Origin of the sequence: Nocardiopsis sp. NPDC101807 (assembly GCF_044766605.1) — a bacterium.
GTDB classification, from domain to species: domain Bacteria; phylum Actinomycetota; class Actinomycetes; order Streptosporangiales; family Streptosporangiaceae; genus Nocardiopsis; species Nocardiopsis tropica.
In genome coordinates, this window is record NZ_JBIWMK010000002.1 from 611,725 (window position 1) to 838,003 (window position 226,279).

General features: G+C 74.0%; 197 protein-coding genes and 1 pseudogene. 61 read left to right on the forward strand and 137 right to left on the reverse strand.

What is annotated here, in order from left to right:
- Positions 1 to 137: 137 nt before the first annotated feature.
- The 11 genes from ACIRPH_RS07925 to ACIRPH_RS07975 all read right to left on the reverse strand — a co-directional run bounded on the left by ACIRPH_RS07925 (position 138) and on the right by ACIRPH_RS07975 (position 14,237).
- Positions 138 to 1,502 carry a TrkH family potassium uptake protein gene (locus ACIRPH_RS07925; protein ID WP_402910791.1) on the reverse strand — a complete coding sequence of 455 codons (1,365 nt, stop codon included), beginning with the start codon at positions 1,500 to 1,502 and terminating at the stop codon, positions 138 to 140.
- A 50-nt stretch (positions 1,503 to 1,552) separates the two neighbouring features.
- Positions 1,553 to 2,260, reverse strand: a complete 708-nt coding sequence (locus ACIRPH_RS07930) for a response regulator transcription factor (RefSeq protein ID WP_402910794.1) — start codon at positions 2,258 to 2,260, stop codon at positions 1,553 to 1,555.
- Entirely contained in the window at positions 2,257 to 4,758 is a 2,502-nt protein-coding gene (locus tag ACIRPH_RS07935) for an ATP-binding protein (protein ID WP_402910796.1), read from the reverse strand. Before ACIRPH_RS07935 ends, ACIRPH_RS07930 begins: the two co-directional genes overlap by 4 nt.
- Positions 4,755 to 5,375, reverse strand: a complete 621-nt coding sequence (kdpC, locus tag ACIRPH_RS07940) for a potassium-transporting ATPase subunit KdpC (protein WP_402910798.1) — start codon at positions 5,373 to 5,375, stop codon at positions 4,755 to 4,757. The genes ACIRPH_RS07935 and kdpC overlap by 4 nt, the downstream gene beginning before the upstream one ends.
- 24 nt (positions 5,376 to 5,399) lie before the next feature.
- Entirely contained in the window at positions 5,400 to 7,565 is a 2,166-nt protein-coding gene (gene kdpB, locus ACIRPH_RS07945) for a potassium-transporting ATPase subunit KdpB (RefSeq protein ID WP_402910800.1), read from the reverse strand.
- Positions 7,566 to 7,571: 6 nt separating this feature from the next.
- Entirely contained in the window at positions 7,572 to 9,242 is a 1,671-nt protein-coding gene (kdpA, locus tag ACIRPH_RS07950) for a potassium-transporting ATPase subunit KdpA (RefSeq protein WP_402910803.1), read from the reverse strand.
- The gene (locus ACIRPH_RS07955; protein WP_402910805.1) at positions 9,242 to 9,331 is read right to left on the reverse strand and encodes a potassium-transporting ATPase subunit F; all 90 of its coding nucleotides are present in this window, start codon (positions 9,329 to 9,331) and stop codon (positions 9,242 to 9,244) included. The genes kdpA and ACIRPH_RS07955 overlap by 1 nt, the downstream gene beginning before the upstream one ends.
- A complete protein-coding gene (locus ACIRPH_RS07960; protein ID WP_402910807.1) occupies positions 9,328 to 9,486 on the reverse strand; it encodes a hypothetical protein in 159 nt (52 codons plus the stop codon). Before ACIRPH_RS07960 ends, ACIRPH_RS07955 begins: the two co-directional genes overlap by 4 nt.
- Before the next feature lie 248 nt (positions 9,487 to 9,734).
- Positions 9,735 to 11,183, reverse strand: a complete 1,449-nt coding sequence (locus tag ACIRPH_RS07965) for an alanine/glycine:cation symporter family protein (RefSeq protein ID WP_402910810.1) — start codon at positions 11,181 to 11,183, stop codon at positions 9,735 to 9,737.
- A 469-nt stretch (positions 11,184 to 11,652) separates the two neighbouring features.
- Entirely contained in the window at positions 11,653 to 12,930 is a 1,278-nt protein-coding gene (locus ACIRPH_RS07970; RefSeq protein WP_402910812.1) for a GNAT family N-acetyltransferase, read from the reverse strand.
- A 35-nt stretch (positions 12,931 to 12,965) separates the two neighbouring features.
- Entirely contained in the window at positions 12,966 to 14,237 is a 1,272-nt protein-coding gene (locus ACIRPH_RS07975) for a GNAT family N-acetyltransferase (protein ID WP_402910815.1), read from the reverse strand.
- A gap of 314 nt (positions 14,238 to 14,551) precedes the next feature.
- On the opposite strand from ACIRPH_RS07975, the gene ACIRPH_RS07980 reads away from it, so the two are divergent.
- On the forward strand, positions 14,552 to 15,580 hold the full coding sequence (locus ACIRPH_RS07980; protein ID WP_402911659.1) for an N-acetylglucosamine kinase: 1,029 nt from the start codon (positions 14,552 to 14,554) through the stop codon (positions 15,578 to 15,580).
- 213 nt (positions 15,581 to 15,793) lie between these two features.
- On the forward strand, positions 15,794 to 16,648 hold the full coding sequence (locus ACIRPH_RS07985) for a siderophore-interacting protein (protein WP_402910817.1): 855 nt from the start codon (positions 15,794 to 15,796) through the stop codon (positions 16,646 to 16,648).
- A 22-nt stretch (positions 16,649 to 16,670) separates the two neighbouring features.
- Here ACIRPH_RS07985 and ACIRPH_RS07990 read toward each other — a convergent pair whose 3' ends face one another.
- Positions 16,671 to 18,029, reverse strand: coding sequence for a dihydrolipoyl dehydrogenase family protein (locus tag ACIRPH_RS07990; protein WP_402910820.1), 1,359 nt, complete (start codon positions 18,027 to 18,029; stop codon positions 16,671 to 16,673).
- Between the two features lie 314 nt (positions 18,030 to 18,343).
- Here ACIRPH_RS07990 and ACIRPH_RS07995 point away from each other — a divergent pair, with 314 nt between their 5' ends.
- Positions 18,344 to 18,976 carry a trimeric intracellular cation channel family protein gene (locus ACIRPH_RS07995; protein WP_402910823.1) on the forward strand — a complete coding sequence of 211 codons (633 nt, stop codon included), beginning with the start codon at positions 18,344 to 18,346 and terminating at the stop codon, positions 18,974 to 18,976.
- Between the two features lie 36 nt (positions 18,977 to 19,012).
- On the opposite strand, the gene ACIRPH_RS08000 is transcribed toward ACIRPH_RS07995, so the two are convergent.
- Positions 19,013 to 19,933 (reverse strand): LysR substrate-binding domain-containing protein, encoded by a 921-nt coding sequence (locus ACIRPH_RS08000; protein WP_402910825.1) that lies wholly within the window; start codon positions 19,931 to 19,933, stop codon positions 19,013 to 19,015.
- Between the two features lie 98 nt (positions 19,934 to 20,031).
- Here ACIRPH_RS08000 and ACIRPH_RS08005 point away from each other — a divergent pair, with 98 nt between their 5' ends.
- Both ACIRPH_RS08005 and ACIRPH_RS08010 read left to right on the forward strand, forming a co-directional pair.
- Positions 20,032 to 20,961 carry a threonine/serine dehydratase gene (locus tag ACIRPH_RS08005; RefSeq protein ID WP_402910826.1) on the forward strand — a complete coding sequence of 310 codons (930 nt, stop codon included), beginning with the start codon at positions 20,032 to 20,034 and terminating at the stop codon, positions 20,959 to 20,961.
- A 148-nt stretch (positions 20,962 to 21,109) separates the two neighbouring features.
- Positions 21,110 to 21,778, forward strand: a complete 669-nt coding sequence (locus ACIRPH_RS08010) for a lysophospholipid acyltransferase family protein (RefSeq protein WP_402910829.1) — start codon at positions 21,110 to 21,112, stop codon at positions 21,776 to 21,778.
- Positions 21,779 to 22,416: 638 nt separating this feature from the next.
- Here ACIRPH_RS08010 and ACIRPH_RS08015 read toward each other — a convergent pair.
- The 12 genes and pseudogenes from ACIRPH_RS08015 to ACIRPH_RS08070 all read right to left on the reverse strand — a co-directional run.
- Entirely contained in the window at positions 22,417 to 23,544 is a 1,128-nt protein-coding gene (locus tag ACIRPH_RS08015) for a sodium:calcium antiporter (RefSeq protein WP_402910832.1), read from the reverse strand.
- 117 nt (positions 23,545 to 23,661) lie between these two features.
- Entirely contained in the window at positions 23,662 to 25,752 is a 2,091-nt protein-coding gene (locus ACIRPH_RS08020; protein WP_402910834.1) for a xanthine dehydrogenase family protein molybdopterin-binding subunit, read from the reverse strand.
- On the reverse strand, positions 25,749 to 26,741 hold the full coding sequence (locus ACIRPH_RS08025) for an FAD binding domain-containing protein (protein WP_402910837.1): 993 nt from the start codon (positions 26,739 to 26,741) through the stop codon (positions 25,749 to 25,751). The genes ACIRPH_RS08020 and ACIRPH_RS08025 overlap by 4 nt, the downstream gene beginning before the upstream one ends.
- Positions 26,738 to 27,259, reverse strand: a complete 522-nt coding sequence (locus tag ACIRPH_RS08030; protein WP_402910840.1) for a 2Fe-2S iron-sulfur cluster-binding protein — start codon at positions 27,257 to 27,259, stop codon at positions 26,738 to 26,740. Before ACIRPH_RS08030 ends, ACIRPH_RS08025 begins: the two co-directional genes overlap by 4 nt.
- A 231-nt stretch (positions 27,260 to 27,490) precedes the next feature.
- Positions 27,491 to 28,051 carry a TIGR03086 family metal-binding protein gene (locus ACIRPH_RS08035; protein ID WP_402910843.1) on the reverse strand — a complete coding sequence of 187 codons (561 nt, stop codon included), beginning with the start codon at positions 28,049 to 28,051 and terminating at the stop codon, positions 27,491 to 27,493.
- Between the two features lie 40 nt (positions 28,052 to 28,091).
- Complete coding sequence (locus ACIRPH_RS08040; RefSeq protein ID WP_402910846.1) at positions 28,092 to 28,616, reverse strand: hypothetical protein; 525 nt, start codon at positions 28,614 to 28,616, stop codon at positions 28,092 to 28,094.
- A 193-nt stretch (positions 28,617 to 28,809) separates the two neighbouring features.
- Positions 28,810 to 30,297: an MDR family MFS transporter gene (locus ACIRPH_RS08045; RefSeq protein ID WP_402910848.1), complete on the reverse strand. Its 1,488-nt coding sequence runs from the start codon at positions 30,295 to 30,297 to the stop codon at positions 28,810 to 28,812.
- A gap of 291 nt (positions 30,298 to 30,588) precedes the next feature.
- Positions 30,589 to 32,217 carry a BCCT family transporter gene (locus ACIRPH_RS08050; RefSeq protein WP_402910850.1) on the reverse strand — a complete coding sequence of 543 codons (1,629 nt, stop codon included), beginning with the start codon at positions 32,215 to 32,217 and terminating at the stop codon, positions 30,589 to 30,591.
- 759 nt (positions 32,218 to 32,976) lie between these two features.
- A complete protein-coding gene (locus ACIRPH_RS08055) occupies positions 32,977 to 34,134 on the reverse strand; it encodes a glycerol dehydrogenase (protein WP_402910853.1) in 1,158 nt (385 codons plus the stop codon).
- A gap of 292 nt (positions 34,135 to 34,426) precedes the next feature.
- Complete coding sequence (locus ACIRPH_RS08060; RefSeq protein ID WP_402910856.1) at positions 34,427 to 35,917, reverse strand: aminopeptidase P family protein; 1,491 nt, start codon at positions 35,915 to 35,917, stop codon at positions 34,427 to 34,429.
- Between the two features lie 236 nt (positions 35,918 to 36,153).
- Positions 36,154 to 36,687 carry a GNAT family N-acetyltransferase gene (locus ACIRPH_RS08065; protein WP_402910859.1) on the reverse strand — a complete coding sequence of 178 codons (534 nt, stop codon included), beginning with the start codon at positions 36,685 to 36,687 and terminating at the stop codon, positions 36,154 to 36,156.
- Positions 36,688 to 36,915: 228 nt separating this feature from the next.
- A pseudogene (locus ACIRPH_RS08070) lies at positions 36,916 to 37,131 on the reverse strand (DUF3099 domain-containing protein); the annotation flags it as partial.
- Positions 37,132 to 37,316: 185 nt separating this feature from the next.
- Between ACIRPH_RS08070 and ACIRPH_RS08075 the strand changes: the two are divergent.
- Entirely contained in the window at positions 37,317 to 38,414 is a 1,098-nt protein-coding gene (locus tag ACIRPH_RS08075) for a pyridoxal-phosphate-dependent aminotransferase family protein (RefSeq protein ID WP_402910861.1), read from the forward strand.
- A gap of 240 nt (positions 38,415 to 38,654) precedes the next feature.
- Here the strand turns inward: ACIRPH_RS08075 and ACIRPH_RS08080 are convergent, their stop codons facing one another.
- The 3 genes from ACIRPH_RS08080 to ACIRPH_RS08090 all read right to left on the reverse strand — a co-directional run bounded on the left by ACIRPH_RS08080 (position 38,655) and on the right by ACIRPH_RS08090 (position 41,817).
- Positions 38,655 to 39,584, reverse strand: coding sequence for an oxygenase MpaB family protein (locus ACIRPH_RS08080; RefSeq protein ID WP_402910864.1), 930 nt, complete (start codon positions 39,582 to 39,584; stop codon positions 38,655 to 38,657).
- Positions 39,585 to 39,772: 188 nt separating this feature from the next.
- Positions 39,773 to 40,462, reverse strand: coding sequence for a response regulator (locus tag ACIRPH_RS08085; protein ID WP_402910867.1), 690 nt, complete (start codon positions 40,460 to 40,462; stop codon positions 39,773 to 39,775).
- Positions 40,429 to 41,817 (reverse strand): sensor histidine kinase, encoded by a 1,389-nt coding sequence (locus ACIRPH_RS08090; RefSeq protein WP_402910870.1) that lies wholly within the window; start codon positions 41,815 to 41,817, stop codon positions 40,429 to 40,431. The genes ACIRPH_RS08085 and ACIRPH_RS08090 overlap by 34 nt, the downstream gene beginning before the upstream one ends.
- 291 nt (positions 41,818 to 42,108) lie before the next feature.
- On the opposite strand from ACIRPH_RS08090, the gene purB reads away from it, so the two are divergent.
- The gene (gene purB / locus ACIRPH_RS08095; protein ID WP_402910873.1) at positions 42,109 to 43,539 is read left to right on the forward strand and encodes an adenylosuccinate lyase; all 1,431 of its coding nucleotides are present in this window, start codon (positions 42,109 to 42,111) and stop codon (positions 43,537 to 43,539) included.
- A 204-nt stretch (positions 43,540 to 43,743) separates the two neighbouring features.
- Positions 43,744 to 44,037, forward strand: a complete 294-nt coding sequence (locus ACIRPH_RS08100) for a histidine kinase (protein WP_402910876.1) — start codon at positions 43,744 to 43,746, stop codon at positions 44,035 to 44,037.
- Between the two features lie 135 nt (positions 44,038 to 44,172).
- On the opposite strand, the gene ACIRPH_RS08105 is transcribed toward ACIRPH_RS08100, so the two are convergent.
- Entirely contained in the window at positions 44,173 to 45,132 is a 960-nt protein-coding gene (locus tag ACIRPH_RS08105; RefSeq protein ID WP_402910879.1) for a threonine/serine dehydratase, read from the reverse strand.
- A 59-nt stretch (positions 45,133 to 45,191) separates the two neighbouring features.
- Here ACIRPH_RS08105 and ACIRPH_RS08110 point away from each other — a divergent pair, with 59 nt between their 5' ends.
- A complete protein-coding gene (locus ACIRPH_RS08110) occupies positions 45,192 to 45,785 on the forward strand; it encodes a flavin reductase family protein (protein ID WP_402910882.1) in 594 nt (197 codons plus the stop codon).
- Positions 45,786 to 46,013: 228 nt separating this feature from the next.
- On the opposite strand, the gene ACIRPH_RS08115 is transcribed toward ACIRPH_RS08110, so the two are convergent.
- From ACIRPH_RS08115 to ACIRPH_RS08165, 11 genes are all read right to left on the reverse strand, one after another.
- A complete protein-coding gene (locus ACIRPH_RS08115; protein ID WP_402910885.1) occupies positions 46,014 to 47,078 on the reverse strand; it encodes a lytic polysaccharide monooxygenase in 1,065 nt (354 codons plus the stop codon).
- A 78-nt stretch (positions 47,079 to 47,156) separates the two neighbouring features.
- Positions 47,157 to 48,515 (reverse strand): cellulase family glycosylhydrolase, encoded by a 1,359-nt coding sequence (locus ACIRPH_RS08120; RefSeq protein WP_402910887.1) that lies wholly within the window; start codon positions 48,513 to 48,515, stop codon positions 47,157 to 47,159.
- Positions 48,516 to 48,674: 159 nt separating this feature from the next.
- Positions 48,675 to 50,102 (reverse strand): endo-1,4-beta-xylanase, encoded by a 1,428-nt coding sequence (locus ACIRPH_RS08125; protein ID WP_402910890.1) that lies wholly within the window; start codon positions 50,100 to 50,102, stop codon positions 48,675 to 48,677.
- An 81-nt stretch (positions 50,103 to 50,183) separates the two neighbouring features.
- Positions 50,184 to 52,319, reverse strand: coding sequence for a glycoside hydrolase family 48 protein (locus ACIRPH_RS08130; protein WP_402910892.1), 2,136 nt, complete (start codon positions 52,317 to 52,319; stop codon positions 50,184 to 50,186).
- A gap of 528 nt (positions 52,320 to 52,847) precedes the next feature.
- The gene (locus ACIRPH_RS08135) at positions 52,848 to 53,570 is read right to left on the reverse strand and encodes a nuclear transport factor 2 family protein (protein ID WP_402910894.1); all 723 of its coding nucleotides are present in this window, start codon (positions 53,568 to 53,570) and stop codon (positions 52,848 to 52,850) included.
- Between the two features lie 198 nt (positions 53,571 to 53,768).
- Positions 53,769 to 54,440, reverse strand: coding sequence for a maleylpyruvate isomerase family mycothiol-dependent enzyme (locus ACIRPH_RS08140; RefSeq protein WP_402910897.1), 672 nt, complete (start codon positions 54,438 to 54,440; stop codon positions 53,769 to 53,771).
- Between the two features lie 110 nt (positions 54,441 to 54,550).
- Positions 54,551 to 55,372, reverse strand: a complete 822-nt coding sequence (locus ACIRPH_RS08145; RefSeq protein WP_402910899.1) for an IclR family transcriptional regulator — start codon at positions 55,370 to 55,372, stop codon at positions 54,551 to 54,553.
- Entirely contained in the window at positions 55,369 to 56,208 is an 840-nt protein-coding gene (locus ACIRPH_RS08150) for a carbohydrate ABC transporter permease (protein ID WP_402910902.1), read from the reverse strand. The genes ACIRPH_RS08145 and ACIRPH_RS08150 overlap by 4 nt, the downstream gene beginning before the upstream one ends.
- Entirely contained in the window at positions 56,205 to 57,074 is an 870-nt protein-coding gene (locus tag ACIRPH_RS08155) for a carbohydrate ABC transporter permease (protein WP_402910905.1), read from the reverse strand. Before ACIRPH_RS08155 ends, ACIRPH_RS08150 begins: the two co-directional genes overlap by 4 nt.
- Positions 57,075 to 57,161: 87 nt before the next feature.
- Entirely contained in the window at positions 57,162 to 58,460 is a 1,299-nt protein-coding gene (locus ACIRPH_RS08160) for an extracellular solute-binding protein (RefSeq protein WP_402910908.1), read from the reverse strand.
- A 196-nt stretch (positions 58,461 to 58,656) separates the two neighbouring features.
- Positions 58,657 to 59,277 carry an FMN reductase gene (locus tag ACIRPH_RS08165; protein WP_402910910.1) on the reverse strand — a complete coding sequence of 207 codons (621 nt, stop codon included), beginning with the start codon at positions 59,275 to 59,277 and terminating at the stop codon, positions 58,657 to 58,659.
- A gap of 239 nt (positions 59,278 to 59,516) precedes the next feature.
- On the opposite strand from ACIRPH_RS08165, the gene ACIRPH_RS08170 reads away from it, so the two are divergent.
- Complete coding sequence (locus tag ACIRPH_RS08170) at positions 59,517 to 59,960, forward strand: hypothetical protein (RefSeq protein WP_402910912.1); 444 nt, start codon at positions 59,517 to 59,519, stop codon at positions 59,958 to 59,960.
- Positions 59,961 to 60,080: 120 nt separating this feature from the next.
- On the opposite strand, the gene ACIRPH_RS08175 is transcribed toward ACIRPH_RS08170, so the two are convergent.
- From ACIRPH_RS08175 to ACIRPH_RS08185, 3 genes are all read right to left on the reverse strand, one after another.
- Entirely contained in the window at positions 60,081 to 61,190 is a 1,110-nt protein-coding gene (locus tag ACIRPH_RS08175) for an LLM class flavin-dependent oxidoreductase (RefSeq protein ID WP_402910915.1), read from the reverse strand.
- 294 nt (positions 61,191 to 61,484) lie between these two features.
- Positions 61,485 to 62,963 (reverse strand): glycosyltransferase, encoded by a 1,479-nt coding sequence (locus ACIRPH_RS08180; RefSeq protein WP_402910918.1) that lies wholly within the window; start codon positions 62,961 to 62,963, stop codon positions 61,485 to 61,487.
- The gene (locus tag ACIRPH_RS08185) at positions 62,960 to 63,121 is read right to left on the reverse strand and encodes an LPXTG cell wall anchor domain-containing protein (RefSeq protein WP_402910920.1); all 162 of its coding nucleotides are present in this window, start codon (positions 63,119 to 63,121) and stop codon (positions 62,960 to 62,962) included. Before ACIRPH_RS08185 ends, ACIRPH_RS08180 begins: the two co-directional genes overlap by 4 nt.
- Before the next feature lie 472 nt (positions 63,122 to 63,593).
- Between ACIRPH_RS08185 and ACIRPH_RS08190 the strand changes: the two genes are divergently transcribed.
- The gene (locus tag ACIRPH_RS08190; RefSeq protein ID WP_267944625.1) at positions 63,594 to 63,746 is read left to right on the forward strand and encodes a hypothetical protein; all 153 of its coding nucleotides are present in this window, start codon (positions 63,594 to 63,596) and stop codon (positions 63,744 to 63,746) included.
- Positions 63,747 to 63,802: 56 nt separating this feature from the next.
- On the opposite strand, the gene ACIRPH_RS08195 is transcribed toward ACIRPH_RS08190, so the two are convergent.
- Positions 63,803 to 64,195: an ADP-ribosylation/crystallin J1 gene (locus ACIRPH_RS08195; protein WP_402911662.1), complete on the reverse strand. Its 393-nt coding sequence runs from the start codon at positions 64,193 to 64,195 to the stop codon at positions 63,803 to 63,805.
- 824 nt (positions 64,196 to 65,019) lie between these two features.
- Between ACIRPH_RS08195 and ACIRPH_RS08200 the strand changes: the two genes are divergently transcribed.
- Together ACIRPH_RS08200 and ACIRPH_RS08205 are read left to right on the forward strand one after the other, a co-directional pair.
- Positions 65,020 to 66,006, forward strand: a complete 987-nt coding sequence (locus ACIRPH_RS08200) for a LacI family DNA-binding transcriptional regulator (RefSeq protein ID WP_402911664.1) — start codon at positions 65,020 to 65,022, stop codon at positions 66,004 to 66,006.
- 275 nt (positions 66,007 to 66,281) lie between these two features.
- A complete protein-coding gene (locus ACIRPH_RS08205; RefSeq protein ID WP_402910923.1) occupies positions 66,282 to 67,484 on the forward strand; it encodes an MFS transporter in 1,203 nt (400 codons plus the stop codon).
- A gap of 184 nt (positions 67,485 to 67,668) precedes the next feature.
- Here ACIRPH_RS08205 and ACIRPH_RS08210 read toward each other — a convergent pair whose 3' ends face one another.
- From ACIRPH_RS08210 to ACIRPH_RS08265, 12 genes are all read right to left on the reverse strand, one after another.
- The gene (locus tag ACIRPH_RS08210) at positions 67,669 to 69,804 is read right to left on the reverse strand and encodes a LamG-like jellyroll fold domain-containing protein (protein WP_402910925.1); all 2,136 of its coding nucleotides are present in this window, start codon (positions 69,802 to 69,804) and stop codon (positions 67,669 to 67,671) included.
- 306 nt (positions 69,805 to 70,110) lie between these two features.
- Positions 70,111 to 71,874 carry a LamG-like jellyroll fold domain-containing protein gene (locus ACIRPH_RS08215; protein ID WP_402910928.1) on the reverse strand — a complete coding sequence of 588 codons (1,764 nt, stop codon included), beginning with the start codon at positions 71,872 to 71,874 and terminating at the stop codon, positions 70,111 to 70,113.
- 290 nt (positions 71,875 to 72,164) lie between these two features.
- The gene (gene paaI, locus ACIRPH_RS08220) at positions 72,165 to 72,572 is read right to left on the reverse strand and encodes a hydroxyphenylacetyl-CoA thioesterase PaaI (protein ID WP_402910931.1); all 408 of its coding nucleotides are present in this window, start codon (positions 72,570 to 72,572) and stop codon (positions 72,165 to 72,167) included.
- Complete coding sequence (gene paaE, locus ACIRPH_RS08225) at positions 72,569 to 73,672, reverse strand: 1,2-phenylacetyl-CoA epoxidase subunit PaaE (RefSeq protein ID WP_402910933.1); 1,104 nt, start codon at positions 73,670 to 73,672, stop codon at positions 72,569 to 72,571. Before paaE ends, paaI begins: the two co-directional genes overlap by 4 nt.
- 2 nt (positions 73,673 to 73,674) lie before the next feature.
- Complete coding sequence (paaD, locus tag ACIRPH_RS08230; RefSeq protein WP_402910935.1) at positions 73,675 to 74,196, reverse strand: 1,2-phenylacetyl-CoA epoxidase subunit PaaD; 522 nt, start codon at positions 74,194 to 74,196, stop codon at positions 73,675 to 73,677.
- Positions 74,190 to 75,068, reverse strand: a complete 879-nt coding sequence (gene paaC, locus ACIRPH_RS08235; RefSeq protein ID WP_402910937.1) for a 1,2-phenylacetyl-CoA epoxidase subunit PaaC — start codon at positions 75,066 to 75,068, stop codon at positions 74,190 to 74,192. Before paaC ends, paaD begins: the two co-directional genes overlap by 7 nt.
- 45 nt (positions 75,069 to 75,113) lie before the next feature.
- Positions 75,114 to 75,431 carry a 1,2-phenylacetyl-CoA epoxidase subunit PaaB gene (paaB, locus tag ACIRPH_RS08240; RefSeq protein ID WP_402910939.1) on the reverse strand — a complete coding sequence of 106 codons (318 nt, stop codon included), beginning with the start codon at positions 75,429 to 75,431 and terminating at the stop codon, positions 75,114 to 75,116.
- Positions 75,428 to 76,405, reverse strand: coding sequence for a 1,2-phenylacetyl-CoA epoxidase subunit PaaA (paaA, locus tag ACIRPH_RS08245; RefSeq protein ID WP_402910941.1), 978 nt, complete (start codon positions 76,403 to 76,405; stop codon positions 75,428 to 75,430). The genes paaB and paaA overlap by 4 nt, the downstream gene beginning before the upstream one ends.
- Before the next feature lie 97 nt (positions 76,406 to 76,502).
- Entirely contained in the window at positions 76,503 to 77,291 is a 789-nt protein-coding gene (locus ACIRPH_RS08250) for an enoyl-CoA hydratase/isomerase family protein (RefSeq protein WP_402910944.1), read from the reverse strand.
- A 4-nt stretch (positions 77,292 to 77,295) separates the two neighbouring features.
- Positions 77,296 to 78,186 carry a 3-hydroxyacyl-CoA dehydrogenase family protein gene (locus tag ACIRPH_RS08255; protein ID WP_402910946.1) on the reverse strand — a complete coding sequence of 297 codons (891 nt, stop codon included), beginning with the start codon at positions 78,184 to 78,186 and terminating at the stop codon, positions 77,296 to 77,298.
- Positions 78,183 to 78,932, reverse strand: coding sequence for an enoyl-CoA hydratase/isomerase family protein (locus tag ACIRPH_RS08260; protein WP_330161457.1), 750 nt, complete (start codon positions 78,930 to 78,932; stop codon positions 78,183 to 78,185). The genes ACIRPH_RS08255 and ACIRPH_RS08260 overlap by 4 nt, the downstream gene beginning before the upstream one ends.
- The gene (locus tag ACIRPH_RS08265) at positions 78,929 to 80,164 is read right to left on the reverse strand and encodes a thiolase family protein (protein WP_402910950.1); all 1,236 of its coding nucleotides are present in this window, start codon (positions 80,162 to 80,164) and stop codon (positions 78,929 to 78,931) included. The genes ACIRPH_RS08260 and ACIRPH_RS08265 overlap by 4 nt, the downstream gene beginning before the upstream one ends.
- A 245-nt stretch (positions 80,165 to 80,409) precedes the next feature.
- Here ACIRPH_RS08265 and paaK point away from each other — a divergent pair, with 245 nt between their 5' ends.
- Positions 80,410 to 81,768, forward strand: a complete 1,359-nt coding sequence (gene paaK, locus ACIRPH_RS08270) for a phenylacetate--CoA ligase PaaK (protein ID WP_402910952.1) — start codon at positions 80,410 to 80,412, stop codon at positions 81,766 to 81,768.
- Between the two features lie 121 nt (positions 81,769 to 81,889).
- Here the strand turns inward: paaK and ACIRPH_RS08275 are convergent, their stop codons facing one another.
- The 7 genes from ACIRPH_RS08275 to ACIRPH_RS08305 form a co-directional block, all read right to left on the reverse strand.
- Positions 81,890 to 82,813, reverse strand: a complete 924-nt coding sequence (locus tag ACIRPH_RS08275) for an alpha/beta hydrolase fold domain-containing protein (RefSeq protein ID WP_402910954.1) — start codon at positions 82,811 to 82,813, stop codon at positions 81,890 to 81,892.
- A gap of 103 nt (positions 82,814 to 82,916) precedes the next feature.
- Positions 82,917 to 83,453: a hypothetical protein gene (locus ACIRPH_RS08280; RefSeq protein ID WP_402910957.1), complete on the reverse strand. Its 537-nt coding sequence runs from the start codon at positions 83,451 to 83,453 to the stop codon at positions 82,917 to 82,919.
- A 125-nt stretch (positions 83,454 to 83,578) separates the two neighbouring features.
- On the reverse strand, positions 83,579 to 84,910 hold the full coding sequence (locus ACIRPH_RS08285; protein WP_402910960.1) for a transporter: 1,332 nt from the start codon (positions 84,908 to 84,910) through the stop codon (positions 83,579 to 83,581).
- Positions 84,907 to 85,569: a hypothetical protein gene (locus ACIRPH_RS08290; RefSeq protein ID WP_402910962.1), complete on the reverse strand. Its 663-nt coding sequence runs from the start codon at positions 85,567 to 85,569 to the stop codon at positions 84,907 to 84,909. The genes ACIRPH_RS08285 and ACIRPH_RS08290 overlap by 4 nt, the downstream gene beginning before the upstream one ends.
- Positions 85,566 to 87,749 carry a hydantoinase/oxoprolinase family protein gene (locus ACIRPH_RS08295; protein WP_402910965.1) on the reverse strand — a complete coding sequence of 728 codons (2,184 nt, stop codon included), beginning with the start codon at positions 87,747 to 87,749 and terminating at the stop codon, positions 85,566 to 85,568. Before ACIRPH_RS08295 ends, ACIRPH_RS08290 begins: the two co-directional genes overlap by 4 nt.
- Before the next feature lie 243 nt (positions 87,750 to 87,992).
- Positions 87,993 to 89,615: an FAD-dependent oxidoreductase gene (locus ACIRPH_RS08300; RefSeq protein WP_402910967.1), complete on the reverse strand. Its 1,623-nt coding sequence runs from the start codon at positions 89,613 to 89,615 to the stop codon at positions 87,993 to 87,995.
- A gap of 112 nt (positions 89,616 to 89,727) precedes the next feature.
- A complete protein-coding gene (locus tag ACIRPH_RS08305) occupies positions 89,728 to 90,816 on the reverse strand; it encodes a LacI family DNA-binding transcriptional regulator (RefSeq protein ID WP_402910969.1) in 1,089 nt (362 codons plus the stop codon).
- A 208-nt stretch (positions 90,817 to 91,024) separates the two neighbouring features.
- Here ACIRPH_RS08305 and ACIRPH_RS08310 point away from each other — a divergent pair, with 208 nt between their 5' ends.
- On the forward strand, positions 91,025 to 92,050 hold the full coding sequence (locus ACIRPH_RS08310) for a hypothetical protein (protein WP_402910972.1): 1,026 nt from the start codon (positions 91,025 to 91,027) through the stop codon (positions 92,048 to 92,050).
- Positions 92,051 to 92,341: 291 nt separating this feature from the next.
- On the opposite strand, the gene ACIRPH_RS08315 is transcribed toward ACIRPH_RS08310, so the two are convergent.
- A complete protein-coding gene (locus ACIRPH_RS08315; RefSeq protein WP_402910974.1) occupies positions 92,342 to 93,589 on the reverse strand; it encodes an Nramp family divalent metal transporter in 1,248 nt (415 codons plus the stop codon).
- 235 nt (positions 93,590 to 93,824) lie between these two features.
- The gene (locus ACIRPH_RS08320; protein ID WP_402910977.1) at positions 93,825 to 94,658 is read right to left on the reverse strand and encodes an SAM-dependent methyltransferase; all 834 of its coding nucleotides are present in this window, start codon (positions 94,656 to 94,658) and stop codon (positions 93,825 to 93,827) included.
- Positions 94,659 to 94,858: 200 nt separating this feature from the next.
- Between ACIRPH_RS08320 and ACIRPH_RS08325 the strand changes: the two genes are divergently transcribed.
- The 5 genes from ACIRPH_RS08325 to ACIRPH_RS08345 all read left to right on the forward strand — a co-directional run bounded on the left by ACIRPH_RS08325 (position 94,859) and on the right by ACIRPH_RS08345 (position 100,390).
- Positions 94,859 to 95,632 (forward strand): DNA polymerase beta superfamily protein, encoded by a 774-nt coding sequence (locus tag ACIRPH_RS08325; protein ID WP_402910980.1) that lies wholly within the window; start codon positions 94,859 to 94,861, stop codon positions 95,630 to 95,632.
- A 532-nt stretch (positions 95,633 to 96,164) separates the two neighbouring features.
- Complete coding sequence (locus ACIRPH_RS08330) at positions 96,165 to 96,914, forward strand: hypothetical protein (protein WP_402910983.1); 750 nt, start codon at positions 96,165 to 96,167, stop codon at positions 96,912 to 96,914.
- A 614-nt stretch (positions 96,915 to 97,528) separates the two neighbouring features.
- Positions 97,529 to 98,506, forward strand: a complete 978-nt coding sequence (locus tag ACIRPH_RS08335) for a phosphatidylinositol-specific phospholipase C (protein WP_402910986.1) — start codon at positions 97,529 to 97,531, stop codon at positions 98,504 to 98,506.
- Positions 98,507 to 98,854: 348 nt separating this feature from the next.
- Positions 98,855 to 99,499 carry a DUF3224 domain-containing protein gene (locus ACIRPH_RS08340; RefSeq protein WP_402910989.1) on the forward strand — a complete coding sequence of 215 codons (645 nt, stop codon included), beginning with the start codon at positions 98,855 to 98,857 and terminating at the stop codon, positions 99,497 to 99,499.
- 198 nt (positions 99,500 to 99,697) lie between these two features.
- Positions 99,698 to 100,390: a LuxR C-terminal-related transcriptional regulator gene (locus ACIRPH_RS08345; RefSeq protein ID WP_402910992.1), complete on the forward strand. Its 693-nt coding sequence runs from the start codon at positions 99,698 to 99,700 to the stop codon at positions 100,388 to 100,390.
- Here ACIRPH_RS08345 and ACIRPH_RS08350 read toward each other — a convergent pair.
- From ACIRPH_RS08350 to ACIRPH_RS08405, 12 genes are all read right to left on the reverse strand, one after another.
- Positions 100,332 to 100,961, reverse strand: coding sequence for an SAM-dependent methyltransferase (locus ACIRPH_RS08350; RefSeq protein ID WP_402910994.1), 630 nt, complete (start codon positions 100,959 to 100,961; stop codon positions 100,332 to 100,334). The two genes, ACIRPH_RS08345 and ACIRPH_RS08350, sit on opposite strands and share 59 nt — an antisense overlap.
- Complete coding sequence (locus tag ACIRPH_RS08355) at positions 100,958 to 101,953, reverse strand: NAD-dependent epimerase/dehydratase family protein (protein WP_402910996.1); 996 nt, start codon at positions 101,951 to 101,953, stop codon at positions 100,958 to 100,960. Before ACIRPH_RS08355 ends, ACIRPH_RS08350 begins: the two co-directional genes overlap by 4 nt.
- Positions 101,946 to 102,434: an adenylyltransferase/cytidyltransferase family protein gene (locus ACIRPH_RS08360; protein WP_402910999.1), complete on the reverse strand. Its 489-nt coding sequence runs from the start codon at positions 102,432 to 102,434 to the stop codon at positions 101,946 to 101,948. The genes ACIRPH_RS08355 and ACIRPH_RS08360 overlap by 8 nt, the downstream gene beginning before the upstream one ends.
- Complete coding sequence (locus ACIRPH_RS08365; protein ID WP_402911002.1) at positions 102,421 to 102,990, reverse strand: LuxR C-terminal-related transcriptional regulator; 570 nt, start codon at positions 102,988 to 102,990, stop codon at positions 102,421 to 102,423. The genes ACIRPH_RS08360 and ACIRPH_RS08365 overlap by 14 nt, the downstream gene beginning before the upstream one ends.
- Positions 102,983 to 103,888, reverse strand: a complete 906-nt coding sequence (locus tag ACIRPH_RS08370) for a carbohydrate kinase family protein (protein ID WP_402911005.1) — start codon at positions 103,886 to 103,888, stop codon at positions 102,983 to 102,985. The genes ACIRPH_RS08365 and ACIRPH_RS08370 overlap by 8 nt, the downstream gene beginning before the upstream one ends.
- Positions 103,885 to 105,069 (reverse strand): glycosyltransferase, encoded by a 1,185-nt coding sequence (locus ACIRPH_RS08375; protein ID WP_402911008.1) that lies wholly within the window; start codon positions 105,067 to 105,069, stop codon positions 103,885 to 103,887. The genes ACIRPH_RS08370 and ACIRPH_RS08375 overlap by 4 nt, the downstream gene beginning before the upstream one ends.
- A 221-nt stretch (positions 105,070 to 105,290) precedes the next feature.
- Positions 105,291 to 105,953, reverse strand: a complete 663-nt coding sequence (locus ACIRPH_RS08380; RefSeq protein ID WP_267944660.1) for a hypothetical protein — start codon at positions 105,951 to 105,953, stop codon at positions 105,291 to 105,293.
- A gap of 46 nt (positions 105,954 to 105,999) precedes the next feature.
- Positions 106,000 to 106,449: an acyl-CoA thioesterase gene (locus ACIRPH_RS08385; protein WP_402911010.1), complete on the reverse strand. Its 450-nt coding sequence runs from the start codon at positions 106,447 to 106,449 to the stop codon at positions 106,000 to 106,002.
- Positions 106,442 to 112,159, reverse strand: a complete 5,718-nt coding sequence (locus ACIRPH_RS08390; RefSeq protein WP_402911013.1) for an SDR family NAD(P)-dependent oxidoreductase — start codon at positions 112,157 to 112,159, stop codon at positions 106,442 to 106,444. Before ACIRPH_RS08390 ends, ACIRPH_RS08385 begins: the two co-directional genes overlap by 8 nt.
- Positions 112,156 to 113,082: an enediyne biosynthesis protein UnbU gene (locus ACIRPH_RS08395; protein ID WP_402911014.1), complete on the reverse strand. Its 927-nt coding sequence runs from the start codon at positions 113,080 to 113,082 to the stop codon at positions 112,156 to 112,158. The genes ACIRPH_RS08390 and ACIRPH_RS08395 overlap by 4 nt, the downstream gene beginning before the upstream one ends.
- Entirely contained in the window at positions 113,079 to 115,013 is a 1,935-nt protein-coding gene (locus ACIRPH_RS08400; protein WP_402911015.1) for an FG-GAP repeat domain-containing protein, read from the reverse strand. The genes ACIRPH_RS08395 and ACIRPH_RS08400 overlap by 4 nt, the downstream gene beginning before the upstream one ends.
- Positions 115,003 to 115,929, reverse strand: coding sequence for a DUF1702 family protein (locus ACIRPH_RS08405; protein ID WP_402911017.1), 927 nt, complete (start codon positions 115,927 to 115,929; stop codon positions 115,003 to 115,005). Before ACIRPH_RS08405 ends, ACIRPH_RS08400 begins: the two co-directional genes overlap by 11 nt.
- Before the next feature lie 197 nt (positions 115,930 to 116,126).
- Between ACIRPH_RS08405 and ACIRPH_RS08410 the strand changes: the two genes are divergently transcribed.
- The 7 genes from ACIRPH_RS08410 to ACIRPH_RS08440 all read left to right on the forward strand — a co-directional run bounded on the left by ACIRPH_RS08410 (position 116,127) and on the right by ACIRPH_RS08440 (position 122,119).
- A complete protein-coding gene (locus ACIRPH_RS08410; protein WP_402911019.1) occupies positions 116,127 to 117,464 on the forward strand; it encodes a flavin monoamine oxidase family protein in 1,338 nt (445 codons plus the stop codon).
- A 116-nt stretch (positions 117,465 to 117,580) separates the two neighbouring features.
- Positions 117,581 to 117,943, forward strand: a complete 363-nt coding sequence (locus ACIRPH_RS08415) for a VOC family protein (RefSeq protein ID WP_330161201.1) — start codon at positions 117,581 to 117,583, stop codon at positions 117,941 to 117,943.
- Between the two features lie 164 nt (positions 117,944 to 118,107).
- Positions 118,108 to 118,878, forward strand: coding sequence for a class I SAM-dependent DNA methyltransferase (locus ACIRPH_RS08420; RefSeq protein ID WP_402911021.1), 771 nt, complete (start codon positions 118,108 to 118,110; stop codon positions 118,876 to 118,878).
- Positions 118,865 to 120,199, forward strand: coding sequence for an aspartate aminotransferase family protein (locus ACIRPH_RS08425; RefSeq protein WP_402911023.1), 1,335 nt, complete (start codon positions 118,865 to 118,867; stop codon positions 120,197 to 120,199). Before ACIRPH_RS08420 ends, ACIRPH_RS08425 begins: the two co-directional genes overlap by 14 nt.
- A 53-nt stretch (positions 120,200 to 120,252) precedes the next feature.
- Positions 120,253 to 121,008 carry an HAD family hydrolase gene (locus ACIRPH_RS08430; protein ID WP_402911025.1) on the forward strand — a complete coding sequence of 252 codons (756 nt, stop codon included), beginning with the start codon at positions 120,253 to 120,255 and terminating at the stop codon, positions 121,006 to 121,008.
- Positions 121,009 to 121,100: 92 nt separating this feature from the next.
- Positions 121,101 to 121,682 (forward strand): hypothetical protein, encoded by a 582-nt coding sequence (locus ACIRPH_RS08435; RefSeq protein ID WP_402911027.1) that lies wholly within the window; start codon positions 121,101 to 121,103, stop codon positions 121,680 to 121,682.
- Positions 121,679 to 122,119 (forward strand): hypothetical protein, encoded by a 441-nt coding sequence (locus ACIRPH_RS08440; protein ID WP_402911029.1) that lies wholly within the window; start codon positions 121,679 to 121,681, stop codon positions 122,117 to 122,119. Before ACIRPH_RS08435 ends, ACIRPH_RS08440 begins: the two co-directional genes overlap by 4 nt.
- Positions 122,120 to 122,575: 456 nt before the next feature.
- On the opposite strand, the gene ACIRPH_RS08445 is transcribed toward ACIRPH_RS08440, so the two are convergent.
- The 3 genes from ACIRPH_RS08445 to ACIRPH_RS08455 all read right to left on the reverse strand — a co-directional run bounded on the left by ACIRPH_RS08445 (position 122,576) and on the right by ACIRPH_RS08455 (position 124,395).
- Positions 122,576 to 122,971, reverse strand: a complete 396-nt coding sequence (locus ACIRPH_RS08445; protein WP_402911031.1) for a Fur family transcriptional regulator — start codon at positions 122,969 to 122,971, stop codon at positions 122,576 to 122,578.
- Between the two features lie 504 nt (positions 122,972 to 123,475).
- Entirely contained in the window at positions 123,476 to 123,916 is a 441-nt protein-coding gene (locus ACIRPH_RS08450) for a VOC family protein (RefSeq protein ID WP_402911032.1), read from the reverse strand.
- Positions 123,917 to 124,023: 107 nt separating this feature from the next.
- The gene (locus ACIRPH_RS08455) at positions 124,024 to 124,395 is read right to left on the reverse strand and encodes a VOC family protein (RefSeq protein WP_402911034.1); all 372 of its coding nucleotides are present in this window, start codon (positions 124,393 to 124,395) and stop codon (positions 124,024 to 124,026) included.
- A 260-nt stretch (positions 124,396 to 124,655) separates the two neighbouring features.
- On the opposite strand from ACIRPH_RS08455, the gene ACIRPH_RS08460 reads away from it, so the two are divergent.
- From ACIRPH_RS08460 to ACIRPH_RS08470, 3 genes are all read left to right on the forward strand, one after another.
- Positions 124,656 to 125,276: a transcriptional regulator gene (locus ACIRPH_RS08460; RefSeq protein WP_402911035.1), complete on the forward strand. Its 621-nt coding sequence runs from the start codon at positions 124,656 to 124,658 to the stop codon at positions 125,274 to 125,276.
- Positions 125,273 to 126,898 carry a pyruvate, phosphate dikinase gene (locus ACIRPH_RS08465; RefSeq protein ID WP_402911038.1) on the forward strand — a complete coding sequence of 542 codons (1,626 nt, stop codon included), beginning with the start codon at positions 125,273 to 125,275 and terminating at the stop codon, positions 126,896 to 126,898. The genes ACIRPH_RS08460 and ACIRPH_RS08465 overlap by 4 nt, the downstream gene beginning before the upstream one ends.
- A gap of 155 nt (positions 126,899 to 127,053) precedes the next feature.
- A complete protein-coding gene (locus tag ACIRPH_RS08470) occupies positions 127,054 to 127,926 on the forward strand; it encodes a phosphotransferase enzyme family protein (protein ID WP_402911040.1) in 873 nt (290 codons plus the stop codon).
- Between the two features lie 65 nt (positions 127,927 to 127,991).
- Here the strand turns inward: ACIRPH_RS08470 and ACIRPH_RS08475 are convergent, their stop codons facing one another.
- From ACIRPH_RS08475 to ACIRPH_RS08495, 5 genes are all read right to left on the reverse strand, one after another.
- Complete coding sequence (locus ACIRPH_RS08475) at positions 127,992 to 128,579, reverse strand: histidine phosphatase family protein (RefSeq protein ID WP_402911042.1); 588 nt, start codon at positions 128,577 to 128,579, stop codon at positions 127,992 to 127,994.
- A gap of 317 nt (positions 128,580 to 128,896) precedes the next feature.
- Entirely contained in the window at positions 128,897 to 129,892 is a 996-nt protein-coding gene (locus ACIRPH_RS08480) for a YihY/virulence factor BrkB family protein (protein ID WP_402911044.1), read from the reverse strand.
- Positions 129,893 to 130,006: 114 nt separating this feature from the next.
- On the reverse strand, positions 130,007 to 130,594 hold the full coding sequence (locus tag ACIRPH_RS08485; RefSeq protein ID WP_402911047.1) for a DUF3618 domain-containing protein: 588 nt from the start codon (positions 130,592 to 130,594) through the stop codon (positions 130,007 to 130,009).
- On the reverse strand, positions 130,570 to 131,010 hold the full coding sequence (locus ACIRPH_RS08490) for a phage holin family protein (protein WP_402911050.1): 441 nt from the start codon (positions 131,008 to 131,010) through the stop codon (positions 130,570 to 130,572). Before ACIRPH_RS08490 ends, ACIRPH_RS08485 begins: the two co-directional genes overlap by 25 nt.
- 1 nt (position 131,011) lies before the next feature.
- On the reverse strand, positions 131,012 to 131,653 hold the full coding sequence (locus ACIRPH_RS08495; protein WP_402911053.1) for a hypothetical protein: 642 nt from the start codon (positions 131,651 to 131,653) through the stop codon (positions 131,012 to 131,014).
- Between the two features lie 716 nt (positions 131,654 to 132,369).
- Here ACIRPH_RS08495 and ACIRPH_RS08500 point away from each other — a divergent pair.
- The gene (locus ACIRPH_RS08500) at positions 132,370 to 132,603 is read left to right on the forward strand and encodes a peptidoglycan-binding protein (protein ID WP_402911055.1); all 234 of its coding nucleotides are present in this window, start codon (positions 132,370 to 132,372) and stop codon (positions 132,601 to 132,603) included.
- Between the two features lie 220 nt (positions 132,604 to 132,823).
- On the opposite strand, the gene ACIRPH_RS08505 is transcribed toward ACIRPH_RS08500, so the two are convergent.
- Together ACIRPH_RS08505 and ACIRPH_RS08510 are read right to left on the reverse strand one after the other, a co-directional pair.
- Positions 132,824 to 133,483 carry a hypothetical protein gene (locus ACIRPH_RS08505; RefSeq protein ID WP_402911058.1) on the reverse strand — a complete coding sequence of 220 codons (660 nt, stop codon included), beginning with the start codon at positions 133,481 to 133,483 and terminating at the stop codon, positions 132,824 to 132,826.
- A 403-nt stretch (positions 133,484 to 133,886) separates the two neighbouring features.
- Positions 133,887 to 146,519, reverse strand: coding sequence for a hypothetical protein (locus ACIRPH_RS08510; RefSeq protein ID WP_402911061.1), 12,633 nt, complete (start codon positions 146,517 to 146,519; stop codon positions 133,887 to 133,889).
- 357 nt (positions 146,520 to 146,876) lie between these two features.
- On the opposite strand from ACIRPH_RS08510, the gene ACIRPH_RS08515 reads away from it, so the two are divergent.
- The 7 genes from ACIRPH_RS08515 (at position 146,877) to ACIRPH_RS08545 (ending at position 154,279) form a co-directional block, all read left to right on the forward strand.
- The gene (locus ACIRPH_RS08515) at positions 146,877 to 147,365 is read left to right on the forward strand and encodes a hypothetical protein (RefSeq protein ID WP_402911063.1); all 489 of its coding nucleotides are present in this window, start codon (positions 146,877 to 146,879) and stop codon (positions 147,363 to 147,365) included.
- Between the two features lie 88 nt (positions 147,366 to 147,453).
- Positions 147,454 to 148,026, forward strand: a complete 573-nt coding sequence (locus ACIRPH_RS08520; protein WP_402911066.1) for a suppressor of fused domain protein — start codon at positions 147,454 to 147,456, stop codon at positions 148,024 to 148,026.
- 188 nt (positions 148,027 to 148,214) lie between these two features.
- Positions 148,215 to 150,020, forward strand: coding sequence for an alkyl/aryl-sulfatase (locus tag ACIRPH_RS08525; RefSeq protein WP_402911068.1), 1,806 nt, complete (start codon positions 148,215 to 148,217; stop codon positions 150,018 to 150,020).
- A 415-nt stretch (positions 150,021 to 150,435) separates the two neighbouring features.
- Positions 150,436 to 151,425 carry a siderophore ABC transporter substrate-binding protein gene (locus tag ACIRPH_RS08530; protein WP_402911069.1) on the forward strand — a complete coding sequence of 330 codons (990 nt, stop codon included), beginning with the start codon at positions 150,436 to 150,438 and terminating at the stop codon, positions 151,423 to 151,425.
- A 70-nt stretch (positions 151,426 to 151,495) separates the two neighbouring features.
- Entirely contained in the window at positions 151,496 to 152,482 is a 987-nt protein-coding gene (locus ACIRPH_RS08535) for an ABC transporter permease (protein WP_402911072.1), read from the forward strand.
- Positions 152,475 to 153,527 (forward strand): iron chelate uptake ABC transporter family permease subunit, encoded by a 1,053-nt coding sequence (locus ACIRPH_RS08540; RefSeq protein ID WP_402911074.1) that lies wholly within the window; start codon positions 152,475 to 152,477, stop codon positions 153,525 to 153,527. The genes ACIRPH_RS08535 and ACIRPH_RS08540 overlap by 8 nt, the downstream gene beginning before the upstream one ends.
- Positions 153,524 to 154,279, forward strand: coding sequence for an ABC transporter ATP-binding protein (locus ACIRPH_RS08545; RefSeq protein ID WP_402911077.1), 756 nt, complete (start codon positions 153,524 to 153,526; stop codon positions 154,277 to 154,279). Before ACIRPH_RS08540 ends, ACIRPH_RS08545 begins: the two co-directional genes overlap by 4 nt.
- A gap of 226 nt (positions 154,280 to 154,505) precedes the next feature.
- Here the strand turns inward: ACIRPH_RS08545 and ACIRPH_RS08550 are convergent, their stop codons facing one another.
- From ACIRPH_RS08550 to ACIRPH_RS08570, 5 genes are all read right to left on the reverse strand, one after another.
- On the reverse strand, positions 154,506 to 155,705 hold the full coding sequence (locus ACIRPH_RS08550; RefSeq protein ID WP_402911079.1) for an erythromycin esterase family protein: 1,200 nt from the start codon (positions 155,703 to 155,705) through the stop codon (positions 154,506 to 154,508).
- 190 nt (positions 155,706 to 155,895) lie between these two features.
- Positions 155,896 to 156,561, reverse strand: coding sequence for a hypothetical protein (locus tag ACIRPH_RS08555; protein WP_402911081.1), 666 nt, complete (start codon positions 156,559 to 156,561; stop codon positions 155,896 to 155,898).
- Positions 156,562 to 156,883: 322 nt separating this feature from the next.
- Complete coding sequence (locus ACIRPH_RS08560; RefSeq protein ID WP_402911084.1) at positions 156,884 to 158,434, reverse strand: alpha/beta hydrolase; 1,551 nt, start codon at positions 158,432 to 158,434, stop codon at positions 156,884 to 156,886.
- 390 nt (positions 158,435 to 158,824) lie between these two features.
- Positions 158,825 to 159,253: a pyridoxamine 5'-phosphate oxidase family protein gene (locus ACIRPH_RS08565; protein ID WP_402911087.1), complete on the reverse strand. Its 429-nt coding sequence runs from the start codon at positions 159,251 to 159,253 to the stop codon at positions 158,825 to 158,827.
- Positions 159,254 to 159,408: 155 nt separating this feature from the next.
- The gene (locus ACIRPH_RS08570; protein ID WP_402911090.1) at positions 159,409 to 160,245 is read right to left on the reverse strand and encodes an NAD(P)H-binding protein; all 837 of its coding nucleotides are present in this window, start codon (positions 160,243 to 160,245) and stop codon (positions 159,409 to 159,411) included.
- 82 nt (positions 160,246 to 160,327) lie between these two features.
- Here ACIRPH_RS08570 and ACIRPH_RS08575 point away from each other — a divergent pair, with 82 nt between their 5' ends.
- Positions 160,328 to 161,344, forward strand: coding sequence for an AraC family transcriptional regulator (locus ACIRPH_RS08575; RefSeq protein WP_402911092.1), 1,017 nt, complete (start codon positions 160,328 to 160,330; stop codon positions 161,342 to 161,344).
- A 187-nt stretch (positions 161,345 to 161,531) separates the two neighbouring features.
- Here ACIRPH_RS08575 and ACIRPH_RS08580 read toward each other — a convergent pair whose 3' ends face one another.
- Positions 161,532 to 161,951 (reverse strand): MarR family winged helix-turn-helix transcriptional regulator, encoded by a 420-nt coding sequence (locus ACIRPH_RS08580; RefSeq protein ID WP_402911094.1) that lies wholly within the window; start codon positions 161,949 to 161,951, stop codon positions 161,532 to 161,534.
- A 79-nt stretch (positions 161,952 to 162,030) separates the two neighbouring features.
- Here ACIRPH_RS08580 and ACIRPH_RS08585 point away from each other — a divergent pair, with 79 nt between their 5' ends.
- Positions 162,031 to 162,867, forward strand: a complete 837-nt coding sequence (locus tag ACIRPH_RS08585) for an SDR family NAD(P)-dependent oxidoreductase (protein ID WP_402911096.1) — start codon at positions 162,031 to 162,033, stop codon at positions 162,865 to 162,867.
- Positions 162,868 to 163,083: 216 nt separating this feature from the next.
- Here ACIRPH_RS08585 and ACIRPH_RS08590 read toward each other — a convergent pair whose 3' ends face one another.
- Both ACIRPH_RS08590 and ACIRPH_RS08595 read right to left on the reverse strand, forming a co-directional pair.
- On the reverse strand, positions 163,084 to 163,743 hold the full coding sequence (locus ACIRPH_RS08590) for a class I SAM-dependent methyltransferase (protein WP_402911099.1): 660 nt from the start codon (positions 163,741 to 163,743) through the stop codon (positions 163,084 to 163,086).
- A gap of 115 nt (positions 163,744 to 163,858) precedes the next feature.
- The gene (locus ACIRPH_RS08595; protein ID WP_402911101.1) at positions 163,859 to 164,815 is read right to left on the reverse strand and encodes a PfkB family carbohydrate kinase; all 957 of its coding nucleotides are present in this window, start codon (positions 164,813 to 164,815) and stop codon (positions 163,859 to 163,861) included.
- 525 nt (positions 164,816 to 165,340) lie between these two features.
- Between ACIRPH_RS08595 and ACIRPH_RS08600 the strand changes: the two genes are divergently transcribed.
- Positions 165,341 to 165,610, forward strand: a complete 270-nt coding sequence (locus tag ACIRPH_RS08600; protein ID WP_402911104.1) for a lipopolysaccharide assembly protein LapA domain-containing protein — start codon at positions 165,341 to 165,343, stop codon at positions 165,608 to 165,610.
- A gap of 91 nt (positions 165,611 to 165,701) precedes the next feature.
- Here the strand turns inward: ACIRPH_RS08600 and ACIRPH_RS08605 are convergent, their stop codons facing one another.
- From ACIRPH_RS08605 to ACIRPH_RS08655, 11 genes are all read right to left on the reverse strand, one after another.
- A complete protein-coding gene (locus ACIRPH_RS08605; protein WP_402911106.1) occupies positions 165,702 to 166,574 on the reverse strand; it encodes a sulfite exporter TauE/SafE family protein in 873 nt (290 codons plus the stop codon).
- 204 nt (positions 166,575 to 166,778) lie between these two features.
- A complete protein-coding gene (locus ACIRPH_RS08610; protein WP_402911108.1) occupies positions 166,779 to 168,182 on the reverse strand; it encodes a rhodanese-like domain-containing protein in 1,404 nt (467 codons plus the stop codon).
- A gap of 169 nt (positions 168,183 to 168,351) precedes the next feature.
- Complete coding sequence (locus ACIRPH_RS08615; protein ID WP_402911110.1) at positions 168,352 to 168,924, reverse strand: rhodanese-like domain-containing protein; 573 nt, start codon at positions 168,922 to 168,924, stop codon at positions 168,352 to 168,354.
- Between the two features lie 279 nt (positions 168,925 to 169,203).
- A complete protein-coding gene (locus tag ACIRPH_RS08620) occupies positions 169,204 to 169,455 on the reverse strand; it encodes a metal-sensitive transcriptional regulator (protein ID WP_267950408.1) in 252 nt (83 codons plus the stop codon).
- Positions 169,456 to 169,718: 263 nt separating this feature from the next.
- Positions 169,719 to 170,582, reverse strand: coding sequence for a viomycin phosphotransferase (gene vph / locus ACIRPH_RS08625; protein ID WP_402911113.1), 864 nt, complete (start codon positions 170,580 to 170,582; stop codon positions 169,719 to 169,721).
- Positions 170,583 to 170,932: 350 nt separating this feature from the next.
- A complete protein-coding gene (locus tag ACIRPH_RS08630) occupies positions 170,933 to 171,874 on the reverse strand; it encodes a cytochrome c biogenesis CcdA family protein (protein WP_402911116.1) in 942 nt (313 codons plus the stop codon).
- A complete protein-coding gene (locus tag ACIRPH_RS08635; RefSeq protein ID WP_402911119.1) occupies positions 171,871 to 172,680 on the reverse strand; it encodes a DsbA family protein in 810 nt (269 codons plus the stop codon). The genes ACIRPH_RS08630 and ACIRPH_RS08635 overlap by 4 nt, the downstream gene beginning before the upstream one ends.
- Positions 172,681 to 172,981: 301 nt before the next feature.
- Positions 172,982 to 173,941 (reverse strand): M56 family metallopeptidase, encoded by a 960-nt coding sequence (locus ACIRPH_RS08640; protein WP_402911121.1) that lies wholly within the window; start codon positions 173,939 to 173,941, stop codon positions 172,982 to 172,984.
- Positions 173,938 to 174,348 (reverse strand): BlaI/MecI/CopY family transcriptional regulator, encoded by a 411-nt coding sequence (locus tag ACIRPH_RS08645; protein WP_402911667.1) that lies wholly within the window; start codon positions 174,346 to 174,348, stop codon positions 173,938 to 173,940. Before ACIRPH_RS08645 ends, ACIRPH_RS08640 begins: the two co-directional genes overlap by 4 nt.
- 5 nt (positions 174,349 to 174,353) lie before the next feature.
- On the reverse strand, positions 174,354 to 175,679 hold the full coding sequence (locus tag ACIRPH_RS08650) for a PQQ-binding-like beta-propeller repeat protein (protein WP_402911124.1): 1,326 nt from the start codon (positions 175,677 to 175,679) through the stop codon (positions 174,354 to 174,356).
- Positions 175,676 to 176,515, reverse strand: a complete 840-nt coding sequence (locus ACIRPH_RS08655) for a DsbA family protein (RefSeq protein WP_402911127.1) — start codon at positions 176,513 to 176,515, stop codon at positions 175,676 to 175,678. Before ACIRPH_RS08655 ends, ACIRPH_RS08650 begins: the two co-directional genes overlap by 4 nt.
- A gap of 198 nt (positions 176,516 to 176,713) precedes the next feature.
- Here ACIRPH_RS08655 and ACIRPH_RS08660 point away from each other — a divergent pair, with 198 nt between their 5' ends.
- Positions 176,714 to 177,892 carry an oxygenase MpaB family protein gene (locus ACIRPH_RS08660; protein ID WP_402911129.1) on the forward strand — a complete coding sequence of 393 codons (1,179 nt, stop codon included), beginning with the start codon at positions 176,714 to 176,716 and terminating at the stop codon, positions 177,890 to 177,892.
- A gap of 403 nt (positions 177,893 to 178,295) precedes the next feature.
- Here ACIRPH_RS08660 and ACIRPH_RS08665 read toward each other — a convergent pair whose 3' ends face one another.
- On the reverse strand, positions 178,296 to 179,141 hold the full coding sequence (locus ACIRPH_RS08665) for a helix-turn-helix domain-containing protein (protein ID WP_402911132.1): 846 nt from the start codon (positions 179,139 to 179,141) through the stop codon (positions 178,296 to 178,298).
- A gap of 130 nt (positions 179,142 to 179,271) precedes the next feature.
- Here ACIRPH_RS08665 and ACIRPH_RS08670 point away from each other — a divergent pair, with 130 nt between their 5' ends.
- Both ACIRPH_RS08670 and ACIRPH_RS08675 read left to right on the forward strand, forming a co-directional pair.
- Positions 179,272 to 179,706: a hypothetical protein gene (locus ACIRPH_RS08670; protein WP_402911135.1), complete on the forward strand. Its 435-nt coding sequence runs from the start codon at positions 179,272 to 179,274 to the stop codon at positions 179,704 to 179,706.
- A 216-nt stretch (positions 179,707 to 179,922) separates the two neighbouring features.
- On the forward strand, positions 179,923 to 180,498 hold the full coding sequence (locus tag ACIRPH_RS08675) for a YciI family protein (protein ID WP_402911138.1): 576 nt from the start codon (positions 179,923 to 179,925) through the stop codon (positions 180,496 to 180,498).
- 124 nt (positions 180,499 to 180,622) lie between these two features.
- Here the strand turns inward: ACIRPH_RS08675 and ACIRPH_RS08680 are convergent, their stop codons facing one another.
- Complete coding sequence (locus tag ACIRPH_RS08680) at positions 180,623 to 181,174, reverse strand: GNAT family N-acetyltransferase (RefSeq protein WP_402911140.1); 552 nt, start codon at positions 181,172 to 181,174, stop codon at positions 180,623 to 180,625.
- A 129-nt stretch (positions 181,175 to 181,303) separates the two neighbouring features.
- Positions 181,304 to 181,861: a TetR family transcriptional regulator gene (locus tag ACIRPH_RS08685; RefSeq protein ID WP_402911142.1), complete on the reverse strand. Its 558-nt coding sequence runs from the start codon at positions 181,859 to 181,861 to the stop codon at positions 181,304 to 181,306.
- Positions 181,862 to 182,080: 219 nt separating this feature from the next.
- On the opposite strand from ACIRPH_RS08685, the gene ACIRPH_RS08690 reads away from it, so the two are divergent.
- Complete coding sequence (locus ACIRPH_RS08690; RefSeq protein WP_402911144.1) at positions 182,081 to 182,524, forward strand: nuclear transport factor 2 family protein; 444 nt, start codon at positions 182,081 to 182,083, stop codon at positions 182,522 to 182,524.
- A gap of 200 nt (positions 182,525 to 182,724) precedes the next feature.
- The gene (locus ACIRPH_RS08695) at positions 182,725 to 183,330 is read left to right on the forward strand and encodes a TetR/AcrR family transcriptional regulator (protein ID WP_402911146.1); all 606 of its coding nucleotides are present in this window, start codon (positions 182,725 to 182,727) and stop codon (positions 183,328 to 183,330) included.
- Between the two features lie 146 nt (positions 183,331 to 183,476).
- On the opposite strand, the gene ACIRPH_RS08700 is transcribed toward ACIRPH_RS08695, so the two are convergent.
- Positions 183,477 to 184,193: an ABC transporter permease gene (locus tag ACIRPH_RS08700; RefSeq protein WP_402911148.1), complete on the reverse strand. Its 717-nt coding sequence runs from the start codon at positions 184,191 to 184,193 to the stop codon at positions 183,477 to 183,479.
- Positions 184,194 to 184,268: 75 nt separating this feature from the next.
- On the reverse strand, positions 184,269 to 185,153 hold the full coding sequence (locus ACIRPH_RS08705) for an ABC transporter ATP-binding protein (protein ID WP_402911150.1): 885 nt from the start codon (positions 185,151 to 185,153) through the stop codon (positions 184,269 to 184,271).
- Positions 185,154 to 185,472: 319 nt separating this feature from the next.
- Here ACIRPH_RS08705 and ACIRPH_RS08710 point away from each other — a divergent pair, with 319 nt between their 5' ends.
- Positions 185,473 to 186,219 carry an SDR family NAD(P)-dependent oxidoreductase gene (locus tag ACIRPH_RS08710; protein ID WP_402911152.1) on the forward strand — a complete coding sequence of 249 codons (747 nt, stop codon included), beginning with the start codon at positions 185,473 to 185,475 and terminating at the stop codon, positions 186,217 to 186,219.
- Between the two features lie 114 nt (positions 186,220 to 186,333).
- On the opposite strand, the gene ACIRPH_RS08715 is transcribed toward ACIRPH_RS08710, so the two are convergent.
- Positions 186,334 to 186,726 carry a VOC family protein gene (locus ACIRPH_RS08715; RefSeq protein WP_402911155.1) on the reverse strand — a complete coding sequence of 131 codons (393 nt, stop codon included), beginning with the start codon at positions 186,724 to 186,726 and terminating at the stop codon, positions 186,334 to 186,336.
- A complete protein-coding gene (locus tag ACIRPH_RS08720; RefSeq protein ID WP_402911669.1) occupies positions 186,723 to 187,034 on the reverse strand; it encodes an ArsR/SmtB family transcription factor in 312 nt (103 codons plus the stop codon). The genes ACIRPH_RS08715 and ACIRPH_RS08720 overlap by 4 nt, the downstream gene beginning before the upstream one ends.
- A gap of 279 nt (positions 187,035 to 187,313) precedes the next feature.
- On the opposite strand from ACIRPH_RS08720, the gene ACIRPH_RS08725 reads away from it, so the two are divergent.
- A complete protein-coding gene (locus tag ACIRPH_RS08725) occupies positions 187,314 to 188,045 on the forward strand; it encodes an alpha/beta fold hydrolase (protein ID WP_402911158.1) in 732 nt (243 codons plus the stop codon).
- Positions 188,046 to 188,192: 147 nt separating this feature from the next.
- The gene (locus tag ACIRPH_RS08730; protein WP_402911160.1) at positions 188,193 to 189,086 is read left to right on the forward strand and encodes a DUF1963 domain-containing protein; all 894 of its coding nucleotides are present in this window, start codon (positions 188,193 to 188,195) and stop codon (positions 189,084 to 189,086) included.
- Between the two features lie 222 nt (positions 189,087 to 189,308).
- Here the strand turns inward: ACIRPH_RS08730 and ACIRPH_RS08735 are convergent, their stop codons facing one another.
- From ACIRPH_RS08735 to ACIRPH_RS08755, 5 genes are all read right to left on the reverse strand, one after another.
- Complete coding sequence (locus ACIRPH_RS08735) at positions 189,309 to 190,163, reverse strand: hypothetical protein (protein ID WP_402911162.1); 855 nt, start codon at positions 190,161 to 190,163, stop codon at positions 189,309 to 189,311.
- The gene (locus tag ACIRPH_RS08740) at positions 190,160 to 192,457 is read right to left on the reverse strand and encodes a hypothetical protein (protein WP_402911165.1); all 2,298 of its coding nucleotides are present in this window, start codon (positions 192,455 to 192,457) and stop codon (positions 190,160 to 190,162) included. The genes ACIRPH_RS08735 and ACIRPH_RS08740 overlap by 4 nt, the downstream gene beginning before the upstream one ends.
- On the reverse strand, positions 192,454 to 192,825 hold the full coding sequence (locus ACIRPH_RS08745) for a DUF6507 family protein (RefSeq protein ID WP_402911168.1): 372 nt from the start codon (positions 192,823 to 192,825) through the stop codon (positions 192,454 to 192,456). Before ACIRPH_RS08745 ends, ACIRPH_RS08740 begins: the two co-directional genes overlap by 4 nt.
- Positions 192,822 to 192,995, reverse strand: coding sequence for a hypothetical protein (locus ACIRPH_RS08750; protein WP_402911170.1), 174 nt, complete (start codon positions 192,993 to 192,995; stop codon positions 192,822 to 192,824). Before ACIRPH_RS08750 ends, ACIRPH_RS08745 begins: the two co-directional genes overlap by 4 nt.
- A 681-nt stretch (positions 192,996 to 193,676) precedes the next feature.
- The gene (locus tag ACIRPH_RS08755) at positions 193,677 to 194,534 is read right to left on the reverse strand and encodes an SDR family oxidoreductase (RefSeq protein ID WP_402911173.1); all 858 of its coding nucleotides are present in this window, start codon (positions 194,532 to 194,534) and stop codon (positions 193,677 to 193,679) included.
- A gap of 159 nt (positions 194,535 to 194,693) precedes the next feature.
- On the opposite strand from ACIRPH_RS08755, the gene ACIRPH_RS08760 reads away from it, so the two are divergent.
- Positions 194,694 to 195,293, forward strand: coding sequence for a TetR/AcrR family transcriptional regulator (locus tag ACIRPH_RS08760; protein WP_402911176.1), 600 nt, complete (start codon positions 194,694 to 194,696; stop codon positions 195,291 to 195,293).
- A 115-nt stretch (positions 195,294 to 195,408) separates the two neighbouring features.
- Here the strand turns inward: ACIRPH_RS08760 and ACIRPH_RS08765 are convergent, their stop codons facing one another.
- The 4 genes from ACIRPH_RS08765 to ACIRPH_RS08780 form a co-directional block, all read right to left on the reverse strand.
- Positions 195,409 to 198,030 carry a DUF6493 family protein gene (locus ACIRPH_RS08765; protein ID WP_402911179.1) on the reverse strand — a complete coding sequence of 874 codons (2,622 nt, stop codon included), beginning with the start codon at positions 198,028 to 198,030 and terminating at the stop codon, positions 195,409 to 195,411.
- The gene (locus ACIRPH_RS08770; RefSeq protein ID WP_402911181.1) at positions 198,027 to 199,427 is read right to left on the reverse strand and encodes an SWIM zinc finger family protein; all 1,401 of its coding nucleotides are present in this window, start codon (positions 199,425 to 199,427) and stop codon (positions 198,027 to 198,029) included. Before ACIRPH_RS08770 ends, ACIRPH_RS08765 begins: the two co-directional genes overlap by 4 nt.
- A 105-nt stretch (positions 199,428 to 199,532) precedes the next feature.
- Positions 199,533 to 200,129, reverse strand: a complete 597-nt coding sequence (locus ACIRPH_RS08775; RefSeq protein WP_402911183.1) for a hypothetical protein — start codon at positions 200,127 to 200,129, stop codon at positions 199,533 to 199,535.
- A gap of 181 nt (positions 200,130 to 200,310) precedes the next feature.
- Complete coding sequence (locus tag ACIRPH_RS08780) at positions 200,311 to 200,556, reverse strand: hypothetical protein (RefSeq protein WP_402911185.1); 246 nt, start codon at positions 200,554 to 200,556, stop codon at positions 200,311 to 200,313.
- A gap of 110 nt (positions 200,557 to 200,666) precedes the next feature.
- Here ACIRPH_RS08780 and ACIRPH_RS08785 point away from each other — a divergent pair, with 110 nt between their 5' ends.
- Positions 200,667 to 201,263, forward strand: a complete 597-nt coding sequence (locus ACIRPH_RS08785; protein ID WP_402911188.1) for a TetR/AcrR family transcriptional regulator — start codon at positions 200,667 to 200,669, stop codon at positions 201,261 to 201,263.
- A gap of 143 nt (positions 201,264 to 201,406) precedes the next feature.
- Here ACIRPH_RS08785 and ACIRPH_RS08790 read toward each other — a convergent pair whose 3' ends face one another.
- Entirely contained in the window at positions 201,407 to 201,970 is a 564-nt protein-coding gene (locus ACIRPH_RS08790; RefSeq protein WP_402911190.1) for a dihydrofolate reductase family protein, read from the reverse strand.
- 40 nt (positions 201,971 to 202,010) lie between these two features.
- On the reverse strand, positions 202,011 to 202,376 hold the full coding sequence (locus tag ACIRPH_RS08795) for an SdpI family protein (protein ID WP_402911192.1): 366 nt from the start codon (positions 202,374 to 202,376) through the stop codon (positions 202,011 to 202,013).
- A 469-nt stretch (positions 202,377 to 202,845) separates the two neighbouring features.
- Here ACIRPH_RS08795 and rsgA point away from each other — a divergent pair, with 469 nt between their 5' ends.
- Together rsgA and ACIRPH_RS08805 are read left to right on the forward strand one after the other, a co-directional pair.
- Positions 202,846 to 203,958 (forward strand): ribosome small subunit-dependent GTPase A, encoded by a 1,113-nt coding sequence (gene rsgA, locus ACIRPH_RS08800; RefSeq protein WP_402911195.1) that lies wholly within the window; start codon positions 202,846 to 202,848, stop codon positions 203,956 to 203,958.
- Positions 203,959 to 203,975: 17 nt separating this feature from the next.
- On the forward strand, positions 203,976 to 204,722 hold the full coding sequence (locus tag ACIRPH_RS08805) for an SAM-dependent methyltransferase (protein WP_402911198.1): 747 nt from the start codon (positions 203,976 to 203,978) through the stop codon (positions 204,720 to 204,722).
- Positions 204,723 to 204,870: 148 nt separating this feature from the next.
- On the opposite strand, the gene ACIRPH_RS08810 is transcribed toward ACIRPH_RS08805, so the two are convergent.
- Both ACIRPH_RS08810 and ACIRPH_RS08815 read right to left on the reverse strand, forming a co-directional pair.
- The gene (locus tag ACIRPH_RS08810) at positions 204,871 to 206,286 is read right to left on the reverse strand and encodes a DUF6177 family protein (protein WP_402911200.1); all 1,416 of its coding nucleotides are present in this window, start codon (positions 206,284 to 206,286) and stop codon (positions 204,871 to 204,873) included.
- Between the two features lie 149 nt (positions 206,287 to 206,435).
- Positions 206,436 to 207,005, reverse strand: a complete 570-nt coding sequence (locus ACIRPH_RS08815; protein ID WP_402911203.1) for a hypothetical protein — start codon at positions 207,003 to 207,005, stop codon at positions 206,436 to 206,438.
- A 200-nt stretch (positions 207,006 to 207,205) separates the two neighbouring features.
- Here ACIRPH_RS08815 and map point away from each other — a divergent pair, with 200 nt between their 5' ends.
- Positions 207,206 to 207,982 (forward strand): type I methionyl aminopeptidase, encoded by a 777-nt coding sequence (gene map, locus ACIRPH_RS08820; RefSeq protein ID WP_402911206.1) that lies wholly within the window; start codon positions 207,206 to 207,208, stop codon positions 207,980 to 207,982.
- Positions 207,983 to 208,192: 210 nt separating this feature from the next.
- Complete coding sequence (locus ACIRPH_RS08825; RefSeq protein ID WP_402911208.1) at positions 208,193 to 209,476, forward strand: hemolysin family protein; 1,284 nt, start codon at positions 208,193 to 208,195, stop codon at positions 209,474 to 209,476.
- 419 nt (positions 209,477 to 209,895) lie between these two features.
- Here the strand turns inward: ACIRPH_RS08825 and ACIRPH_RS08830 are convergent, their stop codons facing one another.
- The gene (locus ACIRPH_RS08830; protein ID WP_402911211.1) at positions 209,896 to 210,654 is read right to left on the reverse strand and encodes an SDR family NAD(P)-dependent oxidoreductase; all 759 of its coding nucleotides are present in this window, start codon (positions 210,652 to 210,654) and stop codon (positions 209,896 to 209,898) included.
- Positions 210,655 to 210,801: 147 nt separating this feature from the next.
- Between ACIRPH_RS08830 and ACIRPH_RS08835 the strand changes: the two genes are divergently transcribed.
- Positions 210,802 to 211,455, forward strand: coding sequence for a TetR/AcrR family transcriptional regulator (locus tag ACIRPH_RS08835; RefSeq protein WP_402911213.1), 654 nt, complete (start codon positions 210,802 to 210,804; stop codon positions 211,453 to 211,455).
- Between the two features lie 233 nt (positions 211,456 to 211,688).
- Positions 211,689 to 212,165: a hypothetical protein gene (locus ACIRPH_RS08840; RefSeq protein ID WP_402911216.1), complete on the forward strand. Its 477-nt coding sequence runs from the start codon at positions 211,689 to 211,691 to the stop codon at positions 212,163 to 212,165.
- A 442-nt stretch (positions 212,166 to 212,607) separates the two neighbouring features.
- On the opposite strand, the gene ACIRPH_RS08845 is transcribed toward ACIRPH_RS08840, so the two are convergent.
- The 6 genes from ACIRPH_RS08845 to ACIRPH_RS08870 all read right to left on the reverse strand — a co-directional run bounded on the left by ACIRPH_RS08845 (position 212,608) and on the right by ACIRPH_RS08870 (position 216,229).
- On the reverse strand, positions 212,608 to 213,369 hold the full coding sequence (locus ACIRPH_RS08845) for an ABC transporter permease (protein WP_355012443.1): 762 nt from the start codon (positions 213,367 to 213,369) through the stop codon (positions 212,608 to 212,610).
- Between the two features lie 10 nt (positions 213,370 to 213,379).
- Positions 213,380 to 214,186: an ABC transporter ATP-binding protein gene (locus tag ACIRPH_RS08850; protein ID WP_402911219.1), complete on the reverse strand. Its 807-nt coding sequence runs from the start codon at positions 214,184 to 214,186 to the stop codon at positions 213,380 to 213,382.
- Positions 214,183 to 214,569 carry a DUF1048 domain-containing protein gene (locus ACIRPH_RS08855; RefSeq protein WP_402911220.1) on the reverse strand — a complete coding sequence of 129 codons (387 nt, stop codon included), beginning with the start codon at positions 214,567 to 214,569 and terminating at the stop codon, positions 214,183 to 214,185. Before ACIRPH_RS08855 ends, ACIRPH_RS08850 begins: the two co-directional genes overlap by 4 nt.
- Positions 214,570 to 214,571: 2 nt before the next feature.
- On the reverse strand, positions 214,572 to 214,925 hold the full coding sequence (locus tag ACIRPH_RS08860) for a PadR family transcriptional regulator (RefSeq protein ID WP_402911222.1): 354 nt from the start codon (positions 214,923 to 214,925) through the stop codon (positions 214,572 to 214,574).
- A gap of 102 nt (positions 214,926 to 215,027) precedes the next feature.
- On the reverse strand, positions 215,028 to 215,255 hold the full coding sequence (locus tag ACIRPH_RS08865; protein ID WP_402911225.1) for a VOC family protein: 228 nt from the start codon (positions 215,253 to 215,255) through the stop codon (positions 215,028 to 215,030).
- A 368-nt stretch (positions 215,256 to 215,623) separates the two neighbouring features.
- The gene (locus tag ACIRPH_RS08870) at positions 215,624 to 216,229 is read right to left on the reverse strand and encodes a hypothetical protein (protein ID WP_402911228.1); all 606 of its coding nucleotides are present in this window, start codon (positions 216,227 to 216,229) and stop codon (positions 215,624 to 215,626) included.
- Positions 216,230 to 217,150: 921 nt separating this feature from the next.
- Between ACIRPH_RS08870 and ACIRPH_RS08875 the strand changes: the two genes are divergently transcribed.
- The 3 genes from ACIRPH_RS08875 to ACIRPH_RS08885 all read left to right on the forward strand — a co-directional run bounded on the left by ACIRPH_RS08875 (position 217,151) and on the right by ACIRPH_RS08885 (position 220,515).
- Positions 217,151 to 218,581: a serine/threonine-protein kinase gene (locus ACIRPH_RS08875; RefSeq protein WP_402911230.1), complete on the forward strand. Its 1,431-nt coding sequence runs from the start codon at positions 217,151 to 217,153 to the stop codon at positions 218,579 to 218,581.
- A gap of 193 nt (positions 218,582 to 218,774) precedes the next feature.
- Positions 218,775 to 219,896 (forward strand): IS630 family transposase, encoded by a 1,122-nt coding sequence (locus ACIRPH_RS08880; RefSeq protein WP_402911233.1) that lies wholly within the window; start codon positions 218,775 to 218,777, stop codon positions 219,894 to 219,896.
- A gap of 46 nt (positions 219,897 to 219,942) precedes the next feature.
- On the forward strand, positions 219,943 to 220,515 hold the full coding sequence (locus ACIRPH_RS08885) for a S1 RNA-binding domain-containing protein (RefSeq protein ID WP_402911236.1): 573 nt from the start codon (positions 219,943 to 219,945) through the stop codon (positions 220,513 to 220,515).
- A gap of 105 nt (positions 220,516 to 220,620) precedes the next feature.
- Here the strand turns inward: ACIRPH_RS08885 and ACIRPH_RS08890 are convergent, their stop codons facing one another.
- Entirely contained in the window at positions 220,621 to 221,310 is a 690-nt protein-coding gene (locus tag ACIRPH_RS08890; RefSeq protein WP_402911239.1) for a nitroreductase, read from the reverse strand.
- Positions 221,311 to 221,410: 100 nt separating this feature from the next.
- On the opposite strand from ACIRPH_RS08890, the gene ACIRPH_RS08895 reads away from it, so the two are divergent.
- Positions 221,411 to 222,001, forward strand: a complete 591-nt coding sequence (locus ACIRPH_RS08895) for a TetR/AcrR family transcriptional regulator (protein ID WP_402911241.1) — start codon at positions 221,411 to 221,413, stop codon at positions 221,999 to 222,001.
- Between the two features lie 209 nt (positions 222,002 to 222,210).
- Here ACIRPH_RS08895 and ACIRPH_RS08900 read toward each other — a convergent pair whose 3' ends face one another.
- The 3 genes from ACIRPH_RS08900 to ACIRPH_RS08910 form a co-directional block, all read right to left on the reverse strand.
- Positions 222,211 to 224,139 carry a S9 family peptidase gene (locus ACIRPH_RS08900; protein ID WP_402911244.1) on the reverse strand — a complete coding sequence of 643 codons (1,929 nt, stop codon included), beginning with the start codon at positions 224,137 to 224,139 and terminating at the stop codon, positions 222,211 to 222,213.
- Positions 224,140 to 224,275: 136 nt separating this feature from the next.
- A complete protein-coding gene (locus ACIRPH_RS08905) occupies positions 224,276 to 225,016 on the reverse strand; it encodes a MerR family transcriptional regulator (RefSeq protein ID WP_402911246.1) in 741 nt (246 codons plus the stop codon).
- Entirely contained in the window at positions 225,003 to 226,235 is a 1,233-nt protein-coding gene (locus ACIRPH_RS08910; RefSeq protein ID WP_402911249.1) for an MFS transporter, read from the reverse strand. The genes ACIRPH_RS08905 and ACIRPH_RS08910 overlap by 14 nt, the downstream gene beginning before the upstream one ends.
- Between the last annotated feature and the right edge of the window lie 44 nt (positions 226,236 to 226,279).

Consider the following 226,279-nt stretch of genomic DNA (forward strand, 5'->3'; position numbering starts at 1 on the left):
GGTGGGGGCACCTCCCCTGCTCCCTCGCGGGGGGGGGGGGGCCCGCGTGGGGCTCTGGGTGTCGCGCCCCGGGGCGGGGGGGGGGGGGGGCGCCGCGGGGGGGGGGCCCCCCCCCGCCCGTGGGGGCGGAAGGCTCCTCAGCCCACGATGGGGCGCTCCTCGGGCAGCTCGTAGGCGCGCGCCCGGCGCCGCAGCGCCAGGGCCGACGCCAGGGCGATCGGGCCGATCCTGCCGACGAACATCAAGAAGACGAGCACCGCCTGCCCCGCGACCGGGAGGTCCGCGGTGATGCCGGTCGACAGGCCGACCGTGGCGAAGGCCGACGTCGTCTCGAACAGGATCTCGTCCAGGGTGAAGGTGGTCATCGTCATCAGCGCGAGCGTGCCGGCGAGGACCAGGGACAGGGACAGCAGCACCACGGTGACCGCCTGGGAGGCGACGCCCTCGCCCAGGCGGCGGTGGCCGACGTGGACGGTGGGCTCCCCGCGCACGTTGGCCAGGACCACGAACAGCAGGACCGCGAACGTCGTCACCTTGATGCCGCCGGCGGTGCCCGCGCTGCCGCCGCCGACGAACATCAGGAGGTCGGTGACCAGCAGTGTCTGGGTGTTCATCGCACCGAAGTCCAGGCTGTTGAAGCCGGCCGTGCGCGGCATGACCGCCTGGAAGAACCCGGTGAGGAGCTTGCCCCGCAGGTCCAGTCCGCCCATCGTGGCCGGGTTGTCCCACTCCAGGGCCAGGAAGGCGGCGAAGCCGACCGCCAGCAGGCACCCCGTGACGGACAGGGTGATCCTGGCGTGGATCGTCCAGGTGTGCCGCTCACCCCGGCGGCGCGCGAACCGCCACAGTTCCACCCACACCGGGAACCCCAGACCGCCCGCCACCACCCCCACCGCGACGGGCACCGTGATCCACGGGTCGGTGGCGTACCCCATGAGGCTGTCGGCGAAGGGCGAGAAGCCGGCGTTGTTGAAGGACGAGACCGCGTGGAAGAGGCCCAGGTAGGCCGCGGAGCCGAGGGGGAGGTCGTACCCGAGCCACCAGCGCAGGGTGAGGACCGCCGTGACGGCCGCCTCGAAGACGAGGGTCACCGTGAGGATGCCCAGGGTGATCCGGCGCACCTCCCCGAGGGTGAGGGCCTTGGTCTCCGAGCCGGCGCGCACGGCCATGCGCAGGCCCAGGTGGCGGCCCACCACGAGTGTGAGCACGGTCGCCAGGGCCATGATGCCGAAACCGCCCACCTGGATGAGCGCCAGGATCACGGCCTCGCCCAGGGGGGACCAGTGGCCCCCCGTGTCGACCACCGCGAGGCCGGTCACGCTGGCCGCCGAGGTGGAGGTGAACAGGGCGGTGGAGAACGGCGTCCGCTCCCCGCTCTCGGCGGCGGCGGGGAGCGCCAGCAGACCCGCCCCGCAGAGCACGAGGAGCGCGAACGTCAGCACGGTGAGCTGCGGCGGGCTGACCCGCTGGAAGGGGTCCCGCAGCCGTCGTCCGGCGCGCACGCCGGTCCGGCTCCTACGCGGTGGCCCCGGTCTTCGCCCGGGGGCCGGGCTCACGCCTCCCCGCCGTCGGAGCCGCCCTGCAGGAAGCGGTATCCCATGCCGGGCTCGGTGATCAGGAAGCGCGGCGACTTCGGCTCCGGTTCGATCTTCTTGCGGATCTGGGAGACGTACAGGCGCAGGTAGCCGGTGTCGTGGACGTGTTCGGACCCCCAGATGTCGGAGAGGAGCGTCTGCCGCGTCACGAGCTTGCCCGAGTGGCGGACGAGGATCTCCAGGAGGCGCCACTCGGTGGGCGTCAGCCGGACGAGCTCTCCTCCGGAGGGGCCGGGCCGGGTCACCGTCTTGGCGGAGAGGTCGACGGTCAGGTCCCCCACCCGCACGACCGGGTCCGAGTCGCCGCCCACGCCCCGGCGGGTCAGGGCGCGGACGCGCGCCAGCAGTTCGTCGATGGCGAAGGGCTTGGTGATGTAGTCGTCCGCCCCGGAGTCCAGGGCACGGACCTTGTCCACGGAGTCGGTGCGCCCGGAGACGACGAGGATGGGGGCGCTCGTCCACCCCCGGATGCCCTCGATGACCCCGACGCCGTCCAGGCGGGGCATGCCCAGGTCGATCAGGTACAGGTCCGGGCGCTGGTCGACGGCGGCCCTGAGGGCGTCGGCGCCGTTCGTGGCGACGACGATGTCGTAGCCGCGTGCGCGCAGGGTGACCCGCAGTGCCCGCAGGATCTGCGGGTCGTCGTCGGCGACGAGGATCTTCACCGGTCCGTCCTTCCAGAAGTCTGCCCGTCGGCGACGGGCAGGGAGATGACCATCGTCAGCCCTCCGCCGGGGGTGTCCTCGGCGGAGAGCCCGCCCCCCATCCCCTCCACGAAGCCCTTGGAGAGGCTGAGCCCCAGGCCGAGCCCGGTGGTGTTGTCGGTGTCGCCCAGGCGCTGGAACGGCACGAACAGCTGGTCCCGCCGGTCGGGCGGAACGCCGCCCCCGTGGTCGATGACGCGGATCTGCACGGTGTCCCCGAACGCGCTCGTGGCCACGCGCGCACTGCGGTCCCCCGGCGAGAACCGGACGGCGTTGGCGAGGATGTTGACGATGGCCCGTTGCAGCAGGCCCGCGTCCGCGCGCACGCACGGCAGGTCGGGGTCCAGGTCCAGGTCGACGTCGGCGGGACCGAGGTCCAGCTCGTCCAGGGACGGCAGGATCACCTCGTCGACGTCGGTGGCGGCGAGCGAGACCACGAGGGCGCCGGCCTGGATGCGGCTCACGTCGAGGAGGTCGGTCACCAGGCCGGTCAGCGTGGTCAGGCTCTCCTCCGCCGTGGCGAGCAGTTCGTCGCGGTCCGCGGGGGACCAGCTGACCTCGGACGAGCGCAGGCTGCTGACCGCGGTGGTCGCCGCCGTCAGCGGCCTGCGCAGGTCGTGGCTGACCGCCGACAGCAGGGCGCTGCGCACCTGGTCGTTCTCGGCGAGGGGGCCGACCTCGCTGGCCGTGTCGCTGAGGTCCTGGTGTTCGAGGGCCGCGTCGATCTGCGCGGCGATCACGCCGAGGAGCCGCCTCTCGGAGGCGCCCGGATCGGCGCCGTGGAGTTCGAGGGAGGCGCGGTCGCCGACCCGCACGAGGGCGGGCTCCTCCCCGCCCCGGGGCTGCCCGGACGCGCACAGGACGTCCTCCCCCGCGCGCAGTCGCACGGCGTCCAGCCCGAACGCCTCCCTGGTGCGGTCCACCAGCGCCTGGAGGGCGTCCTGCCCCCGCAGGACGCTGCCCGCGACCGTGGCGAGGAGCTCGGACTCCGCCCCGGCCCGCTGGGCGGAGCGCGACCGGCGCGCCGCCTGGTCGACGATGTAGCTGACGAGGGAGGCGTTGGCGACGTAGAGGACCAGGGCGAGCAGGTGGATCGGCTCGTCGACCGTGATGGTCCGCACCGGTTCGATGAAGAAGTAGTCCAGGGTGACCGCCGACAGGACGGCGGTGTACAGCGCGGGCCAGACGCCCCCGACGAGCGCGACGACGATGACCAGCAGCTGGTAGGCCAGGACCTCGACGACGATGGACTCGGCGCTGCGCTGGCCGGCGAGCAGCCAGGTCAGGACGGGGCCGCCGAGCACCGAGAGGGCGAAGCCCAGGAGGCGGCGCCTGGCGCTCAGCGCCCCGCCCGGGCGGGGGAGCGCGAAGCGTCCCCCGGCCGCCGCGTGGTTGACGATGTGGACGTCGATGCCGCCGGACTCGCGGATGACGGTGGCGCCGATCCCGGGTCCGGTCAGGGCGGTGGCGAGGCGCCCCCTGCGGCTGATGCCGATGACCAGCTGGGTGGCGTTCACCGCGCGGGCGAACCCGACGAGGGACTCGGGGATGCCGTCGCCGACCACCTGGTGGAAGGTGCCCCCGAGTTTCTCGGTCAGGGCGCGCTGCGCGGCGAGTGCCCCGGGGCGGCCCTCGCGCAGACCCTCCTGGCTGCTGACGTGCACGGCCAGGAGCTCGCCCCCGGAGGAGCGCGCGGCGATGCGCGCGCCCCTGCGGAGCAGGGTCTCCCCTTCGGGGCCCCCGGTCAGGGCCACGACGACGCGCTCCCGGGCCTCCCACGTGCTGTCGATGCGGTGCTCGGCCCGGTAGTCCTTCAGCGCGCTGTCCACCTCGTCCGCCAGCCACAGCAGCGCGAGCTCGCGCAGCGCGGTGAGGTTGCCCAGGCGGAAGTAGTTGGACAGGGCGGCGTCGATGCGCTCGGCGGGGTAGACGTTCCCCGCCGCCAGGCGGTCCCGGAGGGCCTGCGGCGCCAGGTCGACCAGTTCGATCTGGTCGGCGGCGCGCAGCACCTGGTCCGGGACGGTCTCGCGCTGCGGAACGCCGGTGATCCGCTGGACGACGTCGTTGAGGGACTCGATGTGCTGGATGTTGACGGTCGTGATGACGTCGATCCCGGCCGCCAGGAGCGCCGACACGTCCTCCCAGCGCTTCTCGTGGCGCGCCCCCGGGGCGTTGGTGTGCGCGTACTCGTCGACCAGCGCCGTCCCCGGACGGCGCGCCAGGACGGCGTCCAGGTCCATCTCGGCCAGGCCGACGCCCCGGTGGGACACCGTCGTCCGGGGCACCGTCTCGACGCCCTCGGCCATCGCCGCCGTGCCGCAGCGGCCGTGCGTCTCGACGACGGCGACCACGACGTCCCCGCCCTCCTCGCGCAGGCGCCGCCCCTCCTCGAGCATGGTGTAGGTCTTGCCGACCCCGGGGGCGGCGCCCAGGAAGACCCTCAGCCGGCCTTTCCTCATCTGCCTTGCGCCCCCCACCCGTCGACGGCGAGGTTCAGCCTCAGGACGTTGACCCTTTCCTCGCCCAGGAACCCCAGGTCCCGGGGCTCGATACTACGCCGGACCAGGTCCTGGACGTCCGCCACCGGCACCCCCCGCGCCTCCGCGACGCGCGGCGCCTGGAGCAGCGCGTACCCGGGGCTGATGTGCGGGTCCAGGCCGGAGCCCGAGGCGGTCAGGGCGTCCGCGGGGACGCGGTCGGGGTGGACCCCCTCGAACGCCGCGACCGCCGCCCGCCGTTCCTCGACGGTGTCCACGAGGCCGGGGTTCTCCGGGCCGAGGTTGCTCCCTCCGGAGGCCCCGGCGTCGTGTCCGTCGCCGGCGGCGGAGGGCCGGGACTGGAACCACTCGGGCAGCGGTGCGCCGTCGGCGCCGGTGAAGGACTGCCCGATCAGGGACGAGCCGACGACCGTGCCGTCCTGTGCCCTGGCGAGCGAGCCGTCGGCGCGTTCCGGCATGAGCAGCCGGCCGACGCCGGTCACGGCCAGCGGGTAGGCCAGGCCCAGGACGACGGTGAGGATCAGGAACGCCCGGAGGGCGGTTCCGTGGTGGCGGAGCAGGACGCGTGCGGAACCCATGGCGGGTGTCTCCCTTCGGGGCCGTCAGAAACCGGGAAGGAGGCTGACGGCGAGATCGATCAGTTTGATGCCGGCGAAGGGCGCCACCACTCCGCCGAGGCCGTAGACGAGCAGGTTGCGGCCGAGGATCTGCGAGGCGCGCAGGGGCCGGTACCGGACGCCGCGCAGCGCGAGCGGGATGAGGACCACGATGATCACGGCGTTGAAGACGATCGCCGACATGATCGCGGACGCGGGAGAGGCCAGGCCCATGACGTTCAGCGCGCCCAGGCCGGGGAAGACGCCGGCGAACATGGCCGGGACGACCGCGAAGTACTTGGCGATGTCGTTGGCGACGGAGAACGTGGTCAGCGCCCCCCGGGTGATGAGCAGCTGCTTGCCGATGCGGACCACGTCGATGAGCTTGGTGGGGTCCGAGTCCAGGTCCACCATGTTCCCGGCCTCCTTGGCCGCCGAGGTGCCGGTGTTCATCGCCACGCCGACGTCGGCCTGGGCCAGCGCGGGGGCGTCGTTGGTGCCGTCCCCGGTCATCGCGACGAGGTTGCCCCCCTCCTGCTCCCTGCGGATGAGGGCGAGCTTCTGCTCCGGGGTGGCCTCGGCGAGGAAGTCGTCCACCCCGGCCTCGGCGGCGATCGCCTTCGCCGTCAGGGGGTTGTCCCCGGTGACCATCACGGTGCGGATGCCCATCGCGCGGAGTTGCGCGAAGCGTTCGGCGATGCCCTCCTTGACCACGTCCTTGAGGTGGATCACGCCCAGTACGGCGGTGTGTCCCGAGGGTCCGCGCACCGCCACGACCAGCGGTGTGCCCCCGCTGTCGGAGATCCGTCCGACCCGGTCCTCCAGCTCCGTGCGGACGACGGGGCCCACGGGTCCCGTCTCCCGGGCCCAGGCGAGCACCGCCGAGCCCGCGCCCTTGCGGATCAGGGTGCCGTCGGGCAGGTCGACACCGCTCATCCGGGTCTGGGCGGTGAAGGGGACGACCTCGCCGGGGGTCGCGGCGTCCACCGCCACCCCCTGGGCGCGGGCGAGTTCCACGACGGAGGTGCCCTCGGGGGTGGGGTCGGCCAGGGAGGCCAGCGCCGCGGAGCGGACCAGGTCCTGCTTCCGCACGCCCTCCAGGGGCACGAAGTCACTGGCCCTGCGGTTGCCGTGGGTGATGGTGCCGGTCTTGTCCAGCAACAGGGTGGTCACGTCGCCGGCGGCCTCGACGGCGCGGCCGGACACGGCCAGCACGTTGTGCTGCACGAGGCGGTCCATGCCGGCGATGCCGATGGCGGACAGCAGGGCGCCGATGGTGGTGGGGATCAGGCACACGAGCAGCGCGACCAGGACGGGGACGCTGACCGGCGCCCCGACGTAGGAGGCGATCGGGTGCAGTGTGAGGGCGACGACCACGAAGACGACCGACAGGCTCGCCAGCAGGATGTTGAGCGCGATCTCGTTGGGGGTCTTCTGCCGCGCGGCGCCCTCGACCAGGGCGATCATCCTGTCGACGAAGGTCTCCCCCGGCCTGGACGTGATGCGGACGACGATCCGGTCCGAGAGCACGCGGGTGCCGCCGGTGACGGCGCTGCGGTCGCCGCCGGACTCGCGCACCACGGGTGCGGACTCGCCGGTGATCGCCGACTCGTCCACCGAGGCGATGCCCCAGACGATGTCGCCGTCGCCGGGGACCGGTTCGCCCGCCGAGACGGCCACGACGTCCCCCGGGCCGAGGTCGGCCGAGGAGACCGGGCGTGTCGCGGTGTCCTCCGCGGAGGGGTCGGTTTCCGGGGCGTAGCCGACCACCAGGTTCGCCGCGGTACTGGTCCGGGTCCTGCGCAGACTGTCGGCCTGGGCCCTGCCCCTGCCCTCGGCGACGGACTCGGCCAGGTTGGCGAAGAGCACGGTCAGCCAGAGGCAGCAGGCGATCGCCCAGGTGAAGCCCGCCGGGACCGGTGAGCCCCCGGACGCCTCGGGGCCCCCGAGGAACGGTTCGGCGACCGCCATGGCCGTGGTGAGCGCGGCCCCGACCTCGACGACGAACATGACGGGGTTGCGGTACATGGTCCGCGGGTCGAGCTTGCGCAGCGCCCCGGGGAGCGCGGCGGCGACCTGGGCCGGTCCGAACGCCCTGCGGCGGGCTCCGGCGGCCCCGGGGGCGGCGCTCGGCGGCGCCTGGTCGACGGGTGTGCGGGATGTCGTGGTCATGGTCGGTTACAGTCCTTCCGCCAGGGGGCCCAGCGCGAGCACGGGGAAGTAGGTCAGGGCGGTCACCACAACGGTGACTCCGATCAGCAGGCCGACGAACTGCGGCCTGTGGGTGGGCAGGGTGCCGCTGGTCGCGGGCGCCCTGTCCCGGGCGGCGAGAGCTCCGGCCAGGGCGAGGACGAACACGATCGGGACGAACCGCCCCAGCAGCATGGCGATGCCCAGCGCGGTGTTGAACCAGGGCGTGTTCGCGGTCAGCCCCGCGAAGGCCGAACCGTTGTTGTTGGACGCCGACGTGAACGCGTACAGCACCTCGGACAGGCCGTGGAGGCCGGGGTTCAGGATCGAGGTCGCCTCCACACCGGCGCGGACGGCGGGTACGGCGAAGCTGAGCGCCGTACCCGCGAGGACCAGGGTCGGGGAGACGAGGATGTACAGGCTGGCGAGCTTGATCTCGCGCGGACCGATCCTCTTGCCGAGGTACTCCGGGGTGCGGCCGACCAGGAGGCCCCCGACGAAGACGGCCAGGAGGGCGAGCACCAGCATCCCGTAGAGGCCGGAGCCGACACCGCCGGGCGCGACCTCGCCGAGCATCATGTTGACCATCGGCGCCATGCCGCCGAGGGCGGTGTAGGAGTCGAACATCGAGTTGACCGCGCCGGTCGAGGTCAGGGTGCTCGCCGAGCCGAAGAGGGCGGAGGCGATGACGCCGAACCGCTGCTCCTTGCCCTCCAGAGCCGCTCCGGCGGCCTCGGGCGCCGCTCCGGCGCCGTTCAGCTCCAGGACGGTGAGGGCGGTCAGGGAGACCGCGAAGATCGCCGCCATGGCGGCGAGGACGGCGTAGCCCTGCCGGTGGTCGCCGACCATCCGGCCGAAGGTGCGCGGCAGCGAGAACGGGATCGCCAGCATGAGGACGATCTCGAACAGGTTGGTCCACGGTGCGGGGTTCTCGAACGGGTGCGCGGAGTTCGCGTTGAAGTAGCCGCCGCCGTTCGTGCCCAGGAGCTTGACCGCCTCCTGGGAGGCCGCCGTTCCGCCGGGGATCGTCTGCGTCGCGCCGGTGAGGGTCCGGACCTCGGTGAAGCCGCCGAGGTTCTGGACGACGCCGCCCGCGATCAGGACCACGGCCGCGGCCAGGGAGATCGGCAGGAGGATGCGCAGCGTTCCGCGGGTCAGGTCGACCCAGAAGTTGCCGATCGTGCCCGACCGGCGGCGCGCCAGTCCGCGGACCAGGGCGACCGCGACCGCGAGGCCCGCGGCGGCCGAGACGAAGTTCTGGACGGCCAGCCCGCCGAACTGCACGAGGTGGCCCACGGTCGACTCCGGCGAGTACGACTGCCAGTTGGTGTTCGTCACGAACGACGCCGCGGTGTTGAACGCGAGCCCCTCGGGGACGGGCGGCAGACCGAGGGAGAGGGGCAGCGCCGACTGGAGCCGCTGGAGCAGGTACAGGGACAGCAGGCCGACCGCGGAGAAGGCGAGCACTCCGCGCAGGTACGCCTGCCAGGACTGCTCGGACGCCGGGTCCACCCCGATGAGCCGGTAGAAGCCCCGCTCGACCGCGAGGTCGCGGGGGGAGGTGAACACCCGTGCCATGTACTCGCCCAGAGGCCGGTACAGCAGGGCGAGGACCAGCGCGACGGCGGCGGCGGGGAGCACCGCGAGGAGGACGGCCATCAGAACCGCTCCGGTTTGACGAGGGCGTACACGAGGTAGGCGACCGCGGCCACCGCGAGCGCGGCCGCGAGGAGGTCGAAGGCGGTCACAGCTTCGCGACCCCCCGGCCGATCACGCCGACCAGCGCGAAGGCGGCGAGCGCGGTGAGCACGTAGACGACGTCGAGCACGGGGCTGCTCCCTGGGGTGAAGGGTGTGCCCCTCCTGTCCGGGGCACGGGCCTCGAAGGCCTGAAACCCATACAAACCCCCTGGAACTGCGCCGATGCCGCTCCTAACGGCTTCCATGCGGAACCGGTGGCGAATCCTCACGGCATCCATGCGGCCCGTCGCCGCGGCGGGCGGGACACGCCGCGGGGCGCCCCGTCCCCGCGTCCCGCACGGCGCCCTCCCCCCCGGCGGAACCGCCCCTCGGGCTCCCCGGAACACGGAACGGGGGTGCGGCCGCGGCCGCACCCCCGTTCACCCCGTCCGGATCCGCTCCGGCGCCCCCGTCACTGCTGACGGGCGTCCACCAGGTCGGGTTTCTTCCAGTCCGGGTCCGAGAAGTACTTCTTGGTCTCCGCGACGATGACCCCGCTGAGCACCAGCAGGCCGATGAGGTTGGGGACCGCCATCAGGCCGTTGGCCGCGTCGCTGAACGCCCAGGCGATGCTGAGGTCGGTCGTGGCGCCGACGTACACGACCAGGACGAACACGATGCGGAACGGGAAGACCGCCTTGCGGCCGACCAGGTAGTCCAGGCAGCGCTCGCCGTAGTAGGACCAGCCGACCAGCGTGGTGAAGGCGAAGAACATCAGGCTGATCGCCACGATGGCGCCGCCGACCGGGGCCAGCCCCGGCGAGATGGAGCCCAGGGCCTCGCTCATGGCCCAGTTGGTCATCAGGGCGCCGTCGCCCGTGTCCGCCTCGGCGTGCCAGGCGCCGGTGACGATGATGACCAGGCCCGTCATCGTCACGACGATGATGGTGTCGATGAAGGTCTGGGTCATGGAGACCATCGCCTGGCGGACCGGGTGCGCGGTCTTGGCCGCGGCGGCGGCGATGCCGCCGGTGCCCAGGCCCGACTCGTTCGAGAACATGCCGCGCGCCATGCCCTGCTGCATCGCGAGGATGAACGCCGAGCCCAGGAACCCTCCGACCGCGGAGGTGCCGGTGAAGGCGTCGGTGAAGATCAGGGCGATGGCCGCGGGGATCTCGGTGACGTAGACGGCCAGGACCACGAGGGCGGCCAGGACGTAGGCAATGATCATGAACGGCACGACGCCGGCGGCGAAGCGGCCGATGCTCTTGATGCCGCCGAGGATGACCGCGGCGACCAGCACGACCATGACGATCCCGGAGAGCCAGGTCGGCACGCCGAAGGTCGAGTCGAGCTGGCCCGCGACGGCGTTGGCCTGCGTCATGTTGCCGATGCCGAAGGAGGCCACGGCGCCGAAGAGTGCGAACAGGGTGCCGAGCACCAGGCCGAGTCTGGCCCCTCCGCTGCCGGGGCCGAACTTCTCGGCGAACCCGTGGCGCAGGTAGAACATCGGGCCGCCGCTCATCTCGCCCTTGGAGTCGGGGCGGCGGTACTTCACGCCGAGCAGGGCCTCGCTGTACTTGGTGGCCATGCCCAGGACGCCGGTGACCCACATCCAGAAGAGGGCCCCGGGTCCTCCGACGCCGATCGCCAGGGCCACGCCCGCGATGTTGCCGACGCCCACGGTGGCCGCGAGGGCGGTGCTGAGCGCCTGGTAGTGGGAGATGTCGCCCTTGGCCTGGCCGCCCTCGGTGCGGCGGATGAGCGCCAGCCACAGCGCGTGCCCGAGCACGCGGAACTGGAGCCCGCCCAGTCTGATGGTGAGGTAGACGCCCACGATCAGGAGCAGGGGTATCAGGAAGAACGGTCCCCACACGAAGGAAACGACGGCATCCAGGATCGCCTGGATCGTATCGGTCATCAGAGTGTGTCTCCCTGTCGTCGATGAGTGGGCGCCCCCGGCGGGCCGGAGGCGGGTCCGAAGCCGTGCACGGAAGCGTTACAGGTGACAGTTACATCCGTGTCACGTGTTCCTGCCGCTACGGTCTCTGCTCACGCGCCGCGCCGCCCGCACCGCGTTCCCCGGCCGTCCGGAGGGCCGGGCGGCGCCGCCGCGGCGACCAGTATCCCGCTCTCCGGGCGCGGACACGCGCCCCCGCGCGGCGGGGTCGCGGGCCGGTCCGCCGAGGCGGGCCGCGGAGCTGCGGGGCGGGGCGCCGGCGGGCGGCGGGGAGGGTGTCGGCGGCGGGGAGCTCCGGCGCCCGGGGCGGCGGATCGGCCCGCGCGGCGGGACCGCGCCCCGTCCCGCGCCCGTCAGGGCGGCGGGAGGGGCGCCTGCGGGCCGGCCGTCCCCCTGCGGCGGGAGCGGGGCGTCCCGCGTCGGGCGGCGGTCAGAAGATGCGGCCGCAGAACGGGGCGTCCGACCGGTGCAGGGCCGCGTCCAGTCCGGCCACGGCGCCGGGGGTGTGCTCGGTGAGCAGTCCCGCGCGCAGGTACCCCTCCAGGGAGGTCTGCCCCAGGTAGGCGGCGCCCAGGTGCGACACGTCCAGGGAGACGTCCGGGGCGTCCTGTACGGCCTCCACCCGGGCTCCCCCGCGTTCGGCGGCGATCCTCCACCGTCCGGCGTTCCACGGCGCGTGGCGGTCGGCGACCTCCACGACCGCCTCCACCGGGACCGCGTAGGAGCGCTCGGCGAGCGCCCCCGGCACGTCCACCAGCCGCAGCCACAGGGACGTGTAGAGCGTGGGGACGACGCGGTCCCTGTCCACGGCCAGGTGGCGCAGCGGGTTGTCCACCGCCAGGAAGTCGAACTTGACCCTGCTCGTGAGGTCGCGGTTGAACAGGTGCTCGAACAGGGCCGTCCAGGCGGCGGGGGCGGTCGCCAGGACCTCCTCGACGTGCACCTCTCCCCCGGCCCCGTCGTCCGCCCACTTGTTCAGGGTGCGGTAGAGGGCGTAGCCCAGGGGGCCGTCCGGTCCGCTCACGACGGCGGCCAGCCTCGGGCTCTTCCCGCCGCGTGAGCCGGGCTTGTCCAGCAGGATCCTGTCCCACCAGTGGCTCCCGCGCTGGAACTGGCCGACCTGGGCCGCCGCCACCTCGCGGTGCACGCGCGCGAGGTCGTCGCGGACCCCGGCCGGGTCGGCGAGCCGGACACGCAGGGCGGGGTCCCGGGGAGCGTCCGGGCGCAGCACGCCGTACTGGCGCTGGACGGCCGTCTCCATCTCGGTCGCGGCCGGGCCGTAGCCGAAGCGGCCGTAGATGGCCCCCTCCGAGGCCCACAGGGCCGCGTACCTGCCGCCGGAGGCGTGGACGTCGGCCAGCTGCCGGCGCATCAGCGCGCTGAGCACGCCCCTGCGCCGGTACGTGGGCCACACGCCCACGGCGGTGATCCCCGCGACCGCACGGGGCCCGCCGGGCAGCGCCATCTCGAAGGGGAAGTGGTTGGTGGCGCCCACGACCTCCTCCCCGTCCCCCTCCCCGTCGACCGCGACGAGGACGCGGTCGTAGCCGACGGAGTCGTGGAAGGGGAGGGCGCGCTCCACGATCGTGTCCGGGTCGTCGCCCATGAGGAGGGCCTCGCCCACGACCCTGAGCACCTCGGGGAACTCGTCCCGGTCGGTGCCGCGCACGGTCCACGCGGTTCTCTCGGTCTCGGGGTTCTCTGTCATGCCGGTACTACCGTTCTTCGTGTCTTCGCGGTCGGTCAGAAGTCCGTGGTGCACAGGGGGGCGCGGGGGACGTGCAGCGCGGTGTCCAGGCGGGCGGCCGCTCCCGGGGCGTGCTCGACGGCCAGGCCCGCGTCCACGAAGGCGGTGAGGGAACCGCGCCCCAGGTACACGGCGCCCAGGTGGGACGCGTCCAGTGTCAGGTCGGGGGCCGCGTCGGCCGCCTCGGCGCGGGCCTCCCCGCCGCCGGCCCTGAGCCGCCAGCGACCGGCGTTCCAGGGGGCGAACCGGTCGGTGACCTCCAGGACGGTGTCCAGGGGCGTGGCGTAGGAGCGTTCGGCCAGGGCTCCGGGAAGGTCCACCAGGCGTACCCACAGGGAGTCGAAGTCCCTGCGCGCCAGTCGGCGCGGGTCGGCCAGCAGCACGGTGAGGATGTCGTCCTCGGCGAGGTTGCCCAGGCGCGCCGAGGAGACCAGGTCCCTGGAGAACAGGTGGTCGTACAGGGCGACCCTGGCACGGGCCGTGGCCGCGACGGTCTCCCGGACCCGGACCTCCCCCGTGGGGAGGCCGTCCTCCCACTGGTGCAGGACGCGGTAGAGGGCGTAGCCCTCGACGCCGTCGGGGCCGCGCACGAGGGCGGCGCGCAGCGGCCCGGCGCCCTCGCGGTCCCGCTCCGCGTCGTGCAGGAGCCATCCCCACCAGCCGGGCTTCCTGAGGATGTGGCCGTTGCGGGCGGAGGCCGTCCGGCGGTGCAGCTCCTCGATCTCGCCGCGGACGGACCCGGGTTCGGTGAGGTCGACGGCGAGGTCCGGGTCGCGCGGGGCCCCGGGCCGCAGCGCGGCGTGGGCGAGCTGGACGGATCCGTTGAACTGCCGGACCGCCGGTCCGTAGCCGAAGCGGCCGTAGATCGTGCCCTCCGAGGACCACAGGACCGCGAGCTTCTCGCCGCGCTCGCGGACGTCCGCCAGCTGGCGGCGCATCAGCGCGCTGAGCACGCCCCTGCGCCGGTACGTGGGCCACACGCCCACGGCGGTGATCCCCGCGGCCCTGCGCGGGCCCCCGGGCACGGTGAGGGTGAGCGAGTACGCCATGGTGGTGCCGACGATCCGCTCACCGTCCAGGGCGACCAGGGCGCGGTCGTACTCAGCGCTGGGGAAGTCCCGCTCCTCGTGGAGGAGCCTCTCCACCGGCAGGCCGATGGCCTCCGAGAAGACCGCCGCGAACTCGGGGTACTCCTGCTCCGTGCTCGTGCGCACGGCCCATCCTGGATCGTCGTTGCGGGGGGGACCGGGGTGGTGAGCGCCTGCCATGGGCCGAGCCTCTCAGCCGCGCCCGGCTCGGCGCCACTGGTTTTCCGCGTGTCGGCGCGATCGTCCCCCGGCGCCCGGCCCCCGCCGGGGCGGGCCGCCCGCTCCCCTGCGGCCCGTGTCCCTCCGGGCCCACGGGACGGGGCGGCGGTCGCGCGCACGGTCCCCGACGCCGCGGCCGTCGTCCACAGGCGCGGGACCGAGGAGTAATCCGCCGTCCCAGGGGGCACCCCTACCGTGTGAAACGTACGACCCCTTCCCTCATGGCCCCGTCCGACCACCCGTCCCGCGACGGTCGGCGCAGACTCGTGGTGGGGGTGGACGCGGGCGGCACCGCCACCCGCGCCCTGGTCACCACGCTCTCCGGCGAGCGCCTGGGCCGGGCCCGGTCCGGAGGGGCCAACCCCAACGCGCACGGCGTGGACACGGCCGCCGACCGGCTCGCCGAGGCGGTCTCCGAGGCCCTGGACCAAGCCGGGCAGGGGGCTCGCGACGCGGTGGCGGCAGGGGTGGTGGGCCTGGCCGGGGTCTCCGCGCTCCGCGACGCGGGCGTGCGCGCACGGATGGAGCGCGCCCTGCACGAGGCCGGGCTGGCCGCCGGACGGGGTGTCTTCACCGGGGACGACGAGGTGGCCTTCGCCGCCGGGACCCCGTCCGCGCACGGCACGGTGCTGATCGCCGGGACCGGGGCGATCGCCACCCGGATCGACGACCGCCGGCGGACCCGGTCCGCGGACGGCATGGGGTGGCTGATCGGCGACGACGGCTCGGCGTTCTGGATCGGGCACCACGCGGCCAAGGAGACGGCGCGGCAGCTGTCCCTGGGCGGCGACCTCAGCCCGCTGGCGCGGGCGGTGGCCAAGCGCGTCATCCCCGGCCAGAGGCCGGTGGACGAGGGGGCCCACCTACCCCAGGAGCACGCCAGGAACTTCGCCCGGACCCTGACCGCGGCGCCCCCGATCGCACTCGCCGCGCTCGCGCCGCTGGTCAGCGAGGCGTATGCGCTGGGCGACCCGGCGGCCGTGGTGATCGTGGACGCCGCCGCCGGGCACTTGGCGCACTCGGTGCACCAGGTGCGCAACCCCGGCGAGCGCCTGCCCGTGGTGCTGGCGGGCGGCGTGCTCGCGCATTCCGAACCGGTGCGGTCGGCCCTCACCCGCAAGCTGACGATGGGCACCGCCGGGTCGGAGGTCGTCGCGGCCGGGTGCACGGAGGGCGGGGCGGCCTGGCTGGCCGCCCTGCGGGCCGGTGCCGCGGACGGGGACCGCGAGCTGCACGGGGCGTTCACCCGGCCCGCCCCGGGCGGGGGCGCGGACCGCGGCAGGGACCGCACCGACGCGGCGTAGGGGGCGGGCCTCCGGGCCCGCACGGGCGGCGCCGGGGACGCGTGAGGGGGCCTCACGCGTCCCGGCCCTCCCCGCGCGGGAACGTCCGTGGCGGTTCGGGTCCGGTCCCGGATCAGCCCCGTGGTTCGCGGCGGTTTGCCCTGTTGGCACAGGGTGCCCTACCGTGTGGGGTGGTTAGGCTTGCCTAACCAACGACGCGAGAACGGGGACACCATGGCAGAGCGGCGGGAACGTCCGAAGAGGACCGTCCACACGGGACGGGTGGAGTCGGTCGAGCAGCTGACACCGCACATGGTCCGGGTCGTGTTCGGCGGTGACGGTCTCTCCTCGTTCGCGACGGGGGGCCACACCGACAGCTACGTCAAGCTCCTGTTCCCGCCGCTCGCCCCCGGTGACCCGGAACCCCTCGACCCGGACCGGATCCGCGCCGAGCGCCCCCGCGAGGAGTGGCCGGTCACCCGCACCTACACCGTGCGCGCCTGGGACCCCGACTCCCGCCGGCTGACCATCGACTTCGTCCACCACGGCAGCACCGGCCTGGCCGGGGCCTGGGCGGCGGGCGCCTCGCACGGCGACCGGCTGTGCATGCTGGGGCCGGGCGGCGGCTACTCCCCCGACCCCGGCGCCGACTGGCACCTGCTGGCCGGGGACGAGAGCGCCCTCCCCGCCATCGCCGCCTCCGTGGAGCGGCTTCCGGCCAGCCGCACCGCGCACGTGTTCGTCGAGGTCCACGGGCCCGAGGAGGAGCACAAGCTCGACGTCCACGACGACGTCCACGTGCACTGGCTGCACCGCGGCGACGAGCCCGTCGGATCCCTCCTGGTCCCGGCCGTGCGCGCGCTCGACCTCCCCGGGGGCGCCGTGCACGCGTTCGTGCACGGCGAGGCGGGGTTCGTCCGCGACCTGCGCCGCCTCCTACGCGTCGAGTACGGGCTGGCCAAGGAGAGCCTGTCCATCTCCGGCTACTGGCGCCTGGGCCGCGACGAGGACGGCTGGCAGGCCTCCAAGGCCGAGTGGAACCGCAGCGTGGAGGCCGAGGAGGAGGCCACCCTGGCCTCCTCCGGCTGACGCCGCGGTCCCGGTCCGGCCGCTAGGCCCCCAGCTTCTCCAGCGCGATCAGGTAGGCCTCGTTGAAGGTCGGGAACTGGGGGACGGAGTCGAGCAGGGTCGCCACCGGGATCCCGGCCCGGATCGCCAGCGCGGCGGTGTGGATCCACTCCGAGGCCATCGGCCCGAACGCCCACGCGCCGACCAGGACCCCGCGCCCGCGGTCGGCGACCAGCCCGAGCGTGCCGCGCGGGTCGGTCCCGTAGGTCCAGGGCCGGGCCAGGGAGTCGGGCAGGTCGGCCTCGGCGGTGACCGCGTCGATCCCCCGCTCCACCGCCTGCCCGGCGGTGAGCCCCACCGCCGCGATCTCGGGCTCCGAGAAGATCACCCGGGGAACCGCCGTGTAGTCGGCGGTGCGCTCCGTGCCCAGGATGTTGTCGGCGACGACGCGCCCCTGGTACTTGGCCACGTGGGTGAACATCGACACCCCGGTCGCGTCGCCGATGCCCCACAGGCCCGGCTCCGCCCGGCAGCGCTCGTCCACCGGCAGGCCGCTCCGTTCCGTGCGTACGCCGGCCTCCTCCAGCCCGAGGCCGTCGGTCCGGGGCCGCCGCCCGGTGGCGAGCACCACCACGTCGGCGCGGACGCGCTCGCCGTTGTCGAGGGTGGCCAGCACGCCGTCGCCGTCCCTGGCCACCGAGGCGACCTGGGCCCCCAGGTGCACGGAGATGCCGTCGCGGGCGAACTGGTCGCCGATCAGCTCGCACAGCCGCGGTTCCTCGCGGTTCACCAGACGGGGCCCGCGCTGGACGACCGTCACCGCGGCGCCCATCCGGGACAGGAACTGCCCCAGTTCGACGCCGACGGCGCTGCCGCCGACCACGAGGGCGCTGCGGGGGATCTCCGTGAGGGTGGTGGCCTCCCGGTTGGTCCACACCATGGACTCGTCCAGGGCGTCGAGGCCGTCGATCGGCGGGCGCACGGCCGAGGATCCGGTGGCGACGACCACGTGGTCGGCCGTGAGCTCGGTGTCCCCCACCGCCACGCGCCACGGGTCGCGGCCGATCACGCGCCCCTCGCCCTTGAACACCAGCGCGCCCTGGTCCCGGTACCCCTGGACCTGCTCGGAGTCGTCGAGGTGGCGGATCATCTGGTCGCGGTACTCGCGCAGCCGGGGCCAGTCGAGGTCCGGCCGGGAGACGCCCGCCGCGCCGGCGGCCTCCGCGCGCACCTCCGGGGGGCGCAGCAGCACCTTGGTGGGGATGCAGGCGTAGTAGCCGCACTCGCCGCCGACGAGTTCGCGTTCGATGACGGCGACCCGCCTGCCCGCCTCGAGCAGACGGCTCGCGACCGTCTCGCCGCCCGGTCCCATGCCGATGATGATCGCGTCCAGGTGTTCCATGTGCCTCGTTCCGCCCGCAGCCCGGTGGGTCAACCACGATGGTGGCCCCTGCCCGGGGTGGGGGGAAGGTCCGACACGCGGCTATTCCACGGGTTTGCGCCCCCCGGGACCGCGCGGGAGGCCGTGGGCGGCGCGGAAGCGGACCGCACGCGCACGGCGGACGGCCGCGGACGTGCGAGGGGAGCGCGGCCCGGCGGAGCGCCCGCGTGCGGCGCGTCACCCCCCGAACGGACCGTGCGCGTGCCGGGGCATGATGGAATTGCGGGTCGTCACCAGGCCCGATCCGGAAGGAACCGCCGCACCGGCGCATCCCCATGTCCACGCAGAGCCTCCTCCTCGTCCTCGACCTCGTCGGCATCCTGGCGTTCGCCGTCGACGGGGCCCTGACGGCCATCCGCACCGCCCGGGTGGACATCGTCGGTGTGCTGTCCCTCGGCCTGGTCACCGCCATCGGCGGCGGCATCATCCGCGACGTCCTGCTGGGGGTGACCCCGGCGACCTTCCAGGACTGGCGCTACATCACGACCGCGCTCGTCGGCGGCACGCTGGCCTTCTTCCTCAGCCGCCAGCTGACGCACCTGTCCAGGCCGATCCTGCTGTTCGACGCGGCGGGCCTGAGCCTGTTCGCGGTGATCGGCGCGACCAAGGCCCAGGAGATGGGGTTCGGCCCGCTCCAGGCGGTCCTGCTGGGCGCGATCACCGGTGTCGGCGGCGGCACCGTCCGCGACGTGCTGCTCAACCGGGTGCCGACGGTGCTCAGCGCCAACTCGCACCTGTACGCCATCCCGGCGATGCTCGGCGCCGCGTTCGTCGTGCTCGCGAACGTGGCCGGGTTCGGCACGGGCCTGGTGGCGGTGGTCGGCGCCCTGGTCTGCTTCGCCGTGCGGCTCCTCGCGCTGCGGTACCGGTGGAACGCCCCCCTGCCGCCCGGGGCGCCGCCGCTGTGACCCCCGCCCCGGGGCCGGGCTCCGGCCGTCCCCGCCTCAGGGGAGGTCCGGTGCCGCCCCCAGGGCACGGTCCGCCACCCCGCGCAGCATCGTGACCATGGCGTGGACGGGCCCGGTCGGCCGCCGCCGGTGGACGGCGTAGATCTCCCTGGCCAGGCGGGCGTCGCGCAGGGGGCGGCTCACCCGGCGTCCCGGGGGCGCGGCTCCCAGGATGCTGCTCGGGACGAGCGCCACACCGACCCCGGCCTCGATGAGCGCGAGGGCGACCTCGTAGTCGCGGGTCTCGTAGGCCACGGTCAGGCGGACCCCGGCCGCGGCCGCCGCGGTGTCCAGGCTGACGCGGTTGTGGATGCCGGGCGCCCCGCAGATCCACTCCTCGTCGGCCAGGTCCGCCAGCCCCAGGTCGTGGTCGCCGAGGGCGTGCCCGGTGGGGGCGACCGCGAGCAGCGGGTCGACGAGGACGCGTTCGCGGTGCAGGCCGCCGGCCCGCGGCAGGGGCACGCCCGGGTAGCGGTGCGTGACGAGCAGGTCCAGCTCGCCGGAGGCGACCAGTCCGTACCCTCCGGGCGGCTCGATGTCGGACAGGGACAGCCGCACGTGCGGGTGCTCGCGCCCGAAGGCGGCGAGGGTGGCCGGCAGCAGGACCTTGCCCGCGCTGGCGAAGGCCCCCAGGGACAGCCGGTCGGGGACCACCCCCGCGAACGCGCGGACGGCGGTCTCGGCGTCGCGCAGCTCGCCCAGGACGCGTTCGCCGTGCTCGAGCAGCACCCGCCCCGCCCCGGTGAGGGTGGCCCCCGTGCGTCCTCGCTCGACCAGGGCGCAGCCGACCTCGCGCTCGAGCTTGGTGAGCTGCTGGGAGAGGGCGGGCGGGGTGAACGACAGTCGTTCGGCCGCGGCGGCGATGGATCCCGCGTGCGCGATCTCCACGAGCACGCGCAGCCGGTTGGCGTCCAGCACGGCGACCTCCTCCAAACGACATCCGGTACAAAGTTCTGCTTACTGATCTTTAGCAGACCCAACTTTAAGTTAATCGTCAGTAGCGGCAGAGTGGAGACATGAGCACCAAGACCGCGCACGCCGCGCTCACGCCCACCGCCACCGACGTCCGCGCGGCGGCGGAGCGCATCGCGCCCTATGCCCGGCGGACCCCCGTGCTGCACACCGAGGTGGACGGCCGTCCGGTGTCCCTGAAGCTGGAGCACCTCCAGCGCACGGGCGCGTTCAAGCTGCGCGGGGCCCTCAACGCGCTGCTCGGCGGGGAGCCGACCGAGCGGGTCATCACCGCCTCCGGCGGCAACCACGGGCTGGGCGTGGCGACCGCCGCGCGGCTGCTGGGCCTGCGCGCCACGGTGTACGTGCCCGAGACCGTCCCCGAGGCTAAGGCGGCGCCGCTGGCCGCCACCGGGGCCGAGATCGTCCGGCTGGGCGAGCACTACGCCGTGGCCGCCGAGGCCGCCAGGGCCCGTGCGGAGGCGGAGGGCGTGCGCTACCTCCACGCCTTCGACGACGCCCTGGTCGTCGCGGGCCAGGGCACGATCGGTCTGGAGATCGCCACGGACGCGCCCGAGTGCGACACGATCGCGGTCGCCGTCGGCGGGGGCGGGCTCGTCGCCGGCGTGCGTCTGGGAGCGGGCGGACGCGAGGTCGTGGGCGTGGAGCCCGAGGGCTGCCAGAGCCTGCACGCCGCGCTGGCGGCGGGTCGGCCGGTGCAGACCCACGTGGACTCGGTGGCCGCCTCCGCCCTGGGCGCGTCCACCCTCGGCCGCGTTCCGTTCGAGGTGCTGCGCGCCGACCCGGTGACCCCGGCGCTCGTGGACGACGCCGAGATCGTCGAGGCGCAGGACCGCCTGTGGCAGGAGTTCCGGATCGCCACCGAGCCGGCGGCGGCCGTGCCCTTCGCCGCCTGGCTCGCCGGGCGGGTCCCCGGGGAGCGCCCCTGCCTGGTCGTGTGCGGCGCCAACGCGGACTGGAGGCGCGTCGGCTGACGGGCCGGGGAAAGCGGAGCCGCTCCGGCCCCGGGAAGCGCCGCGCGAAGCGGTGACCTGGGGCACCCGGATGGCCCGGTGCCGATGTTACCGACCGGTCGCCCTTACATTGGATCCGGCATCCGACCGATCTCGTGAGGGAGACCACGTGCTCTATGGTGCGTTCAGGCAGTCTGCGTCGGTACTCGCGCGCACCCTGTGTCGCCCGACCATCCTGGGCCGTGAGAACGTCCCCGCCACCGGCGCGGTCCTGCTCGCCAGCAACCACCTGTCGTTCGTGGACAGCATCATCATCCCGCTGTCGGTCACGCAGCGACCGGTGCGCTTCCTCGCCAAGTCGGACTACTTCGAGGGCTCCGGCGTCAAGGGCCGCCTGACCAAGGCCGTGTTCTCCTCGCTGGGCGCCATGCCGGTCAAGCGCTCCGACGCCCGCGGCGCCATGATGTCGCTGGAGCTGATGCTGGACCGCCTGCGCGAGGGCGAGGCGTGCGTGATCTACCCCGAGGGGTCCCGCTCGCGCGACGGACGCCTCTACCGGGGCCGGACCGGTGTGGGGCACCTGGCGATGGAGTCCAAGGCGCCCGTCGTGCCGGTGGCGCTGTCGGGCACCCAGGACGTGCAGCCGGTGGGGGCGTCCATGCCGCGTCCGCGCCCCTTCACCATCCGCTTCGGCGAGCCCCTGGACTTCTCCTCCGGGTACGACCACCTCGCTCCGGGCAAGGCCCGCAGGGTGATCGCCGACCAGGTCATGGACGCCATCCAGGCGATGTCCGGCCAGGAGCGCGCCGAGAGGTACAACTCCCACAGCGGCGGCTAGCAGGTCCCGCCGCCGCCTCCCCCCTTCCCGTGTGCGCACGCCACCGCCCGTCCGGCGGTGCCGTGCGCACACGGGTTTTCCGTGGAGGGACGACGACTCCGCGTGCGTGCCGAAACACGGGCCCCCGGGGCCCGACCCCCGGACGATCGGAGCGACCGGGGCGTTTCTCGGGCCCGAGGCCCTGGCCGTTCCCGGATTTCCCGAAGTTTTTTTCTGGAATCGCACACCGCGCGTCCCGAAATGTGGTCACCTAGGGTCATGGAAGCCGACGGCGCGCCTGCGGGCCGTACCGGTTCTCCTCCCCGGGCGAGGGCCGGGGACCACTGACCCTCTCCCCAGTTCGGCCCCCGGCGCCCCCTCCGGGGGCCGACTCCCAGCCGCCTACCTCCTGCGGGCGGGGGGGGGGGGGGGGGGGGGGCGCCCCCCCCCCCCCCCCCCCCCCCCCCCCCCCCCCCGCCCGGCGCCCCCCCCCCCCCACCCCCCCACCCCCCCCACCCCCCCCCCCCGGTCCGCCCCCGGCCCCCCCCCCGGGGGGCCCCCCCCCCCCCCCCACCCCCCGGGGGGGGGGGGCCCGGGGGGGTTCCCCCCCCGCCGCCCTCCGGACCGCACCCCGCGGCGGGACGGCCGGCGGACCCGCCTCAGAAGGCCAGCACGCCCACGATGCCCGCGTACACGGCGATCAGCAGCACGCCCTCGAAGCCGATCCGGCCCCATCCGCGCGCCTGGCGGACGATGAGCCCGGCGAGGAGCACCACCGTCATCAGCAGGGCCCCGCAGGTGAGGAAGAGCTCGTCGGTCCCCGCGACGTGGAACAGCGACCCCGAGCGGTAGAAGACGTCTCCCACCGCCAGGTTGAGGACGTCCAGGCTGTTGCCGCCGATGATCGCCGCCACGGCCAGCGTCATGGCCCCACGCCGGACGGCGGCGACCGCCGCGACCGTCTCGGGCAGGGCGTTGACCGCGCCCATCGCCACCGCGCCCACCAGCCCCGCGCTGAGCCCGGTGGACTCCACGACGACGACCGCCGCCTCCGCCAGGGCCCACCCGCCCACGGCCACGACGGTGCCGACCAGCGCGAAACCCGCCCACAGGGGGGCCGTGCCCCCGGCCCCTTCGCCCGCCGGAGCGTCCGTGCGGAGGGCGTCCGCGGGTCCGCTCCCCGCGGAGCCGCCCCCGGAGCCGGGCGCCGGGGCGCCGCCGGGGGCGCCGGATCCGCCGGGGACGTCCACCACCGTCTCCCGCGTGTGCACGGCGCGCCACATCGGGTGCGCGCCCTCGTGGTGGATCAGCCGGAGCCCGCCCGCGTAGAAGGCGACGAGGACGACCGAGGCGGGGTGGACCCCCAGCACCGTCACGTCGGGCCCGAAGCCGGACATCAGGGCCAGGGACAGCATCCCGATCAGCAGGCAGCAGAAGAGCAGGTTCGCCGACGAGGCCGCGGCGTGCTCCAGGTTGGCGCGGCGGTGGAAGAAGTCGGCCACCGCCAGCGCGAGGGTCTGGGCGGCGATCCCCCCGACGGCGTTGCTGTAGGCCAGCCCCGGCTGGTCAGCCGCGGCGCTCACCGCCGTCATCACGATCCCCGACAGGGACGTGGCCAGGCCGAAGAAGACCGCGCCGAAGACGGCCTCACCCCACCCCGTCCGGTCCGCGAGGACGTCTCCGAGGGTGGCCATCCTGACACTGGCCACCACGGTCACCGCGGCCACCAGGACGAAGATCGCGATACTCCAGCCCAGCGACCACGGCGGTGCCATCGCTTCCACCATGTGCGTTCCCTCCCCGTGTCGGCGCACGGTCCCCGGGCTACCCACGGCGGGACGCTCCAATCGGGCCCGCGCCCGCGCGCGGGCCCGCAGCCGGGGCCGTCCGCCCCTCCCAGCAGGTCAGCGCAGGAAGAGGTCCGGGGTGAGAGGCAGGTCCCTGACCCGGACCCCGGTGGCGTGGTGACAGGCGTTCGCGACGGCCGCCGCCGTGCCGACGATGCCGATCTCCCCCGCGCCCCGTGAACCCAGGGGGCCCGCGTGCGGGTCCTCCCCCTCCAGCCAGTCGGCTTCCAGCCCGGACACGTCCGCGTGCGCGGCGACGTGGTACTGGGCCAGGTCGTGGTTGACCACATGGCCGAAGGCGGGGTCGACCACGCTCTGCTCGTAGAGCGCCATCGACAGGCCCATGACCATCCCCCCGAGGAACTGCGAGCGCGCCGTGCGGGGGTTGACGACCCGCCCGACCGAGAACAGGCCCAGCATGCGCGGGACCCGGATCTCCCCCGTGTCGGCGTGCACCCGCGCCTCCACGAAGTGGGCGCCGAACGAGTACTGCGAGTAGCCCGGCGTCGCGGTGTCCTCGGGCGTGGTCCCGCGCGCGCTCGCGCCCGGCGCGGGGGCGTCGCCGTGTTCGGCCCTGAAGGCCCGGGCCGCGGCGACCAGCGCCGCCCCCCAGGACGTGGTGCCGCTGGAGCCGCCCGCCACGGAGGCCTCCGGCAGGTCGGTGTCGCCGATGGAGACCACGACCTCCGACAGCGGGCGCCCCAGCGCGTCCGCGGCGATCTGGGTGAGGGCCGTCAGCGCTCCGGTGCCGATGTCGGCCGCGCCGATGCCGACGTGGTAGCGGCGGTCCCCGCCGTACCGGACCTCGGCCACCGACCCCGGGTTCACCATGTGCGGGTACACGGCGGAGGCGACCCCCGTGCCCACCAGCCAGTCGCCCTCGCGGCGGGCCCCCGGCGCGGGGTCGCGCCCGTGCCAGCCGAAGCGCTCGGCGCCCTCGCGCAGACACCTGGCGAGGGCCCGGTCCGACCAGGGCTCCCCCGTCGAGGGGTCGACAGGGGGCTCGTTGCGCAGGCGCAGCTCCACCGGGTCGACCCCGCACGCGTGGGCGAGCTCGTCCATGGCCGACTCCAGCGCGTACATGCCCGGCGCCTCGCCCGGGGCCCGCATCCAGAACGGGATGGGCGCGTCCAGGGGCGCCAGCCGGTGCGTGGTGCGCCGGTGGGGGGCGGCGTACATCATGCGGGTGCACACCCCGCTCTGCTCGGCGAACTCCTTGACCTTCGAGGTCTGCTCCACGACGTCGTGCACGACGGCGTCCAGGCGCCCGTCGGGGTCGGCCCCGAGCCTCAGCCTCTGGATGGTGGGCGTCCGGTAGCCGACCAGGCTGAACATCTGCTGCCTGGTCAGCGCGAACTTGACCGGGCGTCCGGGGACGGCGCGGGCCGCCATCGCGGCCAGGACGTTGTGGGCGTGCGCCGACCCCTTGGACCCGAACCCTCCCCCGACGTACGGGGCGATCACCCTGACGCGCTCCGGGTCGAGGCCGAACACACCGGCGACCGTCTGCCGGACGGGGTGCGCCCCCTGGGTGGAGTCGTAGAGGGTGAGGCGCTCGGCCCCCTCGTCCCACAGGGCGACGGTGGTGTGCGGCTCCATGGGGTTGTTGTGCTCCATGGGCGTGCGGTACGTGCGGTCCACCACGACGGCCGCGCGGGCGAGCGCGGCGTCGGGGTCCCCCTGCTCGGTGTCCGCCTCGACACCGGTGTTGACCGTCTCCGGCCGGTACAGGCGCGGATGGTCGGCGGTCAGCGTCACGTCGTGCGGAAGCTCCTCGTAGGAGACCTCGACCAGCCCTGCCGCCTCGCGGGCCGTCTCGGGCGTGTCGGCGACCACGGCCGCCACGAACTGGCCGCGGAAGGCCACTTCGTCGCTCTGGAGGACGGCGAACTCCCGGTCCTCGGTGTCGGCCAGCCGTTCGGCGTTGGCGGGCGTCAGGACGGCGAGCACCCCCGGGAGTTCCTCCGCCCGTGCGGTGTCCACGGCGCCGACGCGGCCCCGGGCGACGGTGGACAGGACCGGGCCCAGGTACAGCGGGTCGGTGAGGGCGTACTCGTAGGCGTAGGGCGCCAGGCCGGTGGCCTTGGCCTCCCCCTCCAGGCGTGCCAGCGGACGTCCGACGGACGGCGTGCTCGGCGTGGTGGTCATCGTGCCTCCTGTGCGGTGAGGCCGCGCAGCGTGGACGCGAGCGTGTTGACGGCCATGGGGACCTTGAAGGCGTTGTCGCGCCCGGTGCGGGCGTCGGCGAGCTCGGCCCGGGCGGCCTCGCGGAACGCCTCCTCCGTCGCCGGTCCGCCGGTCAGCGCCTCCTCCGCGCGGCGGGCGCGCCAGGGGGCGTGCGCCAGTCCGCCGAAGGCGATGCGCACGTCCGCGACCGTGCCGTCCACGACGTCGAGCGCGGCGGCCACCGACACCAGCGCGAACGCGTAGGAGGCGCGGTCGCGCACCTTGCGGTAGGCCGACCGTGCGGCCACCGGCAGGTGGGGCAGGTCGACCGCGGTGACCAGGTCGCCGTGTCCGAGGACGGTGTCGCGGTCGGGTTCGTCTCCGGGGAGTCTGTGCAGGCCCGGGATCGGCACGACGCGCTCCCCGCCGGGGCCCAGCACGCGCGCCTCGGCGCCCAGTGCGGCGAGTGCCACCGCCATGTCGGAGGGGTGGGTCGCCACGCAGTGGTCGGAGGCTCCGAGGACGGCGTTGTCGCGCCCGTGCCCCTCCAGGGCCGAGCAGCCCGTGCCGGGCTCGCGCTTGTTGCAGGGCGTGGTGGTGTCCTGGAAGTACGGGCAGCGGGTGCGCTGGAAGAGGTTCCCGCCGGTGGTGGCGGCGTTGCGCAGCTGTCCCGAGGCGCCGGCGAGCAGGGCGGCGGAGAGGACCGGGTAGCGGCGGCGGACCGCCGGGTGGGCGGCCAGGTCGCTGTTGGGCACGGAGGCGCCGATCCTGATCCCCCCGTCGGGGAGCTCCTCGACCCGGTTGCCGAGCAGGCCGCGCACGTCCACGAGCCGGGTGGGCGAGGCCACGCCGAGCTTCATGTGGTCGACCAGGTTGGTGCCGCCCGCGAGGTAGGCGGCTCCGGGGTCGGCGGCGACCAGGGCGACGGCGTCCGCGGGCCCGTCGGGCCGCGTGTAGTCGAAGGGCCTCACCGTGCCGCCTCCCTGATCGCGGCGACGATGTTGGTGTAGGCGCCGCACCGGCACAGGTTGCCGCTCATGCGCTCGCGGATCTCCTCGTCGTCCAGGCTCACCGGACCGTCGAGGTCCGCGGTCACGTGGCTGGGCCAGCCGGCCTCGGCCTCCCGCAGCATCCCCACGGCCGAGCAGACCTGGCCGGGGGTGCAGTAGCCGCACTGGAAGCCGTCGTGGTCGACGAAGGCGCGGGCCACCGGGTGGAGTCCTCCGCCGGGGGCGCCGCCGTCCCCGGTCCCCAGGCCGGCCGCGGTGGTGACGTCGGCGCCGTCGTGCGCGACCGCGAGCGCCAGGCAGGACAGGATGCGGCGCCCGTCCAGGAGGACGGTGCACGCTCCGCACTGCCCGTGGTCGCAGCCCTTCTTGGGCGAGGTCGCCCCCAGCCTGTCCCGCAGCGCGTCCAACAGCGTGGTGCGGGTGTCGACGGTGAGCCGGCGCTCCTCACCGTCGACCCGCAGGGTGATCGTGGCCTCCACCGGATGTGCCTTCCCCTCGTTGCCCCTCGTGCAGCTCTCGTCCCAGTGTGTGACACGGGGGTGGCTCGGCGAAGCCGCCACGTCGGGGCGGCGGGGGACGGATCGTGCCGCCCCCGGCGGGCGCCCCGCGGTCGCCGGGGCGGGGCCGCGGCAGCCCGGTGGAGGGGCGGGCGCGTGGCCGCGGCCGTGCCGCCGTGCCCCGGCCGCGGCGGCACGGTCACCGGGGACCGCTCAGGGCGTGCGCCCGGTGAGGGCGATCAGGCGGTCCTGGACCGTCGCGTCGGGGCCGACCGGGGCGGGCGCGTCGAACATCTGACCCGGACCGAAGTCCTGCTCGGACGCCCAGGCGTAAAGTTCCTTGGCCAGGTCGGGGTCGAGCGCCTCGTCCGCGCCGATCGCGCGGGCCAGGTCCCAGGCGTGGACCGCCAGGTCGAAGGTCATCTGCCAGAGGTACACCTCGGCGGGCGCGTCCCCGAAGGACAGGTGCACCGTGCGTTCCAGGGACGACAGGCCGAGCCACGCCGTCCGGGACTCCCGCGAGACCACCGCCCAGGTGGCCGCGGGCTCCTCGCCCAGGTTGTCCCCGTCGAAGCGGTCGCCGACGTCCTCCGTCCGGGCCCCGCCCAGCAGGGGCGGGACCCACAGCTGCTCGGTGGCCAGGTGGTTGACCAGATCGTGCACGTCCCAGTCCGCGCAGGGCGTGGGCCGGGCCCAGTCGGTCAGTCCGACCGCCCGGACCCGGCGGTCGAACTCCTCCAGCGCGGTGCCGTGCAGGTCGATCAGGCGTGCCATGTGCTTCCCCAGGGTCGGATGCGTGTTCTGCCCGGGTCACCTACCCGGAGCGGGTGCGGGCCGAACCCGCCCGCGCGAGGAGGCGCGGGCGGCGGGTCCGCGACGGGGCGGGCCCCTCGCCCCCGGCCGCGCCGCGGGCCCCCCGGCAGGCGGCCGCCGCGAGAACGAGGGCGAGGCCGTCCTCGACGAGGGCGCCGACCCACGGGGGGTTTGCGCCGTCGGTCCACAGCTTCCGCCACCCGGCCCCCGCGAGCGCGCCGAGGGGCGCGGCGGCGGCCGCGAGCACGGCGCCGCCGACGACCGGTCGCGAGCGCTCCCGGGCCAGCACCGCGCCTCCGGCGGCCGCGCTGGCGGAGCGGGCGAGGAGGCTCGGCCAGGAGAGGCGGTCGGGGACGACGGGGGACTTGTCCGCGACGAACTCCCCGAGGACCCCAGCGGCGAGGAGCGCCCGCCGCCGCCCGGACGAGGCCGCCCACAGGGGTGCGGCCGTCCCGAGCGTGGAGCGCGCGCCCGCCGCCAGGCCGAGCACCACGGCGTCGGCCGCGTGCGGTCGCGTCGTGCCCATGTCTCCCCCTCCGGTCCCGGCCGCCCGTGCGCGGCCGCTCCGCACCGATTATCCAGGGGCGTCCCGGGGGCGGGGCGAACGCGCCGGGGACGGCGCGGCGCGCGGGACGGCGGTTCCGGGGTCGGGGACCCGCCGACACGGAGACGGCCGCGCACGGGGGCTCCCGTGCGCGGCCGTCTCCGTCGCGGGGTTCCTAGTGGGCGATCGGAGCGCCCTGCGAGGTTCCCGACTCGACGCGGCGCACGAAGAAGGTCGCCGCGAAGGCCAGGACCGAGATCGTGGCCCCGAGGAGGAAGGCGACGTGGATGCCGCCGGCCTGGGCGCTGATCTCGGGGAGGCCGTCGGTGAGCAGGCTCGCCGAGCTGGCGGACATGACCGCGATGAACGTGGCGGTGCCCGCCGCGCCCGCGACCTGCTGCACCGTGCCGACCACGGCGCTGCCGTGCGAGTAGAGCTCGGGCTTGAGCGACCCGAGCGCGCCGGTGAGCAGCGGGGTGAACATGAAGCCCAGGCCGGCGCTCAGCAGGACGTGCGTGGCGACCACGAAGCCCAGCGGGGTCTCGGTGCCGAACAGCGTCATCGTCCAGAGCACCAGCGAGACGACCGCCGCGCCCGGGATGACCAGCGGGCGCGGGCCGAACCGGTCGTAGAGGCGGCCGACCACCGGGGCGAGCAGGCCCATCGTCAGGCCGCCCGGCAGCAGGGTCAGGCCGGTGACGAGCGTGTCGTGCTGGAGGACGTTCTGCATGTAGAGCGGCAGCAGGATGAGCGTGCCGAACAGTGCCATGAAGCTGACCGCGACGAGGCCGATCGAGATCGAGAACTGGCGCGAGCGGAACACGCGCAGGTCGAGCAGGGCGCGGTCGCCGCGCTGGAGGCGCAGCTGCCGCCACACGAACAGCACCAGTGCCACGGCGCCGCCGGCGATCGCGACCCACGGGGGCACGATCGCGGTGGCGTGGCCCTCGCCGAGGCTGGAGAACCCGTAGACGAGGCCGCCGAACGCGAACGCCGACACCAGGACCGAGAGGAGGTCGATGCTGGCGTGGCGGGGCTCGGTGACGTTGCGGATGAACAGCGAGCCGAGGACCAGGCCGATGAGGGCGATGGGCAGGACGAGGCCGAACATCCAGCGCCAGTCCAGGGCGCTGAGGATGAAGCCGGCGAGTGTGGGGCCGACCGCGGGGGCGACCGCCATGACGATGGAGATGTTGCCCATGGTGCGGCCGCGGCGGTCCGGCGGCACGAGGTTCAGCACGGTCGTCATGAGCAGCGGCATCATGATCGCCGTGCCGACGGCCTGGACGACCCGGCCCGCCAGGAGGAGCCCGAACCCCGGCGCGAGGAAGCAGATCAGCGTGCCGATGCTGAACAGCGTCATGGCCGCCATGAACACCTGGCGGAGGTGGAACCGCTGGAGCAGGAACCCGGTGGCCGGGATGACCACGGCCATCACGAGCATGAACGCCGAGGTCAGCCACTGACCGGTGGAGACGGAGATCCCGAGGTCCCTGTTGAGCGCGGGAAGCGCCACACCCATGATCGTCTCGTTCAGGATCACGACGAACGCCGAGACGAGGAGCAGTGGGATGACGAGGCGGTCGGCGGTGCGCGGCTCCGCTCCGCCGCTACTGCCGGCCGAGTCGTCCTCGGCCACTGATGGATTGGGCTGCCCGGTCACTGGTGTCCTCGCGTCGTCGTGTGGGTGGTCGTGTCGTGGAACGGGGCGGGGTCCGCGGGGGACGTGTTCGGTCCCGCCCAGAGGTACACCAACCTCCCACGGGACCGGGACATTCCCGATCCTACGGGACAGGGCCGATTTACTTCTGTGTTCCAGATCATCGGTCGTCCGGGAACCTTCGGAGGCCGCCCCGGGTGCCGGAACCGGCTGCCCGGAGGGCTCGTCAGGGCCCCGCGGCGCGGGCGGGACCCCGTGCGGGCGTACCCGCCCGCACCGCCGACGGCGCCGCGGCTACCGGGCGCCGCCGACCGCGACCGGGTCGCCCTCCGCCGAGGGGGCGCCGCCGACCGCGACCGGGTTCCGCGCGGCCGGGGAGGAGGGGGCTGCGACGATCCCCTGCTCGACGGCCATGGTCCGGAGCAGTCGCGGGGTCGTCCACAGCGTCGGGAGCATGATCAGCCCCACCGGGACCGCGGTGACCACGATGAAGGACTGGAGTGCCTGCACACCGCCGTCCCCGACCAGGAGGAGGGCGATGGCGGCGGCGCCCATGCCGAAGCACCAGAACGCCCGGACGTACCCGGGCGGTGTGCCCTCGTGCATGCTCGACGAGGCGATCGCGTAGGACATCGCGTCCAGGGTCGAGGCGAAGAAGATCAGCGTCACCACGACCATGAGCACCCCCAGGAACGCGCTCATCGGCAGCGCCTCGACGATGGCCAGGGCCGCGGCGGGGAGCCCGTCCGCCTCGTAGGCGCCGGAGACGGCTCCGGGGTCCTGCTGTTCCAGGAAGATGCCGGTGCCGCCCAGCGCGGTGAACCAGACGGTGGTCACCAGGGCGGGGGCGACCGTGGCGCCCACGAAGATCTGGCGCACGGTGCGGCCCCGGGAGATGCGGGCGATGAAGATCGCCATCATCGGACCGTAGCCCAGGAACCAGCCGAAGAAGAAGACCGTCCAGTAGCCCAGCCACTCCTGGTCGCCCCGGAAGAGCGCCATCGGCACGAACTCGCGGACGTGGACCGACACCGCCTGGAGGTAGAGGTCGACGACGAAGGGCGCGGAGCCGAGTCCGACGATGGCCAGGATCAGCGCGAGGGCCGCCCAGACGTTGGCCTTGCTCAGCAGCTGGATTCCCCGGTTGAGACCGCTCGCCGCGGACACCGCGCCCACGACGGTCAGCCCCGCGATGATGGCGGCCTGGGTGCCGTACCCGTCGGGCAGCCCGAACAGCTGCCCCCCGATGTAGGACACCTGGAGCCCGAGGAAGCCGATCGGTCCGACGGTCCCGGCGACGACCGCGACCACGCAGCTGATGTCGACGACCGCGCCGATCCAGTGGGTGCGCACGCGCTCGCCCATGACGGGCCACAGCAGTGTCCGGGGACGCAGCGGCATGCCCTTCTCGACACCCCGCATCATGACCAGGGTGGCCAGGGACCCGCCGATGGCCCAGGCCGGGAAGCCCCAGTGCACGAAGCTCTGGGCCAGCGCGACCGCGGCCCCCTCCATGCCCCCGGCCTGGTCGGCGTAGGCCGGCGGCGCGGCGGTGTAGTGGGCGATGGGCTCGGCGGCGGCCCAGAACACCCCGCCCGCGGCGAGCAGGGTGGTCATGACCATCGCGACCCACCGGAACATGCCGAACTCGGGTGCGGGCGTGCCGCCCATGCGGACCCTGCCGTAGCGGGAGAACGCGAGGACCGCGGCGACGGCGAGCATGGCGAGGAGCAGGACCTGCCAGTACGCGCCGAACCCTTGTGCGGACCAGGCGAAGGCGGCGTCGACGGCGGCGCCGACCGCCGCGGGTGAGGCCAGGGCCGTCACCACGAAGGCGATCAGGAGCACGCCGGTGACGCCCATGACCCAGGGGTCGGGACGGTTTCCTGACGCGGACACACGTGTGCGCAGGGTGGAGAACATGGAGAAGGGGATGCTCCTCGGTGGGAAACTGCCGGCCGGCGTTGTCGACGGTCGGCGTGGAAGGGTCCGCCCCGGCCGGCGGCAGGCCGGTCGGGCCGCGCCCGCTGCGGGGCGCGCCGTCCGGCGGGACGCGGAGCCGGACGCCGTCGGACGGCACGGGGCCGCCCGGGGACGGTCGTCCCGGGCCGCTTCGGCGGCGTACGCGGACTGTGGACGGAGCGGAGGGGTGGAGCGGCGGTGCGTGACGACCCCCCGGCACGCCTCCGGCCCGTGCAGTGCGGACCAGTCAACCAGGGACGGGGCGCGCTTCTCCCGTGAGGGAGGCCACGTCCGGCCGCGACGCCGCCTGTGCGGGGGCTCCGGGGCGCCCGTGAGATAACGCACCCGTGTCCCGGGAACGCCAGGGGGGCCGCCCGGGCCCGGCACGTCCGGAACGGGGCAGGCGTCCCCGGGGCACGCGGCCGTTCCGAGAACGCCCGCCACGGCGGCCTCCCGACCGGGACGGGGGCGCACGCGGAGCGGCCCGGACGGAGGCGTGGGCTTCCGGGCCGGGCGGGCGGCGTCTGCGGGCCGACCGGAACCGGCGCGGGCACGGCGAAGGGCGTCGGGGACCGGTGTGCGAAGACCGGCCCCGACGCCCTTCCGACGGCGCTCCGCGTCCTTCCGGACGGCGCCGTGCCCCCTGCGTCAGGCCGGACCCGCCGGGGGCGGGCCGCCGGGGGCGCCGTGCCCCGGGGCGCGGGCCCGGCGGGGCGGCGGTCAGCCGTGGTCCGGCGCGGACGGCTCACCGAGGCCCACGCGCGCGCGTGCGCGGCGGCCGACCCCCTCGACGGCGCGCAGCGCGTCGCGCACGTCCCTGGGGGTGAAGGCGAAGGGCAGGTTGTGGATGGTCTCCTCCGGCGCGGTCGCCGCGGCCACCACCCGGTCGAGCGTGGCGTCGTCCGCGTCGCCCAGCCCCGCCTCGGTGAGCGTGGTGGGCAGGCCGACACGGGCCGTGAACTCGGCGAACGCGTCCACCTCCGAGGTCGGAGCGCCCTCCAGGAGCAGCTGCGTGAGGGAGCCGATGTTGACCTTCTCCCCGTGCGCCAGGTGGTGCGTCTGGTCCACCGCGGTCAGGCCGTCGTGGACCGCGTGCGCGGCCGCCAGGCCGCCGGACTCGAAGCCGAGGCCGGACAACAGGGTGTTGGCCTCCACCACCGCCTCGACGGCGGGGGTCACCAGGTTCTGTTCGACCGCCTCCAGGGCGGGGAGGGCCGACTCCCACAGGATGTCCCAGGACAGGCGCGCGAGCGTGGTCCCCGAGCGGGTCGGGAGGCCGCCCACCATGGTGTGGCTGTGCGCGTCGCGCACGGCCCGCGCCTCGATCCACGTGGCGAGCGCATCACCGACCCCCGCGGCGAGGAACCGGGTGGGCGCCTCGGCGACCAGCTGCGTGTCCACCACGACCAGGGCCGGGTTGCGGTCGTAGAAGCGGTACGACTCGAACGCGCCGGACTCGGTGTAGACGACGGACAGCGCCGAGGTGGGGGCGTCCGTCGAGGCGACCGTCGCCGCGCTCACCCACGGGACCCCCGCGTCGTCGCCCGCGGCCTTGGCGGTGTCGATCGCCGTCCCCCCGCCGAGGCCGATGACGACGTCGTGGCCGCCGTCCCCGATCACCGCGGCGACGCGCGCGGCCTCGGCCCGGGTCGGAACGCCCCCGAACCGCTCGAAGACGAGGGGCAGGCCCGCCTCGCGGAAGGAGTCGGTGACGACCTGACCGGTCAGGCCGCGGACGACGTCGTCGGCCAGGACGAGCGGCCGCGATCCGTGGTCGGCGACCAGCTCGCCCAGCCGGGCCAGGGCGCCGCGCCCCTGGACGTAGCGCCCCGGCGAGGCGAAGATCCGCAGCGTGGGGCCCTGGTTGTCGTCTCCCATGAGAGGAGAACCTCCTCTTGTTCGGTGTGTCCTGTCCTTCTCTGCCTGCTCACCGCTCACGGGGAGACGCAAACCCCGGGGTGCGAAGCATCACCCGCCCTTGGGCAAATCCGGGGGCCGGCGGCGGGCGCCCCCCGCACGCGTCCCGGCGCCCCGTCCCGGTCGGAGGTCCGCGCACAGGACCCGGACGCCCCCGTTCCGCCGCCCACCGCCGCGTACGGTCACGGGGCCCCGACGGCGACGGGCCGCCTCCCGGAGGGGAGGCGGCCCGTGCGCGTACGGCTCGGCGGGGTCAGCGCGGCAGGCGCTCGGCCAGCCAGGCCTCGACGTCGGCGGAGGAGCGGGGCAGGCCGGCCGACATCACGGTGCGGCCCTCCTCGGTGACCAGCACGTCGTCCTCGATGCGCACACCGATGCCGCGCAGCTCCTCGGGGACGGTCAGGTCGTCGGGCTGGAAGTACAGGCCGGGCTCGACGGTGAGCACCATGCCCGGCTCGAGGTCGCCGTACAGGTGCACCTCCTGGCGGGACACCGCGCAGTCGTGCACGTCCATGCCGAGCATGTGGCCGGTGCCGTGCAGCGTGTACCGGCGCTGGAGGCCCAGCTCCAGGACCCTCTCGACCGGTCCTTCCAGCAGGCCCCACTCGACCAGGCCCTCGGCGAGCACGCGCTGGGACGCCTCGTGGAAGGCCGTGAACGGCCGCCCCGGGGCGACGGCGGCGATCCCCGCCTCCTGCGCGGCGAAGACCAGGTCGTACACCTTGCGCTGGAGGTCGGTGAAGGTGCCCGACACCGGCATCGTGCGGGTGACGTCGGCCGTGTACAGGGTGGTGGTCTCCACACCCGCGTCCAGGAGCAGAAGGTCGCCCTCGCGCACCGGCCCGTCGTTGCGGGTCCAGTGCAGGGTGGTGGCGTTGGCGCCGGAGGCGGCGATGGTGCCGTAGCCGACGTCGTTGCCCTCGACCCGGGCGCGCAGGAAGAACGTGCCCTCGACGAACCGCTCGGAGGTGTCCTTGGCCTGCGGCAGCGCCCGGACGACGTCCTCGAAGCCGCGGACCGTGGCGTCCACCGCCAGCTGGAGCTGGGCGACCTCCCACTCGTCCTTGACCAGGCGGTGGTCGTCCAGCGTCACGGCCAGTTCCTCGTCGAGCCGGGCGGACCCGGCGGGGGAGTCCTCGTCGGCGTCGGCGCGCAGTCCGTCCACCAGGGCGTCGAGGGCGGCGTCGTGGCCGCGCACGATCCGGGTGGTCGCCGCCTCGGAGCGCAGGGCCTCGGTCAGGCCGGTCACGTCGGCGGTGGGCACGCCGAGCAGGGCGGCGGCCTCGTCCAGGCTGTGGCGGCGGCCGGTCCACAGCTCGCCGTAGCCGCCCAGCCAGAACTCGCCGTTCTCGCGGTTGGAGCGGGGCTTGAGGTACAGGACCACGTCGTGGCCGCCGTCGGAGTCCGGGGAGAACACCAGGCAGCCGCCGTCGGAGGTGTCCCCGGTGAGGTACGCGTAGGCGGTGGCGGCCCGGAACGGGTACTCGGTGTCGTTGGAGCGGGTGAGCAGCTGCCCGGACGGGACGACGAGGCGCTCGCCGGGGAAGGCGGCGCTGAGGGCCGCGCGGCGGCGGGCGGTGTGCCCGGCCTGCTCGACCGGCTTCAGGTCCCGCAGCTCGGTGTCGGCCCACCCGGTGCTCATCCACGCGGCGAGCTCGTCGGAGACCGACTGCGCCTGCCCGTTCTTGCGTGGACTGAACACGGGTGCGTCCGTCTGGGCTCCGGGGCGCTGCTGCTCGCTCACGTCGTGACTCTCCTGTCGGATCCGTCGTAGGGGCCGCGGGTGACGGCCCTCGGTGACCGCTGGTGACGGCCGTTGCCGCCCATCGTACGGGGGGGTGCCGTACGGGCGACCGGCCGACGGGCATAGCGGCCCCCATAACGCTCGTGGGGCGTCCGCCGCGCCCGGGGGCGGCCCCGCGGAGCCGGATCACCGCAGGCCGGGCGGCCCCTGCGGCGGAGGGGTCCGGGAGACCGGGCTCACAGCTCGTGCGCGAAGGGGATCGCGGAGGAGTACGGCAGCTCGTCGAATTCGGCCGGGTCGACCCACCGGTAGCCGAGGCCCTCGTACAGGGCGACCGCCTCGGGCTGGGAGGGGCCGGTGAAGAGCAGGACCCTGGTGTAGCCGAGGTCCCGGGCGGCCTCCTCCAGGGCGGCCATCACCCTTCTCCCGAGTCCTCGGCGGCGGTGGCGGCCCGAGGTCCAGATCCGCTTGAACTCGGCGGTGTCGGCCATGGACGCGCGGTCCTTCTTGTAGGGGCGGATCGCGCCCCCGGCGACGACCTCCCCGTCCGACTCGGCCAGGACGATGCGGCCGTGGGGGGCGACGAACTCGGACACCGGGTACCGGGCGAGCTCCTTGGCGGCGCCCTCGGCGCCGTAGCGCTCGGTGTACTCCTCCAGCAGGCCCGCGAGCAGCCCCGCCACCCGGGGGTCGTCGTGGAGCACCCGCAGCATGCGCACCCCTCCGGTGCCGCCGCCCACCCCTGCGTCCTCGGTGCTGGTGTGCGTCACCGCTTCCCCTCCCCTGTCGTCCGGGAGTCGTGGCGGCCGTCCGGGCGCACGGTGCCCGACCCCGCCGGAATACTACGTGCGGGGCCTCCGCTCCCGCCGGAGGGGGTCGGCCGGCCGGGGGCCGCGGGGCTACGGAGGGTCCGGGGCGCGGCCGGGGGCGTCCCCGTCGCCGGGGTCCCCGTGGTCGGGGTCCCCGTGGTCGGGGTCGTCGCCGTCCCCTTCGCCCGGGTCGGCGTTGGGCCCGAAACGGGCTCCGCGGTCCTGGGGATCGGCCGGGTCGGCGAGGTTGCCCAGGGTGGCCGCGACCGGGGGCAGGACCGACGCCACCGCGCACATGGCCACCGCCCACCCCGTGCCGAACACGTAGTAGACGGGGAGCGAACCGGCGAAGAGCGCGAGGCAGACGCCCATGAGGACCCCGTACTGCCGCACCCTGCGTCTCATGGGTAACCCCCTCACCGGCCCCGACATCCACGCTACCTCCGGCCGCGGCCCGGACCGCGGGCCCGGGGAACCCGCCCGCGGCCCGGGGAACCCGCCCGAGGCCCCCGGGCCCCCGCCGTCCGCCCGGCGGACCTCCCCCGTTCCCCGTCACGCGTCCGGCGCACACGCCCCGCTAGTGTGTGCGCATGCCACTGACGGACCGCATCCTGCTCGGCCCCGGCCCGAGCAACCCCTATCCGGAGGCGACCCTGGGGCTCGCCGCGCCCCTCCTCGGTCACCTCGACCCCGAGTTCATCGCCGTGCTCGAACGCACCTGCGACCGGCTCCGGTCCCTGTGGGGCACCGGGAACCCGTTGACGCTGCCCCTGTCGGGAACCGGCTCCCTCGGCATGGAGACGGCCTTCGCCAACACGGTCTCCGCGGGCGACGTGGTGGTCGTCGCGGTCAACGGCCTCTTCGGCGAGCGCATGTGCGAGGTCGCCCGCCGCTACGGAGCCGATGTCGTACGGGTCGACCACGAGTGGGGACAGCCCGTGGACGTCCGGCGCGTGCTGGACGCCCACCCCTCCCCGAGGCTGGTCGCCGTGGTGCACGCCGAGACCTCGACCGGCGTGGTCAGCGACGTCGGCGCCCTGGGCCGCGCCCTGCGCGAGCGCTCCGACGACACCCTCCTGCTCGCCGACTGCGTGACCTCCCTGGGCGGCATGCCCCTGGAGCTGGACGCGTGGAAGGTCGACATCGCCTACTCGGGCACCCAGAAGTGCCTGGGCGTCGCACCGGGGCTGGCCCCGTTCACCTTCTCCGAGCGCGCCTGGGAGCGCAGGGTCCCGACCCCGCCCGTGTGGTACGCCGACCTGGGGCTCCTGGGCGCCTACGTGCGCGGCGGCCCCGGCGGCCGCGCCTACCACCACACCGCGCCGACGGCGATGATCGCGTCCCTGGACGCCGCGCTCGCACGCATCGAGGCCGAGGGCCCGGAAGCGGTGGCCGAGCGCCACCGCGCCGCCGGGGCGCGCCTGCGCGAGGGCCTGGTGGACATGGGGCTCGAGCTGTTCGCCGCGGAGGGGCACAGGCTGGCGCAGCTCACGTCGGTGCGCGTCCCCGAGGGCGTGGACTCGGCCAAGGTCCGGATGCGCCTGCTCGACGAGTACGGCCTGGAGATCGGCGCGGGCGTGGGCCGCTACGCGGCGTCCGTGTGGCGGATCGGCCTCATGGGCCACAACGCCCGGTTGGACCGCGCCGAGGTGGTGCTCTCCGCGCTCCGCCGGGTCCTGGACAGGTAGGGCGCGGGACCTGCGGGGAGGCCCCGCGGCGGACCTCCCGTCCGGGGGTCCGCCGGCAGGAGCGCCCGCGGCCGGGCCACGCGCCCACGAGCGGAGCGCCCGCCCGGTCCGGTACGCGTGCCGGACCGGGCGTGTGCCGGACCTCGGAAGGGGCGGGCCGCGGCCCGCTCCCCGCCGTGCCGGCCGGCGGCCCGCCCGCGAGCGGGTCCGCCTCCGGCGCCCCGCTCCGGGGGCCGGGGCTCAGGCCTCGGCGGGGTCGCGGGGCGCCGGCACGGCCGGCGCCCGGAAGCGCGTGCGGGCGCGCAGCGCCCGGAACCCGTTCTCGACCTCGTACCCCGCGGCCAGCAGGCGCTCCCTCGCCTCGTCGGCGCTGCGCACGGTGGCCTCGTCGAAGACGAGGTTGTAGTACCGCTCCGGCACCAGCTCCAGCCCGGCCCGCAGCCCCCGCAGGGCGGTGGTGGTGAGGGCGCCGCTCCCCGGCGGGTCCGGCAGCACCCCGTAGGCGCGGCGCGCCCACGCGGGCAGGGTGGCGTAGGACAGCGCGCCGACGGGGAACCACAGGGGTTTGAGCGGGGTCAGCCACGCCAGGCGCTCGGGAACCTTGGGCCACAGCAGGAACCGCACCGCCTGCCGGGCCTCGGGCGTGGCGCGCAGGGAGGGCCGGACCGCGGCGAGGTAGCGGCGCATCCCGACGAGGTCGCGGGGCACGTCGTCGCGGGAGAGGCCGACGTAGGCGGCGGTGCGCGACTGCTCGTCCACGTAGCGGTCCGCCTCCTGCGCCGTCAGCGGCACGCCGGCGCGGTGGGCGGTCTCCAGGTAGGAGGAGACCTCCGCGCAGTGCACCCACACGAGCAGGTCGCGCCGGTCCACCCGGTGCAGGCGTCCGGTGGCCGGATCGGTGAAGGACAGCGCGCGGTGCACGCGGCGGATGTGCGCGCCGAGGGTCTCGGCCTCGGTGAGGCTGCCGTAGGTGGTGACGGCCACGAAGTGGGCGGTGCGGAGCAGGCGCCCGGTCGGGTCGGAGCGGAAGTCCGAGCGCTGCCACACCCCCTGCATGGCCACGGGGTGGAGCGCCTGGAGCATGAGGGCGCGCACGCCCGCCACCCACATCGACCGGTCCAGGTGGATCTTCCAGGTGACGCTCTCCGGGGCGGCGACGGTGGGCTGCATCCGTTCTCCTCCGGGCTGCGCGGGGGGTTCGCGCCTTGTGGCGGGCGGTGGTCCCACGATACGTCCGGGGTCCGGGCGCCGCCCTCCGCCCCCCGTGGACGCCGTCCGGGACGGCGGGGCGCGTGCGCGGCGCCCTCCGCCGGAGAGGGCCCGCCGGCCCGGCCGTCCCGTCGGCGGGGGCCCGCCGCTCAGGCGGAGCGCCCCCGCAGGTAGGCCAGGACCGCCTGGACCCGGCGGTGGACGTCCTCGTCCAGGGGCAGGTCCAGCTTGGCCAGGATGTTGCCCACGTGCTTGCCGACGGCGGCGTCGCTGACCACGAGCCTGCGGGCGATGGCCCCGTTGGAGTGCCCCTCCGCCATCAGACCGAGCACCTCGCGCTCCCGGGGTGTGAGGCGTTCCAGCGGGTCGGACCGGCGGCGCAGCAGCTGGCGGACCACCTCGGGGTCGACGAAGGTCGCCCCGTCCACCACGCGCCGGAGCACGGAGGCGAACTCGCGCACGTCCCCCACCCGCTGTTTGAGCAGGTAGCCGACGCCCCGGCCGTCCCCCGAGTCCAGCAGGTCGGAGGCGTAGCTCAGCTCCACGTACTGGCTCAGGGCCACCACCGCCAGCCCGGGGTGCTCGGCGCGCAGCCGGACCGCGGCGCGCAGCCCCTCGTCGGTGAAGCCGGGGGGCATGCGGATGTCCGTGACGACGAGGCCGGGGCGGTGCTCGGCGACCGCGGCCAGGAGCGCCTCCGCGTCCCCCACCGCGGCGGCGACGGGGAAGCCGAAGCGCTCCAGGACCCCGGCCAGGCCCTCCCTGAGCAGCACGCCGTCCTCGGCGAGGACGGTGGGCACGGGGGTCAGGTCAGCGGGGTCGGGGGAATCGGTCCGCACGGCAGCTCCACTCGGATTCGGGTCGGTCCGCCCTGGGGGCTGGACAGCTCCATTGTGCCGCCCATGACGGCCACCCGGTCCGTGAGACCGGTGAGGCCGGAGCCCCGCCCCGGCTCGGCCCCGCCCGCACCGTCGTCGGCGACCTCCACCAGGAGGGCGTCCGGGGGGCCGCCCGTCCCGGGCAGGACGGAGGCGTGCACGGTCACCGCCGTCGCCTCGGCGTGCTTGGCCACGTTGGTGAGCGCCTCGGCGACCACGAAGTAGGCGGTGCCCTCGACGTGGGCGGGAAGGCGGACCGGGACCGCGGCCTCCACACGCGTGGGGACGGGGCAGCGGTCGGCCAGCTCCTCCAGGGCGGCGGACAGGCCGCGGTCGGTGAGGACCCTGGGGTGGATGCCGCGCACCAGTTCGCGCAGTTCGTCGATGAGCTCGTCGGCGTTGGCCTGGGCGGCGGCCACGCGGCGGTCGGCCTCGCCGCCCTCCTCCAGGTCCAGACGGGCCAGCCCCAGGTCCACGGACAGGGCGACGAGCCTCTGCTGCGCGCCGTCGTGCAGGTCGCGCTCGATGCGCCTGCGCTCGTACTCGAAGGCGTTGACCAGCCGGGCGCGGGACTCGGTGACCTGGCTGAGCTCGGCGCGGAGCTCGTCCTTGGGCGGTCCCACGAGCAGGGCGCGGGCGATGGCGAGGTGCGTCTGGGCGAGGACCGCCGAGGCGTAGAGCAGCACGACGAGGATGACCGGGGCGAGGATCATGTAGGGCACGGCCTCCGCGGAGGAGGTGATCGTGACGAAGGCCAGGGAGACCTGGCCGCCCCGGGACTCCTGGGCGAGGAGCGGGCCCGTGGCGAAGACCACCGCCGCGCTGAGCAGGGAGCCCAGGACCAGGCAGACCAGGAGTGCGACGGGGACCAGGAGCACCGAGTAGGCGATCTCCCGCCAGGTCGCCCCTTCCGTCAGCCGGGTGCGGGCCCAGGCCCACAGGCCGGGCTCCGGTACCCGGTGGCCGCTGGGGAAGGGCCCCCGCGTGATGAACACGAGGCGCCTGCGCTCCAGCGCCCCCAGGGGGAGGGCGATGAGCGGCGCGAAGACCAGGACCATGGCCAGACCGCCCAGGAGCCCGGCCGCCATGGGGCCGGCGGAGAGGGTGTCCCACGGCCTCCTCAGGAGCATCCCCCCGACGAGCGTCCACGGCAGGTAGACCGGCATGGCGACCACGGCCACCGCCAGGCCGACGAACACGGTGTTCGCTGAGTGGGCCAGGGCGCGCCAGGGCCAGGCGGTGAGGAGGAAGCGGGGGCTCAGCAGGGCTGCCAGGAGTGTCCTCGGCTGCGCCTTCGTCGTGCGGGGCGTGGTCATGCCCCCACCGTAGGCACCGTGGACGGGGTCCGGAATCGGTCCCGCCCCCGGGTCGGGGGTGGGGCCGGCCCCACCCTGGGCGTGTCCCCGCGCCCCTCTGCGGGCTCGCGTCCGCCGGGCCTCCTCCCACCGTGCTCCCGTGCCCGTGGGGCACGGACGCGCGGCGGCCCCGGGGAGCCCTCCGCGGCCGGGCCGCTCCGGCGCCCGCCGGGGCCGTGTCCGCGGCGGGGAGCGCCGGGCGGGCCGAGGCCGCGGCGGGCGGCGCAGCTCAGGACGGTAGGGTGGGGCGACGTGAGCGCGAAACCTCTGATCCCCGATGTCCTGGCTGCCCGCTACGCCTCGGCGGAGCTGACCCGGCTGTGGTCCCCCGAGTACAAGGTGGTCTCCGAGCGGCGGCTGTGGCTGGCCGTGCTGCGGGCCCAGGCCCGTCTGGGCGTGGACGTCCCCGACGGCGTCGTCCAGGACTACGAGAAGGTCCTGGAGCAGGTCGACCTGGCCTCGATCGCGGAGCGCGAGCGGGTCACCCGGCACGACGTGAAGGCCCGGATCGAGGAGTTCAACGCCCTCGCCGGCCACGAGCACGTGCACAAGGGCATGACCTCGCGCGACCTGACCGAGAACGTCGAGCAGCTGCAGGTGCGCGACAGCCTGCTGCTGGTGCGCGACCGCGTGGTGGCGCTGCTGGCCCGGCTCGGGCGGCTGTCGGCCGAGTACGGCGGGACGGTGATGGCGGGCCGCTCCCACAACGTGGCGGCGCAGGCCACGACCCTGGGCAAGCGGTTCGCGTCGATCGCCGACGAGGTGCTGGTCGCCCACGGCCGGCTGGAGGAGCTGATCGCCCGCTACCCGCTGCGCGGGATCAAGGGGCCGGTCGGCACCGCGCAGGACATGCTGGACCTGCTGGGCGGCGACCGCGGGGCGCTGGCCGCCCTGGAGGACGAGGTGGCCGCGCACCTGGGCTTCGAGCACCGGTTCACGAGCGTGGGGCAGGTGTACCCCCGTTCGCTGGACTTCGAGGTGCTGACGGCGCTGGTGCAGCTGGCGGCGGGCCCGTCGTCGCTGGCCAAGACGATCCGGCTGATGGCCGGGCACGAGCTGGTGACCGAGGGGTTCGCCGAGGGCCAGGTCGGCTCGTCGGCCATGCCCCACAAGATGAACACGCGTTCGTGCGAGCGGGTCAACGGGCTGACCGTGGTCCTGCGCGGTTACGCGTCGATGGCCGGCGAGCTGGCCGGGGACCAGTGGAACGAGGGCGACGTGTCGTGCTCGGTGGTGCGCAGGGTGGCGCTGCCGGACGCGTTCTTCGCCTTCGACGGGCTGGTCGAGACGATGCTGACGGTGCTGGACGAGTTCGGCGCCTTCCCCGCGGTGGTCTCCGCCGAGCTGGACCGGTACCTGCCGTTCCTGGCCACGACCAAGATGCTGATGGCGGCCGTGCGCGCGGGCGTGGGCCGGGAGACCGCCCACGAGCTGATCAAGGAGCACGCGGTGGGCGCGGCCCTGGCGATGCGCCAGGAGGGCGCGGGCAACCGGCTCCTCGAGCGGCTGGGCGCGGACGAGCGCTTCCCGCTGGACCGCGCCGCGCTGGAGGAGCTGCTCGCGGACCGGATCACCTTCACGGGGGCCGCGGCCGACCAGGTCGCCTCCGTGGTGGCGCGGATCGACGGGATCGTGGCCGGGCGCCCGGAGGCCGCCGCCTACTCCCCCGGTTCGATCCTGTAGCCGTTCCGGCCGCGCGGCGACGATCCGCGGGGCCGGCCGCCGGGCCCGGGACGGGGGCGCCGTCCCGGGCCCTCCGTGTGTCCCGGGCCCTCGCCCGCCCTGCGGCCGTGTATGACGCAGTTCACTCCTGCGAACACTGGGTCCGAAAGTTAACACCTATTACGGTGAGGGGACCAGACCGCCCGCGAACCCCCCGGAGCCCCCGTGACCGACCCCTCCTCCTTCGGCACCGCCCTGTGGACCCTGCTGATCGTCGCCGCGCTCGTCGTCGCGCTGGGGCTGGCCGCCGTGTCCGACATGGCCATGCGCCGCCGGGAGGACCGCGCCGCCCGGAACGCCCCGGCGGCCGGCCCGGGCTCCCGCCCCTCCTCCCCCGCCGCCCGGAACGCCCCGGCGGCCGGCCCGGGCTCCCGCCCCTCCTCCCCCGCCGCCCGGACGCCGCGGACGGGCGCGGCCGCGGGCGGGGATCCCGCCCGCGACGCCGCCGAGCGCCGCTGACCGCAGCACCTCCCGCCGGAGGTCCGGCCCCCGCCGGCGGGGGCGGCGGAAGGGTGGGGCCGCACCCGTGAACCCGGGTCCTGCCCGCCGGGCGGCGTCCGCGCCCCCCGACTCAGGCTCCGAAGGGCGCCGCCCTCAGCCCCGTGCCACCAGGCGGGAGAAGAGGCCGGGGTCGGCGTTGCCGCCCGACACCACCGCCACGGTCGCCTCGGGCCGCCCCGGGACGGTGTCGATCCGGCCGGCGAGGAGGGCGGCGGCTGCCAGGGCCCCGCTGGGCTCGGCGACGACGCGGGCGCCGTGGGCCAGCACGCCGACGGCGCGGGCGATCTCGTCCTCGGTGACGGTGACGATCCCGTCGAGCCTGGCGTCGAGGTGCGCGAACGTGCGCTCGGAGAGGCACACGCGGACGCCGTCGGCCATGGTGCGGTGGGTGCGCTCGGGCGGCCAGGCGACGGGGCGGCCCACGCGCAGGCTCTCGGCCGCGTCGGCGGCCAGCTCGGGTTCGACGCCGATGACGCGGACGCGGCGGGGGTGGACGGTCCAGGCCGCGGTGGCCACGCCCGAGGCCAGCCCTCCCCCGCCCACGGGGACGACGACGGTGGCCACCTCGGGCGACTGCTCCAGGATCTCCAGTCCGACCGTGCCCTGGCCGGCGATGACGTCCGGGTGGTCGAAGGGCGGGATCAGGGCGAGGCCCTCGCTCCGGGCGAGTTCCCCGGCGACCGCCTCCCGCTCCCGGGGCGGCGCCATGACGACCCGGGCCCCGAGGGCGCGGATCCGGTCGACCTTGACCTCGGGCGCCCCCTCGGGGACCACGACGGTGCAGGGCGCCCCGTGCCGGGCGGCGGCGTGGGCGAGGGCCTGCCCGTGGTTGCCGGAGGAGTGCGTGACCACGCCGGAGCGGCGCTGCCCGGGGCCCAGCAGGGCGACGGCGTTGGTGGCGCCCCGGATCTTGAAGGCTCCCGTGGGCTGGAGGCTCTCGGGTTTGAGGAGGAAGTCCGCCCCGGGGGGACCCGCCGTCAGGGGGGTGCGGACCACGTGGCCCTGGAGGCGGGTGGCTGCGGCGCGGACGTCGTCGGCGGTGACCAGTTCCATGCGCCGTGTATGCCCGGCGTCGGCGCCCGCACACGGCGGGGGATGCATAATCGGAGCCGATGCGTACCGAATGGACCCCAGACGACCTGCCCGGACGGGCCTTCTACCAGCTGATGACCTCCGTGGTGGTGCCGCGCCCCATCGCGTGGGTCTCCACCACGTCCGACGGCGGCGTGGACAACCTGGCGCCGCACTCGTTCTTCACGATCTCCTGTACCGAGCCCCCGATCGTGCAGTTCACCTCGGTGCGGCGCAAGGACTCCCTGCGCAACGCGGAGGAGACCGGCGAGTTCGTCGTGAACCTGGCCCCGGAGGCGATGTGGGACCAGGTCAACGCCAGCGGCACCCCCTACCCGCCGGAGGTCGACGAGTTCGAGGCCCTGGGGATCGGGCGCGAGGCGAGCGTGTCGGTGCGTCCGCCGCGGGTGGCGGGGTCACCGGTGGCGCTGGAGTGCACCCTGCACTCGACGCTGGGGCTGGGCGACTCCACGGTGGTGTTCGGAAGGGTCGTGCGTGTGGCCGTGCACGGGGACGTGCTCGCGGACGGACACCCGGACGTGGAGCTGATGCGCCCGCTGGCGCGGTTGGGCCGCAACGAGTGGTCGACGCTGGGAGAGGTGCGGGCGGTGGACCGCCTTCCCTACCGCCCCTGAGGGCGGGGCCGGAGGCGGCCGGCCCCGGAAGAGCCGGTTCCGGGGCCGGCCGCCCCGCCCGGGCCGCCGGCGCGCCGCCGGGCCCCGGCCCGGGGGGCCGGTCCGCGCTCCGGCCCGGGAGCGGTTCGGGGCGCGGCGTGCTTCGGCCGGTGTTCGGCGTTGCGCACGCCGGCGCCCCGCGCGGGTCGGAGCGCGGCGGTCCGGGCCCGCGGTCGCGGGCGGGGCCGGTCAGTCCTCGTGGCAGGCCACGAGGGGTTCGATGTTCACGCCCGGATGGGTGGCGGTGAACCCGAAGCTGGTGGACTCCCCGGGATCGAGCTGTCCGTTGTGGGCGGAGTTGCGGGCCTCGAAGTGCGCGCCGTGGTTGACCAGGGAGGCGTTCCAGATACTGGAGATCTCCTGGCGGTTGGCGAACACCCAGTCGACCATCCAGCCGTCGACGCCCTCCTCCCCCGCGGTGACCTCGACGTCCACCTGGAAGCCGTTGGACCACTGGTTGGTGACGGTGTACTCGGCCGTGCAGTGGTCACCGGGCGGGTCGGTGGGGCCGGGCGTCGGCTCCTCCGTGGGGTCCGGGGACGGCTCCGGGTCCGGGTCGGGGTCCGGTCCGGGGCCGGTGCCCGGGTCCTCGCCGAAGACCACGTCGGAGCAGTTGTAGAACGCCTCGGGGCTGTCGGAGCGCTCCCAGACCACGTAGACGATGTGGCGCCCCTCCCTGTCCGGCAGGTCCACGTCCCAGTAGTACTCGGCTCCGGCGTCGCCGCCGCTGCGCAGCGGCGGGTCCGTCACCTCGTCGACGAGTTCCAGGTCGTCCCAGTTCAGCGCCTGTTCGGGGTCGAAGCCGTCCTCGGTGACGTAGGTGCGGAAGACTCCGGGGTGCGGGGCCCAGGCGTTGTGCCGGAACTCCACGGTGGTGTTCGGCTCCAGCGCCGTGGTGGGCCAGTCGGTGCGGGCCGCGTTGAAGGCCGCGAACCTGTCGGTGGGTCCGCACAGCTCGCCGTCGGCCACGACCTCCTGGTGGCGGCCGTCGGCGTCGCTGATGAGGTTGCCGAACCAGTTCCAGAACGGGTAGTCGCCGCCCTCGTCCAGGGCGTCGGCGCAGGCCGCGTTGGTGGGCTGCAGGGCGCCGCCGCCGGTGCCGCCGGTGGCGTCCTGGAAGCAGGCGTAGGTGCGGCTGGCCGGGTAGGTGAAGGCTCCGTGGGCCTCGGCGGAGTCGGGCAGGGCGACGACGGCGGTGCCGACGGCGAGCCCGCCGAGCGCCGCTGCCAGGGCGATGGCGTTGCGTGGCCTCATGGGCCACTCCTCTCTCTGTGGGGGAGACCCGGCCGCGCGGGGCGGCGCGGCCGGGGTTCTGCGTCGACCCTGTACGGGTCAGGCTGAGCAGGAGAGCGCGGGAGCGGAGAGGGCGCCGCCGTGGGTGCCGGTGAAGCCGAACGAGGTGGACTCGCCCGCGTCGAGTGCTCCGTTGTAGGGGGCGTTCACCGCAGTGACGGCGGATCCGCTGCTGGAGACGGTGGCGTTCCAGGCGTGGCCCACGGCCTCGCCCGCACCGGCGGTCCAGGTGACGGTCCAGCCCGTGATGTCGGTCGCGGCGGTGACGGTCACCTCGCCCTGGAAACCGTCGTGCCACCGGTTGGTGACGCGGTACTCGGCCTCGCAGTCCCCGGCCGGGTCGGTGGGCTGCTCCGTGGGCGGGTCGGTGGGCTCCTCGGTCGGCGGGTCGGTGGGCTCGCCCGGGCCGCCGTAGACCGGGGCCTCGACGGAGGTCTCGGCGATGCCGTCGGGCCCGTGGAAGATGCGCTCGCCCCAGGGGGTGAGGCTGTCGACGTCGAACCCCTCGACCATGTCGAGGTACTCCACGGGGGAGCCGTTGCCGCTCCAGGACCAGCCGATGTAGCCCAGGCCCAGGCGCTCGGTGTGGGCCATGATGGCGTCCTCGTCGGGGTTGCCGTCGCTGTGGTCGATGCCGAACTCGCCGACGATCAGCGGCAGGCCCGCGTCGGTGAAGTGCTCCAGGTAGGAGACCACCGTGGACTCCTGCTGGTAGACCCCGTACATGTGGACGGAGAACACCGTGTTGGCGTCGGGGTCGGCGTCGAAGACCCCTTGGGCGTTGTCGCGCATGGTCCCCGACCAGTCCTGGCCCCAGTTGGGCGCGTCCACGACCAGGGTGTGGTCGAACCCGGCCCCGCGCAGCCGGTTGATCGCCTCGCCCGTGGCGGAGGCCCAGTTCTGGTTGGTGGCGGCGTCGTTGCCGAAGGGCTCGTTGCCGATGTTGACGAGGACGTGGTCCTCCTCCCCCTCGACGGCGTCCTGGACGCGCAGCCAGTAGTCGACGGCCTGGTCGAGGGTGGCCGCCCCGTCCTGGTCGCCGTAGCCGGTGGTGTCGTGCACCTCCAGCATGCAGATCAGCCGGTTGGCCTTGCAGTCGGCCACGACGGCGGCGACGTCGGCGGCGCTGTTCTCGGTCCAGCGCTGCCCGCTGCTGAGGACGACGCGGACGGTGTTGGCCCCCAGGGACTTGATGTCGGCGAGGGCGCCGGTCTCCTGCGGGTACCAGGTGTGGGCGTGGCTGACGCCCCGGATGACGAAGTCGTTCCCGGCCGCGTCGACGAGCCGGCCGTCGCTGACGCGGAACCCGGTGTCGGCGTGGGCCGGGACCGTGTGGACGAGGAGCGCGGTGACGAGGCTGAGGACCGCCCCGAGGGCGATGAGCAGGCGTGTGGCCATGGGGTCTCCAGTGGTGGGGGGTGTCGCGGAGGGGTCCGGGCGCCACCGGCCCGAGGAGGGGCGGGCCGGTGGCGGTCGGTGGGCGCCGGCCGGGGGCCTCCGTGGGAGGCGCCCCGGTCCCCGGCGCCCGGTCGTGGGGCGGGCGGGACCGCGGGAGGGTCAGGTCCCGGTGCAGACCGGTTCCGGTGCGGAGACGGTCCCGTCGTGGGTGCCGGTGAAGCCGAACGAGGTGGACCCCCCGGCCTCGACCCTGGCGTTGTGGACGGCGTTCACGGCGGTGACGGCGGACCCGCTGCTGGTGACGGTGGCGTTCCAGGCGTGGCCGACGCGTTCGCCTCCGCCGAAGTCCCAGGTCACGGCCCATCCGTCGAGGTCCCTGCCGGCGGTGACGGTCACCTCGGCCTGGAACCCGTTCGGCCACTGGTTGGTGACGCGGTACTCGGCCTCGCAGTCCCCGGCCGGGTCGGTGGGCTGCTCCGTGGGCGGGTCGGTCGGCTGGGGGCCCGGGGAGCCCCCGAGGGCCTCGTGGACCGCCCAGTAGGCGGGTTTGGGCTGGTAGGACTCGTCGATGGGCAGGGCCGCGCCCTGGCCGTCGAAGTGGTCGGGGACCCAGGAGTAGGCGTCGGTGACGCCCCAGACGGTCACGCCCGTGCAGCCGTCGACCTCCAGGCAGGTGGTCACGACCTCCCGGTAGTCGTCCGCCTGCCGCTCCAGGTCGGCCTGGCTCGCGGGGACGTTCATCCGGATGTCGAGCTCGGTGATCCGCACCTTCAGCCCGAGGTCCGTGAACCGCTCGATGTTCTGGCGCATGCTGGCGGGGACCTGTCCGACGATCAGGTGGCTCTGGAACCCGATCCCGTCCAGGGGGACGCCCTGGTCCAGCAGGTCGACGACCAGGTCGTAGTAGGCGTCGCTCTTGGCGTTGACGCCGTCGATGCTGTAGTCGTTGATGTACAGCTCCGCCTCCGGGTCGGCCGCCCTGGCCATGCGCAGGGACTCGGCGACGAAGTCCTCCCCCAGGGTGCGGTGGAAGACCGAGTCTCGGAACCGCGCGTCGTCGCCGATGGGCTCGTTGACGACGTCCCAGGTGTCGATCCGCCCGGCGTAGCGGCCCATGGTCGTGCTGATGTGGTCGTCCATGACGGCCAGCAGCTCGTCGGCCGTGAAACCGCCGCCGGACACCCACGAGGGCAGCTGGCTGTGCCAGACCAGGGTGTGTCCGTGGACGTCCTGGCCGTTGGCCTCGGCGAAGTCCACGACCCGGTCGGCGCCGGCCCAGGAGTACTGGCCCCGCTGCGGTTGGACCGCCTCCCACTTGAGGTCGTTCTCGTGGGTGACGGAGTTGAACTCGGCGGAGGCGGTCTGCGCGTACTCGGCCTCGCCGAGGCGGTGGGACGCGAGGGCGGTGCCCATGAACACGCCCCGCTGGTCGGCCAGGTCCCGGAGGGTCTCCTCCTGGGCGGCCCGGGCCGGCGTCTCCTCCTGCCCGTGGGCGGAGGCCGCGAAGCCCCCGGCGAGCAGGCCCGCCGCCAGGACGGTCGCGGCGACGGCCCCGACACGGCGCGCGTGCCCCGTGTTTTCCGACATGGTGTTCTACCTTTCCACGGTGTGGCGTTGCGGGATGGGGGGCCGGGCGCCCGCGGCGCCCGGCCCCGAGGGGGTCCGTGCCTATCCCGCGCCCTCACCGCCCTCCCCTGACGCGGCGCCGAACAGCTCGCCGTGGGTGGCGAGCGCGGTGGCCACGTCGACCTGCGCCCAGAAGCGGTGGTAGGTGAACTCGGGGGCCTCTCCCCCGTCCAGGTAGGCCTGGACCTGCGGCCAGTCCTCGTCCTGCTCGTAGAAGGAGCGGATGGAGGCGAACGTGGAGTCGGAGTCGATCACGTCGCCGTTGGGCATCTGCCCGGTCCAGCCGTCGGGGACGTAGAGCCCGCCGTTCGGGGAGTCGAACGGGTCGTCGAAGCGCTCGTAGTCCGCCCTGGTCTCGGGGACGGCGACGCCCAGGTCGTCCTGGTGGACCAGCAGCGCGTCGAGCAGTCCCTCGGCGGTCTCCTGGGAGGCGGTGTCGCCGGTGGCGGCGGCGTAGTGCATCAGGGTCTTGGCCAGGCCGGCGGCGATGCCGACGTCCTGGTTGTGCGAGACGACCTCGACGCTCAGGTCCGGGTTGCCCGTGGGCTCGCCGGTCCAGTCGTCGGGGGCTCCGCTCCACTCCATGTCGGCCGGGACGGCGAAGTCGCCGCCCTCGCCGACGGTGGTGTTGGCGATGGCCCAGGGCACCCAGGAGTCGAGGATGTCCCCGGCGCGCTCGTCACCGCTGATGCGGTAGTACTCGGCCACGCGCTCGACGTCCCAGACCTGGAAGCCGAACCACCGGTTCGAGGGCGGGTCGTGCCAGACCGGCTTCTCGTCGTAGAACATGCCGTAGAAGGTGGGCGTGTCCGCCGGGGGCTGCGCGTAGGTGCCCTCCCAGCTGTTGGTCGCGCCGCCGGCTATGCCGCCGTCGGAGGACTGGAGCCACTGGAGGAACTCCAGCTGGCGGTCGAGGCTGGTGCCCCAGTCGTCGGCCCCGGTGGCCGACTGCGGCCGGAGCTCGTCGACCTCCGAGAGCGCGTAGGCGGCCATCACGTTCTGGTAGCCCTGGTGGGCGGAGGATCCGCCGATGCGCCAGGCCCAGGGGTACTGGGCGCTCTCCAGGGCGCCGCCCCAGGAGTAGTACCAGGCCATGAGGTAGTGCGCGGAGTCCTTGCCCGTTCCGGGCGGGCAGGACTGGGCGCCGACGCAGTCGCCGACCTCCTTGAAGTACTTGTCGAACATCGCGTAGCGCAGGTAGTCGCCCATCATCGCCGCGTTGGAGACGTTCTCCGCGATGGCGGACTCGTTGCCCTGCTCGCTCGCCCACTCGTGCGCGAGGTAGGCGACCTGGACGGCGCGCGCGTCGGCGTCGGGTGCGTTGGTGTAGCGCCACTGCTCCGAGGCCTGCGGGTCGTCGACGAACAGGTTGAGGTAGCCGGTGCCGTCGTCGCCGCCGTGCGCGAACGTCTCGCAGGAGGGGTGGGGCACGGTCTCCCAGACCGACTCGTTGGAGCCGCGCTGGAAGGTGTTGATGTAGGCGGGGGCCTCGTCGCCGCCGTCGCCGCAGAACCCGTAGCCGTACGTGTTGTCCACGTCCAGCAGCCAGTGCATGCCGTAGACCTCGTCGGTCCCGTAGGTGCTGCTGAGCTCGGCCGCGAGGGGGTCCTGTCCGGCCTCCACCCCCTGGTCGAGCGGCATCGGGTAGTCGCTGGGGTCCAGGGACTCGGGGATGTAGGTGGCCGGCGACGAGGGGTCGTAGGCCCCGTTGGTGGGCTGGTCGGCGGTGCCGGGGATGATGAAGGCCTCCATGGAGGCCCAGGCGTCGTTGAACGGCTGCCAGTCGCCGGAGACGCGCCCGTAGGTCGCCTCCAGCCACAGGTAGTAGCTGAAGGCCTCCGAGGTGGTGGCGTGCCCGTGGTCGGGCGCCTCCACGATCAGGGTCTCCACCGAGTGGTAGGGGACGAGGAGGCCGTCGAACTCGCGGAAGTAGCCGCTGGACGGGTCCTTGATCTTGTCGTACTGCTCCAGGAAGGAGGCCTCGTACTCGGTGATCTCCGGGTTCTCGGCCAGGAGCGCGTCGGCCACGGGCGTGTACTCGTAGGTGGAGGCGGGCTCGGCGGGCCCGGCCTGGGCTGAGGGGACCGCCGTGAAGGCGGCCGCCACGAGTGCGGCGCTCACTGCCGCGGGGAGGGGCCACCGCCGTCTGCTGCGGCGGGTTGCGGGTCGGTCGGTCACATCGTTCTCCTCGGAGGGTGCCCCGCAGGGGCCTCTCCGGTGCCGCGGAGCAGGGGCGCGGCGCCCCGGGCGGTGCGTCGGCCGGGGTGTGGCGGCGCCTCGGCGGGGGCAGCGGGGGGCCGAGACAGGGGGCGTGTGCGGGCCTTGAGGACGGGGGGCGCTGGCCGCGGCGGCGTCGGCGTCGACGGTGCGGGGCCATGGGGGGCGCGGTGTCCGCGCCGGTCTCGCTAGCGGTGCCTTCCGGTGCCCAGGGGGACGCGATCCCGTTTCGGGAGCGCTCCCATGAGCAGTGCCGAAAAGTTAACACCATTGATAAGCGCCTGCAATGGGGTCAACCAGAGGAATCCGGCCCAGGATTCGTGATCTACGGGGCTTTTCGGACAGACAGCGGGAAGCGTGCCCGAAGCGGGGACCGGGAACCTCCGGGCCCTCCGTCCCGGGGCTCGTCGGAGCCGGGGCGGGCGCGGCCGGCGTGCCCCGGGAGCCGGGGCACGCGGCCCGGCGGGGCGCGCCGGTCCGCGGCGGCGGTCAGCCCCCGGCCACCGGCCAGTCGACCAGCGTGACGGGCTCGTCGCCGAGCACCCACGCGTCGTGGTTCGGCGGCAGGCACACGACCTGTCCGGCGCGCGCCTCGCCCTCCGTGCCGTCGTCCATCTGCCAGCGCAGGGCGCCCGAGACGATGTAGGCGCGGTGGTTCACCATGCACTTCGCGGTGCCCCTGGACTCGGCCATGTCCACCGTCCAGCGCCAGCCGGGCCGCAGCGTCATCCGGACGGCGGTGTGGCCGCCCACCCGCAGTGCCTCCGTGCGGGCCCGGTCGAGGACCTCGGTCTCCTCCGGCCGGGCGAAGTCGCCCGTCTCCGGCCGCGGGGCCGCCGGCTCGTCCCAGGCCTGCACCGTGGACTGGTGGGAGATCCGCCCGTCCCTCAGGTCGAGCATGGTCATGCTCATCACCCGGGTCCCGTCGGGGTAGGAGCAGCGCTCGGCGTAGGCGGCGTGGTCGGCGTCCACCACGCAGTCGAGGACCTCGTGGGTCATGTCGCGCGCGAAGACCTCGCGCAGGGCCGGTGCGATGGCGGCCTTGCCGTGCAGGACCGCCGGCCTGCTGGGCTGCGCCCTCTTGTCGATCATCTCCATCTCGGCGTCGTCCGCGAACAGCGCGAGCATCGCGTCGGCGTCCGCCGACTCGACGGCGCGCGTCAGCGCCCCGCTGTCGAACCGGGGATCCGTCTCGGTACGGGTGGACATCATGCGGCCCTCCCCTCCCCGCCCTGGCGGCCAGCTCTTGACCGAACGGGCTCTTCTTTCCAGTCTGCGCCCGGCCCGGGTTCCGCTTTCGCCAAGAAGGGGCCATTTCTGCGCATGTCGGCGGTACCGGAGGCCCGGGGCCCGGCCCCTGTCGGCGGGGGCCGCCGTCACGGCCCCCGGGGGCGCGGACGCGCGTTCCCGTCACACGGCCAGGTCGACCGCGGGCGCGGGCAGCGTCGGCAGGAACGGGGCCGCGGACGCGGGGTCGCCGCCGCTCCAGTCCATGGCGAGGATCTGGGCGACGCTGCGCCGACCGGTCACGGCGCGGGCGAGCTCGAAGGCCGTGCCCCTGAGGGTGAGCGCGGCGCCCTCGCCGAGCGCCCACTCCTGGCCGGTGTCGGTCGCGACCACGCGCACCGGCGGGAGCTGCGCGGACCACCCTCCGGCCAGGCCGCCCAGCGGGAAGTCCGCGAGCTGGTCGGCGTCCCCGGTCTGCGCGGGCAGGCCGAGGGCGCCCCGGACGTCGTTCTCGTGGTGCCACGCGTCCAGGGCGGGCAGGCTGTACCGCCTCCGCCTCCGGGCGGTGAGGAGTTCCAGCAGGGCCGGGGCGGTGCGGGTCCACTCGGCGAGGACGGCCTCGAAGGCGTGGCCCTCCCGGTCGGCGACCTGGCGCGCGGTGACCTCGTCGCCGGCCGGAGGGGTGACGTCGCCGCGCACCACGTCGGCGCAGAGCCCGGCGAGGTGGGCGTAGACCTGGCGGACGGTCCAGTCGGGGCAGGCGGGCACGACGGCGCCGAGCTGCTCCCCGTCGAGGCCGGCGGCCAGGTCGAGCAGGCGGTTCTGACACGTCTCGTAGATGCGCGCGGAGTCCATCCCCCGAGCCTAACTAACAGCGTTAGGCCAGGGTGGGGCCGCCCCCGGGGAGGACGGTCCCCGCGGACGGCTCCCGGCTGCGGCTCCGGGGACCGTGGGCCGCGGCGCCCCTACCCGCCCCGGCGGGCACCGGCCGCGGCCGCGGCCCTCCCGCCGCCCAGCTCGGCGGAGATGCGCGCGGCCACCGCGGCCACCTCCGGCCCCAGCCTGCGCACCTCGACCACCGGCAGCCGGCTCACGAGGGAGGAGACGCTGATCGCCGCCACGGGGTCGCGGTTGTGGTCGAACACCGGTGCGGCGACACAGCGGACCTCGGGCTCGTTCTCCCGGTCGTCGATGGCGTAGCCGCGCTCGCGCACCCGGCGCAGCTCCCCGGCGAGGACCGCCGGATCGGTCACCGTCCTCGCGGTGACCGCCGGGAGGCCCGCCGCCACCACGTCCTCCACGAGGTCGTCCGGGCAGAACGCGAGGATCGCCCTGCCCACCGCGGTGCGGTAGGCGGGCATCCGCGCGCCGATCCGCGAGGCCATCCGGACCGTGGCCGTGTTCTCCACCTTGTCCACGTAGACGACGTCGTGGCCGTCCAACAGCACCAGGTGGCAGGTGTGCCCGGTGCGCCTCATGAGGTCGCGCAGGTGGTCCGAGGCGACCGAGCGCAGCTCCATGTCGTCCAGGTAGGCCTGCCACAGGGTGAGGGCGGCCGTGCCCAGGCGGAACCGTCCGCTGCGCGGGTCACGGGTGAGCAGGCCGTACTCCACCAGCGGAACGGACAGGCGCAGCACCGTGCTCTTGTTCACCCCCACGCTCTCGGCCACCTCGGTGAGGGTCGCGCCGCCGCTCCCGGCCGGGCTCGCCCGCACGAAGTCCACGATGGCCAGCGCGCGGCGCAGCGACGCCGACGAATTGCGCCGGGGCTCCGGGGCGCGGTTCACCCCTTCACCGCCCCTCCCAGTCCCGAGGCGAGGCGGTGCTGCACGAACAGGAAGAACACCAGGACGGGGATCGTCATCAGGACCGAGCCCGCCATGATGCCGCCCCAGTCGTTCTGGTCCGGCTTGAAGAGCGACAGCAGGGCGATCGGCAGCGTCTGGTTCTCCTGCGCCGAGATGATGAAGGTCCGGGCGAACAGGAAGTCGTTCCACGTCATGATGAACGAGAAGATACTGCAGGCCACCACGCCCGGGGCCACGAGGGGGAAGAGCACCCGGGTGACGAAGGCGAGGCTTCCGGCGCCGTCCAGCCAGGCCGCCTCCTCCAGCTCCCGTGGGACCGCCGAGACGAAGCTGCGCAGCATCCAGATCGCCAGCGGCAGGGCGAACGCCGTGTGGACCAGCATGAGCGATCCCAGGTGGTTCAGGCCCAGTTCGGGGACCCCCTGGCCCACGGCGCGCATGAGGAAGAAGAGCGGGATGGTCAGCGCCTCCACCGGGACCATCTGCGCCACCAGCACCATGACGAGCAGGGTGGTGCGGAGGCGGAAGCGGTAGCGGGTGAGCGCCACCGCGGCCAGGAACGCGCAGAGGGTCGAGGCGGTCACGACCACGACCGCCACCAGCACGCTGTTCAGCAGGTACTGGCCGAACCCGTCGACCGTGAGCACCCGGCGGAACGAGTCCAGGGACGGGGCGAGGGTGTAGGGCGCGGCGTTCCCGGCCTCCAGTTCGGCCCGCGGCCTGAGCGCCGACAGCAGCATCCAGTAGAGCGGCAGGGCGACGAGCAGCGCGACGAGCAGTCCCGCGACGTCGTTCCTGAGTCGGCGGAGCGTCACAGGACCTCCCCTTGGCGGCGCAGGGCGCGCAGGTAGACGAGTGTGATCAGGAGGAGCAGCAGCGTGGTGATCACGCCGATGGCGGAGCCGGTCCCGTACTGGCCCGAGGCGAACGCCTGCTGGTACGCGTAGACGTTGAGCACGAGGTTCTGTCCGGCGATCCCGCCGCCCCCGGTCATGACGTAGATCTGCGTGAAGATCTTGAAGTCCCAGATGATCGACTGGATGGTCACGATGGTCACGGCCGGGCGCAGGATGGGCAGCATCACCGACCAGGCGATCCGGGACGTGGAGGCGCCGTCCAGACGCGCGGCCTCCACGACCTCCCCGGGGATGGCCCGGATGCCGGCGTAGAGGGTGACCATGACGAACGGGAACGAGCACCACACCACCTGTGCGCCGACGAGGCCGAAGGCCGACCACTTGTCGTAGGTCCAGGAGTGTCCGGTGAACTCGGTCAGGCCCAGCCCCGCGAGCGCCTGGTTGACCGGGCCGAGGGTGGGGTCGAACAGCAGGAGCCAGACCGCGCTGCCGGTGACGGCGGGCGTCGCCCAGGCCCCGAGCGCGGCGAGGAAGAGCACGGTGCGCACCCAGGGGGTCAGCCGGGTGGCGAGCACCGCCAGCGCTCCGCCCACGGCGAGCGTGCCCGCGACGCACGCGGCGGCGAAGCCGACCGTGTTGAGCAGCACCTCCCAGAACTGGCCGTCCGCCAGCAGCTCACGGTAGTTCTGCCAGCCGACGAAGCGCAGGGGCTCGGCGCCCGTGACCTGGGGCTGGCGGTAGTCGAAGAAGGAGACGAGCACCAGCTGGTAGAGCGGGTAGACCAGCATCCCGCCCAGCACCACCGCGGCGGGGACCAGGTACATCCAGGGTTCGACTCTTCGGCTCCGGTTGCCGGAGGGGCCGCCGGTCGGGCGGCGGCGGAGAGCTGTCCGGTTGTCCATGTCGGCGTGTCACCCCCGCCCGAAGGCGTCGTCGAGGGCCCGCGCCGCCTCGTCCGCGGCCTGGTCGACCGAGGCGTCTCCCGCGGCCACGCGCTGCACCATGGCCGGCAGGATCCCCTCGGCGTCGACCGTCGCCCAGGAGGGGGTGACCGGGACGAACCGGGTGCCCGCGTCGATGGTCTCGACGAAGGGGGCGATCTCGTCGTCGGAGGCGGCCAGCTCCGCCCGGACGTCGGTGAAGACGGGCAGGTTGCCCATGGCCTCGTACATGCGCAGCTGGTACTCCTTTCCGGCCAGCAGCTTCACGAACTCCACGGAGAGCGTGCGCCGCCGGGTTCCGGCGAGGACGCCGAGGTTGTTGCCCCCGGCGAAGGCCGGGGCGATGCTCCCGGGTTCGGCGCCCGGGAGCGGTACGACCGCGGCGTCGTCGGCGATGTCGCTGGCGCGCACCGCGTTGAGGTTGAAGTTGCCCCCGATGGTCATGGCGGCGTTGCCGGCCACGAAGTTCTGCACGGAGGCGTCACCTCTCATCTCCGAGCAGGTCTGGGGCGGGCACACGTCGTCGGAGAGGATCTGCCCGTACAGCTCCAGGCCCTCCTTGGCCGCGGCGGAGTCGATGGCCGCGGTGTAGGAGTCGCCGTCGGGTTCGGCGATGTCGCCGCCGTGCGCCCAGACGAACGGCATCATGGCGTAGGTGTAGGCGCCTCCGGCGGAGACCCCCAGCATCCGCGGGTCGGCCTCGCGCACCGCCCGGCCGGTCTCCACGACCTCCCGCAGGCTCCGGGGGGCCTCCAGCCCGAGGTCCCCGAGGACGTCGGTGCGGTAGTAGAGGGCGCGGACGCCGAGGAACCAGGGCACGCCGTAGTCGGCGCCGTCGACCTGGGCGGTGGCCGCGACGTCGTCGGAGACGTCCGCGCGGGGCTCCCACCCGGCCAGGTCCTCGGTGAGGTCGGCCAGGCCCGCGGACTCCACGTATCCGGCCAGGTCGGTGTTGCCGTACTCGGCGACGTCGGGGGCCGAGGCGGGGTCGAGGAAGGCGCCCTGGAAGCGCTCCGCGCGGGTCTCCACCGGGATGTACTGGACCTCGACCTCGACCCCGTCGTGCGCGGCCTCGAACTCCTCCACCGCCGCCTCCACGACCCGCTCCTTGGGGGCCTGGTCGACCTCGGAGAACAGCCAGACGCGGAGGGTGCCCTCCGTCTCGTCGACGCCGGAGGCGGCGCCGCTGGTCTGGAGGGGCGCGCACGCGGAGAGGAGGGCGGCAAGCCCGAGGAGCGCGCACGCGCGCGGGGGTCCTGAGAATCGCATCGGTACTCCCTCACCAGGCCGGTGGGGTGGGGTCGGTGGGGACCGACAGCCTGGTGGAGTGACCGTAGTCACCCGATCCGACTCCGTTGAAGGGAGGAGCGCCAATGTTGTGCAGGGCACAACGAAGGCGCGCAGTGCAGTGCACTGCGCGCCGTGGATCCGCCCCGGTCGGGCGGGTCCGGGGTGCGGCGGGGGGTCAGGCCCCCAGGCCGGACATCAGCTCCGCGAACGAGGTGGGCTCCTCGTAGGGGTCGGCGGCCCCGGGGGCGTGGTCGGCCGCGAGCAGGGCCAGCTGCCGTGCGGCGCGGTCGACGCGCTCGGACAGCTCCCGGCCGCCGCCCCCTCCCGCGCCCCAGTCCTCGGAGGCCGCGTACACGCCGGTCGGCACGACCACGGAGCGGGTGTAGGCGAACATGGGGCGCAGGGCGTGCTCCAGCACCAGCGAGTGGCGAGGGCTGCCGCCGGTCGCGGCGACGAGCACCGGCGTCCCGTCCAGGGCCTCGGGCTCGACGATGTCGAAGAACGACTTGAACAGGCCGCTGTAGGAGGCGTTGAAGACCGGGGTGACGGCGATGACGCCGTCGGCGGCGGCGATGTCCTCCAGGACGCCGGGGAGCTCCCCGGTGGGCACCCGGGTCGTCATGGCGTTCATGATGTCGTGGGCCAGGTCGCGCAGCTCCACGATCCGGGTCTCGGCCTTCTCCCCCCGGTCTTCCAACGAGGCCTCGGTGGCGGCGGTGAGCCGGTCGGCCAGCAGCCGGGTGGAGGACGGGGTGCTCAGCCCCGCCGACACGGTGACGATCCTTCGGGTGCTCATGCCTGGCCTCCACGCGAAAGGTTTTCTAAGAAGAAGTTTCCTGGAAAGGATAACACTCGGAACGTCCGTCCTCCGGGGCCTATTCCCCGTGACCGGTCGGCCGAGCTCCTCGGGAACGCGCGAGTTTCCCCCGTGCCACCTGGGGGAACGCCCCGGCGCCCGTGCGGCCCACGTGTAGGGCCCTCCCCTGCGGCTATGTGCCTGGGAGGAGACGTCCCCTAGCGCGGAGGAAACGTCGCATGAACGCACGCACCAGACCGTCCAGCGTCACCGCGGTCCTCGTCCTGCTCGTCCTGATCACCCTCTACCAGCTCGGAGCCGGCGGGCTCGCCCTCCTCGGCGGGTTCGCCGCGCAGGCCGCGCCCTCGATGCCGACCGCGACCGACGTCCCTGCCTGGGCCATCTTCGTGGCCGCCACCGTCGCCCTCGTGTACGGGGCCGCCTCGCTGGCGCTCACCGTCATGGTCGCCCGGGGCCGGCCCGCGGCGCGGCCCGCGGCCCTGGGCGTCAACGCCGTCTACGGCGTGGGCATCCTCGCCCTGGCCTTCACCCCGGTCTCGGGGCTCCCGGAGCTCGTCGCCGCCGCGTTCGCCTTCACCGTGATCGCGCTGCTCTACTCCAGGAGCGCCAGGGCGTACTTCGCCGGGAACACCTCTCCGGCGGCTCCGGGCACCCTCGCCTGACACCCGGACCGGGGTGGGGGGGGGGGGGGGGCCCCCCCCCCCCCCCCGGGGGGGGGGGGGGGGGGGGGGGGGGGGGGCCCCCCCCCCCCCCCCCCCCCCCCGGTCCGGGAGGGCTCGGGCTCAGGCGCGGCCGGCCTCCGCGCCCTCGTCGCCCCCGGCGTCCCTGGCCGCCAGCAGGGAGGCGTGGGTCGGGGCGTCGGGGACGTGGGCGGGCCGCCCGGCCGCGAACTCCTTGCGCAGCACCGGGACGACCTCCTCGCCGAGCAGGTCCAGCTGCTCCAGGACCGTCTTCAGCGGCAGGCCGGCGTGGTCCATGAGGAAGAGCTGGCGCTGGTAGTGGCCGAAGGAGTCCCGGAAGGTCAGGGTGCGGTCGATGACCTCCTGCGGGCTCCCCACGGTCAGCGGGGTCTCGCGGGTGAACTCCTCCAGGCTGGGCCCGCCGCCGTAGACGGGGGCGTTGTCGAAGTAGGGGCGGAACTCCTTGACCGCGTCCTGGGAGTTCTTGCGCATGAAGACCTGCCCGCCGAGGCCGACGACGGCCTGGTCGGCCTTGCCGTGGCCGTAGTGCTCGAAGCGGCGCCGGTACAGGGAGATCAGCTTCTTGGTGTGCGTGGCCGGCCAGAAGATGTTGTTGTGGAAGAAGCCGTCACCGTAGTACGCGGCCTGCTCGGCGATCTCCGGGCTGCGGATCGAGCCGTGCCAGACGAACGGCGGCACCCCGTCCAGGGGCCGGGGCGTGGAGGTGAAGCCCTGGAGGGGGGTGCGGAACTTGCCCTCCCAGTTGACGACGTCCTCCCTCCACAGGCGGTGGAGCAGGTTGTAGTTCTCCAGCGCCAGCGGGATGCCCTGGCGGATGTCCTGGCCGAACCAGGGGTAGACGGGGCCGGTGTTGCCGCGGCCCATCATCAGGTCCACCCGGCCGTCGGCCAGGTGCTGCAGCATCGCGAAGTCCTCGGAGATCTTCACCGGGTCGTTGGTGGTGATCAGCGTGGTGGAGGTGGACAGGATCAGCTTCTCCGTCCGCGCCGCGATGTAGCCGAGCATCGTCGTCGGGGAGGAGGCCACGAACGGCGGGTTGTGGTGCTCTCCGGTGGCGAAGACGTCGAGGCCGACCTCCTCGGCCTTGAGCGCGATCGCGACCATCGCCTTGACCCGCTCGGCCTCGGTCGGCGTGCGGCCCGTCGTCGGGTCGGTGGTCACGTCGCTGACTGAGAAGATTCCGAACTGCATGGCCTGCTCCCCGATATTGTTTCCTGAGAAGTAATTTCCTATGAAGGTATCACGGGGAACGGGCGGGGCGGCACAGGTATTCCCGCCGCCCCGGAGCGGAGGGCGTGGGCGCCGGACCCCCGGAAGGACCGCCGTCCCGGACACCGCCCGCCCGGGGCGGCGCCGGAGCGTCCCGGCCCGGAGAAGGGACCCCTCGGATCATGGGACCCCTCCTCCCGGCTCCGGCTCCCTCCCCTTACCCCGGGGAGGCGCCCAGCGGCCCGTGGACGCGGCGCCGACCGGCCCGCCCCGTCCTCACCCCGGGGAGGCGCTCCGGGCGGCGGCCTCGGGTCCCGACTGCGGGGAGCCGCCGGCCATGGCCACCTCGACCCCCTCCCGGGTGCCCCACCGGGTGATCCGCCTGCAGGTCAGCATCGCGTAGAGGTACAGGGGCCGCAGTACCAGGAGCCTCCACACCGCGGCCGCGGGGGAGAGCAGGTACAGCAGGAGCAGGTAGCCCGCCGACTCGTCGCTCCTGCGCACGGTGAACAGGCGCAGCGCCATGATGTAGTTGATCGCCAGGCCGATCACGAGTGCGGCGACCGCGATGGACCCCCACTGTGCGCGCAGGTCCCCGTCGCACAGCACGAGCAGCGGAACCGCGTAGGCCACGAGCATGTGCAGGTACTCGGTCACCGTCCCCCAGAACACCACGCCGCGCAGCGGCATGTACCTCAGCCACCACAGGTGCCGCACCGTCGTCCCCCTCATCCAGCGCAGCTGCTGGCCGAAGTAGTGGCGCAGGCGCTCCGGGACCAGGGTGAAGACGATCGCGGACGGCTGGTGGACGGTGTCGCCCTTGAGCAGGGCGTAGAACGTGAGCATGGAGTCGTCGTTCATCTGCATGGGACGGCCCCAGAAGTGCTCGTTCTCGTAGGCCCCCGCGGCCTCGCGGACCGTCTGCGCCCGGTAGAAGGCCAGGGTGCCGGAGTTGATCGTCACCCGCCGCAGGACGGACTGGGCGCTGCGCAGGCCGCGGGTGAAGGGCAGGTAGAGCACGCAGGTGAGCCTGGTGAGCAGGTTGGCGTCCCTGTTGAGCACCAGGACGTGGCCCGCCACCGACTGCACCCGCGCGCTGGCGAAGGGCGCGAGGCCCTCCCTGACGGCGTGGCGGTCGAGCACCGAGTCGCTGTCGAGGGTGACGAAGATGTCGGCGTCGTCCTCGGCGAGCACGTGCATCTGGGCGAAGCGCTTGCCGCGGTTGGCGGTGCGGTCCCAGGTGGCCTCCACCCCGAGGTCGGCGGCCTGGGCGAGGAACGCGTCGCGGACGCCGCCGTAGTCCACGGGCTCCCCGTCGGCGTCCACGGACCCGTCGTCGACGACCCGCACGCGGTCCACCGTGCGGCTCTGCGCCAGGACCGAGTCCAGGCACGCGCGCAGGACCAGCGGGTCCTCGTTGTAGACGGGGACCTGGACCGTCACGGTCAGGGAGTCGAGCGCCTCTTGTTCGTCGGCGCTCGCGCGGACGGGCCTCTCCAGCCAGGCGAAGGGCGCCCACCACAGGAGCAGGAACGAGGCGAGCCACACCATGGCCAGGCTCGCCCGGGGTTCGTGGAACCCGCCGACCGCGCCGACCACGTGGGCCATGCCCCACACGGCGAACGCGGCGAACGCGAGCATCCCCAGGAACGCCATCGCGCCGGGGCGCGCGGTCCTGGCGGTGGGCAGGATCGGGTCATGCGGGGGCCGGGCCCGGCCCCCGGCCCGGTCTGTGTCGCGGAAAGTGAGGGTCATCGCTCGAGCGGTCCCCTGTCGCGGCGGAAGGAGACGCGGACGAGCAGCGCTCCGGCGACGACCAGGACGAGGCCGACGACCACCAGCCAGAGGTAGCCGACGGCGAACCCCGTCGCCGCGAGCGTGGCTCCGGAGCCTGTGGAGTATCCGTAGGGCATGTGCACTTCCTCGGGATCGGGTGACTTTACGTCACATGTCTCCCACGGAACGTCCTCGCTTCCAAAAGAGAAAGGCCAATTTCACGCAAAGACCGGGACATGGTTCGCGAACCGCTCGGCCGGGGGTGCGGACACCGGGGCGTGCGCAGGACCGACATATCCGGAACGCGGCACCGGAACCGGTGGCCGAGCGGTCCGCCGGGCGGTCGGCCCGGCCCGCCCCGGCCCTCCGTCCACAGGCCGGAGGCCGTCTGTTCACGCGGATGTGGTGCGCGGGTATGACCGTGCCCAGGGACCGGACACCTCCCGGGGAAGGGAGACCGGTGCGACGCAAGCCGAACGGTCGTCACCGCGTGCTATCCCTGACCCGAACCCCGCGGTCACCGGGAGTCACGGCGACCGGGACGTCCGAGCACGTGATCACACGAGAAGGAGGAGGGCGCGCCCCACCGGCCCCCGCGCCCGGAACCCCATGGCCACCACCCTCGACCCCCGACGCGACCCCTCCGCACCGGCCACCGACCGCACCGACCGCGAGCCCGTCGTGCTCGCGGACGCCTTCGGCGACGTCCTCGCCGCCCTCACGGACCTGGACCCCGACCTGGCACTCGTGCCCGACGCCTGACACTCCGGCCGGCGGGACCCCGCCCCTGCGGCCGGGGTCCCGCCCGCTCCCCTCCGTCAGCGGGGGGAGACCCCCTCGGGGTGCTCGGGCAGGTAGGACCACACCAGCTCGATCGGTCCGCGCAGGTGGGCGTTGAACTCCGCCAGCTCCTCGGCGGGCACCCACAGCTCCAGGATCGTGCGTCCGCCCGCCTGCCTCACGGGGTACCGGGACGCGAACCCGGCGTCCACGCGGAACCGGGTGACGTGCCCCTCACCGTCGCGTGGCAGGTTCCACTCCCTGGCGATCCGCTCCGCGTACCCCCGGTTCAGGACCGGGTAGAAAAGGGGCTGCTCCGCCAGCCGCGGCGGCCACTCCCGCCAGCCGGAATCCCTGACCAGGGCGAGTTCCCGGGGCCCTGTGGGCCGCCACAGGGTCATCGTCCCCGGCGCGCCCGCGCCCCCTCCCATGCTGTTCACAGCAGGAGCATAGGCATCCCTTGCCCCAGTCAGCACCTGCTTTTTACCGGCCGGACCGAAAATCGGTCCGAGGAACGGGAACACTGCCATCAGACGAAGCGTTCTCACAGGTGAAGCGCCCCAGACCGAACCCCGACCCCGTAGTCTTCCCACACCCACCCAGGTCCTGTGAGGCGCTCACACCACAAACCAAGCGCGGATGCACGCGCTCGTGTCGGCAATGGGGGTTTCCGGCACGTATTCAGTCGCTGCATCCGCCTTCCCAGCGGCCAGACCGCACTCAGTGCACACTGGCCGCGCCCGCTGTGGCCCGCGTTGGGGGACGTGGGCCACAGCTACGTGGGGGGGGGGGGGCGCCCCCCCCCCCCCCCCCCCCCCCCCCCGCCCCCCCCCCCCCCCCGGCAACGCGGCCCCCCCCGGGGGGGCCCCCGGTGGGGGCCGGTGGCCCCCCCCAGGGGCGGGGGGGGCCCCCCCCCCCGGCCCCGCCCCCGGACCCCTGTCACCGCCCGACCGCCGCTCCCCGGCTCCTCCCGCCCGTGCGCGTGCCGGGCGCCCCCACGGCTCCCGCGGAAGCCCGGGGCCCGCCCGCGGGACGGGGGCGGGCGCGGACTCCCCGGTCCCCGCGCCCCCTCCTCGGGACGCCGGGTCCCTCCCGGCGCCCCGCGCCGCGGGCACGGACGCCTCCCGGACGCCCGGCGCCGCGCCCCGCAGTACGATGCGCTTACACCAGCGAGTCCGAGGGGACGCAGATGCCGAAGCCCGGTGACCCCGACGCGGGCGGGCCCGGGGGGCGGCGGCCCGCCCGGCGGCCGACCATGGCCGACGTCGCCGCCCGCGTGGGCGTCTCCCGGCAACTGGTCTCCCTTGTCCTCGGCGGGCGCCCCGGCCCCAGCGCCTCCGCCCGAGAACAGGTCCTGCGCGCGGCCGAGGAGCTCGGCTACCGGGCCGACACCGCCGCCCGCCTCCTGCGCCGGACGCGCAGCCGCCAGGTCGGCGTGCTGTTCACCCTGGAGCACCCCCTCGACGCGCACGTGGTCGAGGCCGTCTACCCGGTGGCGGCCGAACTCGACTACAGCGTCGTCCTCAGCGCCATGCTGCCCACCCGCACCGAGCGCGAGTCCGTCGACGACCTCCTGGGCCTGCGGTGCGAGGCCCTCATCCTCATCGGCATGTCCGCCGCCGCCCCGGCCGACCTGGCCAAGGTCGCCGAACTCGTGCCGGTGGTGGAGATCGGGCAGCGCACCGGCGCGCCCGGCACCGACAGCGTCCGGACCGCCGACGCGCGCGGGGTCCGCCAGGCCGTCGACCACCTGGTCTCCCTGGGGCACGGCGACATCGCCCACGTCGACGGGGGCGACCTGCCCGGAGCACGTGAGCGCCTGAGGGGGTACCGGGAGGGGATGGCCGCCCACGGGCTCTCCGGGCGCGCCGACGTCCTCCCCGGCGACTACACCGAGGAGTCCGGGGCCCGGGCGGCGCGCACGCTGCTCTCCCGGGCCCGGCCCCCGAGCGCCGTGATCGCGTGCAACGACCTGTGCGCCCTGGGCCTGGCGGGGACCCTGGTCCGCGCCGGGACCTCCGTTCCGGAGGACATGTCCGTGGTGGGCTACGACGACAGCCGCACGGCCCGCCTGCCCTTCCTGCGGCTCACCTCCGTGCGCCAGGACGCGGCGCAGATGGCCCGGCTCGCGGTCCGCGCGGTGGCCGAGCGCCTGGACGACGGGCGCACCGGGAGCCGCCACCTGGTCCTGGAGCCCGTGCTCACCGTCCGGAGCAGCACCGGTCCTCCCCCGCGGCGCTGAGCCGGTCCGGGCCGGGGCGGCCCCGCCGGGGCGTGTCCCCGCTGCGGGTCCGGCCGGGACGCGGGAGTGGTGCGGCTCTCCCCCCGCACGGGACAGATCACACCGGAATCGTTTGAGAACCCCCCGGCCGTGCTGCGAGGCTGGATTTAGCACGTGCCAAACGACCCTTGCGCGCCTCGGCGCTCCGGCCGGGTCGCCGTGGCGCGGGCTTTCCGGGCGACGGCGCCCGCCGCGATCACCGTCCCTTCCCCGTCCCTTGTCTGGAGGGCCCACCCATGCCTCTGGCCCTGCTCGCCCTGGCCCTCGGGGCCTTCGCCATCGGTACCACCGAGTTCGTCATCATGGGGCTGCTGCCCGACGTCGCCGCCGACCTCGGCGTCCCGGTCCCCACCGCCGGCTACCTCATCTCCGCCTACGCGCTGGGCGTGGTCGTCGGCGCGCCGCTGCTCACCGCCCTCAGCACACGGGTCCCCCGCAAGACGGTCCTGCTGCTCTTCATGGGGCTCTTCCTCGCGGGCAACCTCGCCACCGTCCTGGCGCCCTCCTACGGGGCCGTCTTCGCCTCGCGGGTCCTGGCCGGCCTGCCGCACGGGGCCTTCCTCGGCGTGGGATCCCTCGTCGCCGCGCAGATGGCCGGCCCCGGCCGCCAGGCGACGGCGGTGTCGCGCGTCCTCCTGGGCCTGACCGTGGCCAACATCGTCGGGGTTCCGGTGGGCACCTTCCTGGGCCAGGCGATGGGATGGCGGGCCGCCTTCCTGGTCGTCTCCGGCATCGCCCTGCTCGCCGCCCTGGGCGTCGCGGCGTTCGTGCCGCGCCAGCCCGCGGCGCCGGGGGCGGGCCTGCGCCAGGAGCTGTCCGAGCTGGGACGCCCCCAGGTCGTGCTCGGCCTGACCACCGCGGTCTTCGGTTTCGCCGGGGTCTTCGCCGTCTACAGCTACGTCTCGCCGATGATGACCGAGCTGGCGGGGATGTCCGCGTCGTCCGTGCCGGTCGTCCTGGCCCTGTTCGGGGTCGGCATGACCCTGGGTTCCCTGGTCGTGGGGCCCCTGGCCGACCGCGCGCTGCGCCCCACCATCTACGGCTCCCTCGCCGCGCTGGCGATCGTGCTGGCGCTGTTCACCGTGGCCGTGCACAACCCCTGGACGGCGGCGGTCGGCCTGGTCGTCCTGGGGGCGGTGGGGTTCGGCGTCTGCACCCCGCTCCAGGTCCTGGTCATGAACCGGGCCGGGGCGGCGCCGACCATGGCCGCGGCCTCGAACCACTCCGCCTTCAACCTGGCGAACGCGGGCGGGGCCTGGCTGGGCGGCGTCGGGATCAGCGCGGGCCTGGGCTACGCCTCCCCCGCCGTGATCGGCGCGCTGCTGGCCGTCGTGGGCCTGGGCATCGCCGTGCTGGCGGGCTTCCTGGACCGCCCCCGCGCGGGAGGCGCGCAGGAGGGCGCCGGGGCGGAGTCGCCGAGCTTCAGCACGGCTCCCTGAGCCCGGGCCCGCCGGGGAGGCCGCTGCGGCCTCCCCGGCGCTGTCGCGGGAGGTCTCCCGGGCGGGGAGGCGCGAAGGACCGCCTCCACGGGGCGCGCCTCCTCCCCCGCGTGTTCGCGGTCGGGGACGCCACGAACGGCGGCGGGGGGGCGGGCCCGTCGGCGACGGGTCCGCCCCGCCCGGCTCACACCGGGGGCCGACCGAACCTGATGTGGGCCATGTCCTGCCGCAGTGCCACTCCCTGGTGCACCTGGGCCAGGCCGAGCGCTCCGGTCCAGGCACGCTCGACGCCGCCGGCGCGGCCGGCTCCGCCGATGACGACGTCCCCGTCCGCGTGCCAGGACCCTTCACGCGTCGTCGTTCCTGCGAGCTGTCCGTCCACGTAGAGCTCCAGCGTGCCGACGGTGTGGTCGTAGACGCCGAGGATGTGGACCCACCTGCCGGTCACGGCGAAGGTGTCGGAGAGGACCCGGTGCGCGCCCCCTCCGTCGGCGTCCTCCGAGGCCGTCTCGAAGATCCACCGGCGGCTGTCCGCGTCGTACCCGAGTGCGAACCCCGAGGTGTGTTCGCCGCTCTGTGACAGCGCCACCGCGTCGGCCGCGCCATCGTCCAGGCGGACCTCGGTCGAGGCCGTGAAGCTGCGATCGGTGCGCACGGCGGCCCCGTCGGTGCGGAAGTGCTCGGCGAGCGCGCCGTCCAGCACGACGGCGGGGGCGAACCGGGTTTCGGAGTAGGTGGCGTCCCACACCGTGGCGGGATCGCCGTGCAGCGTCGCGTCGAGCCCGTGGTCGGTGCTGTCGGCGGCCGCGGGGCCGTCGTACTCGTCCAGCAGCCACACGCCCTCCTGGACGACGGGCCTGTTGGCGTACTCCCACACCTCCGAGCGGCCGGTGCTCGAATCGACCAGTGCCTCGTCGGTGAGGACGCGTTCCCAGACGATCACGTCGTCGACCGCCCCCGGCCAGCCGAGGACCGATCCGCCCTGGCCCGTGCCGCCGCCGATGGCGAAGGCTCCTCCGGCGTTCCACGCCGACGCGTGGTCGGCTCCGCCCTGGTGGACGCCGTCGACGTAGAGGTCGATCCTGTCCTCCGCGGGGTCGTGGGTCGCGAGCAACCGGGTCCAGGCACCCGTCTCGGCTGCTTCCCGGGAAAGGACCTGACGGTCGAACGCGGCGTCCACGTCGTCGGCCGACGTCTGCCGGAAGGCCCAGCGCCGCTCGTGCGCGTCGTAGCCGAGCTGGAAGCCGCTGACGTGCTCACCGTCCTGGGAGACGGCGACGGCGTCCTCGTCGGCGTCGTCGAGGCGCACCCAGGCCGTCACCGTGAACGCGCCGGAGGTGTCGACGACGGGCCCCTCCGTGCGGAGGTGGCCGTCGGACGTCACGACCGACGCCCCCTCCAGCCGGCTGGTGCCGCCGCGTGTGCCCGCCCTGCCCCGCGCCCAGTCGATGGCACCGGCGCCCTCAGCGGTCCTGCCCCTCACCATGGAGTCGTGTGCGGTGGAGTCCCCGCCCTCGTCGAGGGGGAAGTAGGCGACGGGGTCGGCGTGCGGCGCGACCAAGAACTCGTAGACCCTCTCGCACGCGGACGAATTTCCGTAGGCGTCCACGGAACGCGCGTGAAGGCCCCGCGGACCGTCCCTGGTCGGGGTGATCGACACGGTCGCGGATCCGCCGGGGACGTCGGCCTCCACCCGCGTCGTACACACGCCGTCCAGACCGTAGTAGAAGGCGACCGCGTCGTCCACGCCGTTGGCGTCGAACGTGAAGTCGCCCGGCTGCCCGGGTGCACCGTGGAACCTGTTGTCGGCGGGGTAGTCGTCGGAGGTGACGGTCGGCGGCGCCGCGGGCTTGCTCGTGCTGATCTCGATCCAGCACCGGTCGGACCACTCGCCCCAGGCCCGTGTGTCGTGGCCCCGGGCACGGTAGCCGACCAGGACCTCTTCGGGCAGGTCCCTCGCGGTGACCGAGTGCGACACGGGGGGACCGCCCGGAGCCTGCGAGGTGTACACGGAGTCCGAGCTGCCGAGCGGTTCCCCGGCGCCTTCGAGGCCCCACTCGAACTGCGCCTTGACCTGCTGCGACACCGTTTCCGTGTCAGGGTCGGCGATGAGCGCGCCCAGGGTGAGCGTGGTCTGGTTGAGGAGGGTGGGATCGTCCGGGTCCGTCGAGCAGGCCTCGCCGCGCGCGGTGAGCGTGGAGGTCTCGGGCCGGTCCGGGGGGCGGTTGTCCTCGGCCAGCGCCGGTGACTGGCCGAGCGGGGACAGGACGAGTGCGAGGGCGGCCGCGGCCGCCGTCGTACGGGTCAGGGAACGACGCATGTGGGGGACGCCTGTCTGGTCGGGTCCGCTGGTGAGCGGACGGAGGGACCGAATGGGAGAAAACTACTGACAACCCCACATAAGCAACAAGACTCTCGAAAGCCCCACAAGATCATTTATGCACACTGACTTGGCCATAAACCCCCTTGGCCGATTGCGGACACGGTGCTCCGCCGAACGTGAAAACGCCGGACTTCCATCAGGGGGACCAGGCACGCACCCTCCCCACATACAGACGGGTTCCGGGCCGCTGTCGACGGCCCGGAACCCGTGCGGCTTCTGACCCCGGTCAACGGGGATCAGGGTTTACAGCGGCAGAATTCCGTTCTCGATGGCGGCGATCTCGGAGTTGAGCGCGGCCCCCTGATGCACCTGGGCAAGCAGAAGGCCCCCGTTCCAGGGACGTTCCACGCCGTCGGCGTGACCGGCTCCACCGATGACGACGTCGCCGTCGGCGTGCCAGAGGCCCACACGGTCCATGGCGCCCTCCCGGTTGCCCGCGACGTGGAGAGTGAGAATGCCGTCGGTGTGGTCGTACACACCCACCAGATGCACCCACTCGCCGATCAGCGCGGACGTGGTCGATGTGACACGGTGGGCTTCGGCCGACCCGGTACCGTCCCGGACAGGCACCTCGAAGACCCAGCGTCCGAGTCCGGCGTCGTAGCCGAGCGCGAAGCCACTGGTCCCAGAACCGCTCTGCGACAGGGCGACGGAGTCAGCTTCCCCGTCGTCAAGGCGGACCCACGCCGAGGCGGTGAAACTGCGATCGGTCCGCACGGCGGGTCCGTCGGTGCGCAGGTGCTCCCCTTCAGCACTGTCGAGGAGAATTCCAGGCTTGAAGAGCCAGTCGTTGAACGCTCCGTCCCACACCGTGTCGGGGTCGCCGTGGAGTGTCGCGTCCAGCCCGTGGTCGGAGGTGTCCTCTGCGGAGGCGCCCTCCGTCTCACCGAGCCACCAGGTCCCCTCCGGAACGACCGGCTGGTTGGCCGTCCGCCAGACCTCGGATCGATGGCCGCCACTCGCCGCGTCGTCCTGTGTGACAGGCAGGCGGTTCCACGCGAGTACGTCGTCGATCGCCCCGGGCCAGGTACCCGCGAACTCTCCTCCGGCCAGGCCTCCCCCGATGACGAACGCCCCGTCGGTCGTCCCTTCCGAGATCTGGTCGACCGTCTCCTGATGCACTCCGTCCACGTACAGAGAGAGTTCGCCGGTGGCGGGATCGGAAGAGCCCGTCAGCCTGGTCCAGACCCCGGTCTGCACAGGGGCGGTCGAGGTCGCCCTGTGGTCGAACCCCGCGTTCGGGGCGTCCCGACCGGCCCGCCGGAACACCCAGGCCTCCTCGGAGGAGTCGTATCCGAGCTGGAACCCGCTGACGTGCTCACCGTCCTGGGAGACGGCCACGGCGTCCTCACCTGTGTCGTCCAGACGCACCCACGCGGAGACGGTGAATGTTTCAGAGGTCTCCACGACCGGACCCTCCGTACGGAGATGACCGTCGGAGGTGACGACCGCCGCACGTTCCAGGCGGTAGGCGGCTCCGGTGCGTGCCCCCACCCTCCCGCGGGCCCAGTCGATGGCGCCGGAGCCTTCGGCTGCCCTCTCCTGGGTCACGGCGTCGAGCGCGGTGGCCCCCTCCCCCTCGTCAAGGCGGAAATGGGCGACCGGGCTGGCGTGCGGCGCGACCAGGAAGTAGTACACGGGCTCGCACCGGGAGGAGTTGCCGTAGGCATTCACGGAGCTCGCGTAGAGGGCGTGTCCTCCGCTCCTCCGCGGGGTGATCTCCACGGTTACGGCCGCGCCCGGCGCCTCGGGTTCCACCCGTGTCGTGCACTCGGGACCGTCGATGGAGTAGTAGAAGGCGACCGCGTCGTCCACGCCGTTGGCGTCGAACGTGAAGTCGCCCGGCCGCCCCGGTGCGCCGTGGAACCTGTCGTCGGCCGGGTAGTCGTCGGAGGTGATTGTCGGTGGTCGGATGTCCTCGGCCAGCGCCGGTGACTGGCCGAGCGGGGACAGGACGAGTGCGAGGGCGGCCGCGGCCGCCGTCGTACGGGTCAGGGAACGACGCATGTGGGGGACGCCTGTCTGGTCGGGGCCCGCGTACGGGCTTGGAAACAGAACAGGAAGAAATTACCCAGAACCCCACATAGGCAACAAGAGTCGCTTTTCGCCCACAAGGTCCGACACTCGCCCTGACATCGGGGTAAACACCCGCCCCCGTGTCCGGTCGTGGCCACCGGGCCGCCGGGCACGTGAGGGAGCGGGCCGTCGGCAGCGTCCCGGGACCCGGCGCGTCCCCCCGCGCGCACGGGGCCGGACCCCCTCGGCCCGGCCCCACGTGTGTCGGGTCCCGTCGCGCGTCAGGTACGGCCGGGCAGGGTGCGGCTGCGCCCCCGGAACTCGGCGACGACCTCCTCGCCCCGGCGCACGGTGACGTCGTAGAGGCCGCTGCGGCCGAACAGCGTCCGCTCCTGGGCGGTGGCCACGAGCTCGTCGCCCTCGTGGGCGGCGGCCACGAAGGTCACGTCCGCGCCGGAGGCCACCGTCACCCCTCCCCCGTCCGTGTTGCACGCGCAGGCGAAGGCGGTGTCGGCGAGGGTGAACACGTACCCGCCGTGGGCGATCCCGTGCCCGTTCACCATCATCGGGCCGACGGTCATCTCCACGACCGCGGTGCCGTGGTCGGCCCGGATCAGGCGCATCCCCAGGTTCTTGGACGCGCGGTCGGCCTCGAACATCCGCCAGGCGGTCTCGTTGCGGGCGCTCACGAGTCGAAGTCCACGGTCACGGTGTCCGTCTCGGGGACGGACTGGCAGGACAGGGCGTACCCCGCTTCCACCTCGGCGTCGCTGAGCGCGTAGTTGCGCAGCATCCGCACCTCCCCCTCGCAGACCCTCACCCGGCAGGTCCCGCACACGCCGCCCTTGCAGGCGAAGGGCAGGTCGGGGCGGTAGCGCTGGGCCGCGTCGAGCACCGGTACGCCGCGCGGCAGGGTCAGGGTGCTGGTGCGGCCGTCCAGGACGACGGTGACCTCGCTGGAGGGCCCCTCCACCCCGGGCTCCTCGTGCCTGGACCGAGGCGGCGGCTCCGCGCCCTCGACGAAGAACAGCTCCTGGTGGATGCGGTCGCCGGGCACGCCGCGCCCCTCCAGGACCTCCCTGGCGTCGGTGACCATCCCGTAGGGCCCGCAGAGCCACCAGTGGTCGGCGGCGTCGGCGGCGACGACCGTGTCCAGGAGCGCCTCCAGCTTCTGGCCGTCCAGGCGCCCGGTGAACAGGTCGGCCTCGCGCGGCTCGCGGGAGAGCACGTGCACCAGCTCGAAGCGGTGCCCGTACGCGTCCTTGAGGTCGGCCACGTCGTCGGCGAACATCACCGTGTCGCTGCGGCGGTTGCCGTACAGCAGGGTGACGTGGGACCCGGTGCGGCGCAGCAGGGACGAGGCCATCGACAGCACCGGGGTGATGCCCGAGCCGGCGGCGACCATCACGTGGCGGGCCGAGGAGCCCAGGTCGGGGCTGAAGCGTCCGGCGGGCGCGCCCACCTCGACCTCGTCGCCCGGCCGGACCTCGTTCACCAGCCATCCGGAGAACAGGCCGTCGGGCACCAGGCGCACGCCCACGCGGGGCGCCTCCCCGACGGGGGCGCAGATGGAGTAGCTGCGCCGTTCCTCGACGCCGTCGACCTCGCGGCGCAGGGTCAGCGACTGCCCGGGGGCGAACGCGTACTCCTCGGCCAGGTGGTCGGGCACCTCGAAGGTGACGGCGACGGCGTCGTCGCACAGGCGCTCCACGGCGGCCACGCGCAGCCGGTGGAAGGCGCCCCGGCGTCGCGTCGGGGCCTGCCCGGCGTCGGTGACGGGTGTGGACACTGTCAGATCTCCTTGACGTGCTCGAACGGTTCGAGGCAGGACCGGCAGCGGTGGAGCGACTTGCAGGAGGTCGCGCCGAACCGGGACAGTTCCTCGGTGTCGGTCGCGCCGCACAGCGGGCAGCGCGGAACGGTGCGGGTGGGCATCAGGGTCAGCGGCACGGGCCCCGCCGCCCGGCGGGGCGCCCCGCCGGGCGGCGAGATGCCGTTCTCGGAGAGCTTGCGCCTGCCCTCGTCGGTGATCCAGTCGGTGGTCCAGGGCGGGGACAGCTCGGTGCGCACCTCCACCCGGTCGAAGCCGGCGCCCCTCAGGGCCCGGTCCACGTCGGCGCGCATCTCGGCCAGTGCCGGGCAGCCGGAGTAGGTGGGGGTGATCCACACGGCCGCGGTCCCGTCGTCCTCGATCTCGACCCGGCGCAGGATGCCCAGGTCGGCGAGGGTGAGCATGGGCAGCTCGGGGTCGGTGACCGCCGCGGCCGCCGCCCGGGCGCGTTCGGGTCCGGTGGTCCGGTCCGTGGCTACCATGTCGCCTCCGGGTGCTCCCTGGCCACCTTCTGGAGTTCGTCGAGCAGGGGGGCCAGGAGTGCGGTGTGCCGGCCGTCGCGCCCGGCGGTGGCGCTCTCGGGGAAGGGCGCGGGGGCGTCAAGCGTGGCCTCGGCCAGTACCCGGGTGAGGACGGCGTGGACCTCCTCGCGCACGGTGGCCGGGTCCACGCCCACGCCCTGGCCGGCCAGGCGCGCCTCGACGGGGTGGGTGGCGAAGAGTTCGCCGGTGAGCGGCCACACGGCGGCGACGGCCTCGGCCGTGCGCTCGCGGGAGTAGGGGGTGCCGTCGCCCAGGCGCAGGGTCCAGGAGACCGCGTACTCGCGGTGGTAGGCGAGTTCGTTGACCGCCTTGGCGGCGATCGCGGCGAGCACGGGGTCCTTGCTGTCCGTGAGCCGGGCGAACAGGGCGAGCCGGGAGCTGGACAGGGCCAGCAGGGTGACGACGGCCCGCGCGAAGTCGCCCCGGGGCGCCTCGGCCAGGTGCACGTTGCGGAACTCGGTGGGGCCCCGCCGGTAGGCGAAGGCGTCCTCGTCGCGGCCGGTGCCGTCGGCCTGGCCGGCGCGGGCCAGCAGCAGGCGCGCCTGGCCGAGGAGGTCGAGGGCGATGTTGGCCAGCGCCACCTCCTCCTCCAGCTCGGGGGCGTCGGTCACCCACTCGACGAGCCGCTGCGCCTGGACGAGGGCGTCGTCGCCGAGCATCTGGCAGTACAGTGCGAGGTCGCCGCCGTCCACCCCCGCGGGAAGGGTGGTGTCCACGCCCGCGAGGGCGTCGGTGAAGCCGGTGCCGAAGGCCCAGCGGGCGTCGCCGCCGTGCTCCTCGGTCAGGGCCGTGAAGATGGTGTCGCCACTCATGGTTGTTTCCTTTGGCCTCGTGTTCCCTGGTCCCCGTCGTCCGCGCTAGATGTGCGGGACGTCCTCGGGGATGGGGTAGAAGGTCGGGTGGCGGTAGACCTTGTCACCGCTGGGCGCGAAGAAGGGGTCCTTCTCGTCGGGGCTGGACGCGGTGATGTCCTCGGCGAGCACCACCCAGATGCTGACGCCCTCGTTGCGGCGGGTGTAGAGGTTGCGGGCGTTGTGGAGCGCCATGGTGTGGTCGGGCGCGTGCAGGGAGCCCACGTGGACGTGGTTCAGGCCGCGCTTGCCGCGGACGAAGACCTCGTAGAGGGGCCACTCGGGGCGGGCCGCCCCGGTGGCGCCGGTGCCGTCGTCGCTCATACCGTGGCCTCCTCGGCGCTCTGGTGCTTCCTGGCGTAGGCGGTGGCGGCCTCGCGGACCCACGCGCCCTTCTCGTGGGCGGCGCGGCGGCGCGCGACGCGCTCGGCGTTCTTGGGGCCGGCTCCGGAGACGACCTGCTTGAACTCGACCCAGTCGGGCTCGCCGAAGTCGTAGTGGCCGCGCTCCCCGTTCCAGGCCAGTTCGGGGTCGGGGAGGGTCACGCCCAGCTTCTCGGCCTGGGGGACGCTCATGTCGACGAACTTCTGGCGGAGGTCGTCGTTGGTGTCGCGCTTGATGCGCCAGGCCATGGACTGGCGGGTGTTGGGCGACTCGGCGTCCGGCGGGCCGAACATCATCAGGGAGGGCCACCACCACCGGTCGACGGCGTCCTGGACCATCCGGCGCTGGCCCTCGGTGCCCTCCATCATCCGCATGAGCAGTTCGTAGCCCTGCCGCTGGTGGAAGGACTCCTCCTTGCAGATGCGCACCATGGCGCGGGAGTAGGGGCCGAAGGAGCTGCGGCACAGCGGGACCTGGTTGCAGATCGCGGCGCCGTCGACCAGCCAGCCGATCACGCCGACGTCGGCGAAGGTCAGCGACGGGTAGTTGAAGATCGAGGAGTACTTCTGGCGCCCCTCGATGAGGCGCTCGGTCAGGTCGGCGCGGTCCACGCCGAGGGTCTCGGCCGCGGCGTACAGGTACAGGCCGTGCCCGGCCTCGTCCTGGACCTTGGCCAGCAGGATGGCCTTGCGCCGCAGGCTGGGCGCGGAGGCGATCCAGTCGCCCTCGGGCTGCATGCCGATGATCTCCGAGTGGGCGTGCTGGGAGACCTGGCGCACCAGGGTCCTGCGGTAGGCCTCGGGCATCCAGTCACGCGGCTCGATGCGCTGGTCGGCGGCGACCTTGGCGTCGAACTCCGCCTGGTAGTCCAGGTCTGCGCCGGGGGGCGTCTCCTGGGCCGTCACGGTGGACATTGATCGTTCCCCATTCATAACCGAACGTTCGGTCAGTAATTAGTATCCCCGGATTCCCCCGCCCGGGCAAGTCCCCGGGGCGGGGGAATCCCCCAGCTCAGCCGCCGCCGAAGGTCGGGGTCCTCTTGGCCAGGAAGGCCTCGACCGCCCCGGCGTGGTCCGCGGTCATCCCGAGCTGGTTCTGGAGGTCGGCCTCCTCCTCCAGCAGCTCGGGCAGGTCACGGGCGCCGTCGGCGGCCGAGCGGACCTCGCGCTTGGCGGCCACGAACGCGCCGGTCGGTCCCGAGGCGAGCAGGGCGGCGACCTCGCGGGCGCGCCCCTCCCAGGCGTCGTCCTCCACGACCTCGGTGACCAGGCCCAGCTCCAGGGCGCGGTCCGCGCCGACGACGGTGCCCAGGAGCATCAGCTCCATGGCCCGCGCCTGTCCCAGCGACGACACCAGGCGGTAGGCCAGGCCGGAGTCCGAGGCCAGCCCGATGCCCGTGAAGGCCGTGCCGAACTTGGCCCTGCGCGCGGCGATGCGCACGTCCCCGGCCAGGGCGAACCCCAGGCCGGCCCCGACGCACGCCCCGCCGATCCCGACCACCACGGGAACCTGGATGCCCTCCAGGGCCAGCACGATCGGGTTGTAGTGCTCGCGCACCGTGGTGAGCGCCTGCCCCGGCTCCTCCTGGAGGATCCGCGCGTGCTCGGCCAGGTCCTGGCCCACGCAGAAGGCCTTGGCCGACCCCAGCAGCAGCACGGCGCGGGCCGTGGTGGAGGCCGCCGCGCCCCGGAGCGCCGCCAGCAGCTCCTCCTTGACCTCGCGGGTCAGCGCGGGCCTGTTCAGGCGTACCGTGGCGATCCCGTCGGCCTCGACGAACTCCGCCGCCCTCTGTTCGCTCAACGCTCTATTCTCCCTCGTCCCAGGTGTGGAAGCCCTGCCCGGTCTTCTTGCCGAGCTTTCCCTCCGCGACCATACGGCGCAGCAGCTCCGGGGGCGCGAACCGGTCCCCCAGCTCGGAGGCCAGGTGCTCGGCGATGGCCAGGCGCACGTCGAGCCCGACCAGGTCGGTGAGCCGGAGCGGCCCCATCGGGTGGCGGTAGCCCAGCTCCATGGCGGTGTCGATGTCGGCGGGGGAGGCGACCTCCTCCTGGACCATGCGGATGGCCTCCAGCCCGAGCATCACGCCCAGGCGGCTGGTGGCGAACCCGGGTGCGTCCCTGACCGCGATCTCGGTCTTGCCCAGGGCGCCGACCCAGCCGCGCACCGACTCCAGCACGGCGGGGTCGGTCCCGGGGGCGACCACGATCTCCACCAGCTTGGAGGCGGGGACCGGGTTGAAGAAGTGGGTGCCCAGGAAGCGGTGGGGGCGCCGGAGCGCCGCCGCGAGCTCGGTGACCGACAGGGAGCTGGTGTTGGAGGCCAGGACGGCGTCCTCGCCCACGGCCGCCTCCGCGGCGGTGAGCACGGCGATCTTCAGCTCCGGCCGCTCGGGCACGGCCTCCACCACCAGGCCGGTGTCGGCGGGGATGGCGGCGGTGTCGGTGACCGTGCGCAGCCGGGCCAGGTAGGCGGCCGGCTCGGCGTCGATCTTCCCCCGGGAGCGGGCCCCCTCCAGACCGGCGGCCACCCGGGCGCGGCCGGCCCCGGCGGCCTCGGCGGTGGCCTCGACCAGGACCACGCCCGCGCCCGCCGTGAGGAACTGCTGGACGATCCCGGCGCCCATGGTGCCGCCGCCGACGACGGCGACGAGCGCGGGGACGCCCGCCCCGGCGGCGCTCTGCCCGTAGGTGCTCAACGCTTCTTCCTCTCCAGGAAACGGGTCATCCGGTCGTGCTTGTCGGCGCTCTCGAACAGCACCGCCTGCGCCATGTCGTCGGCCAGCGGGTGCGCCCCGTCGGCGTCCAGGACCAGCTTGGTCATGCGCAGGGCCAGGGCCGAGGAGGCCGCCATCCGGTCCAGGAGGGCGTGGGCGCTCGCGCGCAGCTCCCCGGCCGGGACGATCTCGGCGACCAGGCCGTGGCGCAGGGCCGCCTCGGCGTCCAGCCGGAAACCGCCCAGCAGCACCTGTTTGGCGACCGAGGCGCCGACCAGCTCCCGCAGCCGCCAGCACGCGCCGGCCCCCGCGATGATGCCCAGGCCCGGCTCGGGCTGGGCGAAGACGGCGGTGGGCGTGGCGAGCCGGATGTCGCACGCGTAGGACAGCTCGGCCCCGCCGCCCAGCGCCCACCCGTCCACGGCGGCCACGGTGGGCGCCGGGAGCCGGTGCAGGCGCTCGAACAGGCGGCTGTTGATACCGGCCATCGCCTCCTCGCGTCCGCGTTCGCGCAGCTCGGCGATGTCGGCGCCGCCCGCGAACACGTTGCCGTGCCCGGTGAGCAGCAGCGGCCTGGGGTCGGCCTCGATCTCGGCGCACACCTCGTGCAGCTCGGCGATCATCCGTGCGTTGATGGCGTTGCGCGCCTCGGGGCGGTGCAGTTCGACCACCACGCGGTCCTCGCGGCGGTCGACGAGGAGCGTCCCGAAGTCCTGGCGGGCGCTCACGGGCGCTCCACCAGGAGGGCGACGCCCTGGCCGACGCCGACGCACAGGGTGGCCAGTCCGCGCCGGGCGTCCTCGCGCTCCATGCGGTTGAGCAGGGTGACGAGGATGCGGGATCCCGAGCTGCCGAGCGGGTGGCCCAGGGCGATCGCGCCGCCGTCGGCGTTGACGATCCCCTCGTCCATCCCCAGCCGGCGCACCACGCCCAGGGCCTGGGCGGCGAAGGCCTCGTTGAGTTCGACCGAGCCGATGTCGCCGACCGTCCAGCCCGCACGGTCCAGGGCCTTGCGGGTGGCCGGGACGGGACCCAGCCCCATGATCTGCGGGTCCACCCCCGCGGAGGCGGAGCCGACGACGCGGGCGCGGGGGGTGAGGCCGTACTCGCGGACGGCGTGCCCGCTGGCCAGGACGAGGGCGGAGGCGCCGTCGGAGAGCGAGGAGGAGTTGCCCGCGGTGACGATGCCGCCCTCGCGGAAGACGGGCCGCAGCCTGCCCAGGGCCTCCATGCCGGAGTCGGGGCGGGGTCCCTCGTCGGCGGTGACCTCGTGGGCCTGCCCCTTGCGGCCGGTGACGGTGACCGGGACGATCTCCGCGTCGAAGCGCCCGGCCCCGGCCGCGGCGACGGCGCGCTCGTGGCTGCGCAGGGCGAAGGCGTCGCACTCCTCCCGGGTCAGGCCCTCCAGGGCGGCGACCTCCTCGGCGGTCTCGCCCATGGACAGCGTGTAGCGCAGGTCGGTGGGCGCGGCGCCCTCGGGGACCCGCGCGTCCGCGGCGGTGAAGCGCGGGTTGGTGAAGCGCCAGCCCAGGGAGGTGTCGGCGACCTCTCCGGGCTTGGCCCAGGGGGTGCCGGGCTTGGCCATCACCCAGGGGGCGCGGGTCATGGACTCGACGCCGCCCGCGACGACCACGTCGGCCTCACCGGCGCGGATGGCCTGGGCGGCGGAGGAGACGGCGGTCAGCCCGCTGGCGCAGAGCCGGTTGACGGTGTAGGCGGGGACCCGGGGGTCGAGTCCGGAGAGCAGCACGGCCATGCGCGCCACGTTGCGGTTGTCCTCGCCGGCCTGGTTGGCGGCGCCGAGGATCACCTCGTCGACGGCCTCACCGGGGACGCCCGAGCGGCGGACCGCCTCGGCGACGGCCGTGGCGGCGAGGTCGTCGGGGCGGACGGCGGCGAGGGCGCCGCCGTAGCGGCCCTGGGGGGTTCGCACCCCGTCGACCAAGTAGACGTCGCTCACGTGCGTCCTCCCGTGGTGGCGGCGGTGGCCTGCGCCACCGTCCTCTGTGAAATCATCGACACTTCTCCTTGACATGCTCGCCCGGAGACTGCGTTAATGCATTAGTAACCGAACGTTCGGTAAGTAAGCAAGTCGGGTCCCCCCGCAGAGGACCCGCACCACATCCACGACCGCGCGGCCCCCGCCCGCCCACCCCCCGGGCGTCCGGCCCGGCGGGTTCCCGCGCACAGTACACGGAGAGGTCCATGGCAAGCCACGACACCACCACGCGGTCGGCCGGTGCCGCCCCTCACCAGCGCCTCGGGCAGGCGCCCGCGTCCGACCTCCTGGACCCGGCCGAGCGCATGAGTGTCGACGAACTGCGCGCCCTCCAGCTGCGGCGCCTGCGGTGGACGCTGGACCACGCGTACGCCAACGTGCCGCTGTACAGGAAGAAGTTCGACGAGGCCGGGGTGCGCCCCGCGGACCTGCGGACGCTGGAGGACATCGGCCTCTTCCCGCACACCACCAAGGCCGACCTGCGCGACAACTACCCCTTCGGCATGTTCGCCGTCCCCCAGGAGCAGGTCAGCCGCATCCACGCCTCCAGCGGCACCACGGGCCGCCCCACGGTCGTGGGCTACACCCGCGAGGACATCGACACCTGGGCCACGGTCGTGGCCCGCTCCATCCGCGCGGCGGGCGGGCGGCCCGGCCACAAGGTCCACGTCTCCTACGGCTACGGGCTCTTCACGGGGGGCCTGGGCGCCCACTACGGCGCCGAGAAGCTCGGCTGCACGGTCATCCCGGCCTCCGGCGGCCAGACCGCCAAGCAGGTCCAGCTCATCCAGGACTTCCGGCCCGAGATCATCATGGTCACCCCCAGCTACATGCTGACCCTGTTGGACGAGTTCGAGCGCCAGGGCGTCGACCCGCGCACGACCTCCCTCAGGATCGGCATCTTCGGCGCCGAGCCCTGGACCGAGCAGATGCGCCGCGAGATCGAGGAGCGCTTCGACATCCACGCCGTCGACATCTACGGCCTGTCCGAGGTCATGGGGCCGGGCGTGGCCAACGAGTGCGTGGAGACCAAGGACGGCCTGCACGTGTGGGAGGACCACTTCTACCCCGAGGTCCTGGACCCCGTCACGCAGGAGGTCCTGCCCGACGGGCGGAACGGCGAGCTGGTCTTCACCTCGCTGACCAAGCAGGCGATGCCCGTGATCCGCTACCGCACCCGCGACCTGACGACGCTGCGCCCGGGCACCGCCCGGCCCATGCGCCGCATGGACAAGGTGACCGGACGCAGCGACGACATGATCATCCTGCGCGGCGTCAACGTCTTCCCGACCCAGATCGAGGAGATCGTGCTGGGCCTGGACGGGCTCGCCCCGCACTTCCAGCTGGTGCTCACCAAGGAGGGCCGCCTGGACCGCATGGCCGTGCGGATCGAGGCCGCCCCGGACTGCACCGCCGAGCGCCGCACCGCCCTGAGCCGGGAGATCGTCGCCACGGTCAAGGACAGGGTCGGCGTGAGCGTCACCGTGGACGTCGTGGACCCCGAGCAGATCGAGCGGTCCGTGGGCAAGTTCCGGCGCATCGTCGACCAGCGGCCCCGGGCGTAGGCGGCCGGGCCCCCGGAGCCGGCCCCCGCGCGCCGACGGCGGTCGCGGCCACGCCCGCCGTGGCCGTCGGCGCGGTCCCGTGCCGCCCGGGGAGCCGGGCCCGGCGGCGGGCCCGCGGCGCCTACCCGGGCGCCGGGAGCGCCTGTACGACGTGGGAGGCGATCAGGCGGTAGGTCTCCCGGGCCGCGTCGTCGTCGCCCACGTCGTAGCCGTGGTCGCGGCCGGCGACCTCGTGCAGGGCCGCGAGCGCGCCGGCCCCGTCGAGCCGGCGGGCGTAGCGGCGCCCCTCCTCGCACAGGATGTCGTGCTCGGCGACGACCACGAGGGCGGGCGCGACACCGGTGAGGTCCGCGGTGTCCCGCGGCCCCGCCGGGGAGGCCAGCCGGTGGCCCCGCTCCGCCGGGTCGGGCAGGTAGGAGGAGTTGAAGACCTCCCCCATCCAGGGCCGCAGCAGGGGCCGGTCGACGACCGAGGGCTTGTCCCCCGCCGCCACGGTCATGTCCAGCGGCGCGTAGTGCAGCACCTGCAACCCGACCAGGGACTCGCCGGCCTCCAGGTCCAGCCGCGCCGCCGCCGCGGCCAGGGCGCCTCCCGCGCTCTGCCCGCCGACCGCCAGGCGCGACCCGTCCCAGCCGTGCTCGCCGCCGTGGGCCGCCGCCCACCGCACGATCTCGTGCGCCTGGCGGGCCGGGGCCGGGAACGGGTGCTGTGGCGCGACCGCGTAGCCGACGTTGAGCACGACCGCCCCCGCCTCGGCCGCCAGCGCCCGGCACAGCGGGTCGTCCACCTCCGTCCACCCCAGCACGAAGCCCCCGCCGTGCAGGTTGACGTACACCGCCGGGGGCCGGGGACCGGGCGCGGGGCGGTGGACGGTGACGCGCGCCGGACCGTAGGAGGTGGGGACGGTGAGCGCCTCGGTCCTTCGGGGGTACTCGGGAAGCCTCGCGTGGGCGCGCCGGGTCGCGGGTCCCGCCGCGAGCGCCATGCCCGCCTGCATCGACCGGGCCACCAGGCGCGCGAACGGGGGGCGGCTCAGGATCGTCATGGCGCGCCACGCTACCAGCGCGGCCGCGCCCACGGCAGGCCGATCGGCCGATCGGTCCATCGGCGGGCTCCGCCGCCGCGCCGGCCCTCCGGGGACCGGGGTGTCAGCGCGGCGGCGTGCCCCGGCGGGACAGCTCCTCGGCGAGGACGCGCACGGCCTTGGGGCCCACCCCGTGCAGGGCGAGCAGCTCCTCCTCCGTGCGGGCGGCGACCTGCGCCAGGGTGGCCAGTCCGGCCCCGAGCAGGGCGCGCGTGGCCGGTCCGCCGATGGCGGCCGGAAGGTCGCAGTCCGCGGGCCCGGTCCCCTCGTCGGCGGCGGCGATCGCCGCCGCCAGGCGCTCGGGGGCGCGGCAGGACCACGCGGCGCGGACCAGGGCGTTGAGGTCCTTGCCGTCGACGTCGGCCAACGGCACGCGGAAGCCGACGGGGACGCCCGCCCGCACCGGCCGCTCCCCCGTCGGGTGCGCGGCCCGCGCCGCCTCGGCCTCGGCGTCCGGCAGGTACAGCTGTACCAGGCCGTCCCCGGTGACCGAGGCGAACCGCTTGCCGCGCACCGAGAACGCGACCGTGCCGGAGCGCGTGCCCTCCTCCACCTCGGGAAGGGCGAGCGCCGCCTTGCGCAGTTGGGACACAGTGGTCATGGCCCCGATCCTAGGCGTGACCGCCGACACGGCGCCGGCCCCGCCCGGGGCGGGGCCGACCCGGCGCCGCCGGCCGCGCCCCGGCGGGCCCGGGAGGCGCCTCCCGGCGGACCCCGCCGGGAGGATCACCGCAGGTAGAGGAACGCGGTGAGGGCCAGGCCGGCGACGGCGACCACCCACGTGTAGGGGAGTGTGGAGAGCATGGAGCGCTCGGGTCGCACCCCGGCGTACTGCGAGGCCCACACCGTCTGGGTGCTGGTGGGGTCCGAGACGCCCAGGACCTGGCCGTAGGAGGCCATCATGCCCAGCACCGCCGGGGCGGGGTAGACGCCTCCGGAGATGAGCACCCCGGCCACCCCCGCGCCGAGGCCGAAGATGTTCATCGGCCCGCGGTAGAGGGCCAGCGGCACCAGCGCGGCGAAGACCAGGACGAACAGCCACGGGCTGCCCGGACTGATCGCGGTGACCACGGGGCTGAGCGCCTGGACCGCGCCGGGCAGGTTCACCGCGGCGAGGAGCATCCCGATCGCGATGAACAGGACGATGGGCGGGGCCGCCACGTCGAACGCCTGGTAGAGGGTCCGCAGCGCGGTGCTCGTCATGTCGCGCCAGGGCACGGCGGTGAGCAGCGCGTAGACGACGCCCGCGATCAGCGAGGGCACGATGGGGATCTCCAGCCCCAGCGCCAGCACGATCGGGACCAGGGGTGTGACCAGCGCGTACCAGGGGGCGTCCCCGCGGCGGCGGCGCCGTTCGGCGGCGCGTGCGCGCCGGCCCGGGGGACGGTCGGGGCCCCCGCCCCCGGCGGGCGCGGGGACGCGCACGGCCCACGTGTGCCGCGCCCCCTTGCGGCGCATCTCCACGAGGATGTAGGCGAGGCCGCCGACCAGGGCGATCGGGAACATGCGCAGCTGGAAGTGCTGCACCGTGGAGACCGGGACGCCGACGGCGTCGGACAGGAACTGCCAGTTGATCAGTTCCAGGGGGAGCCCCGCGGCGATGCCCACCAGGACGGTGCCCGCCGCGACCGTGGGCGTGACCCCGACCGCGATCATCGCCGGGATGCCGACGACGCCCGCGAGCATCGCCGCCGGGGCCGAGCCCGTGATGGCCCCGCACAGGATCGCGACCAGGAACACGCCGACCGCGACCACGGAGGGGCGCTCGCCGCCGAACTCCACGATCTTGCGGACGAGCGTCGAGGCGATCCCCGCCTCCGACATCAGCGTGCCCAGCCAGCAGCCCAGCAGGATGGCGACCATGGTCGCCGCCAGGCGCGGAGCCCCCTCCTGGACGACGGTGCCGACGACGCTGCCCTCCTCCCCGGTGAGCGGCGCCCCCGCGATCAGCGCGACGGCGACGGACAGCAGGACGAGGGCGAAGGCGGTGGGGAGTCGGCGCGTCAGCATCAGGCCGACGCCCACGGCCATGGCGAGAAGGATTCCCAGGGCGGTCACGGGCGGTCTCCGGAGGTGGTTCTGGGGCCCGGTCCGTACTGGTCCGTGCCCCGGTGGGCGAGGGTGGCGGCGATGGCCGCGGTGAGCGCGAGCGGGCTCCGGCGGAGCGCTCCGCGCCGTGCGGCGTAGGCGTGGGCGGCGATCTCGTCCGCGCCGGCGACGTGCCCCCGCACCCGCAGGGGCCCCAGTCTGAGCGCCGTGTGGCCGAGCCTGCGGCGCAGCTCCCGGCCGTGGCCGCGGTGCAGCATGCGGTGGGCCTCCTCGTGGGCGAGCGCCGCCCCGCGCAGCGCGGCGCGCGGGTAGTCCCGGCCCCAGCCCGCCTCCTCCGCCACCCCGCGGGCGTAGTCCAGGGCGTCGGCGTAGACGATCACCCGGTCCCCCGAGGCCCGGTGGAGGTACTCGGCGAGCAGGACCTCGCCGGGGCGCAGGCCCCCGGCAGCCCTGTCGGTCACCTCGGCCCCCGCTCCCCCGGGCCCCGCGCCGGCGGTGTCGGCCAGCTCGCGCCCGAAGGCCAGGGCGGTGCGCGCCCACTCGCGCAGCTGCCCGGGGTCGCGGCCCTCGTGCGTGGGGGTCAGGGCCAGGAGTTCGGCGGCGAGGTCCTCGTCGGAGGCCGCCGAGATGCGGTCGTAGTCGGCTCCGGGGCGCGGCGGCGCGGTCATCGGCGTGTCTCCGTCAGGGCGATCACCGTCTCGTCGGGGCCGCGGCGGCCGATCTCGGCGGCGGCGAGCGCCAGGAGGTGGCCGGGGTCCATGACCCCCGACAGGTCGGCGAGCTTGGGGCCCAGCAGGAGCCACACCGCGGGCGGGACCGCCCCTCCGTCGCCGTAGGCGGTGCGCTCCGCCACCAGGTCCCTGAGCCTTCCCTCCGCCTCCGCGGCGGTCAGGGTGTCCACCCGGGCGTCGGCGCTGTGCAGGCGCACGACGCCCTCGGCGTCCACGACGCGCACGTGGGCCCGTTCGCGGGCGAAGCGGCCGAACGGCCCCCCGGGCCGGCGGAGCAGGCCGAAGACCCGGTACCAGCCGTTGGAGGCGTACTCGGCGACGGCCCGCGGGTCCGCGCCGAGGCTGGCGGCGGCCGCGGCGCGGGCCGCGCCGGCGTCCGTGACGGCGGTGCGGTCCTTGGTGCGCAGCTCGGTGGCGCCCGTGGCGACGGCGGTGACGAGGTTGCGCTGCGGGTCGACGGTGACCTCCACCTCCACCCCGGAGGGGTCGGCGCCCTGCGCGAGCACCGCCTGCTCGGCCTCGGAGCGCACGGCGAGCACGTCGGCGTGGGTGGCGCCGGGGATGATGCGCTCGACGGACTCGCGGACCAGTGCCAGGGCCACGCCCAAGGGGCTGATGACCTCGCTGTGGGCGGCGATGCGGGACCGCATGCCCGTGCGCTCGCCCAGGTAGGGGGTGACGGTGGCGGCGCCGCCGCCCCCGCCGACGAGTTCGCACACGTCGCGGTCGAGCCCGTAGTCGCGCACGAGCGCCTCCACGACGGCGCCGACGCGCTCGGTGGCCCGGTGCAGGACGGCGCGCGCGGCCCCGTCCACGTCGACCCCGAGGGCGCGTGCCAGCGGGGCCAGGGCTGCCCGGGCGGCGCGTGCGTCGGAGCGGGCGTAGTCGCCCTCGGGCACCAGCCCGGCGGCGTTGGCCGCGCAGGTGACCGTGAGGGCGAAGCGCCGTTCGCCGGTCTCCAGGACGGCGTGGTCGCCGGGGTCGGAGGCCAGGGGGCTGACCCGGACCAGCCGGGCCCCCTCCAGTTCGGCCGGGTCGGCGAAGCAGGCGTAGGGCAGGCCCGCGATGTGGGCGCTGCGGGGGCCCACGTCCGCCAGGGCGGCCTCCCCGGGCCCGTCGCCTCCGGAGAGGCGCACGAGGGAGCCGCCGCCCACCCCGACGGTGCGCACGTCCAGGGCCGACAGGTAGGTCTCCCTGCCCCCCAGTTCGGCGTGCCTGATCTGCACCCGCCCGCGCCGGATCACGCTGACGTCGGTGGAGGTTCCGCCCGTCTCCAGGAAGACGCCCTCGCTCACCCTCTCCCCCATGAGGGCCCCCGCGACCCCGGCCGCGGGTCCGGAGAGCACCGTCAGGAGGGGGCGGCTGCGCATCTCGGCCAGGGACATGACCCCGCCGTCGCAGCGCATCACCATCAGCGGCGCGCTCACCCCGGCCTTGAGGATGCTGCTCTCGACGAGGTCGGCGGTCCGGAGCATGCGGGGCATCACGCCGGCGTTGAGCGCGGCGGTGCGGGCCCGCTTGCCCAGGCCGTAGAGCTGGGTGATCTCGTGGGTGGCGGTGACGGGGACGCCCCGCAGCTCGGCCGCCGCCCGGACGGCGGCCTCGCCCCTGGGGTCGTCCACGCTGAAGGGTTCGACCGCGACCACGACCTCGGCCCCCTCGGCGAGCACCCGGTCGACGCCGGCGAGCGCGGCCGCGGCGTCCTCGGGGTCGCGGAGCGCCGTGTAGCGGACGGGGAGCCGGTGCCCGGAGTCGAGCCTGAGCCTGCCCAGGGAGCGCAGGCGCGCGGTGGCGAACGCGTCGTAGCCGGTGCCGATCCCCACGATGCCGATGGTGGCGACGTCGCCCTCCAGGAGGGCGTTGGTGGCCTGGGTGGTGCCGTGCGCGAGGAAGCCGACGTCGTCGGCGCCGACGCCGATGTCGTCGAGCAGGCGCTCCAGCGCGGTCATGATGCCGTGGGCGACGCCGTCGGCGTGGTCGTGGCTGGTCGGCACCTTGACCTGGCCCAGGAGGGCGAACGTGGTGGCGCTGACGGCCACGGCGTCGGTGAAGGTGCCCCCGACGTCGATGCCGACGCGTACGGGGCCGCGGGTGGGAGGTGGGGTCGGGTCGGTCATCGTCGCCCCTTCGGGGGTGCGTGTGGGGTGGGCGGTGCGGGGGGGGGGGGGGGGGGGGGGGGGGGGGGGGGGGGGGGGGCGGGGGGGGGCGGGGGGGGGGGGGGGGGGGCGGGGGGGGGGGGGGGGGGGGGGGGGGGGGGGGGGGGGGGGGGGGGGGGGGCGCGCGGGGGGGGGGGGGGGGGGGGGGGGGGGGGGGGGGGCGCCGCGGGCGGGGGGGGGGGGGGCGGGCGGCGCCCGGGGGCGTCAGTAGCCGCGGACGTCGGGCCAGTGGCGTTCGACGCCGGTGCGGTCCAGGAGGGCGGTGAAGGCCTCCAGGAGGTCGGCCTTGTCGCGGACGGCGTGCGGCGTGGTGCCCCGCTCCAGGGCGAAGGCGGCGAGGCGGCCGGCCGCCTCGCCGATGTTCCACTCGACGGGGTGCAGCCGGAAGCAGCCGTTGGTGATGTGGGTGGTGCCGATGTTCTTCGCGGCGGGGAGCAGGTTGGTCTCCCGGGCGGGCAGGAGGGCGCCCAGGGGGATCTCGAACGGGACGCTGGCGATGTCGACGTAGGTGTCGCCGCCGGTGGAGGGGTGCAGGTCGATGCGGTAGCTGCCGATGCCCACGGAGTCGTGGCGCCGGACGATGCCGCGGGGCCCCACGAGGTCGAGGGACACGTCGTGCTCGGTGACGGTGGTGACCGCCCTGATGCGGCGGGACTCGCGGACGTAGGCGGCCTTGGCGAGCCCGCCCTCCGCGCCGGTGACGTCGGGGCGCGGCCGCAGTCCCGGGAACCCGGCGCCGCCGTCGGGCCGCGGCGCCTCGGTCTGGAGCCAGTACAGGACCGACAGGGACAGCTGGCGGGCCTCCTCGTGGGCCTCGCGGACGGTCGCGGCGTCCACGAGGCCCTCGATCTCCAGGGCGGGCTTGAGCCAGTAGTCGTTGAGCGGCCAGTTGACCAGGGTGATGTCGGAGTCGAACGCTCCGGGGCGGTGCATGCCGCGCGCCAGGATGCGGCGGAAGCCCCACAGCTCCTTGTCCCCGGCGTCGGCGCTCTGGTCGGCGGCCACGGCGAGGGGGTCCACGTCGGGGTTGGGGACGAACGTGCGCAGGGAGGGCTCCAGGGTGCGCGGGTCGGGCGCGGCGAAGCCCAGCAGGGGGCCCGGCCAGAAGTCGGGCCGGTAGGAGCGCCAGAAGTCGTACATGCGCGGGCGCTCGATCGTGTGGTCCTCGCCCTCGTGGTGGGAGACGGCGAAGCAGTACGTGATGCCCTGGAGGTTGGCGGGGTCGGCGGTCCCGGGGGCGTGCGGCTCGCCGTGCTCCGATGCGGCCTCCGCGCCGGTGACGTGGTCGATCCCCGCCATCGGCAGGAGGTCGCCGTTCTCCGTGGCGTCGAGGACGTAGTCGGCGGCGACGGTGTGCCGCCGGCCCCGCGCGTCCTCCAGGACGACGGCGCCCACCCGGTCCCCGTCCGTGTGCGCCCGCACGGGGCGGTGCCGTTCGAGCACGGTGACGCGCCCGGCGGCACGGTGGGGGGCGAGCATCTCCTCCAGGACGGCCAGGGCGACCCGCGGCTCGTGGCAGAGCTTGCTGACCCGGCCGGCGCCGGGGTTGAGGGTGCGGGAGGCGGCGGCCTCCGCGCGCAGCGGGTAGGCCCGGCGGTAGTGGTCGCGGATGCCCTCGCGCAGGCGGCGGTAGGAGGCGGTGGCGCCGAACTGCTCGATCCAGGGGTTCTCGTCGGGCGGGACGGCCTGCGAGGTGAGCTGTCCGCCGATCCAGTCGGTCTCCTCGGTGAGGACGACGCGGCGGCCGGAGTCGGCGGCGGCCAGCGCGGCGGCCACGCCGCCCAGTCCCCCGCCCACGACGAGGATCTCTGTACGGGTCTCGGTCATCGTGTGCCTGATTCGTTCGTGAGCGGTTCCGGCGGCCCCCGCGGGGGTCTGCGCCGGACTGGTCGGAAACGGTCCTGTCCCTCGGTGGCCGCGTGGCCGTCCGGGACGTCTCTCAGGTGTGCTTCTCCGGTGGGCGGGGGGCGGAGATCGTGCCGCCCTCCACCGGTTCGCAGGGCAGCAGGCGCCGGGTGGCTCCCCCGGGGGCGCCCGCGATCAGCTCCAGCAGAAGGCGGACGGCGTCGCGGCCCATCTCGCGCATGGGGACGTCGAACCCGCTGAAGGCGGCGCCCCCGCCCGGGGCGCGGCCCCGGGTTCCGGTGGCCGCGCCGAGCACCGCCAGGGACAGGTCCCCGGGGCAGTCCAGGCCCGCCCGGCCGACGGCCGCCCCGAGCCCCGCCAGGGCGGCCCCGGTGTCGGTCTGCTCGACGATGACGGCGGTGACGCCCTCGGCCAGCCAGCCGCCCAGCAGGGCGTCCGCGTCGGCGCCGTCGGTCGGCGCGACCAGGCCCCGGGTGTCCAGGCCGGCTTCGCGGGCGCCCCGCAGAACGCCCTCCTCCCGGTCGGCCGAGGCCGGAGCCTGGTCGTGTTCGCGCAGGTAGCGGATCTTCCGGTGGCCCGCCGCGACGAGTCGGGCCACGACGTCCGCCGACGCCGGGACGTAGTCGGCGCCGACGTAGGGGACCCCGGGCTCGTCCCGGCGGCCGATGTAGACGAAGGGGAATCCGTCCTCGGCCAGGCGCCGGATGGGCTCCTCCGGCACGTGGCGCCCGAAGAACAGGCAGCCGTCGGCGACGCGGACGCGCCGTACCGCGGCCGGGTCCTCCGCCCGCGCCGCGGCGCGGGCGGAGCCCGTGAACAGGATGAGGTCCTGCCCCTGGGCTGCCGCCTCCTCCTCCACCCCGGCCAGGACCGGGTAGTAGGAGTGGGCGACGTCGGTGGGGAACGTGGTGCTGAAGGTGTACAGGCCGAGCATCGCGTTGCGCGCGGAGGCGAGCCGCGTGGCCACGGGGTCGGGCACGTAGCCGAGTTCCTCCGCGGCGTCGAGGACCCTCTGCCGAGTCTCCCTGGCGAGCGCCATGCCGGAGGGCGTCCCCCGCAGGATGAGGGAGACGGCGGCCTGGGAGACGCCCGCGACCCGCGCGATGTCGGACTGGCGGGGCCTGCGGCGCCCGGCGGCCCTCTCCCGGCTTGCGTCGGTCACCTGTTCCTCCTCTGATACGGCTTCCTAATGCGCATTAGTCCATGACTGTGATCCGCGCCACGCGGCATGTCAAGGGGTGTCGGTCGGATTTCCGGTTGATGGCCGTGGAGTTTCACTAATACGTATTAGGACCTTGACTGGCGCATCGTTCCCGGCAGAGACTCTGGGCCTCGGAGCGCCCCCCGACACGCTCCGGAAGGGAACCGTCATGTCCGACGCACACTCCCCCGACACCCCGCCCCCGGGCGTGGGCCGCAGGACCGCCCTCCTGGGCGCCGGGGCCGCCGCGGCCGGGGCCCTCCTCGTCCCCGGCCTCCTCGGGCCGGCGCCCGCGGGCGCCGCCCGCGCCGCCTCGGTCCTGCCCCGGTACACGTTCCTGCGCGAGGCACTGGACACCTCGTCGCTGGCCTACAACCCGACGGGGGAGCTGATCTTCCCGTGCCTGCGCGGCACCGCCGGGAGGCTGTCCGGCGCACCCGGCCGCTTCCTGCTCTACTACTCCCCCCACGACGCGCCCGGCGGCATCTGCCTGGCGTACGCCGACAGCCCGGAGGGCCCCTTCACCGAGCACCCGGGCAACCCGATCGTGTCCCGCACCTGGTCCCCGCACTACTCGGTCAGCCACGTCTCCTCGCCGCACGTGATGTGGAACGCCGAGCACCGGGAGATGTGGCTGTACTTCCACGGCGAGAACACCACCACGCGCCTGGCGCGCTCGCGGAACGGGATCGACTTCGCCTACCAGGGCGCCGTGCTGACCACGGCGATGGTGCCGGGCACCACGGAGGCCTCCTACGCCCGGGTCTTCGAGCACCCCCTGCCCGACCGGGGCGCGCGCTACGTGATGGTGTTCATGCGCAACAGCACGGGCGGCAACCGCTCCATCGGATGGGGGTGGTCGGCCGACGGCATCACCTTCGACTTCGACCCCCGACCGCTGATCTCCCACTCCTCCGTGGGGGTGTCGAACCTGTCCGGACCCCATGTCGTCGAGCGGGGCGGGAGCACCTACGTCGCCTACCACACCGACCGGGGCGACATCCGCCTCACCGAGGTCGGGCGGGACTTCTCCCTGCGCAACCACCTGGGCGTGGTCCACAGCCCCCTGGCGGGGCCGCCGGACTCGGGCCGCAGCGCGGCCCCCTCCTACGGGTCCGACGGGGGCACGCAGTACATGTTCTACGAGGCGGGCCACCGCCTGGGGGCGACCATCGCCATCGCACGGGCCGGGTGAGGACGCCCGCGTACGCGGACACGGCCGCCCGGGCCCCGTCCGGGCGGCCGTGCGGGCCCGCTCCTCCGCCCCCGGCACGGCGGGCGGCGGCCCCCGGGCGGGCCCGGGGGGGGGGGGGGGGGGGCCCCCCGGGGGCCCCCCCCGGGGGGGGGGGCGCGGGGGCGGCCCCCCCCCCGCCCCCCCCGGGGCGGCCCCCCCCCCCGCTCGGGTAGGGCGGGGGCGGGGGGCCCCCCGCCGGCCCCGCGGGCGGGAGGGGGGAACCGGGGCCTGCCCCCGCGGGCCCGGCGCAGGTCAGGCCCCGGCGACGATCCCGTAGAGCTCGTAGCAGCACAGGACCAAGAAGAGCGAGCCCGCCAGGGCCAGCCCGGTGTTGCTGATCCACCCGTTGCGCCACTCGCGGGGGGTGCGGGAGGAGTTGAGCAGCCACATGAGGGTGAACGCCAGGAAGGGCATGAAGAACGCGCCCAGGACGCCGTAGGCGATGATCAGCTGGAAGGGCCTGCCCACCAGCAGCAGGAGCATGGGCGGGAAGGTCAGCCACAGCATGTAGCCGCGGAAGGCCCAGCTCTTCTCGTTCTCCACGGGGTCGGTGTCGGCCCGCCCCCGCACGTGGTTGACGAAGTCCGCGAAGAGCAGGCTCACGCCGTGCCACACGCCGATGATGGAGGAGTAGGCGGCGGCGAAGAAGCCGACGAGGAACACGGTCGCCACGAACCCGCCGAACCGCTCGCGCAGGATGTCGCCCAGCTGGAGGAGCCCCTGGTCCCCCTCCTCCAGCGCGATGCCGCTGGCGTACAGGAGTTCGGCGCCCACGATGAGCATCGCGACGACGAAGATGCCGGTCGTGACGTAGGCGACGCGGTTGTCCAGCCGCATCATCCGCATCCAGCCGGAGTCGCGCCAGCCCTTCGCGTTCACCCAGTACCCGTAGGCGGCCATGGTGATGGTGCCGCCCACGCCGCCGACGAGGCCCAGCGTGTAGAACACCGACCCCTCCGGGAGCAGGGGGACGAGCCCGCGCAGGGTCTGGCCGATGTTCGGCCCGACGTAGACGGCCAGGCCCACCACCGTCACGAACATGACGCCGACCAGGACCGTCATGATCTTCTCGAAGACCGCGTACCGGTTGAACCAGACGATCGCCAGTCCCGAGACGCCCGCCAGGACCGCCCACAGCTCCAGCGGGAGCACCGGCATGAGGGTGGCCAGGGGCAGGGCCGTCGCGGTCATCGCGCTCGCCCCGTAGACGAAGCCCCAGATCACGATGTAGGGGGCGAAGTAGACGGTGGTCCACTTCCCCATGCTGCTCCACCCGTCGAAGATGGTGCGCCCGGTCGCGAGGTGCCAGCGACCGGTGGCCTCCGCCAGGGAGATCTTCACCAGGCAGCCGACGATCGTCGCCCACAGCAGGGCGTAGCCGAAGCGGTTGCCCGCGATGAGGGTGGCGACCATGTCGCCCGCGCCGACGCCCGTGGCCGCGACGACGATGCCCGGCCCGAGCTGCTTCCAGGTCGCCCTGCGTTGTTCGGTGGCCGCCACCGGCCCCTCCTTCGTGCGGGGACGGAGTCCGTCCGTCCAGTGGCAAGAATGTAGGGGGTGTGACGCACGGTACAAAAGGGGCGACGCTTCCCCCCGGGGTTTCCGTGGCGCAATCGATACACCCGGTGGGCGCCCCGGACGGGGCGCACGGCCCGGAGCGCCCCTCCGGCGGCCCCGCCGGGGGCGGCGTTCGGACCCCGCCCCCGGGAGGGCGTCCGCCCCGGGGTCCGCGCCGCTACCCCTTGCGGGCCACCCCGCCGTACTCGGCCACCGGGCGGACCTCGCCCACCTCGGTGGGGCCCGGGCGCCACAGGGAGCAGGAGACCACGCCCGGCTCCAGCAGCTCCAGGCCGTCGAAGAGCGCCTCGATGCCCGCGGCCGAGCGGATGGTGAGCTTGGGGGTGCCTCGCTCGTTCCACGCGGCCGCCACCTGGTGGGCGCGCTCCCGGTCGATGTCGTCCGTGGGGTGGGACACGACCAGGAAGCTCCCCGGCGCGAGCGCGCCCAGCAGCCTGTCCAGGAGCGCGCGGACCTCGCCGTCGTCGGCGACGAAGTTCACCACGCCCAGCAGCATCAGGGCCACCGGCTCCGACAGGTCCAGGGTCGCGGAGGCCGCGCGCAGGATCGCGTCGGGGTCGCGCAGGTCGGCGTCCACGTAGTCGGTCGCCCCCTGGTCCGACCCCGTCAGCAGCGCCCGCGCGTGCGCGAGCACGAGCGGGTCGTTGTCGACGTAGACGACCCGCGCGTCCGCGGCCACGGACTGGGCGACCTCGTGGGTGTTGTTGTGGGTCGGCAGGCCGGTGCCGATGTCCAGGAACTGCCGGATCCCCTCCTCCTGCGCGAGGTGGGTGACCGTGCGGACGAGGAAGGCGCGGTCCGCGACCGCGTTGTCCACGATCTCCGGGAAGAACGAGCGGATCTGCTCGCCCATCTCCCGGTCCACCGGGTAGTTGTCCTTGCCTCCCAGCCAGTAGTTCCAGATACGGGCGTTGTGGGGGACGGAGGTGTCGATCCTGGGGGCGGGACCCTCGGAAGTCACGGGGGGCACGGAAGGCCTCTTTCTGTGCATGTCGCTCGGAAACGCCCGAAAGGGGCGCTACGCGGACAAGTAAACGGTCCCGGGGACCGGCGGGCAACTACCGAACCGCCCGAATCCCCTGCCCCACAGGGCTCCCCCGCCCCCGACCGCCCAAAAGAAGTCGAACCGCCCGCCCCCGACGGGTAGGTTGCCCACACCCCGTTCCGCACAGCGACGACCAGGAGCCGCAGGTGAAGCACTCCGACCCCGAGTACGCACGCATCGCCGAGAAGGGCACCGTCCTGCGCTGCCAGGTGGGCTCCGGCGTCCACGGGGTCGCCGTCGGCGGACAGAACGACCGTGACGAGATGGGCATCTGCGTCGAACCGCCCGAGTACGTGATCGGACTGCGCGCCTTCGAGCAGTACGTCTTCCGCACCCAGCCGGACCACGCCCGCTCCGGCCCGGGCGACCTGGACCTGACCGTCTACTCGCTGCGCAAGTGGATGCGCCTGGCCCTGGACGGCAACCCGACCGTGCTGCTGCCCCTGTTCGTCCCCGACGGCGAGATCGTCGCCGTCACGGACACCGGCCTCGAACTGCGCGCCGCCGCCGACCGCGTCCTCTCGCGCCGGGCGGGCCACCGCTTCCTCGGCTACCTGCGCGCCCAGCGGGAGCGCATGGAGGGCCTGCGCGGGGGCAAGCACACCAACAGGCCGGAGCTGGTCGACGCCCACGGCTTCGACACCAAGTACGCCTACCACATGGTCCGGCTCGGCATCCAGGGCGTCGAACTCATGGAGACGGGGCGGCTGACCCTGCCGATGCCCGTGGCCGACCGCACGTGGCTGCGGGAGCTGCGCCTCGGCGGGCACAGCCGCGCCGAGGCCCTCGCACGCGCCGCGGAGCTGGAGGAGCGGCTGGAGTGGCTGTGCGGCAACGCCGACCTCCCCGAGGAGCCCGACCGCGGCTGGGCCGACCGCTGGCTGGTCGACGCCTACCGCCGGTCCTGGGACGGTCGCTGACGGCCCCGCCGCCCGCCCCCGCGACCCCGCCCACCAGTGCGGGCACCCGCCGGGGAACCCGCGCGGAGTCGAGATAGGGTGAGCCACCGAAGAGGCACGCGGCGTGCCCGGTCCGCCGGGCGGCGACCGCGCGGCGGACACCGCGCGCGGTGTCCGGGAACAACAAACGTGAGGAAACACCATGGTCGGAACCATCGCCTTTGTGCTCATGGTCGTGAGCCTGTCGATGATGCTCATCGCCGGCATCATCCCCGCGTTCATCAAGACCCGCTAGCCGGTGGCGGGTGCCGTCCCTCGGACGCACCCGCCCACCCTCTGCCCCGGCCGCCGGCGCTCCCGCCCCGGCTGGGCCCGGAGCCGCGGGCGACGGTGTCCGCGTCGGCCGCCCCCGGTCCCCGCGGAACCACGGCCGGCGACGGGGCGCACCGACCGCGGCGGTCCCTCCCCCACGCCCTCCCCTTACCGCGCGGACCGGACAACCTCACCCCGCGGGGCATGGCCGCGAACGGCCCGATCGTGGAACCTCGTGGTCATGGCGAGGACAACCGGACGGGCGCTCCCCTGCGGCGGCCCCACCCTGCACCACGGACGCTGCCGCCGCCGACGCCTGGTGCCGCCCTGCCGGGACCACACCCCCCACGCCCTCGCCCGCCGGGCGGCCGCACAGCCCTGGTCCGCGCCTCCCACCGTGCTGCGCACGCCCCGCCGCCGGGGCGTCCCCCTCCTGCCGCTGCTGGGCTCCCCCTGGCCCTCCCCCGCCCACTCGGCCGCCGGCGCCGAGCACGCCCGGCACTGGATGACCCCGCGCACCCGCGCCGCCCTGGACTGCTTCGCCTCCCTGGTCCCCGCCGCCCAGTGGAACAGGGTCGCCTCCCCCCGCTCGCGCGCCGACTGCCCCGCCCTCGAAGCCCTCGCCCGCGCCTGCGAGTCCCCGCGCGCCGTCGCGGTCGGCGCCCTGCACCGCGTCGCGGAGCACGGATTCGCCGACCTGCCCCGCACCCACGAGCACCGGATCGCGCGCACCCTGGCCCACGCCAAGGAGGTCCAGGTCAGCACCCGCTCCTTCACCCGGGCCGACGTCGAGCACCCCGGCCCGCACCTGGAGGACATCGCCCTGTCCCTGCGCCTGCTCGGCGTCCTGGCGTGCCTGTCCCAGGGACGCGCCCCGTGGTGCCCCTGCCTGCACACCCTCCTGCGCAGGGGCCCGCTCCCCGCCCCCTGCGCGGTCTTCTCCCTGGCGACGCGGTTCGCCGGCTCCCACGGCCTCGACCCCACGGCCTGATCCCGGCGGCCCCGACCCGTGCGGGAGCCCCGCTCCGGGCGCGTTCCGCCGGGGCCGGGGCTTCGTGCGGCCCGGACCCGCCCGGGGGACGCCGGCGGGTCCCGGGGGCGGCCTCCCTCCCGCGCACACGCGCTCCCCCGGGGTCCGGGACGGCCATGGTGGGGCGCGCGACGCGGCACGGCCCGACGCCGCGGCCCCCGGGCCCGCCCGGGAGGACACCGGGGGCGCGTCTCGTCGGCCGCGGCACGCGGCTCAGCGTCAGGGCGCCCGGCCCCGGCCCGGGAGGACGCGGGGGCAGGACACGGGAGGGGCCGGTGCGGGGCATCCGTCCACGCTGCCCCGCACCGGCACGCGCGCGTACGCGCAGGGACCACCCTACGGAATCCGGTGCTTCCGCGGACCGTGTTCGTCACAACTCGTGGGGTGGACGGGTCATCACGAACCCCGCCTTTACGACGTAGATTCACCTTGGGGTCCAGAACCGTCCGGGCCGGCGGCGGGGGCGGGCGACGGACGCCTACAGGGGGTGTCAGGACGGTCGCGCCGTGGCAGTGTGGACGGCGTTCCGGACGCGCCCCGGCGGCGCGCCCGTCCCGTGACCGAAGGAAGCCCCCATGCTCCCCTCCCCCGGCCCCACCCTCGCCTCCGGATCCGCCTCCCTGGTGGCCGCGGCCCTGTCCGCCCTCCTCGTCCTGCCCGCCCTCCTGACCCCGACGGCCCCCGCCTCCGCGGCCCCGGCCCCGGCCCCCCTGGCCGGGCACTCCTCCTGGATGGCGGCGCTGCCCGACGGCGCGAGCCTGTCCGCGCTGTCGGTGCCCGGCACGCACGACAGCGGCGCCTGGCGCGGCTCCGTGTGGTCCCGCACCCAGGATCTGACCATCGCCCAGCAGCTCGACTCCGGCGTGCGCTTCCTCGACGTGCGCACGCGCCACTACCGCGACGCGTTCCCCATCCACCACGGGGCCGAGTACCTGCACCTCAACTTCACCGACGTGGTCGCCGACGTGGGCGCCTTCCTCGAACGGAACCCGACCGAGACCGTGCTCATGCGGCTCAAGAAGGAGCACACCGAGGAGGAGAACACCCGCAGCTACGAGGAGACGCTGGACCACTACATCGGACAGAACCCGGACACCCGCGACGTGCTGACGGAGCGCCTGTGGACGCCGGACGGGGACGGGAACCGGGTGCCCGACCTGGGCGAGGTCCGGGGCCGGATCGTCATCGTGCAGGACTTCGCCGCCTCCCGCTCCTACGGCGTCCACTGGAACGGGCCCGCGCTCAGCGTCCAGGACGACTACCGCGTGCCCACGCTCTTCGACATCCCCGCGAAGTGGGACAGCGCCCGGGCGCACTTCGACGCGGCGGCCGGCGGCCCCGCGGACCTGCTGTACGTCAACCACCTGAGCGGCAGCGGCGCCCCGTGGGCCAACCCCCGCGACGTCGCGTGGGGCGCCCTGGGGCAGCGGGGCGTCAACTCCTACGCCGCGGACCACCTGCGCTCCTCGCGGGCGCCCCGGACGGGCGTCGTCGTCATGGACTTCCCCAGCCAGGAGCTGACCGACCTCGTCCTGGCCCGCAACCCCTCCTGACACCGGGGCCCCGGCCGCACGCCGCGGCCGGGGCCCGCGCGCCGCCACGGGGCCGCCGCCCCCGCGCCGCCGTCCGGAAAACGCTTCCCCCACAAGCCGGGGACCGCGAACCGGAATTCCTTTTCCTCCCCGCCGGGGGATTCCCTCGCCCCTCCCGAGGAATTCCCAAGGAAAAGCACCGGAGAAAATAGGCGGACACCATGCAAAAAGTAATGGGACAGAAACGGAAGGTGAGGATCCGAGATCTAGGCCCCTGCCGTATCCAACGACTCATGCGACCGTCCGAAATGTTCCCTATGTTCATTTCCAGGGTGAATGACGATCCACCCCCGGTGCGGAGGAGTAGGCATGAGAATCTGCGGCAGAGACTTCGCGAGAGCGACCCCCCTGTTGACCGCCGGAGCCGCGGCGGCGCTCCTGACGGCCTGCTCACCGGTGTGGGCCGACCCGGGAGACGGCCCGACCCCGCCCGACGGCGGCACCGCCTCCCCGACCCAGGGCCCCGGGCCCGGCCCCGGCGCGACCCCGGGCCCGAGCGCCCAGCCCAGCACCGGACCCACCCCCGGCCCCGGCCCCAGCCCCTCGCAGGAGCAGACCGCCACCGCCGTCGTCCACCTCCTCGACCAGACCGTCGAGGAGATCGGCCCCCCCGACGACCCCAGCGGGACGCAGATCCTCAACACCGTCTTCCAGACCGACTTCGTCGGCGACCTCGACGGCAAGGGGTACCACGTCTACCTGGACCTCGTGGACGCCTCCGGCGGCGCGACCAGCGAGGGCGCGGGGAGGTTCGTCGGGTCCCTGAACGGCGTCCAGGGCACCTTCGCGATGGACGCGTGGGGCACCGCCGACCCCGGGGGCGCCATCAGCGCGGAGTGGTGCGTCGTGGACGGGTCCGCGAGCGGCGACCTGGCAGGACTCAGCGGCTGCGGGCAGATCCTCACCGACGGCACCCCCGAGGCCCACGTGACCTTGACCTACACCCTGCCGTAACCGTCCTGACCTGCCCCTTGACCCCCGGCCGAGCGCTTCCGGCCGGGGGTCGCGCCTTCTTCCGGCCGACACCGCCTTGACACGGAAGCGAAAACTGTCAATGGACAAGTGAATGCCGGACTTCCTACTCTGTTACCCACTCCGGTTCGAGGATACGGTCACCGCCTGGTACCCGCCACGTTGGAAAGCAGACGCCGCATGCACCTGTTGCTGATCGACAATGCCCGACTCTACGCGGAGCCCCTCGCCCGACGCCTTCGGGGACATGTGGACATCAACGAAGTCACGTTATGCTCATTAAGAGAAATCAATGACCACACACATGCGGAGGCACGCAGATACGACGCCGCCCTGATCAACGCGAGCGCCCCCAACGTCGAGCAGGTGATCTCCTCCCTGTCCAAGGTCCCCCTGGCCGTCATCGCCCTGGGGGTCGAGGAGACCGAGAAACGGGTCATCGGGCTCGCCGAGTCCGGTGCGGCGGGCTACGTGCCCCTCAGCGGCGACATCGACGACGTCGTCAGGAGCACGCGGGCCGCCGTCCGCAGGGAGATGCACTGCTCCCCGGACATCGCCTTCCAGCTGTGGCGGCACATCGGCCTCATGGCCTCCCAGGCGCCCGAGCAGAAACCCGCCGTCCACCTGACCCGGAGGGAGCAGGAGGTCCTGTCCCTCATCTCCCTCGGGGCGTCCAACCAGCAGATCTCGCGCGAGCTCTTCATCGAGCTGCGCACCGTCAAGAACCACGTGCACAACATCCTGCGCAAGCTCGGGGCCAAGCGGCGGGGCGAGGCCGCCGCGCGGGCCCACGAGCTCGTCGGCTGGTCGGCGGTCACCCCTTCCGACGCTCAAGGACGACGATCTCGAAGCCTGGATCGTCGAGGCTCATGACCGTGTCCAGCCCCAGGCGCCCCTCCACCACCCGGTGCGCGTTGAAGCCGTCCCACCCCTGCCCCGGCGCCGTGCTCCGCCGGTGCACGCAGACGACGTGGCCGCCGGGCCGCAGCCGGTCCCCGAGGCCCTTCGAGAGGAGCTCGAGGTCGTCGGGGGCGAAGTAGTACAGGAACTCGGAGAGGACCACGAGGTCGAAGGAGGCGTCGGGCAGGTCCCGGGGCAGCACCGACCGGCGCACGCTCACGTGCGGTGAGTCCGCCAGCGCGGCCGTGGCGGCCTCGACCGCCACGGGCGCGCTGTCCACGGCCAGCAGGCGGTCGCAGCGCCCGGCGAGCCCCCGTGTGAGCACCCCGATCGAGCAGGCGGGCTCGTATCCGGAGGCGTAGCGCCTCCGGGGCAGGCTGGCGAGGGTCAGGTCGTACTTCCTGCGCTCGTACCAGCGCACCGACAGGTTCCACGGGTCGGGGGACTCGGCGTAGCGGCCGTCGAAGTAGGACGGGGGGATCGAGTGCTCGTGCGGGTCCGCGTCGCCCCCGTGCCGCCGCGGCCGGGGGCCGGCCCCGCTCACGGGCGCTCCCCGAACAGGTCCGGGTTGGCCCGCGCCCAGTCGAGGTAGTGCCGCAGGCCGTCGGCCAGCGTCGTCCGCGCCTCGAACCCCAGCAGGTCGCGCAGGCGGGCGGTGTCGGCCGCTCCGCCGTCGGGGTCCCCGGCCGGGCGGGCGCCGCGGGTCACCCGGACCCCCGGCACCAGGTCCGCCACGGTCCGGGCGAGCTCCGCGATCGGGGTGGCCCGCCCGGTTCCGACGTTGACGGTGCGCCCGGCCGCCCGGGGCGCGGTCACCGCCTCCGCCGTCGCGGCGGCCACGTCGGTCACCGAGACCATGTCGCGCACCTGCGCGCCGTCCCCGTGGACCACCAGGGGCAGGCCGCGCAGCGCCCGCACGCAGAAGATCGCCGCGCACCAGCTGTGGCTGCCCGCCTTGGGCACCTGGTGCGGCCCGTAGACGCTGAAATAGCGCAGGACGGTGACCGGCACCCCGAACTGGGCCCCGTAGAGCCGCGCCTGGCGCTCCGACCAGCCCTTGGAGTTGGCGTAGAGCATGCCGGGCTCCCCCAGCGGGTCGTCCTCGTGGAACCTGTCGCCCCGCGCCGGGACGTCGCCGTACACCTGGGCGGAGGAGGTCAGGACGACGCGCCCCGTCCCGTGCCGCCGGGCCGCTTCGAGGACCACCTGGGTGGCCCTCATGCTGGCGAAGTCGCGGTCGGGCTCGGCCGTGCACGCGGCGACGTCGGCCAGGGCCGCGGCGTGGACCACCGCGTCGCTGCGCGCGACCAGCGGCCCCGTGGTCCCGGCGTCGGTGACGTCCCCCCTGACGACCTCCGCCAGAGCGCCGACGCCGAACCTCTCCGCCTGGTCGAAGGCGTAGGCGTCCAGGGAGTCGAGCACCGTCACCTCCGCGCCCGCCTCCGCCAGGCGTCGCACGACGTGGCTGCCGATGAACCCGGCGCCGCCCGTGACCAGCACGCGCCGTCCGGCGACCGGGTGCGGGGCGCTACGCATGGAGCCTCCTCAGGAGCGCGGTCGAGGACGCGGTGACGGCCCCGTCGGTGAAGACCGTGCGGCCTCCCAGCCGTTCGACCAGCGCCGATTCGGCCCGCAGGCGCACACAGGGGTTGCGCGCGTAGTCCGGTCCCTTGACGTACAGGTCGGGGCGCAGCGCCTCGATGACGCGCGTCGGGCCGCTGTCCTCGGCGGCGTGGACGTGGTCGACGGCCTCCAGCGCCGCGATCAGGGCGGTCCGGTCGGCGACGCCGTACAGGGGGCGGCCCGGCCCCTTCGCGCACGCGGCGTCGGCGCTGACGCTGACGACCAGCAGGTCGGCCAGGGCCGCGGCCTCGTGGAAGTGGTGGACGTGGCCGACGTGGAGCAGGTCGAAGCAGCCGTGGCACAGGGCGGTGCGCAGCCCGGAGGAGCGCGCCCGGTCCCCCAGCCGACGCAGGCCGTCGAGGTCCTCGGCCTTGTCCGGCCTAGGCGTGCCCATGGCCCACGCTCCCCCGCCCGCCCCCGGTCAGCGCCACCACGGCGGCCGTGCGGCTGCCGACGCCGAGCTTGCCCAGGATGCTCTGCACGTGGTTCTTGACGGTGTGGTGGCGTATCCCCAGCCGGGTGGCGATCTCCCTGTTGGGGAGGCCGACCGCGACGAGGGCCAGCACCTGGGTCTGGCGCCGTGTGAGGCGCCGGCCCCCCAGGGCACCCCTGCGCACGACGTCGCGCAGGGCGCCGACGAGGCTCTCGGTGCTCTCCTCCGCCGACACGAAGCCGACCGCGCCCGCCTCCAGGCAGTGCAGGACGGCCTCGTGGCAGACGCCGGATCCGATCACGAGGGCGGCGGGGCCGTCCCCGCCCGCGCACCGGCCGATGATCTCGATACGGCGGGGGTGGGCGGCCTCGACCAGGACGACGTCGGCGCCGTCGCAGGTCTGCGGGGGGTCGGCCGCCGCCGAGCTGTCGAGCCCGGCCCGGGAGAGCTCCTCGGCCAGGCTGCGTCCTCTGGCGAGGAACTCGTCCACGACCAGGACGTGGGGGCGGTCAACCATACGCGGGCTCCGTCTCTGTGGGGGTCAGTCCGGACGCGACCAGTTCACGGGGGCTGCTGCGGGGGAAGGAGAGCGAGGACCGTCGGCAGACGTGGCGTCCGGCGTGGACCGCCGCGGCCCTGAGCGCGGGTTCCCAGTCGGCGCCGGAGGCCCTGGCCACCAGCAGTGCGGCGGTGAACGCCTCCCCCGCGCCGTTGGGGTTGCGGGGCGTCCCGCCGCGGGACAGGGCGGGCTGGCGCAGGCTCCGGCCCCCGGTGCGCAGGACGCTCCCGCCCGCGCCGCTGGTGACCGCGACGGCCCCGACGAGGGAGATCTCGGGCAGCGGTGCGAGGAGGTCGAACTCGCGGCGGTTGGCGACCAGGAGGTCGACCGCCCCGAGCAGGTCGGCGCGCCGACCGGGGTGCATGGCCGCGAGTTCGCGGCACTGGGTGAGGTGGGGGACGAGCACGAGGCGGCGGCCGCGTGCCCGGTGGGCGAGGGTGGAGAGCCGGCTCGGTGAGCAGACGACGAGGACGGTGTCCGGCCGGGGCGCCGCGGCCGGGGCGTGCGCCGCTTCCAGGGGGGGCTGCTCCCTGCGGGTGACGGTGACGGACTCCAGGCTGGGCGTGACCAGGGTGACCGTGTGGTCCAGCGGCCCGGTGCCCCGGCGGGGGCCGACGCGGACGCCCTCCGACTCCAGGAGCGACAGCGCCCGGGCGCTGTCCTCCTGGTCGCCCAGGGCGGTGGTGAGCTCCACGTCGGCGCCGAGGCGGCGCAGCGCGAGGGCGAGGCAGGCGCCCGGGCCGCCGGGGGTCCGCTCGTGGCCGGAGGCGGTGAGGCTGACGTCGAAGTCGAGTTCGGACCCGACCCAGTAGACGTCGTCGGTGTAGGTCCCGCCGACGACGTGGAAGGCGGTCACCGCGCCGCCCCGGCGGCCAGTTCCTCGACGTCGGTGACGAGCGTGTCCAGGGAGGGCAGGGCGAGCATGTCGCGCTGCACCCCCCTGGCCCGCGCCCGGAAGGAGGGGTCGGCCAGCACCTCGCGGCAGGCGGCCGCCACGCCCCCGGCGTCGAGGTGTTCCCAGTCCAGGCGCCGGGCCAGGCCGAGCTCCTCGCACCTGGCGGCGACCAGGTGGTTCTCGGCGATCCAGGGGATCGCGACCATGGGCAGGCCCGCGCGCAGCGCCTCTCTGACGCTGGTGAAGCCGGCGTGGGTGACCAGCAGGTCGGCCGTGTCCAGGAGGAGGGGTTGGGCGACGAAGTCCACGACGCGGACGTTGGGCGGGGCCGAGCGGCCGAGGTCCCGGGACCGTCCGCGGCCGACGGCGACGACGGCCTCGCAGGCGACCTCGCCGAGTCCGTCGATGATGGAGCGCAGCCGTGTGTCCGCGGCCCTGAACAGGGGTGCGACGGTGCCGAGGCTGGCGTAGACCAGGGGGAGGGAGTGGTCGAGCCCTCCGATCAGGGACGGCAGCCGGTCGCCGGGGCGGTCCACCGTGCGGTGCCGGTAGCAGCGGAGCGTGGGGATGGCCGTCTCGGCCGGGTCGTAGCCGGGGGGCATGAGGTGGGCGTGCAGGTGGGCGTAGAGGCGTTCGGCCCGGGGGTCGGGCGGCAGTCCGAGCTCCGCGCGGTGCTCGTCCAGGGGCCGCGCGAGGAGGTCCGGGGCCAGGAACTCGGTGACCCGGCCGACCACGCCGACGGAGGCGTGGGCGATCCCGGCGGCCTCGGCCGCGAGGTAGCCGCCCATGTCGTAGGCCTCGCGCACCACCGCGTCCGCGCCGCCTTCGCGGATGTGGCCGAGCACGTCGCGGGCGGTGGCGAGGGCGCCGTCGCCGGGCAGTCCCTCGGAGACGAGCCGGCGCATCAGGGCGTCGACCTGGTCCGGGGGGATGCGTTCGGAGTCGAAGAGCGGGGCGAGCATGCCGGTGATCCAGTCCTTCCCGGCGGGGAGGAAGGGCAGGCCGTAGTGGTCGACCTCGTCCCGGAAGGACTCGGGGGCGCAGACGGCCACGTCGTGCCCCCGGGCCAGGGCGGTCTCCGCGACCGCGACGAGCGGTCGCAGGTGGGTCTCGACCGGCAGGGTGGTGAACAGGATCCGCATGGCGCCTCTCCGTGGGGACGACGGGCCGGGGGGCCGGTGAGGACCCCCCGGCCCCACTGCAGGGACCGGTGTGCCGGGCCCTCCCCGTGGTCGGGGACGGGTCCGGTGTGGGAAGGGCCCGACCCGGCGGTCCGGGCGCCCGCCCGGCGGCGTCCGCGCGTCCGGGCGGTCGCCCGGTGCGGGCCGCCGGGCGGACCCGGGGCCGGTTCAGGGGAAGGGCCCTAGTCCACCAGTGCGGTGAGCTCGCTCTCGGTCGTGGTCTTCATGCAGACGACCTGTCCGTCGGCGTCGTACAGCGCGACCTGGCCCTGCTGGACGTAGGGCTGGCCGATCGGCGGGATGGAGGTCAGGTCGCAGTGCATGACCGCCGGCAGGCGGTTGTGCAGGGTGCCCAGGGGGGTGTCCGCCTCGACGTACACCTCCTGGACGCTGCGCACCGGGTCGGTGCCGAAGTTGACCAGGGGGTCGATCTCCAGGCGCCCGAAGGTGGGGCGCATCATCGGGTCGAGCCCGCGGCCCACGCGCAGCCGGACGCGCTCGCCCGGCCACAGCACCTCGCTGGTGCCGACGGCGTCGTAGGTGATGGTCTCCAGGTCCAGCCGCAGGGCGCCGTCCAGGGTCAGCACGGGGTCGTGCAGCCTGATCTCGGACTCCTCGGCCACCAGGGTGATGACCTCCTCGGGGGTGTCCGCGGAGGCGTCCCCCCCGAACTTGAGGGTGATGGTGGTCCGGACCCTCGCCTTGAACCCCAGGCTGCCGTCGCTGAGCTCGCGGCGGGGGATCATGACGTCGACCAGGTGGCTGGTCTTGGAGTGCAGCAGTTCGGCCGCGAGCGCCGGGTCGGCGGCCCGCAGGCGGTCCTTCAACGTGTCGGTGGTGGTCATCTCACGCTCCTCGTCGGTGACGAATCAGCATCTGTTCCGGTCTGGATCATGCGCGCCATCCCGTCCGGACCGGTTCGGCCAGGTAGGCGTCGATTGCGCGGAGCAGCACCTCCGGGACGGGGACGGGCGCGAAGCCGTCCCCGGACCTCTTCAGCCAGGCGAGCTGCTGCTCTCCGCGGGCGACCAGGTCCTGTCGACCGGAGGCCCGCCAGTACTCGAAGGAGAGGGTCATGCGGTTCTGGACGACCTCGGCGACCCGCATCCGCACGCTGACCTCGTCGAAGGCGTAGAGCTCGTCCAGGTAGGAGCATTCGGCCCGGACGGTGACGAGGGCGTGCTCGTGGTCCAGCGAGGAGACGACCTCGGGGGCGGTCCTGCGCAGGAAGAGCTCCCGGCAGTGCCCCTGCCAGCGCAGGAAGTGGGCGAAGTACACGTTGCCCAGCTGGTTGGTCTCGTCGAGGGTGACGACGTGCCGGTACTCGAAGCTCTCAGGCACCGGTGCCTCCCCGGACCGCGACGGCGGCGACGTCGTCGCCGTCGTGGTGGACGGCGACGGTGGCCCCGCCGCCGGACAGGATGATCCACGGCCCGTCCAGGTTCCGCAGGGTCATGGGGCCGCCGGGGCGGCCGGCGCACTTGCGCAGGGCCTCCGAAGCGGCCCAGACCACGGCCGCGTGCTCGTCGCGTCCGCGCCCGGGGTCGCGGTCGGCGAGGGCGTCGCGCAGTGCGAGCGCGCCGGGGTCGAGGACGTCGTCCCAGCGCACGCGCGCCTCGGCCGTGTCGGGCATCCACACCAGGTCCACCCCCACGGGGACGGGTGCGGTGGCGACCATGGTGACCGCACCGCAGTGGGTGACCGAGACCTGGTCGCCGGTGGACAGCTCGGGGCGGCCGTCGGGCCTCCCGCGGACCGTGACGCCGGTGCCGAGGAGGCGGTGGACGGCACGGGCGCGCCTGCGCACCTGGGTGTCCCCCCGCTCGACGGCCACCCGCACCCCCGCGACCCCGGTGACCTCGGCCGCCCTGCGGTCCAGGTGCGGGCCGAGGAGTTCGACGCCGACCGGGAGCGGCCCGGGGCCCATGACGTTGAGGGCCAGCCCCTCCCAGCGTTCGAGCACGGCCCCGTCGGCGCCGGTCAGCTCCAGGTCGAAGACGTGCCGGCCGCCCTCCGCGTGGCGTTCCCTGGCGTGGAGCAGGGCCGGGGCGGACGCGGTGTCCAGGATCGTGACGCGCTCGGCGCCCACCGGGAGCAGGCGGGTGCCGGGCAGGCACGCCTGGAGCGCGTGCAGGGCCGCGTCCCGGCGCCCCGGGTCGCCCAGGAGCAGGCGCCCGGGGAGGTGGGGGGCGAACCAGCCGCCGGGCCCCTCCTCCAGGTCCGCGACGCAGTCGTACCCGGTGAGCCGCCGGTAGGCGCCGACGCGGCGCAGGGGGCCGTCCTGGAAGAGGAGGCGTCCGTACAGGTGCTCGTGGGGACGGACCGGCACCGGGGCGTCCGGGACCACGGGCAGCACGACCCGGCGGCCCGTGTCCGGCGTGCCCGGGGGCGGCAGGACCGCGGTGAAGTGGTCCACGGCGAAGCCGGTGGCGGAGCTGCGCAGGACCGTGCGGACGGCGCCGTCGGGCAGGGCGAGCGCGGCCGCCCGGAGGGTGACCTCCTCCCCCCGTCCGACGACCACCGGCGCGGTGAGCCTCAGGTCCTCCAGGACGGGGTGCTCGCGCGTGCCGGTCAGGACGGAGGCCGCCTGTGCCATGGCCTCCATGCCCAGCACCGCGGGCAGGAGCCTGTCCCCCTCGAACTCGTGGTGCTCCAGGTAGGGGTCGGTGTCGGCGCGCAGGACGGTGTCGGCGACGGCCTCGACCCCCGGGACGACCCTGCGGGGGCGTTCGAGGAAGCGGAGCATGGGCAGTTCCGCCTCCTCCGACCGCAGGGTGGGCGCGTCGCCGTAGCGTCCGGTCACGACGACGCCGCCCGAGACGTCCGGCGAGGCGATGAGCCGGTGGAGCAGGTCGAGTCCGGTGTCGAGCGGGATGGGGTCGATGCCGCGCCGGGCCAGCGCGTCCAGGGTCCCCAGGCGTTCGCCCATCCCGGCCCCCGACCACACCGACCAGTCCACGGCGAGGGCGCGGCAGCCCTCCACACGGGAGGCGACCTCCTCGGTGAGGGCGCCGAGCCACTCGTTGGCCAGGGCGTAGTGGGCCTCGCCGGGCAGGCCGGTGCGGGCGATGAGGGAGCCGAAGGAGACGAAGAGGCGCAGGGGGCCGGGGTCGAGCGCGTCGAGGAGGTTGAGCAGGCCGGAGACCTTGGGTGCGACGGCGTGCTCGAGAGCGCCCGGGTCCAGGTCGGCCAGGGCCGCGGGCTCGTTGGCCCCCGCGCCGTGCAGGACGCCGGTGACCGGGCCGAGCGCGTCGACGGCGGCGTGCACCGCCCGCCTCACCGAGTCGGGGTCGCGCACGTCGGCCCGCTGGTAGGCGTGGTCCACGCCGTCCTCCTCGAACCGGGCGAGGTTGCGCGCCAGTTCGGGGTCGTCCGCGGGGTCCGAGCGCCCCAGGACGGCGATCCGCGCCCCGGTGCGCACGGCGAGGGTGCGCGCGCACTCGGCCCCGATGCCCTTGCCCCCGCCGGTGACGAGGAGGACGTCGCCGGGGCCGGGGAAGCCGTCCCCGGCGGGGGGCTCCGCCAGGGGGCGGTGGCGCAGCCGCGGCTCGGTGCGCGTCCCGTCCGGGTGGTGGCGGCACTCGGTGTAGCCGCCGTGCTCGGCCAGGGAGGCGGCCTCGGCCGCCACCAGGTCGGCGGCCCCCGGGGACCGCGCGGGAACGGTGACCACGGCGGCGGGCACGCCGAGTTCGAGGTGGGCGCTGCGGGCGAACCCGGCCGCCGTGGCGTGCGCGGGACCGTCGGCGTCCTGGACGACGAGGAGGCGCCGAGCCCCGGTGAGGGCCTTGGCCGCCTCGGCGACCAGGTCGAGGCAGGCGAGGGGGTCGTCGTCGCGGGCCGGCCGCAGGACGAGGGTGCCCTCCCCCAGGTCCCGCAGGGCCAGGGCGGCGCCGAGGGCGTCGTCGTCGCGGGCGACGACGTGGGCGCCGCCCCCCGCCCCGCCGCCGGCCGGCGCCGTGCGCGGCCCCCCGGTCCCCGCGCGGAGGGGGCGCGTCCGGACGTGGTCGACGGTGAACACGCGCACCCAGGGGGCGACGCCCGCGACGGTGTCGGCCGTGCCGGGGTCCGTCCCGGCGGACGGGCCCTCCGCCAGGAGTTCGGCGATCTGCGCGATGGTGGCCCCGGAGTGCTCGGTGAGGTGCGCGGGGACGGGCAGCGAGAGCCTCCTGGCCGCCTCGGCGATGAGCTGGGCGACGGTGATGGAGTTCAGGTGCAGGTCGGCGCGCAGCCGGGTGTCCCCGGTGACCGAGGCGAGGGGGAGTTCGGCGCGTTCGGCGACCACGGCCCGGATGACGTCGGCCGGGGCCGTCCCGGCGGCCTCCTCGGCGGCGGCTCCGGGCGCGGGGGCGGGCCGGCGCTCGGGCTCGGGCGCCGCGGCGGGCGCGGCCCGTTCGCAGGGGTTGGCGAGGAAGCGCCGGGGCCGGCCGGGGTCGATCGGGCGCAGGAAGCGGTGCTCGTACAGTGCCTCGACGCGTACGTCCCGGCCCAGGGCCCAGGCCGCGGCGGCGCAGCGCAGCAGTCCGCCGATCCCGTCGGAGCCGGCCTCGACGGCGAAGGCCGGGGCGCCCCGTCCCCGGGCCAGGTGGGTGAGGACGGTGTCGGGTCCGGCCTCGATCCACAGGTCGGTCCCGGCGGCGGCTTGCATGGCCCGGTCGAAGAGGACGGGGGCGGTGGTCTGGCGGACCAGGTGTTCGCGCAGGTCGGTCCCGGGGGCGAGCAGTTCCCCGGTGACGGTGGAGTACACGGGTCGGCGCGGGGCCCTCACCTCGGCGGCGTCCAGCGCCTTGCGCAGGTCGGCGGCGGCCCCGGCCACGAGCGGCGAGTGGAAGGCGTGGGAGACCGGGAGGCGCAGGCCGTCCAGTTCCCGGACCACACGGTCGACCGCCGCGGTGCCGCCGGAGACCACCGTGGCCCCGGGGGCGTTGAGGCAGGCGACACCGACGCCGTCGGGGAGGAGCGGCCGCACCCGGTCCTCGGGCATCGCCAGGGCGGCCATGGCCCCGTGGTCCCCGGGCAGTGCGGCCATCGCCCCGCCCCGTTCGCGTACGACGGCCGCCAGGTCGGCCTCGGAGAGGGCGCCCGCCCACGCCAGGGCGGTGAGTTCGCCCAGGCTGTGGCCGACCGCCAGGTCGGCGCTGATGCCCAGGGCGTCCAGCGCCCTGATCGAGGCCAGGGACGCGGCGACGATGCGGGGCTGGGCGACGGAGGTGTCGGCGGCCGGATCGCCCTCGGGCAGGTCCGCCCCCTCGTAGAGGTCGGCGACGGCGGGCAGCCGCCGTGCCAGCGCGCCTCCGGTGCGCCCGGCCGAGGCCGCCTGTCCCGACATCAGCAGGCCGATCCTCGCACCGCCCCTTCCGGGCGGTGCGGTGAAGACGTCGGGGCCGAGGGTGCGGCGGCCGGCGGCGACCGCGTCCGCGGCCCGCCGCAGGAGGCCGGGGAGCCCGGCGTCCGGCGCGGCGGTGACCGCGGCCCGGTGCGCCCCGCCGCCGCGGGTGCGGGAGAGTTCGGCCGCCAGGTCGGTGTACTGGGCGTAGGACAGCGTGTCGGCCGCGCGGGCGGCGTCCTCGATCCTCTCCCGGAGCTCCTCGGCGGAGTCCGCGGAGAACACGAGGAGTTCGCTCTCCTGGGGGGTGCCTCCCAGGGTGGCGGTGCGCGTGTCCAGTCCGGTGCGCCGGTGGGCGGCCAGCCCCTCGACCACGACGTGGGCGTTGATGCCGCCGAAGCCCATGGAGCTGACACCGGCCCGCAGGGGCCTGTCCTGCGGCCAGGGCTCGGGTTCGCGGACCGTGCGCAGGCGGGCGCGGTCCCCGGAGAGCTCCTCGACGGGGTCCTCGCACCCGGCGGTGGGCGGGACGACCTGGGTGTGGACCGCCATGACGGCCTTGATGAGGCCGGCCGCGCCCGCGGCGGCCTTCGTGTGGCCGATGAGCGCCTTGACCGAGCCCACGGCGGGCGGCGGACCGTCGCCGGGTTCCCCGACCAGGCCCGCGAGGGCCTGCAGCTCGGCCCGGTCCCCGATGACCGTGCCGGTGCCGTGCGCCTCGAAGTAGGACACGGTCCGCGCGTGGAAGCCGGCCTCGCGGTAGGCGCGGTCCAGGGCGAGGCGCTGCCCCTCGCTCTCGGGCCTGGTGATGCCGCCGGTGCCGTCCGAGGACACCCCCCAGCCCCGCAGGACCGCGTAGGGGCGCAGACCCAGGGCCTGGGCGTCCTCCAGCCGGGTCAGGACCACCATGCCGCAGCCCTCGCCCGGCAGGAACCCCGAGGAGCCGCGGTCGAAGACGCGCATGCGGTCGCGGGCCAGGGCGCCCGCCCGGGAGAAGCCCACGAGCTCGAAGGGGTCGATGCTCAGGTCCACCCCGCCGGCGACGACGGTGCGGGCCCGGCCCTCGGTGATCTCCCGGCACCCGTGGACGACCGCGAGGAGGGAGGAGGCGCAGGCCCCGTCCACCGTGTACCCGCCGCCGCCGAAGCCGAAGTGCGAGCAGATGCGCCCCGCGATGGTGTTGGACAGGCTGCCTGCGAGCGTGTCGCCGTCCGGTTCGGGGAAGGGCTCCAGGAAGCGGTCGCGCAGGTCGTCCAGGAGGCCGGGGTCGGTCTCCCCGCGTTCGGCCAGCAGGCCGGCGACCACGCGGCGGACGTAGGGCCAGCGGGTCCGGAGCACGTGCGACCGGGTGAACTCGCCGGTCAGGGTGTTGCCCACGAAAACCGACGTGTCGGCCGCGCCCGCGGCGGGGTCCAGGCCGGCGTCGGAGAGCGCCCGGGAGGCGGTGTCCAGGGCCAGCCAGTGGGTGAGGTCGGTGGCGCGGTAGGTGGGGCCGGCCACCCCGAAGGCGGCGCGGTCGAACTCGTAGTCCTCCAGGACGGCGGCGTGCGTGACGGAGATCCGGTCGGGGTCGGTCCCCGACTCCCCGAGGTAGTCGGCGAGGTCCAGCCGCTCGGCCGGGATGCGCCGGAAGGCGCGCCGTCCGGAGAGCGCGTTGTCCCACAGCTCGGCGGGGCTGGAGGCCCCTCCGTAGGTGCACGCCATGCCCACGATCGCGACGCCGTTCATCGGCCCTTCCCCCACTTCGAGAGTCCGTACAGGTACAGGCCCCGGACCGCGCACACGGCCACCAGGGCGAAGAACAGCCCGAAGACGACGTGTGCCGCGGTGAGCGCCCCGTAGAGCCCCGCGACCGACAATCCGAAGAACACCTGGTTCCTGGGGCTGGAGGGCGTGGTGGCGGGGTCGGTGACCATGTAGAAGGTGAAGAGCACGAAGGCCAGTCCGGTGACGGGTCCCAGGACGGCGGCGAGGGAGGCGTCGAGGAGCACCGCCCGTACGACGCCCTGGAGGGCGAAGCCGCCCAGCCACGCGAGGACCAGCCATCCGCGCTTGGTGAGTTTGAAGTTGAGCAGGCTGCCGGTGGTGAGGATGACGGCCGGCAGGATCCAGTCCCAGACCCCGGACACGTTCTCCGTGAAGTGGTACGGCGGGGCGATGCCGACCCAGGTGAAGGTGACCAGGGTCGCGGCGATGCCGAAGTTGGAGGGGTTGAGGAAGTGGCGGACGCCCTTGCCCGTGTCGACCCTCAGCACGGTCTTGGAGGCCAGGGCGACGACGACGCCGAAGACGACCGGCCACACCCGCTCCCCCGAGTAGAGGAGCATCCCGACGGCGAGGGCGGTGATGTGGGCGGGCAGGAGGAAGTCGACGAGGGTCCGCGCGCCCCCGAGGAACTTGGGGCGGCGGCCGTTGAGCCGCGCGTCCAGGTACTCCAGTCCCAGTTCCATCGTGTAGGCGGTGGCCAGGGCCGCGAGGGGGACGGCGACCATCGGCTCGAAGCCCAGGTAGGCGTAGCCGAGGACGTTGAGGACCGTGATGGCGACGGCGAAGCGGCGCAGGGCGGTGAGGCGCACGTCGCGCGCGGGCGGCGGCGACGGGGCGGGGCCGCCGTCCTCGCGGTCGGCCGCTCGTACTCGGAGTTCGGTCATGATCCGCTCCCGGTGCCGGTCTCGGAGGTCTCGGCGCCGTCGGTCAGGACGACGGTGTGGCGGCCGGGGGTCAGGGTGGCCTCGGCCGTGTGGACGCGCCCCCGGTCGTCGCGCCAGGTCAGTTCGACCGGGACGGGGTCCTCGTCGTCGGCCTCGCCGAGGCCGATGACGAGTTCGGGCGCGTGCTTGCCGGAGTGCCCGTTGCCGCCGTCGACCTGGGCGACGTGGACCCTTCCGTCGGGCGCGGTCACGCGGACGGCGGTGCCGACGGCGGGCGTGGTGCCGTGCTCGGCGGGCCGCACGAGGTTGAGCGAGAGGGAGGCGCCGGGGTCGGGGGAGTCGTTGCGGTAGAGCACCGAGGCGTCCCACTGGTTGGCGACCGCGATGTCCAGGAGCCCGTCTCCGTCGGTGTCGGCCATGGCCACGCCGCGGCTGACCGTGCTCCGGCCGACGCCCACGTGGTCGCCGATCTCGGCGAAGCGGCCCCGTCCCCCTTCCCGGGCGAAGAAGCTCAGGCCCCCGTCGCCGGACAAGTCGGTCTCGGGGCCGAGGTCGGGCCAGACCCGGGGGTCGGCGAGGAGTTCGTCGTTGACGAGGGCCACCTCCTGGATCTCCGGCCACCGGTTGACCTCCCCGGCGACGAAGCCGGTCGCCTGGACGACCTCCTTGTGGCCGTCGTTGTCGAGGTCGGTGAAGCGGATGTCCCACCCCCATCCGGAGCGGGCGAGGCCGAGCTGCTCGCTGCGGTCGCGGAAGGGCGCCCTGCCGTCGGCGATCAGGCCGTCGTCGGCGGTGTTCATCCAGATGAAGTTGCTCTCGAAGAGGGCGAACTCCTCGGTGATGTTGCTGACGGCCATGTCGAGGCGCCCGTCGCCGTCGAGGTCTCCGAAGTCGATGCCCATGCCCTTGAAGGAGTCCTCCCCCAGGACCTTGGAGCCGGCGGTGGTCGGCGTCCAGGTCCCTGCGAGCGCAGTGAACGAGGGGTCGCCCGGCACGGAGTCGTTGCGCAGCAGGACGTCGGGGCCGAAGTCGTTGGAGACGTACAGCTCGGGGAGCATGTCCCCGTCGAGGTCGGCCGCGCCCAGGGCGAGGGTCCAGCCCGTGGACGCCCTGCCCTCCAGGACCCCGCCGGCTTCGGTGAAGAGGGGGCCGTCGGGGTCGGCGGAGCCGAGCAGCAGGCGGTTCTCCCCCGCGTTGGCGGCCCGGGACATGGAGTGCTGCATGGTGGGCCGCCCCCCGCCGGAGGTGTCCAGGACCGCCGCGTCGTCGGGGAAGTAGTTGCCGATGACGAGGTCGAGCGTGCCGTCGCCGTCCACGTCGGCGGTCAGGGCCGCGTTGGAGTGCCAGGTCTCGTACCCGCCGTCCAGGAGTTCGACGGCCTCGTAGGCGTCCGCGGAGGGGGCGTCCCCGCCCGCCATGTGCAGCGAGGGGCTGCGGCCCCAGTAGTAGACGAGCAGGTCCATGCGGCCGTCGGCGTCGGCGTCCACGGGCTGGCAGCCCATCGGGGCCATGGTGTCGTCGTAGGGCAGGCCGCCCGTGTCGAGGGCGAAGGGGTCGTAGCGGGAGGGGCCGGTGGGGGCGGGGGCGACCACGGCCCGGTCCACGCGGGGGTCCACGTAGCACAGGTCGTTCATGAGCCCGTCGCCGTCCAGGTCGGTGACGGCCACGCCCGCGCCCACGCTGGACATCCACGCCTGGATGCCCTCGTAGTCGGGGTGCAGGTCGCGGTCCTCCCCCATGGGGAGCCCGGGGGGCGGTTCGAGTTCCAGGGGGGTGAAGGAGAAGGCGGAGGCCAGGGCGTCCACCTCGTCCGCACCGGGTTCGGGCACCCGTGCGACGAGGAAGGCGGCGGCGACCAGGAGCAGGGCGACGCCCTTGGCCGCGTGTGCGCGCAGGGGCCGGCGGGGGGACCGCGTCCGCTCAGAGGGCACTGGGGACCCCCTCCGTCAGCCGGGCGGCCACCCGCGACCGCCACACCGCGTAGGCGGGCGTCCCGGTCCGGGGCGCGTCACGGCCCCACGGCGGGAGCGCGGCCAGCTCCTCGTCGGTCACCTCCGCCGCGTCACGGGGGCCGAGGCCCGTCAGGGCCCGCACCGCCGACTCGGAGTCCGGCGCGACCGGCCCGAGGGTCACCAGGGCCTTGGCCGCGAACGCGGCCCCCTGGGCCAGGGCGGGTGCGTGGCCCCCGGCGGCGTCGAGGAGCCGGCGGGCCCGGTCCGGTGCGGCCCCGGTGAAGGCGGCGGCCAGGGCGACACCGCTCCACAGGTCGCCGTGGAACCCGCGCGGGGCCCGGCCGACGGAGCGGGCGATCCGCTCCGGTTCGGCGCACCGGGCGAACCACAGGGCGCGGCCCGCCCCCTGCGCGGTGGCGTGGCGGACGTATCCGGGCAGCGGCGCGCTCAGCCGCCGGTCGGCGCCGCCGAAGAACACCTGGTGGAAGCCGTATCCGTCCCAGGCGAGCCAGCCCAGGAGGGGGTCGAGCTGGCGCAGGACCGGTCTCCAGAGCACGCGCGGCAGGCGGGCCAGGGCCCAGCCCGCGCCGACGTGCGCCGTGTAGGGGCTGCGGCGGGCGCGTCCGCGGAGCATGCGGGAGAAGTCGGTGCGGCGCGGGACGCTGAGCGCGTCGGTCAGGCACAGGGCCATGGCCGCCCCCTCGTAGACGAAGCCCGCGTCGGGGCCGTACTGCTCGGGAAAGGTCTCCGGGGCCCGGGCGGGGTCGTCGAGCGCCGTGCCGTAGCCCCGGTGGAACGCCGCGCCGGCGGCCTCCAGGCGGGCCACCGTCCCCGCCTCCCCCGGGTCGAACCCGCGGGAGCCGAACGTCGTCTCCTCGAGGGGGAATTGCAACACGGATCGGAAGTTCGTTTTCGCCCGGCCTAGGTACATGACCACCGCCCCTGGTTGTATCGCACCCGACGAATCTACGTTCCTCTACAAATCGTCCCAATAGGAAGGAGGTACCGAATCGAATACAACCGGTACCAGAAAGGTACCGTCCGCCGAATCCGGTCGCACACCGCATGCCTGAGAACAGCTATAAAAAAAGGATGATCGCCATTGTGGGAGCGGGGCTGGCGGGGCTCGCCTGCGCCGACGAGCTGACACGGGCCGGGCACGAGGTGACGGTGTACGAGGCCTCCGACCGGGTCGGCGGCCGCTGCTGGACGGTCGACGCCTTCGGGGGCCGCACCGTCGAGCGCGGCGCCCAGCTGATCGACTCGGGGGACACCCGGCTGCTGCGGCTCCTGGACCGCCTGGGGCTGGACACGGTCGACCTGCACGCCTCCCGGGACGCGGGGTCAGGGCCCCTGCTGTGGATCGGCGGGGCGCCCTACCCGTTGGAGGAGGCCGACGCGGAGTACCGCGAACTGGACCCGGTCGTGCGCGCCGACCGGCAGGCGGCGGGCCCCGCGCCGGGCCGCGGCCGCATGACCCCCCGCGCCCTGGAACTGGACGCCATGTCCGTGGAGGACTACCTCGGACGCACGGTCCCCGGCACCCGGCTGGCGCGCCTCCTCGGGACCGCCTACGCCTGGGAGCTGGGGGCCGACGCCGCGGAGCTGAGCGCGCTCCACCTGGTCACCCTGCTCGGCGCCAACCCCCCCGGCGAGTTCGGGCTCTTCGGTCCGGCCGACGCCCGGTACGCCGTGCGGGGCGGCACCGGGCGTGTGGCCGAGCTGCTCGCGGACCGGCTGCCCGGCCGCATCAGGCTCGGCCACGAACTGGTCGCCCTGCGCAGGGACGGGGCCGGCCGCACCGTCCTGGTCCTGGACGGGGGCGGGGGGGTCTTCGAGGTCCGGCCGGACCGCACCGTCCTGACCGTCCCCTTCTCCGTCCTCGGGGCGCGCGTGGACCTGTCGGGGGCGGAGTTCGGACCGGACCGCATGCGTGCGGTCCGTGAGCTGGGGATGGGCTCGGCGGTGCGCACGCACATGGAGTTCACGGGGAGGCCGTGGACCTCGGTCGGCTGCAACGGGGCGGCCGTCTCCGACGGGGGCTTCCAGTCGTGCTGGGACGAGACCCTGGGCCTCCCGGGGGACGGGGGGCCGGCCGTGCTGGTCAACCTGCGCACCGGACCGGCCCCCTCCGCCGATCCCGTGGCGGTCGCGGACCGGTTCCTGGCCGAGTTCGATTCCCTGGTTCCGGGCGTGGCCTCGTCATGGACCGGACGCGCCGTTACCTGGGACTGGTCGGCTTATCCGTGGTCGCTCGGTTCGTACGCGTTCTACCGACCGGGCCAGTTCGCCTCCCTGGCCGGTGTCGAAGCACTTCCGGAAGGCGACTGCCATTTCGCCGGGGAGCATACCAGTCCGCACGACAGCGGCATGAACGGAGCAATATCAAGCGGGGTCCGCGCGGCACAAGAGATCATGGGTACCACCTAGGTACCAGAAGTGCCGAATGGACTTTCCGGGGCCGGATTGGATAATGTCTGGCCGGTGCCGACCCGGCGTTCGGCCCCGATGCCGCGCGCACGGGAGAAACAGGGAAAGAGGAGACCATGAGCGAAGAATTCAGTCCCACCCTCGTCATCATCAACCTCCCGGTCAAGGACCTGGAGGCGGCGACCGCGTGGTACACGAAGGTGCTGGGCCACGGCCCCTCCGGGGAGCCCTCCCCCACCGACGTGGAGTTCGACCTGCGCGAGGGCGTGAGCCTGCTCCTGACCACGGGTGACGAGGAGGCCGAGGCGGCCGGGGCCAAGGTCCTGTTCGGGGTCGAGGACCTGGACGCCGAGAAGAAGCGCCTGGCCTCGGTGGACGTCGAGTGCGGCGAGCGCCAGGAGATCCCGGACGCCCTGGCGTGGTTCGACTTCAAGAGCCCCGAGGACCACCGGCTGAGCCTGGTGCAGATGCTGGGCTGACCCGGCGGTCACAGGTCCCCGACGGGGGCGGTCCGAGTCCGGACCGCCCCCGTCCGGCGTTCGGGGACCGGTGGCGGAAGGCTCCGGGGCCGGTCCCGGATACGGGGCGGTTGTGGTACCTATTCCCTATGGAGGAGGGCGTCCCGCCACCCTAGTGTCACGGTATGAGCGATAAGCGGACCGGCCGGAACGAAAAGGCCGATTACGGCGATGGAATAGCCGACGTATTCGACACCTGGTATGGCGAGGAAAGCGACTCCGACTGCCTGTCCGCCCTGAGTAAACTCGCCGACGGCGGCCCCGTCCTCGAACTGGGCGTCGGGACGGGCCGGGTGGCGGTGCCGCTCGCGGCGTCGGGGCTGGCGGTCACGGGGGTGGAGTCCTCACGGGAGATGATCGAGCGCCTGGCCGCCAAGCCGGGCGCCGAGCGGGTCGCCGTCGTCGAGGGCGACCTGGCCGACGTCCCCGTGGACGGCGAGTTCTCCCTGGTGACGTGCGTCGACAACACCCTGTTCCTCCTGGAGTCCCAGGCCGAGCAGGTGCGCTGCTTCACCAACGTCGCGCGGCGCCTGCGCCCCGGCGGCGTCTTCGTGGTCGAGGTGCCCGCCCGCGTCCCCCGGATGGACGAGGACGAGCAGCAGGGCGTGTTCGTCGAGCACGTCGGCGCCGAGCGGGTGGGCCTGTGGGTCGTGGAGCACGACCGCGCCGGTCAGCGCATGTTCATGCAGCAGATCTCCTTCGAGAACGGGAGCGTGCGCCTGCTCCCGGTCCCGGTCCGCTACGCCTGGCCGGCCGAGCTCGACCTCATGGCCCAGATCGCCGGCCTGCGCCTGCGCCACCGGTGGAGCGGCTGGGACGGCTCGGCCTTCACCTCCCAGAGCGTGCACAACGTGTCCGTCTACGAGCGAATCGAGGACCACGTTGACCTCCCCTGACGCGTTCCCGCTGTGGAACAGCACCTCCATGGAGGCGTTCCTGTCCTACCTGGAGCCCGACGAGATGATCGTGGAGGGTGACGGGGTACGGGTGCGCGACGCCGCGGGCCGCTGGTACCTCGACGCCAGGTCCGGGTTCTGGAACGTGACCCTCGGCTACGGGCACCCCGGCCTGGTCGAGGCCGTGCGCGAGCAGGTCGGCCGCCTCCCCTACGGCAGCATGTGGGGCTACGGCCGCCCGGCGCGGATCGCCGTGGAGTGCGCCGAGGCCCTCGTCCGGGTCCTTCCGGAGGGGATCGACCACGTCCGTTTCCAGAGCAACGGCGCCCAGGCCGTGGAGACCGCGGTCCTGCTCTCCCGCCACCTGCGCCTCCTGGAGGGCGAGCCGCACCGCACGGCGGTGGTGGGCCTGTGGGGGGGCTTCCACGGCTTCGGACCGGGCGCCAGCGCCATCACCGGACTGTCCTACCTCCACCACCACGCCGGCCCCCTGCTCCCCGACGTCATCCACACGCGGGCGCCCCACGGCGAGGACGCCGCGCCGGCGGACATGGCGCGCGCGCTGGAGCTCCTGGAGGACCACGGCCCCGAGCGCGTGAGTGCGATCATCGTGGAACCCGTCATCGGCGAGGGGGGCCACGTCCTCACCCGCGGCCAGGCCGCGGAGCTGTCGGCCTTCTGCCGCGCCCACGGGATCCACCTGGTGGTCGACGAGGTGACCACGGGCATGGGGCGGACCGGCGACTACACCCGTAGCGCACAACTGGGCCTGGACCCGGACATCCTCCTCCTCGGCAAGGGCCTCACCAGCGGGTACGCCGGCCTCTCCGCCGTCTGCCTGGGGGAGCGGGTCCACCGCGCCCTGCTCGCCGCACCGGTGGAGCGGTTCTTCGCCACGGGCTCCACCCACGACGGGCACCCCGTCGCGCTGAGCGCGGCCCTGGCCGTCCTGCGGGCGCTGGAGGACGGCAAGGTGTTCGCGAACGTGGCCGCCCAGGGCGACCGGCTCCGCACCGGCCTGCTGGACCTGGCACGCCGCCGCCCAGCGGTGTCCGCCGTCCGGGGCGCCGGGCTGATGTACGCGGTGGAGTTCGCCGGCGCGGCGGCCGAGGACCCGTGGTTCGTCAACAAGGCGCGCCTGGCGCTGGAGGAGCGGGGGGTGCTGGTGTCGGTGCTCAACGCCGTTCCGGCCCTCATGGTCATCCCCCCGCTCGTCTTCGGGGACGGGGACGTCGACGAACTGCTCGCGGCGTTCGACGGGGCCCTGGAGGCCCTCGCCTCGGGGTGGGCGCCCGCCGACGGGACGAAGGGCTTCGTCTGAGGCGGCGCCCCGTCGCCCGGGAACCGGCCCGCACGCCGACTGGAGGTCCTTCCTTGCCCCTGCTCCTCCTCTGGGACATCGACCACACGCTCGTCACCACCACCCGGTTCGACCGGCGCGCGTACCTGGCCGTCGCGACCCGGCTGCTGGGGGCGGCCGACCCCGTCCTGCCGCCGTCGGGAGCGGGCCGGACCGAACCGCACACGATGGCCGAGACCGTGCGGCTCAACGGGGCCGACCCCGGCGGTCCCCTGGTCGGACGCGCGCTGGAGCTGTTCGGGGACCTGGTGGCGGGCGATCCCGAGGGCCTTCGCGCCCAGGGGCGCGTCCTGCCCGGGGCGCGGGAGGCCATGGCCGCGGCGGCGGCCCTCCCCGGGGTCCGGATCGGGGTCGCCACCGGCAACCTGCGCTCCGTCGCCCGCGCCAAGCTGGCCGCCTTCGGCCTCGACCGGCACGTGGAGTGGGCGTGCGGGGGCTACGGCGACACCGCCGCGACCAAGGCCGGGGTGGTCCTCCAGGCGCGGCACGCGGCCGGGCTCCGCGCCGGGCGGGGGTTCCCGGCCGGGGAGACCCTCCTGGTCGGGGACTCCCCGTCCGACGCCGCGGTGGCGGCGGCCGGCCACGCGCGCGTGCTCGGCGTGGCGACCGGCCGCGCCGACGCCGGCGCCCTCGTCCGCGCGGGGGCGGACGCCGTCCTGGCCGACCTGCGCGACACCCGCGCGTTCACCGCGGCCGTGCTGTCCTTCGCCCGTCACCGGTCCCCGCCGGGACCGCCGGGGACCGCCCCGCCGGAGGTCCCGGGCTCCTGAGGCCCGTCCGTGGGCGGTGCGACCCGCCCCCGCGGGCGCGCCGTCCGCGACCGCCCCGCACCCCGTCCGACCACACACCCGAGGAGTCCCCCATGGCAGCCCGACCGGACCCGACCACGCACCACCGCGGCAGACTGCTGGCCACCGTGAACGGCGACCGCCACAGGACGGCGCTGTGGGTGTTCATGGTGGTCGTGGTCGCCCACTGGGCCGAGCACCTGGTCCAGGCCGCGCAGATCTACGTCCTGGACTGGCCCGTGCCGGAGGCGCGGGGCGTGCTGGGCATCCCCTTCCCGTGGCTGGTCACCTCCGAGTGGATGCACTACGGCTACGCCCTGATCATGCTGGTCGGGCTGTTCCTGCTCCTGCCGGGGTTCTCCGGGCGCTCCCGCTCCTGGTGGCTCGCCTCCCTCTGGATCCAGGTGTGGCACCACCTGGAACACCTGCTCCTGCTGCTCCAGGCCCTGACGGGGTCGCACCTGGGCGGAGGGGCCGCGCCGATGAGCCTCATCCAGTTCGTGGTGCCCCGGGTGGAGCTCCACCTGCTGTACAACGCCCTGGTGTTCGCTCCGATGGTCGTGGCGATGTACCTGCACACGCATCCGCGCCCGGACGAGGCGGCGGCGATGTCGTGCGGCTGCGCCGCTGCCCGGGAGGGGGACCCGGTCCGGTGACGCGGCCGGGCGGGGCGGTGCCGGGCCCCTTCAACGCGGTGGTCCTCCTCCTCGCGGTGCTCGTGGTCTGGCTGGGGGCCGCCAGCGTGGAGCGGGTCGCGCGGGCGGCCTCGGCGGACGGCGAGCCGGGCACGTTCACCGCGTCCCGGGTGGAGTGCGTGAGCCACCTCGGCCACGAGTCCTGCACCTGCTACGGCACGCACGTGCCCGACGACGGCGGGACGGCGCGCGAGGACGTCTACCTGCACGGCGCCGACCGCGCCTCCTGCGTCACCGGCGCCGAGACCCCCTCCTACGACGTCGGCTCGGCCACCCGCGTGTACGGCCCCGAGGGGTCGCGCGAGTGGCTGTTCACGGCGGGGATGATCCTGGCCGGAGCCGCTTTGGGCGTGTGGGCGTCGCGGCCGTGGTGGCCCCGGCGCGGGAGAGCGGCCTGACCGGGGCCCGGGCGGTCCCCCGCCTCCGTCGAAGAACCCGGCCGCCGGGGAGGGGCGGTCGTGGCGTGGACGGTGTCCTCCCCCCGCGGGGTCCCGGCTGCGGGTCCCCCGGACGGGGCGGTGGCGGGGTCGAGGACGTCGGCGGCGTGGTGCGGGCCCCGGGGCGCTCGTCCGCTCCGGGCCGTACGCCCGGCGGACCGGCGCGGCAGCAGGGCGGACAGGTCGGGGCGCACCCCCGCCGACAGGACGATCGCGTGGTCCCGTACGGCGGGGGTGCGGCTCAGGCAGTCGTGCGCGGGCCCGTCGCCCGCCACGGCCGCGCAGCGGGCGCCGGCGGACGGGGCGGCCACGGCCACCGCGTCCGTGCCGGGGTCTTCTCCGGAACGGGTCGCGGACACGGCCCTCCTCCCGTGGGCGGGCGACGGCGGTGCCGTGCCCGGGGAGCGCGGGGGACGGCTAGGCGCATCGCGGACACACGCCCGACAGCTCGAAGGAGTAGTCCAGGGAGGCGAACCCGCTGTCGCGCCGCACACGGTCGGCGACCGCCGCCAGTTCGTCCGCCTGCGCGACGTCCTCCACCCGGCCGCAGGCGCGGCACAGCAGGTGGTGGTGGCGGACGGAGGTCCTGCAGAGCCGGTAGAGGCGCTCTCCCCCGGGTGAGTGGAGGGTGTCGAGGACGCCCTCCTGGGCGAGCCGGTGGAGGGTGCGGTAGACCGTGGACAGGCTGGGCGGCCCGGGTCCGCGCGAACGCCTCCCGCTGAGGACGGAGTGGATCTCCTGGCAGCTGCGGAAGTGCGTGCTCCGGTCCAGCGCGCTGAGGACGACGTCGTCGTACTGGGACACCCTGGGCATCTCAGCCGACCGTCCTGGGGTTTCTCTCGGCGGGGGGTGCGCCCGCAGGTCCCGGCGCCTGGCGCCGCTCCCTGGCTCCGGTCACGTCACGGTCCTCCGGTCCTGTGACACAGACTGCATGGAAATGATTTTCATAACCATACCATGACCATGCCCGTATCCCCCCAAAAACCGCCCCACGGGGGCGGCTGACGCCCCCTGAGGGGAGGCCCCCGTACGCGCCCGGCGTCGGAGGCGCCCGGCCCCGTGGAACGGCGCGGCGGCCCGGCACACCGGGCCACCGCCTCGGGCGGTGCTCCCGGGACGCCGCCCCTCCGGGCGCTCCTGCGCTCCACGCCCTCGGGAGCAGGGGGCCGCCGCCCTCCGGGGCGATCCCGCCGACGGGGACGCGGGGGCGCGCTCCGGGCTTGGGCGCACCGGGCCCCTGCCGGCGGTGGGCCTCCCGGCCGCCGGGCCGGCGCGGGGGCCTCCCCCGCCGTCCGGGACGGACGCCCCGGGCCGGCGTCAGGCGCCGAAGGAGGTCAGCGCCCCCCGGCCGTCGAACCCCGCGCCCGGCGCCCAGGCGATCTCCCAGCGGTTGCCCTCGGGGTCCGCGACGTAGGCGGACCGCCCTCCCCAGGAGCGCTCCACCGGCTCGGCCACGACCGCGGCGCCGGCCCGGACCGCGGCCGCGAACGACGTGTCCACCTGTTCGGGGCCGTCCACGTTGCAGGCGAGGGTGAACCCGGACCACCCGGCCGGGGCGGGGGCCCCGGCCGCCGCCTCGGCGGCCAGCTCCTCCAGGGGGTACAGGGACAGCAGCACCCCGCCCAGGAGGAAGCCCGACCAGCCGTCACCGCTGGACTCCACCTCCTCCCACCCCAGGGCCCGGTAGAACCGGCGGAGCCCGGGCATGTCGCGGGCGCCGAGTGTCACCACGGTCAGACGCGCGGGAATGTCAGCCATGCCCGGAGACTAACGCGGCGGGGCCGTGCGCGTCCTCCACGACGGGCCGTCGTTCCCGGGCGGCCCGCACCGGCGGGTGTGCGCGTGGGGGGCGGGGCCCGGGCTCGTCAGCCGTGGCCGGTGTCGATGACGCAGAAGCGGTTGCCCTCGGGGTCGGCGAGCACGACGAAGTCCGGGTCGTCCGGGTAGAGGTCCCAGTCGACGCGTTGGGCGCCCAGGGAGACCAGCCTGGCCACCTCGGCCTCCTGGTCGGCGGCGTCGCGGGCGAACAGGTCGAGGTGGACCCTGGGGTGCTCCTGCACCGGTGTGTCGCTGAGGCCGAGGGCCAGCGCGGTACCGGCGCCCCCGGGCGGGACCAGGACCACCCAGTCGTCCCCCGTCTCCTCCTCGCGCGGGACGTAGCCCAGGGCCCGGCTCCAGAACTCGGCCGCCCTCGGTACGTCGGCGGCCCCCATCACGATCGTTCCCATGCTCAGCATCCGCCGATTCTGGCAGGGGTCGGCGGGTGCGTGCCAGGCGCCACGGTCCGGGATGCACGGACCGACCCCCGCCAACTCGAGATGTTCACAGCATCCAGATTTTTTGAGTATCCTGATGGCGACAGCATGAAGAAAGGGGTGGTGATGGTCCGACCGGATCGGGCCCGGCGGCGGGGGTCCACCCGCACGACCGCGGCCGAGGCGCGGCCCACGGGACACGGCCGGGCGACCGGCGGCGCACGGCGCCGGGGGGTCCGCGCATGAGCGGCCCCGCGCCGACCGGCGCCGACCTGCTGGTGCTGCACGCCCTGCGCTGCGGCGGCCACTCCGGACCCGCCCGCGTGGCCGAGGCCACGGGCCTGACCGCGTCCGAGGCCGAGTCCGAGCTGATCGACCTGGCGGTCGCCGGCCTGGTGACCCGCACGGCCGGCGGCTTCGGCGGGTGGGGCCTGACGGAGGCCGGCCGCGCGGCGGACGCCGAGCGGATCACCGGGGAGCTGGAGGCGGCCGGCGCCCGCACCGCCGTGACGGCGGCCTACGAGGACTTCCTCGTGCTCAACCCCGAACTGCTCGACCTCTGCACGGCCTGGCAGCTGCGGTCCGTCGACGGCGTCACGATCGTCAACGACCACGGCGACCCGGCCTACGACGCCCGCGTCCTGGCCGCGTTCGCCGGGCTGGACCGGCGGGCCGCCGCCGTCTGCGCCGACCTGGCCGCCGCGCTGCCCCGGTTCGGCCGCTACCGGACCCGCCTCGCGGGGGCCCTCGAACGCGCCGGGGCCGGCGCCCTGGAGCACGTCGCCGACACCACCGCGTCGTACCACACCGTGTGGGCCGAGCTCCACGAGGACCTGCTCGCCACCCTGGGGATCCCCCGATGAGGTGGGTGCGCCCCCTCTCGGCGGGGACCAGGGGGACGGCGCGGACACTGGGCGCCAAGGCGCACGGCCTCGTGCTCCTGCACCGCCTCGGCCTGCGGGTGCCCCCGGCGTTCGTCGTCACCACGCGGGCGTGCCGCGCCTTCCTGCGCGAGGGGCGCCTCCCCGAGGGCCTGGACGGGGAGCTCGCGGCCGCCGTGGGCGGTCTCCAGACCGCCACGGGGCGCCGCTTCGGCGGGCCGCGGCTGCCGTTGGCGGTGTCCGTGCGCTCCGGGGCCGGTGTGTCGATGCCCGGCATGATGGACACGGTCCTCAACCTCGGCCTCACGGAAGGGGCCGCCGCCGGGCTGGCCGCCGAGACGGGCGATCCACGGTTCGCGCTGGACTCGCGGCTGCGGTTCCTGTCCACCCTCGCCTCCGCGCTCACGGGCGCGGACGGCGGCGGCCCCGGCGGAGCCCCCGGGCAGGGGGACGCCGGCGGGGAGAGCGACCCCGCCGGTGCGATCGCGGCGCTCCAGGACCGCATCCGGCGGCGCCTGGGACGGCCGGTCCCCGACGAGGCGGCCGCGCAGCTGGAGCTGGCGGTCGGGGCCGTGTTCTCCTCCTGGGGGTCCCCGCGCGCACGCGCCTACCGCGACCTGCACGGCATCCCGCACGACCTGGGAACCGCCGTGGTCGTGCAGGCGATGGTGTTCGGCAACCGCGACGGGCTCAGCGGCAGCGGGGTCGCGTTCAGCCGCCATCCCGACACCGGTGCGAACGCCCCCTTCGGCGAGGTCCTGTTCGGCCGCCAGGGCGACGACGTCGTCTCCGGCAAGGCGGCGACCAGGCCCTTGCGCGAACTCGCCGACCGGCATCCGGCCGTGTGGGCGGGCCTGCTCGACGCCCTGGGCCGGATCGAGGGGCACTACCGGGACGCGTGCTACGTCGAGTTCACCTTCCAGTCCGGCGAACTGTGGCTGCTGCAGGTCCGGCCGGGCCGGTTCGTCGGGGCCGCAGCGGTGCGCGTGGCCGCCGAACTCGCCGACGAGGGCGTGATCGGGCGCCGCGAGGCGCTGCTCAGGGTCTCGCCGCACCACCTGCGGCACGTGCGCACGCCCCGGCTGGACCCGGCCGGGGAGGCCGACGTGCTGGCCCGGGGTGTGGGCGCCTGTCCCGGGATCGCCGTCGGCGGGGTGGCCACCACCTCCGAGGCGGCGGTGCGCATGGCCGCGGACGGACCGGTGGTCCTCGTGCGTCCGGAGACCTCCCCGCACGACATGCGCGGCCTGGCCGCCGCCGCGGGGATCGTCACCGCACACGGGGGGCCGGCCAGCCACGCCGCGGTCGTCGCGCGCGCGATGGGCAAGCCCGCCGTCGTGGGGGTCGCCGGCCTGTCCGTGGGAGCCGCCTCGGTGGAGGTCGGCGGGCGCACCCTCGCCGAGGGCGACTGCGTCACCGTCGACGGCACCGGCGGCGAGGTCGCCCTCGGGCGTCCCCGCGTCGTCGCGACCGCGGCCGACGAGCACCTCCACCGGCTGCTCGCGTGGGCGGACGACGTGTCGGGGGACCGCTCCGGACGCGACGAGGCCGGCCGCCTCGAAGCCGCCCATGCCGTGCTCGGGCGGGGGCGGCGCCGCGGCTGAGACCGTTCGCGCCCTCCGGCGGCCGGGCCGGCGACGGGACGGACCGCCGGGACCGCCGCACCGTCCGGACCCTGCGGCCGGGGACTTGGTAGGGTGCGCTGGTCGCACCGCGCGAAGAGGTGCGGCGCCGCTCGAGGGAGAGGGGCCAGGCGGGGATGCAGGCGTCGAAGGTCTCGCACGCGATGGCCGCGGCCGTGTCGGTCGCCTCGTCACTCGGCCTGGCCACGGACGACGCGATCGTCCTCCACGACTCGAACAAGCTCACCCTGCGGCTGCTGCCCTGTGACGTCCTGGCCCGGGTGGCGCCTGCGGCGGACCACGTCGCGCAGTTCGAGGTCGACCTCTCCCTGCGCCTCGTCGGGTCCGGGTGCCCCGTGGCGGCGCTCGACCCCCGGGTGGAGCCGCGTGTGTACGAGCGCGACGGCTTCGTGGTCACGCTCTGGACCTATTACGAGCCCGTGGCGCCCCGCGCGGTCCCGCCGGCCGACTACGCCGCCGCGCTCGGGCGGCTGCACGCCGGCATGCGCGGGCTCGACGTCCCGGCCCCGCACTTCACGGACCGGGTCGAAGAGGCCCGGCGGCTCGTGGCCGACCGCGACCGCACCCCGGCGCTGGCCGACGCCGACCGGGACCTGCTCGGCGACACTCTGCGGAGCCTGGGGCGGGTGGTGGGCGAGCGCGGCGGCGCCGTGCAGCTGCTGCACGGGGAGCCGCACCCGGGCAACCTGCTCGCCACGCGGAGCGGGCCGGTGTTCGTCGACCTGGAGACGTGCTGCCGCGGACCCGTCGTCTTCGACCTCGCCCATGCGCCCGAAGAGGTCGGCGAGCACTACCCGGGCGTCGACCGCGAGCTGTTGCGCCGCTGCCGGATCCTCGTGCTGGCGATGGTCACGGCGTGGCGCTGGGACCGGGACGACCGGTTACCGGACGGGCGCGTGCTGGGCGAGGAGTGGCTCGGCCGGATCCGGGAGGCACGCGGCCACGACGGTCCTGACTCCCGTGGCCGGGAGCGGCCCCCTGGGTCGTAGCCGGTCGGCCGCCGGCGCCGGGATCCGCCGTGGTCCCGGCCCCGCACGCCGTCGGCGGGCCGCGGTCAGGGCCGCACGCCGGGCCCGAACCCCGTCCAGCGCAGTTCGGGCGGGAGGTGGCCCATGTCGTTGTACGTCAGCACCGTGGACCCCGCGCCGTCGCGGTACTCGATCACGGTGAGCGCCGTGTTCGCGCAGTTCAGCCCGAGCCAGCGCGCGGGCGGCGCGTCGAGGGCGTGCCTCACCAGCCAGGCCGCCGGGTAGGCGTGGGTGACCAGGACCTCGTGGGTCACGGTGTCGGCGGGACGGGCGAACCTGCGGACGAGGGCGTCCGCGAGCTCCCTGCCCGAGGCGGCCTCCGCGGCGCCGTACCCGTCGAAGAACCCCGCCCACCCGGGGGGCGGCTCGTCCGGCACGTACGGGACGTGGTCGACCAGTTCAGCCGCCTCCCGCACGGCGGCCCCGCCCAGGCGCCCGCCGATGATCCGGGCGGAGCGCTCCGCGCGGGCGAGGGGCGAGTGCCACACGGCGTCGACCGGCAGGGGGGACAGGCGCTCCCCGAGCAGTTCCGACTGCCGCCGCCCGGCGTCGGTCAGCTCCCCGAAGGGGTCCGCCTCGCCGTGCCGCACCACGTACAAGTGCCGAGTCGCCATCGTCGGACCGTGCTCCCCACCGTCGCGTGTCGGGGGTACGACGGCTCCTCACGGCCCCGGGGCGCCGCGTCGGGCGGAGCTCCGGCACCCCGACTTCCCGTACTCACAACATTCAGATGATATTAACATCTGAATGAGGATGGACGGGAGCCCGGAAGGAGCCTTCCCCCGGGTCCCGCCGGAACGGGCCCCCGGCACGGCGAGGCGGGCGGACGAGCCGCCCCGGACCCGGGCCGCGCACGCGCGCCCGCCGCGCTCGTAGGACCGGGTCTCGCCACTCCGCCGCCGGCGGGGTCGCACACGCGCGCCCGCCGCGCTCACGCGCGGCGTCCGGACTTCTTCCCGCCCTTGGCCTTGGGCCGGTCCCGCATCTCCACGTAGGGCTCCTCGCCCGGGGGCTGCCCCGCCTCCTCCGCCCGGCCGCGCTCGATCTCGGCGTTGAACTCCTCGCCCAGCAGGATCGCGATGTTGCTGATCCAGAGCCACACGAGGAAGATCACCACGGCCGCCATGCTCCCGTAGGTCTTGCTGTAGGAGGCGAAGTTGGCGACGTAGAAGGCGAACGCCAGCGAGGCGAGCAGCCAGATCACCACCGCGAGCAGGCTCCCCGGGCTGACCCAGCGGAAGCCGCGCCTGGCGTTGGGCGAGGCCCAGTACAGCAGGGCGATCATGAAGGCCACGACGACCAGCAGCACCGGCCATTTCGCGATGCCCCAGACCGTCACGGCCGTGGGGCCCAGGCCGAGCAGCTGTCCGATGCGTTCGGCGATCCCGCCCGAGACCGCGACGGCGAGCACGGTGAGGGTCATCAGGACCACGAGCAGCAGGGTGACGCCGACGCGGATGGGCAGCGTCTTCCAGATGGGGCGCCCCTCCGGGACGTCGTAGACGATGTTGGAGGCCCGCATGAAGGCGGCGATGTAGCCCGAGGCCGACCACAGGGCGACGGCCAGGCTGACGACGCCGACCAGGCCGGCGACGCCGGCGCTGCCCTGGAGGTTCTCGATGGAGGTCGTCACCAGGCCGGAGACGTCCTGGGGCAGGACGGCCGAGGCGTTCTCGGTCAGCGTCCGCGTGGCTCCCGGCCCCGCGAGGCCGAGCAGGGACACCAGCACCAGCAGCGCCGGGAAGAGCGACAGGATCGCGTAGTAGGTCAGTCCGGCGGCCAGGTCGGTCACGTTGTCCGCGCTGAACTCGCGGAACGTCCTTCTCAGGGAGCCCCACCACGAGGACTTCGACATGCGGGTCGGCGCCGAGGCCTCTCCTTGCGGGGGGTGTCCGCCGCCGGGGTTCTCGTCGCTCTGACGGGCCATCGGCCACTTCCTTCCTCTCCCGCTCCGGCGGGTCCGCCGGAGCCGAGGCCGTACCCTCCCGGCCCGCCACCGGGGCCGACCGGGTGGGAGCGCGGCGAGGGCACGGCCCGCGGCCTAGGAACCGCGGATCTCCTCCGAGGCGCTCCTGGCCTCGTGCTGGGCCTGCTCACCGGTGGCGTGCGCCTTCTCCGAGGCGCTCTCCTTCAGGTGCTCCCCGGCGCCGCGGGCCGACTCGGCGGCCTGTTCCTTGACCCGGTCCACGGACTCGGAGACGGCCTGCTGGACCGGCTCGATCATCCCGCCCGCACGGTCCTGGACCTGCTGGGCCGCCTGCCGCTCCGCCCTGCTCTCGGACAGGAGGGAGGCGGCCAGCAGTCCGGCGCCGAAGGCGATCAGGCCCGCGGCGAGCGGGTTGCCCTGTGTCTGCCGGAGGGCCTGCTGGGGAGCCGACCTGACCGCGCCGGCCATCTGGTCGGCGTTCTGCCGGATCGAGCCCCCGGAGGGGTCCCCGCCGGATCCCGGGGACGGCATCGACCCCATGACGCGCTCCTTCATGTCGTGGGCCCTGCGGCGCATCCGGTGGGTGCGCCGGTCGATCGCGTTCTTCGGGTTGGCGCGGCTCACCAGACGGTCCGTGTCCTCGGTCAGCTCCGCGCGCGTCCGCTCGATGTCCTGCCTTATCCGGTCGGATGTTTCGCCCATCGGGCATCCTCCTTCAACGTCTCGATGGTGCGGTCGGGCCGGGGCGAGACCTCGCGCATCCGGCTGCGCCCCATGAGGAACATGACCGCGCCCGCGATCGCCCACAGCACCGCCACCACCAGGGCCGACCAGCCCAGGCCGATGAGTTCGGCGAGGCCGAACACGGCCGCGAGGCTGAGCAGCACCACCGTCATGTAGCCCGCGAAGCCCGCTCCGCTCAGGAGCCCGGCGGCCTTGCCCGCCTTGGCGGCCTCCTCGCGGAGCTCGGCCTTGGCCAGGGCGAGCTCCTGGCGGAACAGCGTCTGGAGGTCGGTGGTCACCTCGCCGACGAGTTCGGCCAGGGATCTGTCGTCCTGGACCGGCTCCGGCCGGATCCGGTCCCGTGTGCTCGGTGAGGGCCTGGGAACCGTCGCCATGTCAGCCTCCCCCGCTTCCGCTTCCCCGGTCCGGCCCCTCCGAGGCCGCCGCCGGCGGCGGGACCGCCTCGCCCGCCACCGGGGCCCCCTGCCGCGGCAGTGAGGTCCCCCCGCGTCCTTCGACCGCGGGCGTCCCCCGCCCGGAGGCGTCGCCTCCGCCGGGTCCCCCCTGGTCGGAGACCGAGGAGGACACCTTGAGGACGCGACCGAGCGCGAACCCGGCCACGGCGGCCCCCACGAGGAACGCCACCGGCCTGCGCCGGGCGAAGTCGCGGGCCTCGTCCAGCAGGCCGTCGACGCCCCGCTCGTCCAGGAAGTCCGCGGCGCCGCGGCCGCCCTCGGCGACCTGTCGGACCACGTCCCCCACGGGCGACCCGTCGTCCCCGTGCTCGGCCATGGACCCCAGCTCCTGCGACCACTGCCGCAGGTTGCCCGAGGCCTTCCGGGTCTGGCTGTCGGCCTCCTCCCGGAGGCGGTCCTGCACGTCGCCGACGACGTGCCCCGTCTCCGAGCGGGCCTCTCCGGCGAGGGAACGCGCCTGCTCCTTCGCGGTGGACGCGACCTCGCCCGCCGCCGCGCGAGCCGTGTCGGCCTTCTGGCCGCCACCGCTGTCGGGCCCGCCGGACCCATCCTGCGGGTGCATCACCACAACCTCCTCGGATCGGCTGGTCATGCGTTGGGACGCGCGTACCCCGCACTCGTGCCGGTACGCACGGGAAGGCCGCGAGTGTGCATTCCTGGACGTTCCTTGCCGTGTTCTTTCCCGCGGGGATGCGGGCCGGTGGCGGGGGGCCGACCCCGAGCAGACCCGGCCCGCCCGGGAGGAGGGTCCGGGGAGGCGCTCCCCCGACCGGCGGTCCCGGTCCCGGGAGCGGGGGCTTTCGCCGGGCGCCCGCCCGGTGCTCCGCGGGCGTCGGACCGACCGGCGCCGGGCCACCCGGTGCGCACCACCGGGTGGCCCGCTTGTGCGCCGTTTCGCCGCGCGGGGTAGTAATACGCCAGGTCACCGCCCCCGGAGCGAGGTGGCCCCCACCCCTCTCCCTCCCTTGGAGGCCCCCATGGCCCACGGACCCGCGCGCGGACGGAGGCTCCGCGCGAGGGGTCGGACACGGCCGCGGCGACCCGGGCCGCGCCGCGGCCCGCCCGCACGGCCCGACGCCACGGACGGCCCCGGGGCCGTGTACGCCCCGGCACCGGCCACGGCACCGCCCCGGCAGGTCCCGTCCTCCCGGCGCCGGGAGGACGGGCGCCCCGCACCGCCCGCCTCCTGCCCGCGGACACCGGCCGCGACCGGACCGCGGACGGCGGCGACACCACACCGCGGGCCCCACGGGCCCGCACACACGGACGGAGAGCGACATGGTCGGACTCGAGCTGAACGACACCGGTGAGCGCGTGAAGTACCTCCAGGAACTGCTCACCTTCGCCGGGTTCCCTCCCGGCGCCATCGACGGCGTCTACGGCGCCAGGACCGCCGACGCGGTCCTCGCCTGCAGGAGGAGCGAGGGGTCCAACGCGACCTCCGGGAACTCGATCACCGGCGCCGCGGCCAAGCAGATCATGACCGCGTTCGTGAGGAGGGTGCCCCGGTAGTGCGCAGCGGTCCCGCAGGCCGGGGCGGGGGTCGGCAGGACGTCCGGCCCCCGTCCCACGGGAGCCGCCGCCCCTCCCCCGTGTCGAGGCCACCGGGGAGCGGCGCGGCGGCTTCCACCCACGGGCGTCCCCGTCCGTCCCGGGCGGACGGGGGCGCCTCCCGCGTGCCCGCGCGCGGGCCCGTTCCGGCTCCCGCGGCCCCGCCCCCGGTCGGGCCCGGTCAGTAGCGGCGGTACACGGCGAGGAAGACCGCCACGTGGCCGACCCGCAGGGCCGCGGCGGCCGACAGGAGCCACCAGGGCAGCGGGGACGGGGGGCCGGTCGGGAGGGAGCCCGAGGGGACGGGGTCTAGGCGGCCGTGCGGGTCGTAGGTGATCTCCGCAGGCTCCCCCTCCGAACCGGCGCTGTGGCCCAGGGTCATCTCCGCGGGTCCGCCCGGCGGGCAGTCCAGGGTGTGGTCGTACACGGTGCGGGTGCTGGTCGAGGTGGTGCCGTCCGCGTGGTGGGTGGTGGTCGTGATCGTGCGGGGCTCCACGGTGAGAAGTTCACAGGTCGCCTCGACCCCCCGGTCGAGCAGGACCTCCTCGGTGATCCGGTCCGCGATCGCGGAGGCGCTCCCGAGCAGCAGGAAGCTGACCGCGCCCGCGAAGAAGAACTCCGGCATCCAGTCGAAGCGCATGTAGAGCATCAGCGAGAAGAAACCGCCGCAGAGCCCGGCAAGACCGAGGGCGATGCTCAGGAGGTCGCCCGGCCACCCCCGGCCGTGGGCGTCCAGCCACGCGCTCGCGCAGAACACGGCCAGGACGAGGAAGGGGATCGCGGCGGCGACGAGGAGGTCGAGGGCTCCGATGAGCCAGGTGGGGAGGGGGCGAGCGTGCACGGGGACCGTCCGGGGGGTCGGGGACGCTGTAGGTCCTTCCCCCCGGCGGGCCGCTCCAAGAGCCGCCGGCCGGGGCGGACCCGCACGCGGGCCCGGGGACCGGGCGTGCTCCGGGGAGAATTCCGCCGTGCGCTTCTCGGAGCCGGGGACGGGGCGCCGTCCGCCGGTCGCGGGGTCGCGGGCCAGGCGTGCGGGGGCCTGCGCTCCTCGCGGGCGCTGTTCCCGGCCCGGTCGGGTTCGCGGACGATGACGCGGTTGCCCGGGGCGTCGTGGACGGTCTCGCACGGGAGCCGGCCCTGTGCGTCCCACCGGCGCCGGGGCCCACCGGTCCGCGGGGATGGCGGGTGATGCCCTGGGCGACCGGATCGGGGCCGTCCGCGACGCCGTCGACGAAGATCCGGCCCTAGGCCGGCGTGTCGGGGTGGCCGTACAGGGACATACCGCCGTCGCCGTCGTGCGGGTTCGGGTCCGGGTGCGCAACCGGGCCGGTATCCGCGTCCCGCTGATCCGGGGTCCGGCCGTCGCGGGTGTCGCGTCGACCCCTGCCGTCTCCGTGCGAGGAGCGGCCGCCGTCCCCGCTCGAGCCCCCGACCTCCCCTTCGGGGCCGCGCCCGGCGCCGGAGCCGCCCCTGCCGTCGAACCGGTCGCCCCCGCCGCCGGACCGGCCGCCGTCCCCGTGGCTGTCGCCGCCCCGGTCGCCGCCGGAGCGGTCACCGCTGCCGTCTGACCCGTCCTCGTCCCGGCTTCCGTCCTCGCCGTCGTCCTCGGGTCCGTTCCCGTCCCCGGGAACGTCCCCGGCGTCCTCCTCGATGTCCCTCTCGTTACCGTCCTCGTTCTCGGACGCGTCCTGGTCCTCGTCGTGGGGCTGCCGCCGTGCCGGGACGGGCCCGGACTCCCCGGGGCCGGTCTCGGGGTCCGCCGCCTCCAGGCCCCGGCCGTCGTCGAGGACCGGGGCGGGCTCCGCGGTCGTCCCCTCCCCGGAGGGGGTGCGCCCGTCGTCCTGCGCGGAGTCGCCGTCCCCGCTGTCCACGGAACCGTTCAGCTCCTGCTCGAAGAACGCGAACAGGTCGGACACCGGGGCCGAGGTCAGGGGCTCCTGTTCGACAGGGGGCGGCGCCGCCCCCGGCGGGGGGACGACCGTCTGCTGCTGGGGCAGGGCGGGGAAACCCTCGCCGCCCGGGGTCCCGGAGTCGGAGCGGAACGGGGCGCCGGGGGTTTCCCCGGGTTCCGGCCGGGCCGGTTGCGCGGTCGCCCGGTCCGGCGATCGTCCGTCGGCTCCCGGATCCGTCCCGGTCGGGGCGGGAGGGCGCCGGTCCTCCCCTGCGGGTTCGGGCCCTGCCGGGGGGACGGGCCGGCTCCCGGGGGCACCGGGGCTCTGGGCCCGGTCGGGGGGGCTCTGCGCCGCACGGCCGCCGAACGGGTCGGCGCCGTGCCGAAGGGGCCCGCTCCCGCTCGGCCCGGTCGTCGCGGGCAGCGACCACCGGGCGCGCCACTCCTGCCGCAGGCGGTCCCCCTCCTCCGGCGTCCGCGCCCTGTGCTTCCAGTTGGCCCTCCAGTCGTGCATGGCCCGGAGCCGGTTGTCCCACTCGCTCCGGTCCGGGTCCGTGGAGGGGGCGGGCCGTTCACGGGGCTGCGGCCGACGGGGAGCGGGCCGCTCCCCGGAACCGCGGTCGGTCCGGTCGGGGGGGTCCTGCCGACCGTGGTCCCCCGTCAGGCCGGTGTCGACCGGGGACGGCCGGTCGCCCTCGGAAGGGGCCGGGGTCGACGAGCGCAGCCGCTCCAGTCGCAGCCGCATGTCCCTGAGTGCGTCGGGGTCCGGCGTGGACGCCTCCGAGAGGGTGTCCTGGTCCGCCGGGAGGTCTGTGTCGTGGTCGGGCCCGGTCCCCGTGTGGAGGGGGAGGCGCTGCCCGTCGAAGGTGAACACCGCGTCCAGGGCCGCCGCGGCCGACTCCTCCTCGGAGGAGGTGGGCTGCGGCCGCCGCTCAGGGCTCTCGACGGACGGGTCCGGCTCCCGCGGGGCGCCCGGGTCCGTGGAGGGCCCGGGCGGGCCATCGGCCTCCGGCGGCCGGAAGGGGTGCCGCTCTGTGGGGGCTCCGGGCCAGGAGGTGTCGTGGGGACCGCCCAGGTCCAGTTCGTACCGGGCCCCGTCGGGGAGAGGCGGGCCCACCGCCAGCGCCCGCTCCCCGTGCGACCGCACCAGGCGGGTGCGCTCCTCCCTGCCGAGCCCTGCCGCCTCCTCCGGGAAGTTCCTGTCGAACCAGCGGACGTGCGGCGCCTCCTCCTCGTCACCGGCGTCGTCCAGGTTCTCCGAACCGTCCCTCCCGCGCCCGCCCGTGCCCTTCGGGGCGGAGGCAGGGGGCAGCAGCGGTGCGGTGTCGTCCTCCTCGTGGACCTGGGCCCGGTAGCTCTCCGGAACCAGGGCGTCCCCGTCCTCGGACTCGTGGTCGAAGGACCGGCCGGAGTCCTCCCCCGTCCCCGTGAGGGTGATGCCGAAGGCCTCGCCCAGCCTGTCGCGCAGCGCCCGACCGCTGTCGGCCTCCGTGGGCGGCGCACCGTCCTGTCCGGTCTCCGTGCCGCCGTCCCCGCCCGTCGGTTCGGTGGAGGGACCTCCGTCGGCCGGACGCTCGGGGGCCTTGCCCTTGTCGTCGCCCTCGTCGGAGGACGTGCCCCCGGTGAGCGGCGGCTGCACGGCGGGGGTGTCGGTGAATCCCCGGCGCAGGGCGCGCAGAGCGTCGGCCCACTCCCGCAGCGCCGTGTTGAAGGCGTCCAGGCTCTTGTCGTGGGCGTCCTGGAGCTTGTCGTACTCCTCCCGCGCCCTGCGCGCGTCCTCGGTCCTCTGACCACCGGGCTCGGACAGGGTCCGGCCCGCCCCCTCGGCCCGCTCCGGACCGGACGGCGCCCCGTCGGTCGCGCCGTCCCGGCCCGCGCCCTCCCCCCGGGCGCCGTCCAGTGCGTTCCGGGTGCCGACGACCTTCGCGGCGGCCCTGTCCAGCGGCTCGCGCGCGTCGAGGTAGTCCTTCTCCGCCGTGGCCAGGGTCTCCTGGGTCTCGGCGATCCGGTCCATCAGCGGCTTGAGGTGGTCGACCCCGTCGGGGGCGATGATGCCGAGCTTGACCGCGTCGCCGTGGGAGATCCAGGTCCGGACCTTGGTGTTCACCTCACCGCGCTGCCATCGTGCGGGCTTCTCCCGGGGGGAGGTGTGCCGGGGCTCCCTGCCGAGCCCGCGGCGCACCCGGTCGACGGCGGCCCGGCCCGTGTCCGCGCTCTTGTGGCCGATGCTCTTCGCCGCCCGCTTGTACCAGGCGCCGCGCAGCTCCGTCTTGGCACCCACGCCCCACGTGGTGTCGAACTCCACGAGATAGCCGGGGCCGGTGCGGGTGCGGGTCGTCGTGGAGGGGTCCTTGGCCTTGGTGTCCTGGGAGGCGGCGCCGCCCGCGGACGTGCTGTCCCCCGCACCGGCGGCGCCGAAGAGGCCGCCCCGGGGCGGCTGGTCGGTTCCGCCGACCCGCCCGGCGGGCATGTTGTCCAGGTTCGCGGCCAGGGAGTCCGAGGTGCTCTGGGAGGAGGTGACCGTCTGTTCCGACTCCGACGAGTCGCTCAGGCGCACGTCGGGGTTGTAGTCGATGATCTTCCCGGACCTCAGGTCGGGCAGCGCCCGGACGGCCAGCCGCGTCCGGCCCATCCTGATCATCTCGACGCCGCCGGGGTCGAGGGCCTGGAGGAAGAGCGACTTGAGGGAGAGCGGGTTGAGGCTGTGGTCGATGGCGTCGTTGCGAACGTTCAGCCCGATCTTGTCCGCGACGAGCGCGCGGGCCTCCTTGACTGCCTCGGGGGTGTAGCGCCCGTCGACGACGGCGTCGGGCGGCGGTGTCCAGCCGAGCGACCTGGCCACCACGACGTGGGCGGTGTCGCGGGGGTCCTGGCCGTCGGGGACGATGGCGGTGGGCATGACCACGGCGTCCCGGATGTCGCGGCCGCCGACCGGGCTCCTGCCCGACGTCCAGTCCCGCATCATCTGCTCGAGGGACGCGTGGGTGTCCGAGGAGGGGTTCTCCGGGGCCGGTGGAGGCGGGGTGCGGTCGGCGCTCCGGCCTTCGGTGCGGGTGGTCGCGGTGTCGTCGGGGGTGCTCCGGGGCGGGGTCTGCGGAGCGGCGCCGGTGCGGTCGGCACCGCCGCCGTCCTGGGTGCTCCGGGGGTCGGCGGCCGTGTCCCGGGAGAGCGGGGCCCGGTCGCCGGGCGGGGCGGGGCGGTCGTCGCCGGAGGTGTCCGTGGAGCCGTCCACCCCGTCCCCGGCGCGGGGCAGGTCGATGGAGAAGGCCGGGTAGAGGGCCTTGACCGTGCCCGCGTCGCCCTCGCCCCGGAAGCTGCGCCGTTCGTCCTTCTCCAGGCCCTCCCAGGCCAGGGTGGTGGAGAAGCCCTGCTTCTCGGGGATCTCCAGGTCGATGGTGAGTCGGCTGTCCATGGACATCTTGGCGTAGGGGAGGTCCATCGACACCTGCACGGTCCGCTTGTCCGAGTCCTTGACGGCGACGCCCTCGTTGTGGGCCCTGGCCCCGGACTGGTCGCCGAACACGCCCATCATCGTCGGGCGGCTCGCCGGTCCCGGTTCCCCGCTCGACGGCTGGCCGCCTTCGGCATGGGGCAGCGGCGGCATGACCGCCTCCTGGACACCCGCGCCGGCGTTGCCGGCGCGCTCCTGCTGCCCCTTGTTGCCGGTCTCCAGGGTCTGCTGCTGTTTGAAGAGGGTCTTGCCGCCGATGTAGTCGACCTGCGGGTTGCCCGTGTCGAGCTTGAGGTTCACGACGGCGTCGAAGGCGACGGGTGTGGTCGACGTGGTGTTGCCCTTGAAGACGGAGTGGCCGACGGGCTTGATCCGCACCGCGAGCGGGGGCCCGGAATTGGGGCGCAGGCCCCGGTAGGAGGTCAGCGCGTCCAGGATGTCGGACCGGGACTTCCCGGTCAGTTCCCAGCCCGACGCGGCGAGATCGTCGGCGAGGTCCTTGAGGGCCCGGTCCGCGGAGGGGGGCCGCATGAACTTCCCGGAGTCCTCCGCGCCCGGACGCACCCGTGCCTGCCCGGGGCGCTCCGGCTCGGGCTGGGGGGCCCTCGACAGGGTGCCGTCGGCCTCCTCCACGACCCTGTCCTCCACCAGGCCCGACTGCTGGGCGTCGCGGACGTGGAGCAGCCCCCGGGTGAGGTCGTCGAGGTGGGCCTGCCAGCCGCGATAGCGCGGGGAGTGGGGGACGGGGGGTCCGTGGCGCAGGTTCCTGGAGAACTCGACGGCCTGCTTGACCAGCCCCGAGGCGTGGAACTTGTACGACTTGTCGATCCCGGGACTGAACCCGATCGTCTCCGAGAACTTCTGCGAGGGCTTGTCGCTGACGGTCCAGTCGAAGATGCTCTTGCTCAGCGCGGGGCCGAGGTGCACCTGCGGGTCGGAGGCGGAGTTGGGCGCCTCGGAGTGCCGGGCGCCGCCGGCGGTCGGCTCCGCCGGGTTGGGGTTGTACCGGCCTCCGCCCGCACCCTGGACGGTCAGGTCCTTCTTCGTCGAGGTGTTCGTGGACACCTCGTAGCTGGTCTTGTCCTCCCAGCTCAGCGCGGCGTCGGACTGTTCGAGGCGGGTGATCGCCCCGAGCTCGTACCTGGTCGCCGACGTGATGCGCGCGTTGTGACCGGATCGCAGGTCACCGGTCAGTTCGGTGTTCGCCCGCAGGCCGGAGGAACTGTACGTCTGCGGGTTGTTGCGGACGTTGTCCTCGGAGAGGACGTGCTCCATGTACTGCCTGTTGCCCTCGGACCGGGTCAGGTAGGAGCGCAGCTTCTTCAGGTCGCGTTCGAGGCGCAGCTCTTCCAGAGAGCGCTTGAACCGCTGGAAGTCCGACTGCCTGCCGGGCCCGTTCGTGTCCCAGGGAGCACGGTTGGGGAAGTTCCCGTAGTACGCCTCGACCAGGCTGTTGACCTGGCCGTCCTCGGTCGTGAACGTGGTGGCGGTGTACTCGAACGTGGCCCCTGTGTCCAGGAGGGTGTCCGCCTGCCGCTGCTCCTTCGTCCGCTGGTCGGTGGTGCCGGTGCTGTCCTGGACGGCGCCGTCGGTCTGAACGGTCGGCCGGGCGGTGGTGCCCTCGCCGGTGTCCCCGGTCCGAGTCGTGGGCCGGGTCGTGGCGTCGGTCCGGGTGGTCGTGTTCGGCTGCGGGGTCGTTCGCCGATCGGCGTCGGCCCGGTCGGTGGGAGCCCGGCCTCTGTCGGTGCCGTCCGGCTCGGTGTGGAAGCGGTTCGCGAACCGCTTCGTCGCGCGCACCAGTCCTCCCGGGCGCTGCCGGACGTTTCCGGGGGCCGCCGTCGTGAAGCCCCGGAGCATGTTCTCGGCGTCCTCCGACGACATCGGTGTGATCACGACGACCTCGGGGCTGCCGGGCTCCCGGCTCCTGCCGGCCCCGGCCTGGTCCGCCTGCGGCGCGCCGCTCCGGGAGGGGGTGTCCGCAGGACGTCCTCCCTCGTCCGCGGCGTCGCCCGTCTCCGTGCGGAACGGTCTCATGAACCGGTCCCGCCGCCGGTCGGACCGCTCCGGCCGTTCGCCGGGGGGCTCCGGATCCGCCGTGGTCCGGTCCTGGGGGGCGTCCTTCTGCCGGCCGGACGGGTCCTGGCCGGCCCGGGCGGCGTCGGAGGGCGTCTTGGGGGTCTCCCCGGTGAAGAGCGTCTCGACGGGGTCGAACAGCGCGATCCCGCGTTCGGACACCGGTTTGGTCTTCGCGTCGGGCTTGGCCATGCCGATGTCGTCGTGCTCGTACAGCCGGGCCGAGATCATCGCCGTCGCGGTCCAGGTGTCGACGGTGTCCTCGGGGTAGCTGACACCGTGCTCGCTCTGGACCTTGGTGCTCAGGTTCCGCGAGCCCGACGTCGTCTTGCTCAACGTGGTGGAGGCGGAGGCCCTGCCCGACCGGGGCGCGTACCCGTTCGCGTCCGCCGCTCCGCTCTCGCGGGCGTAGGCGCCGGACGTGCCCTTCGCCGTACTGCGGTCCTGGGTTCCGGTGCCGCTGCTGTAGGAGGAGGCGCCACCGTACTTGAAGGAGAGCTCCTTCTTTCCGACCTTGCTCTCCTCAGCGCCCTTGTTCTCCTGGCCGTCCTTGTTCTCCTCAGCGCCCCTGTTCTCCTGGCCGTCCTTGCTCTTCTCACCGCCCCTGCTCTCCTGGCCGTCCTTCCCGCCTCCGCTGTGGCGCACGTCCGAGAAGTCGGCTCGGATACGCAGGGTGATGGTCGGGGCGTGCAGAAGGTAGGTGCCCGTCGACTTGCCCGAGGAGGCGCCGGTTCTCGCGGTCTCGCTCAGGGTCACGGAGATCCCGTTGTCCCTCAGGGAGTCGAGCCCGCCGAGGAACCCGGCGTCGGAGATCGCCTTCTCGATCTTGGCGGTGTTGGATTCGGCGGTCCTCCGGTCGCGGCTGAGCAGCCTCTGGCTGCGCAGAACCTCCGAGAAACTGCGCGACCCCTCGCCCGGCGGGCGGTTGAAGTTCTTGGAGTCACTGGTGATGTCGGGCATGACCAGTCCGGGCCGGTGCTTGGCGATGCCGGTCAGCACCTGGTGGAGGATCTGGTCGTAGACCGTGCGCTGCGGATCCTTGCCCTGGCCGTGGTACAGGTCGTTCGTGGGCCAGGTGAAGTCCTTCGGCACGATCTCGCGCGGCAGGGCGGTGCGGTCCTCTCCCGTCCGCTCGCGCCGGGAGTCCTGTGCGTCCGGGGCCGACGTGCCGGTCGGCTCGGCTCCGGCGTCGTCGGTCCGGGTGTCCGGGCCGGGGGCGGTCTCGGGGGTGCTCCGGTCCCGGGAGGCGTCGGTCTCCGCGTCGTGGTCGTCGGTGGTCCTGTCCTGGCCGTTGGCGCCCCCCTCTCCCTTGGGGGCCGGGGGCGTCCGGCCGCTGATGGCCCACGCGTCCGCGTCGGTGAGGATCTCCAGGCTGGTGCCCGTGAGCCTGTGCGGCTCCGGATCCCCCTGGAAGTGCACGTAGTAGTTGCGCGTGACCTCGTAGACGCCCGAACCGGCCCTGTCCGTGGAGGTGCGTTTGACCGAGCCGGAGTTACCGGTTCCGCTCTCCTCCGTCGAGCGGTGCCTCTGCCCTCCCTCGCCGGACACGATGTCGAACCGGACGCCGTGGTTCGTCCCGGGAAAACCGACGTCGAGGCCGACTCCCGCTCCCCCGGTGCCACCCGTGATCTTGTGCTTCTGCAACGAGTGGGAGGTCTCGTGCTCGGATTTGCCGGAGCGGTTCTGTCCGCCCTCGGGGAGGCTCGACGGCTTGGCGACGTAGGAGATCGGGACCGACCTGATCTTCACACGACGTTGTTCGCCATCGGGGGTGGTCAGGGTGATGGAGTGTGCCTTCCGCGTCGACTTGGGCAACACCTCCAGCATCACTTCGTCGGAGAACTTCTTCTTCGTCTGGTTCTGGACGTGCTCCAGGAGCTGTTGTCGTCGTTCCTTGCCGACGGCGGGAAGCAGGTGGCGAGCGGCGCGCTTGAACCTCCCCGGGCCGGCGCCGGAGGGCGCCACCTTGTCGGCCACCCAGTCGGCCAGGGAGGGAACGTCCTGGGTCTCCTCCCCGTTCTTCCCCGCCCGTTCCCGGAAGCCACCGAGGCTGATGGGCTGTCCGTTGGCCACGTTCGGGTGAGGAGTCCTGGCAGGAGAGGTGCCGTCCTTCCCGGCGGGACCGCCGCTCAGGGGGTCGGACAGGGTGATCGTCGCGGGGCCCTTGTGCGGGGTGACCTTGCCGGGCAGGATCAGCGCGAGCCCGTTGGACGAGTGCGTCCGCCGCTGGACCCGGGGGTTCGCGGCGGTGGCGTCCTCCTCCTTCGGCGGGGCGGGCGTTCGCTCCCGGCCCGAGGCGTCCCGGACCCCGGGAGACCGGTCCGTCGACGGCGCCGTCCCGTCCCGCAAGGCGGTGTCCGACGTCGGGGAGGACGTCGGCGGCGGTGAGGTCCGCTCCAGGACGAAGTCCATCCCCAGGTCCGCGGCATAGACCTCCGGGGTGCCCGTGGCCTCGTAGGCCGTGGCCGACTCGAAGGTGACGGTCGTGCCGGCCGCGGTCTGTCGCTGGCGCGTGGAGCTCGTGAAGCTGAAGATCGCCCGAGGGCCGACGTCACCGACCCCGGTTGCGCCGAGCATCAACGGCGAGAGGGTGAAGCCGAGGTTGAAGGCCTTGTTGCCGCCGTGTCCGCCGCTGCCCTCGAAGGCGGCGCTGCCACCCACCTCGGCGGCCATCTTGGCCTGGGGGGTCTTCGTGCCCGGGACGGCCTCCGAGGACGCGTGGTAGAAGTTGCCCTCCGGCAGGGTCAGCTTCACCCGGGCCGTCCAGACGGAGCCGTCGTCCCCCTTCACCTCCGTGGAGTATCCGTCGGGTGTGAAGAAGGTGGACATGTTCTTGTCCTGCTGGGCGGAGATCCGGTCACGGACCTCGTCGCGCACGCCGTCGGGGGCCGTCACATCGTCGTTCCCGAGCGTGCCGTCCACGAACGCGTCGAGGTGCTGGGCGTGGACCATGCTGGCGTTCACCAGGGACGAGTTCAGGAGGTACCCGATGTCGTGGGGGGTGTTCCGGTCCGCGACCACCGTCCCGGCGTAGTCGGGATCCGGTTCGGGGGTCGGCCCGGTCTCCGGAGCCCGGTCCCGGGACGTCGCCGTGGCGTCGGTGCCGCCGTGCTCCGCGGGGGCCTGCTCCCGATCCGCGTCGCGCTCGCGTGAGGGGGCTTCCCCGCTGCTGTCCTCGGTCGGGGACTTCGCGGTGACCTCGGGGGCGGGGACGTTCTCCGTCTTCGCGGCGTTCGGGGGGTCGTGGTGTTCCTGGGGGTCGGGGTCCGGAGCGCTGTCGGTGCTCTTCTCCCCGTCCTGCTGCTTGCCGTCCTCGCCGTCGACGGAGGGCTCCTCCGGCGTGGGCTCGTCGTCCGCCCGTTTCTCGTCCCCGCCCTCCTCACCGTCCTTCTTGTCATCCTTGTCGTCCTTGCGGTCGGATGCGTCGTCGTTCTGGTCCCGGGGGTGGTGTTCCTGGTCGTCGCGCTTGTCCTCGCCGTCGCCGGAGCGGTCCTCGGCCTGTTCACCGGCCGGGACCCCGCCCTCTTCGGCCTGGTCCTCGTCGCTGTCCTGGGGGCGGTCGTCGTCGCGGGGGGTGGCCTCGTCCCGCTGGTCGGACTCTTCGCCGTCGCGGTCGGAGGGGGTGCGGTCGGTGTCGTGCGTGTGCCGGGGCGGTCCGCTCTCGGTGGTGGTGTCGGTGTCCTGGCGGCCGTCGCTCTCGGTGGCCGGGGACGGGGGCAGCGGGACCTCGGCCGGGGAGGTCGGGTGTTCGGGGTCGGGCGCGGTGTCCGGGTTCGCCCGTTGGTCGTCCGTCGAGGGAGCTGGGGCGTCCAGCCCGGTCGGGTCGCCGGTGGTCGTGGTCTGCGGAGCGGGCGGGGCGCTCTCGGTGGTGGCCTGGGGGGTGTCGTTGAAGGCCGAGCGCTGCGGTGACGGGCCCGGGGTGCGGATGTCGTTGGCGCGCTGGGACGGACGTCCGCCGTTGTCCCGTTCGGCGGGTGTGGGGCGCTGGTTGTTGTCGGTGGTCGTGTTCTGCGGTGCGGTCGTGGGGGGAGGGGCTGCCTGGCCGATCGGGGGCGCCACGGCGACGGGCGCGGGTGTGTGCTGTTCCGGTTCGGGAGCGGAGCGGTCGGCCGGGTTCGTGCCGTTGCCGGTGTCGGGTGTGTTCCCGGGGGGCGCGGTCTGCTCGGCGCCGGGCGGCGGGGTGGCCGTTGTCGGGTTGTCGGGGACGATGGCGTTGAGGAAGTTGACGGTCAGGGGGCCGTCGTTCATCCCGGGGTGGAAGAGGTCGTCGCCCAGGCCGGGGAAGGCGGTGTCCGTGAAGCCGGGGTGTTTGGCCTCGGTGGTCCCGAAGGCGTCCTTGCCGGTGTCGGGGGTCTTGAAGGGGTCGGGGTAGGGGGTGCGCACGTCCTCGTCCTGGTGGACGCGCACGGTGTCGTTGTTGGGCTGGTCGCGGTCGCCGGGGTCGCCGAACTCGGAGCCGTCGTCGCCGAACACGGAGTCGGAGTCGGTGTCGCTGACCAGGTCGGGGACGTCGTCGATGTCGGACAGGTCGTCGCGGTCGTAGGAGGAGGCGGTGGCCGCAGGGCCCTCCCGGTCGGGTCGCCCGTCCTGCCCCCGGCCCTCCCCGTCCCCGCGTCCGGCTCCGCGGTCCGGCCCGCCCGGATCGCCGCCCTGCCCGCCGGGATCGCCCTCCCATCGCTCGGATCCGCTCTGGGCAGGGGGACGCCCGTTCTCGCTGCCCGCGACTTCCGGCCCGGTCCCGGTCGGGGACTCGCTCTGGGTCCGGGGCGGGACGGTGGAGGTGTCGAGGTCGGGTCTGTCCCTGTCCTTGAACAGTTCGGTGCCGTGCAGGATGCCGTCGGTGGCGCCCTGCTGGATACCGGCCTGGGTGGCGCCGGCGGTGGCGGAGTAGCCGGAGGCTTCCCAGCCGCGTCCGTCGGCCATGCTGCCCAGGCCCTCGCCGAGGTAGCCCTCCAGGGCGCCGGTGCCGATGCTCCCGCCGACCTGCTGGGTGTAGGCGCCGGTGGTGGAGAAGTACTCGCCCAGGGGTTTGTTCAGGTTGACGGGGACGTCGGCGAGGTGGTCGCGCATGTGCGGGGGCAGGCGGTCGCCGATGGTGTCGCGCAGGTGTCGGCCCAGGTCGGGGTCGTTCCAGTGGCGGGCCAGGGTGGTGGCGTAGTCGCGGCCCAGATCGCGCGCTGCGCTCTCGCCCAGGTGGTCGCCGAAGTTGCGGGCGAACACCTCGGCGAAGTCGTTGCGTGCGGCGGCGGCCTTGGTCGCGTTGTCGAAGGCTCCGGCACCGACGGGGCTGGCGGGGTTGTAGGGGGTGAGGAACTCGTCGTTGTGGCGGCCGAACACCTCGGCCAGGTCCTTGTTCAACGACGGGGACGCGGGCGGGGTGTCCTTGGGCGCGGGGACGGACCCCGGGGTGTCCTTGGGCGCGGGTGTGGGTGCGGGGTCGTCCTTGACCGGTGCTGTTGGCGGGTCGTCCTTGACCGGCCCGGCGGGCGGGTCGTCCTTGGGGCGGGTGGGGGGACCGTCGGGACCGCCGCCACCTCCGGGTGGCGGGGTGTCGGTGTCGCGGTTGAGCGGCGGGGGGTCGTCCCGCACCGGCCCCGCAGGAGGGCCGTCGGGGGGACCTGAGGGCGGTCCGGGTGGGGGCCCGTCGGGGGTCTCACGGACCGGGGGGCCGGTGGGGGGCCCTGCCGGGGGCGGTCCGTCGGGGCCGGTTTTGATCAGCGGGGGCGGGTCGGGCAGGTCGTTGAGGTGTTTGAGGCCGTTGGTGAACAGGTCGGACAGGTGTTTGCTGAACAGTCCGTCCATGCCGGCGGAGAAGACCGCGGAGAGCGCGCCCTCGATGACGGCGCCCTTGTGGGCGCTCTCGGTCAGGGCGTTGTCGCGGTGGTGGCGGGTCCCGCGTCCGATTTGGATGCGCTGGATGATGCTGTCCATGCTGGCGAAGATCTGGCTGATGATCTGGTGGCCGGGCACGGTGATGAGCAGCCAGGTCAGGATGCGGCGCATGGCCAGGCTGCGGATGGCCTTGAAGACCGGGATCCATTTGAGGGAGGCGCCGAAGGTGAACTTGGCCATGGCGATGGCCCAGGCGATCTCGGCCAGGAGCTGGACGAACTGGCCGATGACCATCATGTGCATGTACTCGACGTTGGCGCGGGCCTTGAAGAGTTCGGCGGACATGACGTTGGAGTTGTCGCGGGCCGAGCCGACGTAGTTGTTCTCACCCCGGGTGAACTGGTCCAGGGAGCGTTCGTAGCGGTCGGCGGTGTTGCCGTCGAAGTGGCGGCGGGCGTGTTTGCGGCTGAGGTCGAACAGGTCTTCCAGGACGGCCAGGCGTTGGTCCAGGGCGGTGTAGATCTCCGAGGCGCGGCCGAGGTTGGCGATGCCGGCTTTGGGGACCTGGATGCCGGTGAGGACCTCGATCGCTTTGCGTGAGGAGTCGGACATGGTGTGGTCCAACGGCATACACGACTCCTCCTTCTACCCCTTGATGCCACTGTGCAGCCACGCAACCAGTGGAACTGGACGTTAACGGCGATAGAAAACGGACTTGTTAACAGATGAATGCACCGATGTGATGTTTGGTTCGCTTATGCCTCGTTTTTGCCCTTCAGTGTGAACACGCCGTGGCAGCGCGGGCCCGGGGCACGGGGCCGCCTTCCGCACCGCCCGTGGCGCGGACCCCGGATCGGGCCGCGTGGAACCCCGGCCTAGGGTTTCCGGCAGAGGAGGCCAGCGGCACGCCTGTGCCGTTTCCGGCCCCCGGCGGTGCCCACCGCGACGTCGGGGGCATCGCACTCGACCGAGAGAGGCGGACCACTGGTGCGGAACACGGTACGGATGACCCCGGGGCGGAGAAGGGCCCTGTGGGCGCTGCGGTGGCTGATCGCGCTCGTGGTCCACTGTGCGGTCCTGGTCGCCTTGCTGATGGCGTTCACGGCGGCCTTCCCCCATCTGCACTACGGGACCATGATGCTGACCACGGCCGCCGGGGTCGTCTACGCGCCCGTGCAGCTCCTGGGTCTGGTCATCCCCCTCTGCGCGGCGGGAGGCCGCCTGGCCGACACGCACGGCGGCGGCCGGGTGGGGTGGTCGCTGCTTCTGGCCGTGGTGCCGCTGCTCATCGCGGCCGTGCTCCTGGGACTCCTCGCGTCCCCGGGATGGGCGGCGTACACCATGTACTTCGTCACCGGGCTGCTGCTGAGCACGACGGCCGTCTACTCGGCACTGCCGAGGCACCCCGGACGGAGCGTGCACCAGAGCGGGTCCGGGACGGTCTCCCCCGCGCCGGAGGGCGCCGGGAAGCCGTAGTCTGGCCGCTCGGAACATCCACGTATCGGGCGATCCGGGGCCGCAGGGCCCCGGGGGCCTAAGGCACGACGACGGAGGGTCGGTTTCCTTGGCGACCGGGGAGGACGCGCGGATCCGCGCGCTGGAGAAGCACGTCCGGGAGTTCTGGCAGGGATACGCGGTGGAGGACGCCACCTGGGCGGAGGCGCCCCTCCTCGACCGGGTCCCGGGCTTCGCCACCTACCGGGTGGCGCCCAGGGGCGAAGGCGAGGGCTGGGTCTACGTGACGGTGGGCTCGTCCGTCCACGGGGCCGGGAACGGCGCCGAGTTCTTCCTCATGGCTCCGACCGAGGACCCGGCCCACGCCGAGACCCTGGCCGTGGTCGGCCACCTGCACTCCTTCGAGGAGTACCGGCTCGGCGTCGGCTCGGTGATCGACGTCGGCGGCCCGTGGGCGGAGGGCTCACGCATGGACCACCTGCTGGTGAGCCCGCCCTACCCCTACGGGCCGGCGCTGGAGCACGCGCCCGAGGAGGCGGGGAGCGCGCGGTTCCTGTGGCTGCTGCCGATCCACCGGAGCGAGGCCGCCCTGATCACGGGCGATTCCCTGGCGGCCTTCGAGGAACTCCTGGAGGCGGAGGGCGTCAACGTCCTGGACGCCGACCGGGCGCCCCTCGTCTGAGCCGCGCCTCTTCCCGTCCTGACGGGACCGGGCGCACGGCCCGCCCCGGCGTCGGCGCGGATCGGCGAACGGCATCGGGCCGGGATCGCCATCATTGCCTAAAGCAATGATGCGACTGCGGTTCGTGGTCGCGGGGTGGGGGATGGGGTGGGTGCCCACCGGCCCCGAGCTCCCGAAGGAGACCCTCCGTGTCCCAGCCGTCGTTCGACGACCGGACCGATTTCGACAACGCCGACAAGGGCTTCCTCGGAACGGCGTCACAACCGCAGATCACGGACCGGAGCGGACGGGTCGTCTGGGACCTGGACGCCTATGCCTTCCTCGAGGGGGAGGCGCCCGACACGGCGAACCCGAGCCTGTGGCGCCAGTCGCGGCTCGCCGCCAGGCACGGCCTCTACCGGGTCGCCGAGGGCGTCTTCCAGGTGCGGGGCTTCGACCTGTCCAACATCTCCTTCGTCGAGGGCGACCAAGGCGTCATCGTCATCGATCCCCTGCTGTCCGTCGAGTGCGCGGCGGCGGCGCTGTCCCTCTACCGGGAGCACCGCGGTGAGCGCCCGGTGGCCGCGGTGATCTACAGCCACTCCCACGCCGACCACTTCGGCGGGGTCCGGGGGGTGATCCCCGACGGTACGGAGGTCCCGGTCATCGCGCCCTCCGGCTTCCTCGAACACGCGGTCGCGGAGAACGTCTACGCCGGCACCGCCATGAACCGGCGATCGGTCTTCATGTACGGGGCCGTGCTGCCCAAGGGGGCCGCCGGCCAGATCGGCGCGGGCCTGGGGCCCACCACCTCCGCCGGGACGATCTCCCTGATCGAGCCGAACACGTACGTCACCAGGACCGGGCAGGAAGTGGTGGTCGACGGCGTCCGGACCGTCTTCCAGCTGACCCCGGGGACCGAGGCGCCCGCGGAGATGAACTTCTTCTTCCCCGACCGGCGCGCCCTGTGCATGGCCGAGAACGCCACCCACACCCTGCACAACGTGCTGACGCTGCGCGGCGCGCTCGTCCGGGACCCGCACGTGTGGGCGAACTACCTCACGGAGGCCATCGAGCTGTTCTCCGGCGACTCCGACGTGCTGTTCGCGTCGCACCACTGGCCGACCTGGGGCACGGAGGAGCTCACGCTGTTCCTGTCCCAGCAGCGCGACCTGTACGCCTACCTGCACGACCAGACGCTGCGCATGCTCAACCAGGGGCACACGGGCGCCGAGATCGCCGAGAGGCTCCGGCTGCCTCCCGCCCTGGAGGGCGCCTGGCACGCCCGCGGCTACTACGGCTCGGTCTCCCACAACGTCAAGGCGGTCTACCAGCGCTACATGGGGTGGTTCGACGGCAACCCCGCCCACCTGTGGGAACTGCCGCCGGAGGAGTCGGCGAAGAAGCACGTGGAGTTCATGGGCGGCGCCGGGGAGATCCTCCCGAAGGCCAGGGCCGCCGTCGAGGCGGGAGAGCTGCGGTGGGCCGCGCAGGTCCTCGACTACGTCGTGTTCGCCGACCCCGGCGACACCGCCGCACGCGCGCTCCTCGCCGAGGTCTACGACGCCCTGGGCCACGGTGCGGAGAACGGCACATGGCGGAACTTCTACCTCCAGGGGGCGGCGGAACTGCGCGGGAACAAGGCTCCCACGCCCGTCGACAGCTCCTCCCCCGACGTCATGGGCGCCTTGAGCATCGCGCAGGTCTTCGACTCCGTGGCCATCCGCGTCGACGGTCCCCGCGCCTGGGACACCACCCTGACCATCGACTGGAACTTCACCGATCCGGTGGCGGAGGTCAGGCTGAAGCTCGCCAACGGCGTCCTCGTCCGGACCACCGCCCACGACGGCGGTGACGCCGACCTGACCCTGACGCTGACCAAGGCACAGCTCCTGCGGCTCGTCGCCACGCAGAGCCTGGACGGGATCCGGACGGAGGGCGACACCGGGGCCCTCACCACGCTGTTCGGCGTCCTCGACGGCGTGGACCCCGACTTCGACATCGTCACCCCCTGACCCCGGCCGCCGCGGACCCCGTCGGCGCCGGTGGTCACGGCCGACGGCGACGGGCCGCGGCTGGAGCCCCTCCCCGGCTGCTGCGGCCTCAGACCGGCCACGGCACCGCGGACGCCGACGCCGCCGTCCCGCTACGCCGGGCGCTCGTCGCGGCCGACCGCCCGCGCCCGGCGGGCCCGGAGGGCGTGGAGGCCACTGCCCGGACGGCACGTCCGCGGAGGAGAGGGCCCCTCTGCCGGACCGCTGGGTGCGCGGCTTCCTCCCTCTCCCGAGCCATGGGGTGAGAGGGCCTTCGGACATCCTGCCACCGGGCGCTCCCGCTGAGGGAAACACCTCATAAGGGCACACCCATGCACATTCCACACGATGGTTAGGTTAGGCTCCCCTTTGTTCACGTATGCGAAGGAGAACCTCCATGCAGTCCCCCGGCCGTCCCCTGACCGCCTTCTCGATCGTCCTGGCCTCCGCCCTCCTCCTCTCCGGCTGCGCCTCCGGCCGACAGGACGCGGAGGAGGCCTCCGCCCCGAGCGGCACGATCGAGGTCGAGGACAACAACGGCGCCCAGACCGTGGCCTCCCCGCCGGAGTCCGTCGTCGCGCTCGACAACCGCACCTTCGAGACCCTCTCGGACTGGGGCGTGGAACTGTCCGCGGGCGCGGTGTCCCTCATGCCGGACACCATCGGCTACACGCGGGACGAGTCGGTCATCGACATCGGCACGCACAACGAGCCCGACCTCGAGGCGATCGTCGCCGCCGGGCCGGACGTCGTCGTCAACGGGCAGCGCTTCACCCAGTACCACGACGACATCGCCTCCCTGGTGCCCGAGGCCACGATCCTGGAGCTCGACCCGCGCGAGGGCGAGCCCTTCGACGCCGAGCTCAAGCGCCAGGTCACCGTGCTCGGCGAGGTCTTCGGCAAGCAGGACGAGGCCGCGCAGCTGGTCGCCGACTTCGACGCGGCCGTCGAGCGGGTGAACGCCGCCTACGACGAGGGCGAGTCCGTCATGGCCGTCAACACCTCGGGCGGCGAGATCGGCTACCTGGCCCCCGGCGTGGGCCGTACGCTCGGCCCCGCCTTCGACATCTTCGGCCTCACCCCCGCGCTGGAGGTCGAGGACGCCAGCGACGACCACCAGGGCGACGACATCTCGGTCGAGGCGATCGCCGACTCCGACCCCGACTGGATCCTGGTGATGGACCGCGACGCCGCCGTCGCCTCCGACGACGCCGGGTACGAGCCCGCCTCGAACATCCTGTCGGACTCCGAGGCGCTCGCGGGCGTGACGGCCGTGCAGGAGGAGCAGATCCTCTACATGCCCGCCGACACCTACACCAACGAGGGCATCCAGACCTACACCGAGTTCTTCGACGCGTTCGCCGACGCGCTGGAGGCCCGGGCGTGATCCGGTCCGACCGAACGGCACGCGCCGGCGACGGCGACGCCGCCGGCGCCCGCCCGCGCGGGGGCGGGGCATGACGACCGCGACCCCCGTCCCCCGGGCGCGGCGCAAGAAACGCCTCCTCGACGGAAAACTGCTCGTCGGCACCGCCCTCGTCGGCACCCTGGTCGTGCTCTCGCTGTTCACCGGCGTGTACGACGTCTTCGGCGCGGACGACGGCGGCGAGATGTTCGCCATCACCCGCGTCCCCCGCACGGTCGCCCTCGTCCTGGCCGGCGCGGCGATGGCGATGTCGGGCCTGGTGATGCAGCTGCTGACCCAGAACCGCTTCGTGGAGCCGACGACCACCGGCACCACCGAGTGGGCCGGGCTCGGCCTGCTCACGGTGATGATCCTGGTGCCCGGCGCGAGCATCGGCGCACGCATGGTCGGCGCGGTCGTGGCGGCGTTCGTCGGCACGATGGTGTTCTTCCTCTTCCTGCGCCGCGTCACCCTGCGCTCCTCGCTCATCGTCCCGATCGTCGGCATCATGCTGGGCGCCGTCGTCAGCGCTGTCTCGACCTTCGTCGCGCTGCAGACCGACATGCTGCAGAACCTCGGCGTGTGGTTCGCCGGGAGCTTCACCTCCGTGCTGCGGGGCCAATACGAGCTGCTGTGGATCGTGGCGCTGGCGGCCGTGGCGGTGTTCGTCGCCGCCGACCGGTTCACGGTCGCGGGGCTGGGCGAGGAGGTCTCGACCAACGTCGGCCTGAACTACGACCGGGTCATCCTGCTGGGCACCGGCCTCATCGCGGTGGCGACCGGCGTGGTGACCGTGGTCGTGGGCAACCTGCCCTTCCTCGGGCTGATCGTCCCCAACGTCGTCTCGATGTTCCGCGGCGACGACCTGCGCGGCAACCTTCCGTGGGTGTGCCTGCTGGGCGTCGGCACCGTCACGGTCTGCGACCTGATCGGCCGAGTCGTGATCATGCCCTTCGAGGTGCCCGTGTCCCTGATCCTCGGAGTCGTGGGCGCCGCCGTGTTCGTCCTTCTCCTGTTGAGGCAGCGCCGCCATGGCTGAGACGACCGCTTCCCGTGTGACCGGACCGCTCCCCGCACCGCCCGGGCGCTCCTCCGGGGCCCTGCCCACCGGGCGCGCCCGCCGCCGCTACCGGACCGTCGTCGCGGTGCTCGGCGTGCTCGCCGCCGGTTTCGGCTTCGGCCTGCTCGCCTGGGACAACCCGATGCCCGTGGGCTCGGACGGGTTCTGGCGCATCGCGCAGATGCGCGGGACGGACCTGGTGGTCATGGCCGTGGTCGCGCTCTGCCAGGCCGTGGCGACGGTGGGGTTCCAGACCGTGACCGGCAACCGCGTCATCACCCCGTCGATCATGGGGTTCGAGGCGCTCTACGTCGCCGTCCAGACCACGGCGGTGTACTTCCTGGGCGTGGCCGGGGTCGTGGCGGTCCAGGGCCTCCCGCAGTTCGCGCTCCAGCTGGTGCTCATGGTGGGCTTCGCGATGCTGCTGTACGGGTGGCTGCTGTCGGGCCGGTACGCGAACCTCCAGGTGATGCTGCTGATCGGCATCGTCATCGGCGGCGGCCTGGCCTCGGTCTCCACGTTCATGCAGCGCCTGCTCACGCCGAGCGAGTTCGACGTGCTCGCCGCGCGGCTGTTCGGCAACGTCTCCAACGCCGACGCGTCCTACCTGCCGCTCGCGGTGCCGCTGTGCCTGGGCGCGGCGGTCCTGCTGTGGGCGGGTTCGCGGCGGCTCGACGCGGTCGCGCTGGGGCGTGACGCGAGCACGGGCCTGGGGTTGGACCACCGCCGCGAGACCATGCGCGTGCTCTTCCTGGTCTCGGTCCTCATGGCGGTCTCCACCGCGCTGGTGGGGCCGATGACGTTCCTGGGGTTCCTGGTGGCGACCCTGGCCTACCAGTTCACCGGGACCCACGCCCACCGGTACGTCTTCCCGGTGGCGGTGCTGACCTGCTTCGTCGTGCTCAGCGGCGCGTACTTCGTCATGCGCCACGTCTTCTACGCCAACGGCGTGGTCTCGATCATCATCGAGCTCGTCGGCGGCCTGGTGTTCCTCTTCGTCATCCTCAGAAAGGGCCGGCTGTGATCACGCTCAGCGGTGTGCGCAAGGAGTACAGCGGCGAGGTCGCGATCGGCCCCGTGGACCTGCGGATCCCCCGGGGCGGTGTGACCGCGCTGGTGGGTCCGAACGGGGCCGGCAAGTCGACGCTGCTGACGATGGCGGGCCGCCTGCTGGGCCTGGACGCGGGGGTGATCGAGATCGCGGGCCACGACGTGGCCAGGACCGCGTCCAAGGACCTGGCCAAGGTCGTCTCGATCCTGCGTCAGGAGAACCACTTCGTCACCCGGCTGACGGTGCGCCAGCTCGTAGCGTTCGGACGCTTCCCCCACTCCCGGGGGCGGCTGACGGCGGCCGACGAGGAGGTCGTCAGCCGGACGATCGACTTCCTGGACCTGGGCGGGCTGGAGAACCGCTACCTGGACCAGCTCTCGGGCGGGCAGCGCCAGCGCGCCTACGTGGCGATGGTGCTCTCGCAGGAGACCGAGTACGTGCTGCTCGACGAGCCGCTCAACAACCTCGACATGCGCCATTCCGCGCAGATGATGAAGCACCTGCGCCGTGTGGCGGAGGAGCTGGAGCGCACGGTCGTGGTCGTGCTCCACGACATCAACTTCGCGGGCCACTACGCCGACCGGATCTGCGCGGTCAAGGACGGTGCGGTCGTGGAGTTCGGCACCCCGGAGGAGATCATGACCGACGAGGTGCTGACACGCGTGTTCGAGACTCCGGTGACCGTCGTGGACGGACCGCGCGGGCCTCTCGCCGTGTACTACTGAGCGCGGTCGCGCCTCCGGAGCGGCTCGCGGTGCGCCCCTCCGCCCGATCGGGCGGAGGGGCGCCCGTGCGCGGGGGCGGGCTGTGCGGGCGGGGCGACGGCGAGAACGTCATGGGGGGCGCCCGTGCGCGGGGATCGGGCCCCGCGTCAGCCGCGGGTGGGCGGCGTGTGAACGGGGAGGCCTCGGCGGCCGGGTGGGGGCGCGGGCGGTGCCGCGCGGTGGCCGGTCACGCCCGGGCCTCCCCCTCGGCCCGCCCGGGTCCGTCCGGCGCGTGCGCGGCGGCGCGGGCGCGGTCCGCGTCGACGTGCAGGATCGCGTCGGCCGCCTCCACGAGCGCCCGGTCGAGGGGGAAGTAGCCCCTCTCGGGCCGGGCGTCGGTGCGTCTGCTCCCGGAGGCGACCGCGGCGGCGGTGGCCAGGCCCCAGGGGGTGGCACGGCTCTGGAGGAGGCCCTCGTAGGTGTCCGGTTCCGGCTCCGCGAGTCCGAGGGCCGCGCTGCGGCCCAGGCTGCCGATGACGACGGTGTACCGCCGACCCAGCAGGGCGCCGACGACGGAGCCCGCGGAGTGCCAGCCGAGGTCCATGCCCGCCATGCTCATGGAGCTCGGGTTGCGCTGCAGGTGGCTGTTGTGCGCGAAGGCGAGCGTCGGGCCGCGCTCGGCCTCGATGCCGCGGATCTCCAGGAGGTTCTGGGCCATGAGCGCGTCCCTGGTGGCCAGGAGGCCGGAGATGCGTGCGCTCTCCTCGACGCGCCGGGCCGCCTGAGCGTGGTAGCGCAGCAGGCCGAGGCCGGCGGTGAGGTGGGTGCGGGCCCGGAACCAGTCGGCGCGGGAGGTCGCCGCGACCAGTTCCGGTGCGCGTGCGTGGAGCGAGGTGAGCATGTCGTCGGCGATCACACGCAGCCGCTCGGCCCCGGGGCCGGCGCCGACCGACGCCGCCGGGTCCAGGATCGCCTCCTGGCGGCTCCACCGCTCGTCGTCGCCGAGCAGACCTGCGAGGTCCGGGGCGGCCCCGAGGTAGGCGCACGCGTGTTCCAGGTGGCGCCGGGGGCTGGGTGCGCTGGTGTTCTCGGCCGGGATGTCGAAGCCGTGGAAGGCCAGCCGCTCCTCGGCGGGGCGGCTCTCGTTGTACCCCCGCATCCAGGAGACCAGTCGCCGGTTGGCCTCCAGGTCCCCGAAGCCGTGCGAGAAGCCCTCGTCCATCGCCGTGTCGAGGGTTCCCCTCCCGTGCCGGACGAAGTCGTCCACCGCCAGCGCGGCCACCCGGTCGGTCTCCAGGGCGATGGACCGGTAGCCCAGCTCCGCGAGCGAGGCGAAGACGTCGTTGCGGACGTCCCCGAAGGCTGGTTCCTGTGTGGGGTGGACCGGTTCGCCGAGGGCCAGCAGCTCGCACGGCGAGGTCGCGAAGTCTCGAATGTCTTGGCTCATATCCCTCAACCGTATCCTTGAAAGAACCGTTGAGGGTTGTTGTCCTGTTATCGGGGCGGCATCTCCCCGAAGCCTCCAACAGCCCTAAACCCATCCCTGCGGCTGTCCCGTCCTCGGCCGCGCGGCGGCGCGGGCGCGGTCCGCGCGAGGGGGAGCCGGTCGCCCGGTGGACGGTCGGGGCGCCGCGCCGTCATTCCCCCTGGGCGGCGGAGTCCAGCAGCCAGTTGTACCGCAGGCGCAGCGCGCGCTCCGTGCTCGCCGCGGAGGCGCCGAGGGCGAGCGCGATGTTGAGCCAGAGCGGCAGCTGGACGGGCGAGGTGAAGGTCCCGAAGCGCTCGGTCACGGGCGGCACCTGGAAGGCCGCCTCGACGAGCTGCGGGACGAGGAGGAGCGCGGGGACGACGAGCAGGACCAGCGAGCAGAGGCCGATGCCGCGGCTCAGCACGGGGTGCTCGCGGTCCAGTCGCGCACGCCGGCCCTCGGCGGAGCGCCGGTCCGGGACGAGCTGGTGTTCGGCTCCCCCGTCGGTGACGTAGTGGCAGCGCTTGAGGCCGAAGGGGGTCAGCGCCACCTCGACCGTGCCGCCCCGGACGGGGAAGGCGGCCGGGAGCCGGGACTGGGCGTGGTGCCTGCCGTCGAGGTACAGGTGGGCCCTGCCCTTGCCGTCCTCGGAGAAGAACCGCTGTGCGTAGCGGACCTCGACGGCGTAGTCCGCCCGCCCGCCGTCGCCGCCGCGCAGCGGGAGGTGGAACAGGACACGGGAGAGCGGCTGCCACCAGCGGAAGGGCTTCAGCGGCTTCCCGTTCCCGGGTTCTACACGTCGTGCGGCTCGGCGCCGCTGCCACTCCTCGAGCATCTCGGGCTCCCTGTTCGTCGTGTGGGAACGCCTCGGCGGCCTCGGGGCCGCCCCGGCGGGGGGACGGGTGTCTTGACGGTGGACGGTCCCCGCGCGCCCTGGCCCGCGGGGGCGGCCGGTTCCGGGGCGAGGGGGCGCACGTCCGCCGGTCCGGGGGCGCCCGGTCCCGGTGGCGGCGGTCGCGCGACCCCGCGCGGGGGCGGGCCGGAGGTCTCCCCGCCCGCCCTCGCGCGGGGCACGCGTCACCCCCGCGCGGGCCGCGCGCTCCCGCCGGTCGGCGGGAGCGGCGCCGGGGCCCCTCGGGTCACGGGCCCCGGGGTGCTCAGGCCGGGCAGGAGATGTCCTGCTCCGGCAGGTCGCCCCCGACCAGGAAGGCCGTGGTCACGTCGTGGGCGCACGCGTTGTCGCCGTTGACGTAGACGCCGTGCCCGCTGCCGTCGACGCTCACCAGCCGGGAGCGCTGGCCGAACTTCTCGTCGAGCAGCACCCCGCCCAGGTGCGGGGTGACCGGGTCGCGCCGGTTCTGCACGATCAGGACGTTGCCCGGCCCCTCGTCGAGGACCTCCACCGGCGGCTCGGAGGGTCCGGAGGACCAGGAGGCGCAGGGCATGGCGTTGGCGGAGGCGGCGCCGAACAGCGGGTACCTCTCGCGGTCCTCGGCGACGCTGCGCCGGTAGGTGTCGACGTCCTCGGGCCATTCGACGTCGTTGCAGGTCACCGCGAGGAACACCGACCAGGAGTTGTCGTAGGGCGACAGCCCGGCGTCCGTCGCGGGCCGGGTACCGGGGACTGCCGCGCCGGTGTCCGGTGTCCCGTCCGCCGGCTCCCCGGCCTCCGGGTCGGAGTCGCGCAGTTCCTGCCAGGCCTGCGCCGTCGCGGGGTAGGACAGCTCGCTGTAGAGCCCCACGAAGGTGGCCAGCCGGAAGAGGCCGCCGTCGACGGGGCCGCCGACCGTGTCCGCCGGGGTCTCGTCCAGGCGTTCGGCGAGCGCGAAGTAGGTCTGGCGCACCTCCTCCTCGGAGTCGCCCAGGCCGTACTCGTCGTGGCGTTCGGCGGCCCACCGGGCGAAGTCCGGGAAGGTCTCCTCGGCGCCCAGGCCGTACCTGCGCATCCCCTCGTGGTCGAGGTGGGTGTCGCCGATGTTGCTGTCGAGCACGATCCGGTCGGAGCGCTCGGGGAACATCGAGGCGTAGGCGGCGCCCAGCGCCGTGCCGTAGGAGGCCCCGTAGAAGCTGGTTTTCGACTCTCCCAGCGCCTCCCGGATCAGGTCCAGGTCGCGGGCCGTGTTGGCCGTCGACACGTGGCGCAGCCTGCCGTCGCGGTCGTTGGCGGCGCACCGGGCGGCGACCGCCTCGGAGGCAGCGGCCTGGTCGAGGACCGCCGCGTCGTCGACCGCGTAGGGCGGGATGGCGCCCCGGTAGTCCTGATCGGCGGTGAAACCGCAGCTGATCGGTGCCGAGTACCCGACTCCGCGGGTGTCCATGCCGATGAGGTCGTAGCTGTCCGCGACCTCGGCGGGCAGGCCCCGGGAGACCAGGTCCGCAGGCATCGTCAGCCCGGAGCCGCCCGGGCCGCCCGGGTTGAACATCAGCACGCCGCGCCGCTGGTCCGGGTTCTGGCTCGCCAGCCGGGACACCATGATCTCGATCTGCGCGCCTTCGGGGTCGGAGTGGTCCAGGGGCACGGGCACCAGGCCGCACTCGATCCCGGGCGCCTCGGCCGCCACCTCCTCGGGGCAGGCGCCCCACTCCACCCGCTCCGCGGGCTCCGTGGCCTGTTCGTCGGCCGCCGCCGGCACCGCGACCAGCGGCCCGGCGAGGCCGATCACCGCCATCACTGCCCAGTTCCGTCCTGCTCCACGCCTTCGTCCCATGTCCGTCCTCACCCGTGTCGGTCCCGACGCTGCCGTGCTCCCGAGGTTCCGCGCCCCGGGGCCCGGACCGGACACCGGCGGCCGTCCCCGCCTGGGCGGGGAGCGGCGGCGGCAGGGCCTGGTCGGGAGGGGGAGCGGTGGTCGTCGGGGGCCATGCCTCGAACCTAGACCGGAGCCGGGCCGTGACGGAGTGTCACCGATCATCGGTTTCCCACGCGATCCGCACGGGTCCGGCATGACAGATGTCATGCCTCGGCGGGGCCGCTGGGAGGGCCCGGTGCGGGGAGCGGGACGACGTGGCCGGTCGGGGCTCGTGCGGGAGAGGCGACGGCGAGGGGCGGCGCCTCGCGGTCCCGGAGGTGCGCAACCGTGCCGGGCGCCCGTGGCGGGTCAGTTCGTCAGGCGGCGCACGGTCTGCGGGTGGAGGACGACGCGGAGGTGGTCGTCGGCGAGCATCACCGCGAGTTCCTCGGCGCGCGCCGGGTCCTCCAGGTCCCAGTACCGGGCGGCCAGGCGTGCGGCCAGGTCGCGCGCACCGTCGGCCTCCAGCGTGGCGCGGCCGACGACGGACACCCAGCGCTCGCGCTCCCCCACCGGGGCGGCGACGACGATCGAGGCGCGGGGGTCGCGGCGCAGGCGGCGCACCTTGAGCGCGTCCGGCTCCGTGAAGAGCTGGAGGGTTCCCTCGTCCGTGGCCTCGAACCACACGGGCCGGGGCTGCGGCGGCTCCGCTCCCCCGGCCACGGACAGGAACCCGTGCAGGGGGCGCCGGAGGAACTCCAGGTCCTCGGTGGTCAGCAGGTCGGTGGCGGTGCTCATCGCTTTCCTCTCCAAAGGTGGCGGTGACGGTGGTCGGTCCGCGCCGTCCGTTCGCGCGTGCGGCGCGGAGCACGGGTTCGGCGGCGGCCGGGGCCTCCCGGCGCACGGGGTTCCCGTCCGCCGGGGCGCGGGGCCCGGTACGGCCGCCGTAGGGGTCAGGGCCGCCAGGCCCCCGCCGCGGCGGCCCGCACGACGTAGTCCTCGAAGGTGCGGGGCCCGCGCCCCAGCACGGCGGCGACGCCGTCCGTCGTCTCGGCGATGACCCCGCGCTCCATCAGCACGAACATCTCGGCGACGTGGTGGGCGTCGTCCTCGCCCCAGCCCTCGCGGACCAGCGCCTCGGCGTACTCGGCCGGGGAGACCTGCTTGTAGGCGATGGGCAGTCCGGACGCGCGGGAGATCAGCTCGACGGCCTCGGCGAAGGTCAGCGCGCGCGGCCCCGTCAGCTCGTAGGTGCGCCCGGCGTGCGCCCCGGGTTCGGCCAGCACCGCGGCCGCCACGTCGGCGACGTCCTCCAGGTCGATGAACGGTTCGGGGACCGCTCCGGCGGGGAGCACCAGCTCCCCGGCGACCAGCGGGGCGTGGAAGAGGTCCTCGTCGAAGTTCTGGGCGAAGTTGGACGGCCGCAGGACGGTCCACTCCAGTGCCGAGCCGCGCACGGCGTCCTCGGCCGAGCGCATGTCCAGCCCGAAATCGGAGTCGCCCCAGGTGTCGGCGCCGCGCCCGGAGAGCAGGACCAGTCGCCGCACGCCCGCGGCCCCGGCCCGCTCCACGAACTCGTGCACCGGTCCTGGCACGGTCGGGGCCACCACGTAGGCGGCGGTGACGCCCTGCAGGGCCGCGTCCCAGCCGCCGGGGTCGGACCAGTCGAAGGGTGTGGGGCTGGTGCGGGAGGCGGCGCGCACCTGGAGGCCGCGCAGCCGCAAGCGGGCGGCGACCCGTCGGCCGGTCTTGCCGGTGGCGCCGAGGACGAGGGTGGTGTCGTTGTTCATGACAGCGATTCAACGGTATCCGTCCGGACGATTCCATGGGTGAGACCCCGGGGGACCTTTGCGATCGTCTAACCTCGTGGGCATGGACGCGTTCGGTGACCTCTTCCGGGGGATGCGGGCCCAGGGCTCGCTGTTCGGCAGTTCGACCCTGGCCCCGCCGTGGGCGCTGCGCTTCGTGGACGGGGCGCCGCTGACGCTGTGCACCGTCCTGGGCGGGGGCGGCTGGATCGTGCCGGAGGGGCTCCCGCCCGAGCCGCTCCGCGCCGGGGAGACGGTCATCGTCCGGGGGCCCGCGCCCTTCTCCTTCGTGGACGAGCCCGGCACCCCGGCCGATCCGGTCGACTGCGGCGAGCACTGCGCGACGCCCGAGCAGGGCGGGACCCGGCACCGGATCGGCTGGAGCGACAGCTGCGGCGACCCGGGCGAGGGCGCGACGACCCTGGTGGTCGGCGCCTATCCGGTGAGCGGCGAGGTCAGCCGCAGGCTGCTGGAGGCGCTGCCCGTCGTGCTGCGCGTGGCCTCCGGCGGCGGGACCGATCCCGTCATGGAGCACCTGGCGGCCGAGGTCGCCGCCGACACCCCGGGCCAGCAGGTGGTCCTGGACCGGCTCCTGGACTGGTTGCTGGTCTGCTCGGTGCGCGACTACTTCGACCGGCCGGGCGGCGAGCCGCCGTCCTGGTACGCCGCCCAGCGCGATCCGGTGGTCGGCGCCGCGCTGCGCCTGCTGCACGCCGAACCGGCGGCGCCCTGGACGGTCTCCTCCCTGGCCGTGCGGGTCGGGGTGTCGCGTTCGACCCTGGCCAAGCGGTTCGCGGACCTGGTCGGGGAACCGCCGCTGACCTACCTCGCCCGCTGGCGCATGACGCTCGCGGCGGACCTGCTGGTCGAGCGCGAGGCGGCGACCGTCGCCGAGGTCGCCCGCGCCGTGGGCTACTCCGACGCGTTCGCCTTCAGCGCGGCGTTCAAGCGGATCCGGGGCGTCAGCCCGAGCGGGTTCCGGCGCGCGGGCGCGCTCGTCCCCGGGCAGTCGGCCGGTCCGTCCACGCCGTCTCCGGCCGCCGCGCCCGCGCCGCTCACCGCCGTCGGCGGGCGGCCGTAGGTCGACGGGCCCCGGAGCCGGGGGCGGTGACCACCGAGGCGCGGCGCCAGGGGCCCGTTCCGTCCGGTCTCGCGCCCGCGGGGCCACCGGGCGCGCCGTGGGCCGCCCGACCGGGTCGTGCCGCCGGGGACGCCCGCCCGGGGACCGGGGGGACGGCGCGGCGCCGGCGAGCGCCCCGGCCCCGTGTTCAGCCGGGTCGGGCCACGCGGCTCAGCAGGGCCCTGAGCTGCCTCAGCTCGCTGTCGGAGAGCGCCGCCAGCGGGGACTTCTCCAGTGCCGTCCGGACCAGCTCTTCGCGGACCAGTCGGCCCTTGTCGGTCAGGACCAGGACGCGGGAGCGGCGGTCGTCGGGATCCACGGCCCGCTCGACCAGGCCCCTGTCGGCGAGCTGGTTGGTGATGAAGGTCAGGTTCGGGGCGTTGCAGTACAGGCGCTCGGCCATCACCTTCATCGAGGGCGGCGGCTCGTCCGGGTCCACGGCCCACAGCGCCTGGAAGGTCGCCGGCGTCAGCTGGTGCCCGGCCAGCGCCTGCCCGATCAGGTCGTTGGTCCGCATCCAGATGTCGTGGGTCGCGGCGACCACCGCGGTGAGTTCGGGTGTGGTCATGCCTCCATTCTACAAACGCTTCGAGCATCGAAGGATCATGCTAGCTTGATGCTTCGAGACTCGAAACAAAGGAGGACCCATGGGGGACGACTACCGCGGTACCACCGCGCTCGTCACGGGCGCGTCCAAGGGGCTGGGGCGGGCCTACGCCCTGGAACTGGCGCGCCGGGGAGCACGGGTGATCCTGCTGGCCCGCTCCGAAGGGGACCTTCGGGAGCTCGCCGCGCAGATCCGGGAACGGCACGGCGGACAGGGCCCCGGGGCGCCGGGCGCCGGGGTGGCCGAGGTGGTCACCGGCGACCTCGCCGCCCCGGACGGCCCGGAGCGGATCCTGCGGGAGCTGCGCGAGCGCGGCCTGACCGTCGACCTGCTGCTCAACAACGCCGGCGCGGGCAGCGTGGGCCCGTTCCTCACCCGCCCGCTCGGGCCGCAGCTGGCCTCCGTCGGGCTCAATGTCAGCGGCCTGCTCGCGCTGACCCACGCGATCGGGGCGGAACTGGTCGCCCGCGGCTCCGGCGGCATCGTCAACGTCTCGTCCACCGCGGCCTTCCAGCCCATGCCGTACCAGGCCAGCTACGGCGCGACCAAGGCCTTCGTGCTCTCCTTCACCGAGGCGCTGGCCGAGGAGCTGCGCGGCACCGGCGTCCACGTCATGGCGGCGCACCCCGGCGCGATCGCGACCGGCTTCTTCGACGGCACCTCGGCCACGATCGGCCCGCAGGCCGACACGGCGGCCACCGTGGCGGCCCACACCCTGGACGACTACGCCCGGCGGCGCGCGGTGTCCTACCCGGGCCGGACCGTGAACCGGGTCATGACCTGGCCCGCGCGCCTGCTGCCGCGCACCGTCGTCGCGCGGGTGGCCGGCGGGTTCAACCGGCGGCTGCGCCTGCACGAGGTCGTCGACGCCGCCTGAGGGGATGTGCCGGGTCGGTGGGGCTCGGTGCCGCAGCCGCCGGCAGGTGAGCACTTCCGTCGCCGGAACCGTTGAGTTCTGGGTCGGACCGTGCCCCTGCCGGTCGGCCGGGAGGCCAGACCGCTGATGGGGTGGCGTGCCCGCCCCTTGCGGGGTGCGGGGACAAGGGGTCCGGGTCCTGCGTCGCGGCACGGCCGCGGGCTCCCCCGCCCGTCCTCAGGGCGAGCTCTGCCCGGATCCGCCCATCCGGTCCAGGCGGGCCAGCACGTGGGCGTCGAGGAAGCCCCGCTCGGAGGCCGGGTCGTGGACCAGCCGGGCGAACGGGACGAGCCCGGCCCCGGCCAGCAGCGCGGAGAACCGGTCCACCGGCCAGCTGTAGGCGGGCGCCACCTTGTGGTCGAAGCGGACCGGCTCCGGTCCGTCGGTGGCGAAGAACGAGGCCAGGAGCAGGCCCTGGGGCGCCAGCACACGCGCCTGCTCGGCGAGCAGCGCGGGCAGCTCCGCGGGCGGGGTGTGGATCGTCGAGTAGTGAGCCAGCACGCCGCCGAGCGCGCCGTCCCCGACCGGCAGGGCCTCCATCCGCGCCTCCTCGAACCGCAGCCCCGGACGGGCTCTCCGGGCGTGGTCGACCATCGCCGGGGAGAGGTCGAGCCCGAAGGCGTCCAGCCCCAGCTCGTGCAGCATGGCCGTCAGGTGCCCGGGCCCGCACCCGACGTCGGCCGCACGCGGGTTGCCCGTCCCGCGCACCAGCTCGGCGAAGGTACCGATCATGTTCCGCGAGAACGGCTGCGTCTCCAACCGGTCGGCGAACATCGACGCGTACAGCTCGACGACCCCGTCGTAGGCCGCCCTGGTCCGCTCCTGGTGCTCCGTCACGGGAGGGAAGCTAGCACCCTCGCACGCTCACCGCCTCTCCGGCCCCGCCCCTCCAGGACCGGCCGCCCGGCCGTCGGAGGGCCCCCGCCTCCCACCGGTGACGCCTCCGGCCGGCTCACCGGCCCCGGCCCGGGAGCGCCCCGTCCCCGTGCCGCGCGAGGAAGGCGTCCGTCTCCTCCGCGGTCGGACACGTGGCCGGTCCGCGGCGGGTGACGGACAGCGCGGCGGCCGCGTTGGCCCGGCGGGCGGCCTCCACGGGGGGCAGGCCGCCGGCGACCGCGGCGGTGAACACGCCCACGTGGGCGTCGCCCGCCCCGTTGGTGTCCACGGCGCGCACGGGGAAACCGGGCACACGCAGGGGTGCGTCCCCGGCCCCGGCCACCGCGCAGCCCTTCGCGGAGTCGCGTACGACCACCGCGCCGCCGGGGCGGATCCGGGGCAGGAGGAGCGCGGCTGCCTCCTCGGGGGCGGTGCTCCCGGTCACGGTCGCGGCCTCGACGGCGCTGAGGCTGAGCAGGTCGACGCGGGCCAGGGCCCGGTCCAGGGTCCGCCGTGGAAGGTCGCCCACGACCGGCGCCGGGTCCAGGACCAGGCGCACCCCCTCCGGGAGGCCGCCGATCCAGGTGAGGAGGTCGTCGGCGCGCGGTCCGGGCAGCAGCGAGTACCCCACGGTGTAGACGAAGTCCCCCGGCCGGGGCCGGAGTGTGCGCAGTTCGGCCAGGGACACCTCCGTCTCGGCGCCCAAGCGGGTGATGAAGGTGCGTTCCGCGTCGCCGTCCACCAGGGCCACGCAGAAGCCGGTGTCCGTGTCGGGAAAGGGGGCGTGTGCCGCCGCGACCCCCTCCGAGCGCAGCGCGGCACGGACCAGGTCGCCGTGGGGCCCGGTCCCGTGCGCCCCCGCGTAGACCACCTCCATGCCCGCGCGCGCCGCGGCGGCGATGACGTTGAAACCGCCTCCGGCCAGGGTCCGGGCGGAGGAGGCGAACACCCCCCCGCCGGCCCGGGGAAGGGCGTCGACCGCCATCACGACGTCGACGATCACCGGTCCCGCGTGCAGGAGACGTCCGGTCACGGCAGGGGCTCCCCTCGACTGCGCCGACCGTTGTGCCGGCCCCGCGATCATCATCCCGCGGCGGCCGGGGCGGGGCCCACCGGGGGGTGCCGGGCCGGGTGGGCACGCGGGACCGCCCCCGGTGCCCGGGCGTGCGGCGGCGGGGTCCGCCCGGCCAGGACACGGAAGGAGCTCCCCGGGCCGCGGCCGCTCCCCCGCCCCCACCGCTGCGGGACGGGCGTCCCCGGGGGGACGCGGAGGAAGTCGGGGTTCTGACACGAACACCCCGCACCGGCTCCGACCTGCACTGTCATCGCCTCCACCCCCGTTCGTCCGTGGAACGAACACCCCGACGGCCCGCCCACACGCGGTCCCGACCCGCGGCGCCTGTCGAATCGGGGCCAAGATTTTCCGGTTCTCGGCCCTCGCACGCGGCGGGGCGGGGAAGACCGTCCTTACCGGTCACGGAGTCCGGCAGCCGGAGCCGGAGGAAGCACACCGGCCCCGCGCCGAGCACCCCTTCCCACGACCGCAGGAGGCGATCCGATGAACGCTCCACCACCGGTCGACGGGACCGCCGGGCACGGAGCGTCGCGCAAGGGACTGTCGTCGGTCCCGCCCCGCATGTGGGTGGCGTTGGCCCTGCTCGTCGTCACCGTCCTCTTCGTGGCACAGAACCGGGACACGGCGCAGATCCAGTTCCTGGTCGTCTCCCTGACGTCGCCGCTGTGGGCCGCACTGGCCGTGGCGGTCGCCGCCGGCGTGGTCATCGGACTGCTCGTCCGACCGTCGCGGCGGCGCAGGCGCGGGGCATAGGGACAGGGCCGCACCCGGCCGGGGCTCCCCGAACGGCGCCGGGTCGTGCCCCCGCGTCCGGGGGCTCGGAGCGCTCCGGCGCCCGCCCTCCTCAGGCCCGTGCCCGCAGCGGCAGGGGGCAGTGCTCCCCCGCGACACGGCAGAGGACGCCCAGGAGCGCGAGCACGGCGGCGCCGACCGCCACGGCGGGGCCCAGCGGCGGGGGGAGCTCCCGGGCGAGGACGAGGACGCCCACGGCCAGGACGAAGACGCCGAACCCCTTGCGCAGCGCGCCTTCGGGCACCCGGGAGGCCAGTGGCGCGCCGGCGAGCGATCCCGCGACGGCGGCGGCGGTGACCACGGCGACCAGCGTCCAGTCCGGGCTCACCGTCGTCAGGTACCCGGCGAGCCCGGCGAAGGACTTCATGGCGATCACGAGCAGCGAGGTCCCCACGGCGGCGGGCATCGCGAGGCCGCCGAGCAGCGCCAGGGCGGGCACCACGAGGAAGCCGCCGCCCGCGCCGACCAGGCCGGTGACGGCGCCCACGGCCAGGCCGTCGAGGACGATCCGCCTCAGGGGCAGGCCCCCGTGCCGCCGCTCGTCGTCCCCGGTGGGGGGCTTCCTCCTCCCGAGGAGCATGGCCGCCGCGGTGGCGACCATCATGAGGGCGAAGGCGGTCATCAGCAGGGGCGCGGGGACGTGGCCGCCCGCGAGTCCGCCGAGGAAGGCGCCCGCCATGCCGGCCGCACCGAAGACCAGGCCGGTGCGCCACCGGACGTTGCCCCTGCGCGCGTGGGTGACCGCGCCGACCAGCGACGTCACGCCGACGACGAACAGGGAGGCGGCGACGGCGCCCTTGGGGTCCATGCCCGCGACGTAGGTCAGGAGCGGGACCATCAGGATGGAGCCGCCGCCTCCGAGCAGTCCGAGCGCGAGCCCCACCACCAGGGCGGGGCCCACGACGAGGATCAGTGGGAACTCCATGCTTGGTCACTCTCCGTGGCGTGGTTGTGCGTTCGCGGTCGCGTGGGCGGTGCGCCCCCGGTCGGGTCGGGGACGGCCCGTCGCGTCGGTCGGGGCGGCCGGGACAGCCGGTCGCCCTGGCGTGCCGCCCCGTACGGGCGGGCGCCGTGGGAGGGGGCGGGGCCTGCGGGCCCCGCCCCGTCGCCGTGCCGGGTCGGCGGCTGCTCAGGACCGGGTGTCCCGTCCCTGCTTCCAGGCGGTCCAGCCCGTGTAGCCGCCGTCGAGTTCGACGACGTCGTAGCCGGCGCGGCGCAAGGCGCCGGCAGCGACGGAGCTGCGCGCGCCCGCCTGGCAGTAGGTCACGACGGGGCCGTCGTCGGGCAGCTCGTCGAGGTGCCACAGGACCCGGCCCGCGCTGAGCTGCCCGGAGCCGGGGATGTGTCCCGCGGCGTGTTCGGTCCTGTTGCGCACGTCCAGGACGAGTGCGGCCCCGTAGTCCTCCAGCTGCGCGGGGGCGATGACGGCCGGAACGGTCGTCGGCAGGCCCTCCAGTCCGGTGGTGTAGCCGGTGACGCGGTCGATGCCGACCCGCAGCAGGTGGTCGCGCACCTCTCCGGCGGTGTCGCCGTCGGGGGCGAGGAGCACCAGGGGACGGGGCTCGGCCTCCGGGTCGTGGGCCCAGGCGCCGAAACTCGCGGCCTTGGCAGGCCCGGGGATGTTCAGCGCCCCGGCCACGGTGCCGCGGTGCACCTCGGTGTGGGGCCGGGTGTCGACGAACACGATCCGGTCCTCCTCCAGGGCGCTGCCGACCCCGGCGGCGGCGAGTTCGGGCAGCGGGGCCAGGGGGCCCAGGATCTCGGGCCCCTCCCTGTTCTGGCGCTTCATCCGGGCGAAGTACGCGTGGGCGTCGGGCTGTCCGTCGAGGAGTTCGTCGACGAAGCCCTTCTCGTCGTCGTCGCGCAGGTAGGGCCACCACCAGGCGTTGAGGCGCTCGTATCCGACCGTGGTGGCCGGGAGCGCTCCGAGGGCCTTGCCGCATGCGCTGCCGGCCCCGTGCCCGGGGAGGACCTGGACGTGGTCGGGCAGGGCCAGGAAGGTGTCGCGCAGGCTGGCGAACAGGTGGCGCGCGCCCTCGAAGCGCGTGTCCTCTCCCCCGGCGGCCTCGTCGAGCAGGTCGGGGCGGCCGATGTCGCCGGCGAAGACGAAGTCGCCGGAGAGCAGGTAGCCCGGCCGGTCGCTGAAGGCCCCGTCGGTGATCAGGAAGGACAGGTGTTCGGGGGTGTGCCCGGGGGTGTGCCGGGCCCGGACCGTGATGTTGCCGACGGTGACGGTGTCGCCGTCCAGGAGCCGCTCGGCCTCGAAGCCGTACTGCCAGTCCTCCCCGCCCTCACCGGAGACGTACGCCGTGGCGCCCGTCGCCGCGGCGAGTTCGCGTGTGCCGGAGAGGTAGTCGGCGTGGATGTGGGTCTCGGTCACGGCCACGATCCGCATGCCGTGCCTGCGTGCCAGGTCGAGGTATTCGGCGATGTCGCGGCGGGGGTCGACCACGACGGCCTCTCCTCGTGCCTGGCAGCCGATGAGGTAGCTCGCCTGGGCGAGGTCGTCGTCGTAGACGCGTTCCAGAAGCATGTCTTCTCCTTGTGGGTGGTGGTCCGCCGCTCCTTCGGATACCCCGGGGAGTATCCGTAGGGGCGGGTGCGGCGATGGCTGCGGGCCGTGACCGGGGCTCGGGGCCGCTCCTCGAAGCGGGCCCGCGCGGTGGTCCGGGCCGCTTCCGGCGGCGCCCGGCCCGCAGGGGTCACCGGCGGGCGGCGATCCGTTCGAGGGAGTCCTCGATGTCGACGTGGTTGCGGGGCCGGTTGTAGGGCAGTCGGGCCAGGGCCGCGCCCATCATGCAGGTGTCCGTGACCGCGGCGAAGGCGAGTCCGGCGCCGATGAGCCCGGCGACCGCCACCGCGGGCGGCCACAGGAGGGAGGCGAGCACGGAGGTGAGCACGAGGCCCCCGGCGACCAGGCGGACCTGGCGCTCCAGCGCCCACCGCTCCCGCCCCCGCACGACGGGGGCTCCCTGGGCCTCCCAGGCGTTCATGCCGCCGCTCATCACCACCGTGTCCCGCAGGCCGGCCTGCGCCAGCCTGTCCTGGCACCGGCGGGCCCTGGCCCCGGACTGGCAGACGAGCACGAGGCCGCGCCCGGCGTCGGCGGCGATGCGCTCCAGGTGGTCGTCCACCCGCTGCAGGGGCAGGTTGACCGCTCCGGGGATGTGGGAGCTCTCGTACTCGGCCGCGGTGCGCACGTCCACCAGCAGGGTGCCGGGGTCGGTCTCGACCAGGGTGCGCACGGCGTGCACGTCGATGCTGTTGCCGCTCATGTGTCTCCGTTGTCTCCGCGTCTTCCAGGACGGCCCGTGCGGGCCGTCGGCGGTTCGTGTGTGCCGGGAGGCGCCTTCCTCCATACCCCGGGGAGTATCCGGAGAGCGGAGCGGTCCCTCGGGCTCGGGGAAAAAGGAGGGGCCCCGTGTCGTACGGTTCGGCCGACCGGGCATACTGGGGGGAGTATCCGAACTGCACAGACCTGCCCCTGCAGGAGCGGCAGGGTCCGGCGCCCGGCGCGGACGGCGCCCGGACGCGCGGACGGCTCCCGTGAAGCCCTAGGCCAGGGCGAGGAAGAGCTTCTCCAGCTCCTCCTCGGTGAGCTCGGGCTCCTCGCCGCGGTCACGGGCGGTGTTGCAGTGCCGCATGCCGCTGGCGACGATCTTGAACCCGGCCCGGTCCAGGGCGCGGGAGACGGCCGCCAGCTGCTGGAGGACCGCCGCGCAGTCCTCGCCCTCCTCGATCATGGAGATCACACCGGAGAGCTGCCCCTGGGCGCGCTTGAGCCTCGTGAGGGCGTCGCCGACCATTTCAGGCTTCATCTGCATCCTTTCGCCTCATGGCCGCCAGCATACCCCCGGGTGTATCCGTTCTGGCTGTCGGAAGGGTCACACCCTTCACCAGGGCCACTCACACCCCAACGTTCCCGCGGGCCCGGCCACGCCCCGGGGCTGAGGCGCCGGCGCCCGCCGGGGCACGGACCGGCGCCCGCCCCGTGTCCGGTGCTGTGGCCGCCTGCGCTCGCCGGGCCTCCGTCGACGGGGGCTCGGTGCGGCGGATGCGCCGGTGCTCCTCAGCGGTAGTCGGCCAGTCCGTCGGCCAGTTCTTCCGCATCGCCGTCGCGGATGGCGTAGAGGGCTTGCTGCAGGGCGAACGTGCCGCGGATCGCGGCGATGCGGGTGGCAAGTCCGTCGTCCGGCCAAAGGCCCAGGGCGAGCACCCGCTCCAGGAGGCCGCGGCCGTGGCCGGCGCCGATGGCCGCGAGGTCCTCGGCCTGGTCGCCGAGTGCGACATCGTCCCAGTCGAGCACCCCGGAGAGGCGTGGCAGGCCGTGCTCCCACTCCCACAGGACGTTCTCGGAGCCGAGGTCACCGTGCACCACTGCCCGGTCGACGTGGGGAAGGCCGTCGAGAACGGCGAGTTCCCGTTCGGCCCGCAGGCGCCCGCCGTCGGACATGAGCGGGAACAGCTCCGCGCGTACGTCCTCCGCGAACCGCCGCCACCGGTCTTCCGGTTCCTGGGGCAGGGCCGCCCGTACCGTCTCGCCTGCGCCGGCACGGGCCAGACCGGACAGCAGCACGGCGTACTGCTCCGCCACCGCGCCGGCCACGCGGGCGTCGTCGAGCGCGTCGGGCTCCAGCGGTTCCCCGGGGATGCGGCCGAGCACCAGGAACGGCTCCTCGCCGGTGCCGTGGGCGCCGCCCCGGAGCAGCGGCTCGGGTGTGCGGAAGCCGAGGTCGAGGCCGGCGAGTGCGTGCAGCACGGCCGCCCGCTCGGGCAGCCGGGCGGCCGCCGCCCGGGTGCGGGGCAGGCACACGACGCGGTCCGAGCCGATGACCACGGTGTGGAACTGCCCCTGGCGTACCGCGAGGCCGTCCGGTTCGTCGTCGGGCAGCAGACGGCTCAGCAGGGCGCGATGCGTCGTCAGGATGCTCATGGCAGGGACCTCTGGATCCTCAGGCGGGTCGGGGGCGATGTGCGCGAAGTGCCGCCGGGCCGTGCCGGCGGATGCCCCTCGCGTTGCGGGCACGGGCCGTTCCCGGCGTCGGGTCGCCAGGACGTCGGGACGAGACGTCAGTGCTCTGGATCATTGTCGCGGTGGGGGCGGGCGGGCGGTCCGTCCCCGCTTGCGAGCGCACTCCGGGCCGGTCACCCCTCGGAGCCGCCCTCGCGGTCCGCGAGGAACCCGTCGAGCAGCCGGAACCGGCGACGGTACCGGCATCTCCGCGTCCGGTGCCCACCGACAGTCCGGCGGTAGGTCCACCGGTGTTCCCGCGGCCGTCGGTACTAGGGGGCCGCCGGGCCCGAGGGGCTTTCGGGGCCGGGCGGAACGGGGGCGCCCCCGTTCCGGTTCGGCTCCTGCCCCGGCGCCCCGGAGGGACGTGCCGGTTCCGGCCCCGCGGCGCCCCCGCGCTGGCGGTACCAGCCGCGGAGCCCGACCCCGAGGAGCAGGAGGCCCGCCGCGGCCAGCAGGACCGTGTCCGCCCCCGGTCCGCCGACCCCGAAGACCCATTCCTGGACGCCGTGCGCCGCCTCGGCGAGGCGGCCCGTTCCGCCGAAGAGGGTCGCCGTCCCCTGCGAGGTGAGGAACACGGCCCCGACCCCGATGAACAGCAGGCCCGACAGCAGGGCGGTGGTGTGCAGTTCGACCGGGCCCAGGCGGAGGGCGCGTCCCCGCAGCCAGCGGCGGGAGCCGAGGTCGTAGCGGTCCCACAGCAGCGCCAGCAGGAACAGCGGCGCGGCCATGCCCAGGGCGTAGACCGCCAGGAGCAGGGCTCCGCGCACGGTTCCGCCGGTGGCGGCGACGGTCAGCACCGCGCCCAGGATGGGGCCGGAGCAGAAGCCCGCGAACCCGTACACCGCCCCCAGGGCGAAGACCGACACCCCGCTGGTCCTGCCGGCCAGGCGCCCCTGGACGCGCCGTGCCAGGCCGGAGGAGAAGCCGAAGCCCGCGATCTGGGCGATGCCGAAGGCGATGACGAGCCATCCGGCGACGGCGATCAGGAGTTCCCGCTCCCCGTAGACCAGGCGGCTGACCAGCGCGGATCCCGCCCCCAGGGGGACGAGGGTGGTGCACAGTCCGAGGTAGAACACCGTCGTGCGCGCGAGAAGGCGGCGCGGGTCGCGGAAGGCGTAGCCGAAGAAGGAGGGGAGCAGGAGCGCGCTGCAGGGGCTGAGCAGGGCGAGCACCCCGCCCGCCAGGGCGGCGGCGAAACCGATGTCGGTCACTGCCGACCGCCCCCGTCCCCGGCGCCGGCGGCCTCCAGGGAGTCGTCGATGACCGCCTCGAACACCTCCAGGGGCTGGGCGCCCATGACGGCCCGGCCGTTGATCAGGAAGGCCGGGGTCGAGGTGACCCCGATCGAGAGCCCCTCGGAGAAGTCGCGTTCGACCTGCGCGGCCGCGGCGTCGGCGGCGCGGTCCTCGTCGAACCGTCCGGCGTCCAGCCCCAGTTCGTCGACGACCTCGGCGAGGGTCTGCTCGGCGTCGCGCTCGCCCGGTTCCTCGGCGGCGGCGTAGTACGCCTCGTGGAACTCCCAGAAGGCGCCCTGCTCGGCGGCGGCGCGGGAGGCCCGGGCGACGTCCTCGGAGGTGTCGGTGATGACGGGGAAGTCCCGCCACTCGATGCGCAGGTCGCCCGACTCGACGTAGTGCGCCAGCTCGGGCTGGGTCTCCTGCACCCATCGGCCGCAGTAGGGGCAGTGGTAGTCGGAGTAGACCACCATGACGACCGGTGCGTCGACGTCGCCCAGGGCCGTGGGGTCGTCGGCCTGCCTGCGGGCCATGGGCGTGTCGGCCCCGCCGGGGGCCGTGTCCCCGGGGCCGTCGGCGGCGGCCCCGGACGGGGCGTCCGACGCGCCCGCCTCCCGTGCCCCGCCCGTCTCCTCCGAGGGGTCCTCGGAGAACCGCACCACGGCGACCGCGGCGGTCACCAGGAGCAGGGCCGCGCCCGCCGCCAGCGGCACCTTCCAGGAGGCGCCGCCTCCGGAGGAGCGGCCCGCGGGCTGCTCTCCCTGCTTCGGGGCATCGGACATCGTCGGCCTCTTTCCTCACCCGGCAGTTATTTCTATCCAACATAGTAGATCCGCTAAGGTGGATAGAAACACGGATCGGGGGTGCGTCGCCCCGGTCCGCCTACCCGCCCGGCGGCACCACCGCCCTCGACATCGGCGACACTCCGTGGCCCTCGCGGTCCCGGGCGCACGGTCGCCCGCCGAGCTCCGGCGGCTGCCGGTGGGCGCCCGGGCCGGGGGGCGGGGCCGGTCCCGCCGACCGCTGCCGCCGACCGGGTCCGGCCCACGGAGCCGCGGGCGGCCTCGCGGTCACGCGGAGGGGTCAGCCGGCGGCGCACCGGCAGTGCGGGATCAGCACCGCGGCGAGCGCCGACGCGACCGTGAACACCAGGGGCAGCGCGACGAGGGCGGCGGTGGCCCAGGTGCGGGCCCGCGCCCTCCAGGGGCGGCACCGCTCGGGCGGCCGGACCTGGCGGCGCACGCGTTCGACCGGGCACGCGCCGCCGATGGACAGGGTCTGCGGTGCCCCGGCCGGTGCGGCCCCGGCGAGGGAGCCGAGCGCGTGGACCAGGGGGCGCATCCCGACGGCGCGCACGGCGTGGTCGTCGGCGGCCCACTCCACCAGGACGGGGACCTCGCGCGCCGCGGCGCGGAACAGGGGGACCCCGGGGAAGGCGCGGTCGAGCAGCCGGGCCCAGGCCACGACGAGGTGGTGCCGGCCGCGCAGGTGCGCCCGCTCGTGGGTCAGGACGGCGCGTGCCTGGGAGGCGGTGAGCGCGCCGAGGGCGCCCCGGGTGATGACGACGCCGCCCCGGTTGCCGGGGACGCAGTAGGCGCCGGGCTCGGCGGTCTCCAGCAGCCACACGGGCTGGCCGTGCAGGCGTCGGCGCTGCGCCGTGGCCAGGAGGCCGTCGTGGTGGGTGCGTCTCCAGGACAGGCCGGCCCGCCCCTGGCGGGCGGCGGTCCACAGCAGGCGCAGGAGGGCGGCCAGGGCCAGTGCCGTCCCGGCCGCGATCCCCCACCCTGCGTGGTTGCGCTCCAGGGCCTGCAGAACGCTGACGCACGCCGCCAGGACGCCCTTGACCGAGGGGCCCAGGAGGTCGGCGGCGAGCACCGCGAGCAGGGTCGCGCAGGAGAGGACCCAGGCCGCGGTGGCCGCGGTCCACAGCGCCAGCATGGTGCGCGGGCCCGGGTCGCAGGAGCGGGCGGTGCGGCGCAGGAGCTCGGGGCCCCTGACCCCGAGCGCGGCCACGGCGCACAGGGCGGCGAAGGACCAGATCACGGTTCCTCCTCGCCCGGCACCTCGGAGAGCAGGGCGCGCAGGGCGCGCACGTCCTCGGGCTGCATGGTGTCGACGAAGCGCAGCAGCGTCGCCTCGGAGTCGCGGCTGCCGGTCAGCGCCTCGTGCATCACCTCGGCCGCGTGGGTCGAACGGTCGCGCAGGGGGCGGTAGAACCACAGGCGGCCGATCCGCTCGCGGTCGACCCACTCCTTGCGCCGCAGGTTCTCCAGGACGGTGGAGGTGGTGGTGTAGGCGACCTCGTGGTCGGTGAGGCCCTCCAGGACGCCGCGCACGGGCAGGGGCTCGGGCGCCCGCCAGAGCACCTCCATGACCGCGGCCTCCAGTGGTCCCAGCCCAGCGATCATCGCACCCGCACCCCGCATCGACGTCGAATCCTCCCTCAGCATAGTGATCACGCTCCTTCCCGTTCGCGGTCGGCGCCGGGCGCGGGGAACACGGTGTAGGAGTCGGCGCCGCCGTCGCCGGGCACGGCCGCCACGGCCGTGCCGCCCGCCGTCCCGGCCACGGGGATCCGCCAGTCGCCGCGTCCCAGGAGGGCGCCGTCGGCCATGGAGCGGACGCGGTTCTCCCCGCCGAGCGAGGTGTACAGGTACCCGGAGACGATGCCGACGGGCCGCTCCCCCGGGTCCGCCCCCACCGTCCACGCCCGGCCCCCGGAGGCCCGGTCCCACCCCGCGATGACGGGTCGGCCGGAGCGGGCGGAGGTCCCGGCGACGGCCGCGCGCCCGTGCTCGTCGCCCACCGACACGGGAGGAGCCCCCGTGAGGGGCTCGGCCAGGGTGCGGCCGTCCCCCAGGTCGTGGACGGTGAACGCCGTGGCCTCCCCCCGTTCCCAGGTGACGACCGCCCACGGCGCGGAGCCGCTGGCGGGGCGGGGGCCGTAGGAGAGGGAGGTCTCCCCCGGTTCCCCTTCCAGGGCGTCGGGGACGGCCAGGTCGGCGTGGTCCCAGAGTTCGTCCCCCGAGCCGGCGTCGACCGCGCGCAGCGCGCCGTCGCGGTGGAGGACCACGGTGCCCTGGTACTCGTGCAGGACCGCCCCGCCCCGGGTCTCGTCCGCGACGACCTCCCCGGTGTCCGCGGACAGGGCGACGGCGGGGCCGGTGTCGGCGCTCATGACGGTGTGGGCGACCCGTGCGAAGACCAGCCCCGGGCCCACCCAGGTGCCGGGCACCTCCGTGGGGCCCCACACCTTGCGTCCGGTGGAGGGGTCCAGGGCGGCCGCGGTGGTCCGGGTGGCCAGCAGCCCGCGGTCGGGGGCCGCGTCGCTGTCGAGCAGCACGACCAGGTCGTCGCCGTCCTGCGTGCGGGTGAGGGTGAACCCGGTGCAGCTCGGGTTGCGCTCGGTGGTCCAGCGGGTCCGCCCGTCGGCGTCCATGCCCACGAAGTGGAGTTCGCCGCCTCCCTCCGGCACCACGGGTCCGACGAACCCGGTGTCGGAGCCGCGGGGTTCGGAGGAGTAGGGCGTGGCCCGTCCGGCCGCTCCGTCGAGGACCTCGGGGAGCAGGTCCGGCCCCGCCGCGGCGGCCGGGGTCGGGTCCCCGTCCAGGGGCAGGGCGTCGGCGGGGTCGGCGAGCTCGGGCCTGGCGCAGGCAGCGAGGGCCAGGAGCAGGCAGAGGGCCGCGGCGGCGGACGGTCGGCGGACCGCCGCCCCCGTGCCGGGCGGGGCCGCGCGGGAGGGGCGGGGCGGGCGACGGGGCCCGTCCGGGTCGGGGCTCACGGCCGGCGTCCCGCGTCGCGCAGGGCGAGGTCGACGGCTGCGGTGAAGGACTCCGGCGGCTGGGCCCCCAGGACGGGGTCGCCGTTGACCAGGAAGGCGGGTGTGCCGCTGATCCCCGTCGCCTGCCCCTCGGCGAAGTCCTCCTCGACCGCCTCCTCCGCGTCGGCGCCCTCCAGGTCCCGCGCGAAACGCTCCGGGTCCAGATCCAGCTCCCGCGCGGCCGCCTCCAGCCGTGCGCGCAGGGCGGCGTCGTCCCCGGTGAACTCCTGCGGGGCGCCGTAGACGAGGGCGTGGTACTCCCAGAAGGCGTCCTGCCCGGCGGCGGCCTCGGCGCCCAGGGCCAGGAGGCGGGAGTCCTCGCCGAGGTAGGGGAACTCCCGCCATTCGATGCGCAGCAGGCCCCGCGCGACGTAGGCGTCGACGAGCTCGGGCTGGACCCGGCGCACCCATGCGGCGCAGTAGGGGCACCGGTAGTCGGAGTAGGCGACCATGACGACCGGTGCGTCGACCGCTCCCATCGCGCGGGGGTCGTCGGCCTGTCTGCGCGCGAGCTCCTCCCCCGCCTGCCTCATGTCCTCGCTGACGGTGGCCGCCGGTTCCCCGTCCGCCCCGGCCGAGGGGGTGCGGAGAAGCTCGGCCCTCGCGAACAGGAGGACGAGGGCCAGGGCCACGCAGGCCGCTCCGGTGAGCACCAGGGCCGGTGCGATCGGGCGTCCGGTCCGTTCCGGCATGGAGGGCACCTCCGGTGTCGCGCGCTGGCGCGGGGTCTCGTGGTTCTCGTCCTCGGTGGTGCGGGGGTCGCCGGACCGCGGCACGCCGCGGGGCGGGACCCGCACCACGCTCTTCTATGGAAGATAGAAGTCATTCTATGCAGGATAGAGAGAAGGTGGGACAGCGGGGACCGCCCCCCGTACGACGGGACCGCTCCGCCCCGCGGCCCGGACCGGCACGCCCCGGGGACCCGCCTCCGCCACGGGAAGGGGGGATCGGCGGGCCGTGGCTGCCTCCGGGCGCGGAAAGGTAGAAACGACCCCATGACCGATGTGAACCACACCCAGTCCGTGCCCGAGCGGCTCGTCGGCCTCGCCGCCGCCCGGGCCCGCCACGGCGACCGTGTCGACTTCCTGGTGCGCATGCTGCGGGTGGGCGACCCGCTCGCCGACGCCGTCGTCGCCGAGTTCGACGCACACGGCCGCTCGGCCCGCACCGCCCTCCAGCGCGGTCTCGCCGAGGGCCGTGCGAGCGTGCCGGACGCCCCGCCGGCCGTCGACGCCCTGCTCGCCCACGCGGAGGCCGTGCCCGCATGGGTCTCACGCGAACTCCTGGAGCAGGGCGACCGTCCCTCGCTCGCCGTGCCGTTCCACTGGAGGAGCCTCGCCTTCTCCGTCGGCTCGCTGACCCACACCTACAGCTCCCCCTCGATCGCGCGACTGCTCGTGGGCACCGGCCGGCTGACCTCGACGGCGCCGCGACGGCTCGCCGAGACCGGGCTGTGGAACGCCTCGGCGATCCTGCCCGGCGGCCTGCTCCCCGGCGCCTCCGGCCTCGTGCAGACCGTCCAGGTCCGGCTGCTGCACGCACGCGTCCGCGCCTCGGCCACCGGGCACGGCTGGGACGCCGACCGGTGGGGGACGCCGATCAACCAGGCCGACGTGGCACGCACATGGCTCGACTTCACCGTCGTGCCGTTCAAGCTCCTGGAGGGCATCGGCTACCGGCTCACCGAGGAGGAACAGTCCCTCCTCTACCGCTACTGGTGGTACGTGGGCCGCCTGCTGGGCCTCGACGAGGAGTTCTTCCTCGGCATCGAGGACCACGAGCAGGCCGGCGAGCTGCTGGACCTGCTCGACTCGACCTCCGCCGCACCGGACGAGAACAGCAGGAAGCTCGTCGGGGCGCTGTTCGACGCGGCCGGCGCCAATCTCGCCTCCGCACCGCAGTCGCCGATGGACGGAGCGGGTTGGCGCGACCTGATGCACGCACTCGCCCACCGTTTCCACGGAGTGAACGCCGTGGCGATGGGCATCCCGGAGTCACCCTTCACGGCGGTGCTGCCGCTGATCGCGGCGGGAGAGGCCAAGGCGCGCAGCTACCAGCTGCAGGTCCCCGGAGCGTTGCGGCAGGCCGAGGAGGTCGGGATCTCGGCGATCCGCGGCCTCGCCGCCGCCCTCACCGACAGCACCGCCTACCAGGACCACGTCTCGCCCTCCTGAGCCGCCGGGCCGTCATCACCTCTCGGCGCCGGAGCCGCGGGGGCCGGTGCGGGGCCGGGGGCCGCCTGTCCGCAAGCGGTCAGGCGTGACCCGCCCCGAGCGCGCCGGTGCGCGGCGCGGTGGAAGAGCGGGGCGGTGGAAGGGCGCACCGCGCCGCCCCACTCCCGCGCCCACCCCGCGAGGTCCGGGGGCGGGGGTTGGCCCCGGCACCGTCAGGCGGTGCTTCCCGGCCGTTCGAGGGCCGGGAGGCGTCCGCCGACAGGTCGGTCCACGTGTGCCGGTGCTCCTCGTTGCTTCCGGGGGCCGGGCGCGAGGAGGACGCAAGGGCCGGGAAAGGGGCGTTCGCCCCCGGCTCCGCCGGTGGCGGGGCGTCGCCGACGCCCCGCCACGACGTGCCGCCGGGCTACGGGGACACGTGCTCGGGGGCGGCTGAGCCCACCGGGGATCCCGACGCCAGGGCGCGCAGGGTGTCGGCGGTGAAGCAGTCCAGAGGGTAGAACAGCTCGATCGCCAGCTCCGACAGCGCCGCGTCGGCCGGTGCGCCGAAGGTGGCCATGGTGCTGAACAGCGCCAGCTCTCCGAAGGGGGTGCGCAGGCGCAGCGGCACCCGGATGGGGTCCGACTCGCCCGCCGGACCGGTGTCGGCGCCGGAGTGCTGCCCGGGGGCGGGATAGCGCGACACCTCCTCGTAGAGGGCCCGCAGGTCGGCGTCGGCGGTGGCGTTGACCTGGTGCAGCAACCGGTCGAGGAACAGCTCGCGCACCTCGCCCAGGTTGACCAGCCGTGCGGCCAGGCCCTCGGGGTGCAGCGCCAGTCGGAAGACGTTCGGCCGGGGCTCCAGCAGGTGCGGGGGAACGCCCTCCATGAGGAGGGACATGGCGGAGTTGCCCCGCACCACGTTCCACAGCCGGTCCACGACGACGGCCGGGTACGGCTCGTGCGTCGCCAGGACGGTCTCCAGGGCCGAGCTGACCGAGGCCATGTACGCGTCGTCGAGGCTGCTCTCCCGGTAGGCGGGGGCGAAGCCTCCGGCCAGCAGCAGGGCGCTGCGCTCGCGCAGGGGGATGTCCAGCGCGGCCGACAGCCGCAGCAGCATCTCCCGGCTCGGTCGGGCCCGCCCGGTCTCCATGTACGACAGGTGCCGCGCGGAGGTGTCGGCCAGCAGGGACAGGTCGAGCTGGCTGAGCTTGCGGCGTCGGCGCCAGTCCCGCAGCAGGGAGCCCGCGGCCGACGGCTCTCGCGTTTCCATGCCCAGGAGCATAGGTCCTCGGCCGGGAGGGGGCGCCGCCATGACCTCTGAGGTCATTGAGCGGCTGAGCGGACGGTGGGAGTGTTCCCCACGCGGCCCGTACGGACCGCACGAAGGCGAAGGAGCCGTGATGAGCACATCGACAGGGCAGGGGCCAGCCGCGCGCACGGCGATCGGCGGCGGGGCGGCGGAACCGCTGCGCACCGTCCTGCGGATCGACGGCTGGAGCACCGCAGTCTTCGGTGCGCTCCTGCTGGCCGCCGGCAGGCCGTTCGCGGAGGTGCTGGGGCTGCCGCTCGCCTGGTCGGTCCCGTTCGGGGTCGCCATGCTCGGCGGCGCCGCCGCCCTGGGGCTGATCGCCGGTTACCCTGCCGTCCCGGTCCGGTACGTCACCCTGGTCGTCACGGGCAACGCGCTGTCCTGCGTGGCGCTCGTGGTCCTGGTGTTCACGGGGGCGGTCCCGCTCACCGGTCCGGGAACGGCGTTCCTGCTGAGCGGAGCGGTGGTCGTGGCGGTCTACGCGGGACTGGAGTTCCGGGCTCTGCGGAAGGCCGTGGTGCGGTGACCGGCGAACCGCCCCCGGACCGTTGACCGGTCACCGGGGACGGTGGCCCGTACCGGCAGGGAATCCTGCCGGGGCGGGGCCGCCGTCCGGTCGCATCGGGGCCGCTCGGCCCCGTCCCCCGCAACGTGGGGCGCCCGGACACCGGTGTCGTCAGCGCGGGCGGTCGGCCCTGCCCCGGTCCGCTGCCCCGGGTGGGCGCACCGGTAGCTTTCACCCATGCTGTTTCACGTGCACGCCGAGGACCGCCCCGGGCTGGGGTCCGAACTATACGACCTCGCGGAGGAGCACTGGTCCTACATGGACCGGTTCGAGGACCGCTTCGTCCTGCGGGGCCCCACCCTGGACGACGACGGTGAGGAGCACACCGGGAGCGTCCACGTGGTCGAGGTCCCCGACCGCGCCGCCGCGGAGCGGTTCGCGACCGAGGAGCCCTACTGGTCGGCCGGGCTCTACGCCGGGTACACGGCCCTGCGCGCGGTTCTCCTGTCCGACCGCGAGCCGGACACGGACGGGGAGGAGGCGCCCCACACTCTGGTCACCGGCGCGTGGGCCCCGAGGCCCCGTTCCGGGGGTGAGTCCGACCTGCTGCCGTCGGCCGCCGGTCCCGGCGGTAGCCTGCACTTCACGGCACTCCTCGTCGACGACGACGGGACCGCCACGACCGGGATGATCGCGGTCGTGCGGGCTCTGCCGGACGAGGCGGTGGAGGTCGTGCGGCCGTTCGCTGACCGGCTCGCGGACGCCCCGGCCGCACTGTCCGCACAGCGCTGGTGCCGCGGCGGACGCGACTAGCGCCGCACCGGGTGACGTTTGTCGACGACGGCGTCGCCCCACCACCGCGCAAGGGCCGCTGGTGCGGCGCCGGCCGGGATTCAGGACCTCATCGTCGTCGTGCGAGTGATCGCACGACGACCGCTCATCGACCGAGCGCCTCGGGACACCCCCCGGGGCCGGGGGAGGTCAACGGCAGGTGGAAACGGGTGTAGGCCGGGAACTCCTCGACCGGGGAGAATCCGAGCCTGCGCAGTACGGCGGCGCTCGGGTCGTTGCCATGGGTGACGCCCGCGAACACGTCGGTGGCGCCCAGGACGGTGAAGGCGCTCCCGATGAGAGCGGCGCAGGCCGCGCCCGCCCGACCCTTCCCGGTGGCGGCCCGGGCGAGCCAGTAGCCCAGGCCGTAGTGCGGCGGAGCGGCCGCGATGACGCTGACCTGGCCCACCAGGCTCTCGCGCAGCCGTATGCCGTAGGCGCGTTCCTTCCCGCCGGAGTGCGCCAGTGCCTCCTCGATCTCCTCCACGGAAGCCCGGACCTGTGCGGTGAAGTCGCCGTGGCGGGTCAGATGGGCGGTGTCGGCCTGCAGGAGAGCCCGGATGTCGGCGGCGTCGGCGGGCGTGAGCACGCGCAGGGACACGTCGGGGAGCCGGGTGGACAGCGTCTCCGGCAGAGCCTCGAGCGGGGGGTGGACCATGGCGGACACGATAGAGGGGACCGGCCCCACGAGCGACGGATGAGCGTGCGGGCCCGTTCCCCCGCGGTCCGGGACCGGGGAACGGGACCGTCGTCGGCGCCGGACCGGGTCATCGCCGTCGGGGTCCGGTCAACGGACCTCCTGGAGGGAGGCGGCGGCCGCGAGGAGGCAGGAACCGAACTCCTCCTCACCGCCGGCGTCGACCCATCGCTCGAAGGCCTCCTGGTAGAAGGCCGCGGCGACCCGCGCCACGATCCTCGCGGAGCCGGGTTCCACGCCGCGCCGCACCAGCGCGTCGCCGACGGCCCCGGCGAGGGCGGCGAGCTTAGTGCGGTCGCGCTCCTGCAGGTCGGGGCTGCTCCCGATCACGGCTCGGCGCTCGGCGGCACGGTCGACGTAGTCGGCCAGGCGGGCGCCGACCTGGGCGAAGGCGCCGAAGACGGCGGTGACCGGGGGGTCGTCCGCGTCTGCGGTGAGGACGGCCTGCGCCACCGCGGCGGACAGCCGCTCCGAGCCGCCGAACAGGACCTCGCGCTTGTCGGGAAAGTAGCGGAAGAACGAGCTCCTGGTGGTGCCCGCGCGCTCGGCTATGCGCGCCACGGTCACGTTGTCGTACCCGTGGTCCGTGAACAGTTCCAGTGCGGCCTGTTCGAGCCGCCCCCGCGTGCCCGGGTTCCCTCTCACCATGGAGCGACCCTAGCGGTGACGGCCCCCCCGGGACGCCGCCCGGCTGGGTACGGCTTCCGGGGCCACGGGCGGCAGCCTCGCACGACCGGGGGTCTCCGTCCATGAGCGGCCCGGGGCAGCCCCTGCCCCGATCGTGGGAGAGCCCGATCGTCCTCGCCGCGGGCTAGGTTGGGGCCTTCGCCGCCCGAGCAGGAGGCGGTCCCTACGGAGGAGCCGACCATGTCGACAACAGCAACCGCGAACACCCGCTCAGCGGTGGAGGAGTTGCTGCGCAGGATCGGCGAGGGCGACCCCGAGCGCATCGCCGCACTGTACGCCGAGCGGGGCGACTGGAAGCTGAGTTGGCCGCAGTCCGAGCACGGCCGCGCCGCCACGCCCTGGATCCGTCACCGGTCCACCCGGGCCGACGCGGCCGCACACTACCGCGAGATCGCCGAGCACCATGTGCCGGAGCAGGCGGCGACCGAGATCGAACGCGTCCTCGTCGACGGCAGCGATGCGGTCGTGCTCGGGGAGATCCGCCAGACCGCCCGGCCCACCGGACGCGCGTACCGCGCCCGGTTCGCCATGCACCTGACCTTCGAGGACGGCCTGGTCACCAGGCACCACGTCTACGAGGACAGCCTCGCCGTCGCCGAGGCCTTCGACACCGACGACCGGTGAAGCCGCCCGTGAGGGCTTCCGTCGGAGCCTGCCCCTGACGTAGGACGCCCTTCCCGGGGCACGGCGGGTGCCCGCCCACGTGGGCGGGGACCCGCCGATGCCGCCTGGGCGGCATCGGCGCGGGGCCGGACGGAGGCCGGGGCCCGCCCGGCCGCGGCTCCCCACCCCGGGTTTCTGTACCGAGCGGTTAGGATCGTGGCATGGCTGTTTCCCGGAGTACCGTCATCGGCCGTCCCAGGGGGTTCGACGCCGACGAGGCGCTGGAGTGCGCCATGCGCGTCTTCTGGGAGAGGGGCTACGAGGGGGCGAGCCTCACCGACCTGACCGGCGCCATGGGGATCACCAAGACGAGCATGTACGCGGCCTTCGGCAACAAGGAGGAGCTGTTCCGCAAGGCCCTGGAGCGCTACACCGAGGGGCCGGCCTCCTACGCGACGCGCGCCATGGAGGAGCCGACCGCCCGGCGGGTCGCCGAGGCGCTCCTGCGCGGCGCGGTGCGGACCACGACCCTGCCCGAAGGCCCTCCCGGGTGCCTGGGCGTGCAGGGAGCACTGGCGTCGGGCGAGGGGGGCCGGCCCGCGCACGACATGCTCGTGGCCTGGCGCAACGACGCGACGCGGCGTCTGGAGGAGCGCTTCCGGCGGGCCGTCGACGAGGGCGACCTCCCGGACGGCGCCGACCCTCGGCGGCTGGCCCGGTACGTCATGACGGTGGCGTTCGGCATCGCCGTCCAGGCCGCCGACGGCCTCGGCAGCGACGAGCTCCAGGACAGCGCCGACATGGCGCTGCGGAACTGGCTGCCTTAGCTGGCGCCCTCCGCGACGGGCCCGCGAGTGCCCTGCCCGGGCGCCGCCGCGCCCGCACCGTTCCCGGTGCGGGCGCCCGGCTCCGGCCGCGGCCGGCAGCAGCGCCCCCGTGGCGTGCGCCGTCCGCGCGCCCGCCGCCCCGTGGCTCAGCGGCGGGGCTCCCACCGGAAGATCCGGGCGGCCAGGGCGACGGCGACGACGACCCAGGCCAGGGTCGGGGCCAAAAGGTACAGCGACTCCGAGAGCGGGACGCCGCCGTTCCAGGCGTTGACGACCAGTTCCGAGGCCGAGCCGCCGGGGAGCAGCCGCTTGAGCAGGGTGAGCTCCTCGGTGCCGGTGAACCCCACCCAGCCGGACACGGCGAGCACGCCGATGAGGACGGGCAGCGTGGTCACCTGGGCGTGCTCGGGAGAGTTGGTCACGCCGGCCGTGGCCAGGGCCAGGCCGATCATCATGACCACCGTCGCGAGGGTGGCCGCCGCCGTGAGCAGGATGTCGGCCGGCGGGTCGGCGACGACGGACAGCACGACCAGGACCACGCCCACCTGGGCCAGCGTGATCGCGGTGACCGGGAGCAGCAGCCCGGCGAGGATGCGGGTGTCGTCCACCGCGGTGGAGCGCAGCCGCTTCAGGAACAGGTTCTGGCGGCGGGAGGCGAGCGTGGTGACGGCGGTGGTGTAGAGCCCCATCGTCACGACGAGGAACATCAGCACCGCGGCGACGGCCCCGAGGTCGAGGGCCGGGATGCGGTCCTGCAGGTACATGTAGAACGCGCTGGACGCCGCGGGCATGACGAGCATGGTGACCAGGATCAGCCGGTTCCGGAAGATCTGGATCAGCTCACCGTGGGCGATCGCGAGCATGGCGGGGATCCTTTGACTGGAGGTTGCGGAAGAAGGGTGGCGTGTGAGGGCCGGGCCCGGGAAGGAGAGCACGGTCTACTCGCTGCCGATGGCCCGGAAGACGTCGTCGAGGCGGGTCGGGCCGGCCTGGAGGTCGCGCAGCTCCGCACCGTGGTCGTGCGCCCAGTTCAGGAGCGCGCGCAGGTCCTCCTGCAGACCGGTGGTCTCGACGAGGAACGTTCCGTCGCCCTGGGGCACGGCGGGCAGCGGCAGCGCCGGGGCGGAGGACGCGAGGGAGAAGCGGACCGTGGCGGGCAGCGTCCGCGTGAGCTCGGAGACCGTCCCCTCGCGGTGGAAGGCGCCCTGGTGCATGAGCCCGATGCGGTCGGCGCGCTGCTGGGCCTCCTCCAGGTAGTGCGTGGTCAGGACGACGGTGGAGCCGTCCTCGCGCAGCCGGTCCACGGCCTCCCACAGGGCGTCCCGGGACTGGATGTCCAGGCCGGTGGTGGGCTCGTCGAGGAAGACCAGCTCCGGTGTCCCGTACACGGCGGTGGCGAAGTCCAGTCGGCGCTTCTCGCCGCCGGAGAGCTGGGACACCTTGGTGCCGGCCTTACGGGTGAGGTCGACGACGCCGAGCAGGCGGTCGACGCTGTCCGTGCGCCCGCTGAGCCGGCCGATCAGGCGGACCGACTCCCGGACGGTGAGGTCCGGGGAGAAGCCGCTCTCCTGGAGCATGATGCCCGTGCGGGGGCGGACGCCGCGGCGGTCGCGCGGGTCGCTCCCGAAGACCCGCACGGTGCCGGACGTGGCGGGGCGGTGGCCCTCGACGGCCTCCAGGGTCGAGGTCTTCCCCGCCCCGTTCGTGCCGAGCAGCGCGTAGAGTTCCCCGCGCCCCACGTGGAAGGACAGGTCCTTCACGGCGTGGAAGTCGCCGTACTTCACGTTCATGCGCTCGACTTCGATGACTGGTTGCGTTGGCATGCCCCCATTCCAGCCGTCGGAGCCGCCGCACGGCAGTCGCACCGCGTCACTGTTTCCCCATGACGTTCGTAGGGGTGGGGACGTGACGTGGTGTCACTGTCGGCGCGGTGGGAGCGGGCGGAGAGCGGGGGCGAGAACGCGGGTCCGCCGCGGCCCCGTCGGCCCGGCGCGGCGGCCCGGAGCGCTGACGCGGGCACGGGGACGCCCGGCCCCTCCCCGGCTCCGAGCCGTCGACCCGCACCATTGGTACCGAACGGTACAGAAGTGCTAGGGTCTTTTTCTGTACCGCTCGGTACCTAACTTTTTCGGGGGTTCACCCATGGGACAGCTGGAAGGCAGGACCGCCGTCGTCACCGGCGGCGGCACCGGGATCGGCCTGGCCACCGCCGCGCGACTGGCGGCCGAGGGCGCCCACGTGTTCGTCACCGGCCGGCGCCGGGACGTGCTGGAGCGGGCGGCGGAGTCGATCGGCCCCGCGGCCACCGCGGTCGCGGGCGACATCTCCGACCCCGCCGACCTGGACCGGCTGTACGCCGCGGTCCGGGAGCGCGGCGAAGGCCTGGACGTGCTGTTCGCCAACGCGGCCGCGGTCTCGTTCGCACCGCTGGAGAAGGCCACGGACGAGCAGTTCGAGCGGACCTTCGGCGTCAATGTCCGGGGCACGCTGCTCACCGTGCAAAAGGCCCTGCCGCTGCTCAACGAGGGCGCGTCGGTGATCCTGAACGCCTCGATCCGCGCCGACGACGGCTGGGAGGACTACGGCCTGTATGCGGCGTCCAAGGCCGCGGTCCGCTCCCTGGCGCGGACCCTGGCCAACGAGCTGAAGGGCCGGGGCATCCGGGTCAACGCCGTCTCCCCCGGTGCCATCGACACCCCCGGCATCGACGGCGCCGTCGGCGAGAAGAACGCGGCCGACGCCAAGGCGGGCCTCGCGGCGGGGGTCCCCATCGGCCGCATGGGACGCCCGGAGGAGGTCGCCGCGGCCGTGGCCTTCCTCGCCTCCCCCGACAGCAGCTTCATGCTCGGCACCACCCTGTACGTCGACGGCGGTGAACACCAGTTCTGACGCCCCGGGCCGGGGGGGGGGGGGGCCGCCGCCCGCGGCCCGGCGCACACGGGACGGCCCGCCCGGTCGCCCGCAGGCCGGTCGCGCCGACGGGCGCCGTACACGGGTCGCCGCCTACCGCGGCTCGGTCGCGATCTGGATCAGGTTGCCGCAGGTGTCGTCGAGGACGGCGGTGGTGACCGGGCCCATCTCCAGGGGCTCCTGGGTGAAGAGGACGCCGAGGCCGCGCAGGCGCTGGTACTCCGCCTGCACGTCCTCGACGGCGAACTGGGCGAGCGGGATGCCGTCCTGGACGAGGGCGTCGCGGTAGGTCCTGGCGGCCGGGTGGGCGGCGGGCTCGAGGAGGAGTTCGGTGCCGTCGGGCTCGTCGGGCGAGACGACGGTCAGCCACCGGTCGCTCTCGCCCACCGGGACGTCGTGCTTCTTCACGAAGCCGAGGACCTCGGTGTAGAACTGCTCGGCCTGGGCCTGGTCGTCGACGAAGACGCTGGTCATGTGAATCTTCACGGGGAGCTCTCCTCCGGTCCGGATGTGTCTGGCGGGGGCCACCGCTCGGCGATGTGCCGCAGCGGGGCCGTGTTCAGGTCGTGGAACTTGTAGCGCCCCTCCCGTCTGGTCTCGACGAGACCCGCGGACTCCAGCACGGCGAGGTGCTGGGAGACCGCCTGGCGCGAGATGCCGAGCCGGTGCTTCATGCTCAGCCGCGAGCAGATCTCGAACAGCGTCTGCCCGGACTTCTCCGTGAGCTCGTCGAGGATGGTGCGGCGAGTCGGGTCGGCCAAGGCTTTGAAGAGGTTGTCGGCCACGGCCACCATAATAGGCAAGTGAGCACTTGCATGTCGAATCCGGGGCCGTGCGTCCCCTACCGGCCTTCCCTCCAAGCTCGCAGGTCAACCGGGGTGTGATCGTGCCGCGGGTCCGTGCGATCCCGTTCCGCCCGCCGGGGCGTCCGGCCGGACCGTCATCGGAGTTCGTGGCAGGCCCTGATCCGGCGGCACGCCACGGACGCGATAATGGCCGCGACCTTCGGGCCCGGCGGATCCTCCCCCGCGCCCGACCGCTCCGCCCTCCCGGAATAGAGGACGCACGTGTACATGAGGACCTTCGGCCGCGTGGAGGACAGACCCGTGCTGCTCCTGCACGGCGGCGGCGTCGCCGGGTGGATGTGGGAGCCCCTGAGGGCGCACCTGGACCCGGGCCTCAGGCTCCTCGTGCCGGACCTTCCCGGCCACGACCGCAGCGCAGACACGGCCTACCGCTCGCACGGGCAGGCGGTCGCCGAACTCGAGTCGCTGCTCGAGAAGGAGGCGGCGGCGCCCGCCGCGGTCGTCGGGTTCTCCCTCGGCGCCCAGTTGGCGGTCCTGCTCGCCTCCCGCCGGCCGGACCTGGTCGACCGGGTCGCGGCCGTGAGCGGGCAGGCCGTCCCCTCAGCGGCCCCGCGCCTGCTCCTCGCCCTGCTCGGTGCGACCGCCGGGCTGGCCAGGCATAAGGGGTTCGCCCGGCTTCAGGCGAAGGAGCTCTTCGTCCCGCCCGAACTCCTCGACGACTACCTCCGCACCTCCTCGACCGTCTCCAGGGGGACCCTGCTCGCGGCCGTCGGCGAGAACATCCGCTTCACCGCGCCCGAAGGGTGGTCGGCCTTCCCCGGTGAGTCGCTCCTTCTCGTCGGGGCCCGGGAGCGCACGCTCATGAGGAAGTCGGCCGAGACGCTGCGCCGGGCCCTCCCCCGCAGCGAGCTGGAGATCGTCGAGGGATGCGGGCACGGCCTCCCGCTGCAGAACCCCGCCTGGCTGGCGAAGCGCCTGCACACCTGGCTCGGCCCCTGAGGGCCGCCCGCCGTCGGCGGCCCCGGGCTGATCCGCGTCTCCCGATGCCGGACCGGGCGCCGCCCGGCACAGCCGTCGGTCGGTCGGCTGTCGGACCCGGTCACTACGGTTTCCGCATCCGACACGGCCGACACAGGAGTGATCCACGTGACCCGCCGCACCCCGCCTCGCCCCGTGGATGTCGAGGCGCTCTTCCCCGAACTGCGTCCCCTGCGCAGGGAGGCGGTACGGCTCCACCCTCGCGCCGGTCGGCCCTCGTTCCGCGACAGCTCCGTCGGCGGACCGCTCCTGTGGCCGGCCGACGAGCCCTGGCCCGTGTGCGACGCGGAGCACTACAAGAGGAACAGCGGCACACCCTACGAGGGGGAGGTCTGCCTCGTACCCGTGGTGCAGGTCCACCGCACGGACGCCCCCGGTCTTCCGTTCCCGCCGGGATGCGACCTCCTGCAGGTGCTCTGGTGCCCCTACGACCACGGCAGTCCCCGTTGCCCCCTGCCGCAGGTGCACTGGCGCAGCGCGGGCTCCGTGAAGGAGGTGAGGGAGACGCCCGCGCCACACGCAGAGGCCTCGGAGTACTACGTTCCCGACCCTTGCGCGGTCCACCCCGAGCGGGTGGTGGAGTACCCCGGCCTGGACCTCCCGGAGGACCTCTCCGACATGCTGGGGGCGCGCTTGGACAGGCTGGAGCGGGAGACGGGCTGGCACTACCAGTACCACCTCGCCGAAGCACCCGGCATCAAGCTGGGAGGGTATCCGAGCTGGACCCAGGAACCGGTGTGGCCGGAGTGCGGTTGGTGCGAGCGGCGGATGGACCACCTCCTCACCGTGTCCAGCTGGGAGTACGACGGGGCGACCTGGCGCACCTGGCTCCCGGTCGAGGACCGGGCTACCATAGGTGACGGGGAGCCGTGGGGTTCGGAGCAGGCCCGCGAGGCGCAGAACCCCGCCGGACTGATGCTGGGAGACACCGGCGGTCTGTACGTCTTCGAGTGCTGGTCGTGTCCGGAACGCCCCATGGCCTACTGGTTCGACTGTTCCTGATCAGACGGCTTCCCGAACCTCTTGGCACCAAGGACCCTCACCCCAGGGCTTTCTCCCTCCCAGGGGCAAGAGAAGAGCGCTCGCCCCATCGCTCACCCCGTCAGCCGGCAGCCCAGGGAGCGGCGGTCATGGGAAGCGGTGTCAGCCATCTCCTTCGCCGCCGCTCCGCCCCCGCTGGAAGCCAGAAGAGCCAATCAATCACCAAGCCGGACAACGGGTAATTTATTCAGCCCTCCAAGGCAGTTCATATGGCCGACGCAACCAGTACCAAGGTCGACCCACGAAATCACCTAGAGACAGCCCGCACGCTTCAGCAAGAGCCAGACCACCATCTTCAACGGTCATTCCACGGTATACACCATCAACTTCGTCCAACATTTCAAGAACCAACCCGCGATCATCATCAGATATATCCTGCGCAAGTTTTTGCACTTTATCCCTGAATCGAAGGTCTTCCTCATACATGGAGGCCGGATACCATGCAACCGGTGGCCACCCAGTCGCCATGCGCACTGTGAGGCGCTCCCAGTTAACGGCAAGACCACGAATCTCCCAAAGCCCCCCCTCCGCTTCGCCGGGAATATAGGAGTCAACTATCGGCGTCGGAAGCTGAAGTACCTTGATAACCTCCGGGAACCTCGAAATACTTGCTCCGGGAAGTTCGGGAACAGGGATTTCGACATCTGTGATCCTGAAAACTTCAGCATCATCCTCCGGCTCTCGAAGGCGAGCATATGCGACTTCCCCCCTAGGCGTCGCAACCCTCCAGAGACTGGGGTATTTCTCCTCCGCAGGGAACAGGATAACAGCATCTAGAAAACCGGACAGCCCAAGAGAAATCCCCTCCTCGCTTGGCTTTTCTTTTACATCCTCAGTTGCATAGACAGCCAGGGAGCAGGACACATCCCCACTCTGCACCGAGTACTCGACAGACACCCAGGCATCCCAGTTACGATATTCAAGCTCCTCCTCATCCACCACATCAATGCGGACGACAGGGAGATCAAATACCTTGGCCAGCGCCTCCCGCAACCCGACCGGGTTAAAAATCCCAGCCAGAAGAAGGTTGTACATCATCCATACTCCTCGTATATCTTTCTCGCAAGGGCGACCGAATCCGGATTGTCCCTAAATTTTGGATCGTTATCGAACATCCTCTGCAACTTACTCATGTCACCGCCCGCACGAGCTATGTGCTTCAGTGCGCCATATGCAATTCTATCCAGCTGCACAATACCAGGGCCAGATACAGGGAAAACCGTACCAGAAGGCTCGACTCCATACGTTCGCCCGTTCACCTGGTACTGTTGAGTTTTAGCATCGAATTCAGCCCTCCCAGAAGCGATCTCGCCAATATCAATCCTCATTGAGTCAACAGCATAGGGGAGCACGAGACTGTTTTCAGCTTTCACCTGACCATGCTTGACTCCACCCATGGTGTGCCTCGGGTGAGGCTCCCGCAGAACCTTATCTCTCGCTGGTCCTTCAATATCTGACGAGGCCGTCCATTCTCTTCGCCCTGACCTAGGCGGCTTGCCTGGCTGATTATCAGAGTCGCCGCTGCGATCAACACCATCGTCATCCCCACCGGTGGAGGTGCGGTCCCGGGGCGGCTGGTCACCGCCGCCCTCGCCGCCGCCGGTGGAGGTTTCCGGGCGAGCGGGCTCTTCCCTTGGAGCGTCGTCACGCCGGACGGGACGATCGTCGTCCTGGACGTCGGACTCGTCATCGTCCGTTCGTCGCGTAGGACGCCGTTCGGGCTCGTCCTCGGCGCGCGGGGCGTCGTTGCCGACGCGCTGTGCTTCGGTGTCCGGGCGTGTGGTCGGCGCGGGAGCTTCGGTGTCCGGGTCGGGCCTTCTGGGAGCGTCCGCGTCCTCGGGACGGGGGCGGTCGGGTGAAGGGCCCTCCCCCTGGCCCTGCGGGGTGTCGCCGCGCTGGTGCGGGGTCGGGGAGGGCTGGTCTCCGCCGTTACCGACCACTGGCCGGTTCGGGGGCGGGGAGGGCGCATCCGGCCGGGGTGCGGGCGTGCTGCGGTACTGGTCGGGGTCCAGGAGCGATCCGCGGAGCAGGGTGAGGTCGTGCTGGAAGCGCTCGCCGATCGGCGTGCTTCCTTCCTCCAGGCGCTGGGGCAGGGGGCTGCTCGGGCCCACCGGGGGGCGCCCGCCGGACTGGGAGGACTGGTCGTCGCCGTCGGAGTAGGAGCCGCCCCGGTCGGAGGGGGTGATCGCCTCTCCGCCCGGCCCGAGCGTCAGCACGGTCGTGCCGATCTTGAGCGGGATGCCCACGGTCATCAGCGCGGTGTTGAGGATGCTGGTGGCGCCGGTGTACTCCGGGTCCTCCTCATGTCTGGACCAGGCCGTGTGCCCCTCCACCGCCTGGTCCCAGCTGGCGCCGATGTTGGTGGTCCAGCGGTCCCACCTGGTGCCCTCGGCGCCGTCGGCCACCCATCCCTGGTCGTCGTGGACGCCGATGAAGGTCATCGCGTCCATCCACCCGTCCTTGACGGTGTTCTTCGTGTTCTCCCAGCGCCCGCTGGGGGTGATCTGCCATCCGCCCTGGGGGTGCCACAGCCCGACCAGCGAGGTCAGCCCTACCGCGGACCCCCACAGTCCGTCGACCACGACGATGTCCCACGCGGCCTGGTCGGTGCTGTTGGAGAAGCGCGCCATGGAGGGGTGGAACTCGGTGCCCAGCCACGCGGTGAAGTCGTTGGCCGGGTCCAGGAAGGTCTCGTCGAACCCCGGGGCCTCGCGCTCGCCGGCGTCGGTGGGCAGCCCGTAGACGAGGACGTCGTCCCCGCCCGCCTGGTCGGGCGAGGCGTAGGAGGGGCCGCCGAAGAGGGCGGAGATCCGTGTGGCGCAGGCGTTCTCGGCCTCGTTGAACGCGGCCCAGGCCGTGTTGACGCCGTCCTTGAGCCGGATGTTCTCCTGGAGGGCCCACTCGTCGGTCTCGTCGTCCTTGTCCAGCCACCACACCTTCTTGTCGTGGTGCTTGTTCCAGAACGACTGCGCCTCGATCCTGAGGGTGTTGAGGGAGGAGCGCGCCGTCGAGGCGGCCTCGGCCAGCTCCTCCAGGGCGTCGGCGACGGTGGCCAGGTCGCTCTGGATGTCCTCGCCGCGGGTCACCACCGGGTCCATGGCGGCGAAGAGCGTCTCGCTCTCCGGTGCGACGTAGTGGGCCTGGAGCCCTCCCCAGGTGGAGTGCATGTCCTCGGCGTCGCCGAGGAGGTTCTCCCCGCCGGTGCGCAGTGTCTCGGCGGCGTAGTTGAGCGACCAGGTGTCGGTCAGGGGGTAGGGGATGGCCTCGGGGTCGATGAGGGTGAACATGTTCGGGTCCACCCCGTCCTGGGGCTGGGTGGGCTCGAAGGTCACCGCGGTCCTCCGGGGGTGGCGGGGGCGTCGGGTCCCAGGTCGAGGTTGAAGCCGGTGCCGGCCTGGCTCTGGGCTTCGGCGGCCATCTCCTCCTGTCCCTGGTCGTAGGCGAGGGCAGCGTCGTTGGCGCCCTGCAGGCAGGAGAGGCTGCGGGTGAACATGGCGTCGGTCTGGGTCGTGAAGTGGCCGAGGAACCCGCCCAGGGCCGCTTCGACCGGGGGGCTCTTGGCGTTGGCCAGGGCCATGTCGATGCCGTCGGCGGTGGTGTCGATGGTGGCGGAGAAGCCGTCTCCGTCCAGGCCGAGCTGGGTGCTGAAGTCGCTCAGGGTCAGCGCCACGCCGTGGACGTCGATGTCCCACTGGCTCATCGCTCACCTTCCCGGGTGCGGGCGGTGAACCGGTGCGGGTGGAAGGCGGCGCCTGCGTCGGCGTCGCGGACCTGGGCGGCGGCGTGGACGGCCTCGGCCGTGTACTTGTCTGCGACGCGGGCCCTGAGCCGGCCGAGCGAGGCGCGAACGCCTTCGACCGCGGTGTTCATGCGTTGCCTGACCGGTGGGGGGAGGGCGTCGGGGTGCTCCGTGACCGACGGAGGCACGGCCTGTTCGTCCGGGCCCCGGCTCGCGGAGGAGGGACCGGTAAATTCGCCGGTCGGGGGGCGATCCGGGGGATCGACCAGCTCGAACTTCATCCGTCCGGCCTTTCTTCTTTTGTCAGGACTACACCTGCCTTTGAGGGTTTGCAGTTGCAGTATGCCTACATGTGGTGACTTTCCTCAGGGACTTTGTTCCACCTCGAACTACGTCCCTGCGACCCCCGGGATCGACCTGAGCAGGCCGGATGTTCTGTATCGCCACCACATGGCCCAAGAGGGTGACTTGAGTCACTCTTGGCGTTCTCCGGCGAAGACGAGCCCTTTCGCCCCTGGGCCGGATCGCACCCCTCTTCGAGGACGGATCCGCTGCACGGGAAAGGGCCTGTGCGCGACCTCGGATGCCGAGGAACTGGCTCGGGGCGCGGCCGTCCCGTGACGCAGCGGCACCGCGAAGAGACCTCGGACCGATGGACCGGCTCCGAAGCGGGCGAGCCGGAGCACCTGCGCGCTCGACGACGTGGTCCGGCGGACACCGGCGCCCCGGTCGCCGCGTCCGGTGGCCGATGACCGGTGGCCGATGGCCGGGGGCCCGGTCCAGGCGTCCTCCCCGGCCCCGCTCCGAGCCCTTCAGGCCCCGATCTGCTCGGCGAGTCGGTCAGCGACGCCGCGGGGTTCACGGCCCAGGAGTTCGGCCAGCAGCGGATCCTGCTGCGCGAAGTAGCCCTCACGGGTCGCACGGAACATGGTGAGCATGAAGCGGGCCGCCGGCTCCGGAACACCGTCCGCCGTTTGGTCGGCCACCCACTGCTCGTCGTCGACGACGACACGCTCGACGGAGCGGCCGCTGAGTTCGGAGGCGATCCCGGCGAAGTCGTCGAGGGTGACGGCCTCACCGGCGATCAGGGTGACCGCTCCGTCGAAGGAGCGCTCACCGGAGAGGACGGCCGCCGTGGCCTCGGACAGGTCGGCGGGGGCGGTCCACGGGACGGGTCCGTCGGCCGGCGCGGCGATCACCCCGGTCTCCCGCCACGGCCCGAGCAGGGGGGCGAAGCTGTGGGAGAAGAAGCCGTAGCGCAGGGAGGTCCATGCGACCCCCGCCCCGGCGAGGATCGTCTCGGTGGCGGCGTGAACGGCCGCCGGAGGGTACGGGCCGTCGGTCGCGACGCCTTGCTGGCTCGTGTACAGGATCCTCCGGGCTCCGGCCTCGACGGCCGCCTCGATCGCGTTGCGGTGCAGACCCACCATGTCGGCCGTCGGGTCGTTCCCGGAGACCAGGAGCACCTGGTCGGCGCCGGCGAAGGAGTCGCGCAGGGCGGCCGGGTCCTCGTAGGAGCCCTGCCGTACGCGCACGCCGCGGTCGGCGAAGTGCCGGGCCTTGGCGACGTCGCGCACGCTGACGCCGATCCTGTCGGCCGGCAGGCGTTTGAGGAGGTGCTCGACGGTGGCTCCGTTGAGGGTGCCGGTGGCACCGGTGACGACGATCATGTCCGTGGCCTTCCCTGGGTGTCAGCGCTGGCGTCCGGCCCGGTGGCGGACTTCCGCTTAAGTTGACCAGCGTGGTCAGTTTCGTGTTCGCCGTCGACCGTAGATAAACTGACCCCAGGAGTCAACTTATGGTGGCGTCAGCGAGGAACGGCAGGGACCATGACCGGTGCGACACCCGCGAGGCCTCGGCTGCGCGCCGACGCCCGGCGCAACGCGGAGCAGATCCGCCGCGCCGCGATCGGCGCCTTCCAGGGGCGGGGACTGACCGTGCCGCTGGAGGAGGTGGCCAGGGCGGCCGGGGTGAGCAAGGCGACGATCTTCAACCGGTTCGGCGGCCGGGTCGGGCTCATCGAGGCCGTCATCGAAGAGGTCGTCGCGAACGAGCTCTACGCCGCCATCGACCGGACACGGGCCCTCGACGGCGCCGGGGAGAGGATCGCGTACTACATCACCGCGATCCGGGACCTCCAGTACCGCCAGCCCACCGCTAATGACGTCCTGCTGCAGGAATTCCCCCATTCACAGCAGCTCATGGACATCTGCCGGGCCGCGGGCGAGATCAACGGCGAACTCGTCGCCGCGGGTCACGCCTCCGGGACACTGCGGCCCGAGTTCACGTCGGAGGACCTCCACGCGCTCGTCGTCGACAACGCACTCGCGCTCAAACACGGCGCCCGCCCGCCCCGGGACGCGTACGACCGGCGCACCGCCTTCCTCCTCGACGGCATCCGCGGGCGCCGGGACCCTTCCTGCGGATGAAGGGGTGCGCGGGGGTCCGCGCGTGTCCACCGGGCTTCCCGGCCCGGGCGGGGCGGGAGGCGACCCGGCGGGCGAGCCGCCTCCGGTCCCGCCGCCCGCCCCGCCCGAACACGCGCTACGGCGCCGTGACCGTGTCGCGGATGCGCCGGGCCTGTTTGACCAGCTGCGATGATCCCGGGCGGGACGCCAGTTCGGTGATGCACGGCAGCTCGGGGCCCTTGGCCGCGGAGAGCTCCGCGCAGTCCGCCGCCAGGGTGATCACGGCCGACAGGCCGGACGGCGGGGCGCCGCGCAGCAGGACGGGCAGGGACGCCGACAGGAGGGACCACACCAGGGCGTGCGCCCCGCCGCGGGAGACCTCGCGCAGGACCTTCACGTAGCGCTGCGTCTTGAGCCGGCGCAGGACGGTGAGTTCGCCGACGTCCTCGCCCAGGCGCTGCGTGTCCAGCTGGCCGCGGGCGGCCAGGGTGAGGATCGCGTCCACGGCGTGCGCCTGCGACTCCGGGCGGCGGGCCCCCAGGCCGTAGGCCATGACGAGGTGGGTCGCGGGCCCGGCCGGGCCGCCCGACTCCGCGAGGGCGGGCAGCACCGGCGCGTGCTCGTCGAGTCGGTCGTACTCGGCGTGGATCGCCACGGACACCAGCATGCGCCCCGCGACCACCTCCCGGTGCTGGGGCAGGATCGCCAGCGCCTCCGCGGAGCACTCCCCTCCGCCGTGGCACCTGCACGGGCTGCCGACGGGGTCGTGCTCGGCGAGCAGGGACCGGAACGGCTCGGGCCATGCGGCGTGCCCGGGGAGGGCCGCGGTGCGGACCAGTACGCCGGGACGGGGCGAGCGCAGACGCAGCGGTTCGGCGGCGCGGGTGAGGGCGGGGTCGGGCAGTCCGCCCGAGGCGAGCCAGTCCGCGAGCCGGCGCCCCGCCGGGGACGTGAGGCGCCCGGCGGCCGTGTGCGCCTCCGGCGGGACGTCGCGGTCCAGACGCAGCAGCGCCTGCCGGAGGTCGACCGGCCCGGGTTCGGCGCCGGAGCGCTCGTAGTCGGCGATCCGCGCCGCCAGGTCCGCGGGGTCGATCGTCCCCGTCGACCAGGTCGGCGTGGCCAGCAGGCCCGGCGGGGGGTCACGGTGCAGCCGTACCGCGACCTCGTCCGCGCGCAGGAAGCGGATGGCTCCGGTCGCCTGGTGCTGACACTGGTGTCCCTCGACCAGGGAGCGGATGTAGTCCGGGTTCCGCGGCGGGAGACCGTACACGGCGGTGTGGACGACGAACCACAGGGCGTCGGAGGCGTTCACGTACGGCACGCGCTCGCGGTGGCGTGCCGCGACGGGTTCGAGGGCCGCGCGCAGGCCGTCCGCGTCGGCGCGGGCGTGCACCACGAGGGCGTTCAGCGCGCGCTCCTCCTGGGCCGGGGAGCCGTTGCCGCGCAGCAGCGCCGCCACGTCCTCGGCGAGCTCGGCGGCGGTGGGCGGGGGCGGCGCCAGCCGTTCGGGCTCCGGCGCGGGCGGCAGCGGGGCGTCCCCGCTCTCCGCCGGGGCCTGCCCGGGAACGGCGTCGCCGAACGCGTCCGCGGCCCGTCGGCGCAGGTCCAGGGCGAGCCTGCCGGAGTCGGCCGCCAGCCCGGCGAGCACGGCGGGGTCCGCGTACCTGCTGTGGCGCACGGCCAGGGCGAGGGCGCGCTCCTGGAGGCTGTGCTCCTCCTGACCGAACGCCTCGGCGGTGACGGGGAGCAGGACGTCGGCGCGTGACCGGTCGCGCTTGATCGCCTTGTCGAGGAGGGTCAGCTGGGTCCGCACGATCTTCTTCTCGGGACGGACCAGGGCGGCCAGCGATGCCTCGACCAGGTGCTCGTCGTCCACGCGGCCCGCCTCGTCCAGCACGGCCAGGACCTGCTGGGCGCGCGCCACCGCCTGCGGGTGCGCGTCGGGCAGCATCCGCACCCACGTGAGGAGGCGTGCCGCGTGCTCGTCCCGGGTCGGGTCCAGCGCGGTCAACAGGGCGAGGAAGCCCCGCACCGTGCCGGCCCGGGGCTCGCGCGGCAGCCGCGACAGGCAGCCGTCGAGCAGCATCGCCCGGTCGAGCAGTCCTTCCCCGGCGAGCCGGGCCAGTGCGTGCGGCCAGCCCGCGTCGTCCGGCCGGGAGTACTGGAAGTCCGCCCCGGTCCCGGGCACCTCGAACAGCCGCGGAACCATGGTGGTCAGCCACGGGTCCTCGCGCAGGTCGTCCTCGATCGAGCGGCCCCAGCCGCCGATGCTCTGCTCCCAGCCCAGGACGACGCCGTCGGTCGCGGGGAGTTCGCAGCCCGCGGCGCGCGCCAGCAGGGAGAGCAGGGGGTACTCCTCCTCGGCCACGGTGCGGCGTTCGGCCAGCCGGTGGACGACCTTGGCCAGCCACTGCGGTCCGCGATGGGCGACCACGGAGACGACCAGTGCCGCGTCGCGATCGCCCCAGCGCAGATCGGGGCTCGCGATCCATTGCGCCGCGTCGGCCGTGCCGGTGGAACATCCCGCGCCGGCGTAGAACAGGGCCGTGCGCACCGCCAGGTGCTCGGGCTCCCAGCTGTCGCGCACCGATCTGCGCCAGGCCTTGAGCACCGGCAGGCATGTGCGGCGCTCCGCGTCGGCGAGGGGTGCGAGCAGTCGGGGGACGTCTTCCCCGCGGCCCTTGCGTACGGCGCGCAGCACGGCTCGCACGCCCGGGGTGGCGGTGTCGGGGATGTCGTAGGCGGGGCGGTCGGTCATCGGGGCTCCGGTGGGTGGTCGGCGGGGGTGCGGGGGCGGGCGATGCGGACGGCGAGGACGTGCTTGCACGGGCCGCGTCCCCCGCGGTACTCGGCCCACCACTGGCAGGTGCACGTCAGGCGCCCCTCCGTGGACCGGACCCGGTGGACGTGGCCGTCGACGGTGACGGTGACGGTGGCGGGCGCGTCACCGTCGAAGCGGACCGAGCCCGTCTCGACCAGGGCCCTGGCGGCCCTCAACCGGGGGTTGTGGCGCTCGGCCCGCCCGGTCTCGTAGGGCAGTTCGCGGTGGAAGTACGCCGCCTCCGACACGTCGTAGCCGATGCGCCCGGCCGTGCCGAGACGGGTGAGCGCCGCCCGTACGCGCTCGGGGGTGAGCCCCGACTGCGCGGCCAGGTCCGCGACGTCGACGGTGGGTTCCCAGGCGAGCAGCACCGACACCAGGTCGGCGTCGTCGGTCGAATCCTCCGACGCCAGGGCGTCGAGGACGCCGCCCTCACCGGAGAACCCGCGTGCGGTGTCCGGGGACAGGGTGAGGGTGAGGCGCATCCCGGGGAGGAGGACCTCCCACGCGCTCGCCACGGGGGCGCTTCCGGCAGCGACGCGGGGGCCGTGGACCCGCAGTCCCGTGGCGTGGCGCAGCACGCGCGTCAGCGGGGCGAGCCGTTCCGGGCCCGCGAGGCACACGGCCCCGGGGACCGCGCGCGCGGTGGTGCGCAGCGTGCGGCCGGACGGCACCGCCCAGAGGGCTCCGCGCGATGCGCCCCGGGCGGCGTTGGGGCGCGGCAGCGACCGGAGGAAGCGGACGGCTTCGACGGCGTCGAGTTCGGCGCGCGGGTCGAACCCCGAGGCGATGACCTGTGTTTCGGCGAAGCCGCGCAGCCAGCGGTCGGGCAGCGGCACCTTCTTCTCCACCACCGGTCCGTCGAAGGTGGTGACGGCCAGCTCGTCGGGGCCGACCTCCAGGTGCAGCGGGTCGCGCGGCCCGACGCGGCCCAGGGCGTCGGCGAGGGGGGCGTTGACGTCGACGTTGGTCGTGCCGTGCCGGACGTCGTCGCCGTCGAGGGCCTCGTCCAGCAGGTCGAGCCGTGCGTACACCCCGCAGCAGCCGGAGAACGACTCGAACCGGAGCCGGTCGCCGCTCCCGGTGACCACCGGGTCGAGTGACGCCCTGTTCTGCGGCCGGTAGTAGCGGGCGGCGGCGGTGTCGGCGACGCTCAGCAGACCGGCCGCGGCGACCTGGGGGTTCGTCAGGAAGCCCGCGAAGAACCGCGGGCGGTCGGCCCTCCCCGCAGGGGTGGTCCCCCCGGAGGTCTGGAGGCTGAGGGTGTCCCCCGTCGCGGTGCTGTGCACCGCGGAGGGCCTCAGATAGGCATAGGTGTACGCGGTGTGCGACATGGCCGCGACGCTACTGAGCCCCGGTGACAAAGGGCGTTCCCGTCCCCGCCTGCCGTCGGGGCCTCGCGGACGGCAGGCGGGTCGCGCACCCTCGCAGGGCCGGTCCTACACGTACCCCGTCACGTCCAGCAGGAGCATGACCAGGACGAACACCGCGACGAGCAGGAGCAGGACGCCGACGACCACCCAGGCCAGCAGGACGGGGTGCCGCTCGACCCACGACAGGACGTGCGGGTGGGTCCTGGCCAGCTCGGCGTAGGTGACGGGCCGGTCGGGGCCCTCGCACGGCACGGCGAGCGCACGGACCAGACGGTCGATGTCCTGGGGCGAGTAGTTCGCGCCGTACAGCCTGATCACCACCTCACCGTTCGCGTCGAGCACGTACAGGGTGTCGTTGGAGCCCGAGCGGGGCACGACGACGTTCGCGCGGACCAGCCGGGCGATGCGGGCCCTGGGGCGGCGCCGTTGGAAGCCCAGCCCCTTCTCGATGAACTCGTACGGGGTCAGGACGATGCTGGATCGGTGCGTGTGCAGCAGGAGCAGCAGGATCATCACGGCGAACAGGGCGCCCGCGATCAGGCCGGCCACGGGCCCGGCCTTCACCCGGATGCCGATGGTCGCCGTCACGATGGGCACCGCGGCGAAGGCCAGCCTGGTCCAGACCCTGCGGCGGTTCGGGGTCAGCACGAGTGCGTCTTGCACGTGGCTCACGGTGCCACCGCCTTCTCTTGAGTTCTCATCGGGGCTTGTGACGCGGTGGCGCGGGGGTTGGTTCCGCGCCGTTGGGCCCGGCGGGTGCTCGGCTCCGGGCGCCGGGGGTGGCGCGCCGGGAGCCGCGCCACCGGAACCGCCCCGGGAACGGGCCGCCCGCCCGGGTCGGCGGTCAGTCGTGCTGGACCGCGAAGCAGGCGGAGAGCACGAGGACGAACCCCAGCGCACCGAGCAGGAACGGTGCGTCCTCCGGAAGCGCGACGCGCTCGGCGACCCATGCGAGGGGTCCCCAGCCGGCGCCCCGGAGGAGTTCGGTGACCCCCGACCCCCACCCCTGGAGGATCAGCAGGACGCCGGCGACCAGGGTGAGGCCGTAGATCCGGGCTTCCACGAACACGAGGCGGAGTACTTCCGACATGCCAGACCCCTCTCCATGCAATGCAGTCGCATTGCAATGCGCTTGCATTGTAACCTTGGCCCGGGGAGTGTGGTCCAATGCGATGCGTCGGACCGGAGACGGAGGAAGCGTTGCCCAGACAGGTGGACCACCGGCAGCGGCGTGCTCAGATCGCGGAGGCCGTCTGCTCGCTCGTCGCCGCGAGGGGCCTGGAGGCCGTCAGCCTTCGCGATGTCGCGGCCGAGGCCGGGATCTCGATGGGGCGGGTGCAGCACTACTTCCGGACCAAGGACGAGATGCTGCTGTTCGCGCTGGAGTACGTGGGGGAACGCGACGTGGCCGGAACGCGCCGGGACCTGGCCGCCGTCCCCGGGGCGCCGCCGCGCACCGTCATCCGCACGGTCCTGGCCGGGCTGCTCGACACCGACCCCCGCAAGGTGGAGGCGCAGCGCGTCGGAGTCGCCTTTCTGGCCCGGGCGCTGGTCGAGCCGGCCTTGGCCGCGCCCCTTCTCCAGGGTTACGAGGGTCTTCAGGTCCTCCTGGAGCAGGCGGTGCGCCAGGCGATCGCGGAGGGGACGGTCTGCGCCACGACCGACCCGCGGTCGGCGGCCTCCGAGGTCTTCGCGCTGGCGGACGGGCTGAGGGTGCAGACCCTCCTGGGCCACATGGCCGGGGAACGGGCCTTGGAGATCCTCGACGCCCGCCTGGACCGGCTGTTCGGCGGCTGACCTGCGGGCGGGCCCGGGTATCGGGGACAAGCGCCGGGGACCGCACCCAGGGCCGGGGCACCGGCGTCGTAGGACCGGGCGAGCCGGACGCGCACAGCGCGGGGGGACCCCTCCCCTCCTGCGCGAAGGTCCCCGTGGCGGCGCTAGCGCGCCACGCGGTAGCGGACGTACACGACCCCCGAATCGAAGGTGCGGTTCTCGACGAGTGCGAGGTCCACCCGGCGCTCGCGCCGGGGGAAGAAGGGGATCCCGCCGCCGACCAGCACCGGATGGACCCTGGCCCGGTACTCGTCGATCAGGCCCAGCTCGGCCGCCGCGGCCGCGAGCGTCGCGCCGCCGATCGCGATGTCGCCCTCTCCGGGTTCGGCCCGCCACCGCTCGACCTCCTCCGCCAGACCGCCGGAGGCCAGGCGGGCACGGCCCCGTACCGCCGTCAGCGTGGTGGAGAAGACCACCTTGGGGAGGGACGTCCAGACCGCGGCCCACTCGAGCGTCGGGGCGTCGAGCTCTGAGTCCTGGTCGGCGGTCTCCCAGTACAGCATCGTCTCGTAGAGCCGCCGCCCCAGCAGGTAGACGCCGATCCCGCGTGTCTCGTCGGTGACGAGGCGGAAGACCTCGTCACCGGGTTCCGTCCAGTTGAAGCCGCCGTCCGGCCCGACGATGTAGCCGTCGAGCGAGACGCCCATCGAAGAGATCACGCTGCGCATCGGAGGTCCTCTCGGTGGGGCCGCCGTGTCGGGAGTTGCGCTAGGAGGCGCTCCGGGCGGCCCGATCGGCCGTCATCGTCGCACGTACGAGCACGATGACCTCGCAGGCCATGCCGCCCAGCCCCGCGACGACGCCCCACCCCCCGCCGAGCGAGAGCTGGGCCAGGACCGCGAGCACAACGGTGGCGGCGGCGACCCAGGCGGTGGCGGCCACCTGGGGCAGGGCCGCTGTGTGGCCGGCCCGCCACGCAGCCTCGGAGGCCGTGGTGTGCCGTGTGCGTATCCCGACCGCGACGTCACGCGGCAGCCGACCGTCGGAGCCCGAACGGGTCACCGCGATGCAGACCGCGGAGACCCCCACCACCCCGAACAGGACCGACACCAGCCCCAGCGCCTCCTCCACCACAACCCTCCCTTTCGTCCATGCCGTCCACGGGCCCATGGACGTCGGGCACCATCCTCGCCGCATCGCGGCCGCCGCGCGAACGCCGCGCAACGCCGCCGCTCCCCCACGGCGTCCTCCCGAGCCGGGGCGGCCGGGGACCGCGGGCGTCCGTGTGCGTCGCCGCCGACCCGCGTCGGGCGGCGTGCCGCCCGACGCGGGTCGGCGCGGCCACGTCCCGGAGCAGGTGACGGAACTCCCACCCGGACTCGTCGAATCGGGTGCTAGAGTTTCTGGCGCGGCGACGACCGGTTCGCCTGCGGAGACCGAGGGAGGTGAGTTGATGACTGTCGTGGAGACCGCCGCTGTGCGCGGTGCCCGGACCATCCTCACTTCCCGGGCCTCGTCCTGACCTTCGCCTGCCTTCCTCCCCTGTAGGGGTGGTTCCGGCGCGCCTGCCGTCCGGCGGGGCCCCCTTCCAAGGGTCTCCACTGTGTTTCATCAACACGCTTCACATCATCCTTCCCCCCCGCCCACGCGCGTCCTGACACCGGCCGACTACGGCTGGGACCCCGAGCGCGAGCTCTCCTTCGCCCCGTCGCGGGCCGACGGTCTGGTCCCGGGCCGCGTGGTGCGGGCCGAACGCGGCCTGTGCGACGTCGTCGCCGAGACCGGTCCCGTTCGCGCGGCGCCCGTCGCCCCGGCGGCCAACGGTGACCGGCTGACGCCGTGCACCGGCGACTGGGTGGCCGTCCGGCCGGCCACCGCCTCGGACTCCGCCACCGTCGCGGAGGTACTGGAGCGGAGGACCGCCGTGGTCCGCTCGACCGCCTCGCGCACCTCCCACGGCCAGGTACTGGCGGCGAACGTCGACACCGTGGCGGTGACCGTCCCGCTCGCCGATCCGCTCAGGCACGGGCGGATCGAGCGGATGCTCGCCCTGGCCTGGAACAGCGGCGCCACGCCCGTGGTGGTGCTCACCAAGGCCGACCTGTCCGCCGACCCCGTGTCGGCGGCGTCCGAGGTCGCCACGGTCGCCCCGGGTGTGGAGGTGCTGGTCACCAGCGCCGCCACCGGCGAGGGCATGAACGTCCTGGCCGCCGCCCTGGCGGGCACGGTCGTCCTGCTCGGGTCCTCGGGCTCGGGCAAGTCCACGCTCGGCAACCGCCTGCTGGGCGAGGACCTGCTGGCCACCGGCGCGGTGCGCGGGAGCGACGGCAAGGGCCGGCACACCACCGCGTGGCGGGAGCTGCTGCCGCTGCCCCGCGGCGGGGTCCTGTTGGACACACCGGGCCTGCGCGGCGTCGGCCTGCACGAGGCCGACGAGGGCCTGGACCAGGTCTTCGCCGAGATCACCGAACTGGCCGGGGACTGCCGCTTCGCGGACTGCGCACACGCCGCCGAACCGGGCTGCGCCGTCCTGGCCGCCGTCGAGGACGGCCGACTCGCCGGGCGGCGTCTCGACAGCTACCACCGGCTGCTTCGCGAGAATGCCCATGCCGCCTCCCGCACCGACGCGCGGCTGCGCGCCGAGATGAACCGGCAGGACAAGCAGGGCGCACGCCTGCGACGCGCCATCAAGCAGTCCCCGAACTTCAAGGCATGACGGAAAGGAATCAGGTCATGGACCTTCCCCGTATCTTCACCATCCGCGAGAGCAGCCACCGCATCCACAACCCGCTGACCCCGGCCAAGTTCGCCGCCCTGGGTCAGGCGCTCCACCTGGACCCCGGGACGCGGGTGCTCGACCTGGCCAGCGGCTCGGGCGAGATGCTGTGCACCTGGGCTCGCGACCTGGGCTTCACGGGCACGGGCGTCGACATCAGCACGGTCTTCACCGCCCAGGCCCGGGCCCGCGCCGTCGAGCTCGGCGTCGACGACCGTGTCGAGTTCGTCCACGGCGACGCCTCCGGCCACGTCGCGGACGAGCCGGTGGATCTGGCCGCCTGTGTCGGCGCCACCTGGATCGGCGGCGGTGTCGCCGGGACGGCCGAGCTGCTCGGCCGCAGCCTGCGCCCCGGGGGCCTGATGCTGATCGGTGAGCCGTACTGGCGTCGGACCCCTCCGGACGAGGAGACCGCCAGGGCCTGCAACGCCACCGGAATCGCCGATTTCCTGTCGCTTCCGGAGCTGATCGAGCGGTTCCAGGGCCTGGGGTACGACGTCGTGGAGATGGTGCTGTCCGACCAGGACAGCTGGGACCGGTACGCCGCGGCCCAGTGGCTCAACATGCGCCGCTGGCTCGACCGGAACCCGGACGACGAGCTGGCCCCCGAGGTGCGGGAGGAGCTCGACGCCGAGCCCGCCCGCTATGCGCGCGCCACGCGTGAGTACCTCGGCTGGGGGGTCTTCGCCCTGATGGAGCGCTGATCCTCGCGTCCCGTGCGGGGCCCGGGCGTCACACCGTTCGGCCCCGCACGGGGCATGTCCTGCGCACCCGTGTCCGCCACCCGCCCGGCGCACCACAGGAGCGGGGCCGGAACGTCTTCGGCTGTCGGCGGTGGATCCGGTCCGCCCCTCACCCCGGGGAGGCCGAGGCGAGGTAGTCGGTCTGGCGCCGCATGAGCCACAGGCCCTTCAGGGGCGATGCGGCGTCCTGCACCACGGGGTACCAGAGCGCCCGGTCCCCGCCCTCCCCCAGGAGAGTGCCCCTGAGGGGTCCGGCCTGGGCGCGGCCGAGCCCGATCGCGCGCAGGCGCTCGGGGCCCACCGCCACCCCGACCGGGGTCGGGGGGCCGGCCCACACGGGTCCGTGGGTGGTGTCGCCGTGCCCCGGCAGGCGGCGTACCCGCAGGCTCTCCAGGAGCCCTTCCGCGGCCAGGGCCCGCACCAGGTCCGGGAGCGCGCCGAAGGGGACGCTCTCCCGGTCCTCGAACCCGGCCACGATCGAGATCCGTTCCAGGAGGCGGTCGTCCCGGCGGGTGAGGCTGATCTGCCCGGCGAGCGGACGCCCCCGGCCCAGCGGCCCGGCCAGGTAGAGGATCGTCGCCCCGGGGCCGCGCCCGGCCGCGAAGCGGGCGATGCGCTCGCGGTCCCACTCCCGGAGCGCGGGCTCGTGGGGCCCCCAGGCCGCCGGGGCGTGCCCGGCCAGGTGCTCGGCGACGATCTCCGCGGCGCGGCCCGGACGCGGGGCGGCGGGGCCCGGGTGGAGGACGGACACGTCCACGACCACCTGGGTACCGGCGCCTTCGGCGAAGCCGGCGAGGAACCCCGATACCGGTGCGGCGCCGGGGTTCCTCGCGGCCCAGTTCGGCCCGGAGGGCTCCTGGTCGGCGAGGAACCCGTAGGTGTGGTCCCAGTGCACCGCGAGCCCGGTGAGGCCGTCGTAGTGGCCGCCGTCCTCGCCGCGCACGACCCAGCGGCCCAGCGGCCCGGCGAGGAAGGTGCGCACGCCGTAGGTGAGCCGCGCGGTGGGCGGGGTGAGCACCTGGAGCGTCTTGCGGCCCGCGTGGGTGGCCACCGCGTCGCTGAGCCAGGAGGAGAAGGGCACCACGTCCCGGTCCTGGGCGATGAGGACCGCCCTGGCCGCGGCGCGCTCGGCCGCCGGGTGCTCGGACTCCTCCCACAGGCCGAAGTCGGCCGCGCCCGAGGTCCACACCGCTCCCCCGAGCGCGAGGGCGAGCCCGTCGGCGAACCGGTGTGCCGCCTCGCGGCCCTGCTCGTCGGGGCGCGCCCGCGTCTCCACCCACCAGAACCGGTCGGGCAGGCCCGCCACGACCTCCGCGCCGAGCAGGCGCTCGACCTCGCCCGCGGCCTCGACCCGCTGTCCGGGTTCGAGGGTGACCAGCAGACGGCCGTGGCCGTCGCGGATCTGCAGGACGCCGGTGTCCTTGTGCCGGTGCAGCCGCAGTTCCGGGTCGAGGCCTCGGAGGGCGTTGACGATCGCCGGGTCGTCGGGCCTTTCCGCGACCAGGGCCACCACGTCGTAACTCAACAGTTCTCCTTGCCGGGGTGGTGCGGGAGAATGCCGGACCCGTCGGGGAGGGCCCGGGGCGGTTCGCCGCCCCGCGCAGGAGCCCGGCCACGGCGCCGTCCGGCCGTCGCGGGCGCGTGAGCGCGGACCGGCGTCCCCCACGGACTTTCTCAGGTGGGGACGGTGCCGCTGAAGTACAACCCTTCGGAACCCTCGGGGACGATCTCCATCAAGACCTGTTCGTGGTCGGCGTACACGTCGAACCCGTAGGTGACGGTCGCCTCCTGCCCGTCGGGGATCGGTGCGTCGAAGTGGGCCAGGGTGCCGTTGCCGCTCTCGTCGGACTCCAGGATCACCGGGGACGCCTCCCTGCTGTCGGGGCCGTGGAAGACGAACACGGCGACGCGGGTGGCGTCGAAGGGCTGGCCTGTGGCGTTGGTGAGTGTGAGGTCGAACGCCAGGGCCGGGGCGCCCTTGCCGTCCGTGGTGCGCCCGACGTTCCGCACGGCCGCGGTGAGCCCTTCGACGAGCTGGGCCTGGGTGGTGAAGTCGGCGTTCAGGCCGGTGACCCGGGAGGAGGCTTCACCGGCGTCGGCGGAGGACGTCGGCTCGCCGGAGGCGGCGGGACCCGGTCCGCCCTGAGGAGCGGGGGGAGAACAGGCGGCGGCCACCAGGACCGCGGCGGCCAGCGCGATGGCCCGGAGCGGGCCGGGAGAGCGCGGGGAGGGTGTGTCACTCATGCGCACCAGTATGGGACACTTCCCGGCCGCTGCCCGGGGTGAAGAACTTCGGAACAGGAACCGCTCCCGGCGCCGGCTCCTGGGGCCGTCCTCCCCGCCGCCGTTCTTCCCGGGTGCGCGGGGCGGCCCGGCCTCGGGAGAACCCGAAAGCCGGTATAGTACGGACGGTATAGTTATTGGTTGCATGAGGAAGGCGCCGCATGATCGAGATCCTGGACCCCGGCAAACTGCCCCAGGCCAGAGAGACAGGGGCCCTGGTCGGCCACATCCTGCGGACGGTGAGGGACCGCAGCACGGTGGGCACGAACCTCCTGGAGATCGACCGGTGGGCCCAGGAGATGATCACCGAGGCCGGCGCGCAGTCCTGCTACGTCGACTACGCGCCGTCCTTCGGACGCGGACCGTTCGGCCACTACATCTGCACCGCCGTCAACGACGCGGTGCTCCACGGCCTCCCGCACGACTACGCGCTCGCCGACGGCGACCTGCTGACGCTCGACCTCGCCGTCTCCCTGGGAGGGGTCGCCGCGGACTCCGCCATCAGCTTCGTCGTGGGCGACTCCCGGCCGCCGGAGAGCCTCGCGCTGATCGAGGCGACCGAACGCGCACTGGCCGCGGGCATCGCCGCCGCCGGCCCCGGGGCCCGCGTCGGCGACATCTCCCACGCCATCGGCAAGGTCCTGCGCGGTGCCGGGTACCCGATCAACACCGAGTTCGGGGGCCACGGCATCGGATCGACGATGCACCAGGACCCGCACGTCCCCAACACCGGGCGGCCGGGCCGCGGGTACAAGCTGCGCCCCGGACTGATGCTCGCTCTGGAGCCGTGGGTCATGGCGGACACCGCCCGGCTCGTCACCGACGACGACGGATGGACGCTGCGCAGCGAGACGGGCTGCCGGACCGCGCACAGCGAGCACACCATCGCCGTCACCGAGGACGGGGCCGAGATCCTCACCCTGCCGAAGCAGGCGTAACCGCGAGGTCGCCCCGCGGTGCGTCGGCGCACCGCGGGGCGGGGCGCGCACTGGTGCGTGGGGCGGGCGGGCCGCCGCGGCCCCGCCCGCCCCGCCGCCGGGGTTCGCGGCGGTCCTTCTGGGCCGACTGCTGTTTGTGGGAGGCTTGTGCGGCCCGGAACCGGGCAGGAACCACACATTTCACCAGCAGCATCGGAGACGACAGCAGTTATGGAGAGCTACGGGGTTCAAATCGGCCTCGTCCTGGTCCTCGTCGTGGTCAACGCCCTCTTCGCCGGCAGCGAGATCGCCCTGATCACACTGCGCGAAGGGCAGATCAAGCAGCTGGCGGAGCGGGGGCCCGGCGGCAGGGCCGTCGCCCGCCTGGCCAAGGACCCCAACCGTTTCCTCGCCACCATCCAGATCGGCATCACCCTGGCCGGCTTCCTGGCCTCGGCCACCGCGGCCGTGGCCCTGGCCCAGCCCCTGGTCGAACCGCTCGGCTTCCTCGGCTCCGCGGCCGCTCCGGTCTCGGTCGTCCTGGTCACCATCGTCCTGACCTTCGTCACCCTGGTCTTCGGCGAGCTCGCGCCCAAGCGCATCGCCATGCAGCGCGCCGAGACCTGGGCCCTGGTGGTCTCCCGGCCCCTGGACGTGCTGGCCGCGCTCTCGCGACCCGTGGTGTGGCTGCTGAGCGCCTCCACCAACCTGGTCGTGCGCCTGACCGGCGGTGACCCCACCGCCGCCAAGGAGGAGATCGGCGAGGAGGAGCTGCGCGAGATGCTCGCCACCCAGCGCGGCATGACCGCCGAGCAGCGCACCATCATCTCGGGCGCCTTCGAGATCGACGACCGGCGGCTGCGCCAGGTCGTCGTCCCGCGGGGCGAGGTCTTCACCATCCCGGCCCGCACCCCGGCCGGGGAGGCCGCCCGCATGCTCGCCGACCAGGGCCACTCCCGGGCCCCCGTCGTCGCCGACGACGACCTCGACGAGGTGCTCGGCGTCGTGCACTGGTCCGACCTGGTCCGCGGTGAGGGAGCCGCCGGTGAGCTGGCGCGGGAGCCGATGCTGCTGCCCGACTCCCTGGTGGTCTCCCTGGCCCTGCGCCGGATGACCGCCGAGCACCAGCAGCTGGCCGTGGTGGTCAACGAGATGGGCGGCATCGACGGCATCGTCAGCCTGGAGGACCTGCTGGAGGAGATCGTCGGGGAGATCTACGACGAGACCGACTCCGACATCCGCACCGTGGTCTCCAACGACGACGGCACCATGACGCTGCCGGGCACCTACCCGGTGCACGACCTGTCCGACCTGGACCTGCCGCTGAACGATCCCCCCGAGGGCGACTACGTCACCGTCGCCGGCCTGCTCATCGCGATCCTGGGCCACATCCCCAGGACGCCCGGGGAGAAGGTCTCCTTCGGCTCCTGGGAGGCCGAGGTCGCCGAGACCAGCGGGCGCACCGTCACCGCCGTGAAGGTGCGGCGCACCGCGGCCGCCGAGCCCTCCTCCTGACCCGCACGCCCGGCCGCCCGCCACGGTCGGCCGGGCGGCACGTGCGGCGCACGGCCGCCCGCGCCCCCGGGCCGGTGCGCCCGGGGTCCGTCGTCGCCCAGGTCCCGCCCAGGGCGAAAACGGGGCGGGAGGGACCGCCGCTTCGCAGGAGGCGGCGGTCTTGTCGCACCCGGCCGCGACGCACCACCGCACGCCGGCCACCGCGGCCCGGCCCACGGCCACCGCCCGGACGGGCTCGGGCGAGGGCGACGGCGCCCGCGGTGAGCGTGGTCGGCGTCCCCTGGGGAGCAGTCGCGAAGTCCGGCTCGAAGGCGGTGGGCGAGGGGTCGGCTCCGTGGGCGGCGGGCACCGCCGGGAGGGCCGTGCGTCGGTCCGCACGGCGCCGGCGGCCATGGCCACGGGGCCGTCCGCCCGGCCTCTCAGAGGAGGGCGCCGCCCGAGACCTCGATGCGCTGGGCGGTGACCCAGCGCAGGTCCTCGGAGGCCAGTGCGGCGATGGCGTCGCCGATCTCCTCGGGTTCGCCGACGCGGCCGAGCGCCGTCCGTCCGGCCAGATCCCGGCGCGTCTCGGCGTCGTCCCGCATCGCGCCACCGTTGAAATCGGTGGCGGTCGGCCCCGGGGCGATGGAGTTGACCCGGATGCCGCGCGGGCCGAGTTCTGCGGCGAGGGTGCGGCTCAGGGCTTCGACGGCGGCCTTCGAGGCCGAGTAGACCGAGGTGGCGGGGCTGGTGTGGCGGGTCAGCGACGTCGAGACGTTGATGACGCGGCCGCCCTGGGCCAGCAGCGGCACGAGTGACTGGACGAGGAAGAACGTGCCCCGGACGTTGGTGCCCATCACCGTGTCGAAGTCGTCGACCGTGACCTCCTCCAGCGGTCCGAAGATCCCCACTCCCGCGTTGTTGACCAGGACGTCGAGCCGCGAAGCACCCCAGCGCCTCAGCTGTTCGCCCAGTTCGGAGGTGAAGGACGCGAAGGAGGAGACCTCGCTGATGTCGAGCCGGAGAACAGCGGCCGTCCCGCCCACCGCCTTCACCTGTTCCACTGTCTCCTCGGCCCCGGCCGCATCACCGCGGTGGGTGACCAGGACCCGCACCCCGCGTCTGGCCAGAGCGAGGGCCGCGCCGCGTCCGAGGCCGCGATTCGCACCGGTCACCAGAGCGATCTTGTCGATCGTCATGAACGTTCCTCCACCGCGCGGCCACCGGGGTCCACCCGGGCGCCGCAGATAAGAGGTGAGTCACTCGACTCGCCTTGTTCCCGCATCGTAGGCAGGACCGTGTGGCGAGTCAAGTGACTCGCCTCGGGACTGCGGCATACTGTCCGCATGGCAGCAGAACTCTCCGCGCACCACCGCAGGCTCGCTCAGCGCAAACGCGAGGCGATCGTCGCCGCGGCCACAGAACTGTTCCTGGACCGCGGCTACGACGGCACCTCACTGGCCCGGGTCGCCGAAGCGGCCGGGGTCTCGAAGTCCACCCTGTTCAAGCGCTTCCCCACCAAGGCTGCCCTCTTCGAGGCCATCGTCACCGAGTCCTGGCAGCGCGACGCCGGCGACGCCGTCGAGCGGCCGCAGACCGGAGATCTGCGCTCCGGACTGGCGACCATCGGCCACCGCTACGCCGACCTGGTCGGCCGGCCCGGCATGACGGCCCTGTTCCGGATCGTCATCGCCGAACTGCCCCGTTTCCCCGAACTGGGACGGATGCAGTTCCAGCTCGGCAAACTGCCCTACTTCACCTCCGTCCAGCACTACTTGGAAGCCGAGCACGAGGCGGGCAACGCCGATGTCCCGGACGCGGTGAGCGCCGCGAACCAGTTCCTCGGCATGATCGCCAACTACGTCCTGTGGCCCCGCATGCTGCTGACCGACTGGGACCCCGCGGCCTCCGACATCCACGACGCCGTCGAACAGGCCGTCCAGACCATGCTCGCCAGATACGCCCCGACCCGCCGGCCCGACCCGGAGCCGGAACGCTGACACCGGCGCGCCGACGCACCCGCCCGCACACGCGCATCGGCGTACGGCGACACGCTCACAGGAGGGGAATTCTGAGGCACGCGAGAATGGCGTGACACCGGTTCCACACCATCCACCATGGCCGGGATCGGCCATTGTTCGAGTTTTCCAGTGGACATCCCCCACACACGGGAGGATCGTCATCAACGACGTTCACCCTCAATACCACCACTGGGACGAGAACGATGAGAAAAATGACGAGGATCCTCCTTGTCGCGGCAGCGCTGGCCGGGAGCATCGCTGCGGCCGGGCCCGCCAGTGCGGCGCAGGGGTGCTCCGGCGCAGGGCCGACCGTGGTCGATCACCACGGAACTTCCTGGTCGACGACGTATTGCAACGCATGGCTCGGCGGCAACCTCGAAAGGGGTGTCGGCAGGGACAACCCCGGTGAGATTTCTGGATACCTCTACGCGAACAGGGCATGGTTCGTCTGCCAGCAGCAATTCACCTACCTGGAGAACCCCCCGGTCGGCGATTACCGCAACAACTGGTGGCTGTACACACAGGGCGATGAGGCCTATCTGGACCAGGGGTGGGGCTGGTTCCCGGCGGTGAACGTTTCCGGGGGCGGAAACTACGAGCCCATTCCCGGGCTGCGCCACTGCGGTTTCCCTGAGACCCTGTCCGCGGAGACGGGGCCCTCCGGACAGGTCGACGCCCCGGGCCACTGAGGTCGGCGGGGCCCGCGACAGCGGTCCGGGGACGCTCCACCGACATCCCCGCGACCGGGAGCCGCTGTCGCCCTCGGGGCCGGCACCGTTCCCGCGGTTGGCCCACGAAGGGCCGCGGAGCCCGTGCCCTCGGGCCACGTCCGCGCTTCGGGGAGCCGACGAAGTACTCCCGCCCCGGCCGCGAACGACGTCGGCCGTCCCCTGCCGGCACCCCTCCACCACGGCGGCCCCGCACCGGTTCCGTACCGGCGCGGGGCCCGCTTCGCCCTCGGCGCCGCCGACGACAGAAACAGTTTCCTTGTGCATCCACACGATCACCCATGGTGACGAAGCGTGGTGGGGCGTGTCCGTGGAGGCGGGGTCGTGTCCGGTGTGCCGTGGCGCCCCTGGCGCCGCCGGTCCGCGCTCCCCGTCCTCGGCGGGTGGCCGGGCGGGGCCGCGCTCAGCTGATCTTGCGGCGGTACGTGGCCATGGCGAAGGCGTAGGCGACGACGAGGATGCCGACGCACCAGGCCAGGGCGGTCCAGACGTCGTCGCCGACCGGCCGGCCGGTGAGCAGGTCGCGGATCGTGTTGACGATGGACGTCACCGGCTGGTGTTCGGCGAACCAGCGCACCGGGCCGGGCATGGTGTCGGTGGGCACGAACGCCGAGCTGAGGAACGGCAGGAAGATGAGCGGGTAGGAGAAGGCGCTCGCCCCCTCCACCGAGGTCGCGGAGAGGCCGGGGATGACGGCGATCCAGGTCAGCGCCAGGGTGAACAGGATCAGGATGCCGGCGACCGCGAGCCATGCCCCCACCCCGGCCCCCGACCGGAAGCCCATGAGCAGGGCGACGCCCACGACGACCACGAGGGAGAGGACGTTGGCGACGAGCGAGGTCAGGACATGGGCCCACAGCACGCCCGACCGGGCGATCGGCATGGACTGGAAGCGCTCGAAGATCCCGCCCTGCATGTCGGTGAAGAGGCGGAACGCGGTGTAGGCGATGCCCGAGGCGATGGTGATGAGCAGGATGCCGGGCAGCATGTAGTTCACATAGGAGACCGACCCGGTGTCGATCGCGCCGCCGAACACGTAGACGAACATCAGCATCATGGCGATGGGCATAACGGCGGTCGTGATGATGGTGTCCGGGCTGCGCGTGACGTGGCGCAGGGTCCGTCCGGTGAGGGCGGCGGTGTCGCCGAGGAAGTGCGTTGCCATGGTCGGTCCCCTACTTCTTCTCTAATGCGGTTCGGCGGTCTTCGCCGTCCTTGTCGGAGTCGCCGGTGACCGCGAAGAAGACGTCCTCCAGGGTCGGCTGCTTCTCGACGTATTCGACCTCGGCGGGCGGCAGCATCGCCCTGAGCTCGGCGAGGGTGCCGTCGACGATGATCCGGCCCCGGTGGAGGATCGCGATCCGGTCGGCGAGCTGTTCGGCCTCGTCCAGGTACTGCGTGGTCAGCAGGACCGTCGTGCCGCTCCCGGCGAGGTTCTTCACCGCCTCCCACACCTCGATGCGCGCCTGGGGGTCGAGCCCGGTCGTCGGTTCGTCCAGGAAGACGACCGGCGGGTTCCCGATGAGGCTCATGGCGATGTCCAGGCGGCGGCGCATGCCGCCCGAGTAGGTCGACACCCTCCGCCCGCCCGCCTCCATCAGCGAGAAGCGGGAGAGCAGGTCGTCGGCGATCGCGCCCGGGTCCTCCATGTGGCGCAGCCTGGCGACGAGCACGAGGTTCTCCCGGCCGCTGAGGATCTCGTCGACGGCGGCGAACTGCCCGGTGAGGCTGATGGACTCCCGCACGTTCGCCGACTGTGCGGCGACGTCGAAGCCGTTGACCGCGGCGGTCCCCTTGTCGGCCTTGAGCAGGGTGGACAGGATTCTCACGACCGTGGTCTTGCCCGCCCCGTTGGAGCCGAGCAGGGCGAAGATGCTGCCCGGAGCGACGTCGAAGTCCACCCCGCGCAGCACGCGCAGGTCCTTGTAGGACTTCTCCAGGCCCCGCAGGCGGATCGCCGGCTGCTGCTGTGTCCTCGTCACAGGGATCCCTCTTCCTTCCCGGTGTCTTCTCCGGCGGCGCGTTCGACGGCCCGGGCCAGGCGTTCGCGCTCCTTCTTGATCCACTGGCCCTCCGAGTAGTTCGCCAGGAACGTCTCGGCGAACTCCACGGGGTCCTCCCCGACGATCTCCCGGATCGGGGTTCGGGCCGCGGCGCTCTGCTCGAACAGGTCGATGAGGTCGTCCAGCATCTCCATCAGGACGTCCCCCTTCGTGATCGAGCCGAAGTACATCAGGTACCGGTCGAGCGCCTCGATCGCCGTGCGGTAGTTCCCGGGAAGCTGTTTCGTGCGCGCCTTGTACTGGCGGTACCGCTTCTTCTCCTCGAACGGTCCCGTGACCTGTTCGATCCAACTCGGGGCCATGTTCACTGTCCTCCTTCTCGGAGCTGTTCAAGTCGTTCTGCGAGGAAGCTCCACGTCCTCCAGAACTCTTCGAGGTAGGCACGCCCCTGGGAATTGAGCGAGTACACCTTGCGCGGCGGCCCCTTCTCGGACGGGACCTTCTCGACGTCGACGAGGCCGCGCCGCTCGACCCTGACGAGCAGCGCGTAGACGGTGCCCTCGGCGATGTCGGAGAAGCCCTGGTCCCGCAGCCACGCCGTGATCTCGTAGCCGTAGGCAGGTCGGCCGGACAGGATCGCGAGGACGATGCCCTCCAGGACCCCCTTGAGCATCTCCGTCGCCTGCTTGCCCACGGAACGCCTCCTCTGACTACTCATCAGCACTGACTACTGGTGCATAGTATTACTGACTACCGGTACATAGCAACACCGAATACCGGGGACGTCGGTCGGCACTGCGGGTACGCGGTGGGGCGCGGCTCACTCAGCAGGCAGGACGTCGAACTCGTTGCCCTCGGGGTCGGCCGTCGCCACCCAGTCCTCGATCCGGACCCTCCTGGTGGCGCCCGGTCGGACGAGCCGTCCGGCCTCCGCCTCGACGTCCTCGGCCCACGGGGCCAGGTGCACCCGGTTCTCGGCGCTCTTCGGTTCGGGGACCCTGTGGAAGGGCAAGCGGAGCGCGGCCTCCGGGACCGGCCGGACGAGCACCGAGGGATCGTCCTCGGGGGCCTCGATCCCCTTCGGCGGAGTCGTTCGAGTTCTCCGTCGTCGTAGGGGGCGACCTCGTACCCGTCGAGCGTCTCCGCCCAGAAGCGGGTCGGGGAGGCGGGGTGGGAGCAGTCGAACACGACGTCGCGCAACACGGCTCCGGCGCAGAGGCGGCCGGCGCTCCCCGCCCGCGCGCGAACGACGGCGCCTGCGGGCAGGGGTGACAGCGCGGGGCATCTCCGTGTCTGCGTCAACCGGGCGCAGCCCAGCCCTCCCACAGGGCCGGACGGCCGCCTTCCCGCCGACCGCAGACGTGCACGGGCGCCCCGGGGGTCAGGGCGCCCGTGCCTCGTCCCGCTGCTGCGGTCCTACTTGATCTCGTCGATCAGCTCGGCCGAGGACATCGGGTAGAACTTGGCGTCGTACCCGCCGGTGGCGTCGCCGAGGTCGTCGCCGCGGCGCAGCGCCACCAGGTGGGCGCGGCGCATGACGTCGTCGCGCATGCGGATGCTGCCGGAGTTCTCGTCGGCGGAGATCCACGAGTCGCCCTTGCCGGCGATGGCCATGCGCAGGGCGAAGCGGATCTGGTCGTCGTAGACGTGGCCCTGCTGGATGCCGGTCATGGAGTTGTCCGAGCCCTGGGCGGCAATGTAGTAGTCGCTGCCCTTGCGCTGCACGGCCCGCTCCCAGGAGCCGGTGCGGCCCCGGCGGAAGTGCAGGTTGGTGTCGTCCAGGACCGCCTCGGTGAGCTCGTCGTAGGCGGTGTCGAAGCGGAACTGCAGGATGGAGGAGGGGGAGATGCCGTCCTTGAAGGCGAAGTCGTGCTTGTCGCCGCCGGAACCGCCGAGCAGGCTGACCGGGTAGTAGATGCCCAGGTCCGAGCGGTCCCAGTAGAGGATGAAGGCGGTGCCGCCCGCCAGGGTCTCCTTGCGCTTCTCGAATCCGGTGGTGACGTGGGCGTGGATGTGCGCCATGGGGATGTGCTCTTTCCCAGCGGGTGAGGGCCCGCATCGGATGTGCGTGACAAGGACGAGAGGTGCCTTGTGCCGCCCCTCGGGGGTGCGGCCGGGTGGTGTCCTCGCCGCTCCCGTGCGGGCACAAACGGCTCCGCCCCGAACCGGCTTCGCCACAGCCGCCCATGTCACGACACCGTGCGAACATTCGGGACCCCTTGTCCGGGGAATGAGACGACCGGATCACCTGAACGCGTCATGCCGCAACCTCCGCCCCACCGGTGCCCCCGGGGCGGGGTCGTGTCGATGACACGATCGCGTGCACCGGATCCGCGGTTCCGGACCACCGTTACTTCTGTTCCCTCGACGGTCGGCAGTGACTGCGGGTGACCGGGTCCGGGGACCAGGTCTTCCGCTTCACCCTGATCGCCTCAGACTGACCGCTCCCTCGCCTCCCCGCACGGACCCACGCGGCGCGCGGACGGGCCCCCGCTCCCGCTACGCCGGGGAGCCCGTGCCGCTCGAAGGGCCGGCCGGAGGCGGTCGGCGTCAGGCCGGACCAGGTCCGGCACCTGACGGCGGAACCCGGCGGGTATCCACGACGTCACACGATCGCGCCCTTCGACCGGGTTCAGGCCAGAGGTACGCTGCGCCGCTACCTGGGCGGTGACGAGGGGGTAGGGCACCCGGACTTCCGGCCCCACGCGGATGACGGCCGACTGGTCCGCTTCACACCCCACCGCACCGTCGTCAAGGACCTGTCCGAGAACGGCCAGACGTAGCCCTCGGGCACGGCAGGGCGGAGAACACCCCGGAACACGAGGTCCCGGCCGGTGTCGGGAACGGCGTCGAACACGTCGTCGGCAGGCCCCCGCGGCAGATCGGACGCCTCGACCTCACAACTCCCTCGCGCGGACCCGCGCCCGGGGCTAACGTCGCGGCATGCGAGACTACGGCAGCCCCCCATTTCTGTTGTTCCTGTCCCTGCTGGTAGCCGTCGCGCTGGTCGTCGTGGTGCTGCGTGCCCGTCGCCGAGCGGCACCCTCCACAGAGCCCCCGGAGGAGGCTGCGGCACCGTCCGTCCTCGCTGCCTCCGGAGCGGGCGCCCCCCTCTCTCCCGGTGACACACAGCGGATCGGTCTCTACCTGCTGCGCGCCCGCCTGGGCGCCGGCGGTATGGGCCGGGTGTACCTGGGCCGTTCGCCCGGCGGGCGCGACGTCGCGGTCAAGGTGGTCCACCCCGAACTCGCCGAGGACCCCGAGTTCCGCCGCCGCTTCGCCGCCGAGGTCGAGGCCGCCCGCAAGGTGGGCGGGTTCCACACCGCCCAGGTCGTGGACGCCGACCCTGCCGGGAACCCGCCCTGGCTGGCCACCGCCTACATCCCCGGCCCCACCCTGCACGCGGCCGTCCGCGAACACGGCCCGCTCCCGGCGGACTCGGTCGCCGCCCTGGGAGCGGGCCTGGCCGAGGGGCTCATCGCGGTGCACGCCTGCCGCATCGTCCACCGCGACCTCAAACCCGGCAACGTCCTGCTGGCCGCCGACGGGCCCCGCCTGATCGACTTCGGCATCGCCCGCGCCCTGGACGCCACCTCCCACACCCGCACCTCCACCGTGCTGGGCACCGCCGCGTTCATGTCCCCCGAACAGGTCACCGGGGACGCGGTGGGACCCGCCTCGGACGTGTTCTCGCTCGGGTGCGTGCTGGCCTTCGCCGCCACCGGCCGCAGCCCCTTCGGCGAAGGCCCCGCCCACGCGATCACCCACCGCATCATCTACTCCGAACCCGACCTGACCGGCCTGACCGCCTCCCTCGAAGACCTGGTCTCCGCCTGCCTGGCCAAGGACCCCGCCCAGCGACCCACCCCCGACAGCGTCCTGGCCGCCTGCGGCACACGGCCCCCGACAGGCCCGGACCGCCCGGCGGGGGCATGGCTGCCCGAGGCCCTCACCGAGGTCGTCACCCCGAACGAGACGCGCGTCCTGCCCCCGGTCGCGTCGTCGCCGGGCCCTTCCACCACTCCCGGGCAGACGGCCGGACGGAAGGGAGCATTGGCCGCGCTCACTGTCGTGGCCTTCGCCGTCCTGCTGTACGCCGGCCACGAGCCGCTCTCGGTCGGGGCGAGTCATGTGCTGGAAGGCGGTTCGCCCGAACTCGAACTGCGGGACTGCGCCACGGACTTCGGCGGTTCGGTGGCCGAGGTCCCCTGCTGGACTCCCGCAGCCGAGTACCGGGTTCCCCACACGGCCAGCTGGGGAACGGAGGCGACGCCTCCCGACGATCCGGGCGAGAGCTGCGAGGAGTACCTGGAGGACTGGGTCGAGGTGGTGGAGTACCGATACCACAACGCCTGCCTGGTACGCCTTCCCTGATCCTGCGGGCCCCGCTCCCCCACGCCCTGCCCCGACAGGGGTGTCCGCAGCGCTCCTGCTCCGAGCCGCGGCGTCCCGGCGGCCGGACCCGCTGCCGTCTCCGGGCTCTAGTGCTCTGACCGGGAAGGTTCGCCGGGTTGCTGGTTGGGCAGTTGGATGGGCGGTGACGTCCGTTCCGACCGCTGGAGGTGCGGTGGCCGAGCCTGTCCATGTGCGCAGACTGACCGACCAGGAAGGGCAGAAACTGCAGCAGATCGTGCGCCGGGGCAGCACCAACTCGGTGCGCTACCGGCGCGCGATGATGCTACTGGCCTCGGCCGGCGGGAATCGGGTGCCCGTGATCGCCCAGCTGGTGCAGGCAGACGAGGACACCGTCCGGGACGTGATCCACCGCTTCAACGAGATCGGCCTGGCCTGCCTGGACCCTCGGTGGGCGGGAGGCCGTCCCCGCCAACTCAGCCCTGAAGACGAGGACTTCGTCATCCAGATGGCCATCACCCGCCCGACCAAGCTCGGCCAGCCCTTCACCCGCTGGTCCTTGCGCAAGCTCGTCGCCTACCTGCGCAAAGTCCACGGCCACGTGATCCGGATCGGCCGCGAGGCGTTACGCTGCCTGCTCGCCCGCCGCGGCGTGACCTTCCAGCGCACCAAGACGTGGAAGGAATCCCCGGACCCCGACCGCGAGGCGAAGCTGGACCGGATCGAGGAGGTCCTCGACCGCTTCCCCGACCGGGTCTTCGCCTTCGACGAGTTCGGCCCGCTCGGGATCCGTCCCACCGCGGGCTCGGGCTGGGCCGAGCAGAATCGTCCCGACCGGCTGCCCGCCACCTACCACCGCACTCACGGCGTGCGGTACTTCCATGGCTGCTACTCGGTCGGCGACGACAGCCTGTGGGGCATCAACCGCCGCAGAAAGGGTGCCGCCACCACGCTGGCCGCGCTGAAGTCGATCCGTGCCGCCCGGCCCGACGGCGCCCCGATCTACGTGATCCTGGACAACCTGTCCGCCCACAAAGGCGCCGACATCCGTCGCTGGGCAGGGAAGAACAAGGTCGAGCTGTGCTTCACCCCGACCTATGCATCCTGGGCGAATCCGATCGAGGCGCATCTCGGACCGCTGCGGCAGTTCACCATCGCCAACTCCCACCACTCCAACCACACCGTCCAGACACGGGCCCTGCACGCCTACCTGCGCTGGCGCAACGCCAACGCCCGCCACCGCGACGTCATGGCCGCCGAGCGCAAGGAACGCGCCCGCATCCGCAGCGAGAAGGGCATCCGCTGGGGCGGACGTCCCCTCAAGACCGCAGCGTGAGCGCACTTCCTATCCGGTGCGAAGCTCCTCGTGAAAGGCTTGGAGCATGATGGGTGGACCGTCTGAGAACCCAGAACTCTGGGCATTCCTGGAGTCATTGCACCGCGGCGAGTTCCTTTCCGGCACCGTCACAGCGATCGAACGGTTTGGTGTGTTCGTGGCGCTGGACGACGGACCCGACCATCCGGTCTTCCCCGGCGTCGGGTTCATCTCCTTTGCTGAACTGTCCTGGCGACGCTTCGAGGCAGCCACCGACGTCGTGCAGGTCGGGCAGCGCGTCTCATGCGAGTTCCTCCAGTTCGACACGTGGAACCTGGAGGCCAGACTGTCCTTGAAAGCCACACAGCCGGACCCCTTTCAGGTATTCGCCGACACCATCGCGGTGGGGCAGAAACTGCCTGGCCAGGTCACCAAGCTGATCCCGTTCGGGGTCTTCGTCCAGGTCGCCGACGGGATCGAGGGACTGGTTCACCTGCGGGAGCTCGCCTGGACACCGGTGGAGACTCCAGCAGATGTCGCCCAGGTCGGCGACGAGATCACGGTGGTCGTCACCGAGATCGACCGAGAGCGACGCAGGCTATCCCTCTCCCGACGACAAGGCTCATCCGCCGGCGTGTGACGCGCTGCGTTCCTGCGACGGTCCCCTTGCGCGAGTGCTCCTGAACGCCTGCTCAGCCAAAGGAAGACACACGTCCCAGGCCGGTGAGCCTTTGCGGTCACAGCACTAGCCGTGGAAGGTCGTGGTCTCCCCCAGTGCGGCCCGCCCGGTGCTGAGGCGGTTCACCGGCGCGGCGTCGTCGGCGTAGCCGAACGAGATCCCCACGAGCAGCTTCCCCGTGGTGACGCCGAGTTCGGCGCGCACGTCGTCGGCGTAGAAGCTCAGCAGGCCCTGCGGGCAGCTGGCCACGCCGTAGGCGGCCATCGCCAGCAGCAGGGTCTGCATGTAGGCGCCGACGTCGGCGGCCAGGCGGGCGTTGTCCTCACCGGAGACGAAGAGGAACGCGACGTGGGGCGCGCCGTAGAACCGCAGGCTCTCGGCGTCGTACGCCGCACGTGCGGCGTGGTCGTCGAAGCCGATGCCCAGCGTCCCGTAGAGCCGGCCGCCGAAGGCGGCCCGCCGCTCCTGCTGCACCGGCGAGTACAGGTCGTCGCCGTAGGGGAAGTCGACCGACGTGCGGCCCGCGGCGTGGGCTTCCCGGAGGGCAGCGGCCAGTCGGTCCCGTGCGGGGCCGCTGGCGACCTCCACCTGCCAGGGCTGTGCGTTGGAGTTGGACGGCGCCGCCGCGGCCAGCGAGAAGATCGCGCGCATCGTCTCCTCGGGCACGGGGTCGGGGCGGAAGGCGCGCGTCGCGCGCCGACCGCGGATCAGCTTCTCCGCGTGTGCGCTCAGCTCGGTGTGGGCGGGGTGGCTCATGGGGGCTCCTCGACGACGGTACAAGTAAACGGTTCCGTTTACTTGAGGCCGATCATAGCGACACCCGCACCCCAAGTAAACGGAGGCGTATACTTTGCGCATGACTGTGGCGAGTGACACGACACGTAGGGGACGCGGGGCGAGGGAGCGCATCCTGGCCGCCGCGTCACGGCTGTTCACGGCCGGGGGGATCACCGCGACCAGCATGGAGCAGGTCGCGGCGGCGGCTCCGGTCTCCAAGCGGACCCTCTACGCCCACTTCCCGACCAGGGACGAGCTGGCCGTCGCCCACCTGCGGGCGCTCGTGGACTCGGGGGACACCATGGAGAACGTGCTGTTCCGGGAGGACATCGGCCCCCGCGAACGGCTCCTCCGCCTGTTCGACCAGCCCGACGCGGACACGCCCGTGGTGCGAGGGTGCCCGTTCATCGACGCCGCGGCGGAGTTCCCCGACCCGGAGCACCCGGTCCACGCCTACGCGCGCGAACAGAAGCTGCGCATGGTGCGGCTGGTGGCCGCGCTGGTGGCGGAACTGGGGTGCCCCCGCCCCGACGCGATCGCCGAGCAGCTGGTCACCCTCGCCGACGGGGCGGCCAGCCGCGCCATGGTCCTGAACCAGGGGGACTACGGCCGACACGGTCGGGCGGCCGCGGACGCCCTGCTGGAACAGGCCCTGGGAACCCCGCCGTGACCCGCGACCGGCCGCGCCCCCGCCTCCTCGGGCGGGGCGGACCACACGGATCCCGCCGACGGGACCGCGAGGGCCGGGGCCGTGACAGGGCCCTTAATCAGCCGGACCTCCCCGGATCCGGGGGCGGGGCTGGCCAGGCGGCCGACGCACCCCCGCCTACGGAGCGCCGGGGTCGGGAGGGAGCGCGGCCCCCTCCCGACCGCTCCGGCTCAGGCGGTGGTGGAGGAGCGCCCGCCCAGGTGCCGGGCCAGGAAGCGTTCGAGCGTGCGGTACAGCTCGATGTTGCTGTCCGTGTTGACGAACCAGTGGCCCTCGTTCTCGTTCAGCAGGTACTCGACCTCGGCGCCGCGGGCGCGGAGCGCGTCGAAGACGCGGTCGGAGTTGCGGCGGTGGACGCGGACGTCGTTGGCGCCGTGGATGAGCAGCACCGGCGCGGTGATGTCGTCGACCCGGACGATGGGAGAGCGGGCGAGCATGTCGGCCTCCTGGCGGGGGTCGTCCGGGTCGCCGATGTAGCGCAGGTAGCTGTTCTCGACGGCGCGGCGGGCGAAGGGGACGACCGACCGGACGAGGTCGACGAGGTCGGACATCCCCGTGTAGCTGACCGCTGCGGCGAACCGGTCCGGGGTGAACGCTGCCCCGACGAGCGCGGCGTAGCCGCCGTAGGAGCAGCCGTAGATCGCGACCCGGTCCGGGTCGGTGATCCCCTGCTCGACCACCCGGTCGAGGGCGTCGAGCAGGTCGTCGTGCATCTTGCCCGCGAACTCGCCGATCGCGGCCCGGGTGTGGGCCTTGCCGTAACCGGTGGAGCCGCGCATGTTGACCTGGAGTACCGCGTAGCCGCGGTTGGCCAGCAGCTGCACCTCCGGGTCGTAGCCCCAACTGTCGCGGTACCACGGTCCGCCGTGCACCAGCAGCACGGTCGGCAGGCCGCGCGGCTCGACCCCGACCGGCAGGGTGAGGTGGCAGGGCAGGGTCAGGCCGTCGCGGGCGGTCACGGTGATCGGGGTGACCGGTGCGAGCCGGGCCGGGTCCAGGTGCGGGAACGGCCGGAACAGGCGGCGGGCCCGTCCCGTGGCGTGGTCGTAGAACCAGGTGACGCCGGGGTCGCGGTCGTGGGTGAAGTCCACCACCCAGCGTTGCGCCGTGGCGTCGCAGGACACGTGGCCCAGGTCGCCGTCGGACAGCTCGGCCAGCCGGGGCAGTACAGCGGCGAAGTGCGCGTCGAGCGCGTGGACCTCCTGCCGGGCGCCGAGGTAGCGGGCGCCGAGGAGTTCTCCGGTGCCCGGGTGCAGGATCAGCGAGGACGGGAAGCGCGGGTCGGCCTCGGGGCGGGGGGTGTCCAGGTCGAACACGGGGTGGCTGTCCACCCCGGTCTGCTCGCCGGTGTCCAGGTCGACCCGGACCAGGCGGGTGCGGTCCGAGCCGCGCGAGGAACCGATCCACAGTCCCCTCCCGTCCGGGGTGGGCGCGGTCGGGAGGACCCCGAAGAGGGCGTCCGCGCCGGAGAACCGCGCGATCGGGCGCCGCTCACCCGCGGCCCACTCCGACAGCACGTGGTCGCCCCCTTCCTCCATGGTGAAGGCGAGCAGACGGCCGGGGGTGCGCAGCCAGGAGAGGACGTCGCCGGGGTTCTCCGCGACCGTGGTCAGGCCGCCGGTCGCCAGGTCGAGCTCGAACAGGTCGATCAGGTCGGGACGGCGCATGTTGAGCTGCACGAACGCGGTGCCCGGCCGGTCCGGCGGGAGTTGCGCGCCGAGCAGCCGCACACCCTCGTAGGGGGTCAGGTCGACCGCGGGCTCGTCGGGGCGATAAGGGTCGGCGCGGTGCAGGTGCCAGTTCTCGTCGCCGTCGGCGTCCTGCTGGAACAGCAGGTGGCGGCCGTCCGTGGTCCAGAAGAAGGCGTCGATGTCGCGCCGGGTGTCGGAGGTGACGCGCCGGACGTCCGGGGCTCCGGCGTCGTGTGCGTCGTCGGGGGCGGTCCAGTCCGAGTCCAGGTCGCGGACGAACACGTTGAGCCGTCCGTGCCACGGGGCGAGGTAGGCGACCTTCTCACCGTCCGGGGACAGCAGGGCCCGGCTACGGGCGGGCGGGCCGAAGAACTCTTCGACGGAGATCGGCTTCGAGGGAGCGGTCATGGCGGATCCTCGGGGTCGGTGGATGCGATGCCCCCGAGTCAAGACCCCGACGTCGCGTCGTACGCAAGCCCGCGGGAGATGTCCTGGGTCACGGTGCGCCTCGGGGTACGGACCGGTGCGAGGCCGCGGAGCCGCGTCAGGCCCCGTCGGGCCGGGCCAGCCGCTGCTGGACCCGGCGCAGGACGCGGTGTTGCACGGGCCTGAGGTTCTGCCGGTTCAGTTCGTCCATCAGCTCTTCGGCCTGCGCGTCGAGCGGGGGCAGGCCGGCCAGGCGCTGCACCAGCGGCTCGAGGTGCGCGACCAGGTCGTCGATCAGCGAGGAGACCTCGTCGTCGGGGGTGTCGGGACCGAGGGCGTAGAAGCGCGCCGTCAGCGGTGCGGACGCGGCCGTGCCGCTGTCCGCCCCGCCGAACAGGGCGGCGAAACCCGCCGCGCCGTCCTCGCCGAGCAGGTGGCCGACCAGGACCAGCTGTTCGTGCTCGTAGCGGGCCATGTCCGCCGGCATCTCCACCGCCGGGCCGGTGCGCCATGCCGAGAGCTCCGGCGGCAGGTCGGGCGGGGCGCCGCTGCGGCGCAGCGCGGCGATGCCGGCCCGGCGGGCGACGAGCCGTTCGATCTCGGCGGCGGCCTGGCGGTCGAGCTCGTCGAGCAGCTCCTCCGCGGCCGCCGGATCGTCCAGCACCGCGGGGAGCGCGGACAGCGGTACGCCGAGTGCGGTCATCCTCGTGATGCGCAGGAGGCGGACGAGGTGGCCCACGTCGTAGTCCCGGTAGCCTCCGGCCGAGCGCGGCGGCTCGGGCAGCAGTCCGATCTGGTGGTAGTGGCGCAGCGTGCGAACGGTGACGCCGGCCAGCTCCGCGAGCTCACCGCTGAGCATGGGACAGCTCCTTCGGTTCCAGGTCGCGCAGGGCACGCGACATGATCACGGCCAGCAGCACGAGGATCCACACCCCGACGACGCCGGCCCCGGCCAGGACCGGGGTCCCGTACTCCGCCACCACCCCGGCCAGACCGATCCCCGCCGGTGCGGCGACCATCAGCAGGGCGGTCTTGACGCTGAACACCCGTCCGCGTACCGCGCCGGCGGTCCGTTCGACCTGCAGCACCCCGATGACCGCTCCGACCACGGCGTTGCCCAAGCCCAGGGCCGCGGCGCCGGCGAACACGACGGCCGGGGCCAGCAGGGAGGCCATCAGCAGGAAGCCGGCGGTGGTGACGACGAGCCCGGCCGCCAGCCATGTGCGCGCGGGGAGCCGTCTGCCGATGGCGCTGTAGAGCGCAGCGCCGCCCAGCATCCCGAGGGCCAGTGCGGTGAGGACGAGGCCGAGCAGGTCGGGGCGGTCGATGAGGTCGAAGTACAGCGGCATCACCAGGCCCTGCAGCCCGCCGAGCGCCACGGCCAGGCCGACGACCAGGCCCGAGGTGCCGAGCAGGAACCGGCTTCGCACCACCACCGCCATGCCTTCCCCGAGTTCGCGCAGGACCGACCGGCGAGGCGACCCGTCGGACCCGACCTCACCGAGCCGACGCGGCAGCGTCCGCGTCAGCAGCGCCGCGGCGGCCGAGGTCGCCGCGGTGATCCACAGTACGGAAGCGGCGTCGAAGGCGGCGAGCAGCACACCGGCCGCCGCCGGGCCGATCACCAGGGCGGCGGAGGTCAGGGTCTGGCGCAGGCCGACGACCCGTGTCAGGTCGAGCCCGGCGTGCCGGGCCACCATCGGGGCCAGCACCTCGCGGGCCGTCGTCCCCGGCACGTCCCCGAACGAGCCCAGGACGCCCAGCACGATGAACCACGCCAGGTCCAGGCCCCACACCAGGTCGACCAGCGGCAGCGCGGCGACGGAGGCCGCGGAGATCAGGTCGGAGACCACCGAGGCCGTCCGCCGGTTGATCCGGTCGATCACCACCCCGCTGAGCAGTCCGACCAGCACGGCCGGGACCGCTGTCGCGGCCGCCAGCGCCGCCGTGCCCAGCGGGCTGCCGGTCGTCTGCAGCACGATCAGCGGCAGCGCGACCGCCGCGATGCCGTTGCCGAGCAGGCTCAGCAGGTGCGAGGCGAGGTAGGGGACGACGACGAGGGATTGTTTGAGCGGCATGCGACCAGGAAAGACCCGGACGCTGCGTCGGGGTCAAGGCGGTC

Coding starts and splice junctions, on each gene's coding strand:
- ACIRPH_RS08535 (WP_402911072.1), top strand. CDS start 151,496: ATGACGACCGCGACCCCCGTCCCCCGGGCGCGGCGCAAGAAACGCCTC.
- ACIRPH_RS08495 (WP_402911053.1), bottom strand. CDS start 131,653: ATGCACCCGCAGGATGGGTCCGGCGGGCCCGACAGCGGTGGCGGCCAG.
- ACIRPH_RS08665 (WP_402911132.1), bottom strand. CDS start 179,141: ATGGAAACGCGAGAGCCGTCGGCCGCGGGCTCCCTGCTGCGGGACTGG.
- ACIRPH_RS08120 (WP_402910887.1), bottom strand. CDS start 48,515: ATGGCCACACGCCTGCTCATCGCCCTCGGGGCGGTCCTCAGCCTCGTC.
- ACIRPH_RS08845 (WP_355012443.1), bottom strand. CDS start 213,369: ATGGCAACGCACTTCCTCGGCGACACCGCCGCCCTCACCGGACGGACC.
- ACIRPH_RS08275 (WP_402910954.1), bottom strand. CDS start 82,813: ATGACGATCCTGAGCCGCCCCCCGTTCGCGCGCCTGGTGGCCCGGTCG.
- ACIRPH_RS08755 (WP_402911173.1), bottom strand. CDS start 194,534: ATGATCGTCGTCACCGGTGCCACCGGCACCCTCAACGGAGCCACCGTC.
- ACIRPH_RS08490 (WP_402911050.1), bottom strand. CDS start 131,010: ATGGCGACGGTTCCCAGGCCCTCACCGAGCACACGGGACCGGATCCGG.
- ACIRPH_RS08540 (WP_402911074.1), top strand. CDS start 152,475: ATGGCTGAGACGACCGCTTCCCGTGTGACCGGACCGCTCCCCGCACCG.
- ACIRPH_RS08860 (WP_402911222.1), bottom strand. CDS start 214,925: ATGAGTAGTCAGAGGAGGCGTTCCGTGGGCAAGCAGGCGACGGAGATG.
- ACIRPH_RS08110 (WP_402910882.1), top strand. CDS start 45,192: ATGCGTACCGAATGGACCCCAGACGACCTGCCCGGACGGGCCTTCTAC.
- ACIRPH_RS08600 (WP_402911104.1), top strand. CDS start 165,341: ATGAACGCTCCACCACCGGTCGACGGGACCGCCGGGCACGGAGCGTCG.
- ACIRPH_RS08380 (WP_267944660.1), bottom strand. CDS start 105,953: ATGACCACCACCGACACGTTGAAGGACCGCCTGCGGGCCGCCGACCCG.
- ACIRPH_RS08180 (WP_402910918.1), bottom strand. CDS start 62,963: ATGACCCTCACTTTCCGCGACACAGACCGGGCCGGGGGCCGGGCCCGG.
- ACIRPH_RS08675 (WP_402911138.1), top strand. CDS start 179,923: ATGCTGTTTCACGTGCACGCCGAGGACCGCCCCGGGCTGGGGTCCGAA.
- ACIRPH_RS08445 (WP_402911031.1), bottom strand. CDS start 122,971: ATGCCCAGGGTGTCCCAGTACGACGACGTCGTCCTCAGCGCGCTGGAC.
- ACIRPH_RS08340 (WP_402910989.1), top strand. CDS start 98,855: ATGAGAATCTGCGGCAGAGACTTCGCGAGAGCGACCCCCCTGTTGACC.
- ACIRPH_RS08080 (WP_402910864.1), bottom strand. CDS start 39,584: ATGCAGCCCACCGTCGCCGCCCCGGAGAGCGTCACCTGGAAGATCCAC.
- ACIRPH_RS08105 (WP_402910879.1), bottom strand. CDS start 45,132: ATGGAACTGGTCACCGCCGACGACGTCCGCGCCGCAGCCACCCGCCTC.
- ACIRPH_RS08170 (WP_402910912.1), top strand. CDS start 59,517: ATGAACGCACGCACCAGACCGTCCAGCGTCACCGCGGTCCTCGTCCTG.
- ACIRPH_RS08335 (WP_402910986.1), top strand. CDS start 97,529: ATGCTCCCCTCCCCCGGCCCCACCCTCGCCTCCGGATCCGCCTCCCTG.
- ACIRPH_RS08210 (WP_402910925.1), bottom strand. CDS start 69,804: ATGCGTCGTTCCCTGACCCGTACGACGGCGGCCGCGGCCGCCCTCGCA.
- ACIRPH_RS08685 (WP_402911142.1), bottom strand. CDS start 181,861: ATGGTGAGAGGGAACCCGGGCACGCGGGGGCGGCTCGAACAGGCCGCA.
- ACIRPH_RS08125 (WP_402910890.1), bottom strand. CDS start 50,102: ATGTCGGAAAACACGGGGCACGCGCGCCGTGTCGGGGCCGTCGCCGCG.
- ACIRPH_RS07995 (WP_402910823.1), top strand. CDS start 18,344: ATGTCCACGCAGAGCCTCCTCCTCGTCCTCGACCTCGTCGGCATCCTG.
- ACIRPH_RS08155 (WP_402910905.1), bottom strand. CDS start 57,074: ATGTACCTGGTCCCCGCCGCGGTGGTGCTGGGCGGGATGCTGGTCTAC.
- ACIRPH_RS08355 (WP_402910996.1), bottom strand. CDS start 101,953: ATGCGTAGCGCCCCGCACCCGGTCGCCGGACGGCGCGTGCTGGTCACG.
- ACIRPH_RS08760 (WP_402911176.1), top strand. CDS start 194,694: ATGACCGGTGCGACACCCGCGAGGCCTCGGCTGCGCGCCGACGCCCGG.
- ACIRPH_RS08455 (WP_402911034.1), bottom strand. CDS start 124,395: ATGCTGAGCATGGGAACGATCGTGATGGGGGCCGCCGACGTACCGAGG.
- ACIRPH_RS08410 (WP_402911019.1), top strand. CDS start 116,127: ATGATCGCCATTGTGGGAGCGGGGCTGGCGGGGCTCGCCTGCGCCGAC.
- ACIRPH_RS08605 (WP_402911106.1), bottom strand. CDS start 166,574: ATGGAGTTCCCACTGATCCTCGTCGTGGGCCCCGCCCTGGTGGTGGGG.
- ACIRPH_RS08140 (WP_402910897.1), bottom strand. CDS start 54,440: ATGGACTCCGCGCGCATCTACGAGACGTGTCAGAACCGCCTGCTCGAC.
- ACIRPH_RS08720 (WP_402911669.1), bottom strand. CDS start 187,034: ATGGTGGCCGTGGCCGACAACCTCTTCAAAGCCTTGGCCGACCCGACT.
- ACIRPH_RS08415 (WP_330161201.1), top strand. CDS start 117,581: ATGAGCGAAGAATTCAGTCCCACCCTCGTCATCATCAACCTCCCGGTC.
- ACIRPH_RS08510 (WP_402911061.1), bottom strand. CDS start 146,519: ATGCCGTTGGACCACACCATGTCCGACTCCTCACGCAAAGCGATCGAG.
- ACIRPH_RS08050 (WP_402910850.1), bottom strand. CDS start 32,217: ATGTTCTCCACCCTGCGCACACGTGTGTCCGCGTCAGGAAACCGTCCC.
- ACIRPH_RS08815 (WP_402911203.1), bottom strand. CDS start 207,005: ATGAGTGACACACCCTCCCCGCGCTCTCCCGGCCCGCTCCGGGCCATC.
- ACIRPH_RS08585 (WP_402911096.1), top strand. CDS start 162,031: ATGGGGGACGACTACCGCGGTACCACCGCGCTCGTCACGGGCGCGTCC.
- ACIRPH_RS08580 (WP_402911094.1), bottom strand. CDS start 161,951: ATGACCACACCCGAACTCACCGCGGTGGTCGCCGCGACCCACGACATC.
- ACIRPH_RS08890 (WP_402911239.1), bottom strand. CDS start 221,310: ATGAGCCACCCCGCCCACACCGAGCTGAGCGCACACGCGGAGAAGCTG.
- ACIRPH_RS08200 (WP_402911664.1), top strand. CDS start 65,020: ATGGCCGACGTCGCCGCCCGCGTGGGCGTCTCCCGGCAACTGGTCTCC.
- ACIRPH_RS08345 (WP_402910992.1), top strand. CDS start 99,698: ATGCACCTGTTGCTGATCGACAATGCCCGACTCTACGCGGAGCCCCTC.
- ACIRPH_RS08735 (WP_402911162.1), bottom strand. CDS start 190,163: ATGATGTACAACCTTCTTCTGGCTGGGATTTTTAACCCGGTCGGGTTG.
- ACIRPH_RS07990 (WP_402910820.1), bottom strand. CDS start 18,029: ATGGAACACCTGGACGCGATCATCATCGGCATGGGACCGGGCGGCGAG.
- ACIRPH_RS08485 (WP_402911047.1), bottom strand. CDS start 130,594: ATGGGCGAAACATCCGACCGGATAAGGCAGGACATCGAGCGGACGCGC.
- ACIRPH_RS08055 (WP_402910853.1), bottom strand. CDS start 34,134: ATGGGAGACGACAACCAGGGCCCCACGCTGCGGATCTTCGCCTCGCCG.
- ACIRPH_RS08840 (WP_402911216.1), top strand. CDS start 211,689: ATGACGAGGATCCTCCTTGTCGCGGCAGCGCTGGCCGGGAGCATCGCT.
- ACIRPH_RS08900 (WP_402911244.1), bottom strand. CDS start 224,139: ATGACCGCTCCCTCGAAGCCGATCTCCGTCGAAGAGTTCTTCGGCCCG.
- ACIRPH_RS08530 (WP_402911069.1), top strand. CDS start 150,436: ATGCAGTCCCCCGGCCGTCCCCTGACCGCCTTCTCGATCGTCCTGGCC.
- ACIRPH_RS08470 (WP_402911040.1), top strand. CDS start 127,054: ATGCAGGCGTCGAAGGTCTCGCACGCGATGGCCGCGGCCGTGTCGGTC.
- paaD (WP_402910935.1), bottom strand. CDS start 74,196: ATGGTAGCCACGGACCGGACCACCGGACCCGAACGCGCCCGGGCGGCG.
- ACIRPH_RS08895 (WP_402911241.1), top strand. CDS start 221,411: ATGACTGTGGCGAGTGACACGACACGTAGGGGACGCGGGGCGAGGGAG.
- ACIRPH_RS08805 (WP_402911198.1), top strand. CDS start 203,976: ATGGACCTTCCCCGTATCTTCACCATCCGCGAGAGCAGCCACCGCATC.
- ACIRPH_RS08190 (WP_267944625.1), top strand. CDS start 63,594: ATGGCCACCACCCTCGACCCCCGACGCGACCCCTCCGCACCGGCCACC.
- ACIRPH_RS08160 (WP_402910908.1), bottom strand. CDS start 58,460: ATGCGATTCTCAGGACCCCCGCGCGCGTGCGCGCTCCTCGGGCTTGCC.
- ACIRPH_RS08290 (WP_402910962.1), bottom strand. CDS start 85,569: ATGACCGCGCCGCCGCGCCCCGGAGCCGACTACGACCGCATCTCGGCG.
- ACIRPH_RS08620 (WP_267950408.1), bottom strand. CDS start 169,455: ATGGTCGGCGACGCCCTCACGAGGCTCAAGCGCGCCCAGGGGCAGCTC.
- ACIRPH_RS08185 (WP_402910920.1), bottom strand. CDS start 63,121: ATGCCCTACGGATACTCCACAGGCTCCGGAGCCACGCTCGCGGCGACG.
- ACIRPH_RS08725 (WP_402911158.1), top strand. CDS start 187,314: ATGAGGACCTTCGGCCGCGTGGAGGACAGACCCGTGCTGCTCCTGCAC.
- ACIRPH_RS08205 (WP_402910923.1), top strand. CDS start 66,282: ATGCCTCTGGCCCTGCTCGCCCTGGCCCTCGGGGCCTTCGCCATCGGT.
- ACIRPH_RS08635 (WP_402911119.1), bottom strand. CDS start 172,680: ATGTCCGATGCCCCGAAGCAGGGAGAGCAGCCCGCGGGCCGCTCCTCC.
- ACIRPH_RS08690 (WP_402911144.1), top strand. CDS start 182,081: ATGTCGACAACAGCAACCGCGAACACCCGCTCAGCGGTGGAGGAGTTG.
- ACIRPH_RS08280 (WP_402910957.1), bottom strand. CDS start 83,453: ATGACCACTGTGTCCCAACTGCGCAAGGCGGCGCTCGCCCTTCCCGAG.
- ACIRPH_RS08695 (WP_402911146.1), top strand. CDS start 182,725: ATGGCTGTTTCCCGGAGTACCGTCATCGGCCGTCCCAGGGGGTTCGAC.
- ACIRPH_RS08365 (WP_402911002.1), bottom strand. CDS start 102,990: ATGGTTGACCGCCCCCACGTCCTGGTCGTGGACGAGTTCCTCGCCAGA.
- ACIRPH_RS08195 (WP_402911662.1), bottom strand. CDS start 64,195: ATGGGAGGGGGCGCGGGCGCGCCGGGGACGATGACCCTGTGGCGGCCC.
- ACIRPH_RS08855 (WP_402911220.1), bottom strand. CDS start 214,569: ATGGCCCCGAGTTGGATCGAACAGGTCACGGGACCGTTCGAGGAGAAG.
- ACIRPH_RS08700 (WP_402911148.1), bottom strand. CDS start 184,193: ATGCTCGCGATCGCCCACGGTGAGCTGATCCAGATCTTCCGGAACCGG.
- ACIRPH_RS08885 (WP_402911236.1), top strand. CDS start 219,943: ATGATGGGTGGACCGTCTGAGAACCCAGAACTCTGGGCATTCCTGGAG.
- ACIRPH_RS08390 (WP_402911013.1), bottom strand. CDS start 112,159: ATGAACGGCGTCGCGATCGTGGGCATGGCGTGCACCTACGGAGGGGCC.
- ACIRPH_RS08645 (WP_402911667.1), bottom strand. CDS start 174,348: ATGCTGAGGGAGGATTCGACGTCGATGCGGGGTGCGGGTGCGATGATC.
- ACIRPH_RS08475 (WP_402911042.1), bottom strand. CDS start 128,579: ATGGCGACTCGGCACTTGTACGTGGTGCGGCACGGCGAGGCGGACCCC.
- ACIRPH_RS08310 (WP_402910972.1), top strand. CDS start 91,025: ATGTCCGACGCACACTCCCCCGACACCCCGCCCCCGGGCGTGGGCCGC.
- paaA (WP_402910941.1), bottom strand. CDS start 76,405: ATGTCCACCGTGACGGCCCAGGAGACGCCCCCCGGCGCAGACCTGGAC.
- ACIRPH_RS08830 (WP_402911211.1), bottom strand. CDS start 210,654: ATGACGATCGACAAGATCGCTCTGGTGACCGGTGCGAATCGCGGCCTC.
- vph (WP_402911113.1), bottom strand. CDS start 170,582: ATGAGCATCCTGACGACGCATCGCGCCCTGCTGAGCCGTCTGCTGCCC.
- kdpB (WP_402910800.1), bottom strand. CDS start 7,565: ATGACCACGACATCCCGCACACCCGTCGACCAGGCGCCGCCGAGCGCC.
- ACIRPH_RS08175 (WP_402910915.1), bottom strand. CDS start 61,190: ATGCAGTTCGGAATCTTCTCAGTCAGCGACGTGACCACCGACCCGACG.
- ACIRPH_RS08660 (WP_402911129.1), top strand. CDS start 176,714: ATGACCGATGTGAACCACACCCAGTCCGTGCCCGAGCGGCTCGTCGGC.
- ACIRPH_RS08020 (WP_402910834.1), bottom strand. CDS start 25,752: ATGACCACCACGCCGAGCACGCCGTCCGTCGGACGTCCGCTGGCACGC.
- ACIRPH_RS07970 (WP_402910812.1), bottom strand. CDS start 12,930: ATGACAGAGAACCCCGAGACCGAGAGAACCGCGTGGACCGTGCGCGGC.
- ACIRPH_RS08910 (WP_402911249.1), bottom strand. CDS start 226,235: ATGCCGCTCAAACAATCCCTCGTCGTCGTCCCCTACCTCGCCTCGCAC.
- kdpA (WP_402910803.1), bottom strand. CDS start 9,242: ATGGCCGTCCTCCTCGCGGTGCTCCCCGCCGCCGCCGTCGCGCTGGTC.
- paaK (WP_402910952.1), top strand. CDS start 80,410: ATGGCAAGCCACGACACCACCACGCGGTCGGCCGGTGCCGCCCCTCAC.
- ACIRPH_RS08575 (WP_402911092.1), top strand. CDS start 160,328: ATGGACGCGTTCGGTGACCTCTTCCGGGGGATGCGGGCCCAGGGCTCG.
- ACIRPH_RS08035 (WP_402910843.1), bottom strand. CDS start 28,051: ATGGCACGCCTGATCGACCTGCACGGCACCGCGCTGGAGGAGTTCGAC.
- ACIRPH_RS08420 (WP_402911021.1), top strand. CDS start 118,108: ATGAGCGATAAGCGGACCGGCCGGAACGAAAAGGCCGATTACGGCGAT.
- paaB (WP_402910939.1), bottom strand. CDS start 75,431: ATGAGCGACGACGGCACCGGCGCCACCGGGGCGGCCCGCCCCGAGTGG.
- ACIRPH_RS08500 (WP_402911055.1), top strand. CDS start 132,370: ATGGTCGGACTCGAGCTGAACGACACCGGTGAGCGCGTGAAGTACCTC.
- ACIRPH_RS08770 (WP_402911181.1), bottom strand. CDS start 199,427: ATGTCGCACACCGCGTACACCTATGCCTATCTGAGGCCCTCCGCGGTG.
- ACIRPH_RS07935 (WP_402910796.1), bottom strand. CDS start 4,758: ATGAGGAAAGGCCGGCTGAGGGTCTTCCTGGGCGCCGCCCCCGGGGTC.
- ACIRPH_RS08135 (WP_402910894.1), bottom strand. CDS start 53,570: ATGATGTCCACCCGTACCGAGACGGATCCCCGGTTCGACAGCGGGGCG.
- ACIRPH_RS08360 (WP_402910999.1), bottom strand. CDS start 102,434: ATGGGCACGCCTAGGCCGGACAAGGCCGAGGACCTCGACGGCCTGCGT.
- ACIRPH_RS08300 (WP_402910967.1), bottom strand. CDS start 89,615: ATGACCGAGACCCGTACAGAGATCCTCGTCGTGGGCGGGGGACTGGGC.
- ACIRPH_RS08750 (WP_402911170.1), bottom strand. CDS start 192,995: ATGAACACCGCGGTCGAAGGCGTTCGCGCCTCGCTCGGCCGGCTCAGG.
- ACIRPH_RS08295 (WP_402910965.1), bottom strand. CDS start 87,749: ATGACCGACCCGACCCCACCTCCCACCCGCGGCCCCGTACGCGTCGGC.
- ACIRPH_RS08765 (WP_402911179.1), bottom strand. CDS start 198,030: ATGACCGACCGCCCCGCCTACGACATCCCCGACACCGCCACCCCGGGC.
- kdpC (WP_402910798.1), bottom strand. CDS start 5,375: ATGGGTTCCGCACGCGTCCTGCTCCGCCACCACGGAACCGCCCTCCGG.
- paaC (WP_402910937.1), bottom strand. CDS start 75,068: ATGAGTGGCGACACCATCTTCACGGCCCTGACCGAGGAGCACGGCGGC.
- ACIRPH_RS08005 (WP_402910826.1), top strand. CDS start 20,032: ATGAGCACCAAGACCGCGCACGCCGCGCTCACGCCCACCGCCACCGAC.
- ACIRPH_RS08435 (WP_402911027.1), top strand. CDS start 121,101: ATGGCAGCCCGACCGGACCCGACCACGCACCACCGCGGCAGACTGCTG.
- ACIRPH_RS08565 (WP_402911087.1), bottom strand. CDS start 159,253: ATGAGCACCGCCACCGACCTGCTGACCACCGAGGACCTGGAGTTCCTC.
- ACIRPH_RS08215 (WP_402910928.1), bottom strand. CDS start 71,874: ATGCGTCGTTCCCTGACCCGTACGACGGCGGCCGCGGCCGCCCTCGCA.
- ACIRPH_RS08555 (WP_402911081.1), bottom strand. CDS start 156,561: ATGCTCGAGGAGTGGCAGCGGCGCCGAGCCGCACGACGTGTAGAACCC.
- ACIRPH_RS08670 (WP_402911135.1), top strand. CDS start 179,272: ATGAGCACATCGACAGGGCAGGGGCCAGCCGCGCGCACGGCGATCGGC.
- ACIRPH_RS08320 (WP_402910977.1), bottom strand. CDS start 94,658: ATGCACAGAAAGAGGCCTTCCGTGCCCCCCGTGACTTCCGAGGGTCCC.
- ACIRPH_RS08550 (WP_402911079.1), bottom strand. CDS start 155,705: ATGAGCCAAGACATTCGAGACTTCGCGACCTCGCCGTGCGAGCTGCTG.
- ACIRPH_RS08115 (WP_402910885.1), bottom strand. CDS start 47,078: ATGAGGCCACGCAACGCCATCGCCCTGGCAGCGGCGCTCGGCGGGCTC.
- ACIRPH_RS08710 (WP_402911152.1), top strand. CDS start 185,473: ATGGGACAGCTGGAAGGCAGGACCGCCGTCGTCACCGGCGGCGGCACC.
- ACIRPH_RS08395 (WP_402911014.1), bottom strand. CDS start 113,082: ATGACCGAACTCCGAGTACGAGCGGCCGACCGCGAGGACGGCGGCCCC.
- ACIRPH_RS08165 (WP_402910910.1), bottom strand. CDS start 59,277: ATGAGCACCCGAAGGATCGTCACCGTGTCGGCGGGGCTGAGCACCCCG.
- ACIRPH_RS08615 (WP_402911110.1), bottom strand. CDS start 168,924: ATGAGCGGCAACAGCATCGACGTGCACGCCGTGCGCACCCTGGTCGAG.
- ACIRPH_RS08330 (WP_402910983.1), top strand. CDS start 96,165: ATGGCGAGGACAACCGGACGGGCGCTCCCCTGCGGCGGCCCCACCCTG.
- ACIRPH_RS08570 (WP_402911090.1), bottom strand. CDS start 160,245: ATGAACAACGACACCACCCTCGTCCTCGGCGCCACCGGCAAGACCGGC.
- map (WP_402911206.1), top strand. CDS start 207,206: ATGATCGAGATCCTGGACCCCGGCAAACTGCCCCAGGCCAGAGAGACA.
- ACIRPH_RS08905 (WP_402911246.1), bottom strand. CDS start 225,016: ATGCTCAGCGGTGAGCTCGCGGAGCTGGCCGGCGTCACCGTTCGCACG.
- ACIRPH_RS08790 (WP_402911190.1), bottom strand. CDS start 201,970: ATGCGCAGCGTGATCTCTTCGATGGGCGTCTCGCTCGACGGCTACATC.
- ACIRPH_RS08040 (WP_402910846.1), bottom strand. CDS start 28,616: ATGGGCACGACGCGACCGCACGCGGCCGACGCCGTGGTGCTCGGCCTG.
- ACIRPH_RS08560 (WP_402911084.1), bottom strand. CDS start 158,434: ATGGGACGAAGGCGTGGAGCAGGACGGAACTGGGCAGTGATGGCGGTG.
- ACIRPH_RS08705 (WP_402911150.1), bottom strand. CDS start 185,153: ATGCCAACGCAACCAGTCATCGAAGTCGAGCGCATGAACGTGAAGTAC.
- ACIRPH_RS08870 (WP_402911228.1), bottom strand. CDS start 216,229: ATGGCGCACATCCACGCCCACGTCACCACCGGATTCGAGAAGCGCAAG.
- ACIRPH_RS08875 (WP_402911230.1), top strand. CDS start 217,151: ATGCGAGACTACGGCAGCCCCCCATTTCTGTTGTTCCTGTCCCTGCTG.
- ACIRPH_RS08450 (WP_402911032.1), bottom strand. CDS start 123,916: ATGGCTGACATTCCCGCGCGTCTGACCGTGGTGACACTCGGCGCCCGC.
- ACIRPH_RS07975 (WP_402910815.1), bottom strand. CDS start 14,237: ATGGCAGGCGCTCACCACCCCGGTCCCCCCCGCAACGACGATCCAGGA.
- ACIRPH_RS08610 (WP_402911108.1), bottom strand. CDS start 168,182: ATGCTTCTGGAACGCGTCTACGACGACGACCTCGCCCAGGCGAGCTAC.
- ACIRPH_RS08465 (WP_402911038.1), top strand. CDS start 125,273: ATGAGGTGGGTGCGCCCCCTCTCGGCGGGGACCAGGGGGACGGCGCGG.
- ACIRPH_RS08745 (WP_402911168.1), bottom strand. CDS start 192,825: ATGAGCCAGTGGGACATCGACGTCCACGGCGTGGCGCTGACCCTGAGC.
- ACIRPH_RS08015 (WP_402910832.1), bottom strand. CDS start 23,544: ATGGTGGAAGCGATGGCACCGCCGTGGTCGCTGGGCTGGAGTATCGCG.
- ACIRPH_RS08835 (WP_402911213.1), top strand. CDS start 210,802: ATGGCAGCAGAACTCTCCGCGCACCACCGCAGGCTCGCTCAGCGCAAA.
- ACIRPH_RS08780 (WP_402911185.1), bottom strand. CDS start 200,556: ATGTCGGAAGTACTCCGCCTCGTGTTCGTGGAAGCCCGGATCTACGGC.
- ACIRPH_RS08825 (WP_402911208.1), top strand. CDS start 208,193: ATGGAGAGCTACGGGGTTCAAATCGGCCTCGTCCTGGTCCTCGTCGTG.
- ACIRPH_RS08375 (WP_402911008.1), bottom strand. CDS start 105,069: ATGCGGATCCTGTTCACCACCCTGCCGGTCGAGACCCACCTGCGACCG.
- ACIRPH_RS07985 (WP_402910817.1), top strand. CDS start 15,794: ATGGCAGAGCGGCGGGAACGTCCGAAGAGGACCGTCCACACGGGACGG.
- ACIRPH_RS08090 (WP_402910870.1), bottom strand. CDS start 41,817: ATGACCACGCCCCGCACGACGAAGGCGCAGCCGAGGACACTCCTGGCA.
- ACIRPH_RS08460 (WP_402911035.1), top strand. CDS start 124,656: ATGAGCGGCCCCGCGCCGACCGGCGCCGACCTGCTGGTGCTGCACGCC.
- ACIRPH_RS08680 (WP_402911140.1), bottom strand. CDS start 181,174: ATGGTCCACCCCCCGCTCGAGGCTCTGCCGGAGACGCTGTCCACCCGG.
- ACIRPH_RS08075 (WP_402910861.1), top strand. CDS start 37,317: ATGCCACTGACGGACCGCATCCTGCTCGGCCCCGGCCCGAGCAACCCC.
- ACIRPH_RS07965 (WP_402910810.1), bottom strand. CDS start 11,183: ATGACCGATACGATCCAGGCGATCCTGGATGCCGTCGTTTCCTTCGTG.
- ACIRPH_RS08480 (WP_402911044.1), bottom strand. CDS start 129,892: ATGGCCCGTCAGAGCGACGAGAACCCCGGCGGCGGACACCCCCCGCAA.